The organism is Zafaria sp. Z1313 (assembly GCF_050563205.1).
GTDB lineage: Bacteria > Actinomycetota > Actinomycetes > Actinomycetales > Micrococcaceae > JAZDCJ01.
In genome coordinates this window covers 1-165,205 of sequence record NZ_JBNWUK010000007.1, presented here as the reverse complement: position 1 = coordinate 165,205, position 165,205 = coordinate 1, and the positions used below count along the sequence as shown (strand labels likewise).

Genomic DNA, 165,205 nt, shown 5'->3' with positions numbered 1-165,205 from the left:
GAGGGTGTTTCATAGAGTGTGTAAGGGTCCGGTCTCTAACTGGGGTGTGACCTGTGGTTTCACCCCTTTGAAAGGACGGGCCTCATGGCAGATACCAACACCATTCCGAACCCTCTTGAAGGCGTTCTCAGCGCCGATCAGATCGACGCCCTCGTCACCGCCGCGGAGGATCTCGGGCAGGGGCGCCACGGCGTCGAGGAGCTGCTGGCGCGAATGACCCGCGCGGTCCTGGAACGGAGCCTGGAGACCGAGATGAGCGACCACCTCGGCTACGAGTCCGGGGACCCCGCCGGGGCCGGGACGGGAAACTCGCGCAACGGCAAGACCACCAAGAACGTGCAGACCCTGCAGGGGCCGGTGCAGATCACCGTGCCACGGGATCGGAACGGCTCCTTCGCGCCGGTCATTGTGCCCAAGCGGTCCCGCCGGCTGGGCAAGGTCGAGGACATGATCCTCTCGCTCTACGCCCGTGGGATGAGCACCCGCGACATCGGGGCCCACCTCGAGGAGATCTACGGGGCCAAGGTCTCCGCCGCGACGATCTCCCGGGTCACCGACGTCATCGCCGACGAGGTCGCCCAATGGCAGAACCGGCCGCTGGAAGCGGTGTATCCGATCGTCTACATCGACGCGATCTGGCTGAAGATCCGTGACGGCGGGGTCGTGGCGAACAGGGCCTGCCACATCGCCGTGGGCGTGGACGTCGAGGGCCGCAAGCAGGTCCTGGGCCTGTGGCTGGGCGCTTCGGAGGGGGCGAAGTTCTGGGCCAACGTGCTCACCGAGATCCGCAATCGCGGCGCCACGGACATCCTGGTCCTGTGTTGCGACGGGCTGAGCGGCCTGCCGGCGGCGGTGAACAGCATCTACCCGCAGACCGTGGTCCAGACGTGCGTGGTGCACCTGCTGCGCTCGGCGATGCGCTACGCCTCCTACGGGGACCGCAAGGCGATGGCCAAGGACATGCGTCCGATCTACACGGCTCCGACCGTGCAGGCCGCGGAGCTGGCCATGGAGGCCTTCGCCGAGGCCTGGCAGGCCAAGGCCCCCGGGGCGGTGCTGGCGTGGAGGAACGCGTGGGAGGACTTCACCCCGTTCCTGGCGTTCACACCCGAGATACGCAAGGTCATCTACACCACGAACCAGATCGAATCGATCAACTACCAGCTCCGGAAGATCACCAAGACCAGGGGCTCGTTCCCCTCCGACGACGCGGCGCTCAAGCTGGTCTACCTGGGGATCCGGAACATCGAGACCACCCGCGGAGGCGAGCTCGGAACCGGCACCCAGGGATGGCACCAGGCCCTGAACGCCTTCGCCGTCCAATTCCCCAACCGACTCCCGATCTGACCACCCGGCAGAGCGGATTACCGACCGGTCCCTTACACGGAAAACTTGACACCCCCGCGATGAAAACAGACAGGCCCGTGCTGGCTTCGGTGACTGCCCCGCTCATGATCCCCCCGGCCTGCCCGCCGGAGAGGGCGGGCAGCCAGTAGAGCAGCAGGTAGATCCCGGCGAGGACAAGCGCGGCTCCGCCGAGGCGGTTAACGAAGGGCAGCAGCCTCCGGACGTGGCGTGCCAGGGCGTCCCGCGCCACCGCTGCACCGAGGGACAGAAGGACCAGCACCACCGAGGAGCCCAGGGCGTAGGCGGCGAAGACCGCCAGCAGCCCGGCGAGGCTTCCGGTGGACACGGCCTGGGCGACGACAGCCAGCAGCAGGGCCAGGCTGCAGGAGAGCGCGGCCACCCCATACGCCACACCGTAACCAAAGACAGCCCTCAACCCCGAACCGGTCCCGCCCGTCTTCAGAATCCGGGACAGATTCAACCGTGTCCCGGGCAGCTGCCAACCGAACACCATGCCGAGGCCGGCGGCCACGATGACGGCTCCGATCAGCGCCGCCGCCCAGGGCAGCGCCGACGCCACCGAACGCAGACCCACAGCGGCGAGCAGGCCGGCCGTGACAAAGACGGTGGCGAAGCCGGCGCTGAGGGCAGCCCCGGCCCGGAGGCCTGCAAACAGCGGACGTTTCCGTCCCGCACCGGGCCCGGCACCGATAAAGTACGCCAGGTAGGTTGGAAGCATCGCAAAACCGCACGGATTCACCGTGGCAAGCATTCCGGTCAGAAAGGCCAGGCCCAGAACCCCCGTCGTCATCCCTTTGACCCCGAATCCGTAGCGGCAGGAGCAACGGGCCGGGATTGCAGGAACAGAGCACAGCCGCCCGCCCTTGCCTCCGCACTGTTCCGGCGCCGTGGCTGCATAAGCACGACCCCCGCGGCAAGGGCTGCGGCGGCAATGATCCAGAGATTGCCGGTCGCCGGCCCGACTGCAGCGAAAACACCGGCTGCCCCTGCAAGAACCGGCACCCCGCAGCACACCAGTGCAGCCATCACGACACCGGGCGAGGACAGCAGAGTGCCTGCCGCCAGCATCAGGCCCGGGCGCTCCCGGCCCTTCACGTTTATTGACATGGTTGTCCTTCCTCTGCCCGGCTTCCTGCCCGCCCCTCGCGGGACACCTGACAAAAAACCGGACGACTATTCCGTCTCAACCCATCATGGACCTTCCACTATGGGGGAAGGTCAAGCTGGCGACGGGAACTGCTGGTCTGCGGTACGTAACCTTCCAGTATGATGGAAGGGTTAGCTGCTTTTTTCGGAACGAGATGAGGACCCGAAATGCGAATCGGTGAGGCTGCTGCCGCTGTCGGCATGACAACCAAGACGATCAGGTTCTACGAGGACCGGGGGCTTCTGCCGCCGGCCGAACGCTCCGCCAACGGCTATCGTGACTACGCCCACGACACCCTCAGCCGCCTTGAATTCATCCGCCGCAGCCAGATTGCCGGGCTGACCCTTGCGCAGATCCAGGACATTCTGCGGATCCGCGACAACGGCTTCACGCCATGCACCCACGTGCGGGACGTTCTGGGGAAACAGCTGACGGACCTGGACCGGCAAATCGCGGAGCTCACCGCGCTGCGGGTGACCGTGGCCGAACAATATGCAACCGCCGAGGCGGCCGACCCGCAGTGCTGCGATGCGGAACAGATCTGCAGTTACATCTGAGCCCGCGGCGAGGTGAACCACCCCGCCTTGCCGACTCCCCACCGCCAGGGCCGTCCGCAGTTCCGCGGCGCCTGGCTCCACGGCCAGGAAGGCCTCCGTGCCGACGACGCCCAACACCATGGCCACACTTACCTGGCTTATCCAGTATGCGGCGATGAGCCGTGCATCGGAGGCAAAGGCAAAGATAACGCACCGTTCCGGGCCAGAAATTCACTGATGCACCGGCCGCTTCGTAGAGCGCACAGCACATTCCGACATGGTTTGCGGCAGCAGGAGAGATGTGCTGGACCTCGGCGAGTACCAGGGTTCCCGGCCCGCAGGCGCCGCAGCTATCGGAGAAGAAACAAGAGCATCGTCAGCCTCGATCCGATACCGGCACCTGTTCCCGATGGATCATCGGGGCGGCAAACCCGGCCACCGGCGCCACGCCTTCCCCGGCCCTGTTGCCTGCGGTGCCGAGTGGGGCATTAACGATACCAACGGTGCTGCTTCCCAAGAAGTGGCACGCAGCAGCACCGGGGGATTCCATGCTGAAGGCCACCTCGGCGCTGTCGGAGCCCCGCTCGTCCGCTCGGTGGGGCGGCCGTCATTGGCCAGTGCGTTGCGTGACCCTGCCCGGGGCGGAATCTTGGCCTGACCCGGCAGCGGGACTGCAGCAGTCTTCCATTTTATCCGTCGTGCCCGGTTGGCGGCGCCGGAGTGTCCAGAGCAGTACAGTCACTGCCAGGGCCACGGCGGCAAGGATGACCCACGGATTGCCCAGGAATGACCCGACCGCACCCAGCGCTCCGGCCGCGATCAGCAGCGGCAGCCCGCAACACAGCACATGCAGCAAGACAAAGCCGCCGATGACCAGCCCCGTCCGACTGCCTTGGTCCTCGGAAGTAGTTGACATGGTCCCTCCTTTCAACGCTCCGCCACCAGGGGCCGGAGCGGGCGATTGGTTGTCAGGTTCATACAACCAGTATGAACCTTCCCCCATAATGGAAGGTCAATACTTGTACGGAAATTGCCGCAAGGGGCGTTTCCCAGACGGCGAGCCGCACTCTGCCAGCTGGCCGGCCCGTTCAAGTTCAGCGGGCATCGACGGGGACCCCACCACCGACGACCCTCCGGCCGTTGCGGGGCGATCAACCGGCAACTCCGCCGACTGCCAGGCCCACTTTGACGTCCTGGTTGCCTGCCAAACAGCTGCCCCCTCGGCTGGGCGGCAAGGCTCCGGCAGCGGGTTTTCCCGGTTCCGTTCAGGTCGGGACGCGGCGGTCGTTCCCAACCCCGGGCCCGCGGCTGCCAATTTCACTTGGCGGGTTTGGCCGATGCTGGTGACGTTGCTGAAGCTGCAAGATCCACGCCCGTCATCGGCATCGGCTGAACCGCCAAGTTTGACTGCAACTTAACCGCCAATCCGGCAATCGAAGTTAACATTCACATGTAACGGGCCCGTCGGCAGGTCGTCCAACAACATGTTTCAGGTAAGTGAATGTTCACGTCGACGAGGGCGAACATTGCCTCCCCTAGAGCCGGTGCAGGCAGCGCGTCGCGACGCCCCACACGGTGAAGTCCTCCGGCACGGGGTCCCCGGGCCGCCGCGCGGCGGGGCCGGGCTGGTGGCCGGAGGCGGGGCGGGAGCCAGGGCCGGACCCGGGACCGGGACCGGGCTCGGGCTCGGCTTCCAGTCGAGGCCCGCCGCCGCCGAGGCGCAGGCGCCTCACGAGCAGCTCGCCGTCCACGACGGCGACCACGACCGATCCGTCCCGCGGCGCGAGCGAACGGTCCACGATCAGCTCGTCGCCATCGCAGACGCCCGCGCCGGACATCGAGGACCCCTCCACGCGCATCAGGAACGTCGAGGTGCGGTCAGAGATCAGGTGGCGGTTGAGGTCGATGCCGCCCTGGAAGTAGTCCCGCGCCGGGGATGCGAAGCCGGTGGGCTCGGCCGCGCTGCCCGGGGGCGCCGGGCGGCGCGGGGCGGGGTCGACTCCGAACACGGCGGACACCTGCTTTCGAACACAGTTTCTAGTGCCCCAGCTTAGCACCAGACCCGGCCTGCCGGTGTCCTCCGCAGTTCAGTCCGCCGTCAGCCGCTGGGCGAGCATCACCAGGATCCCGCTGGGCCCCCTCAGATACGTGAGCCGGTAGAGCCCGGCGTACTCGGCCACGCCGCGCAGCGGGTGGCAACCGTGCCGCGCCGCGGTCGCCAGGGCGGCGTCGATGTCCTCCACCGAGAAGGCCACCCGGTGCATGCCGATCTGGTGCGGGCGCGTCGGCTCGGACTCGAGCGCCGGGGGATGGATGTACTCGAAGAGCTCCAGCCGGCCCAGCCCGTCGGGCGTCTGGAGCAACGCGATCCTGGCGTGGTTGCCGTCGAGCCCCACAGCAGTATCGGCCCACTCGCCGCTGACCGTGTCGCGGCCGAGCTCCGTCAGGCCGAGGTCGGTGAAGAAGGAAACCGCGGCGTCGAGGTCGCGCACCGCGATCCCGACGTTCTCCAGCTTGATGCCCATGCCTGGAAACGTAGCAAGGACCCGCCAGCGGCACCAGAGCCGCGCCGCCGTCGTCCTGGGATATGACGGGCCGCAAGGCGCGCCCCGCCGCGGGACCCTAGACTCGAGGCATGCAGGAACTCGCGGCCGCGGCCGGACCCGGACTGGAACTGCTGGGGTGGATCGCGCTCGCCGCGGCCCTGGCGTTCTTCGCGGCGTCCGCCGTGCACCGCCTCCTGCTGCGGCAATGGCAGTCCGCGCCCTACGTCCTGATGGTCCTCGAGGGGCAGCGGTGCGCCGTGTGGACCACTCCGGAAGGAGGCATGGTCAGCCACGCGCTCGCAGACGCCGTCCAGGAGCGCGGTACCGATCCGGGACGAGCCGGGGACGCGTCGGAGCACGGGGGCGTCATGGAGGCCGGGAGCCCGTCGGAGACCGGCGGGACTGTCTACTACCAGCAGCATCAGGACGGGCGCTGGCAGTTCACGCCGCCCGAAGACCACAGCCGCCTCCTGCGGGGAGCGGGCTGGATCCTGTTCGCGCTCTTCGCCCTGACGCAGCTGCTCGGCCTGGCGGCGGCCGTCTAGGCCGGACGGCCCGCTGCTTTTCCCCGCGGAGCGGCGTATCGTTGAAAGACAGGAAGCCGTCATCGGTTGACGAGGAGGTCGCCGTCATGAGCCTTTTCAAGCGCAACAAGTTCGCACGGGCCGAGGCCAAGGACGTGGCCCCGAAGGATGCCCCCGCGGCCGCGCCTCCACAGCCGATCTACAAGTACCGGATCAACGAGGAGCTCGCGAACCGGCTCGCCATGCGCGCCTACGGAGACGCGAACCACGACGGCAAGCCGGACATCCCGCGGGTCCCGTACGGCGGCTGAGCCCCGCGGCCTGATCGCGGGCCGCGCCGTCGTCATCCCCGGGCGCCCGCCGGGGCGTTCCCCGGCATCCCGCGCCCGAGACCGCGCCCCCGCCGGAACGTCTCTGGTGGGGCGTGCCCCGCTCCCGCGCACTTTTCACGGCTCCTGCGCGTTTTAGCCGCGCCTGAACCGCCCTGAGCAGGGCGTTCAGGAAAGGTTGAAGCGAAAAGTGCGCGGGGAGGGGTTAGGCGTCGACGGTGATGACCGTGTAGACCGGCTTGCGGCGCAGGGCGCGGTCGGACCAGCGCACGAGGGCCTGTCCGATCGCCTGCTCCGCGTCCGGCCCGGTCTTGCCGCCCTTGAGGCCGGCGAGCGTCTTCTCGACGATGCCCGTGGCCTTCTCCAGGTCCTTCTCGCTCAAGTCGAAGCCAACCGGGAAGAACTCCGGGTCCTCCTCGAGCTTGCCGCTGTCCGGATCCACGATGAGCAGCACGGTCACGGCGCCGTCCTCGGCCAGGCGCAGGCGGTCGGCGAGGGACTCCTCGGTCGCGGCTCCGGCCACCATGTTCTCGACGTACACGTACGCGGCCGGCACGCGGCCGGTCACCTTCGCGACGCCGTCCTGCAGGTCGATCACGACGCCGTCCTCGACGACGAGCGCCTGCTTCGGGTCCACGCCCGTGCGGATCGCCAGCTCGGCGTTGGCCTTGAGGTGGCGGTGCTCGCCGTGCACCGGCATGACGTTCTTCGGCCGCACCAGGTTGTAGCAGTAGACGAGCTCGCCGGCGGAGGCGTGTCCGGAGACGTGGACCTTCGCGTTGCCCTTGTGGACCACGTTGGCGCCGAGCTTGGTGAGGTCGTTGATGAGGCGGTAGATCGCCGTCTCGTTGCCCGGCACGAGGGAGGAGGCCAGCAGCACGGTGTCGCCCTCGGCCAGGTCGATGTCGTGGTTCTGGTTGGCCATGCGGGCCAGCGCGGCCATGGGCTCGCCCTGCGAACCGGTGCAGATGATGACGGCCTTGTGCGGGGCCATCTTCTCCACCTCCTTGTAGTCCACGAGGACTCCGCGGGGGATCTTCAGGTAGCCGAGCTCGCGCGCGGTGGTCATGTTCCGCACCATCGAGCGGCCCATGAAGGAGACCTTGCGCCCGTACTTGTGGGCGGAGTCGATGACCTGCTGGATGCGGTGCACGTGGGAGGCGAAGCTCGAGACGATCACGCGGCGCGGTGCGGTGCGCATGACGTTGTCGATCGCGGGCAGCAGGTCCGCCTCGGCGGCCATGAAGCCCGGGACCTCGGCGTTGGTGGAGTCCGGCAGGAAGATGTCCACGCCCTCCTCGCCGAGCCGCGCGAAGCCGGCGAGGTCGGTGATGCGGCGGTCCAGCGGGAACTGGTCCATCTTGAAGTCGCCGGTGGCCAGCGCGAGGCCGGCGGGCGTGCGGATCGCCACGGCGAGGCCGTCCGGGATGGAGTGGTTCACGGCGAGGAACTCGAGGTCGAACGGGCCGAGCTTCTTGGTGTCGCCCTCCTTGACCAGCACCGTCTTGGCGTTGATCCGGTGTTCCTGGAGCTTGGTCTTCAGGAACGCGAGCGTCAGCTTGGCCGAGATCACCGGGATGTCCTGGCGCTCCTTGAGCAGGTACGGGACACCGCCGATGTGGTCCTCGTGGCCGTGCGTGAGCACGAGGCCGACGACGTCGTCGAGGCGGTCGCGCAGATAGGAGAAGTCGGGCAGGATCAGGTCCACGCCCGGGTGCTGCTCCTCCGGGAAGAGGACGCCGCAGTCCACGATGAGCAGCTTGCCGCCGTACTCGAAGACGGTCATGTTGCGGCCGATCTCCCCGAGGCCGCCGAGGCCGATGATGCGCATGGCCCCCTTCGGCAGGGCAGGCGGGTTCTGGCGGTGCGGGTGACGTCGGGTCATGTTATCCATCTCTGTGTGCGGACCCGGTACGACGCCGGTGCGCCGCCCCGGAGCCTTGCGTGCGGTTCGTGGGGGTACCGGCGGCCTCGACGGCGGTCCGGTGGTGCGCCGCGCTCGCATGGCGCGGCGGGAAGTCTTCCCCAAGGGTATCAGTGCACCGCGTGCCGCCCGTCCCGCCGGCCCCGTGGAGTAACTGCCCACTTCTCCCCGGACCGGCCCGGCGTGTCGGCCGGACACGCCGGGTCACGCACGGTCGCGGCGCCGAGAAGTGGGAAGTCCTCCAGGGCTCAGCCAGCGGCCACCGCCGCGCGGGCCGCGTCCAGGTGCGCCCCGCCGCGGTAGCGGGCGCCGTGGTGGGTGTCCGGAAGCCGGCTCCGGCCGGGACCGAAGATCCGCTCCCGCAGCGTGGTCCCCGGGCGTGCTCGCCGGCCAGGCGGCCGCGCCGGCGCAGCTCCGGGACCACGAGCTCCCCGAAGTCCCGGGCCGTTCCGAAGGAGTGGTACTGGCGGAGGTTGATCCCGTCGATCCCGTCCTCGTCGAGCCAACGCTCGATCTCGTCCGCCACGACCCCCGGCGTCCCCGATACGAAGTAGCGCCCCTCGCGGCCGGAGCGCACGTTCTCCAGCAGCTGCCCCGCCGTTGTCCCCGGGGCCAGGGTCCGGGCGAGGGGCACGCCGAGCTTGCCCTCCGCGGCGAGGATGTCCTGCACCGGGGTCTGAGGCGGGTAGGCGGTGGGATCGATCGCGAATCCGCCGTGGGCGAGGATCCCCTCGACGGAGCTGTGCCGGCGGTATTCGGCCAGCTTCCGCGACGCCTCCTCCTCCGTGCGGCCGACGACGACGCCGGCCTGCACGATGCACTTGACGTCGTCCCGCTCCCGCCCGCGGCCCTGCGCGGCGTCGCGGATCGTGGACGCGTTGGCCCGGAAGTCCGCGGCCGTGCGCCCGCCCGTGAAGACGACCTCGGCGTGCTTGCCGGCGAAGTCGATCCCGGCCGGTGAGCCGGTGGCCTGGAACAGCACGGGCGTGCGCTGCGCGGACGGCGCCACGAGGTGCGGTCCGGCGACGGAGAAGTTCTCCCCGACGTGGTGGATGTAGCGGACCTTGTCCGGGTCCGTGTAGACCTTCCGCTCCCGGTCCTCCACCACGGCGTCGTCGTCCCACGAGCCCTCCCACAGCTTGTAGAGGACGTCGAGGTACTCGTCGGCGATCCGGTAGCGGGCGTCGTGTTCGATCTGCTCGGCGAGGCCGAAGTTGCGGGCCGCGTTGGAGAGGTAGGAGGTCACGATGTTCCAGCCGAACCGCCCCCGGGTGAGATGGTCCAGCGTCGCGGCGCGACGGGCGAACGCGAAGGGCGGCTCGTAGCTCGTGGAGAACGTCGCCCCGAAACCGATCGAATCCGTCACGGCCGCCATCGCGGGGACCACGAGGAGCGGGTCGAGGTTGGGGATCTGCAGCCCCTCGCGCAGCGCCGTCTCCGGGCCGCCGCGGAAGTCGTCGTAGGCGCCGACGACGTCGGCCAGGAAGACCGCGTCGAATCCCGCGTCCTCGGCCGTCCGGGCGAGCTCGAGCCAGTAGTCCAGGTCCGCCGTGCGGTGGCGGTTGTTGCCCTCGAGGACCCACAGGCCATGCGTGATGTGGCTGACGCAGGCCATCTCGAACAGGTTGACGATGAGTTTCTTCGGCTCGCGGCCGCTGGTGGTGGTCATGGGGGCTTCCGGATCGTGGGTTCTGGGTGGATGGGCGGCGGGTGCGGCCGCCCGCGTTCAGCCGGCGCCTTTCAGCCGGCGGGCAGGGCCGCGTGCGACGTCCGCTCCCGAGCGTCGACGGCCTCGCGCCCGCGGGAGACGAAGAGCGGATCCCGCGCCCGTTCCCCGTGGACGCGGCCGGCGAGCGCGTCGAGCCGTTCGATCGAGCCGGCCCCCAACGAGATGCCAGCGGCGGCGACGTTCTCGTCGACCCGTGCGCTGCGCCGCGTCCCGGGGATCGGAACGACGGGCACGCCGAGTCGGCGGCCGGCGGCGTAGACCCAGGCGAGCGCGGTCTGGGCTGGCGTCAGCCCCTCCGCCGCCGCGACGGAGGCGACCGCCTCGACGAGGGGCGCGTTGCGGACCGCCGCGAGCGGATCGAAGCGGGGGAAGCGCCGGCGCGCATCGGCGTCGTCCAGCGCCATCCCGGACGCGGCGGCGCCCGCGAGCTGTCCCCGGCCGAGCGGGGAATAGGCGACGAAGCCGATCCCGAGCCGGCGCACCGTCGGCAGCACGCGCTGCTCCACGTCGCGGCTGAAGACCGACCACTCGCTCTGCACGGCGGCCAGCGGATGGATCCTCTGCGCACGCTCGATCTCCCCGGCCGTCGCCTCCGAGAGTCCGATGTGCCTGACCTTGCCCGCGGCGACGAGGCCGGCGAGCGCGGCCACGGTCTCCTCGATCGGCACGAGCGGATCCACGCGGTGGCAGTAGTAGAGGTCGATTTCGTCGATGCCGAGGCGCAGCAGGCTCGCGTTCACGGCGCGGCGGGCGTAGGCCGGATCCGCCTGGATGCGCGGCGTCCCCGGCCCGCCGCCGGGCCGCAAGCCGAACTTGGTGGCGAGCACGACCTCGTCCCGGCGCGTGCGCAGGACCTGGGCGAGGAGCTCCTCGTTGCGGCCGCTGCCATAGACGTCGGCGGTGTCGAGCAGCCGGATGCCCCGGTCCAGCGCGTGGTGGACGGTGCGCAGGGACTCGGACGGCTCGGCGGGGCCGTAGGAGTCGGTCAGCACCATGGCGCCGAGGCCCTGGGCGGGGACGGCCAGCCCGTCGCCGAGCCGGAGGCCGGGCAGGAGCGTCATGGCCTTCCTTCGTCGGTCATGGTGGTGTCCTCCCCCGTGGCCGTTTGCGGCGTGGCGGGGTCGTGGGTCTGGTTGGCCAGGTCCAGGGACGTGCCCCAGAGCTGGATCCGTCCGGTCAGCAGCTGTTCGCCGACCGAGCGGAGGCGGTAGTTCACGGGGTTGTGGCTCGCGACGGTCCGGGCGTTGCGCCAGTGCCGGTCGAGGCGCAGCGTGGTGCTCGTGGCGGAGGCGCCGCCGACCTCGAAGACCTCGGTGGCGGCGTCGAGCACGAGCTGCAGGACGACCTGCTGGGTCTTGAAGACGTCCAGCGCGAGCCGCCCGGACTCCCGCTGCTGCTCCTCGTCCGTCCCGGCGAGCCGCCCTCCGGCCGCCGCGCGGGCGTAGGCGCCGATCGCGGCGGCCTGGCCGGAGACGACGAGCCGGGCGGAGTGGGCCTTGGCCGCCACGCTGCCCACGACCGCCTGGACGAGGTGCTGCTCGCGCGGCACGAGTTCGCCGGCGTGGGCGAACGTCCGGCGCCGCGGCGTGACGAACGCGACCGCGTCCTCGAGCGCGGCCCGGGCGATGCCCGCGGCCACGGCGAGCAGCACGGTCTGGAAGACGGAGACGCCGAACCCGACGTGCGGGTTGGTCGTGTCGAAGGCCGTGACGTCCTCGTCGTCCACGGGGACGGCATCGAGGGTCAGCCCTCCGCTCGCGGTCAGCTGCTGCCCGAAGCCGTCCCAGTCGTCGACGACCTGGACGCCCGGGTGGTCCGCGCGGACCAGGACGTTGTGCCTCACGCCGTCGGCCACGGCGCTGAGTGAGATCCAGTCCGCGTAGATGCTGCCGGTCGTGTAGTACTTGGTCCCGGTCACCGTGCGGCGGCCCGGGCCGCCGTCGAGCCGCGTCCCGATCTCGGTGAGTTCTCCCCGCTCGGACGCCGCGTTGCCGATGAGGGCGCCGGCGGCGATCCGGCGCAGCCAGGCGTCGCGGTACGTCCCGGGGGCGCGCAGGAGCAGGTTCTCCACGTGGGCGATGTGCCCGCGGAAGAGGTGGGCGACGTTGGAGTCCGCGGCCGCGAGGTCGATCAGCAGCTCGGCGAAGTCCTCGAACTCCACGCCGCGCCCGCCGAACTCCTCCGGGACCCGCAGCGCCGTGAACCCGGCCTCCTTGAGCTCCTGCACCACGAGGAACGGCAGCTCGCGCCGCTTCTCCCGCTCCACGGCGCCGTCCCGGATCCGGGCGAAGAGGGGTGCGAACTCCTCCCTGAGCGCGTCGGCGCCCACGGGGGACGTCCTGTGCCGGATGGCCGTGGCTGTCATGGCTGTGCCTTTCTCTGGCCGGCCGCGGCGCCGCGGCCGGGGATGGAATCGATGAGCCGGCGCGTGTACGCCTGCCCGCTGTCCTCGAAGACCCGGCGCACGGCCCCCGTCTCGACGAGCCGTCCCCGTTCCAGGACGGAGACGTCGTCGGCGATCTGGCGGACCAGGCTCAGGTCGTGGGTGATGAACAGGTAGCTCAGCTCCTGTTGCTCGCGCAGCTCGAAGAGCAGTTCGACGACGCGCGCCTGGACCGTGACGTCCAGGGCGGACGTCGGCTCGTCGAGGACCAGGATGTCCGGCGCGAGCACGAGCGCGCGGGCGATCGCGACGCGCTGGCGCTGCCCGCCGGAGAGCTCGCGGGGGCGCTTGTCCAACACCTCCGCAGGCAGGGCCACGCGGTCCAGGACCTCCCGCACGCGGCCGGCGCGGAGGGCGTCGGAGGCCGCGTGCGGCCCGGTACGGTGCAGCCGCAGCGGCTCCTCGATGCTGCGCCGGACGCTGAACTTCGGGTCGAGCGCGGCGAGCGGGTTCTGGTGGACGAGCTGCAGCTGCCGCGCGTAGGGATTGGCGTGCTGCGGCCGGCTCTCCAGGACGCGTCCGTCGACGACGACCCGGCCGGCGCCGAACCCTTCGAGGCCCGCGACGACGCGCGCGATCGTGGTCTTGCCGGAGCCGGACTCCCCCACGAGGGCGTGCGTCGAGCCCCGGCGGAGCGTGAAGGAGACCCCGTCCACGGCCGGCGGCCGCCCCTCGGCCCCGCCGTAGTGCTTGACGAGTCCCTCGACGACGACGGCGGCGTCCGCCCCGGTTCCCGTTGCGGAACCGTCCGGCGCGGCACCCGCGCGGGCCCCGGCGTCGTCCTGTCCCGCCCCGGCACGCCGGGCCAGGACCTCGATCCGTTCCGCGTACTTGTCCGGCGAGGTCGCCGGCGCGTCCGCGAAGAGCTGGCGCGTGTAGGGGTCTTCCGGCGCGGCGAGGACCCGGCGGGTCGCGCCGTGGTCGACGAGCCGGCCGTGGTTCAGGACGGCGAGCGCGTCGCTCCTCTCCGCCGCGAGCGCGAGGTCGTGCGTGATGAACAGGACGGCGAGCCCGAGCTTCCGCTGTAGTTCGCCGAGCAGGTCCAGGATCCTCTTCTGCACCGTGACGTCGAGCGCGGAAGTGGGCTCGTCGGCGATCAACAGCTCGGGCCGGCCGGCGATCGCGATCGCGATCAGGACGCGCTGCAGCTGCCCGCCGGAGAGCTCGTGCGGGTAGGCGCCGAGGCGCCGGGCGGCATCGTGGATGCCCACGTGCTCCAGCAGCTCCACGGCCCGGGCCGCGACCGTCGCCCGCGTGGCGTCGGTGTGCAGGCGCAGGGCCTGCCCGAGCTGGCGGCCCACGGTCTGCAGCGGGTCGAGGGAGCCGAGGGGGTCCTGCGGCACGTAGCCGACGCCGGTGCCGCGCAGCGAGCGCCACTGGCTCCGCGTCCACGCGGTCGCGTCCCGCCCGGCGACGTGGATCGTGCCCGCCGTGACATGCCCCGACAGGGGCAGCAGCCCGCCCGCGGCCTGGGCGATCGTGGACTTGCCGGAGCCGGACTGGCCCACGAGCGCCAGGGTCCGGCCGCGCTCGAGGAGCAGGTCGACCCCGTGCACGACCTCGCGGGCGTTCCCGCCGTGCCCGTAGGCGATCTTCAGGCCCTCGAGGCGCAGGGCCGGGGCGTCGGGGCCCGCGCCGTCTCCGCCGCGGGTTCCCCGGGACGACGGCGCGGCGGGGCCGGGGACGCCGGGGCGGCCTGGGCCTTCGGTAGCGGAGGTGTCGAGGTCGGTGCTGCTGCTGATGGTCATCGGAGGGCCTCCTGCTGGGAACGGACCAGGGCGGCGACCCGGCTCATGGACAGGACCGTCAGGACGATCACGAACCCGGGCAGCAGGGTCAGCCACGGTGACGAGACGATGTACTCGCGGCCCTCGGCGACGAGCAGGCCCCACTCCGGATGGGGTGGCGGGGCGCCGTAGCCGAGGAAGCTCAACGCCGCGATCCAGAGGATCGAGGAGCCGAACTGCAGCGCCGTCATGGACAGCACGGCCGTGTAGGAGTTGGGCAGCACGTGCCGGAACAGGACCGTGCCGGGGCCGGCGCCGATGTGGTGGGCCGCCTCGATGAACGGCAGGTTCCGCACCGTGAGGACCTCCGAGCGCATGAGCCGGGTGAACGTGGCCACCGAGGCGATGCCGACGGCGATCGCCGCGTTGATCGTGCCGAAGCCGAGGGCCACGACGACGACCATGGACAGCAGCAGCCCGGGGATGGAGAGCAGGACGTCGACGATCCGGCTCACGACCGCGTCGACCCACCGGCCGAAGTAGGCGGCGACGAGGCCCAGGAGCGATCCCACGCCGAGGCCGATCGAGACGGCCACGAGCGAGGCGCCGATCGTGCGGCCCGTGCCGTGGACGACGCGGGAGAGCGCATCGCGGCCCAGGTAGTCCGTGCCGAACGGGTGGGCCGGGCTCGGCGGCAGCAGCGTGTTGCCGGGCGAGACCTCGAGCGGATCGTAGGCGGCGATCCACGAGGGCGCCGCGATGGCCAGCAGCAGTACCGCCAGGAAGGCGAGGGCCACCCAGTCGCCGAGCGCGATCCGGGTCCCGGACCGGCGTCCGGACGTCGTCACGGGCAGGGTCTGCGCGCTCATGCCGTCACCTCGAGGGGCTGGTCCGTGGACGCGGGGCGCTCGGCGGCGGGACCGCCGCCCCGGGCCGTGATCCGCCGGTCGATCACGGGGTAGAGCAGGTCGGTGAGCAGGTTACGACGCCTCATGGAGCTGCGTGACGCGGCGGGCCCGGAGACCGCTCCATCCGGGGACATGCGGGGTCATCCGGCGTCACGGGCCGGAACCGGGCTTAACCCCCGCCCGGCCGATGCCGGGCCCCGCGGCCCTCCAGGCATCGCCCCGCGGGACGGCCCCGCCCGGGCTGCCGGAGGACTTCCCGTTTCTTCCGGGCCGGGCCCGGCGTGTCGGCCCGACACGCCGAGCCCCGCACGGCCGCGGGACCGAGAAATGGGGAGCTTGTCAGGCGGTCAGCCCCAGCAGAGGCAGAAGGGGTGGCCGGCCGGGTCGGCGTAGACCTGGAAGCCCTCGGGGGCCGCGGGGTCCTCGGCCTGCCTGAGCAGCCGCGCGCCGAGCGCCAGGGCCTCCTCGTGGGCGGGCGCGAGCTCCTCGACGTACAGGTCCAGATGCAGCTGCTGCGGCGAGCCGTCGGGCCAGTCCGGCGGCTCCAGCCCCGGGGCCAGCTGGAAGCCGAGCCGGGAACGGCCGTCGACGAGCACGGTGTGCCAGTCCTCGTCGCCGGCCTCCACGGTGCCGCCGAGCATCGCGGCCCAGAAGGCGCTGGAGGCGGCCAGGTCGGGGGTGTCGAACACGGTGATGTGGTGAAGGATCCTCATGCCCGCATCCTCCTCCGCGGCGCCGCCGCTGTGAAGGGTCCGGCCGCGGCGCCGAGAAGTGGGCAGCTTGAGGGGTCAGCCGCGCCCGGTCCAGCGGTAGCGGTGCTCGGGCCGGCCGGCCGAGCCGTAGCGGGGGCGCAGCTCGGCCAGGCCGCGCTCGGCCATGAGGTCCAGGTAGCGGCGCGCGCTGACGCGGGAGATCCCGCACCGCTCGGCGACCTCCTGGGCGGAGAGGTCCGCCCCTGCGCCGCGGAGCGCGCCCGAGACGAGGTCGAGCGTCGGGCGGGCGTAGCCCTTCGGCAGCGGCGACGGCGCGCCCGCCACGGGAACCGTCGACGCGGGGACCGCCCCGGACTGCGGCCCCGCAGGCGTCCCCCTCCCGGCCCCGAGCATGCGGTCGATCTGCGCCTGGGCCAGCGCCCCGGCGTCGTCCCGCCCCGCCGCCTCGCGCACGGCGCGGAACGACTCGAGCCGGCGCTTGAAGTCGCCCATCGTGAACGGCTTGACGAGGTAGTCGTCGATCCCGCGACCGATCGCGGCGCCGACCGTGTCCCGGTCGCTCGCGGCCGTGATCATGATGACGCCCGGCGCGTGCCCGGCGGCCCTGAGCCCGGCCAGCACCTCGAGCCCGCCGAGGTCCGGCAAGTGCACGTCGAGCAGGACGAGGTCCACGGCCCGGGACTCGAGGAACGGCAGCACCTCGGCGCCGCGGTCCACCGTCCCGGCCACCTCGAAGCCGTCGATCGCCTCGACGAAGAGCCGGTGCATGAGCACGACGTCCGGGTCGTCGTCGACGATGAGCGTGCGGATCACGCCGCCCCTCCCCACGCCGCGCCGATCCTGGCTCCGCCGAGCGTCGAGGACGCGACCTCGACCGTGCCGCCGCGGCGCGCAATGATGCGGTCCACGAGCGCGAGCCCGACCCCGCGGGGCGCCCCGGTCCCCGCCTCGGCCCCCTTGCTCGAGTAGCCGCGCTGGAAGATCCGCGCCTCGTGGCCCGGCGCGATGCCCGGACCGGAGTCCTCGACCGCGACGCGCACACCCGCGGTGCCGGCCTCGATGAGCGCGCGGACGGTGCCGCCGTCGCCCGCCGCCTCGATCGCGTTGCTGAGGAGGTTCGCGGCGACGGTGAGGACGTCGTCGTCCGCCGACCATCCCTCGGCGGTGTACGACGCCGGATCCACCTCGAGCGCGACGCCCGCCTCGCGTGCCACCGCGGCCTGGGCGCCGAGGAGCCCGGACAGCGCGGGATCGGCGAGTCCGTGCGCGGCCGAGGGGTCGAGCGCCCCGGAGATGCGGCGCACGTAGTCCTCCGCCGCCCCCGGCGCGCCGGCCGAGAGGTACCCGGCGATGACATGGAGGCGGTTCGCGAACTCGTGGGTCTGCGAGCGCAGGGCGTCGGCGAGGCCTCGTTGGCCCTCGAGCTCGCGCAGCGTCGCCTCGAGCTCGGTGCGGTCCCGCAGGGTGAGCGTGCGGCCGCGGGAGACGCCGGCGGACACGGCCTCCCGCCGCGTGGCGAGCAGCACGCGCTCGCCGGAGAGCACGTACTGGGCGCTCTCCGCGGCGGACCCCTCGCTGTCCAGGAGCCCGAGGACGTGCGGGTCCAGGACGTCCGCGGCGGGGCGGCCGGCGTCCTCCTGGCGGATCCCGAGCAGGCGGGCGGCCTCGGCGTTGACGAGGCTGAGCCGGCCGGTCGAGTCGACGCCGAGCACGCCCTCGGTCACGCTGAACAGGACGGCCTGCTGGGACTGGACGAGCGAGGCGACGTCCTCCGGCTCCACCCCGTAGATCCGCCGGCGCACGGTGCGCGAGGCCCACGTCGCGGCGACGGTGCCGATCGCCGCGGCGCCGAGGATCCAGGGTGCGACGTCGGCGACGACGCCGAGCAGCTCGGCGCGGATCTTGGACTGCAGGATGCCGACGGAGACGGTGCCCACGACGCGGCCGTCGCGCAGCACGGGCTCCTTGGCGCGCAGCGTCACCCCGAGCGTGCCCATCTCGGTGCCGCGGAAGGACTCCCCGGCGAGGATCGGGCCGTGGTCCGTGGAGACGGGTTCGCCGACCTCCTCCGGGTCCGGGTGGGCGACGCGCAGGCCCTGCGGATCCACGACGACGACGAAGTCGACGCCGGACGCGGCCTGGGCGAGCGACGCGACGGGCCCGATGGCGTCCTCGGCGTCGGGCTGGTCGACGTGCTGCCGCACGACGTCCTGGGCGGCGAGCTGCAGGGCGACCGTCTCCACGGTGTCGAGGGCCGTCTCCTGGGTGCGGCGGTCCTCGAAGAGCACGACGGCGGTCGCGGCGACGGTGACGATCCCGAGGACGATCAGCAACTGCAGGGCGAGCAGGCGGGTCCGGAGCCCGGTCCGTCGGCGGTCCCGGCGCGCGGTGGTGCCCATGCGTGCCGCCTCCTGGATCCGTTGACTTTATTTTCCTTATGCCCCTTACGAACCAAAGCCCATTCTAGCTGTGCCTGAGATCACATTCCTGCCATCGTGGGGGCCTGGGACGGCCGCTGGAGCCCGCCCCCTACACCGAGAACACTACGGATGACAATGAAGCAGAGCACACTCAAGAAGGCCCTCTACGGCGGCGTCGTGGCCGTCGTGACGGCGCTTGCCGTGGTCAATGCCGCCTCCAGCGGGGGCGAGGCGACCGCCCGGTCGAAGCTGACACTCATGGCACCGGCCGCCCCGGGCGGCGGCTGGGACGGCTTCGCCCGCGAAGGACAGCAGGCGCTCAAGTCGGAGGGCATCGTCAACAACGCCCAGGTCGTCAACGTCCCTGGAGCCGGCGGGACGATCGGACTCAGCCAGTTCGTCCAGATGCCGGGGCGCCACGACATGCTCATGGCCACCGGTGCCGCCATGGTCGGCGCGGTCTCCCTGTCCAAGTCGGACGCGGACTTCACGTCCGTGGAGATGATCGCCCGCGTCGCCGACGACTACTCGGTCCTCGTGGTCCCGGCGAACTCGCCCTACGAGACGCTGGGGCAGTTCGTCGAGGACTGGAAGGCCGATCCGGGGGGCACGTCGATCGCCGGCGGTTCCCTCGGCTCGATCGACCACCTCATCACGGGCCTCGTGGCGGAGGAGATCGGGATCGACCCGGCGAAGGCCAACTACATCGCCTACTCGGGCGACGCCATCGCGGCGATCCTCTCCGGGACCACCGACGCCGGCATCACCGGCTACAACGAGGTCTCCGACCTGATCGAGGCCGGCCAGTTGCGCGCCCTCGCCGTCTCCTCAGAGGAGCGCCTGCCCGGGGCCGACGTCCCGACCTTCATCGAGCAGGGCGTCGACGCCTACATGGCCAACTGGCGCGGCTACGCGGCCGCCCCCGGGGTCACCCAGGAGCAGAAGCAGGAGTTCGTGGACATCGTCACCGAGCTCCGCGACACCGAACACTGGCAGTCCGCGCTCGAGCGCAACCGCTGGGTGGACAACTTCATGACGGGCGAGGAGTTCGAGGCGTTCATCGCCGAGGAGCTCGCCCGCACCCGCGACATCGTGGAAGGACTGGGGCTGTGAGCGCCACCGAAACCAATACCGTACGCATCACGGGCTTCTGGTCCGGGCGCAGCGAGCTGATCGTCCCGGCCCTTGTGCTGGTCCTGGCCGGCTTCCTCACCTACGGGACCGCGACCATGGAGGTCCTCGGCAACAGCGTCCCCGGACCGCAGTTCTTCCCGACCATCGTCTGCGTCCTGCTCTACGTCGTGGCGTTCGCCCACGCGTTCCAGGTCCTGCGCACGCGCCGCTTCCCCGACGCGGACGACGACGGACGCGGCGCCGAGGTCTCCTCCGAGATGCTCTCCGACCTCGGCGACACCGCCGACGGGCGCATCACCACCCGGAGCGGTACCCGGCCCCGCGCCACGGGCCGGCCCCAGGCCTTCTCCGACTGGAAGACGCTCGGCATGGTGGTCGGCGCCGTCGCGCTGTTCAACCTGATGCTCCCCGTGGCCGGATGGATCCTCGCCGCGACCGTCCTCTTCTGGGTGGTCTGCCGCGCGCTGGGCTCCAAGCGCCCGCTCTTCGACCTCAGCGTCTCGCTGCTGTTCGCCTCCGCGGTGCAGCTCGCGTTCAACGCCGGGCTGGGTCTGAACCTGCCCGCCGGCTTCCTGGAAGGACTGCTCTGACATGGAACAGCTGACACTGTTGATGGAGGGCTTCTCCAACGCCCTCACGCCGATGAACCTCCTGTGGGTCGTCATCGGCGCCGTCCTCGGCACCGCCGTGGGCGTCCTCCCGGGGCTCGGCTCCGCGATGGCCGTGGCGCTGCTGCTGCCCATCACGTTCTCCCTCGACCCGACCGCCGCGTTCATCATGTTCGCCGGCGTCTACTACGGCGGCCTGTTCGGCGATTCGACGTCCGGGATCCTCTTGAACACCCCGGGCAACTCCTCCGCGATCGCCTCGACGTTCGAGGGGCACCGCATGGCCCTCGACGGGCGGGCGGCCAAGGCGCTCGCCACCGCCGCCGTCGGCGCGTTCACGGGCGGCCTGCTGGCCACGACCGTCGTCGTCTTCTTCGCCCCGACCCTCGTGAGGATGGCGACCGCGTTCGGCCCGGCCGAGTACTTCGCCCTCGCCGTCTTCGCGTTCCTCGCGATCTCCTCCGTGGTCTCCGAGTCCGTCGTCAAGGGCCTCGTGGCCCTCGGGATCGGCCTCGTGCTGGCCATGGTCGGCGTCGACGGGCCGTCGGGCACGATCCGCTACACCCTGGGCATGCCGCAGCTCTTCGACGGCCTGTCGATCGTCGTGATCACGGTGGGCCTGCTGGCCCTCGGCGAGGTCTTCCACATCGCCTCCCGCATCCACCGCGATCCCGAGGCCACGCGCGTGAAGACCAAGGGGCGGCCGCGGCTGAACCTGGCCGACATCAAGAAGGCCCTTCCCGCCTGGCTGCGCGGTACCGCGTTCGGCGTCCCGTTCGGCGTCATCCCCGCCGGCGGCGCCGAGGTCCCGACGTTCCTCGCCTACGGCGCGGAGAAGCGCCTGGCCAAGCGCCGCGGGGACACCGAGTTCGGCACCACGGGCTCCATCAAGGGCGTTGCCGCCCCGGAGGCCGCGGCCAACGCGACCGCCGGCACCGCGATGGGCGCCCTCCTGGCCCTCGGCCTGCCGACCTCGGCGACCGCCGCGATCATGCTCGCCGCGTTCCAGCAGTACGGCATGCAGCCGGGTCCGCTGCTCTTCGAGCGCTCCGGGGCGCTCGTGTGGACGCTGCTCGCCTCGCTCTTCGTGGGCCTCGTGATCCTGGTGGTCCTGAACATGCAGTTCGCGGTCCTGTGGGCCAAGCTGCTGCTGATCCCCCGCCACTACCTCTACGCGGGCATCGCAGTGCTCTCGGTCCTGGGCGTCTATGCGATCAGCTCCTCGGTCGTGGACCTGTGGATCCTGCTGGCGATCGGCCTGCTGGGCTTCATGATGCGCCGCTACAAGTTCCCGCTGGCGCCCGTGCTGATCGCCGTGATCCTCGGCCCCTTGGCGGAGACGGAGCTGCGCCGCGCGCTCACGGTCTCGGAGGGCGACCTGTCCATCCTCGTCGACAGCCCCGTGACGATCACCCTCTACGCGGTCCTCGCGATCGCGCTGGCCATCAGCGCCGTGCAGCACTTGCGGCACCGCGCCCGGTCCCGCTCCTCGGCCGTCAAGCTCGACGACGACGAGCTGGTCGGCGCCTGACGTCGATCCGACCCGGCGACCATGGACGCTTTCACCGGCGCATGACGGTTTATCGTCATCGCCCAGTGAAAGCGTCCATGGTCGCTCTCCGCACGGCCGGACGCGTCTGACAGGTCTAGCCGCCGAGGCGTTCGGACCGGTAGACGGCCACGATCGCGTTGGCGTGGCCGTGCCCCAGGCCGTGCTCGGCCTTGAGCCAGTTGACCTGCTCGAGGTGCTTGCGGTCCTTGACCGCCTCCAGCAGGTCCATCCAGTGCTCCACGGGCTGGCCGTACTTGGCTTCGATGGACGGGAAGTAGGACCGGGGGCCGTTCACGGTTTCGCTCACGCGCACAGTCAAGCACCGTCGCGGAGGGGCGGCAAGCACGCCGGAGCGGATCGCGGGAGCCCGTCCCGGGGGCGCGTCCGTCTGTGGGGCATTAAAGGGCCTCCGCTCGCGCGTGGGAGACCCGGAAGAAAGTTCACCGCGAATTGGTTGACACTTCAATCGAGGCATGCAAAACTATATGCATACGCATGGAAATAACCATCCCGGCCCACGGGCCGTCCCCCGACAAGGAGATCACATGACCATCGACTTCACCCCCGGCACCTGGACCCTCGACACCGCGCACACCGTGGTCGGCTTCAGCGTCCGCCACGCCGGCATCAGCAAGGTCCGCGGCCAGTTCACCGAGGCCGACGCCACCCTGACGGTCGGCGGGTCCCTCGACGCCTCCGCCGTGAAGGCCGTCGTCAAGACCGCCTCCTTCGATTCCAACGACGACAACCGCGACGCGCACGTCAAGGGCGAGGACTTCTTCAACGTCGAGCAGTTCCCGGAGATGACCTTCGTCTCCCGCTCCGTCGCCGGCACGCCCGAGGAGTTCCAGCTCACGGGCGAGCTGACCATCAAGGAGACCACCCTCCCGGTGACCTTCGACGTCGAGTTCGGCGGCGTCGCCGTCGATCCGTTCGGCGCCACCCGCGCCGGCTTCTCCGCCACCGCGCAGATCTCCCGCAAGGCCTTCGGCATCACGTGGAACGCGGCCCTCGAGGCCGGCGGCGTCCTGGTCGGCGACAAGGTGACCATCAGCATCGACTCCGCCTTCGTGAAGCCCGCCGCCAACTAGCTCCCCGGCTCCTACCCCGGCCCCGGGCCCCGCGACAACAGGCCCCCGGAACATCAACGCTCTCCACGCAATCGTCGTTCTCACCTGTGAAAACGACAGATGCGTGGAGAGCGTTGTGTTGTCCTAGGCGTCGACGAGGAGGGCCGCCAGGCGCTCGCCGATCATGACCGACGGCGCGTTGGTGTTCCCCGTCGGCACGAGCGGCATGACGGACGCGTCCGCCACCCGCACGCCCTCGAGCCCGCGGACCTTGAGCGTGCGTGGATCCACGACCGCCCCGGAGTCCAGGCCCATCCGGCAGGTACCGACCTGGTGGTGGTAGGTGACCACGGAGTCCCGCACGTACCGCTCCAGATCGTCGTCGGAGACCTCCGGCCCCGGGTGGACCTCCCGCGCGCCCCACGCGGCGAGCGCCTCGGTCCGCCCGATCTCGCGGCAGTGCCGCACCGAGGCCACGAGCGCGTCGACGTCGGCCTGCTCGGCCAGCGCCGCGAGGTCGATCGCGATGGGGTCCTCCAGCTCCGGACCGGTCAGCGTGATCTCGCCGCGGCTCTGCGGGCGCACGAGGCCCCCGAGCATGGAGAACCCGCCGTCCGCGCCGGACATCTCCCCTCCCGCGTAGCCCTGCGAATACATCGGCACCGAGAAGAAGATCGGCTGCGTGTCCGGGACGTCGAGGTCCGGGCTGCTCTTGGCGAAGAGGTGCACCTCGGCCGGGGCGACGGTCGGCGCGGGGACGGGCCGGTCCGTGGTGAAGATGACGGGCGAGAGCAAGTGGTCCTGCAGGTTCTTGCCCACCCCCGGAAGCTCGTGGACGGGGACGACGCCGGCCGCCTCCAGTTCCGCCGCGGGACCGATCCCAGAGCGCAACAGCACCTCCGGGGAATTGATGGCCCCCGCCGCGAGGATGGTCTCCCCCGCCCGCAGCACGCGCGTCCCGCCGTCGATCCGCACTTCGACCCCGGACACCGTGCCGTCCTCCACGACGAGCCGGTGCACGCGGGCGCCCGTCAGGAGGGTGAGACGCTCGTGGTCGGCGACGGGCCGCAGGTAGGCGTGCCACGTGTTGAAGCGGTTTCCGTCCCGCAGGTTCAGCTGCATGCGGGAGACGCCCTCCGGGTCCCCGGAGTTGTAGTCCTCGTTGAGCCGGTGCCCGGCCTCGACCGCGCCGTCCAGCATCGCCTCCTGGATGGGGTTGCGCTCGTAGCGCGTGGTGACGTCCAGCGGACCGTCCGTACCGCGCCCCGGCGCGGCATCGCCGTCGTACGCCTCGATCTTCTCGAAGTACGGCAGCACGTCCTCCCAGCCCCAGCCGGGGCAGCCCAGATAGGACCAGGCGTCGTAGTCCTGGCGCGCCCCGCGGACCCAGATCGTCGCGTTGAGGGCATGGGAGCCGCCCATGACCTTGCCACGCGGCACGTGGATCCGGCGGCCGGACGCCCCGGGCTGCTCGGTCGTGTAGTAGTCCCAGTCCTGCTCGCTGTGCCACAAGGCGCCGAGGGTGCAGAGGTTGACGATGTCAGGGTTGGTGTCCTGCTCCCCGGCCTCGAGGACGGCGACGGACTTGCCGGCGTCGAGCAGGCGGCGGGCGATCACGTTCCCGGCCGATCCGGCGCCGACGACGATGTAGTCGAATTCCTGGTGTTCCACGGCGCGTTCCCTAGCCCGCGATGACCTGCGGGGTGCCGAGGCCCTTGAGGCCCGCGACGCCGAACTCGAGCCCGTAGCCGGACTGCTTGGCCCCGCCGAAGGGGACGCGCGGATCGACCGCGCCGTGCTTGTTGATCCACACGGTGCCGGCCTCGAGCCGCGCGGCGACCTCGCGCGCCCGCGCCGCGTCGGAGGACCAGACGGAGGCGCCGAGGCCGACGTCGAGCCCGTTGGCCATCTCCACGGCCTGGTCCAGGTCCGTGTAGCGGATGATCGGCAGCGCCGGGCCGAACTGCTCCTCCGCGACGAGCGGGTTGTCGTTGTCGATGTCCGCGACGAGCGTGGTCGGATAGAAGTGGCCCGGCGCGTCCGGATCCGGATCGCCTCCCGTGAGCACCCGCGCCCCGGAGGCCTTCGCGGCCCCGACGAGCCGGGCGACGACGTCGAACTGCGCCCGGTTCTGCAGCGGGCCCAGCACGTTGTTCTCGTCGAGCCCGTGGCCCATGGGCATCTGTGCGGCGACCGCGGTCAGGGCCTCGCAGACCTGCTCGTAGAGGGAGTCCGGGACGTAGAGGCGCTTGAGCGCGGCGCACGTCTGGCCCGTGTTGATGAACGCCCCCCAGAACAGGCCCTCGGCGATCGCCTGCGGGTCCGCGTCCTCGAGGACGATCCCGGCGTCGTTCCCGCCCAGCTCCAGGGTCAGGCGCTTCACGGTGTCCGCGGAAGAACGGATGATCGCCTTGCCCGTGGCGGTGGAACCCGTGAACATGATCTTGTCGATGCCCGCATGGCCGGACAGCGCCTCCCCGACGTCCCGCCCGCCGGAGACCACGTGCAGCAGTCCCTCCGGCAGGACGGTGTTCAGCACGTCGCCGAGCGCCAGGACGGACAGGGGCGTGTACTCGCTGGGCTTGAGCACCACGGTGTTGCCCATGCGCAGCGACGGGGCGATCTGCCAGATCGAGATCATCATGGGCCAGTTCCAGGGGCCGATCGCGCCGACCACGCCGAGCGGGCGGTAGTGCACCTCCGCGTGCGTCTCGCCGTCGTCGACAACGACCTCCGGCTCCAGCTCGAACGACGCCGTGGCGCGCAGCCAGGCGGAGCACGCGCCGACCTCGAAGCGGGCGTTGGGTCCGTTGAGCGGCTTGCCCTGCTCGCGGGAGAGCAGTTCGGCGAGCGCCTCGGCGTTCGCCTCGATCGCGTCGGCGGCCCGGTTCAGGTACCCGCTGCGCTCGGCGTGGGACAAGGCGGCCCAGGCGGGCTGCGCGGCGCGGGCGGCGGCGACGGCGGCGTCCAGGTCGGCGGCGGTGTGGACCGGCGCGCGGCCCACCTCCTCGCCCGTGGCCGGATCGGTGATGGGGCGCGTCTCGCCAGGGGAGGCGATGCGGGACAACAGCTCCCGGTAGCCCGTCGAGGTGGTGGATTCGGTGGTCATGGCGTGCTCCTTCGCAGCAGGGATGGCTCTGCCTCCACTGTGCCTCAGCTCACAGCGGGGCGCCTTGTCGCTCGCGGCGGAGTCCTTGTCCGGGAGCGCGGATCCTCCCCGCGGGATGCGCGGGCTGCGCGGGAGGGTGGAGTACGACGCCGGGGCCCCGCCTAGGCGGAGCGCATCCGTTCCCGGTACCGGCCGGGGGAATCGCCATGGGCGGCGCGGAAGGCCTTGCTGAAGTGGGCGGCGTCGTGCAGTCCCCAGCGGGCGCCGATCGCGCCGACGGGGACCTCGGCGTGCAGCGGATCGGCGAGGTCGCGGCGGCAGTGTTCGAGCCGACGCTCGCGGATCCATCCGGCCACGGTGAGCCCGGCCTCGGCGAAGAGCTGGTGCAGCGTGCGCGTGGAGACGAAGTGGGCGGCGGCGATCCCGGGCGGGTCCAGCCGGGGATCGGCCAGGTTGGCCTCGATGTGGTGCTGGATGCGGCGCAGGAGGCGGGCGTGGCCGTCGGCGGCCTGGTCCGGGCGCGAGTAGACCTCGTCGGCGAGGAGGGTCGAGAGCAGGTCGACGACGTTCATGGCCAGGCGGTAGCCGATCGGTCCGTCGAGGGTGGGCAGGAGCTGCCCGATCTGGGCGACGAACGGCGTGACGGCCTCGGCGAGGCGCTGCCCCCGGCCCATGCGGACCGCGGTGAGCTCCGCGACGTCCTGCGGCGAGAGGGCCAGCAGGTGCTGCGGGAACATGAGCACGAGTGTCGCGAAGTCGTCGTCGAACGTGAGCGTGTAGGGGCGCTGCGTGTCGTAGATGGCGAGGTCCCCGGGCCGCAGCACGGTCTCGCGGCCGTCCTGCAGGAGCAGCCCGTTGCCGCCGAGCTGGACGTTGAGCTTGTAGTGGCCCTGGCCTCCGGCCCCGATGAGCTCCGGCGTGCGGACCACGGTGTGCGTGCCGGCCTCGACGCGCATCATCCCGATCTCGTTGAGCTGCCGGCCGCCGACCTGCCCGCGGAACGGGCCCGGCAGCGTCGGCTCGGCGGCGAGCGGAACGAAGGAGGCGGAGATGAGCTTACGCCAGGATGCGAACGAATCCGCCTGCTCGACCCGGTACATGGCCGCCCCTTCCGCGCCCGCCGCGTCGCGGACCGCCTGGGCCCCACTGTACCCCCGGGGTTCCACATCACGATCCACTCCCGCGTCGTTTTCAGCTCTGAGAACAGCGCAGGAGTGGAGAGTGATGCCGTCGGGCGGAGCGGCAGGCGGGGCTGGACGGAAGGCGGGGCGCGGGACCGGGGCGCGGGCCCCGGCGTCGTCCCCTACCGGCCCGAGATGACCGCCTCCGGGCGGTCGCTCGCCGCGCTGTCCGCAGCGCTGGGACGCCCGGCGTACGCGCCGCGGTAGGCTGCCGCCGGGTGCGTGGCGTCGACGCGGGAGTTGCCCGCTCCCGCGAGGTACTCGCGCAAGGTCGAGCCCTCGTAGTCCTCCCAGACGCGCCCGCGCTTGCGCAGTTCCGGGACCACGAGGTCCGTGAACTGCTCGAAGGAACCCGGCGTGATGGCGTAGGCCAGGTTGATGCCGTCGAGGCCGGCGACGTCGACCCAGCGCTCGATCTCGTCCGCGACCGTCTCCGGCGAGCCCACCAGCACCGGGCCGATCCCGCCGACGCCGAGGTAGTCCGCGATCCCGTTCGGGGTCCAGGAGCGCCCCGGATCGGCGGTGGTGAAGATGGACAGCGCCGAGCGGGCGGCGTTGGTGTCGAGGTACTTCAGCTCCTCCTCGCCCGCGTAGCGGGAGAGATCCAGACCCGACCAGCCGCCGTAGAACGTCAGCGCGCCCTCGCGGGAGGAATAGGAGAGGTACTCGCGGTGCAGCTTCTCCGCGGCGGCGTCCGAATCGGCGACCACCGTGGTGATGAGCGCGTAGAACTTCCCGGCGTCGCGGGCCCGCCCGGCCTCCTCGAACGCGTCCCGGGTGGCGTCGGTGGCCTTGCGGGTGATCTCCGGTTTGATGGAGTTCAGGAAGATCCCCTCCGCGTGCCGCGCCCCGAAGCGGCGGCCGCGCGGCGAGGCGCCGGCCTGGAAGATCGCGGGCGTGCGCTGCGGCGACGGCTCGGAGAGGTGGATGCCCGGGACGGTGAAGTACTCCCCCGCGTGGTTGATGGGATGGACCTTGGAGGGCTCGGTGTAGACGCCCCGCTCGCGGTCCTTGACCACGGCCCCTTCCTCCCACGAGCCCTCCCACAGCTTGTAGACGACCTCCATGAACTCGTCCGCGAGGTCGTAGCGGGCGTCGTGGTCCAGCTGCCGCTCCAGACCCAGGTTCCGGGCCGCCGACTCGAGGTAGCTCGTAACCACGTTCCAACCGATCCGGCCGCGGGTGAAGTGGTCCAGGGTGGAGAACTTCCGGGCCAGGGCGTAGGGCTGCTCGTACGTCAGCGCGCTCGTGACGGCGAAGCCGAGGCGCTTCGTGGCCGCCGCCATGGCGGAGATCTGCATGAACGGGTCGCCCAGCGGAACCTGGTCCGCGTCCAGCAGGGCGGGGGCGGAGGAGTTGCGGTAGACGTCGTAGAGGCCCAGCACGTCGGCGAGGAACAGGGCGTCGAAGCCACCGCGCTCGAGGGTCCGGGCCAGGTCCGTCCAGTACTCGAGGGTGTTGTACGTGTCCGCGCGGTTCTCCGGGTGCCGCCACAACCCCGGGCTCTGGTGGGTCGGGGTGGTCATGTCGAAGGCGTTCAGGGCGATGCGTTGTGCCATGGGAGGGGTCCTTTCGGGCGCGGGGCTACTTGCCGACGCCGCTGGTCAGTCCGTCGACCATCCAGCGCTGCAGGAAGGTCGCCACGGCGAACACCGGGACGATCACCATGACGCTGGCGGCGGCGATCTTGCCGAAGTGCGGGGTCCTGTCCCCGTAGAAGAGCGACAGGGCGACGGGGGCGGTCTGCGACTCGGGGCTCTGGGTGATGAAGGTCGCCAGGAGGAACTCGTTGTAGTTCAGGATCGCGGTGATGGTTCCGACGGCGACGAGTGCCGGGACCATCAGGGGGACGACGACGAGTCCCAGGGTCCGCCAGGGACCGGCGCCGTCCAGCGCGGCGGCTTCGAAGACGTCGGGCGGCAGCTTCCGGACGAATCCTTCGAGGAGCCAGACGGCGATCGGCACGTTGAGCAACGCGTAGACGAGCGTCAGTCCCAGCAGGGTGTCGTTGAGCCCGAGGATCCGCAGGAGGGTGAAGAGGGGAACGACGGCGACGATCGGGGGCAGGAGCCACGGGCTGGTCACGAGCCCGGCGAGCCCGCGCCCGCCGGAGCGGTAGCGCACCGTCGCCCATGCGCCGGGCAGGCCGAAGGCGAGCGAGAGCGCGGCGCCGCCGAGGGCTGCGACCACCGAGTTGACGATCGAGCGCGGAAGGTCCGTTCCCACGACGACGTCGGCCCAGTTGGAGAAGCGGGGACTGGTCGTGAACAGGATCCCCGACACCGTCTCGTCGCGGCCCATGAGGGACACGGAGAGCAGGTACGCCAGGGGCACCAGGGTCGCGGCGAGGGCAAGGACGACGACGGTCACGGCCCACGCGGGCCGGCCGCGCCGGCGGCGCGGGGCCCCAGGGGCGTCCGGGCAGGTTCCCGGGCCGCCGGCGCCGCCGGCGACGGTTGCCGGGGGCGCTCCCCGGTCCAGTTCGAGGGTCTTCATGCCGCGGCTTCCTCCTTGCGTCGCAGGCGGGCGGCCAGCCCCGCGGCCGGCAGCGTCACGAGGGTCACGACGACGGCCAGCAGCAGCGTGATGGCAGAGGCCCGGCCGATGTCGAACTCCTTGAGCGCGACCTGGTGGATGAGGTAGGACGTCGTGGTGGTGGATTGCCCCGGTCCACCGGCGGTCATGATGTAGACGAGGTCGAACACCTTCAGGGCCAGCACGAGCCGGATGAAGGCCGCCGCCGCGATCGTCCCCGCGATGGCCGGCAGCGTGACGGCCGCGAAGAGCTTCCAGCCGTGCGCTCCGTCCATGCGGGCCGCCTCGGTGATGGACGGGTCCTGCCCGAGGAGGGCGGCGAAGACCAGGATGAAGACGAGCGGCGTCCACTCCCAGATGTCGGCGACCATGACGGCGCCGAGCGCGAGGCCGGGATCCGACAGCGGCGCCGGCGCGGGGATCCCGACGAATCCGAGCACGGTCGCCAGGAGGCCGCCCGCCGGGTTGAAGATGAGCTTGAACAGCGTGCCTACGACGACGGGCGGGACGATGAGCGGCAGCAGGAGCAGGGTGCGGACCACGGCGCCGCTGCGGACGGCTTGGTGGACCGCCGTGGCGACCACGACCCCGAGGACCACGCTCGCCGCCGTGGTGCCGACCGCGTAGCCGACCGTCCGGGACAGGCTGGCGACGACGTCGGCGTTGCCCAGGACCGTGGCCAGGTTGTCGGCGCCGGTGAACTCCTTGAAGGGCTTGCCGAGCGACGAGTCGGTGAACGCCGCCGCCAGGATGAACAGCAGTGGGAAGGCCCCGAGCACCAACAGCGTCAGGACCGTCGGCGAGACGAAGAGCCTCCCCGCCCGCCGTTCGGCGAGGGAGCTAGCCAAGGATGCGCTCCCACTCGGACTGGATCCGGTCCATCGTCTCCTGGGCACTTCCCCCCTGCCCGGCGAGGAGCTTGGCGAGCTCGTCGGTCAGGATCTGCGCGGCCTGGTTGGCATTGCGGCCGGTCGGCCAGGCCAGGGTTCCGGCCAACGTGGCGCGGTTGGCCTCCTGCAGCGCCGGGTAGGCCGAGCCGTAGCTGGCGCTCTCGAGCGAGGACTGGCGGTTGGGGTCGATCCCCGTCGCGGGCTCGGCCGTCAGCAGCGCCTCGTTGACTTCGGAGGACGCCGCCCACTTGATGAACTCCTTGGCCAGTTCCTCCTTCTCGGTGTTCTCGGCGACGACCCAGGTGAAGCCCGCGACGAGCGATGCCCGGGCCTCGGTCTGCGCGCCCCCGACCGGGAGCGTGGCGACGCCCCACTTGCCGGCGACCTTCGAGTCGTCGTTGATCTCGGATCCGACGCCGAGGTCCGTCCAGTTCTCGATGAAGCCGACCTTGGCATCGAACCAGGCGCCGTTGCCGACGCCGAAGTCGGTCTCCGCGGCCGTCGGGAAGGCGTACTTGACCGACTCGACGAGGTTCTCCGCGGCGGCGACCGCCTCGGGCGTGTTGATGGTGGGCTTCCCCTCGGCGTCCACGAACTCGCCGCCGAAGCCGGCGAGGCGGTTGGCGTAGGACGCGCCGAGGATCAGCGGGGACTTCTGGCCGAAGACCGCGGCACCGTAGACGCCGTCGGAGGATTCGTTTTCGGTGATCGTCTTGGACTGCTCCACGTACTCGTCCCACGTGGCCGGCGGCGCGTCGAAGCCGTTCCGCTCCAGGATCTCCTTGTTGTAGAAGAGGACGTGGGTGTCGCCGTCGAACGGGACGCCGTAGCGCTTCCCGTCGACGAGCGTGTACGGATCGTAGATGGCGGGAATGAAGTCGGCCGTGTCCTGGTCCGATTCCTCGATCCAGTCCGTCAGGTCCTTGATCGAATCGTCGGCGGCAAGGTCGCCGATCGAGACGTACCAAGGGGCCGCGACGTCGAACTTGTTCGCTCCGGACTGCTGATCCAGGGCCAGGGTCGATCCGATCTCGTCGTAGGGAACGATCGTCGGCTTGATGATGGCGCCGGTCTTCTTCTGGAACTCGTCGGCGAGCCACTTCGAGGCGCCCTCGTGGGAGGTGATGAGCAGGACGCTGAGCTCCTGCCCCTCGAAGGACTCCGGGGTGGATTCCGAAGCCTGGGACGATCCGCAGGCGGACAGCACGAGGGCGGCGGAGGCCAAGACGGCCCCGGCGAGAACGGAGCGGCGGGGCGTCTGGCCAGAGCGGCTGCTGGACATGGCGGGTCCTTCCAGGGAATGAACGGGGTGGGCCCATCGATGGGCTGATGGAGCGACTCTAGAACCGGTGGCCGCACCGGTCAGAGCCAGGTTTCAGGCCGCGGCATGGGCCGACTTGCTGCGTCTCACTTCGTCACGCAGGGCCCGTCGCAGGGGTCACAATCGCCCATCGGCGTGTCATGCAGGCGCAACAATCGCGCCACATGACGCTCCGCGACGCCGCGCCTGCGGGCGCCTCCCGCGCCGTGCTCCCGTTAGATGAAACCGAGCCGCCCCACTGGGAGGATGCCCATGCCGAGCACCGACGACGTCCATTTCGCCTCCGTCCCCGAGACGCACCGCCCGTACGTGGCCGCCGAGGACCGCTACAACCGCTTCGGCTACCGCCGCGTGGGCGACTCGGGGCTGCTGCTGCCCCCGATCAGCCTGGGCCTGTGGTGGAACTTCGGCGACAACCGCCCCTTCGACACCCAGCGGGAGGTCCTCCGCCACGCGTTCGACCGCGGCATCACGCACTTCGACCTCGCCAACAACTACGGCCCGCCCTACGGTTCCGCCGAGGAGAACTTCGGGCGCATGATGCGCACCGACTTCAAGCCCTACCGCAACGAGCTCGTCGTCTCCTCCAAGGCCGGATGGGACATGTGGCCGGGACCGTACGGGAACCTGGGATCCCGGAAGTACATCCTGGCCTCGGCCGAGGAGTCCCTGTCCCGGCTCGGCCTCGACTACGTGGACATCTTCTATTCGCACCGCGTGGACGAGGACACGCCCCTCGAGGAGACCGTCGGCGCGCTGGACACGCTGGTCCGCCAGGGCAAGGCGCTCTACGTGGGCATCTCCTCCTACTCCGCCGAGCGCACCTCGCGCGCCGTGGACATCGCCCAGTCCCTGGGCACGCCGCTCGTGATCCACCAGCCCGCCTACTCGCTCCTGAACCGCTGGGTCGAGGACGGGCTCCTGGAAACGCTGCGGACGCGTGGCCTCGGCTCGATCGCCTTCACCCCGCTGGCCCAGGGCCTGCTGACGGACAAGTACCTCACGGATCCGGAGGCGGTGCCGGGAGGCGGACGCAGCTCGCTCGACGGCCACGTGACTCCGGAGAACCTGGAGCGTCTGCGCGCCCTGAACGAGGTCGCGGCCGCTCGCGGCCAGACGCTCGCGCAGCTCGCCATCGCGTGGCTGCTCCGCGAGGGCGGCGCGACGTCGGTGCTTCTGGGAGCCTCGTCGACGCGGCAGCTCGACGAGAACCTCGGCGCACTCGAAAACCGCACGTTCACCGTCGAGGAGCTGGAGCGCATCGACGCGATCACGAGCGCCGACGCCGGCATCGACATCTGGAAGGTCTCCGCCTCCCTGTAGGGGTGCGGAGCATGCACAAGGAGCCACCACCATGACCCAGACCCTCAACGAGACCACCTCCCGTTCCCCGTGGACCGGCCGGGCCGATGCCGCGGAGATCGAGCGCTGGAGCGCGGCGGCCCGCGCCGCCGCCGCGGAACTCGCCGTCGACGCCCTCGAGCGCGACCGGGCCAACCAGGATCCGTTCGCGGAGATCGAGGTGCTGCGCCGCCACGATCTGGTCAACGTCGTCATCCCGGCCGCCCTCGGCGGCGGGGGCGGCCACTGGGAGTCCGCCTTCACCGTGGTGCGCATCCTCGCGGGCGTCGACGGCTCGATCGCCCAGCTGCTGGCCTACCACTACATCAACCTGGCTTCGGTCGTCTTCTACTCCACCGGCGCCACGCAGGAGTCCTGGCTGCGCCGTTCGGCCGAGCACCAGTGGGTGTGGGGGGACTCGGTCAACCCCGTGGACCCGGACCTGTCCCTCACCACGGACGGCGACGGCTTCCGGCTCACGGGCCTCAAGCGCTTCTCCACGGGCGGCTCGGTGGGCGACGTCGTGATCGTCAACGCGGTGGTCGCCGACGGCGAGCGCGCCGGCACGACGCTCGCGTTCGTCCTGGACCGCGGCCGCGAGGGCCTGGTTCCGCTCGGCGATTGGGACCACCTGGGCCAGCGGCTCTCCGCAAGCGGTTCGCTGCGGTACGACGACGTCCGGGTCGCCCCCGCGGACGTCCTCGGCGAGGTCGGCGACGAGCCCTTCTCCACGCTGGTCACGCCGGGCATCCAGCTCGCGTTCGGCAACTTCTACCTGGGCCTGGCCGAGGGCGCCCTCGCGCGCGGCCGGGAGATCCTGCTCGCCCGGAAGAACGCGTGGGTCCTTTCCAACGCCCCCACGTACGCGCAGGACCCCGTGTTCCAGCGCGTCGTCGGGGAGTTCAAGGCGCGTCTGGCCGCCGTCGCCGCCCTCGCCGAAGCGGTCAACAAGGAGTACGACGACGCCATCGCCCGCGGCGAGGAGCTCACCTCCCGGGAGCGGGCCCGGATCGCGATCCGGATCGCCGAGCTCAAGGTCGTGTCCACGGAGGCCGCCGTGGACGTCGCCAACCGGATCTACGAGGTCACCGGATCCAGCTCCACGAGCAACCAAGTGGGCCTGGACCTGTTCTGGCGCAACGTGCGCACCCATTCGCTGCACGATCCGGTGGACTACAAGAAGATCGAGGTCGGCGCGAACTACCTGCTGGGCGAGGTCCAGCCGATCACGCTCTACACCTGAGCCGAGGAAAGCGAACGGGGCGCGGCCGTGCTGGCCGGGCCCCGTCGTCGTCCTCCCTTCGTTTCCCCGCACGGACGCGCCCGGACGGTTGCGGGCCGCGGCCAGCGGTGGCAAGGTGGGCCCTGTTGCACCCATCCCCAGGACAAGGAGCACGCACATGGCGGATCTGGCCGGTCGGAATATCCTCGCGGTGGTCGCGAACCGCGGCGTGGAGCAGGATGAACTAAAGGTCCCGCTGGAGCGCCTTCGGGCGGCCGGCGCGGACGTCGTCGTCGCGGCGCCCGAGGCGGGCGAGGTCGAGAGCCTCGTCGGCGATTGGGACCGCGGAGAGCGCTTCGCGGTGGACGCCGTGCTCGAGGAGGTGGACCCGGGCGGATTCGATCTGCTCCTGCTGCCCGGCGGCACGCTGAATGCCGACGCCGTGCGGATCGATGCGGACGCCCAGCGCATCGCCCGGGCGTTCGCCGCATCCGGAAGGCCCGTGGCCTCGATCTGCCACGGCCCGTGGCTCCTGGTGGAGACCGGGCTGGTGCGGGGCAAGACGCTCACCTCCTACACGTCCATCCGCGCGGACATCGTCAATGCGGGCGGGCTCTGGGAGGACGACGAGGCCTCGCGTTGCACCGCCGAGGGCTGGACGCTCATCACCTCCCGCAATCCCGGCGACCTGGACCCGTTCGTCGAGGCGATCCGCGACGAATTGAGCGGTTGAGCCCGGCAAAGCGACGTCGCCAGGCGGCACGGACCACGCACAACACCCCAGCGAAGGAGAAGTCATGGCCTCGAAGAACGCACGAATCGCCGGTTTCACCGTCCCGGGCCTGAGCTTGAAGGACGGGCACCAGGTCGGAGAGGCGTTGCAGCTGCGGCTGCATGCGCTCAACGACCTGCAGCTGACCCTCAAGCACGCCCATTGGAACGTGGTGGGCCGGGACTTCATCGGCGTCCACGAGATGCTGGACCCGCAGATCGAGAAGGTCCGGGCGATGGTCGACGCCCTGGCCGAACGCATGGCCACCCTGGGCGTGTCCCCGAACGGGCTCCCCGGCGCGCTCGTCGCGTCCCGCGACTGGGACGACTACTCGATCGACCGGGCCGGCACCACGGAGCACCTGGCCGCCTTGGACCAGGTCTACAACGGCGTCGTGGGCAGTCACCGCGAGTCCATCGAAGCCGTCGGCGAGCTTGATCCCGTGACCGAGGACCTCTTGATCGGCCAGACGGCCGAGCTCGAGCTCTTCCAGTGGTTCCTCCGCGCCCACCTGGAGAACAGCGAGGGAACGCTCTCCGATCAGGGCGCGCGCACCGAGACCGGCGCCGCCCGGAAGGCCACCCAGGCCGACTAGGACGTGTCTCCTCATGCCGTGATCGCCTGACTCCGGATGACGGTGGCCTGCAGGACGGCGGCCGCGCGGTAGGTCAGGGCGAGTTTGTCGTAGCGGATGGCACGGGAGGAGTAGGCCTTGTCCGCCATGGCCCGGTCCGGGCGGGTGCGTGCCCGTCCCGGGCCGGGACGGGCGACTTCCAGGGCCTCCAGCAGGTTCTCGAACATCGGCGAGTCCCCGCCCTGGCCGGGGCCGAGCAGGATCACCAAGGGGCGCTTGTTCCCGTCGACCAGGGCATGGATCTTGGTGCTCAGCCCTCCGCGGGAGCGGCCAATGGCATGGTCGGCGGGCTCCTCAAACGGATTCTTGTGATTCGACAGGTCCCCCTGTGTGGCGCGGGAGGTTGGTGCCGTGCTGGTGGGCACGGTTGATCGTGGAGTCCACCGACACCTCCCAATTGACCAGGCCTTCGGAATCCGCGCGGGTCAGCAAGGCGCCCAGGACGGCGTCCCAGGTGCCGTCTCCGGCGTAGCGGCGGTGGCGCTTCCACACGCTCTTCCACGATCCGAAGTGCTCGGGCAGGTCCCGCCACGGGATCCCGGCCCGGTAGCGGTAGATGATGCCCTCGACCGTCAAGCGGTGGTCGTTGAACGGACGACCCGCCTTGCCACGGACGAAGGCATCAGCGGGGCGATCAACTCCCACTGGGCATCGGAAAGAACGGAATAGCGCGGATTCAACGCTCAATCATGCCAAGACGCCCAAGGAACCATGAGGAGACACGCCCTAGTCCGAGACCCCGGACCCGCCGCGGGGCTCGTCCATGATGCACCCCTCCAGGACCGGTGGCCGAAGCCTCCGGCGAGGTCTCCCGCCGCCTCGGAGTCTTACGACGCAATCCACGCGGTCTCTGCCCCCCGAAAGGCCCGCCAGCCGCCCTCCGCACCAGGCGACTTGTTCAAGATCCGCTCAAGACACCCCCGGGGATCTTGCGCGAACCCTTGGACAACCTTGCGTCCGCTCCGCACCGAACCTTGAGCCGTGGCGGAGACAGTGGTCATATAGCCGGCCGCAGTGGTCCGGCGGGACTCTCAGGGGGAGAACACCATGAACAAGATGACCAAGGGCGCGCTGGCCACCGGACTCGGCGTGGCGCTGCTGATCGGCGGCGGCGGAACGCTCGCCGTGTGGAACCAGGCGGTCGAGGCCCCAGCCGGGACGGTCGCAGCGGGCGACCTCGAGCTGACGGCCGGACAGGGAACCTGGACCGATGCCGCGGGCAAACCCGTCTCGCTGGGCACCTACAAGGTGGTTCCGGGCGACCGGCTCACCTTCACCCAGCCGCTCACGGTCAAGCTCGTCGGCGACAAGATGCGCGCGGAGCTGACCACGACCGATCTGGCGTCCGGCTCGCCGCTCATCGTCGGCGCCACCACGCTGGCCAAGGACAACGCGCCCGCCAAGACCGAGCTGCTGCCTGCGGACTCCGGCGACTACACCGCGTCCGTGACGGTCGAGCTCCCGGCCGCCACGAGCGGCCGCGTGGGCACGAACCTGAACGCGGACCTGGGCCGGCTGACGTTCACCCTCGAACAGATCGCCCCGACGGCCGCACCGTAGCCAGCCGGCTCCGGGGAACCACGAGGACCTTCGATGAAGACGACGCTGCGGGTCGCCGCCCTGCTCGGCGCGGCGACGGTGCTGGGCCTGCTCACCGTCCAGGGCACGCTCGCCCTGTGGAGCGCGACGGCTTCCTCGGGAGCGCAGGCCGTGCGGACGGCCGACTTCACCGTCCTCGTCCGGACCGCCGACGGCGCGACGTCGGCCCTGGGGGCCGGGACCAGCCCGGTGACGTTGCCGCCCGTCACCGGGCTGGTCAAGGGCGGTAGCCGGACGACGGCGGTCACGCTCGTGAATGCGACGGACGCCGGCAGCGGGGCCTTCCGTGCCCGCGTCACGGCCGGGACCCCGCAAGTGCAGGGCCAGCTCCAAAGCCGGCTCACGGTCACGGTCCGGCCGGGCACCGATGCCGGCTGTTCGGCCTTCCGGCCGGGACCGGGGATCGATCTGGCGCAGGGCGCCTCCGGCGTCCTTTGCGTCACGACCACGTTGGCGGCGGAGACTCCCGCGTCCTTGGGGGCGCGGGGGCCTCCGTCATCATCCCGCTCACGGCGGAGCAGCTCCCGTGAGCCCCGACACCGCGCCGCAGGCGCCCGGACACGAGGAAGCCATGCCCACCACAGCACCGACGCCGGCACTCCCGTCGCCCCTCCGTGCCGCCGCGACAGCCGCGAGCTTCCTGGCGCTGGTCCTCGCCGCCCTCGCTGCCCTCGTGCTGGTCATCGTGCCGCTGGCCACGGGATCCCAGAGCTACTCCGTGCTGACCGGTTCCATGGCGCCGCACTATGCACCGGGAACCCTGCTCGTGGTCGGCCCGGCGGACTTCGCATCGCTTGGCACGGGCGACGTCGTCACGTATCAGCTCGAATCCGGCCGGCCGGAGGTCGTGACGCACCGGATCGTCTCCGTCACGAGCGCCCAGGACGGTGAACGCCTGCTCATCACGCAGGGGGACAACAACGACGCCCCCGATCCGGCCCCGGTCGCCGAGGTCCAGGTCCGCGGCACGCTGCTCTACGCCGTCCCCTACGCCGGTTTCGCCGCCAACTGGCTCGGCAACCAGGACCGGACGCTCGCCGGGCGGCTGCTGGCCTACGGGCTGATCGGCTACGGCGCCGTGGTGTTCGGCCGCGGAGCGTGGACCCGGCTTCAACCGGCCGTCGGGGGCCTCCCGTGAGCCCCGCTGCTGCCGGACCGGGGCGGCGGCTGCCCGGGATGCGCGCGGCCCTGGCCCTCTACCTCGTGATCGTGACCGCAGGACTCGGAGCGGCCGGCGCCCAGGCCCTGTGGTCCTTCAACAGCGCCGTCTCCGCCGGCGTGACGGCGGGCGCGTGGGCTCCGAATCCCGTCACGGGGACGGTGACGTGCACGCGGCAGGATGGGGGCCCGATCACCGACCGCTACGCCGACATCACCGTCCGGTGGACCGCGACCGACGCCGTGTCCTACACCGTGACGGCCGTCCGCAAGGGATCGGCGTCCGTCACCATTTCCACCACGTCGACGACGAGCAGCGCGACCCTGCGGATCAACCGGGCCACCTTGTTCGACTCCCAGGAGTACACCGCGACCATCACGGCTACAGCGAACGGCCTGCAGGCCGCGCCCAGGACGTTCTCGCTCGAGATGGGCACGTTCCTGGGCATTCCCACGGTCGGTTGCAGCTAGGCTCCGGTCAGGGGCACTGGACCGGGAGCGCGGGCGAACGGGGCGTGGCCTATGGTGTAGACCAACAGGAGGTGCACGTGGACGAGCGGTGGATCGGCCTTCCCGGAGGCGGCGGAAGCGGGCCGCCCGGCGAGGAGGAAGCCGCGCTCGTCCGCGCCGCCGCCGCTTGCAACGGCCACCCCGGACCCGTCGTCGAGCACCTGCGGAGCACCGGGGGAGAGCTCGTCACGCACGGCTCGCACGCACGCTTCGAGCTCCTGGCCTCCGTGGCCGCCGTGGACCTGGCCGCAGCCCGCACGCTGGAACCCCACCTGGATGCCCTCGACATCCTCCGCCAAGCGGGCCTGTCGGCCGAACCCGGTGCGGCATGGGGCGTCTATGCCGCCGAATCCGCCTCCGGGAGACTCACAGCCACGTCCGCTCCGGGATCGAACGCCTCGCAGGCCACCACCGCGGCGGCGGTCCCCGGGTCGTGGACGACGCCGGACGGCGACTGGATCCTCGAGGGCACCAAGCCGTGGTGCTCCCTCGCGGGCGTGATCGACCGCGCCGTCGTCACGGCGCACGTCGACGGCGGCCGCCGGGCCTTCTCCGTGGACCTTGCGCACCCCGGCGTTGCTCCCGATCACTCCGGGTGGGCCGGGCACGGCCTCCCGTCCATCCCGAGCGGGCCGGTCCGCTTCCGCCAGGTCCCTGCCAGCCCGGTCGGCGCCACCGGCTGGTACCTGACCCGGCCGGGGTTCGCCGGCGGAGGCATCGGCGTGGCCGCCTGCTGGTTCGGCGGCGCGGTGGGGCTCTTCAGGACCTTGCTGGACTCCGCCCACCGTCGCACCCCGGACCAACTGGCCCTGGCCTGGATCGGCGAGGCCGACCGGCTGCTCGCCGCCGCCGCGGCCCTCCTGGGCACCGCGGCGCCCCTCGTCGATTCCGGTGCGGCCGGCTGGACCGACGCCCACCGCGTGCGGGGCCACGTCGCGGCCGCCTGCACGCGCGTCCTGGAAATCTGCGGGCAGGCCATGGGGCCTTCCCCCTTGGCCTTCGACGCCGCGCACGCCCGCCGCGTGGCCGACCTGACGCTGTACATCCGCCAGCACCACGGTTCGCGGGACGACGCCGAGCTGGGCCGGCTCGTGCTGGAGCGCGAGCGGGCGTGGTGACCTTCAGCCACCGGGAGGCGGGCACCCCGGGGCAACGGTGGCGGGACGCGGGCGTCGATGCCCTGCCGGAACTGCCGCCCGCGGCGCTGCCCGGCGCAGGAGGAACCGCCGTCGTCGTGGTGCCGCACCCGGACGACGAGGCGCTCGGCGCGGCGGGATTCATCCTGCGCGCCGCCGCCGCGGGGGCCAGCGTCACGGTGCTCCTCTGCACCGCCGGCGAGGCCTCGCACCCCGATTCCCCCACCCACACCCCCGACCGGCTGGCCCGGCTCCGGCTCGCGGAGTTCGCCGCGTCCATGGGCATCGCCTCGACCACATCCGCCATCGCCTGGCGCTTCCTCGACCTCCCCGACGGCGGGATCTCCGGGCACACGGGGCCCCTACGCGAGGAGATCGTCCGGGCGCTGCGCTCGGGGTCGGCCGACGGCATCCGGGGCGGGGTCGTGGCCGCGCCCTACCGCTCGGATGGGCACCCTGACCACGAGGCGGCGGGACGGGCGGCCGCCGACGCCGCCCGGGAGGCGGGGGCCGGCCTGGTGGAATTCCCCGTGTGGTACTGGCACTGGGCGCAGCCCGAGGAGGGGTCCTGGCGGCGGTGGCGGACGCTGCGCCTGTCCCCGCGCGAGACCGGCCGGAAGCGCGAGATGCTCGGCGTCCACCGCACGCAAGTGGCCGATCTCTCCCCCGCCCCGGGCGACGAGGCCCTGCTTCCCGCCGGATTCCGCGGGCACTTCGACCGTGGCGTCGAGGTGTTCGCGTGGACGCCGGCCCCGGGCCCCGGTGCGGGAACGCGTTCCTCGGGCGACGTCGCGGGGCCGCCCCGGGGCGCGGGAACGGCCGCCGAGGACTTCGACGCCCTCTATCGGCGCGACCCGGACCCGTGGGCCTACCTTTCCTCCTGGTACGAGAGGCGCAAGCGCGCCGCCACGCTCGCCGCCCTGCCCCGCGCCCGCTACGCGAACGCCGTCGAGGCCGGGTGCTCGATCGGCGTCCTGACCGCCGAGCTGGCCGCGCGTTGCGACCGCCTCGAGGCCGTGGACGCGAGCGCCGTGGCCCTGGGACTCGCCGCGGACCGGCTCGCCGACCGGCCCCACGTCCGGCTGCGCCGGGCCGAACTCCCCGCGGGGTGGACGGCGCCGGCGGCTTCAGTGGACCTCGTGGTGGTCTCGGAGATCGGCTACTTCCTGGCGCCGCGCGAACTGGACGGGCTGCTGGACGCCGCGTGGGAATCCCTGCTCCCGGGCGGGCACCTGGTGCTCTGCCACTGGCTCGGCCCCATCGAAGGATGGGCGCTCGACGGCGAGGCCGTCCACGCGGCCGCCCGCCGCCGGACCGCATCCGGCCCCGTGGTGGCGCACCGGGAGCGGGAGTTCCTGCTCGAGGTGTTCGAAGCGCCGGGATCCTCCGCATGAGCGGCCGACGGCCGGACGCGGCGCGAGTTGACCCCGGCGGCGGTGCGGCGGCCCCGGGCCCGCCGGGGATCAGGCACGTCGCCGTCGTCGTACCCGTCAAGGACGAGGCGGAGCTGCTCCCCGCCTGCCTACGCCGGCTGGCCGCCGCGATGGACCGCTTCGACGCGACCGGCGACGGCCGCGGATCGACTCTGGTGCTGGCGCTCGACAGCTGCACCGACGCGTCCCGGGCCATCGCCGCGCAGGCATCCCGCCGCGACCGGCGGATCGGTTTCCTGGCCGGCGCGTTCGGCGGAGTCGGTCCGGCGCGCGCCGCCGGAGTCGAACGCGCCCTGGGGAGGATCGGCGCCGTCGTCCCGGAACGGATCTGGATCGCCTGCACGGACGCCGACACCTTGGTTCCGGTGGACTGGGTCCTCCGGCAGGCGGCGCTGGCGGACGCCGGGGCGGACGCGGTGCTCGGCACCGTGGAACCGGATCCTGCCGACACGGAGCAACGCCTGCTGGCCGCGTGGCACGCGCAGCACGATCTGGCGGACGGACACCCCCATGTCCATGGCGCCAACCTCGGGATCCGCGCGTCCGCCTACCGCCTGGTCGGCGGATTCGCACCGGTGGAGTACAACGAGGACGTCCTTCTGGTCGCGGCCCTCCGGGCAGCGGGACGCCAGGTCCTCTCCAGCGGAGACCTTCGCGCGCTGACCTCCGGTCGGCTCGTTGGACGGGCCGCGCAGGGATTCGCCGCCTACTTGAGGGAGCTCGGCGGGACCTTGTCCCCGGGCACCGCCTCGGTCGCCGCCCAGCTGGCCAACAACCCCAGGGCGTCGGCGCTCGGCGAGCCCGACTCCGCCGTGTAGACGTTCAGCCGCAGCCCCTCGTCGCCGGGCAGGTCCATGCCCTCGTACTCCAGGTCCAGGTCCCCGACGACCGGGTGGTGGAAGCGCTTGGTGCCGCTGCGGTGCAGGCGCACGTCGTGGGCGGCCCACAGCCGGCCGAACACCTCGCTGCGCGTGGACAGCTCGCCGATGAGGTTGCTCAGCGCCTTGTCCCCCGGACGCCGGCCGGCCTCGGCGCGGAGGATGCCGACGGCGTCCCCGGCGACCCGCTCCCAGTCGCGGAAGAAGCGCTGCCCGCGGGGATCCAGGAAGAGGAACCGGGCGGTGTTCGAGGGCTGGACCGGCGAGTCGAGGATCTCGGCGTAGAGGGCCCGGCCGGCGGCGTTCGCGGCCAGGACGTCGAGCCGGCCGTTGCGGACGTAGGCGGGGGTCGTGAGTGCATCGAGGACGCGCTGGATCCCGGGCCGCACCTTGGCCTGCACGGGCCGGCGCGGCCTGGTGGACGGAGCCGCGGCGCGCGCCAGGTCGAACAGGTGCAGCCGCTCGGCCTCGTCGAGCCGCAGCGCGGCGGCGAGCGCGTCGAGCACCCCCTCCGACACGCCGCCGAGGTTCCCCCGCTCGAGCCGCACGTAGTAGTCGATGCTCACCCCCGCCAGCATCGCGACCTCCTCGCGGCGGAGGCCCGGAACGCGCCGGTTGCCGCCGTAGGCGGGGAGGCCGGCGTCCTGCGGGGTGATCCTGGCCCGGCGGCTGATGAGGAAATCGCGGATCTCGGTGCGGTGGTCCATGCCGTCAACGGTAGGCCCTGGGCGGGACCCGTGACAGGCCCTGCCGGTACCCGGATGGGCGGGGACTCCCGCGCGCGGCTCCTGCCGGCGGGCGCCGAGGTCGTCCCGGGCGACGTGACCGTCCCGGAATCGCTCGCCTCCGCCGTCGAGGGGGTCGACGCCGTCGCACTGGTCCTCGGCTCCGACGGGACCGGGCGGGCCGGGGCCGAGGCAGTGGACTACGGGGGCGTGCGCAACGTCCTCGCGGCGCTCGGCGGGCGTCCGGTCCGGATCGTGCTCATGACGGCCATCGGCTTCACCCACCGCGACACGGCCTACAACCGGGTCTCACACGCGCACGATTGGAAGCGGCGTGCCGAGCGGCTCGTGCGGGCCAGCGGGCAGCCGTACACGATCGTCCGGCCGGGATGGTTCGCCTACCACACGCCCGCCGAGCAGCTGCCCGTGATGCTCCAGGGCGACACCCGGGGCAGCGGGACGCCGGCCGACGGCGTGGCCTCCCGTACGCTGATCGCCCGCGTGCTCGTCGACGCCCTCGGCTCCGAGGCGGCGCTCGGTAAGACGTTCGAGCTCGTGGCCGTACACGGCGACGCGCCGCACGACCCGGAGCCGCTCTTCGCGGCGCTCGACCCCGACCCGGAGGGTTCCGTCGACGCCGTCCGCGACGCCCCGACCCAACCGCTCGCGGAAGAACCGGCACGCGTCCTCGCCGAGCTCGAGGCCGCCGCTTCCCACGCCCCCGTCACGCAACACGATCCACTCATGCGTCGTTGACAGCGCTGAGAACGGCGCGGGAGTGGATCGTGATGCGGAGCAAGGGGCGGAGGAGGGGCGGGTCAGCTCTTCTTCGCCTCGCGGAACAGCAGCCACATCAGGTAGCCGCCGCCGATCGTCACCGTGACGATCCCGACCGGGAGCTGGATCTCCGGGTGGGCGTGCTGGGCCAGGAGGTCGCACAGGAGCAGCAGCATGGCGCCCACGAGCGCGGAGGAGAACCTCATCACGGGCGCCGACGAGCACGAGCACCTCGCCGCGGGCTTCCCCGTGGGCGAGCGCTTCCACTCCGCCCCCGTGGTGCGCCTCGCGGACGCCAAGCCGGTGGAGCTGGGGCACCAGGCGCTCGCGGACGGCCGTTGGAGGATCTACGCGTTCGCGGACGCCGCCCATCCCACCGCATCCGGTTCACGGCTCGCGGCGTTCTGCCGCTTCCTCGCCGAGGACCAGGCATCCCCCGTGCTCGCGCACACGCCGGCGGGCGCGGACCTGGACGCGGTGTTCGACGTCCGCGCCGTGTTCCAGCAGGGGCACCGGGAGCTCGAGACCGGGGACCTGCCCGGGCTGCTGCTGCCGCGGAAGGCGCCGTTCGGGCTCGTCGACTACGAGAAGGCGTTCACCGCCGGCCGCGTGGACGGCCCGGACGTCTTCGAGGCGCGGGGGATCGACCGGGAGCGCGGCGCCGTCGTCGTCGTCCGGCCGGACCAGTACGTCGCGCACGTGCTGCCCCTGGACGCGCACGCCGAGCTGTCGGCGTTCTTCGCCCGCTTCCTGCGCGCCGCCGTCACCGCGTAGGAGCCGGCGCGGCCGCCGCGCGGAGGGGCCGGAGACTGGCTCCTCCGCTCGCCGGGCGCGTAGCGTGGTGGGCGTGAAGGAGACCGGACGCCGCGCGCTGCGGATCGCGTTGGGACAGCTGGCCTCGACGGACGACGTCGAGGCCAACCTGCGCGCCATCGACGACGCGGCCGGCTCGGCCGCGGCCGACGGCGCGGAGCTGCTCCTGCTGCCGGAGTACGCGACGTTCGAGAAGGCCGAGCTCGACGCGGACTGCGCGCGCGTCGCGGAGCCCCTCGACGGGCCGGTGGCCACGCGCCTGGCCGCGACGGCCCGGCGCCACGGCTTGTTCCTCGTCGCGGGCGTCCTCGAGGCCGGTGACGGACCCGCCGGCGCCTACAACACGCTCGTGGCGTTCGGCCCCGACGGCGGGCTGCTCGCCTCGTACCGCAAGGCCCACCTCTTCGACGCGCAGGGCTATGCCGAGTCCGACTTCATCGACGCCGCGCCGGAGCCCGAGGCCGTCGTCGTCGAGCTCGCCGGGGTCCGCTGCGGGCTCATGATCTGCTACGACCTGCGCTTCCCGGAACACGCCCGGGCACTGTCCGACGCCGGTGCCCAGGTCCTGCTCGTGGCCGCGTCGTGGGTGCCGGGCCGGGGGAAGCTGGCCCAGTGGCAGGCGCTCCTCGCGGCCCGGGCGATCGAGAACGGGATGTTCGTGGCCGGCGCCTGCCAGGCCGTCCCGCACTCGGTCGGCCACAGCGCCCTCGTGGATCCGATGGGCACCGGTCTCGCGGGCCTCGGGCCGGCGGCGGGACTGGCCCTCGCCGACGCGGATCTCCGCCGCATCGCGAGCACCCGCCGGCTCTTCCCGATGCACCGCCAGCGCCGCTTCTCCTGACCGGCTCCCCCGGGCGGCCGAGATCCGGCCGCCCGCCCGGTGCCGGATCCCGCCGTCGCCCGAGCCGCCCCGCACTCCGGCGCCGGCCGCCCGCGGGTGCGGCCCCGGCGTCGTACCCCTACTCCGCCCCGGAAGCGCTCGTCTCGGCGTAGAACCACTCGATGTGCTCGCGCAGCAACCGCGAGGCCTTGGCGCCCTCGCCGGCCGCGACCGCGTCCAGGATCGCGTGGTGGTGCCCGCGCAGGACCCTCGCGAGCGGCTCCCACGCCTCGTCGCTGCGGACCGAGCCCGCCACGTAGTCGCTGATCGCCAGGCGGAGGGACTCCATCATCGCCTCGACGACCGCGTTGCCGGCGAGCGAGGACAGCAGGACGTGGAAGCGGGCGTCGAGGGCGTGGAACTCGAGCCGGTTCAGCGCCGGATCGTCCATCCGCGCCAGCAGCTCCGCCGCCTCGCCGAGGACCTCCCGGGCCGCGTCGTCGTCCGGATCGATCACCGCGGCCTCGGCCGCGCCCGTCTCGAGCATGATGCGCGTTTGCACGATCTCGGCGACGGATAGCTGCCGCGTGGCCACGTGCAGGCGCAGCGCCGCGGCGATCCCGGCGGCCGGCCGGGAGATCACGACGGCGCCCGCGTTGGGGCCGGAGCCGGTCGAGGTCCGGACGACGCCGAGGACGTCCAGGATCCGGATCGCGTCCCGGACCGAGGCCCGCGAGAGACCGTGCCGCTCCGCGAGCGCCCGCTCCCCCGGCAACTGGTCGCCGAGCTTGATCTCCCCCGAACGCAGCTCCTCCTCGATGCTGTTCAGGACGGCCTCGTAGGCGCGGGGGGCGGGGGCTTTCGGGGAGTCGGTGGCCATGGGGCCATTTTCCCATGCGGCGGCGGGGCGCCGTCCCCGACGCCCCGCCGCCCGCCGCCTCGCTAGGGGAGCATCCACCCGAGCACCGGCGTGGACTGCAGGTACACGACGACGCAGAGGAAGAGCAGCATGCCCACGCTCCAGCCGACGACCTTGCGCAGGATGAGCGACTCCTGCCCGTCCATCCGCACGGCCGTGGCCGCGATCGCCAGGTTCTGCGGGCTGATGAGCTTGCCGACGACGCCGCCGGAGGTGTTTGCCGCGACCAGCAGGTTCGGGTCGATCCCGGCGTTGAGGCCGGCCGTCTGCTGCAGCTTGGCGAAGAGGGCGTTGGAGGAGGTGTCCGATCCCGTGACGGCCGTGCCGATCCAGCCGAGGATCGGGGACAGGAAGGCGAAGAACGCGCCCGTGCCGGCGAGCCACGTGCCGATGCTGACGGTCTGCCCGGAGAGGTTCATGACGTAGGCCAGGGCGAGCACGGTCAGGATGGTCACGCCCGCCCAGCGCATCCGGTACACGGTCCGGCCGATCTCGGCCACCGCGTCGGGGACCTTGAGCGCGTAGCGGCCGTCGGCGTCGAAGCGGGAGTAGACGAACGCGACGATCAGGCCGGCGATGAGCAGCAGCGTGCCCGGATTGGAGAGCCAGGTGAACTTGTAGACCGTGGAGGAGACGGGATGGCCCTCGACGTCGAGGACCCCGCCGTAGAGCAGCGGCCACTGGACGGCGATGTCCGTGGAGGCGAGCCAGCGCGGCACGTCGAAGCCGATCGTCCACAGCTTCGCGACGCCGAAGACGGCGATGACCAGGAAGTACGGGAAGAGCGCGAGCCAGGTCCGGACCGGGGTCAGTCCCTCGGCGTGGGCGCCCGCGGCCCCGGGACCGGAGCCGTCGCCGGCGGCGGGGCGGGCGGCCGAGCGCTTGCCGGTGCCCGAGGCGGCGGCTTCCTTCGCGGCGGGGGCACCGACGGGGACGTCGAGGCAGATCCGCTCTCGGGCCGCCTCGCGGCCGCGCGGCTCCCAGAACTTGAGGAAGGCGACGGCCGCGCCCATGCCGGCGAGCGCCGCGACGACGTCGGTGAGCTCGTAGGAGAAGTAGTTGGAGCAGAGGAACTGGGCGATGCCGAACGCGAGGCCGATGACGAGGGCGGCCGGCCAGCAGTCCTTGAGCCCCCGGCGGCCGTCGAGGATCAGGAGCAGGACGAGCGGGACGAAGATGGCCAGCAGCGGGGCCTGCCGCCCGACGAGCGCCCCGATGTGGTCGGCGTCGAGCCCGGTGAGGCCCGCCGCCGTCGTGATCGGGATGGCGACGGCACCGAAGGCGACCGGGGCCGTGTTGGCGACGAGCACGGTGGCGGCGGCGCGCAGCGGCGGCATGCCGAGGGCCAGGAGCATCGTCGCGGTGATGGCCACCGGGGCGCCGAAGCCCGCGAGGGCCTCGAGGAGCCCGCCGAAGCAGAAGGCGATGAGGATCGACTGGATCCGCACGTCGCCGCGCCCGATGACGTCGAAGACGCGGCGCAGGTCCTCGAAGCGGCCGCTGATGACCGTGACCTGGTAGAGCCAGACGGCCATGACCACGATCCACAGCACGGGGAACGCGCCGAACACGGCGCCGAGGCCTCCGGACATCAGCGCCATGCCCGCCGGCATGCGGAAGACGAACACGGCGATGACCAGTGCGACGACGAGCGACGCGAGCCCGGCGACGTGGGCCCTGGTCTTCACGACGGCGAGCAGGACGAAGAACGTCAGCAGCGGCACGAGCGAGACGATGGCCGAGAGCGCGACGCTTCCTGCCAAGGGGTCTGTGGCGGGAGTGAATGTCTCCATGGTGGTTCCTTCGCAGGGGGTGCGGTGGGCTAAGTGGTCCGACCACTATGGTCTGACCACGTAAGAGTAGCGCATTTCCACCAAAAATGTGAGGCCCATCACCAAGAAGGTTCCCGGCCCGCGGGCCGATCAGTCGGCGACGTTCACGAATCCGACGACGATCGCCGTCCACCACGCGGCCTGCGAGATCCCCGCGCACACCACCATGTGGATGCGCTGGCCGATCGGCAGCGAGGAGAAGGAGGTGCGGGCCGGCATCTTGACGAGACGGCGCATGAGCGGGATGAGCATGATGCCGTTCACGGTCAGTACGAGGACGGCCGCGAGCTTCGTCAGCGTCAGGGCGGAGGCGAGGTCGGGCTCGAGGAAGACGCCCGTGACCATCATGACCCCGACACCGCCCCAGATCAGCGGGCTCGCGGCGGAGTCCAGGCGGATCGTCTCGAACAGCTCCCGGCGGCCCAGGAGCCAGAGCATGCCGTGCCAGTCCACCATGAGGACCGAGCCGAAGGACGCGACGAGCGCCAGGACGTGCAGTGCGAGCGCCACCGTGCGGGCGGCGGCGGAGACGTCGACGGCCGTGGACAGGTAGACCGTCACGGCCCACAGGGCCACGGCAGCCAGGACGAGGAGGGCGACGAGCTGGCGGGTGGCGCGCTCGCTGTGACGGGGAAGGGAGAACTCGCGTGCGGTGGAGGGGGAAGCCACGGGGCACCTCGGAAGCGGCCGGGCCACGACCCCCGCGGCATGGCGACTGGGTTGTCGATGTCGCGGGCGTCCGGGGACGCCCGCCGCGCGCCGGTGTCAGGGAGCCGGCACGCTCCCGCCCGTCGCGGAGCGGCGGTGCCACGTGCCACGCGGTGGCTGCCGCCGCCTCGCCGTGGGCATCCCGCCGCGGGAACGGCGGCCACGGCACCCGGAGAACGGACCGGGTCCTGTCCGGATTGTAGCCCCGGCGCCGCGGCGGTGGACAGGCCTGCGCTCCTAGACTGGAGGCATGAGACCCGCCGGCGATCCCGCAGGATCCCTCCCATGACCGCCCTCCTCTGGGCCGGTGCGGCCGGCGCGTGGCTGTTCATCGCCGTCTTCCTCATCGACGGCTGGACGCGTCCCGGCTACTCCCCCGCCCGCCATGCGGTCAGCGCCCTCGCCACGGGTCCCCGCGGCTGGATCCAGACCGCCAACTTCCTCGCCTGCGGGCTCGCCATCACGGCGGCCGCGGCGGTCCTGCCCCTGGGCCTGGTCTCTCCCCGCCCCGTGCCGACGATCGGCTGGGTCACGGACGAAGACGCCGCGTCCGGGGGTCCCGCAACCGTCCTCGGGGCGTTCCTCGAGGCGGGCACGGGCCATCTGCTCCTCGGCGCGGCCGTCGTCGTCTTCGGCCTGTCCGTCATCGCTTCCGGCGCCTTCCCCATGGACCCGATGCGCGGATACCCGCCCGGAACCCCGGAGGGCGATCCGCCGCACACCTCCCGCCGCCACGTGCGGCACGACCAGGCCGGCACCGTCGTCTTCACGGCCCTCCCCGCCGCGGCGGCCATCGCGGCGTTCGTCCTGCCGGAGCTCGCGTGGAAGCTCTATTCCGGGACGACGGCGGCCGCCGCCTTGGCGGGTCTCGTCGCCTTCGGGTACGCGTGGGAGGAGGACCATCCGCGGACGGGCCTCGTCCAGCGCGCCACGATCGTCGTCGGCTGGACCTGGCTCGGCGCGTTGTTCCTGTACGCCGCGGCATAGGGCGGTTCCGCGCCTACCGGCCCGGCCGGGCCGTGACCTCGCTCGCCGCGTCGGGATCCAGTCTCCAGCCGCTGACGAGCGGCAGCAGCGTGAACGCGGCCATGACCAGGAAGGCCGCCTGGTACGGGACGAGCGGGCCGGCCAGGACGCCGACCGCGTCGGGTCCTGGCGCCGCCGCGGCCTGCAGCACCAGGGAGCCCAGCGCCACGCCGAGCCCGGAGGCCAGCTGGTCCGTCGTCGACGACAGCGTGTTGGCGGCGGGCATCTGGGCCGGCCCGACGTCGGAGAACTGCAGCGAGTTGTACGCGGTGAAGCCGATCGAGCGCAGCGCCCCGCTGGCCACGAGGAGCGCGGCGATCACGGCAACCGGCACCTCCGGCGTCAGGAACGCGAACCCGGCGATGAGCGCCCCGCCCCCGGCGACCGCGGTCAGGATGACGGCCCGAAAGCCGAAACGCCGCAGCAACGGGGTGGTGGCCGGCTTGATCCCGACGTTGCCGATGAACACGGCCATGACCAGCAGCCCGGATTCGACGGGAGTCCACCCGAATCCGTCCTGGAACATGAGCGGCAGCAGGAACGGCACGGCGCTGATCAACAGCCGGTACACGAAGCCGCCGGAGTTGGCCACGCGGTAGCTCGCGATCCGGTACACGCGCACGTCGAGCAGCGGGGTCCGGACCCGCAGCAGCCAGCGCACGGCCAGCACGAGCGCCGTGAACGCGGCGGCCAGCACGGCGAGCGCCACCACCACGTGGGTGGAGGCGGTCGCGAGCTCCATCCCGGCCATGAGCCCGAACACGGCGACCGTGCACCACAGCAGCCCGACGCGGTCGAGCGGGCGGGCCTCGGTGCTCCGGTCGGTGACGAGCCGCAAGGCCACGACCAGCGCGAGGGCCCCGAGGGGCACGTTGAGCAGGAAGATCCAGTGCCAGCCGGCGTAGGTGGTGATCACTCCGCCCACGACCGGCGCCAGGACGGGCGCGAGCAGCGCGGGCCAGGTGATGTAGGCGATGGCGCGCAGCAGGTCGCGCTTCTCGGTGGAGCGCAGGATCACGAGCCGCCCGACGGGCACCATCATCGCCCCGCCCAGGCCCTGCAGGATCCGCCCGGCCACGAGCACGCCGAGGTTCGGGCTCGCGGCGCACAGGATCGAGGCCACGGTGAACAGCACGATCGACGCGCAGAACACCCGCCTCGCCCCGTAGCGGGAGGTCAGCCAGCCGCCGACGGGGATGAACGTCGCGACCGTGACGAGATAGGCCGTGATCGCGAGCCCCACTTGCGCGCTGGAGACGCCGAAGTCCCGCGCGATCTGCGGTGCGGCCGTGACCAGGATCGTGCCGTCGAGGTGCTCCATGAACATGGTGCAGGCCACCAGCAGGGCGAGCTTCGGGTTCCAGACGGGGGCGCTGCGGGGGTCCACGGGCTTCACGGTAGTGCCTTGTGTCACGGCCCGCTCCATTGCTACGTCATACCGCGGGCCCGGAGGGCGCGTTCGCCGGTGGCGCTCCTAGGATGGGCGTGCGGGCACCTCCCGCGACCCCGCACGCAGGAAGGCCCGCCATGCACACGCCCGCCGCCACCGAGCCGGCCGGACGCTGAGCGGCATGGCTCCCCCGGCCTCATCGATCCGCCCGGCGCTGCCGTGGGTGCTCGTCGGCATCATCGTTCTGGCGTTGAACCTGCGCGCCCCGATCATCGCGCCCACGGCCGTCGTCCCGGACATCCGGGCGGACACGGGATTGGGCGCGGCCGGCGTCGGGATGCTGACGGGCCTGCCGGTGCTCCTCTTCGCGCTCGCCACCCCGCTCGCGACGCGCACCATCCGCCGCTTCGGCCCGGAGACCACGGTCGTGCTGTGCCTCGCCGGCGTGCTCGCGGGGACCGTGATCCGCTCGCTGGGCCCGACCCCCGTCATCATGGCGGGCACGGTCCTGATCGGCGCCGCGATGACGCTGGGCAACATCGTCGTCCCCGTGCTGATCCGGCGCGACGTCCCGTGGAACCGCGTCGGCGCGGCGACGGGGGCGTACTCGGCCGTCATGAACGTCGGCTCGATGGCCACCCTCCTGGGCACGCCGCCGCTCGCCGCGCAGTTCGGCTGGCGGTGGGCGATCGCGTCCTGGGGCGTCGTCACGGCGGCCGCCCTGGCCTTCTGGCTCGTCAAGGCCCGCCGGCTGCGCCTGGCCCGGGGCACGACGCCGATGCCTCCCTCCCCACGCCCCGCACCCGCGGACCCCGTCCCCTCGCTGCCCGGCGGTCCGGGCGCGCCGCACGCCGCGGCCGGCCCGGCGGCGGACGACGCCGCGGGGCGCCGGATGAAGCGGATCACCGCGCTCCTGCTCCTCGGATTCTGCGGGCAGTCGGGCGCCTACTACGCGACGACGGCGTGGCTGCCCACGCTCCTCGCCGACACGCGCGGCCTCGCTCCCGCCGCGTCCGGGGCCTCGGCGTCCCTGTTCCAGATCGCGGCGATCGTCGGCGCGCTCGGCGTCCCGCTCGTGGCGGCACGGACGCGGGCGTGGATCCCCATGGTGCTGGTCGGGGCGCTGTGGATGGCGCTGCCGATCGGCCTGCTCGTGGCTCCGGAGGCGTTCGTCGTGTGGTCGCTCCTCGGCGGCGTCGCGCAGGGCGGCGGATTCACGGCGATCTTCTCGATCGTCCCGCGGATCGCACGCAGCGACGCGGAGGCCGCCGCGGCCTCGGCACGCATCCAGGCCGGAGGCTATCTCGCCGCGACGGCCGCCCCGCCCGTGGCCGGCTGGCTCAACGCGGCGACGCACGGCTGGACCGCCCCGCTCCTGCTGGTGTTCGCGCTCGCGGTGCTCTTCACAGCCGGCTCGGTGGCGGGGGCGAGGTTGTCGGAACGGCGGTGAGACGGCCGGCCGGGATGAACCGGCCGGCCGCCATGGCTACGCCTGGTGGATGCTCCGGCTGTCGTCGCGGATCTGGCCCACGAGCTCTTCCAGCATGTCCTCCAGCGTCACCACGCCGCAGGGGGTCCCGGACGCATCCACGACGAGCGCCAGGTGGGCTCCGCCCTCCTGCATCCGCTGCAGCGAACCCCGCAGGGCGTCCTCGCGTCCCACGCGCGGCAGCGGCCGGACGACCCCGGGCGGAACCGGGGCGTCCCTGCTGTCCGGATCCAGCCCCAGGAGGTCCTTGATGTGCACGTAGCCAGCCAGCGCACCGTCGGCGCCCCGCAAGGGAAAGCGGGAGAAGCTGCGGGCCGCGAGCTCCTCGATCTGCGCGGGCGTCGCGTCGTCGGGTACCGTGACGACCCGGTCCAGCGGGATGATGATCCCCTCGACGGACCGTTCCTCGAAGGTGAGGGCGCCGAGCAGGAGCCTCTCGTCCTGCTGGTCCAGGAGGCCGCCCTGCCGGGATTCCTGCACGAGGCCGGCGACCTCGTCGCGCGTGAACGTGCTGGAGACCTCGTTCTTGGGCTCGACCTTGAACAGGCGCAGGATGGCGTTGCCGATCCCGTTCATGGACCAGAGGACGGGCTGCAGGACCTTCACGACGACCACGAGGGCCGGGCCGAGGACCAGTGCCATGCGTTCCGGACCGGCGAGCGCGATGTTCTTGGGCACCATTTCTCCGAGCACCACGTGCAGGTAGGTGACCAGGCTCAGGGCGATCGCGTAGGCGATCGGATCGATCCACCCCTCGGGGATTCCCCAGCTGTCAAAGGGCCCCTTGAGCGCGTACACGACCATGGGCTTGGTGACGTATCCCAGGGCCAGGGAGCAGACGGTGATGCCCAGCTGGGCGCCGGCCATCATCAGCGAGACGTTCTCGATGGCCCACAGGGTCATCCTGGCGGCCCGACCGCCCTCGCGTGCCTTGGGCTCGATGAGGCTGCGCCGGGCCGCGATGAGCGCGAACTCGGCTCCGACGAAGAAGAAGTTGGCGGCCAGGAGGACCACCGTGAGCACGATTCCCATGACGTCCATCTAGAGCTCCCCTCCGACGTCGTTGGCTTCTTCGAGGCTGGAAGCCGTGGCCCGGACCCGCGAGATCCTGGCTCCTTCCATGGTTTCGACCTCGAGCTCCAGGCGGGCCGCCGGATACCGGTGGTCCCCCTCCGTGGTCAGCCCCACCGTGTCACCGGGCTCCGCGAGGCGGCCCAGCAGCATCGTCACCAGCCCCGCCAGCGTGTCGTACTCGGGGCTCTCGGGAACGGCGTGCCCGATGACTTCCGAGGCCTCGTCCGGGCGCAGGGCGCCCTCCAGGCTCCAGGCACCGTCCGGCAGGCGCCGGCTCGTGCCGTCGTCGGGATCGTGTTCGTCGACGACCTCGCCCACGAGTTCCTCCACGAGGTCCTCGAGGGTGATCAGCCCTGCGACGTCGCCGGTCTCGTCGATCAGTACGGCCATCTGCAGCCCGCCGGACCGCAGCGAGTCCATGAGGTCGTCGAGCTCCACCGTGTCGGGCATCAGGATCGGCGCGTCCATGACGTCGGCGACGGTCCGGCCGCCCCGATCGGGGAAGGGCACGGCCAGGCCATGCCGGACGTGCACCGTCCCGGCGACTTCGTGGGATCCGGGCTCGATGACGGGGAACCGCGAGTGCCCGGTCCGCGCGGCGGTGGCCAGGAGGTCCCGCACCGAGTCGCCGGGGGCGAGGGACACGATGCGCGTCCTGGGCGTCATGGCGTCGTGGCCCCGCCGGGTCCCGAACGCGAAGGAGCGCTGGACCAGATCGGCGGTCTGCTCGGGGAGCACGCCCTGGCGGGCCGAATGCTGGACGAGGACGGCCAGCTCCTCGGCCGATCGCGCCGAGGCGAGCTCCTCCTGGGGCTCGACGCCGAGGGCGCGGACCAGCTTGTTGGCCGTGCCGTTGAAGAACCGTAGCAGGGGGCCGGTGGCCGTGCTGAAGCCCCGCTGGAAGCCGACGACGGCGCGGGCCGTGGCGAGCGGGCGGGCGATGGCGAGGTTCTTCGGGACCAGTTCCCCGAAGACCATGGTGAGCAGGGTCGCGAGGACCAGGGCGATCGTGATGGACACCGTCCGGGCGGCCGCCGCGGGAAGGCCGGCGTCCTCGAGCGGGCCGACGACGAGGGCGGCGATCGCCGGTTCGGCGAGGAAGCCGATGCCGAGGTTGGTCAGCGTGATGCCCAGCTGGGCGCCCGAGAGCTGCGTGGAGAGCGTGTTCATGCCCTTGAGGACGCCGGCCGCGCGTTTGTCCCCGGATTCGGCGGCCTCGCGCACCGTGTTCCGGTTGACCGTGATGAGGGAGAACTCAGCGGCCACGAAGAGGCCGCACGCCATGATGAGGAGCAGGCCGATCAGGATGGAGATCAGTTCCAATTGCTACACCCCCCACCATGGCGCTCGTTCACATGGATGCGCTGCGGCGGGGGGCACGGACTGTGCCCCGGTCTGTCACCAGGGGTAGACATGGTTCCTCTCAAGAAAATCGGCAGACGACCGCCCGCCGCGAAAGGCGGCGGGCTGAGCCCATTGTTCCAGCCGGGTCATGAAATCCGCAACGCCCCGGAGACCACCATCACCGGGCATGGCGCGTCCCGCACCAGCGGCTGGCTGACGGAGCCGAGCACGAGCCCGGCGAGCCCCACGTGCCCGCGGGATCCGACGACGAGCAGGTCGCCCGCCCCGACCGCGCCCGCCACGGCCCGGGCCGCCGGGCCGGCGGCCGATTCGACCGAGAGCTCGAGCCCCGGGTAGCGCTCCCGCAACGCGCGGGCCAACGACGGCCCGTCGCTCCCCGCGCCCTGTGCGGGGGCGGCCCCGGAAGGCGCGGCCCCGCCGTCGTCCTCTCCGGACTGTGCGGCGGGCCTGCGCTCCGCGGTGAGCAGGAGCAGGGGGCGGGCGCGCGCCGAGGCGGCCTCGGCGGCGGCCTCCGCGACGTGGCCGTCGCCGGATGCCCGCACGGCGGCGACGACGCGGCCACCGGCCCCCGGTCCGGGCCCGGCCCAGTCGGCCGGTACGACGACGGTCGAGCAGTGGGCGTGCGTGGACAGGGCCTGGGAGAGGCTGCCGAAGACCCGCTGGCCGAGCCCGGAGGCGCCCGTGCGGCCGACCGCGGCGAGATGGAAGGTCCGCGAGAGGTCGCGCAGGGCGTCGGCGACGTGGCCGCTGAGGACGTGGACCTCGGTCGGGACGCCGCGCCCCTCGGCGCGGGCAGCCGCCTCGGCGAGCCGGGCCCCTGCCTGTTCGGACATCCGGCGCTGATACTGGGCGTCGACGCGCGCATTCGTGACGGGGACGGGTTCGGCGACGGCGACGAGGCAGAGCCCCCAGCCGCGGAGCGCGGCCTCGTCGACGGCCCAGCGGAACGCCGCGTTCCCGCTGTCCGAGCCATCGAAGGCGACGAGTATGGCGGCCATGGTCCAACGGTACGTGGCGGCACGGGCGCCGGGAAGGGCGGCAACGAACCAACCGCGGGGCCCGCCCAGTTCACGTCGTCTCGGCGAAACCGCGGGCTGCGGGGACGCCCCCGGGACGGCCGACCGGCCGGAAGCGAGCTCCACACCCACCCGCCGCCCGAGACCCGCCCAGTTCACGTCGTCTCGGCGAAACCGCGGGCTGTTGGCGACTGCGCGGGGTCTACCCCGTGGCCTCGCCGAGACGACGTGAACTCGCTGAAGCGTTTCCGCGGCGGCGAGTGCCCGCCGTCGGCCGCACCACATTTATGCGCGGGCGCCCCTTGTAACGCGCGTCATACCTGCCGTACAGTCGTCGATAACAGTTTGTTCGATTATCGAATCTCAAGTTCTATTATCGAACACCACTAGCCCGCAGCGGCAGCACAATGAAGTGAGGACAGCCCGTGCAGTTCCACCACCACGGTTACGTTTCCGGCGATCCGCGCATCGAGCCGGCGGCCGGCACCGGCGTCGACCGCCCCGCCGAGCTCCCGGAGCAGATCGACGTCCTGATCGTGGGCTCCGGCCCCGCCGGAATGCTGGCCGCGGCCCAGCTCGCCCAGTTCCCCTCCGTCACCACGCGGCTCGTCGAGCGCCGCCCGGGCCGGCTCGCGATCGGCCAGGCGGACGGCATCCAGGCCCGCAGCGTCGAGACGTTCCAGGCGTTCGGCTTCGCCGAGCGCATCACCGCGGAGGCGTACCAGATCACGGAGATGGCCTTCTGGAAGCCGGACCCGCGGGACCCGTCGCGGATCGTCCGCTCCGCCCGCGCCCAGGACGATCCCCACGGCATCAGCGAATTCCCGCACCTGATCGTGAACCAGGCGCGGGTCCTGGACTACTTCGCGGAGTTCGCCGCCAGCTCGCCCGCCCGCATCACGCCCGACTACGGCTACGAATTCGTCGGCCTGACGGTCGGCGACGGCGAGTTCCCCGTGGCCGTGACGCTCAAGCACACGGCCGGCGCCGAGGAGGGTACGGAGCGCACGGTGCACGCGAAGTACGTCGTCGGCGCCGACGGCGCCCGCAGCCGGGTCCGCTCCTCGATCGGCTGCACCCTGGCGGGCGACGCCGCCAACCACGCGTGGGGCGTCATGGACGTCGTCGCGTCCACCGATTTCCCGGACATCCGCCTCAAGTGCGCCATCCAGTCCCACGACGGCGGCTCCATCCTGCTGATCCCGCGCGAGGGCGGGCACCTGTTCCGCATGTACGTGGACCTCGGCGAGGTCCCGGCGGACGACGCCGGCAACGTCCGCAAGACCACGATCGAGCAGATCATCGCGCAGGCCAACGCCATCCTGTCTCCCTACACCCTCGACGTCCGCAACGTCGCGTGGCACAGCGTCTACGAGGTGGGCCACCGCCTCACGGACCGCTTCGACGACGTCCTGCCGGAGGAGCTCGGCGACCGCACGCCGCGCGTGTTCATCACGGGCGACGCGTGCCACACCCACTCGGCGAAGGCCGGCCAGGGCATGAACGTGTCCATGCAGGACGGCTTCAACATCGCCTGGAAGCTCGGCCACGTGCTGGAGGGGCGCAGCCCCGCCTCGCTGCTGTCCACCTATTCGGCCGAGCGCCAGGTGGTCGCGAAGAACCTGATCGACTTCGACAAGACGTGGTCCACGATGATGGCCAAGAAGCCGGAGGAGTTCTCCAGCCCCTCGGAGCTGGAGGACTTCTACGTCCGGACGGCGGAGTTCCCGGCCGGGTTCATGACGGAGTACACGCCGTCGATGATCGTCGGCGGCGCGGAGCAGCAGGAGCTGGCCGCGGGCTTCCCGGTGGGCAAGCGCTTCAAGTCCGCCCGCGCCGTGCGGGTGAGCGACACCAACCCGCTGCACCTGGGCCACCAGGCCAAGGCGGACGGGCGCTGGCGCATCTACGTCTTCGCTGATCCCGCGCTGCCGGGCACGGACTCCCCCACGGACGCGCTCGGCGAGTGGCTGGCCTCCTCCCCGGAGTCGCCGCTCGCGGCGCAGCCCGCCGGCGGGGACGACGACGCCTGGTTCGACGCGCGCGTGATCTACCAGCACCCGCACACCGAGATCGACATCAACGCGGTCCCGCGGGCCTTCAAGCCCGAGGTCGGCCCGTTCCGGCTGACGGACCTGAACAAGGTCTACGGCGTGGACCCCGCCGCGGACATCTTCGACGAGCGGCAGCTGGACCGCGCCGGCGTCGTGGTGGTGGTCCGCCCGGACCAGTACGTGGCCACCGTCCTGCCGCTGACCGCGACCGGCGAGCTCGGCGCGTTCTTCGCGGGCGTCCGCGGCGAGCGGGCCACCGCCCAGGCGTAGGAGGACACAGGAGGACGACGGCGGACCGCGCGACGGCCGAAGGGAGGACCGGAAGCATGGCGAATTCGTCGTCCGGGGAATCCGTCCTCGACCGCATCACCAGGATCCTCGGGGCCTTCGAGGACGGCTCCCCCCTGCTGACCCTCGGCGAGCTCTCCCGCGCGGCCGGCCTGCCCGTCAGCACGACGCACCGGCTGGCCGGCGAACTGCAGGCGGCCGGATACCTGGAGAGGGACCCGGAGGGACGCTTCGGGATCGGCATCCGGCTGTGGGAGCTCGCCGCCCGCTCGACCTCCGCCGAGCGGTTCCGCCGCACGGGCCGCCCCGTCCTCGAGGGCGTCCACGCCGCCGTGCGGCAACACGTCTGGCTCTCCGTGCCGCGCTTCGAGGATTTCACGGTCCTCTACCTCGAGCGGCTGGACCGGCACGGCAGCGCCGTGGACGTGGCCGAGGTCGCCGGCCGGCTCGGCATGCACACGACCTCCGCGGGGCTCGCCATGCTGGCCCACGCCCCCTGGGAGGTCCAGGAGCGGTTCCTGGCCGGGGAGCTGGAGCGGACGACGCCGGCGACGGAGACCGATCCCGCGCGGATCCGGGCGCATCTGGCACAGATCCGGGAACGCGGCGTCGTCCGGCTCCCCGGGGTCCTGGTCGAGGAGAACGCGGGATACGCGGCTCCGGTGTTCGGTCCCGGGAACGAGGTGATCGGGGCGATCACCGTCGTCGTCCCCCTGGCCGAGGACAACCCGCAGCTGGTCCTGCCCGTCCTGATCGCCGGCGCGCGCTCGCTGTCCCGGTCCATGGGATCCTCGCGCCGGGGCGAGGGGCCGAGGCCCTGGCTCCGCCCCGCCCCCTGAACCTCGCGGAGATCACCTCTTCCGTTCAATGGAACGGTCGCCCTGCCCCGATCCGGGGGCTCCTACCGTGGAAGCCACACCACCCGGCTCCCGAGAGGCAACCCGTGAACCAGCAGCACCCCGGCCGCGCGCTCCGCGTCGGCATCGCCGGCTGCGGCAAGATCAGCCGCAACCACCTCCAGGCCTTCGCCGAACTCGACTCCGTGGAGGTCGTCGGGGTCTGCGACATCGACCTCGGCCGGGCCGAGTCCACCGCCGCGGAGTGGGGCGTACCCGCGGCCGTCGGCTCCCTCGACGAGCTGCTCGGCCTCGGGCTCGACGTCGTCTCCGTCTGCACGCCGCACCCGGCCCACGAGGAAGCCGTCCTCGCGGCGGCGGCCGCGGGAACGCACGTGTTGTGCGAGAAGCCGGTCGCCGTCGACCTGGCCTCCGCCGAGCGCATGGTCCGGGCCTGCGACGCCGCCGGCGTCCGGCTCGGCGTCCTGTTCCAGCGCCGGTTCTGGCCAGCGTCCCAGCGCGTGCGCGCCGCGATCGACGACGGCACCCTGGGCACGCCGGTGCTCGGGCACGCGTCCGTGCTGCTGCACCGGGACCCGGAGTACTACTCGACGGACGCGTGGCGCGGCACCTGGGCCACGGACGGTGGAGGGGTCCTCATGACGCAGGCCGTGCACTACATCGACCTCCTCCAGTGGTACCTGGGCGACGTCGCCGAGGTCCACGGCGCCGTCAACACCTTCAAGCACGGGGCGGACATCGAGGTGGAGGACTCGGCCAGCGCCGTCATCACGTTCACCTCCGGCGCCCTGGCCACGCTCTCGGCCTCGACCGCCGCCTCGCCGGCGCTCGGGGCGCAGGTCCGGATCACCGGTTCGACCGGGGCGACGGTCGAGCTCACCGAGTTCCCGGAAGGCAGCGCGGGGCGCGTCACCCTCCACGCCGCCGACGGCGTGGTCGGTTCCTCCCCCGCGCATCCGGCCGGAGCCGAGCCGAACGCCGGGCTGTCCGCGATCCATGCCGGGCTGGCTCCGTACCATGCCGCCCAGATCCGCGAGTTCGTGGACGCCGTCTCGCGCGGCGACGACCCCGCCGTCACCGGGCGCGACGCCGTCAGCGCCCTGCGCATCCTGCTGGCCGTCTACGAGTCCGCGCGCACCGGGGCGCCGGTCCGCTTCGCACCGTTCCCGTCGGACGGGCCGGTCGCCCCGACCCACGTCACCGCGCATGTCGCCACCGGCGCGGCCGCGAAGGTCGCCGAGGGCGGCGAAGTCCCGGCCCCGGCGCCCGGCGCGGCGGCCCCCGCGCCGCCAACCGCCGTCGTCCACTCCGGGGGGACTCCGTGATCCCGTTCCCCGCCACGGCGCCCCGCCCACTGCTGGGGCTCGCCCAGCTCTCGCTCGTCGGCACCGCGCCGCCGGACCTCGTCCGGCTCGCGGCCGACGCCGGATTCGACTTCATCGGCGCCCGCGTCCGTCCCGTCACCGCCGCCGAGCGGGCCTACGAGATGCAGCCCGGATCCCCGCTGCTGGCCGAGACCCTGGCCCGCATGCGGGACACCGGGGTCACGGTCCGCGACATCGAGTTCCTGCTCCTGGACGGCAGCGAGCAGCGGGAGGCGTGGCTGCGGATGATGGAGGCCGGCGCGGCCCTCGGCGCCACCGGGCTCACGGTCGCCGCGAGCGATCCGGACCGCTCCCGCCTCGCGGAGACCCTGGCCCGGATGGCCGCGGACGGACGCGACCACGGGATCACGCCCATGCTCGAGCCGATCTCCTACCAGGCGGTGCACTCGATCCCCGACGCCGCGGAGCTGGCCCGCGCGGCCGGATGCCGGATCGTCGTGGACACGCTGCATTTCCGGCGCTTCGGGGGCACGCTCGACGAGCTGCGCGAGCATGCGGATCTGGTCCCCTTGCTCCAGATCTGCGACGGTCCCGCCGTGCGCCCCGCCGACCGCGCGGGGCTCGTGACGGAATCCCGCTCCGAGCGCGGCGTCCCGGGGCTGGGCGGCTTCCGGATCGAGGAGATCGTCGCGGCGCTGCCGGCGGGCGTGCCGGTGAGCGTCGAGACGCCGTCGGATGCGACCGTGGCGCGCGTCGGCGAGGCCGCGTGGGTCCGGAAGCTCCGGGACGCGGCCGAACGGGTCCTCGAGGCAGCGGACGCGCTGCGCGCTTCCACACCCGACCACCACACCACGGAGCCCACCCGATGAGCGATGTCCCCGCCACGCCGACCCCCGACGCCGGTTCCGGCTCGACCTCCGACGCCGGCCCCGACGTCGGTTCCGACACCGGTCCCGTCACCCGTCCCGAGGCCCAGGACGTCGACCTCCTGGTGGTCGGTTCCGGGGCCGGAGGGCTGTCCGCCGCCGTCACCGCCGCCTACCACGGGCTGAAGGTGCTCGTGGTGGAGAAGGCCGAGGTCTGCGGCGGCGCGACCTCCTGGTCCGGCGGCTGGGCGTGGACCCCCGGCAACCCGCTGGCGAAGGCCGACGGCGTCGACGAGGACCGCGAGGAGTTCCGCACCTACCTGCGCCACCGGCTGGGCAAGGAGTACGACGCCGAGCGCGTCGATGCGTTCCTCGAGGCCGTCCCGCACATGGTCGGCTTCTTCCACGGCAAGACCTCGCTGCAGTTCACCCCGGGCGCGAAGATCCGGGACATCTACGGCAACACCCCGGGCGCCGGCACCGGCCACCGCTCCGTGGGCCCCGCCCCGTTCAACGCCCGCTCCATCCGCCCGGAGCTGCGCGCCAGGATGCGCCACCAGCTCTACGAGACCTCGTTCCTGGGCATGGGGATCATGGCGGGGCCGGACCTGACGAAGTTCCTCTCCGCCTCCCGCGGCAGCATCCCGGGCCTGATCCACGCGGCCAAGCGCTTCCTGCCGCACCTGTTCGACCTGGCCGTGCACCGGCGCAACATGCAGCTCGTCAACGGGACCGCGCTGACCGGGCGCCTCATGAAGTCCGCCGACGATCTCGGGGTGGAGATCCGCGTCTCCACCCCGGCGCTCCGGCTCCTCACGGACGCGGACGGCCGCGTCGTCGGGGCCGAGGTCGAGGGTCCCTCCGGGCGGTACCGGATCAATGCCGCGCGCGGCGTGGTGCTGGCCACGGGCGGGTTCCCACAGGACGCCGAACGCCGCCGCGAGCTGTTCCCCCACACGCCCACCGGGCGGGAACACTGGACGCTCGCCCCGCGGGAGGCCAGCGGCGACGGCCTGGACCTGGCTCTGGCGGCAGGGGGCCGCTTCAAGACGGACGTGGCCTCGCCGGCCGCGTGGTGCCCGGTCTCCCTGGTGCCGCATGCCAACGGCCGCCAAGGGACCTTCCCGCACATCATGGACCGCGCGAAGCCCGGCTCCCTCGGCGTGCGCCGGGACGGGAAGCGCTTCGTCAACGAGGCCAACGGCTACCACGACTACGTTCACGCGCTGCTGAAGGCCACCCCGGACGGCGAGCCGGCGGAGTCGTGGCAGATCGCCGACGCCCGGTTCGTCCGCAAGTATCCGCTGGGGATGGCCAAGCCGCGCCCCGTGCCGCTGTGGCCGTACGTGCGCTCGGGCTACCTCAAGACCGGCCGGACGCTCGAGGAGCTGGCCGCGGCGTGTGGCATCGATCCGGCCGGGCTGCGCGGCACCGTGGAGCGGTTCAACGCCAATGCCCGACGGGGCGAGGACCCGGACTTCGGGCGCGGGGAGACGGAGTTCAATCGCTACGGCGGGGACCCGGGGAACGGCCCGAACCCCTCGCTCGCCCCGCTCGAGAAGGGCCCGTTCTACGCGGTGAAGGTGATCCCCGGCAGCTTCGGCACCTTCGCCGGGATCGACGTCGACGCCCGGGCCCGCGTGCTCGACGCGCAGGGCCGGCCGATCCGCGGCCTCTACGCCGCGGGCAACGACCAGGCCTCCGTCATGGGCGGGCACTACCCCGCCGGCGGCATCAACCTGGGCCCGGCGCTCACCTTCGGTTACGTCGCCGCGCGGGACCTCGCCGGCGCCACGGCCTACGAGGACGACGCCGGGGCCGCCGTCCGCCGCTGACGCGCCTCGCGCACGGCGCCCCTTCCCGGCACGTGCCGGGGGTGACCGCGCGGCCCGGGCCCCGCCGTCGTCCTCCGTCCCGCGGTTCCCTACAGGCCCACCATCCTCATCCCGGAGGCGTCGTAGCGCTCCCCCGCGACGCCGACGGTGTCGACGAGCGCGTCGAGCGAGGCGACGTCGTCCGCGGAGAGGCGCAGCGACGCGGCGCCGGCGTTCTCGTCGATCCGGGAGCGCCGGCGCGTGCCCGGGATGGGGACGATGAAGGGGCGCTGGGCGAGCAACCACGCGAGGGCCACTTGCGCGGGCTGCGCGCCGAGCCCGTCGGCGAGCGCGCGGACGTGGTCGATGAGCGCCTGGTTGGCGGCGAGGTTCTCCGCCTCGAAGCGGGGCACGCGTCCGCGGATCTCGCCGGCCCCGAACACGGCGTCGGCGGCGACGGTCCCGGTGAAGAAGCCCTTGCCGAGCGGGCTGAAGGGCACGAAACCGATCCCGAGCTCCCCGCACGCCTGCAGCACGCCGCGCTCCGGGTCCCGCGTCCAGAGCGAGTACTCGCTTTGGACCGCGGTCACGGGGAAGACGGCGTGGGCGCGGCGGATGGTCGCGGGCCCGGCCTCGGAGAGCCCGAAGTGCTTGACCTTGCCCTCGGCCACGAGCTCGCCCACGGCCCCGGCGACGTCCTCGATGGGCACGTCCGGGTCCACGCGGTGCTGGTAGAAGAGGTCGATCGCCTCGACGCCGAGCCGCTGCAGGGAGCCCTCGGCGACGCGGCGGATCTGCTCGGGCCGGGAGTCGGTGCCGCGCATCTGCCCGTCGACGATGTCCCAACCGAACTTGGTGGCGACCACGACCTGCTCGCGGAGCGGGGCGATCGCCTCGCCCACGAGCTCCTCGTTGACGTAGGGCCCGTAGACCTCGGCGGTGTCGATGAACGTCACGCCCTGCTCCACGGCGTGGCGGAGCACGCCGATCATGTCCTGCCGGTCCCCGGGGTTGGGGCCGTAGGACATCGACATGCCCATGGCCCCGAGGCCGATCGCGGAGACCCGCAGTCCTTGTCCAAGCGTCCTGGTGTGCATGGTGGTTCCTTCCGTCGGTTCGCCGGACCGGGCCGGCGGCTGCCTCCAGTCAACGCCGGCCGCGGTCCCCGCGGGAGTCCCTGCCGTCCCGGGTACCGGCAGGGCCCCTCTGGGCGAGGACGACGGCGGAGCCCGGCTCCGCGGTCCCGCCCGCCTCGGCTGCGTCTCTGGTCAGCCCGGGGTTTCGGGCGGACAATCGAGCATGGCAACCTCTTCAGAGACGAATCAGGCCCGGGACACCCTGCGGTACCTGCGCCTCATGCTCCTCGTGGTCCCGCTCCTGCTGCTCGTCGCGATCGCCGTCTACGCCTGGTGGACGGGGACCATCGAGGAGTCCATCAGCTCCTACTACCTGGGCCCCGCCCGGGACCTGTTCGTGGCGATGCTCGTGGCCACGGCCGTCCTGCTCGTGGTCTACAAGGGGTCTTCGCCACTGGAGGACTACGCCCTGAACTTCGCCGGCTTCTACGCGATGTTCGTGGCCTTCGTCCCCACGCGGCTCGGCGAGACGCTCGGCGGGCTCGAGCCGGACGAGCGCTTGGAACTGATCCGCTCCATCCAGGTCGCCGTCGTGGCGGTCCTCGTGGTCGCCGCGGTCTTCGCCTGGCTCGATTTCCGGACCACGGGCTGGGCGCGGGCACGTCTCCTGAGGGACCCGTGGACGCGGATCCTGACGATCGCCAGCTTCGTGTTCCTGGCGGGATTCGTGGTGCTGCTTCTCTGGCGGACGGTGGAGGGGAACGAGTTCGCCGGCGTCCACTTGGCGGCGACCCTGCTGCTCATCGCCAGCATGGGGGTGGCCATCGCGAGCCATTTGGGGCCCGGCCCGCTGAGCGCCGCGGACACGAGCGGCGGCCGGCGGCGCAGCTATGCCGTGCTGCTGACGATCATGGTCCTCGGCATCCCGGCGGTGCTCATCCTGACGGCGTTGGGACTGAAGCAGGCCGTGTTCGTGGTGGAGTGGATCGAGATCGGCGTGTTCACGACCTTCTGGTTCCTCGAGACGCGGCGTACGTGGCATGAGGGCGTCGCCTGAGCGGCGGTAGTGCGCGGTCGGCGCCGGTCGCGGTGGGGGAACGACGCCGGACGCGGCCCGCCGCTGCCATGTTCAGGCCGCTCCGGGCGGCATAGAAGGCCGCGTCCATGTCAGGAACGACGTGCCGGACCACCATGCGCTACACCACTCAATGGGGCACTACTGCCGCGCACCGACTCCACAGGCGACCGGATGAAACGCGCATTCATCCTGGCGATTGCCCCGTGTCGGCGCCGGTAGACCCCTCTACGGCGCGATCATCACCTTGAGCGCCTCCCGGGCGTCCATCGCCGCGTAGCCATCGGCCACGCCGTCGAACCCGACGGTCGAATCGAACACGCGCCCCGGGTCGATCTCGCCGGAGAGCACCTGCGGGATCGCGGCCTCGATGTACGCGCGGACGGGCGCGGGCCCGCCGGTGAGCGCGGCGTTCTTGCCGAAGAGCGAGCCGAAGCCGATCGGCGCCGACTCGTACTGCGGCACGCCGACGCGGGAGATCACGCCGCCGGGGCGGACCACGCCGTAGGCCTGCTCGTACGCGGGCAGGTGCCCCACGGCCTCGAGCACCACGTGGCTCCCCTCGCCCCGGGTCAGCTCGAGGACCCGGGCGATGCCCTCCTCGCCGCGTTCCGCCACGACGTCGGACGCCCCGAACTCGCGTCCCAGGTCCGTGCGGGAGCGGTGCCGCCCCATGAGGATGATCTGCTCGGCGCCCATCTGCCGCGCCGCGAGGACCGCGGACAACCCCACGGCCCCGTCGCCGATCACTGTGACGGACTTGCCGGGCTCCACGCGCCCCTGGAAGGCCGCGTGGTAGCCGGTCAGGTAGACATCGGACAGCGTCAGCAGCGAGGCGAGCAGCCCGGAGTCCTCGCCCACGCCGGGCACGGGGACCAGGCTGCCGGAGGCCTGCGGGATCCGGGCGAATTCGGCCTGCAGCCCGGCGGTCTCGTCCGTGCCGTAGAAGCCCCCGTGCAGGCAGGAGGTGTGCACGCCCTCGCGGCAGAACACGCACGTGTTGTCGGCGAAGGCGAAGGGCGCGATCACGAGGTCGCCCTTGTTCAGCCCGGTCACCTCGGAGCCGAGCTCCTCGACGACGCCGATGAGCTCGTGGCCCATCGACTTGGCCCCTTCGCCCGCCGGCAGGGAGTGGTAGGGGTGCAGGTCGGAGCCGCAGATGCACGCGCGCACGGTGCGCACGATCGCGTCGGTGGGCTGCTGGATCACGGGGTCCGGGACGTCCTCAACGCGGACGTCGCCGGCTCCGTACATAAAGGTGGCCTTCAAAGTGTGGTTCTCCTCGGTGTGGTGGGTCGGTGGCTAGGCGTCGGAGGGCCCGGCGGCGTACTCGGCGTCGGAGACCTGCTCGAGCCACGTGGTCGTCGTGGCGGGGTCCTCGCCCTGGTCCAGCAGGGCGAGGTGCACCATGAAGCGGTCCGGCGCGGCGCCGTGCCAGTGCTCCTCCCCCGGCGGGGTGTAGACGGTCTGGCCGGGCAGGACCCGCAGGACCTCGCCGCCGCGGGACTGCATGTAGGCGACGCCCTCGGTCACGTGGAGGGTCTGGCCCCGGGCGTGGGAGTGCCAGGCCGTGCGCGCGCCGGGCGCGAACCGCACCGTGGCCGCGGTCATCGACTGGCCCTCCTGGCGCGGCGAGGCGATCGGATCGACCCAGACGTCGCCCGTGAAGCGCTCCGGCGGGTTCTTGGCCGTCGGGGCGGGTTCGATGATCTCCATGCTGGCTCCTCCTCGGTGGCTCGCGGAATCGTGCCGCGATCCACGCTAAGGGCGCTGCCGGCGCCGCGGGAGGCCCTGTCAGTACCTGTGGGCGCCGTCACGCGGAGGCAAGGGTACGACGGCGGCGCGGCACCGCCGTCGTCCTGGCCGGCTGCGGCGCGGGAACCGGCGGCCCCGTCACGGCCCTCTCCGCGCCCGGCGCGACGTGCATCGAGCTCCGCGGGCACGAGGAGGCGCTGTTCGGCACGGTCCTGCGCACCGGGGACGGCGACGAGGGAACGCTGACCGGCGTCGAGCTCCTCGATGCCGACGGGCTGGAGGTGACCGGTTCCTGGCTCATCGAGCCGGCGAAAGACGGGACGGTGATCGGCTCGGAGCTGCTGCCCGTCGACGGACCCCACGCGGACCCATGGGAGGCCCGCCGCGAGGCCGTCGGCACCACGGTCTCCCCGGGCGACGTGAACCTGCTGGTGCAATTGCGCCTGGCCGACGGCGCCGAGCGCGGCACGGCCACCGGACTGGCGATCAGCCAGGAGGCGGACGGCCGCGGCTACCGGGACACGACGCCCGAGGCGATCGAGCTGGAGACCGGGGACTGCACCTGACGCCGCGCCCGGCACCCCCTCTTGTCCGCGGCACGGCTAGAGTTCCTATGACGGCCGAACACCGGCCCTGGCCACCAAGAATCGCCGGAAGCGCCTGGGCACAAGGCCGGCCCCAAGAGCCGATCACCACGACGAGCAGGGAGAGCCTTGTCCAACTACGAAGTCCGTCAGCACCACGTCCAGACCCTCCTCTCTTGGGTCCGGACCGGTCAGATCGCCATTCCGGAAATGCAGCGCCCCTTCGTCTGGAACTCGACGAAAGTGCGCGACCTCTTGGATTCGCTCTACAAGGGCTACCCGATCGGCTACCTCATCACCTGGCAGAGCAAGGACGTCGGACTACGCGACGGCACCCAGTCCCACTTCAGACAGATCCTTATCGACGGCCAGCAGAGGATCACGGCGATGGCCGCCGCCCTGGTCGGCCAAGAAGTCGTCGACAAGGACTACTCCAAGAAGCGGATCAAAATTGCCTTCAACCCGCAGACCGAGGAGTTCGAGACCCTGACCCCCGTCAGGGCACGCGACAAGGAGTGGATTCCCGACGTGGCGGAGTTCATGTCGGCGGCATCGACATTCTCTGCCATCCGCGCCTACTTGGAGCAGAACCCCGAAGCGGACGAGGAGTCCATCGTCGGCGCCTTCGATCGGCTCTCCGCGATCCAAAACGCGCAGGTCGGCATCATCACCCTGTCGGAGGACCTCGACATCAACACCGTCACCGAGATCTTTATCCGCATCAACTCCAAGGGCGTTCCGCTGTCCAGCGCGGACTTCGCCATGAGCAAGATCTCCAGCCACGGCGAGTACGGTTCCAACCTCCGCAAGCTCATCGACTACTTCTGCCACATGGCCCGACATCCCGCCGTCTACCACGACATCGCCAAAAACGACCACTCTTTTGCCGAGTCCGGATACATGTCCAAGATCGCCTGGCTCAAGGACGACTCGTCGGATCTATTCGACCCGGACTACACAGACATCATCCGCATCGCCGGTCTCCGCGGCTTCGGTCGGGGCAAGATGTCCTCGCTCGTGAGCCTCCTGTCAGGACGGGACTTCGAATCGCGCACCTTCAGCGACGAGCTGGCTGCCGAGTCGTTCGAGACGCTGGAACGGGTCCTGCTCGAGATCGTGAACCAGTTCAACTTCCAGCAATTCATCCTGACCATCAAGTCCGCCGGATTCACGCAGGCGAAGATGCTGAGTTCGAAGAACGCCGTAAACTTCGCCTACGCCCTCTATCTCAGGCTTCGGGCCGAAAAGTCCATGCCCGACGGCACCGTCAAGAGCATCGTGCGCCGCTGGTTCGTCATGTCCATGCTGACGGGACGGCACTCGGGCTCGTTCGAGTCGCAGTTCGAACTGGACATCCGTCGCATCAGCGAGATCGGTGCCCGCGAATACCTGGACCAGATCGAGCGCGGGCAGCTGACGGACGGCTTCTGGGAGATTGAGCTTCCGTCAGCCATGAACTCTGCGAGCACGCGCAGCCCGTACTTCACGGTCTTCCTGGCCTCCCAGGTTCACGGCCAGGCGAAGGGATTCCTGTCAAAGCACATCACGATCGGCCAGATGCTGGAGGACGGTGGCGACATCCACCACCTGGTTCCCAAGAACTACCTCGTGAAGTCCGGTGTCACGGACCGCGCCCTCTACAATCAGATCGCCAACTTCGCCCTGACCGAGACGCCCGTCAACATCGGCATCACAGATGCGGCCCCGGCCGACTACATGAGGCGGATCGATGAACAGATTGCGGCCGGACAGCCCTCACTCGGCGAAATCACCCACCTGGCAGAACTCGAGGCGACGTTCGCCCAGAACGCCATTCCCCACTCCTTGAGGACGACGACGGCGGACACCTACCTGGACTTCCTCGCCGAACGCCGAAGCCTGATGGCCCAGCAGATCCGGAGGTACTACGAGGGACTCTAGGCCCAACAGCTGCAGCCGGCTGGTTGGCCAAGGTCCCGTCAGGACCCGCTACGCGCCTGCCGACGTTCGGCTGTCGAGGCTACGCGCTGGCGCCGTTGCCTGGGTACTCCCAGACCCAGCCGCCAGTGTCGTAGGGCACGAACGCGACCTCTCCGGTGTCGGAGGTGACATCGAGCAGCACGAGTCCCTTGGCTTTCTCGCCCTTCCCGATGTAGCTCGGCAAGAGGTCCTTGTCCGAGTCCATGCAATTCTGGATCGCTTCGCTGTCGAGCCCGCTCATGCGCGTTCCGTCCGGGCCGTACCCCCGCCAGTAGTAGGCGTCGAAGGAAATCATGCCTTCGGCGCCGTTTACCACGAGCGGTCCTTCGAACTCCGCCGCAGTCGCCACTTCGACCATCACGGCCAAAGCGCGCCCATTGAGGTCGCCGGCGTAGCTGTTGGTGCACTCGACGAACTCGAATCCGGTGACGGTAAAGTCCAACAACTGTTTGCCGCCTTCGCTGGAAATTCCTCCCGACTGGCCGACTCTCTTCGGCAGCTGCCCCCGGTCGTTGAGTGAAGACGATGGCGACGGTTGAGCCGCTTCGGGCGATTCGCTGGCGCTGCTGATCTCCGATGGCGGCGCCGTGACCGTGACTGTGACGACCGGCGGCGTGGCGGCCGCGCACCCCGTCAGCATCAGGCCGAGGCCGGCCGCCACGAGTCCGCGCTTGAGATTCATGTTTCCCCCAAAGATGAGATGTTCAAGGAAATGGTACGGATCGGATCCGGGGTCGACGAAACCGGCCGAGGAGCTGGCATGAGACCCGCTCAAGCGGAGGCGACGAGCTCCACCTCGAAGCCGTCGGTGTTCTCGAAGTAGGCCGCGTAGGTTTCGGGCCCGCCGGCGTGCGGGTGGCGGTCGGCGAACAGGAGACGCCAGCCGTGCAGTGGCGCCTCGGCCGCCAGTTCGTCGACGCGGCCCGGATCCCCGGCGTGGAAGGCGAGGTGATTCAGTCCCGGACGGCGGCGCTCGTGCTCCGCGCCGAGCAGGTCCGGAGACTGTTCGACGACGAGGTAGGTCCCGCCAAGCCGCCAGCTGCGCCCGGCCGACCAGTCCTGGAACGGCTCGTAGCCGAGCTCCCCGAGCAGCCAGCCCCATTGCGCCGCGGCGCGGCCGAGGTCCGGCACCCACAGCTCGACGTGGTGCAGCAGTCCGGTCTTCGGCGGGATCCCACGCATCCGGCGATCCTACCGGAGCTCGCCGGACGGTGCGCGGCCAGCGGTGCCGTACTGTGAGGGGCAGGGAGCAACTCCTGCTCCTGTCAGGAAGCGGTTGAACTAGCTTCCGCGAGGAGCACATCCATGGCCAACAAATCCCCGAACAAGTCCTCCGCCAAGAAGGTCGCCGGCAAGACGATCAAGGAAAAGCGGCTCGACAAGAAGGCGAAGGCCGCCGGGGCCGCGGCCTCGGAGATCGTCTCCATCACCAAGAAGCGCTGATCCGCGTGGCCCTGCTGAGCATCGGCGTCCTGGCCACGAGCCGCAAGGCCGACGAGCGCCGGCTGCCCATCCATCCGTTGCACCTGGAGCGGATCGATGCGGAACTCCGGGACCGGATGATCCTGGAGCAGGGCTACGGGGAGCGCTTCGGCCTCTCGGATGCCCAGCTTGCCCCGCTGGTCGGCCGGATCGCCCCGCGCGAGGACGTCATCGCCGCCGCCGACGTCGTGCTGCTGCCCAAGCCCCAGCCGGAGGACCTCGCCGAACTGCGCGACGGGCAGGTCCTCTGGGGCTGGCCCCACTGCGTCCAGGACCGCGCCATCACGCAGCTGGCCATCGACAAGCGGCTGACCCTGATCGCGTTCGAGGCCATGAACCACTGGGCGTCGGACGGCGGGTTCGGCCTGCACGTCTTCCACAAGAACAACGAGATGGCCGGCTACTGCTCGGTGCTCCACGCACTCGAGCTCGTCGGCACCACGGGCGTCTACGGGCGCCGGCTCACCGCCGTCGTCATCGGCTTCGGCGCCACCGCGCGCGGCGCGGTGACCGCGCTGAACGCCCACGGCGTGCACGACGTCGAGGTCCTCACGAGCCGCGGCGTCGCCGCCGTCGGATCCCCGATCCACTCGGTGCGCATCACGCAGTTCGACCACGACGCCAACGCGCCGTACCTGAGCCAGGTCATCACCGAGCGCGGCCGGCTGCCCCTGGCCCCGTACCTCGCGGAGCACGACATCGTCGTGAACTGCACGCTCCAGGACCCCAACTCGCCGCTGACGTACCTCACCGAGGAGGACCTGCCCGCGTTCCGGCCGGGCAGCCTGATCGTGGACGTGTCCTGCGACGAGGGCATGGGCTTCAGCTGGGCGAAGATGACGACGTTCAAGGAACCGATGTTCGACGTCGGGGACCACATCCACTACTACGCCGTGGACCACACGCCGTCCTACCTGTGGAACTCGGCCACGTGGGAGGTCAGCGAGGCGCTCATGCCGTTCCTGCGGAGCGTCCTCGAGGGCCCGGCCGGGTGGGACGCGAACGAGACCATCGCCCGCGCGATCGAGGTGCGCGACGGCGTCGTCGTCAATCCGGCGATCCTCGCGTTCCAGGACCGGGCCCCGGACTATCCGCACGCGGTGGCCGCCCGGTAGCGTTCACTCCGCCCGGGCGCCCGGGCCGATCGGGAACACAAGCAGCGAGCCGCTCGCGGTGGCCACGACTTTGCCCGAGGCATCGACGACCTTCCCCTCCGCGAACGCCACGCGGCTGCCGGGCTTGACCACGGTCCCGGTGCACGTCAGCAGGCCGCTATCGGCGGTCACGGCGCGCAGGTAGTTCACCTTGATCTCGAGCGAGGTGTAGCCCTGCCCCCGCGGCAGGGTGGTCTGGACGGCGCAGCCCAGGGCCGAGTCGAGCAGCGTGCAGACCAGCCCGCCGTGGACGATCCCGAGCGGGTTGTAGTGGGATTCGTTGGGCTCGCACGTGAAGGCGACCGTCCCGGCGTCGACCTCGGCGAGGGTGAAGTCCATGAGGCTCGCGATCGGCGGGCCGGGCAGCTCGCCCGCCTTCATGGCGCGCATGTACTCGAGCCCGCTCATCGTGGGCATGGCGGCGGGACCCGGGCGCGGGTCCTCCCATTCGACGATCCGGCGGCGTACGGTCACGGCGCTCCTTCCGGGGGCTGGTTCCAGTTCAGCGTACGACGCCGGGGCCCGCCACCGCGGTCATACTTCCCTGCGCCGCACCATCTCGTTGATCCAGATCGGGGCGAACGGGGACGTGCAGTTCGGCGGGGTCGGATAGTCCTTGAGGACCTCGAGGCGTTCGCCGATGTCGAGGGCGCGGGGGCGCAGGTCCGGGTTCTCGATGCCGATGTAGGCGAGGGACTGGTTCATGGCCCACTGCAGGCGGTCCGGGGCCTCCTTCATCTCGGCCTCGATGGTGTCGAGGAGGCCGGGGAGGTCGAGCCCGTCGGGCTTCTTCGCGATGCGTTCGCTCGTCAGCGCCCAGCCGGCGCTCGCAACGACGGGGTCCGGGTCGGCCTTCCACGCGGTGCGGAGGTCCTCGGCGTGGGCGCTCTTCTTGACGACGTAGTTCACGAGCCAGTCGTGGACCTTGGGGACACGGGAGTCGCGGAGCATGTCGTCCAGCTCCTCGCGGCCGAACGCCTTGGGCCGGCAGATCAGCAGCGCCAGAAGACGGGCGGGCGTGTTTCCGGTGGCCCACAGCTCGACGGCCAGGTCCTGCTGGGTCTTGAGCCGCTTGGCGATCGCGCGCAGCTTGGACAGGTTCACGCCGTGGTCGTCGCCGTGCTTCTCGTTCACGGCACGCATCTTCGGGTCCTCGAGCGCGGCCAGCTCGGCCAGCAGCCCGTCGACGGTCTCCGTGGGCATCCCTACCTCCTGCTCGTGCTGCTACCGGGACAAGCGTACGACGGCGGGGCGGTGCCTACGAGGGCGTGGAACCTCACTTCACCAGCTCTTTACCGTATTCGAAGGCCCAGCGTTCGACCTCGTCTGCGGCCACTGCCCTCCCAACTTCCTGCGACGCCCGCCCTGCCAAGTCCTGCATTTGCTGAACGGCCGCCAGATAGGCCGCGCGGCCAAATCCGAAACGCGGCTTGAGCAGGTTGTCGCCGGTCAAGCGATGCAGGGTGGCGAGCACATACTGGTCGACGATGAGCGAAGGATGGTCAGCGCGCCCGCCGCCTGCGAAGTACATGTACTTGGTAAAGAACGCTGGCCCAAGGTACTTGATGGCTGTGCCGCGCGGCTTGAGTAGATCGAACGCCTTCCCGGGGTCGGTTCGGGCTTCTTGGGCCGCGTAGAGAAGTAGCTCCTCGGCCTCGTTGCCCATCGAATGCACTGACGTGATGCGTCGTCCATTGTTTCGATGTCGCGTCCCCGTCCCCCAGGCCAATGTGTGCCACAGGAGCCTGAGCGGATGTCCCTGCTCGCTCAGCGTCTCTCGAGCGACATCGAAAACGCGAGCACGGCTAACACTGATGGATCCTTCGCAGTTTCCGCCATCGTCGGCTACCGCACCCGTGACCAGCTTCTCGGACCACCACGATGCATTTACCCGGACCGCGTGTGCCAGAACCGCGTCCTCGCGGGACCGCTCACGAGCCCATTCGCCCAGCGCCCCCAATGCAACAGCCTTCGCCATCATGCTGTTCGGTCTTCCGTTGATGAAGTCGCAGAGCCGTTTTCCTCAAGTTCGGATGCCAATCTCAAGGCCTCAAGCAGGATGGGACGGCGGATGTCTTGGCCGTAGAACTTGACGATCGTCTCCACCAGATATCGGGCATTGCGCCGAACGAGTTCTGCCTCGACCGCTCCCAGTGCCCCGACTGAACTGGGCTCGGCAGATTCGGATGCCGCCACGACGTCGGCCTGTGGCGTCTCTACGGTGCTTTCCGTCGTGGCCTCGGGCGGCAGCTCGTCATCGTCGCCATGGCTGCCCGAACCCGGTCGAACGATTTCGGGCTTGTCGATCACCGTGACACGCTCGAAGGCATCCCGGATGACTGCGGGAATCTCGCCGGTCGGGGCAAGGATATCGAGTCGCTGCGTCGTTCGCGTCAAGGCGATGTAGAGGAGGCGTTCGCCGTTGTCCTGCTCAAGGATCGTCTGGGGCTCGACCACGATGACCGAGTCGAACTCGAAGCCCTTGGAATCCTCGGGGGTGATGAGGTTGATGGACGTCCCGAGTTGCCCGGCACTCGAGTCGCTCCACGTCACGTCGTGACCCGCGAAGGCCGCCCGGATCCCTTCCCAGTTCTCCTTAGGAGCGATAACGCCGACGAAACGTCCCTTGGAGCTGTGGTGGCTCGCTACCCGCGCCACTTGATCGGACAGCTGGGTCGGTGGGACCTCGAACAGCTCAGGCTCGGCGTTTGCGCTGCGGACGACGACGGGCGGCGTCATGCCCGGCGCGGCCGCGGGCAGGAGCCTCTCGGCTACGCGGTAGACCTCGCGTGGAACCCGGTACCCGTGGCGCAGTTCCTCGATCCTGCACGGGAGCCGCCGCTTGAGACCGGAGACGACGTCGTCCCAAGAGTCCCTGGCGAACGGTCCTGTCGACTGCGCGACGTCGCCGACGAGCGTCATCGATCCGGAGCGCGAACGGCGCTTCAAAGCCAGCAGCTGCATGGGCGACAGGTCCTGGGCTTCGTCGACGATGATGTGTTCCCATGCCTCCGGAACACCGTTGATGTGGTCTTCGGCTTCGTCGATGAGAGCCAGGTCGTGGATGGTCCATGGTTCATCGGAAGTACGCGCGGCCGCAGGGCGGTGAAGGAGATCGACGTCCCGCTCCTTCAGGAGGCCTTGTCCGGCGGCGCGGAGCCTCGCCTTGGAGCCAAGAAGCTCGCGAACGAACTGCGGCGCGCTCATACGCGGCCACAAGCGGTCGAGTGCCGCGTCGACGGACTGCGGGTCCATGAGGTCGACGGCAGAGACTCCGGCCCGCAGTCCCATGGCGGAGGCAATGCGTTCGTAGAGACGCTCCCGCAGGGACTCCCGACCCTTGCCGTAGTGCTGATGCCGAAGCGCCTTGACATCCTCGTTCAGCGGCTCCGGGCGGAGCACAACGAACGCCCCGGAGTTCCTTCGCTTGATTCTTAGGAGCGTGTCGGGGGCCTTGATCCTGTCGTTGAGACCCTGGGTAATGACCTCGGCCATCTCCGCACTGCCTTTGAGCCTCGCGACGGCCGCGGCTTCCGAGGAGCGGACCGCCTGCGACGGCACAAGTAGCTCCTGAAGGGACGTGTGCGTTGTCCTGACATCGCCGAGCGCAGGTAGAACGTGATTGATGTACTTTGCGAAGGCAGGGTTGGGTCCGACGACCAGCATCTCCGACTCGGGGACCTGTTCTTGGTAGTTGTAGAGGATCCACGATGCGCGGTGAAGGGCCACTGCCGTCTTGCCTGTTCCGGGCCCTCCCTGGATGACCAGGAGCTGGTCCTTGTCGGCACGCATGAGCATGTCCTGGGAGGCCTGGATGGTCCGGACGATGTCCTGCATCTGGCCAGTCCGACCGCTGGCAAGGCTGTGGAGGAGGTCGTCGTCGTGTCGGATCTCGTCGTCAAGATCCGCGATCTCTTGCGCCAGCGTCGCGAAGACCCGATCGGTGAAGCGTTCGATGTGGTTTCGCGACGTCGAGTAGCTGCGCTTGGTCGCGATTCCCTTGCGGTCCTCGAGCGTGGCTTGGTTGTAGCGGGCGCCCATCTCGCCCTTCCAACTCAGGACCAAGAGGTTCTTCTGCTCATCCGTGATCGAGACGTTTCCAACGTAGTAAGTCTCGCCGCTGTCGAGTTCCATGCGGCCAAAGGCGACGGCATCCTCCGGGCCAAGGGTCTCGCTGCGTGCCACCTCGTTCTGCCAGGCGCGTCGCTCGGCTGCAGTCCCCATCGTCTTGAAACCGGAGGATCTGGCCTCCTTCGCGACGTCGTGCGCCTCCCTGGCCATGTCGAAATACGATTGCTCCCGCTGCATCTCTTCCGCGTAAGCGTCGGCCGTCATGTTCGTTCCCCCCCTGGCTTCCCCACCGCAAGACCGCGGCTCTCCTTGCAACTGATGCCAAGATAGACCACGGGCCAGACAGTTTGGAGTTGAACGGGCAGTCTCGATCGAGCGTCGATCCCCGGCGCGGCTACCCGAACAAGTTCCCGGTGCTGAAGCCCGTCAGGCCGTCACCGACGCACTGTCCTCCGGTTCCGGCAGCGCCGGCCCGCCGAGTCGATTGATGATCGACACGATCCGGTCCACATCCTCCTCGGGGAACAACGCCTCGGGTCCGCCGGCCGCGATGTCCGTGTAGGGCGGCTCGTACAGCGCCCCGGCGTCCATCGGCCCGCCACGGGTGAGCTGCTTGATGATCATGTTCAACAGCTCGAGCTGCCGGCTGTTCAGCGTGGTCTCGGCGATGAAGTCCGCGAAGGCGTCCTGAACGGCCTGCTGGTCGAGCCCGACGAGCGAGCGGATGAACCCCGCCACGTCGCCGGCCGCGGCACGTTCCAGGTCTTCCGCGGAGCCGACGCCGCCCTCGGCGAGCATCTCCTCGAGCGCCCGCAGGTCCATCTCGGTCAGCGGCAGTCCGCGCCGCAGGCGCTGCACGGCCATGTGGTCCAGATGCTCCCGGACGTAGACCTCGACGCGTTCGCGGTAGAAGGAGATGTCGAACGCGGAGTGCCGTACGCCTTCCAGCTCGACCTCCGTCAGCTCGCCCACCGTGTCCTCGAAGTCGGCGTAGACGGGCTTCCGACGCATCGTTGGAGTCCGCCGCAAGAATGTTGGCTTCGGTGAGTGTCCTCGACCAGATCCGCAGGCTCAACGAAAAGGCCATCGTCTTCGTCATCGACAGGAAGGTCCAGCAGAAACTCGCCCTATGGCTGCAGCTGCGCTACAAGATGCCCGTGAGCATCGTCAACGGCGAGACGAGTGCGGTTTCAAAGGGAGGCAGCGCAACCAGGCGAAGCATCATCAAGGACTTCGAATGCAGAGACGGCTTCAACGTCATCATCATGTCACCCCTGGCCGTCGGGACGGGGCTCACCGTCATCGGTGCCAACCATGCCATCCACCTCGAACGGCATTGGAACCCGGCCAAGGAAGCCCAGGCGACGGACCGCATCTACCGCATTGGCCAGACGCGGGACGTGCACGTGTATCTTCCCCTCGCCGTCCATCCTGATCGCGAGTCCTTCGACGTCAACCTTGACCGGCTCCTCCAACAAAAGACCGACCTGAAGGACGTCGTCGTCGTACCCGAGCCCGTCACCGAATCGGAAATGGCCACGGCCATGGGCATCGTCGACGAGGACCGCCCCGGCGCGACGACCCCGTAAGCCGGGCCTCGGCGCCGCACTCCATCCTCGCTACACAGACGGCATCGGCGAAGTCAGGAGACGGTGCGATGTCGCAGGGGCGAGCGAGGACGCGTCGCGGGCCCGCGCCTCGGACGGTGACGGCCGCGCTGCTTGCACTCGGCGTCCTGACGGGTTGCGGGCCGATGCCCGACACCCCCGCCGGGCCGCGGGCCGACGCCGAGCTCGTTGACGGCGTCGACTGCTCCTCGGCCTCCGAAGTGCTGTCGCCGCCGGATCCCTCCGCACCGCGACCACCTGCCGCCGGCGCCATCCCAGCGGGCTTCGTCCCCGTCGAGCTGATTCGCTGCAGCTTCCTCATGGACGGCTACGAGGACGAGCAGGGGCTCTGGTCGGCGGTCGGCGAGGAACACCTGGCGGGAGACCTCGACGCGCTCGCCATCGCCCTGGACGAGCCGGACGACGGCCCGCGGATGGACATGGCCTGCACGGCCGACCTGGAGATCGTCCCCGACCTCTGGCTCGTCGACGCCTCGGGTCGGGCGATGAGAGCTGCGTGGCCCGTGAATTCCTGCGGCAAGACCAAGCCCGGAGTGCACGACGTCCTGGCCGGCATGGAGGTGGCCTCGACGAAGCGGATCCCGGTCACGTTGATCGAGCCGCGGGCCGCGCTCGACGCCGGCTGTCCGGCCACGTGGAGCATCACCGCCGCGAACGGCCTGGTCAGGCTGGCTCCGGAGGTCCCGGTCCGAATCGACGGCGGCGCGGGCGCGAAGTCCGACGGCGGTACGGGCGGTGGCGTGGCCGCGGACCCCGGCGTCGTGCCCGGCTCCGGCGAGGCCGACGCCCTGAGGATCTGCCACTACCGGGCCGACGCGGAAGAGGACAGGGATTCGACCCGCCCGCCGAACGGAGGAGCGGAGACGCCTTTCGAGATCGTCGAGCTCGTCTCGGGGACCTTCGCGAGCGGCGGGCACCTCGAGGGTCCAGCGGTGGAGGCCCTCCTGCGGGCCGCCGAGAGGCCCGCCAACACCGCCGCCCCCGCCTGCGAGGAACGGGCCACCGAGTTCGCGGTCCTCTGGCCGCTCGCCGGCGGGGAGGTCGTCGGCGCGCCACTCACGCTGGAAATCAACGGCTGCCGGCGGCTCTTCGACCCGCTCTCGCTGCCGCGGACGCTGCCGGACGACGTCCACGACGCCGTCGCCCGGGCGCTCGACGACTGAACCGCCGGAGTGCGCCGCGCCATCTGCCCGCGACGACTTCTTCCCACTTCCCGACCAGCCCTGGCTCCGGAACGCGGTGTGTCTCGCCGACTCGCCGGACCGACGCTGCGAGAAGTGAGCAACTTTGCACCGGGCTCCGCCCCGGAAGGCGCGCCCCGCCGTCGTACAGCGCACAACCCGCCCCGCACCGGGAGGAATAGCCGGCCCCGGAACCGCGTTGGGCCGGGTGTGAAGAAGATCGGCTTCCTGTCCTTCGGCCACTGGACCGACCACCCGCAGTCCGGCACGCGCAGCGCCTCCGACGCGCTGCTGCAGGCGATCGACCTCGCGGTCGCGGCCGAGCAGCTCGGCGCCGACGGCGCCTACTTCCGCGTCCACCACTTCGCGCGGCAGTACGCCTCCCCGTTCCCGCTGCTCGCCGCCATCGGCGCGCGGACCAGCCGGATCGAGATCGGTACCGGCGTGATCGACATGCGCTACGAGAACCCGCTCTACATGGCCGAGGACGCCGGCGCCGCCGACCTGATCTCGGGCGGCCGCCTGCAGCTCGGCATCAGCCGGGGATCTCCCGAGCAGGTGATCGACGGCTGGCGCCACTTCGGCTTCTCCCCCGCTGAGGGGGAGTCCGACGCCGACATGGGCCGCCGGCACGCCGAGCGCCTTCTCGAGGTGCTCGGCGGGGAGGGCTTCGCCGAGCCGAACCCGCGCCCGATGTTCGCCAATCCCCCGGGCCTGCTGCGCATCGAGCCGCATTCGGAGGGGCTGCGGGAGCGCATCTGGTGGGGCTCGGGTTCCAACGCGACCGCCGTCTGGGCGGCGGAGCTCGGCATGAACCTGCAGAGCTCCACGCTCAAGGACGACGAGTCCGGCAAGCCCTTCCACGTCCAGCAGGCCGAACAGATCGAGCTGTACCGCAAGGCGTGGAAGGAGGCCGGCCACGCGCGCGAGCCGCGCGTCTCCGTCAGCCGCAGCGTCTTCGCCCTGACGGACGAGCGCGACTGGCAGTACTTCGGCCGCGACCGCTTCAGCTCCGACCAGGTCGGCAACATCGATGAGAAGACGCGCGCGATCTTCGGCCGCTCCTACGCCGGCTCCCCCGACGAGCTCGTCGAGAAGCTCGCCCAGGACGAGGCGATCGCAGCGGCCGACACGTTGCTGCTGACCGTGCCGAACCAGTTGGGCGTGGACTACAACGCCCACGTCATCGAATCGATCCTGACACACGTGGCCCCGGGGCTCGGCTGGCGGTGACCCGCTGGCGTCGGGTCCCACTTCTGCCGCTCCCACTATCCACTGTCACAACGCATGGGTAGAGTCGGGCCGTGGGCCCGCGGCCTCCCCGCGCTCTTGCCACGACGGCGCGACGCCCCTCTCCCTCGCACCCACTTCCCGCAACACGATCCGTTCCCCGCTTGCTTCGCATGCGTCAAAACAGCGCGGGGATGGATCGTGTTGCGTCCGGGGCTGGGTTCGCGGCCGACCCCTTGACTATTGATCGATCTGCTGTTTGTATTATCTCACTGATACAAGACGGCTAGGCGAGGGAGGCGGACCGTGGCACATCGACAGCACGTCGCCGACCCCTCCCCGGCGCCCGGACCGGCACCCGGGGACGGCCTGGACGCCGCCACCGCCATCACCGTCGAGCCCGCGAACCCCGCCGGCCCGTCGGAGCAGATCCGGAGCCAACTGACGGCCCTCATCCAGAGCGGCCGGCTGCCCGCCGATACCCGCCTGCCGACCGTCCGCCAGCTCGCGGGCGACCTCCGCCTGGCCGCCGGCACGGTGGCCAAGGCCTATAAGGAACTCGAAGCCGCGGGGCTCGTCCGGACGGGTCGCGCCGCCGGCACCCGCGTCAATCCCGGGCAGGGCTCGGCCGGGCCGGCGCTTGCCGACGCGCTCGCCTTCGCCCGGGCCGCCCGCCGCGCGGGCCTGAACCTCGAACAAGCCCAGGGCCTGCTGGCCGTGGGATGGGAACGCTCCGTTCCCTGAGCGTCGTACGACTCCTCCGCCACCCCTCCCCGGCGTCCGCTCGCCGGGTGGCGGAGGGCCTCCCCCCGCGGAGGCCGCTGCGGACAACGGGCCCGGACCGGCCCCTGCGCAAGGTGGAACGAATCATGGACCTCTCGACCAGCACATATCTGGGACTCGCCGCCGTCCTACTCCTCATGGCGGCCCTGACGTGGGTGCTGCTGCGCGTCATCCCCCGCACCCGCGGGAAGCTGAGAGCGGAGACGGCACACCATGACGACGCCGGACGCCGCGCGGTTGCCTCGCTCCTGCAGGGCTGGGGCCCGGCCGGGGTCGCCGCCGTCGCCTTGGGACTCCTCGCCTACCTCGCCGCCACCGCGTCGGTCATCGGCTGGCGGGTCTCGCAGACGACGGCGGAGCGCGGCGATGGCGCGCTGGCCCAGCTGGCGCAGACGCTCGCCCCGGTGGCGGCGGCCTGCGTGGCGCTCGGCACGCTCGCGTGGTTCGCGGCCCGGCGCCGTCCTGGTCCCAATGCCGCGCCCGTCAGCGTGGCGTCGGCGGGACTCCGCCCCCGCGGCGCGCTGAGCTTCGGGCCGCGCTGGGCGCTCGCGATCCCCGCGCTGACCGCGCTCGTGCTGGGCGCGTGGCTCGTGGTGACTGGCCTGTTCTCCAGCCGCGATCCCTCCGGCCGCTTCACGCAGCTGACCGTGGACCGCCACACCGCCGCCGACGATCCGGCGGTCGGCTACGTCCCACCCCTGACGCCCTCGCAGGTCTCGGTCGACTTCCCGGGCTGGTACTACACCCTCCCGGTGATCGCCGCGGCCGCCTTCCTCGTGGGCCTGGCCGCGCTGCTGCTGCGGCGCCTGGCCCAGGCGCCACGGCCCCTCGACCCCGGGCTGCACCGGGTCGACGACCTCGCCCGGACCCTCAAGGCCAAGCTCGTCGCGACGCTCGCCGGCGCGGGGCTCCTGGGCACGCTGGCCTCGATCGCGGCGGCGACCGGCGGGGCCCTCGCCACGGTCGCCGGCGACTTCCGGCTGGCCGGGACGGGCGTGGAATTCTTCTACCACGAGGCCATGCTGAGCGGATATTGGATCTACCTCGGCGCCGTCCTGCTGCGGCTGCTCGCCCTGGTCCTGCTCGTCATCGCGGCCGGAGCCGCGCTCGAGCTTGCGGCCGCGCGGCAGGCCGCGGTCGCCGTCGTCCTGGGCGAGACTCCCCGGGGCCGCAACGCACACCCCGCCTGACCCCCGGCGCACACCCCGCCTGACCCCCGGCGCACACCCCCCTACCCAGCGTCGCTTCGCGTGCGCCGGAGAGATCCGGGGATCGAGGGCGTTGCCGATCGGAGGGGCCGGGTGGGGGCGTCCCGGGATCAGGCGCCCGGGAACTCCACCCAGCGCGGGCCCGCGGAGACCGCCCCGCTCCAGATCCGCTCCGGCAGCCCGGTGTCCCGCGCGACGCGGTAGACGGCCGCGGTATCCGACGCCTCGCCGCACGCCACGAGGAAGCGACCCGAGGGGTCGAGCCCCATCCCGCGCGGCTGACGCTCCGTCTCCACGGCGGCCACGTACTCCAGGACCCCCGCGGAACCGTCCCACCGCAGCACGTTCACGGTGCTCGTCGTGCGCTCGGACGCGTAGAGGAACCGGCCTTCCGGATCGACGCACAGCTCGGCACACCAGATCGCGTTTGGATCCGGATCCGGCCCCGTCCCGTTGCGCACGCGGCCCGGGACCAGCCCGCGGTCCGCCGGGACGGCCGAGGTCCGGGCGACTTCCTCGAGGCCCCCCGTCTCCGCGTCCCGGCGGTAGGCGATGACCTCGCCGGACATCTCGGTCAGGACGAAGAGGTGGCGCCCGTCGGGCGAGAAACGCAGGTGCCGCGGCCCGCTGCCCGCACCGGTCGCCACGCCGTCTGCCGGCTCCCCGAGCGTTCCCTCTGCGGTCCACGGCCACCAGGCGACGGCGTCGTCCCCCAGCCCGGTCGCGTAGACGAACCGCCCGTCCGGCGAGGCGAGGGCGGCGTGGGCGTGACGGCCCGGCGAAGGCGAGGGTCCGCGCGCGGGTGCGGCTGCGCCGTCGTCGTCGATGCCCAGGGCGAGCACCCGGTGGCGGTCGTAGGACGCGCCGATCAGCGCCCGCCCGTCCGGGGTCTCGGCGAGGTGGGCGAGCTTCACCTCCGTCGCTGTGCCGCCGAGGGGTTCGAAGCCGGCCCCCGCCAGTGCGAACGTCGCCACGGACGGCGGCGTCGAGCCGAGCGCGACGTGCACCCGGCCGTTGCGGCCCAGGGCCAGGCACTGCACGGGCGCGTCCGTCGCGAGCCGGCCCGCCGCCTCGACGCTCCCCGTCGCCGGGTCGATGGACAGCACGTCCACGCTGCGGCCGGCGTTGCAGCCGAGCAGGACGGTGATCGCGCCGTCGGCAGGGGACGCGGGGTTCTCGGACGGGGTCACGGGGGCCTCCTGGTCGGCGGGGCGCGCGGAGGTGTCCGGGCGCGGGGCGGCCACGCGGGCCGTTGGCTCACGATCCTATCGGGGCCGCGCGGGCTGGCATGATGAGGGGACGACGCCGGTGCCCCCGTCCGGGGTCCGGTGCACGACGGCGGAGCGGCGGGTTGTGGTCGAGGGCATGCGCAAGGTCGGGGACCGGGAGTACCGAGTGGACCGTGACCGGGGGATCCCGTGGGAGTGGATCGTTACGCCGGTCCTGATGGTCGTGCTGATGGCCTTGGCCCTGGGCGATGTGCCGGGTCTCTCCTACTACGCCCTCGCGATCGGCCTTGCCATCGCCCTGGTCCCCCTCGGAACCTGGTGGGCGCGTCGCCGAAAGCGGCACTCGCTCGGCGGGTCCGCGGCGGCTCCGGGATCCGCACGGGTCTCGACGGGCGGCGCCGAGCCCAGATCGCCGCAGGACCCACCGCGGCAGGGCTGAACCATGCGGGCTGCCGGTCAGGGTTCCAGCAGCCGCCCGTCCACGGAGCGGTGCAGCTCGCCGAACCTCAACGGGCCTCCGTGCAGCAGGACCACGATCATGGCCGTCCACTTGTTGGCGATGCGGGCCAGCGAGGCGCGCGACGGGCACTTCGCGGAGAACACGGTCCATTGCCTCGTCATGGGAATCCGGCCTCTCTGGTCACGTTGAAGTAACCGCCCGCCTCTCGGCACGCTGGGAAGCACAACGCTACCGAACCAACCACGGAGGTACATCATGTCGGCCATCGACGTCGTCGGACACTACGGAGCCGCCGCGGCGGCAGGGGATATGGACGCGCTGGCGTCCCTGCTGGCCGAGGACGCGGTGTGGCACCAGCCGGGTGCCAACCAGCTGTCCGGCGACAAGGTGGGCCCGGCCGCGATCCTCGCACACCTGGGTCGCTTTATGGAGCTCAGCGGCGGCACGTTCGCCCTCGAGACGGAGTCGGCCACCGAGAGCGGGGACCTGGTCTCCACCACGCTCCGCTTCACGGCCACCCGGCCCGGGGGCGGAACGCTCGACCAGCGCGGCGTCGACGTGTTCCGCGTCGCCGACGGCAGGATCGCCGAGATCTGGTTGATCAGCGAGGACCAGGCGGCCGAAGACCGCTTCTGGGACGCCGCCTAGACCGGCCGCGCCGGGCGGGCCGGCGTCAGAGGAGCTCGTCGAGCGCGCGGACCGCGTCGTCGACCGTCCGGCGGTCCCGGTCCCCAAGGTCCGCCGCCCCGGCCAGGTGCCGGAGAGCACGCGCAGCGCCTGGCCCACGTCGCCGTGGGAGTCGGCGATGACGACGGCGTCGTTGGCGCGCTTGCGCGGCCGGGTGATGCGCGGGACGCCGGCCACCGGGACGCGGCCGTAGAGGCCCCGGAGTCCGTCGGTGAAGAGCGCGTGGACGGGAGCCGTCTCCGGGACGACGACGATGCACGTCGAGTAGCTCTGCTCCGGGTCGACCCCGGGCATGCCGAAGTAGTGCAGGTCCAGGCCCTTGCGGTTCAGGGCGAGGTAGGGGTTGGGGCGCAGCTGCCGGTACGTGGTCCGCAGCCCGAGCGCCGTCCAGAACGCCTGCATCTCGTCGATGTCGCCGCAGGGCAGCGCGGGCACCATCCACGCCCTCTCGAGGCCGTCGGGGCGTTCGTCGACGCCCGGACCGCTGCCGTCGTCGTCGATCTCCCCCTCCGGGTCGGGGGCACCGATCCGCGCCCGGTCCGCGCCTCCGCCGTCGTCCTCGTCCATGGGGCCATCGTAGGCCCGTACTCCGGCGCCCCGTACCCTGTAGCCGCGCACCGCCGGCACTCCTGCGCACCTTTCGGGCCTCCTGCGCGGTTTAGCCGCGGCTCAAGGCCCCTGACAAGCAGCTCCACAAACCGTTGAAACTTAAAGTGCGCTGGGGAGGGGGTGGGCGGGCGACATCCTGTTTAGACGGACGTCGCCGGTCCGCCCTCCGCCAGGTCCACGAGTCCCAGCCGCACGGCCTTGATGAGGGTCTGGACGCGGTTCTGCGCGCCGAGCTTCATCATGACCCGCGCGAGATTGGCCTTCACGGTGGCTTCGGAGAGGTACAGCTCCTGCCCGATCTCCGCATTCGACAGGCCCCGGGCCAGCAGGTCCAGCACGGACTGCTCACGCGCCGTGACGCGGACCGCGGGATCGCCTCCGTCCGGCGCGGCGGCGCGCGGGTCCGCGGTGGTCTCCGCGGAGAAGTTGCGCACGGCCAGCTGAACCAGGTTCCGGGTCACGGTGGCCGAGAGCCTCAAGTCCCCCGCGGCGGCCCCACGCAGGGCGTCGAGGATCTCCTCGGCCCCGACGTCCTTGGTCAGGTACCCGCACGCCCCGGCCGCGAGGGCCGGCACGAGGAACTGTTCGGAGGCCAGCGAGGTCATGACGACGATCCTGGCCCGGGGATCGAGCCGCATGAGACGCTGGGAGGCCTCGACGCCGTTCATGCGCGGCATCATCAGGTCCATCAGGACGACGTCCGGCCCATGGTCCAGGTATCCCTCCACGGCCGCCCGGCCGTCCGCGGCCTCGCCGACGACGCGGAAACCCGGCGAGCCGCCGACGATCATCGACAGCGCCTGCCGCTGCAGCGGCTCGTCGTCGACGATCAGGATCCCGAGTTCCCCCATATGACCACCATATAGCCGAACCGCGACTCCCGGCCCAGATGCAGCCGAAAGTATGTAGTCCGGGCGACGGCGCGCGGGCATCCTCGAAGCATGGACACCATCACCGCATCCTCCTCCTTCCACGCGGCGCCGGGCACCGGCGCCTCCCGGGCCCCTTCTCCGGCCAGGGGACGACGGCGCAGCCCTCGCCTCGTGCGCCCCGGCCTGGCCCTGGCCGCCGCACTGGCCCTGGCGGCCGCCGTCCCGGGCCCGGCCTCCGCGGCCGCCCCCGCGCCCGCCGTGCCGGCCACGGCGCTGGCGGCGCACGCCCCCTCCGCAGACTCCCAGGGGCCTGACGGCCTGGAAACCGAACTCGGCAAGTGGCTGTGCCGCAAGTTCGGGATCGGCTGCCGCTGACCCTCCGCGACGGGTTGGCCGCCGGGGCGCGCCGGCCCGTCCCGCGGCTTGGCCGCCACGACGCCCCTGCGGCAGGATGGAGGCCGAGGCCAGGGGGTGGACGCCGTGTCCCACAGACAGCGCGTGATGCGCACGATCGACGCCGACGTGCCCGCCGGCACCCGCCGGTCCAAGCTCGCCCTCACGGCCGCCGCCGTCGTCATCGCGCTCACGGAGGCCGTCTTCCTGGGCGCCGACCTGGCCGGTACGCCCGGCGGCGGGCCGGTCCAGCCGGCGCTCCTGACGTACCTTCCCACGCTGCAGCTCGTCGTCGCGCTGCTCCTGGTCTGGCATTCCATGGCGACCACGGTGACGTTCTCCCTCGTCGCCCTCGCGACCTCGCTCGTCACGGGCAACTACATCCTGGCCGCCCTCGTCCTCCCGTTCCTGCTCCTCCTCACGCTCCTCTACCTCAAGCGCAACACGCTGCTCGGCTGCGTGGCGGGGATGGCGATCTGGATCGGTTCCCTGATCCTCTTCTACCCTCAGGACGCGCCGCTGCTCGTCTACCTCCTGCCGGCCTGCGCCGTCGCCGGCGGCCTCGGCTGGGCCCTGCGCACCCACCGCGTCACGGAGCTCGAGCTCGAAGCGGAGCGCGAGCGGGAGCGGCTGGAGGCCGAGCGCAGCACCGTGGCCCTCAAACGCTCCATGGCCCGCGACCTGCACGACATCCTGGCCCACAACCTCGCCGTGATCTCCCTGCAGACCGAGGCCCAGAGGTTCTCCTCCTCCCCCGAGACCACGAGCGAGATCCTCAACACCGTCAACCGCGTCGCCAAGCAGACGCTCTCCGACATGCGCACGCTCCTGACGCTGCTCTACGTCGAACCCGCCGACGCGGCCCCGGCCGACGGCACGGGGGTCGTCCGCATCGAGGTGGGCCTCGAACAGATCGCGCTCACGCTCACGAGCCTCGGCCACCGCCCAGAGCTCTCCGTGACCGGACTTCCCGGGGAGCGCATCCCGCCCGCCCAGAGCAGCACCTTCTACCGGCTCCTGCAGGAGGCCGCCACCAACATCCTCAAACACGCACCCGACGGCGCCCGCTGCCGGCTCTCGCTCGACGTCGCGGCCACGTCCGCAACGCTCGTCGTCGCCAACGAGCTGGCCGGCCCCGTGACGGTCCCCACGGGCCGGACCGGCTCATGGCACTACGGGCTGAAGAACATGAGGGAGCGCGTGCGGGCCTTCGGGGGAACGCTCGAAGCGGGACCCGGCGACGGCTGGTGGACGGTCACGGCCTCCCTGTCCTTCGTCGGGGAGTGACCCCGGCCGGGACGGGCGGCGGGCAGGCGGCGTCAGGCGATGTCGCGCCGCACCGTCCGGACCACGGCCGCGACCGTCGCCAGGAGCGGCCACGCCAGTGCCGCCGCGGCGGCGACGGCCAGCTGCCATCCCCCGTCCATCAAGGCCGCGGCGCCGAGCTGGGACCACTGGGCGGCGGGCAGGAGCTCGGGCCGCCAACCGCCCGCAGCCGCGAGCGGGGGCAGGACGAAGAACAGCAGGGCCACGGCGAGGACGCCCGCGACCCGCGAGCGCGCGGCCATCGCCAGGGCCGCGCCGGATGCGGCACCGCACGCGGCCCCGAGACAGCCCAAGAGGACGACGGCGGACGCGGACGCCCAGCCAAGCGCCGCGGATCCGCCGGCTCCCCCGGAGGACGCGCCTGCCACGGACTGCGCGGCCACGACCATCACGGTCCCCACGGGCAGCGCGGCCACCGCCGTGCAGCCCGCGGCGGCCACCACGTGCGCGGTGACGACCCGGGCACGCCGCGGGGTCAGGGTGAAGGAAACGACGTACCGGCCCGACGTCCATTCGGAGCCGGCCACGAGACCCGCCGCGACGGCGGCCGCGGCCACGAGGGTCGACCAGCCCGTGAGCGCCATCGACAGGATCCCCGGCGTCCCCGGCGCGGCCGGCTCCGGCCCGTTCGACGCGACGAGGGCGAAGAGGACGGCCAGGCCGACGGCGAGCACCGACCCCACGGCCATCGTCGCGAGCCACCACCGGTCCCGGGAGTACTGCCGCGCCACGGACAGGAGCAGCCGGGCACCCGGCCCGGGCACCGGCGTCGTACCGGCACTCACGAATCCACCCCCGACGGGGCGCCGGCGGACCTGAGCCCCTCGTGGCCGGCCGTCAGCGCGAAGTAGGCCTCCTGCAGGGACGGGACGTCCCGCTCGAGGCGCGTGAGGGGGTACCCGGCCCCGAGGACCTCGCGGGCCAGCGCCTCCGGCGACCCGCCGGCCACCACGCAGGCACCGTCGCGCAGGGCCACGTCCCATCCGTCCGCCCGGAGGCGGCTTGCCAGCGGGCCCAGGAGCTCCGGCGTCGTTCCGACGAGGACCGCGGGAGCACGGTGGGCCGCCAGGACGTCCCCCAGAGTGCCGCGGGCCAGGACGCGCCCCGAGCCCATGACGACGATCGCGTCGCACACGCGCGACTGCTCGTCGAGCAGGTGGGAGGACAGCAGGACCCCGACTCCGTCGCGGTCGGCCAGCTCCCGCAGGTACCCCGCCAGCCACCGGACCATCGTGGGGTCCAGCCCGTTGAGCGGCTCGTCCAGGAGCAGGTACTGTGGCCGGCCAAGCAGAGCGGCCGCCAGCATGACGCGCCGGCGCGAACCCAGCGAGCAGGCCCTGAAAGGGGAGCCGGCGACGGGGCCCAGGCCCAGCTCCTCGACGACCCGGACCAGCCGTTCGCGCCCGGCACCGGCGACCAGCCGGACCTGCTCGAGGAACTCGGAGACCGCGACCCCGCCGGGCGCCGCCCCGGCGTCGAGCACCGTGCCCACGACGCCCGCCGGATCCGGCAGCCGGGTCGGCGGCAGCCCGTTCACCCGGATGCCGCCCGCCGTCGGGGCGATCAGGCCGCACATCATCCCCAGCGTCGTCGTCTTGCCCGCCGCGTTGGGGCCGATCATCCCGACGATGCGGCCGCGCGGGACCTCGAGGTCGAGGCCCTCCACGGCGGTCAGGCGGCCGTAGCGCTTGGTGACCGAGCTGCAGGCGATCACGGGCGGCCTCCCATTCGGCCGGCCGCGTGCCGCCACGCAGGCAGCTCGATCCGCTCGTGCGGGACCAGCCCGTCCGGGAGGTCGTGCGCCACGACGAGGACCCTGCGTCCCTCGGCGATCCAGCCGTCGATCTCCTCGACCACGCGGACGACGCCGGAGTCGTCCAGGCCGTTGAACGGTTCGTCCAGGATCATCAGCGACGCCGGTGACGCCGTCGCCAGGACGAACCAGGCCTTGCGGAGGTTGCCGGTGGAGAGCTCTCCCGCAGGAGCGTCGAGCCACGAACCGAGCCGGTGGGAGGCCAGCCGCTCGAAGAGCGCCTCCCCAGGAAGGCCGAGCGACTGGGACATCAGCTCGGCCTGCGCCCTGACGGAGAGCGCCGGGATCAGGGCGGGATCGGCGCGGACGACGCGGCGGGCCGCGCGGGCGGCGTCGCTCGGTGGCGGAAAGCCCTGGACGCGCACGGTGCCGCTCCACGGCTCGAGGATGCCGGCCACGACTTCAAGCAGGGTCGACTTGCCGCTCCCGTTGGTGCCGCGCAAGTGGACGAGGGGCAGCGCGGCCGTGAAGGTGAGGTCCCGCAGGACGGGAACACCCGGCATGTAGCCGACCGTCAGACCCTCGACTTCCAGGAACGGGGGCGCGGAGTCCGGTGCGCCGCGGCGCGTGCGGGTGGTCATGGCGTGTCCTCCGTTGGGGTCGAGGGAGTGGGTGCGGGACGTCGCGCCGCGTCGCCGGACGAGCGGTGCCCGGCCGCATCGGACCCGAGCCGCCATGGGTGGATCCGGCGGCGCAGGAGCCGCGGCGTCCACCAGAGCATCAGCCCGGCCGCCGCGGACAAGCCGGCCACGGCCGCGCCCCAGGGCAGCAGCCAGACCGTGGTCGCGCCGAGCGTGCCGAGCAGCAGGACGAGCGTTCCGCCGAGCCCGCCCTCGGCGGATCCGTCGCCGTTCTCCTGGCGCTGCGGGTCGACGAGGTCGGCCACCAGGACGACGGCGGTCAGGAACGTCACGAGTGCCGCCGCTTCGATCAGCGGAGCGGGCGAGGACCGGACCAGGCAGAACCCTGCGACCGGCACCAGCACCGGGACGGCACACAGGCGCAGGGCCTGGACCACGACGGACCGGCACAGCGCGCCGGTGTCGATGCCGGAATCGGCGAGCCATCGCAGCCGCGGGATCCAGCTCACGGGACCCGAGGCGCTCGTCACCGTCAGGCCGACGAGCACCACGGCCATGGCCAGCGCGCCCGCCGAGGCGACGTCGAGCCACGCCACCTGTTGCTGCTCACCGGTGGCCAGGATGCCGGCACCGAATCCGGCCACCACGGCTCCCAGCAACGGCATGACGCGCTCGAGGCGGCGATACAGCGCGGAGGCCTGCGACGCTCCGCCGCGCACCTGGCGCACGAGCATCGTGGCGAGTCCTCTGCTTCGGCGGTGGACGGAACCCGGTGTGGGCGGGAAGGCGCGACCGGCTCCGGCAGGTCCTGTGCCCTCGCGGCCGGGCCGGTTCCCGGCGGTCCGGTGCCACGCTGTCGGCCGGGGCTCGCGGAGCGCACCGGGAACGGCATAGGGGCCGGGGCGTCGGGAACCGCGCAGGGCCGCCAGCACCGCCGAGAGGAGCCCCGCACCGAGGAGGCAGACGGCCCCGGCGGCGTACGCCGCGGCGGGAGCCATCCGTGCGCCGAACGCTCCCGCGTCCCGCAGCGAACCCAACAGCACCTCGTCGCCAGGCAGCGACAGCCGCCCCTCCGCGGCGGCCAGCGCGGTGGCGGCCAGCACCGCGCCGAAGAGGAGCACCGTGCCGGTGGCGGTCGCGGCCCAACCCGGCGCCGCGCCCCGAGTACGCGCGGCGAGCGTGATCTGCAGGCCCGTGGCCGTCATCGAAGCGGCCCACGGCACGAGCGCCGCCGCCACCGCGCAGGCCGCCGCGTCTTCCGGGGACGCCCCCGGGGCGCCCACCACGGCGCCGACGCAAGCGAGCGCGCCGACACCCGATCGCGCGAGCGTGCCGAGCAGGCGCGGGAGCAGGACGTGCGCCGTCCCGGACGCCCAGGGATGCAGGTCCAGCCCGACGTAGTGGGGTCCGTCGACGGGTCGGACGAGCTCTTCGCGGGCCCGGCCCGTGAGGGCCGTGACCGCCGAGGCCGCCGCCGAGACGACGACTGCCAGGAGGATCACGCCGGCCGCGTCGACGGGGTCGATCCCGATGGCTCCGGCCACGAGTGACACGGCGGCGCCGGCAAGCAGCGCCAGCGCCGGGACCACGACGACGGCGCCGAGCGTGGCGAGCGCCAGGAGCAGGCCGCGGTGTCGGCCCGGGAACGGCAGCGAATTGCGCAGGCAGTACCGGAGCAGACGCAGCGAGTTGACGTAGCGCACCGAGGCGATGAACCCGTAGGCGACGGGCGTGATGGGGCCGGCCCCGCCGTCGTACTCCCGGGTGCCGCCGGGCACGGCCCGGCCCGGCCGCTCCTCCCGGAGGACCTCGTGTTCTGTCATGAAGGCCAACGCCCGACCCCCGCCCTGCCGCCGGGAACGTCCGGGAAGCGCACCGCGAGCTGGACGAGGGCCCCGAGCCCCAGGACGACCGCGGCCGCCCCGTGGATCCATACCGTGTCGAGCTCCCGGAAGAACGCCAGCCCCGCAACGGCCGCCATCGCCCCCACGGCACAGATCCCCGTGGCCACGACGGGCAGCATCCTGCGGTGGAAGGCGAACGGGATCCACATCAACAGCAGCAACGCCGCCGCTCCTCCCTGGACGCGCCACAGGAGTTCGAGCCGTCCGGCGGCCGCGGCGTCGTCGACCACCGCCGCCGCGGACGAGGTCAGGCCGATCCAGGCCATCAGCGCCAGCGCGGCCGCCGCGGACACCCAGCTGCCGATCGCTGCCGGACCGGTCCACTTCCCCGGCCTCGTGCGCTGCTTCGTGCTGTTCTTCACTGGGTCCTCCTCGGGACGGCGGACGCGGGTCGCCTGCGTGGTTGGGGGGTGCTGGGAGGCCATGGTCAGAACCACCGGCCGTAGGCCAGCAAGGTCAGCGCGGTGAGGGCGCCGGCCAGCAGCACGGTCGTGCCCGTGCCCGGCCACCCGGCCCTGCGCGAGGCGATAGCCTGGCGCGCCAGGACGAGGGCGGGGACGGCCAGGAACACCCACCCCGGCGCCGCGGCGGCCAACTGCACGGGATGCGTGTCGAGGAAGGCCGCCCAGCCGAAGGCCAGGATGGTCGTGAGGTCCACGGCGCGCGGGCGGACGGACAGCGGGAAACGGCGGCGCCACTGGGCCACGACGATGGCCTCGACTCCGCGGGCGACGAGGTAGCTCAACGCAATGCCGAGCGTCGTCACGACCACTCCGGAGCGTACGGCCAGCTCGGCGAACTCCGGATCCAGTCCGGCGTCCCGGATGGGCGCCTGGGCCGCGATGAGAGCGGAGCGGGAGTCCACGGCCGCGTAGATGAGCGCGATCCCGGCGCCCACGACGGCCACGGAAGCCAGGACGCGGAGCAGGCCGCGGAGAGCGGAGCGCCGGGACGGTGCGGGTGCCGCGTCGACGGCCAGATCGGCCGGGGGCGGGGTAGCTGCCTTCATTGCGGGATTCCTCCGATGACTTCAAGGACGGCCCCGGCCGTGATCAGGACCAGGGATGTGGCGAGGGGCGGCAGGGTCCAGCGCACGGCCGCTCCGTAGGCCCGCAGGGAGCTGCGCACGGTCACGGCTCCGCCCGCGCCCCAGTGCCTCAGGAGCCCGAGGACGGGGATGAAGCCCGCCACGGAAGCTGCCAGAAGGCCGAGTCCCTCGAAGACGAAGTAGGGGGCGAGCGTCTGTGCGGCGCCGGCCGCGCCCAGGGCGTCCACGGCGCCGTGGAACACGGCCCCGGTGAACAGACCGAGGATGATGCTCGACGCGAACGTGGAGAGGCCGGCGGTCAGCATGCCCGAGGCGAGCCCGAGGGCCGCGGCGAGGTTGGTCGCGAGGATCGGTCCCAGCTCTCCCCAGTCCTGCTCCCGGCCCGCGCCGCCGGCCACCGGGAAGCGCAGGCCGCTCGAATAGCCGATCCAGATGAGAGCGCCCCACAGGACCGCGGTGACCACGACGGAGGTGGCCACGACGAGCCGCTCCGCGGCGCCCCTTCGCCGTCGGGCCGGGCCGGGTGCGCCGGGCGAGAAGGATGCGGTCCCGGTCCCATCGGCCGGCTGTGGCCGTGCCCCCCGTGGCGGTCCCGGCGGCGGGTGTGGCAGGGGGGCTCCGGCCGGTGAGGGCGGCACGGATGGCGCTGCCGACGCGTGGTGCTCGTCCATGATCTCCTGGGGTCCTTTCCGCCGGTCCGCCGCCTCTGGACGGCCGCCCGGCCGCCGGTAGGCCGTTGCCTGCCGTGGCGCCTCGTTGTAGCCTGATGCCGTTGGCGCTGGCCCCTCTCCGCGCAAGGTCGAAGGACCAGCACCAGCGGTTCCTGAGTTCTCAGGGCATCGTGTGATTGCCTGGGCCCGTCAGCAATGTGCTGCGGGGCTCAGGCAATCGCCTTCTTGCGGCCGAAGAAGCCGATCGCCCAGCGGACGGTGGCGATGACCGCGGTTCCGAGGCCGGCGGTGAGCAGGAGGGCGGCGATGGCCGCGGCGCTCGCGCCGACCATGATCGCGTCGACGATCTTCGTCGCCAGGGCGTAGCTTCCAGCGGTTCCGGCGCCGATGAGGCCCGCGACGATGAACGTCGACGCGGTACCGACGACGAGTCCGACGGCGGCGAATGCGGCGGCGAGGAGGCCTCGGGAGGTGCGAATGCTCGACTGCATGATGGGTGTCCTTCCAGACGGGGTGTCCGGTGGGACCATCCGTCCCACCGTCGCACGCTTTCTGCGTGCTCCCTCGATCCCACCAGCAACGCGGCAGCGGCACTAGCTACTTTCGGCTCCCCCGCCACCCCGCAGCACGATCCACCCAGGGCTGTTGTGCGTGCGCCGCTTCCGACACTCCCGCGCACCTTTCGGGCGTCCGGCGCGGTTAAGTCGCGGCTACATCGCGCTGACGAGGAGTTCCCGGATCGGTTGAGGCTTAAAGTGCGCTGGGGTGGGGGCGGGCGGCGGCCAGGAGGCGCCTGGTCCGGCGTTCGACGTCCGCGTCCCGCTCCCCCAGCACCGCGGCGAGGCCCTGCAGGTGCTCCACGCGCCGCTCGTAGCGCGGCCCGAGCCGGCCCGCGAGCGGCAGCGCGGCGAGCTCCTCCGCCTCCCGCCACGCCATCACGAGGGCGCGCTCGAAGAGCCGCTGGTCCGCTTCCGCGGCGGTCCCCGCGGCCCCGGCGCCGAGCACGGCGACCGCGTTCAGGCGCGAGTCGTCCAGCCCCAGGGCCAGCCGCTCCAGCTCCTCCCGGGCCCTGCGCAGCCCCGCGCCGCCGCGGCCGAAGCGGCCCAGCGACGCGGACATGGCCCCTCCGTAGCGCACGGCCTGGCCCACGCCCACGAGCCCCAGTGCCAGCGCGGCGGCGACGAGCCAGTACAGCGCCCAGAAGTCCACGTCGGCGTCCCGGTACCCGTTGGCCTGCAGGCCGCGGGCCAGGTCCTCCAGCTCGGAGGCGACGCGCACCTCGGGGCTCCCGGAGGCGTGGAAGCTGCCGTGCGTCCACTGCGTGCGCTGCAGCCGGTTCACGTCGCCGACGGCCACGGCCCCCGCCAGGACGGTGGGGATGTTCACGGTTCCGTCGTCGAACACCATGACCGGCAGGACCGCCTGGTCCCCGCGCAGCTCCCGCGTCGCGGGATCCACGAGTTCCGGGAACTCGGCCTTGATCCGCCACAGCATGTCCAGGGTGCCGGCCGGGTCCAGGATGTCATGCCCGGGGTCGTGCGGATCGGGCACGATCGGCAGGTACTCCTCCGCGTCGCGCAGCGCCACGACGACGTCGAGCTCGGACGGGAAGCTGTCCTCGAGGTAGCGCCGGATCGAGGCCTCGTCGATCCCCCCGGCCTCGCCGTCCACGGTCAGCGAGCGCAGCGGCACGCCTCCGGTGAGCGCCCAGCCCGGTCGTTCGGTCACGGACGAGACGATGATCCCGGAGGCGATGAGCGAGGACAGGACGACGGCGGTGCCCCCGACCGCCCACACGGCGGCCCGGTGCCGCCCGGCTCCGGGACGGCCGCCGCGCGCGCCCTTCGCGCCGCCCACGCCACTCGAGGCCGTGCCGACGGGGCCCGTTCCGACCGCGGCCCCCTCGCGTCCGGGGCCCGCGGGATTGAGCCCGCTGCGCTCGATCCAGCCCCCGAACCGGGCCGACCACCGCCGGCGGGCCGAGGCGGCGGCGGAGGCATCGGCGTCGTACGCCGGGACCTCGCCCAGCAGCGAGCGGGCGGCGGCGTTCGCGCGGTCCAGCGCGTCCAGCGCACCCCCGGACCGCGGGAGACCGAGCCCGGCCCGGAGCGCACCCAGGTCCTCCGTCGCGCGGAGCCGGCGGGAGAGCCGGTCGCCGCCGGGGTAGCGGCGCAGGCGCTTTCCGACCGCGCCCGCCGCCCGGCCGAGCCGCCGCTCGGCCCGCACCCATGCGTCCACGCCGACCCCGGGCGCGCCCTCCCGGCCCGCGTCATTCCGGCCCGCGTCATTCCGGCCCGCACGGGCCCTGCCCCCGCGTCGGCCGGCCCCGGAATCCCGGTCCGCGCCACGGGCGGCTTCCACGGCAGCGTCCGCGGCCGCGCCGTGCTCCCCCGCGACGGAGAGCAGGCCCGCGAGCGCGGCGCGCAGCTCCTCCTCGAGCCCCTCGTCGAGGGTCCCGGCGGGCGCGGCCTCGAGGCGGACGAGCAGCTCCCGGGCGGCGTCGTTGACGGGGGCCGCGAGGCGGTCGAACGTCGATCCCCCGCCAGAGTGCCCTCCGTGGACGGCGCCGGCCCCGAGGAGCGCGTCGGCGAGCGTCGTCAGGCGGTCCGCGGCGGCCTCGAACGCGGCGAGGCGCTTCTCCGTGCCCTCCGTGAGCGCGGTCCGGCGCGAGGACACGGCCCCGACCACGGCGTCCTCCGTGCGCGCCGCGGCGAGCGAGGAGTCCCGCAGGGCCTCCCACGCCCGCGTGAATCCCGCCGGCCGGGCCTGCTCGGGGGTGGAGAGGTAGGTGACCTCGAGCGCCTCCAGGTCCAGGACCACGCGGGCCAGCCGGTGCTGGGCGGCCGCCAGCCGGCGGTAGCGCCGTTCCCAGCGGGCGCGGCGGCGCAGGGACAGGCCGAGCGCGCCGACGGTGCCGAGCAGTCCGAGCGCGGTCCCGGCCGCCCAGAAGTGCGGGGTCCGCACGGGGCCGGGGTGGAGCACCTCGGACGCCGTGCGCGCGGCGGCGGCCACGGCCTGCGGCCCGTGCCCCAGCCCGAGGTTGCCCTGGAACGCGCGGTTGATGTCGAAGCCGGCGTCCCGCGGGCGGTCCGGTCCGGGCGGGTCCACGCGGACCGCGGCGCCGGCAAAGCGCTCGTCGGCGTCGGAATCGGTGTCGTTCTCGAGCGCCGTGGAGAGGACGACGTCGTAGCCGGGGTCCGCTTCCCCGTACAGTTCCGCGTAGCTCAGGAGCCGCGACGTGACCTTGACGGTGACCGGCTCCCACGCCGGGATCGTCTCCGGCAGGACGGCGTCGACCGTGGCCTGGCTGATGTTGTACGGCAGGCCGTCGTCGACCTCGATCACCACCTCAGCCGCGGGCTGTGCGGTGAGCGCGGCGGCCCCGGTCCCCGCGAACGCCGCGGTCGCGGCGCCGAGGGCGATCGCGAGCCACGGCAGGCCGAAGCGCGGGCGGCTGCGGGCGTGGATCAGGCGGGTTCCGGTGTCTGCCGGGGCGCGCGTCGCCGCGTCGTCGACGCTCATGCGCGTCCTTCCTTCCGGCTCCGTGCCGCGGACTCCGTGCGCTCCGCCGGGCCTGACTCCGAGGTCGCCTGAGCGGCGGAGGACCCCGCAGAGGCCGGTCCAGGCGCTCCAGCGGCCGCGGCGGCGGCCGCGAGGGCGAGGAGGCCGACGACGTCGTGCTCCGCGGGGCGGCGCCCCTCCGCCGCGAAGCCGATCCCGCGGCCTTGAGCCTGGACCTCCTCCGGAAGCGCGATCCGGGCGCCCGCAGCGTCTGCGGTGAACGCGGCGAAGGCGGCGTCGAGCTCCGCGCGCAAGGCGTCGACGCGGTCCAGGAGCCCGTACGGGCCCGCGCGGTTCAGCCGGGAGGCGATCCGCCGCGCTTCCTCCCGGAGGCCGTCGAGGGCCGTGGTGTGCCCCACGGTCGCCGCGAGCAGCTCGTGAGCGGACGCAAGCGCGCGGGCCCCGGGCACAGCGAGCCCGTCGGCGGCGAGGCGGAGGCGTTCCGCGTGGGCCGAGAACTGCCGCTCCCACGCCTGTCTGGCCGCCGGCCCGCCGCGTTCCAGCACCAGGACGCCCTCGAGCGCCGCCACCTGGGCATCGACCCGCTCGCGGATCGCTGTCAGGGACTCGACGTCCCCGACGTCGAGCTCCACGGCCCGCCGCAGCTCGGTATCGGCCCGTTCCGCCAGGCCGTCGAGGACGCGGGCCAGCCGGACGCTCGCGGGAACCTCGTCCGCGGCGTGAAAGGTCCCCGGGGCGGGCGCGGTCGCGGCGTCGCCCGCGGTGGCGGCATCGCGCCGGATTGCGGCATCGCGCGGGGCCTCGGCATCGCCCGGGGTCGCGGACGGGATGGCCGGGACGGGTCCCGGCGGACGCTGCGCGATCTCCCGCAGCCGCCCGGCACCGGCGCGGATCCCGCCCCTGAGAGCAGCACCCCGGCGCTCGGCCGAGCGGACCGCATCGGCGCGGCTCCGGCGTCGTACTCCGACAAGCCAGTACCCCAGCAGCCCCGCGCCGAGGACCACCCCGGCCCCGGCGAGCATCGGGCGGGCGTCGAAGCGGGGCTGGATCCCGGTCCCCGCCGCCACCGCGAGCCGCGTGAGGGCCTCGGTGTAGCGGCCCGCGGCGAAGTCCTCCGCGCCGGCCGCCTCGATGGCCTCCAGGCCGCCGTCGGCCACGACGTCCATGTTGCGCCCCATGTCGATCGAGACGTCCGCGGGCACACCCGGCTCGGCGGGGACGATCACGCCGATGACGATCCAGTCGTCGCCGACGAAGCCGAGCCGCCTGCCGTTCTCGAGCCAGTCGTCGGCGAGCGCGTCGGTCTCGCCGAAGAGGAGCAGCCCGCGGACCAGCTGGGCGGCGCTCGAGCTCGACGACGGCTCGCCGTCCACGCCGAGGTAGAGCTGCGCGCCGTGGTGGTCCGTGGCTTCGAGGGCCGAGGTGACGGCCGCCGCGTCGACCCGCGGCTCGAGCGCGTCGGCGACCGAGAGGAAGAGGTGCTCCGACTCCGCCGTGCGCCCCGGGAACACGAGCGGTTCGTCCTCCTCGGCGGGCGGCGCCTCCGGGTCCGCCGTCGGGTAGACGGGGGCGGGGCTGGAAGGAGGCTCCGGCGTCGTTGTCTCGGCGGCGGCCGGGGCGGTCGGCGCCAGGGCCGCCCCGAGCAGCAGGGCGAGGGTCGCCGCGCGCAGGGAGCCCTTGGCGGACGTGCGGCTCGGCCAAGGCGCGCCGACGTGCGGACGTGGAGTGCGGTGCGGTGCGGGCATGGGGTTTCCGGTCCGGTGCGTTAGGCAGGTGACTGGAACAACTCTAGCGGTGACCCCGGCGTCCGGCCCGTCGACGACATTCCCGGCACCGCCGGATGGGTAGTGGCGGCCGGAGAGATCCTGGCACCCCAATCACTTGACACTTCAAACAACGAAGCGTAGAGTTTTACTTGTAGCTTCAACTAAACGATCCAAGGGAGACTCTCATGGCGAACGTGACCATCATCGGCAACGGCAACATGGGCCAGGCCATCGCCGGCATCGCAAGCAAGGGCGGCAACGACGTCCAGGTCCTCGGCAGCGCCGACTCCGCACAGCCGGTGACGGGCGACGTCGTCGTCCTCGCCGTCCCCTACCCGGCCGTCGCCGGGATCCTCGAGGCCCGCGGCTCCCAGCTCGCCGGCAAGGTCGTCGTCGACATCACCAACCCGCTGAACTTCGAGACGTTCGACGCGCTGACGGTCGACGCCGATTCCTCGGCCGCCGCGGAGATCGCCGCCGCCGTGCCGAGCGCCAAGGTCCTCAAGGCCTTCAACACGAACTTCGCCGCGACCCTCGCCTCCGGCACCGTCGGCGAGAACCGCACCACCGTGCTCATCGCCGGGGACGACGCCGAGGCGAAGGCCCTGCTCTCCGGGATCGTCGCCGCGGGCGGCCTGCGCGCGGTCGACGCCGGGGCCCTGTCCCGAGCCCGCGAGCTCGAGGGTATCGGCTTCCTGCAGATCACCCTCGCGGCCGGCGAGAAGATCTCCTGGACCGAGGGCTTCGCGCTCGTCTAAGCCCCACGGGCACAACACTCTCCACTCCCGGGTTGCCACGACATCGTCGAAGCAACCCGGGAGTGGAGAGCGTTTTTCATAGGTGGCGACGTCGAGGGCCTTGGGGGCACGACGTCGGGGCCGCACCGCCACCCGCGCCCCACCCTCGCGGTGTCGGGGTAGGTGTCCCTCCGCGGGCGGTATTCCGGACTTTTCCCCGACACCGCTCGGAGGGGGCGGCGGCTACAGCGGCAGCGGACGGTTCTCGACGACGTTCTTCATGACCAGGGTGGAGCTGAGGCTCTGCACTCCGGGGAGGGTGGCCAGCTGGTCGTCGTAGAGGCGCTGGTACGCCGGAAGATCGGCAGTGACCACGCGCAGGAGGTAGTCCGGGTTGCCGAAGAGCCGCTGGGCCTGGAGCACGTTCGGGATCTCCGCCACCGCGCCCTCGAAGGCGTCGAGGGTGTCCCGGATCGAATCGCGCATCGTGACGAAGACGAGCGTGTCGAAGCCCAGGCCGAGCGCGCCGGCGTCGAGCTGGGCCCGGTAGCCCGTGACCGCGCCGGACGCCTCGAGGGCGCGCAGCCGGCGGTGGCACGGGGACAGGCTCAGCCCCACCCGCTCGGCGAGTTCGGTGACCGTCAGGCGGCCGTCCCGTTGTAGCTCCGCAAGGATCGCGCGGTCAAGCTGGTCCATGGGAAGAATTCTCCCCTTGAAGCGCCGTCCTGGGAAAGGATTTGGAAGCACATTTCGCGCATATTTCACTAATCTTCTAGCACAGGCCGGAACCGGGGAGGAATCCCGGGCCGGAATCGCCAGCCAGGAAGATCCCTCCATGCCCCTCGCCACCGTCGCCGCCTTCTGGGCCGTCTCGGCACTCTTCGTGATCACTCCGGGGGCCGACTGGGCCTACGCCATCTCTGCGGGGCTCCGGAACCGCTCCGTGGTCCCGGCGGTCGCCGGGCTGCTCGCGGGCCACCTGGCCGCGACGCTCGTGGTCGCCGCCGGCGTCGGGGCGCTGTTGGCCGCGACGCCCTGGGCGTTGACGGTCCTGACCGTGGCCGGGTGCGCCTACCTGATCTGGCTCGGGGTGGGAATGTTCGCCCAGCCTGCCGTCCCCGCGGCCGGGCAGGAGCCGGCCGCCGGCGGCTGGCTGCGGCAGGGCCTCAAGGGAGCGGGAATCAGCGGCCTGAACCCCAAGGTGTTCCTGCTGTTCCTGGCCCTGCTCCCCCAGTTCACGGACCCGGGCGGCGCCTGGCCGCTGTCCGGCCAGATCGTCGCCCTCGGGCTCGTGCACATCGCGAGCTGCGCGGTGGTCTACCTCGCCGTCGGCTTCGGCTCCCGCGCCGTGCTGGGCACCCGGCCGGCCGCGGCCCGCGCCGTCACCCGGTTCTCCGGCGCCGCGATGGTGGCCATCGGCGTCGCGCTCCTGCTCGAGCAGCTGCTGCGCTAGCGTTCGGTCGGGGCGCCCTCGAACGACCGCAGCCACGTGGCGAGCAGCGCCTGCAGTTGCTCCGCCTCTGCCTCCGAGAGCGCGGCCAGGAGACGGCGCTCGTTGTCCAGGTGCTCGGCGAAAGCGGCGTCGATGACCTCGAGACCCCGGGCCGTGAGCGCGACGACCCGCCCGCGGCCATCTACCTCCGAGGCCCGCCGGTCCACGAGCCCGGCCGCCTCGAGCCGGTCGATCCGCTTGGTCATGGCGCCCGTCGTGACCATGGTGTGCACGGCGAGGTCCTTCGGCGCCCGCTCGAACGGCGCACCCGCCCGGCGCAGCGCGGCCAGGACGTCGAAGTCGCCCTCCCCCAGCCCGTGGCGGGCATAGAGGGCCACGAGCTCCTCCCGCAGGAAGGACGCAAGCCGATGCAACCTCCCGATCACGCCCATCGGCGAGGTGTCCAGTTCCGGGCGCTCGCGGGCCCACTCGGCCTGGATCCGCGCGACCCTGTCGTTCACTTCGCTCACCCGCCCAGCCTAGCTTCCCGGGAAGCGAGTCCGGCCGCCGGCGTCGGGGCAGTGGTTCGATAGGGGCACGTTTTCCCGCACGTTCCCCGACCTCGCCGGGAGGGCTCCGGGGCGGCCCGCGGGAAAAGCCGAACGCATTCGACGTTTAGCTTCCCAGGAAGCTAAAGTGTCTTCCATGGAAGCTAAATGGCGCTGGGTCCTCGTGGCGGCCGTCGCGCCGATCACGTGGGGCAGCACGTACCTGGTCACCCCGATGTTCCTCCCCGCGGACGCCCCGCTGTGGGGCGCGGCCCTGCGCGCCCTGCCCGCGGGCCTGCTCCTGCTGGCGATCCGGCGCCGCCTCCCCCGCGGGGCGTGGTGGTGGAAGGCCGCGGTCCTGGGCACCCTGAACATGGGCGCGTTCTTCGCGCTCGTCTACGTCGCCGCGCAGCTGCTGCCGGCCAGCATCGCCTCGACGCTGATGGCCACGTCCCCCGTGGCGATGATGCTCATCGCCTGGGCCGTGATCAGCGAACGCCCGCGCGCGCTCGCCCTGGGCGGCGCGGCGCTCGGCATCGCGGGCGTCGCCCTCATGGTGCTGACGGGTACGACGGCGGTGCGCGCCCCGGGCGTGCTGGCCTCCGTCTCGGCGATGGCCATGGCCTCCCTCGGCTACGTGCTGGCCAAGAAGTGGGGCGCGGGCGTGGACGTGTTGTCCCAGACCTCCTGGCAGCTCGTCTTCGGCGGGCTCATGCTGCTGCCGGCGGCCGCGCTCGTCGAGGGCGCGCTTCCCCATTTCGACGGGCCGGCCGTCACCGCGATGGCCTACCAGTCGGTGATCGCGACCGCGCTCGCGTACGCGTGCTGGTTCGCCGCGCTCGGCCGGCTCGGCGCGGGAACCGTGGGCCTGATCGGGCTCTTGAACCCCGTCACGGGCGTGCTGCTCGGCACCGCGGTGGCCGGCGAGGCGCTCAGCGGCCGCCAACTGGCCGGCATGGGGCTGGTCCTGGCCGGGATCCTGCTGGGCCAGCCCGCGCTCGAGGCGTGGCTGCGCGCCAAGGCGGGGCTCCGGCGTCGCACTCCCCCGCCCGCATCCACGGCGCGACTCCCGGCCACGACCCCGCATCACCCTCCCCTCCCGGGTCGCGTTCAGAGCTGATAGCGACCCGGGAGTGGAGAGTGTCGCGCTAGGGGGCGGAGCGCCGCCTACGGCCGGGCCACGAAGTACACGTTGAAGGGATCGGCCTCGACGTCGACGATCTCTACGGACCCGAACCCGGCCTCCCCCAGCATCCGCCCGGCCAGCTGCCGGCCCCACGCGGTGCCCAGGCCGTCGCCGCCGAGCCCCAGGGAGACGCTCATGCAGTGGAACATGGAGATCGCGTACAGGTAGCTCCCCCACGGAACGGCCGCGTTGTCCTCGAGGTTGCTGGACGCGTCGATGTCCACCATGAGGAACACGCCGTCGCCGCGCAGCGCCGAACGGATGTTGGCGAGCACACGGCCCGGGTGCGCCTGGTCGTGGACCGCGTCGAAGGCCGTGACCAGGTCGAACTCCGCCACGTCGTCCAGGCTGGCGACATCGACCACCTCGAACCGCGCGTTCGACACGTCCCACGCCTCGGCCTCCGCCCGCGCGGCGGCGATGCCCTGGGCCGAGAAGTCGTACCCCGTGAACCGGCTCGCCGGGAAAGCGCGGGCCATGAGGTTCACGGCGTGCCCTGAGCCGCAGCCGACGTCGAGCACGTCGATTCCGGCGGCGAGCCGCTCCGGCAGGCCGGGAACCAGCGGCAGGATCCCGTCGACGAGGACGGCGTCGTTCACCGTGGCCGATTCCTCCGCCATGATCCGGTGGAAACCCGGGTACTCGGCGTACTCCAGGCCGCCGCCGTGGCGCAGGCAGTGCAGGACCCGTTCCTCCACGGAGCCGAGCAGGGGGATGTACTGCATGAGCTGGGCGAGGTTGTCCGGTCCGGCGGCCCGGGTCAGGACGGCCGCGTGGGAGGCGGGGAGGTGGTAGCGCGTCGATTCAGGCTCGTAGTGCACGACGCCGGCGGTGGCCATCCCGCCGAGCCATTCCCTCACGTAGCGCTCGTCGAGGCCCGCGGCGTCCGCGATCTGCCCGCTGTCGGCGGGCGGCAGGCCGGACAGCACCTCGAAGAGGCCCGCCCGGTGGCCGATGCTCGTCAAGAGGGCGATCGCCGAGGAGTTGAGGATGTCGAGGTAGCGGGCCGAGAGCGCCGCGGATTCCGCGGCGGCCGCGTCGGGCGCGCCGTCTCCGCCCGGTCCGGCCGGGGTTCCGGCGGCGTCCGGAGTGGGCGCGTCGGTGGCCGCGCTGGTGGTCGTTTCGGTGGTCATGGTCGTGGTCCTTGCCGTGTGGGCCCGCCGGCCCGGCGCGCCCGTGGCGCGTGATCGGGCCGGGAACCGGGCCGGTGGTGGGGTGTCCGCCCGCGGTCCCGGATCGCTCCGGCCGGCACGCGGCGCCCCTCGATGGAGTGCACCGGGCCGCCGCCGTCCTCCCTTCGATTCCCGCGCCGTCCCGGTGCCCTCAACGCTAGGGATCGGACGGCCGCGGCGGATCGGGAGGATGCCCCATCTGCCGCTCCCGCGGCATGGGGCGTTCGGTGCAGGACGACGCCGGGGCCCGCCTGGAGCCAGTCCCTGCGGCAGGTCGGGACGTTCGCAGGACGACGCCGGGGCCCCGCCTCAAGCGCGTCCCCGCGCCGGGTCGGGACGTTCTGCGGGGCCGGGCCGGCCACGCGCCGCGATGCCGCGCTCGTGCGCCCAGGCCGCGGCGGCGGTGCGCGAGGCGACGCCGAGCTTGGCGAAGATGTTGGACAGGTGCCGGCCGACGGTCTTCTCGCTGATGTAGAGGGCCGCCGCGGCCTCCCGGTTGCTCGCCCCGGAGGCGACGAGCCCCAGCACCTCGGACTCGCGGGCCGTCAGTCCGCCCGGGACGTCGCCTGGGTCGAGCCGTTCGACGTCCGGCACGGCCCCGAGCTGCCGGTACATCTCGACGGCCGTCGCCCGGTCCGCGGCCGCTGCCGCCACATCGCCGAGACCCGCGTGGGCCCGGGCGCACATCTCGTGCACGGCCGCTGACTCGTAGCGGGCGCGCAGGTTCCGGTACGCGACGCCGGCCGCGCGGAGCACCGGCAGGGCGTCCCCGAAGCGGCCGGCCGCGACCAGGACCGCCGCCCTGGCCTGAAGGGCCCACGCCCGGAACCCCTCGGTCCCGAACCCGGCGGCGGTGGACTCGAGCTCGGAACACAAGCGTCCGGCGTCGTCCTCCCGTCCCGCCGCGAGCGCGATCCGGACCCCCGGGCCCAGCAGCCGGGCGGCGCTCAGGGCGTCCCGGCCGGCCAGCGCGGCGCTCACGGAGGCCCAGGCCTGCGCGGGGCGGCCCCGGGCGAGCTCAAGCAGCGCGGCGCCCGGCTGGTGGTCCATGCCGAACTGGGCGGTGCGCGCGTACGCCTCGGAGGCCCCGGCGAAGTCCCCGCGCAGCCGGCGGATCTCGCCAAGCTGGTAGTAGGCCTCCCCCGCGACCCAGCCGTTCACGCCGGCCAGCTCGGCCCCGGCGCGTTCGACCCCGGCCTCCGCCGCCGCCCAGTCCCCCTCCGCGCACAACAGCTGGAGGCGGTGGATGCGACAGATCCCGGAATACACGGCCTCGCCCCGGAACTGCTCGCACCACCGCTCGGTCGCCAGCGTCCAGGCGCGCATGCGGGACAGGTCCGCCAGCTCGTGGCACGTATGGATGACGGTGCAGTACACGTCGCCCGCCCACTCGGGCGGCAACTGTCCGGCGAGGACCGGAAGCATCGCCTCGTCGAGCTGCGCGAAGCCGCCCGCCGGATCCCCGGTGCGGGCGTCGACGAGGCCGGACAGGACGAGGGCGAGGCATGTCAGCTGCGGGGCGCGCAGGCGCCGGCCGAGATCGTGGAGCGCCTCGGAGGCCTCGCGGGCGCCGCCGAGGGAGGAGAAGTCCAGCGAGATCGACGCCTCGAGGTAGCGCAGGTAGCCGTGCTCGATCCCCTCCGGCGTCCCCCTCAGGAGCCGGCGTGCCCGGCTGGCCCAACCGGAGGCGATCACGAGGTCGCCGCGGATGAACCACAGCAGGCCCAAGGTCGCGGCCTTCATCGCGGCGTCGACCGGGCCGGCGTCGTGCTGCAGCCGCTCGAAGACGTGCTCGGAGATCTCGAGCGCCTCGCGCGTGCGGCCGGTCCACCAGCAGCAGCGGCCCAGGAGGTCGAGGTCGGCGGTGTCGAGCTCCCCGGCCCGGGCGGCCGCGCGGGCACGTTCCAGCCCGTCGCAAGCGGCGCGCCAATCCCCGCGGGCGTATGCCGTCCGCGCCGATTCCAACAGCCCTGCCTGATCCTCCATGGCACTCTCCAGCACCACGGTATACCGCGGCCGTGCCGGCGGACAGGGCGCGGCGACGATGCCCCGGGCCTTCCGCCCGGGCTCTCGCCCGGAGAGCCCACCCCGCAATCCCCTCCGCCCACGGGTCGTTATCGGCGGCTCGAAACGACCCGTGGGCGGAGAGCATTGCGACCTGGGGTCGGCTGGTCCCAGCGGACGTGGCGGACGGTCCGGATCATCGGAACGCCGCCGGGTCGAGGGAGAGGATCCGGTCGTCGTCGGGGCCGGGGCGGCCCCGACCGTCGGTGTTGTTCGTGACGATCCACACGCGCCCGTCGGGGGCGGCGACGGCGTCCCGCAGGCGCCCGAGTTCACCGTCGAAATGCAGCCCCGCGGATCCCGGATCCTCCACCGGAACGGTCCGCAGCACGGCCCCGCGCAGGTTCGCGAGGTACAGCACGCCGTCCGCGTGGGCCATGCCGCTGGGGCTCGCGTCCGACGGCGCCCACTGCTGCACCGGGTCCGTGAAGCCCTCGCGCCCCGCGATCCCCTCGACCACGGGCCAGCCGTAGTTCGCGCCGGGTGTGATGACGTTCAGCTCGTCCCACGTGTTCTGCCCGAACTCGGTCGCGAACATCGTCCCGTCCTCCGCCCAGGCGATCCCCTGCGGGTTGCGGTGCCCGTAGCTGTAGACGGGCGAGCCGGGGAACGGGTTGTCGGCGGGGACGGCGCCGTCGGGCGTGAGGCGCAGGATCTTCCCGGCGAGCGAGTCCCGGTCCTGCGAGAGCGGGCGGTCGGCGGCGTCGCCCGTCGTCGCGTACAGCATCCCGTCGGGGCCGAAGGCGATCCGCCCGCCGTTGTGGTTGCCCGCGGCCGGGATGCCCTCAAGGAGCGTCTCGGGCTCCCCGAGCGCGAGCGAGCCGGGCGCCCCCTCGAGCGCGAAGCGCTGGATCCGGTTGCCGCCCGCCGCGGTCGAGTAGGCGTAGAGCCGGCCCCCGCCGTCGACCGCGAGCCCCAGGAGCCCGCCCTCGCCGCCGTGCGCGACGCCGTCCACGACGCCGACCTCGCGCGCGTTGCCCGCGTCGTCGAGCTCGAGGATCCGCCCGCTGTCGCGCTCGCTGACGAGCGGCGTCGCGTCCAGGAACGCCACGGACCACGGGGCCTCGAGCCCGGTCGCGACCACGGCCTCGGGTTCGCCGGGCGCCTCGGCGGAGCCGGTCTCCGTGGCCGGCGCGGGGGACGTCTGCGCCGCCGGGGAGGACGACGCCGGGGCCGTGCCTTCGGGGGCGGGCGCTCCCGTGCACGCCGCGAGGAGCAGGACGACGGCGGCGCCGGCCACCGCGCGGCGGATGCGTTTCATGGTTCCTCCTCGGGCGGATCGCGGGACAGCGGGCCTGAACCGGGTTCCCCTGCTTCAGCCTAGGGATGCAGAGGCCGCTTGGGGAGGGCCTCCCGGTACCACTGTGGACGGGCAGGCCCTGTGGAGGGCGGATCCGGCCGCGCCGCCGGCTTGCCCCCCGGGTGCCGGAACCGGGAACGATGGGGTGCGACGAAGGGACGGTCGTGGCATCTCGGAAGAAACGCCCTCACAAGGGACACCTGCGGCTCGTTGGCGGGCGGCCCCCTGGCGGGACGGCCATCGGAGCCGCCCGCATCGAGGCGCTCCTGCCGGACTACGTGACATGGGTCCTCAAGCAGGGCGGGACGCGGGAGGCGGCCGTGGCGGCCTGGCACCTCGTCGCCGACGTGGCGCGGATGCACGCGGACGCGGCGCCCTTCCAGGCGCCCGACGAGCTCGATCCCGGACTCGTCCGGCAGATCCTGCTGGCCGGGGAGGACCCCGACCTCGTCGACGACATGGCAACCTCACTCGACGCCTACCTGCACTTCTTCGACGAGACCGGGCGCTGGACCCGTGGCCGAGACACCTGGGAGGCCTTCCACGACCTCGTCACGCCGGATGACGACGAGATCGACGTTCCGGAGCTGACGGCGGAGGAGGCCCTGTCCGCATGGAAGGACGTGCCGCTGATCGGCTCCCTCCTCGGGCTCCTGCGGTGGATCGGCCCCGCACGGGACGTGACCCAGTCCGGGCTGCTGCGGCTCAAGGACATCGAACCGGCGGCCGCGGCCGCGGGGCTCTTCGTCCGGGGCGTCCGCAACGCGAAGCGGCCGTTCCCCGACGCCCCCGGCGAGTCGATCAGCGGCACGGCGGAGGAGCCGCTCATCGTTCCGACGATGGCCGATTCCGGCCGATTCCTCCGCTACGGGAGCGCGCTTGAGATCGCGGAGCTCATCGAGATCGGTTCCACGCGCGTGTGGCCGACGCCGCGCGCCGAGGCCCTGCTCGCGGGCCACGCCGCCCTGGACGAGGAGGCGGACGTGTATCTGGGGTTGGCCTCGGCGTACCTCGCCAGCACGGCGTCGGCGGTGTCGCCCGGTTCCGCGGCGCCGGACGCCATGATGCTCGCCTTCTTCCACGGTGCGGCGCTCGGAGACCTTCCGGTCGGCGTGCTGGACGGACCACTGGACGAGTTCACCGAGACGAACGTGGTGGCCGCCCTGGCGCTCGAACGGCGCCGGCCGTTCCTCCTCGACATGCTGCAGGACGGGCTCCTGGTGCGCTCGGGCGGTGTCCTGGTGCTCCCACCGGTCGCCCGGGAAGCGGTCGTCGCCGTCGAGTGGGGCCTGGAGCAGATCGAGGCGCAGCTCGAGGCGGGCCGGGACCCGTTCGAGGGCTGACGCGCCGGGGATCAGCGGCCGATGCGCAGGCGGATCGCGACGACGTCGTCCAGCTGGACGCCCTCGGCCCGCCGGACGGCGTCCTTGAGTGGCACGAGGTAGCCGCCGTCCTTGGGGAACAGGGAGGTCGTGAAGGGAGTGGATCCGAGCGTCCCGCTCACGGGGATCACGCCCCAGCCGTAGCTGACCACGGGCGCGAGCTCCCGGATCAGCGCCGCCTCGGCGTCCGGCACGCGGACATAGTGGAACGGCGCGGGGCCGCGCCAGTAGAAGACCTCGCCGACGACCTCGACCCCGGGCCGACCATCCCGTTCTGCGTCCACTGCCGCTCCCTGCCTCCTCCGCCGACCGGCCCCGCGGCGACCACCCGGCCCCCGCGTCGCCGTCGGACCCTGGCCTGCCGTCGCCCGAGACCGCGGTCCGCACCGGTTCAGTGTGCCACGCGCCCGGCTTCCGGCGCACCGCCGCGTACCAACGGGTAGCATTCCGTGATGGACGAGCGGAAGGAGACGCCGTGGCCCCGCGACACCGCCCGGAAGGGACACGGCCCGAGCCGCTCCGCCGCGCTCCTGGACCTGGACCTCTTCCGCGCCAACGCCGCGGCGATGGCCGCCCGCGCCGCCGGAACGCCGATCCGCGTCGCGAGCAAGTCCCTGCGCGTCCGCCGTGCGCTCGACGAGGCGCTCGCCCATCCCGGCTACCGTGGCGTGCTCGCGTTCACGCTGCCGGAGGCGCTGTGGCTCGCCGGGCACGGGGCCGACGACGTCGTCGTCGCCTATCCGTCCACGGACCGCGCGGCCCTCGCCGCGCTCCTGCGCGGGGAAGCGCACCGGCACGTCACGCTCATGGTGGACTCCCCGGAGCACCTCGGGCTCCTGGCCGCCGCGGCCCGCGACGCCGGTTCCCCGTCCGGCCGCCGCTTCCGGGTGTGCCTGGACCTCGACGCCTCCTACGCCCCCGTCCGCACCTGGCCGCGCGGCCCCCGGATCGGCCCCCTGCGCTCCCCCGTGCGCACCGCGGAGCAGGCCGTCCGGCTCGCGCGCGCGGCCGCGGACGCCGGCGTCGACGTCGTCGGGCTCATGGCCTACGAGGGCCAGGTCGCGGGCGTGGCGGACGCCGCCCGCACCCCGCGGGGTGCCGCGGTCCGCGCCCTGCGCACGCTGTCGATCCGCGACCTGGCGACGTGGCGCGCCGAGGTCGTCGCAGCGGTCCGGGCCGCCCTCGGGCAGGGATCCGGCCCGGCCACCGGGCAGGGCGCCGGCCTCGAATTCGTCAACGGCGGCGGCACGGGCTCCCTCGAGTCCACGGCCGCGGAGGACGCCGTCACGGAGCTCGCCGCCGGCTCCGGCTTCTACGGGCCCGAGCTGTTCCAGCACTACCGCGGATTCCGCCCGGCCCCGGCGCTGCACGTGCTCTTCGGCGTCGTCCGCCGCCCCGGCCCGCGCACCGTGACCGTGCTGGGCGGCGGCTGGACGGCCTCGGGCCCCGCGGGTCCGGACCGGCTCCCCGTCCCCGTCTGGCCGCCGGGGCTGCGCTACTCCGCCACGGAGGGTGCCGGCGAGGTGCAGACCCCGCTCACGGGCGCCGCCGCGGCCGGAATCCGGCTCGGCGACCCCGTCTACTTCCGCCACGCCAAGGCGGGCGAACCGTGCGAGCGGCTCGGCGAGGTGCACGTGTTCTCAGGCGGGCGGATCACGGACACGTGGCCCACCTACCGCGGCGAGGGAAGGGCCTTCCTCTGATGTCCACCGAGCACGACGCCGGATCCCCCGCCCCCGTGCCCCGGACCACCGGGGCGCCGGGCTGCTCCGTACCGGACGCCGCCACGAGCGGCTTCCCCGCGCGCGGTCCCGGGGCACGCGGCCCCGGGACGTGGGGTCCCAAGGCGTGGGGCCCTGCCGCGCGGGGCGGGCCGCTGCCCGCCGGCGCCCGCCCCGCACCCGGCCGCCTGGGCCGCGCCGACACCGGTGGCGGCGTCTGGGCCTGGAGCAACTGGTCGGGCAGCGAGCGGTCCCGGCCGTCCGGCGTCGTCGTGCCCTCCACGGACGCCGAGGTGGCCGCCCTGCTGCGGCGCGCCTCCGAGGACGGCACGCGGGTCAAGGCCGTCGGCGGGGCGCACTCCTTTTCCCCGATCGCCGCGACCGACGGGCTCCTGCTGGGGCTCGACGCGCTGCAGGGCCTCGTGGCCGTCGACGCGGGGCGCGGCGAGGCGGTGTTCCGGGCGGGAACGCGCCTGCACCGGGTCGCCGGGCTGCTCGCGCCGCACGGTCTCGCCCTGCCCACCATGGGCGACATCGACCGGCAGTCGATCGCCGGGGCGCTCGCGACAGGGACGCACGGGACCGGACTCGGCTTCACCGGGTACTCCGGGATCGTGGCGGCGCTGCGGATCGCGCTGCCCGACGGGCGGATCGTGGACTGCTCGGAGCGGACCGAGCCGGAGCTGTTCCAGGCGGCGCGCGTGGGGCTCGGCGCCGTGGGCGTGGTGCTCGAGGCGACCCTGCGCTGCGTGCCCGCCTTCCGGCTCGCCGCCGTCGAGGCGCCCGAGCCGCTCGCGCAGATGGAGGAATCGTTTCTCGAGCGCTCGCGGACCACGGACCACCTCGAGTTCTACTGGTTCCCGCAGTCCCGCACGGTCCTGTCCAAGGCCAACACCCGGTTGCCGGGCGACGCGCCGTTGCGGCCCGTGGGAAGGATCCGCGGATTCGTCGACGACGAGCTGCTCGGCAACGCGGCGCTCGGACTGATGTGCGGGTTGGGGCGGGCCGTGCCGTCGCTCGTCGGTCCGCTGAACCGCCTCGCGACCCGGGCCGCGGCGGAACGCGGCTACGTCGACGCGTCCCACCGCGTCTTCGTCTCCCCGCGACGTGTGCGCTTCCGCGAGATGGAGTACGCGCTGCCGCTCGAGGCGTTCGGCGAGGCGTTCGCGGAGCTGCGCCGGGCCGTGGAGGGCTACCGCGAGCCGATCAGCTTCCCCGTGGAGGTGCGGACCGCGGCGGCCGACGACACGTGGCTCGGCACGGCGTCCGGGCGGGAGTCGGTCTACTTCGCCGTGCACCGCTACGCTCGCGAGCCGCACGCGGAGTTCCTCGAGCACGTCGAGCAGGTCTTCACCGCGCACGGCGGGAGGCCGCACTGGGGCAAGATCCACACCCGGGACGCCGGCTACCTGCGGGGGCTCTACCCGCGCTTCGACGACTTCACACGGGTGCGGGACGCCGTGGACCCGGCCGGGACGCTCCTGAACCCGTACCTTGAGCGGGTCCTCGGAATCCGCGCCCCCTGACCCCGGGCGGTCCGGGTCTGGCATGCTGGGGCCATGACCGAACCCTCCCGACGGAGCCCGCGCTACGTCTTCGCGGTGATCGCGGCCGTCGTCGTCGTCTTCCTCGTCTCGCGCGACCTGAGCGTCGGTTCCGGCCTGTCCCCGTGGACCTGGGCGGTGATCGGCGTCGTCGTGCTGACCCAGTTCGCGCTGCTCGTCCCGCGTCGGCGGGACCGCGGCTAGGCCGGGGCCCCGGACCCCGCGGTCAATCCCGGTGCCCAGCCGAGCGCCGGGGCGACCTCCTGCGCCGCGACCGTGAGGATCCGGCGGACGACGTCGGACGGATGGTCGAACGGCAGCGCGATCACGAGCTCGTCGGCGGCCCGCAGCCCGACGTCCCCGGCGAGGGCCTCCGCGATCCGCTCCCCCGTCCCCGAGGCCACGCGGCCGAACTGGAACGGCAGATCCGGATTCCCGCCCTGCCGCGCGGCATCCCGGTCGAGCAGCCACTGGACCTCCGCCTGCTCAGCGGCGTTCGCGTACGGGACGATCTGCCGGCTGACCGAGGCGTGGGACGCCCAACCGGCCACCCGGGCGTGCTCGGCGCGGTAGGCCTCGATGCTCGCGAGCTGAGCCTCCTCGAAGGAGAGCCCCGTCGCCTCGGTGTTCAGGGTCGACAGCTGCAGCCCGAGGCCCTGCCGCCCGGTCCGGCGCGCGCTGGCGAGCGAGCCGGCGCCGTAGGCGATGCGCCGCCGCAGCCCGGGGCTGACGGGCTGGACGGGCAGTTCCGTGCCGGCCTCCGCGAACGGGACCTTCTCGTCGGCGACCGCGAGCGTGCGCCCCTCGACGGCGGCGATGAAGCGCTCGACCCGTGCGTCGACGGCCTCGCGCAGCCCGCCCTCGATCGGGGCGTAGGCCTGCGAGAACGTGCCCTCGTTGTCGGAGTATCCGGAGCTCAGGCCGAGCTCGAGCCGGCCGCCCGTGAGCAGGTCCAGCGTCGCGGCCTCCTCGGCCAGCCGGACCGGGTCCTCGAAGCGGATCGGCGTCACCGACGTCCCGAGGCGGAGCCGCCGCGTACGCTGGCCCGCGGCCGCCAGGAAGGGAACGGGAGCGGAGAGGTAGTGCTCCAAGTGGCGGTGGCGGACGTAGCCGACGTCGTAGCCCAGCTCCTCGGCGAGCTCGAACAGCTCGAGCCCCTCCTCGAGCCCGCGCGAGCGTCCTCCCTCGATCCCCGAGTGCTCGACGAACGCCAGGAAGCCCAGGCGGAACGGAGGTCGTGCGGTCTCGGTCATGGCGGGGTCCTCCGGGGCTCGTGGCGCGGTCCCTCCCAGTCAAGCACCGGGACCCCGGGGCGGGGCGCCGCAGTCGTCCCCTCACGTCACGCGGCGCCACGCGGGGTCACGGAACGTCGTGCGGGGTCGGAACCGGCACGACGCCGGGGCCGTCACCGGGCGGGAACCACCGGGCGCCGCAGCTTGGCGTGCGCGATCGCGGCCGCGCCGAGACCGCCGGCCACGAGGACCAGGAACGCGGTGCGCAGGCTCGTGGCGTCGGAGATCAGCCCGATCGCGGGCGAGGTCACGAGGAAGCCCAGGCGCATGAGCCAGCCCAGCATCGCGATCCCCGTTCCGGCGGGCAGCCCCGGCACGGCGTCCGCGGCGGCGAACGCGGCCGGGACCAGGGTGGCGCAGCCGAATCCGGCGAGCGCGAAGCCCGCCATCGCCCCCAGCGGCCCCGGGCCGAACACCACGACGAGACCGCCCGCGGCGATCAGCAGGCCGCCGAACCGGGCCACGTTCCCGCGCCCCCAGCGGTCCGTCATCGGGTCGCCGAGGATCCGGCCGACGAACTGCGCGGAGATCAGCACGGTGAGCCCCAGGCCGGCGAGCGCGGGCGCGGCGGTGGTCTCCGTGTGCAGGAACAGCACGGCCCAGTTGTTGCCGACGTCCTCGACGAGGATCCCGCAGATCGCCAGCACGACGAGCGGGGCCAGCAGCCGGGCGGCGGCATAGCGTCCGGTCCCCGCCCGCGCGGCGCCGGGCCCCGGAGGGGGTACGACGCCGGAGCCCTCCTTCGCCGCTCCGCCCGCCGCTCCCGCGGCTGCTGCGTCGGGGGTCCGGCCGGGCACGGAGGCGGGGATCCGCGAGAGCACGCCGCTGTAGACGGCGGCGAGGGCCCAGACGGCCCCGTTGACGATCATCTGCGTGCCGATCGGGACCCCCTGCGCGGCGCAGACCGCGCCGATGAGGCCGCCCGTGGCGGCGCCGATGCTCCAGGCGGCGTGCAGGGAGTTCAGGATGGAGCGGCCGTGCCACCGTTCCACGGCGACCCCGTGGACGTTCTGGGCCGCGTCGACGATCGCGTCGATCGTCCCGCCGAGCACGAGCGCGGCGACGAAGACCCAGACCGTCGGCCCCGCTCCGGCGCAGGCCACGGCGGCGGCCAGGAGCACGGAGCCGGCCTGGACCACGAGCGGGGCCCCGAATCGCCGGATCAGCGGGGCCGCCCACGCGGCGGCGAGGATCGCGCCGACCGGGAAGGCGATCACGGACAACCCGAACTGCGCGTTGCTGAGCCCGAACGCGTCCTTGATCTCCGGCAGCCGCGGCAGCAGCGCGCTGAACAGCACGCCGTTGGTGAAGAACATGAGCGAGACCCCGAGGCGGGCGCGGGTCGACGGCGGGACGGAGCGTGGCATGCCGATCACCGTATGGGGTTGAATGATCACGTGCAACGATCACTTCGGCACCAAACGATCATCCGCTCCGTCTCCGGCCAGGCGGCGGCCGTCGCCGTGGACGACCTGGCCCGCCTGACGGGAGCCTCGGCCGTCACCATCCGGCGCGACCTCGCCGAGCTCGAGGCACGCGGCCTGCTCCTGCGCACGCGCGGCGGCGCCGCCCGCGCCCGCAAGCGCGGGGCCCCCATGCCGTTCTCCGTCCGCTTCGAGGCGGACCAGGAGCGCAAGGCGCTCATCGCCGCGGCCGCGGCCGGCCTCATCGAGGACGACGACTCGGTGATCATCGACAACGGGACCACGTGCTTCGCGGTGGCGCAGGCCCTCGCCGGCCGACGGCTCACGGCGCTCGCCCTGTCCCTGCACGCCGCCGGCGCGCTCGCGGCGCGGCCCGGGCCGTCCGTCGTCGTCCCCGGCGGCCCCGTCGCGACCGACAGCCTGGCGTTCGTGGGCGATGCGGCCCTGCAGGCGGTCCGCGAGATGCGGGTCGACGCCGTGGTCCTCGGCGCGTGCTCCGCCTCCCCCGAGCACGGCCTGACGTCCACGACGTTCGACGACGCCTCCCTCAAGCGCGCGTGCCTCGCCTCCGCGAACCGGCGGATCCTGGTGACGACGCCGGACAAGCTCGCCCGGACCTCCACGTTCCGCTTCGGCTCGCTCGAGGACCTGACCCACCTCGTCACCACGGCCGACGCGCCCGCCGAGGTCCTCGAGGCCTTCCGGGAACACGCCGTCGAGGTCGTGGCCGTGGGTGGCGACTGATCGACAGTGTGCGTGGATAGGATCGGCGCAGGCCGCACGCACGGCCCCACCATCTGCAGGAAGGACCGGCCCATGGTCGCCCACACACGCGAGATCGACGGCGTTCCCGTTCATTGGACCGAGCAGCCCGGGCGGCTCTCCGCCTCGCTCGTCTTCCGGATCGGCGTGCGCGACGAGGACTTCGCCACTTCCGGGCTGACCCACCTCGTGGAGCACCTGGCGTTCTCCGCCATCCCGGTCCCGGACCACGAGACCAACGGCTCGGTCTCGCTGAACTTCACCGAGTTCACGGTCGACGGTCGGCCCGACGAGGTCGTGGAATCCCTCGAGGCCGTCTGCCGCTCGCTGTCGGCGCTCGCCGAAGGCCGCGTGGACGCGGAGATGCTCGCGCGGGAGCGCGCGGTCCTCGAGGCCGAGGGGGCCGTCGGCGCGGTGCCCTTCGAGGTCGGGGTCGCGCTTTCCCATCGCTTCGGCCTGAAGGGGCTCGGCTTGGCCCCTGTCCAAGCAAAGTACCTGGATCGGATCGGTCCAGAGGACGTGGCGCGGCACGCCGCCGAGTACTTCACACGCGGAAACGCGGTCCTGGTCCTGTCCGGCGAACCACCCGCGGGGCTGCGTCTGCCGCTGCCCGACGGCCCGCGCCGGCGCCCCGCCGACGTCCCCGCCCTCCCGCAGGCGGGGCCACACGAGTACGGCGACGAGGGCGAGGGCGTGACGCTCTCCTTCCCGACCCCCGGCCCGGCCGACGACGCCTCGCTCCTGCTGCCGCTCGTCTTCCAGGTCCTGCAACGCCGCGTCCGCGAGGGGCTGCGGCGCCAGGAAGGGCTGGTCTACGACGTCGATGCCGGCACCGTCTTGGTCGACGATCGGCGGGGCATCGCCGTCGTCCGGGTCAACGTCGCGCCCCGCAACGCGGCCGGCTCGGCCCGGCGGATCATCGACGAGCTCCGTTCGCTGCGCGACCACGGGGCGACGCAGGATGAGGTGCGCCGCGTGATCGCGGCCCTTGAATCCGACGGCGCCGAGCCCGGCGCCGACCAGGCCGAGGTCTACGAGACGGCTCTCGACGAGCTCGTCGGGATCCGCCACCAGTCGATGGCCGAGCACCTCGCCGCATTCCAGGCCTACGTCCCGGGGTCCGGGATCGGGGCCCTGGCCGATCTGGAAGGGCAGTTGCTGGTGGGCTTCACCGCGGAGGCCTCTCCGGAAACCGATTCCCCCGTGTCCGCGGAACTGCTCTACCCTCCGCGCGACCGCGTCGACCCACCGGCCATCGAGGGCGCCGTCTACAAGCGCGGCCTGATCGCCCGGTTCGCGGGGGCTCCGGCCGACCTGAAACTGGTGATCGGCACGGACGGGCTGCAGATGACGATGTTCGGGCAGACGATCTCCGCGCTGTACTCCGAGGTCGTCGGGCTGGAGCACGAGCGCGTCGACGAGGGGGTCGACGGCGTCACCTTGTTCCTGGCGGACGGCTTTCAGATCGCCGTGCTGTCCGCGTGGTTCCGGAAGGGCTCCGAAGTCGTCGAGCGGCTCCGCTCGGCCGTTCCGGAGCGCCTGCACTACGCGGCGGAATCCAGGCCGGAAGCGGCCTGAACGCCCCGAGCATCACATCGCCTTCCACTCCTCGGTCCTTTCGACCCAGTCTGAACGACCGAGGAGTGGATCACGCTGCGGGTTGGCGGATGCGGCGGGTGGCGCCGCTGGATCAGCCGCCCCGGATGACCCCCTTCTCCGCGGCCTTGGCGACGGCGTCGGCCTCCGCCTGGGTGAGCGTTCCGTCCTCGACGGCCGCGTCGAGCCGCGACTGGAAGCGCTCGGCCCGCTCGGCCTTCGCCTCGCTGCGGACCTCCTCGATCGCCGCCTGGACCGTGGACTCGTCCAGGTCCAGCGCCTCGGCGAGGGCCGCGGCAAGGGCCGTGTCCCGCCCGCTCCGGTCCGCCCCTTCACCTGCGCTCTCGCCGCGCTGGGCCTCGCGGTAGGCGTCCACGGCCTCCTGGACCGCGGATTCCTCGACCCCGAGCTTCTGGGCGAGCTGCGCCGCGACGTCCCCCAGGCCACCGTGCCCGCCCCGGCCCTTGCCGCCCCGCTCCGCGCCCTCCGGCGCGGTGCCCCGGGAGCCGGCGTCCGGCGTCGTACCCGTTGCGCCCGACGGTGCCGCGCTCGAGCTGGCGCCCGTGCCGGCGTCCGCCGCATCGGTGGCCGCCGTGGCCATGCCGGCCACGCCGAGCCCGGCCCCGAGGGTCAGTGCCACGGCCGAGGCCCCGAGCACCATGTTCTTCTTTCGCGTCCCTGCCATGAGGATCGTCCTCCATTCGCCGCGTCGCGGCTTCGCTGGTGATGCCGGCGCGTGCCGCCGGCCCGCTTCCAGCCTGCGGGCGCAGTTCAGGGAGGGGCTGTCGAGGGGCTGTCCGGGCGCTGTGAACCCGGCTCCGTTGCTGTGGACGTGCGCCTCAGCGCCGCCTGCGGGCGCGTTCGACGGCGTCCGGCTGAGCGCCCGCGCGCTGGAGCGCCAGGGGTTCTAGCCGACGGCCTTCTTCACGAGGGCGGCGAGCGCCTTCTCCCCGTCGGCGTCCAGCCCGGCCACGGCGAACGACGTCGGCCAGAAGCCCGCGGCCTCGTCGAGCTCCGCCTCCGGGGAGAATCCGAACGTGGAGTAGCGTTCCTTGTCCCCGATCCCGCTGCGGAAGAAGCAGAGGACCTTTCCGTCGCGCGCGTAGGCGGGCTGCCCGTACCAGACCTTGGGCGCCAGCTCCGGCGCGGCCTCCAGGACCACGGAGTGGATCCGCTCGGCCAACTCGCGGTCCGGCGAGTCCATCTTGGCGATCTTCTCGAGGCACGCCTTCTCGTCCGCGGCGGCCTTCTTCGCCGTCCGCCCGCCGCCCTTGGCCTCCGCCTTCAGCTCGGCGGCGCGCTCCTTCATCGCCGCGCGTTCCTCGGCGGAGAACCCGCCCTCCTGCTCCGTCGCTGCGCCCATGGTCGTTGCGCCTTCTCGTTCCGGCGGCATGTTGTCTCGCCCCACGCTAGCGGCCGCGGAGGGGCGGCCGCTTCTCGATTCCTGACGGACCGGAGGCCTAGAGGCGCGTCCGGCCGTCCGGGGCGTCGCGCAGCAGTTCGACGTCGGCCGGGGCCGGCCACGCGTCGATCAGCTCGTCGATCGGGAGCTCCGACTCCCCGACGAGGTCCACGGCGACGTACGCCAGCCGCCCGTCCTCGATCCGCAGGACGAGCTCGAGCTCCTCGCCGCCCGGGGCGAACCAGCGCCCGCGCACCGGAAACTCCTGCGAGTGCGGCACCACGCGCACCTCGTCCTGGGGCACCTCGAACTCGGCCACGGTCGAGAACGCCCCGCCGTCCCACACGAGCTCCCGCGCCCGGCCCAGCTGGTCCAGCAGCAGCTCCGCGTCCTCGCCGCCGCCGGCCCGCAGCAGGGCCTCGACCAGCGAGCTCAGCGCGGGGTCGACATCGCGTTCGAGGGGAGCCCCGGCGTCGTCCTCCTCCTCGTGGCCCGCGGAGGAATCCAAGGCCCGGTCGCCGAGGTAGGACACGACCATGAGGGCGGCGGCCCCGGCCGCCATCCAGCGGCGCGGGTGCCTGACGCCGCGGGAGGACAGCGCCCCGCTGAGCCGGCGGTCCCAGTCCTCGGAGGCGTCGGCCAGGGCGTAGACGGCCCCGGCGGCGGCGACCCCGGCGAACGCACGGGCGGGGACCAGCGCGGTCCCATCGCGGTCGATGGTGGCGGCCACGGCGAAGCCGCCGAGCGCGGCGGACGCGGCCCGGTACCAATGGCGGCCGGACCGGGAGAGCCGGGCGGGGTCCACGAGCGAGAGCGCGCCGACCGCCGCGGCGGACACCGCTCCGAACGCGGGCGACAGCGGATCCGAGAGGGATCCGAGCCGCTCGGCGAGCGCGCGGGCCCGCTCGCCGAGCGTCCCGAGGCGGTCCTGCAGGGGCGGCGTGCTGCTGTATCTCGTCGGTGTCATGGCTCTCCTTCTCGCTGTGGCGGTGGTCAGTAGACGCGCTCGGCGGCGAACTGCAGCGGCGGCAGCTCGGCGCGGCGGCGGACGAGGTCGCGCGCGTGCTCGTCGAGGCGGCGGTCCTCGTCGCTGGCCGGCTCCAGTTGGCGCACGGGCGAGGCGTGCCCGTCGGCGTCGCGCGTCACGAACACCGTCATGCAGCGGGTCGTCGGCCGCCACGAGCCGCCGCGCGGGTCCTTGGCGCGGACGTGGACCACGATGTGCATCGAGTGCGGGCCCGTGTGGATCATGCGGGCCTCGGCCTCCACCACGTCGCCGATGTGCACGGGGTTCAGGAAGTGGATGCCGCCCGTGTAGACGGCGACGGCGTCCGCGCCGCACCAGCCCATCGCGCACGCCCTCGCGACCTCGTCGATCCAGCGCATCACGATCCCGCCGTGCGCGTTCCCGCCCCAGTTCACGTCCGTGGGGGCGGCGAGGAAGCGGAAGCGCTCGCGCGGGGTCGTCCCGGCGTCCGTGTACTCCTGCGCGGCCATGGCGTCGCGGATCTGCGCGCGGGCCGCGACGCGGGCGGAGGCGCCGCGGGCCAGGTGCGCCGCCTCGTCGTCGGACGGGGCCCAGGCGGGCACGGGCTTCGGCTTGCGCTCGGCGTCCATCGCCACGAACACCAGGATGCAGTCCATGGCCGGCCGGAAGACGCGCTCGCGGACGTCGGCGGCGTCGACGGTGACGACGACCTGCATCGAGGAGCGGCCCGTGTCCACGATCCTGGCGTCGACCTCGATCAGGTCGCCGTTGCGGATGGGCCGGGTGAAGTGCACGTTGCCCACGTACGCGGTGACGCAGTAGCCGCCGGAGTAGCCGACGGCGCACGCGTAGCCCGCCTTGTCGATCCACTCGAGGACGCGGCCGGCCTGCACCGTGTCCCCGTCCTCGGAGACGTCGGTGGGAGACGCCAGGAACCTGAGCGTGACGCGGTCTTCCATGGGCTCATCGTACGCGGGCGCGCTCCGCGTCATCCTTCTTTACATCCGGGTCGAGGCCGTCCGGGCGGGACCTACGCTGGGTACATGCCGGATGCCTACGTCCTCCCGACGCTCGCGGCGCTTCTCGCCGCCGCGACGCTGCTCGGCGTGCTGTGGAGGGCGGGACAGGGGCGCACCGTCGCCGCGGCCGGGACCGAACGGCTCGAGGTCCCGGGGCTCGCGCCGGGCGGGCACTGCCACCAGTAGGGACACCGTGGCGGCGATGACGACGGCGGAGCCGGGCCCGCGCGTCCGGCCCGCCCGGGGCGGGCCCCCGCATGTGGTTCGGGGCCGCCCGGAGGGCGCCGCGGGTTCGGCGGGCGCCCGCTGGGCGGCCTGCGCCGCCGCCGTCCTCGCCGTCGCGGCCGCCGCCTTCCACCTGCGGGCCGCGTTCACGCACGGGCACGGGGTGGTGTTCGCCGCGGCCCTCACGGCCATGGCCCTGGCCTGCGTGGGCTGCGCGGTCCTGGAATGGCTGCGGCCTTCCTGCCGCACCGGGCGCCTGCTGATGTCCATGGCGCTCGGCATGGCGCTGGCACACGCCGCGCTGGCCCTGGGCGTTCCGGGCCTCGGCGGCTCCCACGCGGTACACGGCGGCGGGGCCGGCGGCGGGGCCGTAGCGGACGCCTCGGCACCGGGGGCGGACATGCTCGGCCTCGCCGGGCTCGAGCTGGCGCTGGCCTGGACGGCGGCCTGGTCCCTCCGCTCGGCGCGCCGCCCGGCCGCCGCTCCCTGAGCCCGCGGCGCCCGTTCCCCCGCGGTCGTCCAGACCGCGTCAGAACGGCGGGAAGCGGGAGGAGCACGCGGGCCGGGGCGGAGCGCCTACCGCAGGGGCCGCAGGAACTCCCTGATGTCCCGCACCAGGATCCCGGGCTCCTCGAGGGCGGCGAAGTGGCCGCCCCGGTCCTCGACGTCGGTCCAGCGCACGATCGTGTTGGACGCCTCCGCGAGGGCCCGGATGCCCACGTCGTGCGCGAACTGGATCGCCGCCGTCGGGACGCCGGAATCGATCTCCGGCTCGCCCCAGGCAGCCTCCTGCGCGTAGCCGACGGCGGCCGCGGAACCGGCGCTCGCGGTGAACCAGTTCAGCGAGGCGTTGGCGAGGAGGAAGTCGATGCCCAGGACCTGGTCCGCCGGCCGGTCCGCGGGGTGCGTCCAGGCCTGGAACTTGTCCAGGTCCAGGCGAGCTGGGCGACGGGCGAGTCGGCGAGCATCGACCCGACGAGCGCCGGCCGCGTGGACTGGAGGGAGATGTAGGCGAACTCGCGCTCCATGAACTTGCCGACCCGGCGAATCCTGTCCTGCTCCACCGGGGACATCGCGGCGAGCTCCTCCTCCCCGGCCTCGCTCGCGAACGCCCCGAGCGCGCCGTTGACGTGCACGCCGACGACCCGTTCGGGCGCCAACCGCGCGACCTCGGGGGCCACGCCGGCCCCGATGTCCCCGCCTTGGACGGCGAACCGGGCGTAGCCCAGCCGGCCTATGAGCTCGATCCGGGCCATCCGTGGGTGAGCAGCAGCGGCAGGGCTCCCGGCACGCGCGAGCGGACGTGGATGAAGTGGATCCGCTGCCCGTCGATCTCCGTGGTGAACTGCGGTACGTCCGCCAGTCGGCGCTCGTAGGCGCGCCAGTCGAAGGCCGCCCAGGCGGACACCATCGAGCGCAAGTAGGCGTCCGGGACGCCCGTGCCACACCCGTCGTCCGGAAGCGGGGGCGCAAAGCGCGTGGCGCGCAGGCGCGCGGCGAGGTCGTCGAGCCGATCCTGGGGGATGTCCACCCGGAAGGGTTCGATCGTAGCGGGGGTTCCGTGTGCTGCGTCCTGTTCCATGGCACCATTCTTCCGTTCAATGCGGTCAATAACCGTCCGCATTGGGAAACCTTCCCGGGCGTCCGGTGTCGTCTGGGGCACATATCCCTGTCTGGCCCGATTCACAAGGTGCCCTCAGCAACGGCCCGGAAGCTTGTGGTGAACAGCTTCCCACCGCAAAGGAACCGCCCCGTGAACTCCTGGATCCTCCTCGCCGCGGACCTCGTGGCCATCACCGTGCTCACCTACGTGCTCTACCTGCGCCGCCACCGCCGGCGCGACCTCGCCGTCGCCTACCTCGGCGTCAACGTCGGCGTGCTGGCCGTCGCGCTCGCGCTGACGGGCTCGTCGGCCTCCCTCGGCCTGGGCCTGGGCCTCTTCGGCGTCCTGTCGATCATCCGGCTCCGCTCCACGGAGCTGGCGCAGCACGAGGTCGCCTACTACTTCGCGGCGCTCGCCCTGGGCCTGATCGGCGGGATCGGGGTCACGCCGGAGTGGCTCGGCCTGGCGCTCATGGCGCTCATCGTCGGCGCGATGTTCATCGGCGACCACCCGCGGGCGTTCACCCGCTACCGGCACCAGTCGGTGGTCCTGGACCGCGCCATCGGCGACGAGCAGGAGCTCCGCGAGGCCCTGGGGTACCTGCTTGGCGGCCGCATCCACAGCGCCACGGTGCAGCAGCTGGACCTCGTCAACGACAAGACCCTCGTCGAGGTCCGCTTCGAGGCCCCTCGCGCCTCCTCCCGCCCTCCGCTTCCCGTCGCGCCGATCCCGGGGACGACGCCGGAGCCCTCCTCCGACGCGACCCCCGCCCGGGGCGCGCGGCCCGGGGAGCCCGCGTCCGGCGTCGTCCTCCCGTCCGGGGAGGAGGCCACCCCGGCTTCCGACGGGTCCCCGGTGCCTGCGGCGTCCGGCAGGAGCGCCCGGTGAACCCGCGCGAGCCGAGGTCGCTGACCCACCGCGGTTCGGTGCTGGAGCCGATCGGCCTCGAGGAGCTCAACGAGGCCGCCGCGCTGCAGACGCGCATCGACCGCAAGTACGTCGTGGACGCGGGGCTCGCCAACGCCCTCTTCGCGGGCCTGCCGCGGGACACGCGGGTGCTCGAGATCGGCGGGCTGCGCCGCTTCCGCTACGACTCCGTGTACTTCGACACCCCGGAGCTCACCGCGTACCGGCTGGCCGCGGCGGGCCGCAGGCGGCGCTTCAAGATCCGCACGCGCACCTATCTGGACACGGGCACCGCGTTCCTGGAGGTCAAGACGGAGGGGGCGCGGGCCGCGACCGTGAAGGAACGGATCCCCCACGCGCCGGCCGACCGCTCCCGGCTCACCCCCGAGGGCGCGGCCTACGTCGCCGAGACCCTGGCCGCGGCCCTCGGACCCGGATCCGCGCCGGACACCGCCCTGCTGCGGCCCGTCGTCGAGACCGCGTATTCGCGCACCACGCTGTACCTGCCGGGCTCCGGAGCCCGGGCCACGATCGACGAGGACGCCACGTGGCGGCTGCCCGGCGGCCCGGCCTGGACGCTCGACGGGCGCGTGATCGTGGAGACGAAGTCCGGCTCCCGGCCCGGGGAACTGGACCGGATGCTCTGGCGCCACGGCGTCCGGCCCGCGAAGATCTCCAAGTTCGCGACCGGCTTGGCCGCGCTCGATCCGCGGTTGCCGAGCAACAAGTGGACCCGGACCCTGCGCCGCGGTCTGCCGCTGCGCGCCGGCGAGACGCCCCCGCTGCTGCGGGCGACGTCGTAGCCCCGCCGCCTGCCGGGGCCCGCGTACCGCCGCCGAGCTGCGTCGCGCCCCCGACCCGCACCACCTGCCCTGCCCCGCCCTCCGGCGCGGGACACCCCCTGCCACCCCACGTCCGGCCGATTCCGGCCACCCGAAATCCCCCAGGAGAGACCCATGAAACGCACGATCCAGCGCACAACCCTCGCCGCCACCGCCGCCACGCTCGCCGCGGGCCTGGCCCTCACCGGATGCGCGGCCACGGCCGCCACCACCACCGGCACGGACGCCGACGCGGCCTCGGGCACCACGGGCACGGAGACCACGCTCGCCGCGACGAGCGCCGATACCGCCACGTCCATCGACCAGACCCACTTCGACGAGAACGACTTGTCCTGGGACACCGCCGAGGAGGTCGAGGTCGCGCTCGCGGACGGCGCGAGCACGGGCGGGACGGGGGTGGAGGTCGACGGCGACACCGTCACGATCACGGCGGCCGGCACCTACCGCGTCTCGGGCTCGCTCGCCGACGGCCAGCTGCGCGTCGCCGCGCCGGACGACGCCCTGGTCCGCGTCGTGTTCGACGGCGTCTCCCTCGCCTCGTCCACCGGCTCGCCGCTCGTGGTCGAGTCGGCGGACGAGGTGGTGCTGTTCCTCGAGGACGGCAGCAGCAACAGCGTCTCCGACGCAGCGGACTACGCCGACACCTCCGACGACGCCCCGGACGCGGCCGTCTACTCGGCCTCCGATCTGACGATCGCCGGCGGCGGATCGCTCGACGTCGCGGGCAACTTCAACGACGCCGTCAACACCAAGGACGGCCTGGTCCTGGCCGGCGGGACGGTGAACGTGACGGCCGTCGACGACGGGATCCGCGGCAAGGACTACGTCGTGCTGCTCGCCGGCGACTACACGGTCGACGCGGCCGACGACGGCCTCAAGGCGGACAACGAGGAGGACGAGGGCCGCGGCTGGCTCCTAGTCCAGGGTGGAACGCTCACGGTCGCGGCCGGCGACGACGGCGTCAAGGCCTACAACAAGCTCACGGTCTCTGGCGGAACGGTGACGGTCACGGAGTCGGAGGAGGGCCTGGAGGCCGCGCACCTGGAGATCTCGGGCGGCACGGTGGACGTGACGGCGAACGACGACGGGCTCAACGCCGCGGGCGGCACCTCCTCGGAGACGGAGCCGGGCGGGGCGGCCGGAACGCAGCGGGGCGGGCCGGGTTCCGGGACCGCGCCCGAGGGCGCGCCGGGCGCCGCGGAGGCACCCGCGGCCGGCGGCCCGCAGGGCGCCGCGGCGGGCGACTACTCGATCCTGATCAGCGGCGGCTCGGTGGTGATCGACGCCGACGGCGACGGGCTGGACTCCAACGGATCGGCGACCATCACGGGAGGGACGGTCGTGGTCAACGGCCCCGAGGGCAGCGGCAACGGCGCGCTCGACGTCGACGGCGAGTTCCTCGTCGAGGGCGGAACCCTCGTGGCGGCGGGCAGCGCCGGGATGGCGATCGGGCCGTCGGCGTCGTCGAGCCAGTCCGGCATCCAGGCGACGCTCCCCGAGACGGTTCCGGCGGGGACGGTCCTGCAGATCACGGACTCCAACGGCGAGCTGATCGCGACGTTCACCGTCGCCAAGGCGACCGGTTCCCTCGTCTTCTCCTCCGCGGACTTCGTGGACGGCGAGACGTACAGCGTGTACGTGGGCGGGACCGCCACCCAGGACGCGGGGCTCGAGCCCGCGGGGTCCGCGGCGAGCCTGGACGGGGCCGAGGAGGCCGTCAGCGTCGTGGCGGGCGAGTACTCCTCCGGCATGGGCGGCGGGATGCGCGGCGGGCAGCGCCCGTAGCCGCGTCCCGGGCGCGGGGGAGCTGCGACGGGCGCCGCGTCACGGAATCGGAGGTGCGGGGCCGCGGCAGGCACAATGGCGCCATGGCCCTGCACTTCCCCTCCACCGGATTCCACGTCGACGCGTTCCTCTTCGACCTCGACGGGACGCTGATCGACTCGACGGCCGCCACGGAGGCGGCGTGGTCCCGCTGGGGCGAGGAACTGGGGCTGGACGGCTTCGTGTACGAATACCACGGGGTGCCGGCCTACCGGATCGTCGACGAGCACGTCGAACCGGAACGCCGGAGCGAGGCACTGGCCCTCATCGAGCGGCTCGAGTCCCAGGAGACGGACGGAATCGTCTTCAAGGAGGGGGCCGAGGAGCTCCTGGCCGGGCTCCCCGCGGACCGCTGGACCATCGTCACCTCGTGCACGGCCGGGCTCGCCGCGGCGCGGATGGGAGCCGTCGGGCTCGCGGCCCCGGACCACCTCGTGACGGTGGACCAGCTCGCCCACGGAAAGCCGCACCCGGAGGGCTATCTGCTCGGAGCGGAACGGCTCGGCCGGGCGATCGGCAGGTGCCTGGTCTTCGAGGACGCACCGGCGGGCCTGCAGGCCGGGAACGGCGCCGGGGCCCCGACCCTCGCGATCACCGGCACCACCGCTTCGGCGGACCTCTCGGCGGACGCCGTCGTCGCCTCGCTCGCCGATCTCGCGGTGGCCGTGGACTCGGACGGCTCCCTGCGGGTTTCGCTCCGGGACTAGGCTGGGACGGACCGCCCCCCGAGCCGGAAGGGACTCCATGTCCGAGAACGACGTCCGCATCTCCCCCGTCCCCGAGACGCACCGCCCCTACGTCGCCGCGGAGGACCGCTACACGCATTTCGGCTACCGCCGGGTCGGGGACTCCGGCCTGCTGCTGCCGCCGATCAGCCTCGGCCTGTGGTGGAACTTCGGCGACAACCGCCCCTTCGACACCCAGCGCGAGATCCTCCGGCACGCCTTCGACCGCGGCATCACCCACTTCGACCTGGCCAACAACTACGGCCCGCCCTACGGCTCGGCCGAGGAGAACTTCGGGCGCATGATGCGCACCGACTTCAAGCCCTACCGCCACGAGCTCGTCGTCTCCTCCAAGGCCGGATGGGACATGTGGCCGGGACCGTACGGCACCCTGGGATCGCGGAAGTACATTCTGGCCTCGGCCGAGGAGTCGCTGCGGCGCATGAGCCTGGACTACGTGGACATCTTCTACTCGCACCGCCCGGATCCCGACACCCCGATCGAGGAGACCGTCGGCGCCCTGGACACCCTGGTCCGGCAGGGCAAGGCCCTCTACGTCGGCATCTCCTCCTACTCGCCGGAGCGCACCGTGCAGGCCGTGGAGGCGGCACGCGCCCTCGGGACGCCGCTCGTGATCCACCAGCCGTCCTACTCGCTCCTGAACCGCTGGGTCGAGGACGGACTCCTGGAAACGCTGCGGACGCACGGCCTCGGATCGATCGCCTTCACCCCGCTCGCACAGGGCCTGCTGACGGACAAGTACCTGGGCGACGATTCGGCCACCCCGTCCGGCGGGCGCACCTCGCTCGAGGGGCACCTCACCGAGGAGAACCTCGGCAAGGCCCGGGCGCTGGCCCAGGTCGCCGCGTCGCGCGGACAGTCGCTGGCCCAGCTGGCCATCGCGTGGCTGCTGCGCGAGGGCGGCGTGACCTCGGTGCTCCTGGGAGCCTCGTCGACGCGGCAGCTCGACGAGAACCTCGGCGCCCTCGAGAACCGGGAGTTCACGGCCGAGGAGCTGGGGCACATCGACCGGATCTGCCGCGGCGAGGCCGGAATCGACCTCTGGCGGGGCGTCTCGCACAGCTGACCCCAACCCCGCGCACCCCATCCCCCGCAACACGATCCACTCCCGCATCGTGACGCGTGCGTCGTCACGACAATTCCCCGGAGGGTGTTGCGGGAAGGGGCGGGGCTGTGGGGTGGCGGGGCCGGTGTTGTGGGGTGGGGTCAGCCGAGTTCGTCGAGCTGCTCCCAGAAGGCCTCGCGGACGGTCCGACGGACCACCTGGATGTCCGTCTTCCACTCGCCGAGGCGCTGGGCGCAGTCCTTGAGCAGCACGCGGTCGATCTCCGGCGGCAGCAGCGGCCGGTCGGCCTTGAGCTCCACGAGCTCGCTCTGGACGGCATTGGCGTACCAGCTGCGCGCCACCGCCGCCCCGACCTCCCCCGCGGCCTCGAGCAGGGAATGGTCGACGGGATCGGGCTGGCCGGGATGGTGCGTGGGCGGCTGCTGACCCGAGCTGTAGACGATCTGTGGGCCGCCGGAGCGGGCGGCGGCCGGATGACCGCTAGCGGGCGCGCTGGACCCGGGCCTCCGGCCGCGTGTGACGCCGTCGACGCAGAGGGCCAGGTGCTCGGCCACGGAGGCCAGCCCGATCGTCGATTCCTTCTTCCGCAGCCCGATCAGGACCACCTTCACGCCGTGGTTCTGCGCCTCCTCGACGGCCTCCGCGAGGTCGTCGTCGCCCGAGACGAGGTAGACGACGGAGACGGAACCATTGCGCGCGAGCCCGACGAGGTCGAGCGCGAGGCGGAGGTCGACGCCCTTCTGCTCGCCGCTGTAGGAGATCCGCCCCAGGCGGACCTTGACGCCGTCGATCATGCCGATGCGCTTGTGGTGGTCGGTGAAGAGCCCGTCCCGCGAGGCGTCGTACCAGTAGATGCGCAGGTTGTCGAGCCCCGAGTGCTCCTGCGCGCAGGCGGCGATGCCCGCGATGAGCCGCTCGTAGTTGACGCGCGTCGCGGCACGCAGCGACGTCCCCGCGATCTGTTGGCCGCCGATGGCCAGCAGGAACCCGGCGTCGACGAAGATGGCGCTCTGAGTGGTCACACTGTGCATCCTCCGTGGCCTCCGCGCCGGGCGGACAGGCACCCTGTCCGGGGCGGGAGGGCGTCCCGGACGGGGTGTGTCCGAGGGTGGGCCGAGGGAACCCCGCCCTTGACATTGTGAGCGCCGCCACATAGTTCTATATAGGACATCCCACCTCGGATGTCGTGAACCTCCCCCTAAGGTTCACTCCCCTGAAAGGACGCTCACCCTTCATGACCGACACCTTCATCCCCCGATCCGCCGCACCCGCGGCACGGCGCTCCCCCTGGCGCCGCCGCGCCGTCGCGACGCTCAGCACCGCCGCCATCGCCGGACTCATCGTCCCGACGCTGGCCGCGGCCCCCGCCGTCGCCGCGACGACGACCCCCGGCCACGACCCCTACGCGGGGCCGGGAACCTTCTCCGAGCAGAACCTGGCGGCCGACCGCACCTCGGCCAACTTCTTCTACCGGATCCCCGCCCTGACGAGCCTGGGCGACGGCGTCGTCCTGGCCTCATGGGACGGGCGGCCGGGCAGCGCGGCCGATTCCCCCAACCCCAACAGCATCGTGCAGCGCCGCAGCACCGACTACGGCAAGACGTGGGGACCACTCACGATCATCGCGGCGGGCAACCTGGGCACCGACGGCACTGCGAAGTACGGCTACTCGGATCCGAGCTACGTCGTGGACCGCGAGACCGGAATCATCTTCAACTTCTTCGTCTACTCCAAGGACCAGGGCTTCCACAACAGCCAGTTCGGCAACGACGACGCCGACCGCCAGATCATCAGCGCGGCGGTCGTCGAATCCACGGACGGGGGCCTCACGTGGAGCGAGCCCCGGCTCATCACGGACGTCGCGAAGCCCGGCTCCTCCAAGACCCCGAGCCCGGGCGACGTGCGCAGCATGTTCGCGACGTCGGGCGAGGGCATCCAGCTCAAGCACGGCCAGTACGCCGGCCGGCTCATCCAGCAGTACGCCGGCGACGTCCAGCTGGCGAACGGCACCCGCACCTACCAGGCCTACTCCGTCTACTCCGACGACCACGGGGCCACGTGGCACCGCGGCGAGTTCGTCGGCACGGCCATGGACGAGAACAAGGTCGTGGAGCTCTCCGACGGCCGCGTGATGCTCAACTCCCGCGACTCGTCCAACGGCGGCTACCGCAAGGTCGCCATCTCCACGGACGGCGGGCACAGCTACGGGCCCGTGACGCAGGACTTCCAGCTACCGGATCCGACGAACAACGCGCACATCACGCACCTCTACCCCGAGGCCGAAGCCGGCACCCGCGAGGCCGCGATGCTGCTCTACACGGGGGCGAACCGCGCGCCGTCGGCCCGCGAGAACGTCTCGGCCCGCGTCTCGTGCGACGACGGCGCGACCTGGCCGGGCCTGCGCACCATCCGCCACGGCTTCTCGGCCTATTCGAGCACGACGGCCCTCGGCAACGGCGAGTTCGGCACGTTCTACGAGGCGAACTACACGGACAACATGCAGTTCGCCCGCTACGACGAGGCCTGGCTCAACGTCGTCTGCGCACCGCAGCAGGCCGCGGACTTCAGCGCCGACGCCGGCTCCCAGAAGACCGTCCCGGTCACCATCACCAACCAGGAGGAGCAGCCCGTCGGCGGCACGCTGACGATCAACGCCCCGTCCGGGTGGACCGCCGCCACCGTCGACGTCGCCCCGATCGCCCCGGGCGCGTCCGCCGTCGTCGACGTCCCCGTCTCCGTTCCGAACACGGCGAACGGCACCACGCAGCTGCAGACGGTCTTCACGGCCGCCGACGGCCGCGAGGCCCAGTCGCTGCTGCGCGCGAACATCGCCGGACAGGAGGTCGTCGCCATCACGATCGCCGGGAGCCGGACGGACACCGCCCGCGACCTCGCCGCGAACCCCTACCAGGCGGGCCAGCAGGTGCCGTACAACTTCCTCGTGACGCACACGGGGAACGTGCAGCAGTGGGTGGTCCCGACCGAGGGCAACTTCGCACCGTTCGTCGCGACCCCCGTGGGCCAGCCGGCGCCGGCGGGCAACTGCCGCTTCGGCGTCTTCAACGTGGGCGCGTTCTACAACTGCTCGACGCCGCGCCACACGGTCACGGCGGCGGAGCTCGCGGACGGCTTCTTCGTCCCGCAGACCACCTGGACCATCGGCAAGACCGGCGCCCCCAACACCATCCTCGAGACGTATGAGGTCACGGGCGACGAGGTGGACCTGCTGGTCCGCGCGCCGGAGCTCTCCGCGACGGCCTCGGCCGCCGAGCTCGTCGACGCCGATGGCGACGGCTACGCGTCCGCTGGAGACGCGGTCCGTTCGACCGTCACGGTGGAGAACACGGGCAATGTGCGCCTGACGGGCGTGGGCGTCGACGGCACGGAGGTCGCCGACGAGCTCGCCCCGGGTGCCACGGCCGAGTACACTTTCACGCGCGCGCTGACCGCCGGGGACCTCGAGTCGGGTGAGGCACCGGCCGCCGAGCTCGCGGTCGCCGCCGCCAACGGCTCCCTCGAGGCCACGGCGTCGGCTTCGGTGCCGGCCCTCGCCCTCGAGGTGGAACCGGACGACGGCGGGGCCCTGGACCCGGGGACGCCGGACGATTCGGAGGCGAGCGTCCCGGGCAAGGCCGTGCTCTCCCACGACAACGGCTGGGGCACCGGCCTGCTCGACGGCGACTACACCATCACGATGAAGCTCCGGTGGGGCTCCAACGGATCCCTCTTCCGCCTCTACGAGGACGGCGAGCTCATCGCCGTCGAACGCCTCGGCGCCGACACCCCCAACGCCCAGGCCGTCACCACCCGCATCCAGGGCAAGGCCAACGGCACGTACACCTACACCGGAGAACTCGTCAACGCCGCCGGCACCACCCCCACCGGCACCGTCAAGGTCACCGTCAAGGACGCCAACCCGGCCGCACCCGTCCTCTCCCACGACAACTGGGACAACGACGGCGCCTACACCGTCACCGCCAACCTCTGGTGGGGCACCAACGCCACCGCGTACCGGCTCTACGAGAACGGCCAGCTCGTCGACGCCCGCGAACTGACCGCCAACACCCCGGCCGCCCAGCAGGCCGCCACGACCCTCACCGGCCGTGCCAAGGGAAGCTACGACTACGTCGCCGTCTTCTCCAACGCCGCCGGCCAGACCGAATCCAAGAAGATCACGGTCAAGGTCACCAAGTAGCCCCCCCACGGGCCGTCCCGGCAGCGAGAGCGCCGGGAACTGCGCAGGGCCCTGCCGCCCCTTCCGGGCGGCAGGGCCCTGCCGTGCGTCGGCTATGCCGCGTTCCGCCGGCCGAAGAAGAGGTACGCGACGGGGCCGATGAAGTTCAGGAAGCTCGCGGCGACCCAGGCCGGCTTGGGTCCGCGGACCTCCGAGCGGGGGCGGCGGGCGATGTCGCGCAGCACGTAGCCCTGGAGCGCGATCTGGGCCGTCGCGACGACGGCGATCCGCCAACGCGCCTTCGGTGGGATCTCAGACCACTTCTTCTTGCCCATGGTTCTCCTCGACTTCCGCCGGCCCGTGGATTCAGGCCGCGGTGGTCCGCGGCCGCCGGTACCGCTCCGGCGCGGTCCGGCACGTCCATCGTAGGCCGCGGGCGGCGCGGTGCCGAGGGGGCGCCGTCGTCCCGATAGATTGGTGGGCATGCCTGAGACCGAGAACCGCCTGAGCATCTCCACCGGCGCCGGTGACGTCCCCGCCCTCTTCCTGCGGCCGGAGGGCGCCACGGCGCTCCTCGTGCTCGCGCACGGGGCCGGGGCGGGGATGGAGCATCCGTTCATGGCCGGCTTCGCGGCGGGGATGTACGACGCCGGGGTGGCCACCTTGCGCTTCGACTTCCCGTACCGCGCGGCGGGGCGCAGCTTCCCGGACCGGCCGCCCGTGGCGATCGATGCGTGGCGCGCCGCCATGGAGTCGGCCCGTGGGCTCGCCGCGGGCCTGCCCGTGTTCTCGGCCGGCAAGTCGTTCGGCGGCCGGATGGCGTCGATGGCGGTCGCGGAGGGCATGGAGACGGAGGGGCTGGTCTACCTGGGGTATCCGCTGCACGCCCCGGGCAAGCCGGAGAAGCCGCGCGACGCGCACTTGTACGGGATCACGGCCCCGATGCTCTTCCTCCAGGGCAGCCGGGATCCGTTCGCGCTGCCCGGGGAGCTCGAGCCCGTCGTGGAACGGATCGGAGCGACGGCGCGACTGCACTGGATCGAGGGCGGGGACCACTCGTTCAAGGTCGCGCGCTCGGGGCGGACACCGGCCGAGGACGGCGCCCTGGCCGCGGTCCGGGCCGCGGAGTTCATCGCGGCGACGGCACGCTAGCGGTCCTCCCGCCGCGCGGGGTTCAGGCGGCCTCGGTCCCTCCGCGCCCGGCACGCCCTGCGGTGGCCGGGTGGCCGCCGGGGGCGCGGAACATCTCCCAGACCGCGGGTCCGCCCGGGGTCGCGGTCGCGCGGAGCGTCTCGAACCCGAGGGAGCGGTAGAGGCCCACGGTGCGGGCCTGCGAGGTCTCGAGCACGCAGCCGAGGCCGCGTTCGTCGAGCCAGCCCAGGCCGGCCCGGCAGACGGCGGTGCCCAGGCCGCGGCCACGGGAGTCCGGCAGGACGCCGACGCTCGCCAGCGTCCACGACGGCGTGGCCGCCGCGACGCGCAGCAGGGCCGGATTGCGCAGGCCGTTCGATTCCGGGGAGGGGTCGAGCCGGTCGATGAGCTCCCCGTGGGCCGCGGCGATGCGGGACTGGACGTGCCCGGGCAGGAGCGGCAGCTCCTCCGGGATGAAGGCCGCGACGGCGGAGCCGGCGTCGTCGACCCAGACGGCCCCGCGCGGCAGGGCGACGTGCTCGGCGTAGGCGCGCTGGAGCACCTTGACGCGTTGCCTGCGCCCCGCCTCCGGAACCGTCCAGCGGGTCCAGGCGTCGTCGTCGAACGCGGCGGTGAGCACACGCTCGATCACCGGCAGGTCTTCAGGTGTTGCGCGGCGGACGGTCACGCGATCACCGTAGCACCGGGCCGCGGCGGGAAACCGGAGCCACGCGCCGCCGGGCGGGCGCACCGGCACGAGACCTGAAGGCCGGTCGGGAACGCACTCACGGCAATAGGTCAGTGGTGACTGTATAGTCATGGAATGCTGACCCTTGCATCCCGGCTCGACGTCATGCGCAGGCTTGGCCGCGCCATGTCCGACGCGACGCGTTCCCGCATCCTGATGTCCCTGCTCGACGGCCCCGGATATCCGGCGGTCCTCGCGCGCGAACTGGGACTGACGCGCACGAACGTGTCGAACCACCTGGCCTGCCTGCGCGATTGCGGGATCGTGGTGGCCGAGCCCGAGGGGCGGCGGACGCGCTACGAGATCGCGGACGCGCACCTCGCGGTGGCGCTGAGCGCGCTCGTGGACGTCACGCTGGCCGTCGACGAGAGCGCGCCGTGCCTCGATCCGGGCTGCCCGGTCCCCGGGTGCTGCGACGCGGGCGTGAAGCCGTGACGGCCTCCGCGCCCGCACCCGGACGGGCCGCGAGCTCGGCTCCGCCTCGGCGATCGCCGACTCGAAGCAGACCCTGATCTGCACCTACCTGAGCGCGGCCCTCCTGGCAGGCCTGCTCCTGAACAGCCTGTTCGGCTGGGCCTGGGCCGATTCGATCGCCGCGCTGGTCATTGCCGCCTTCGCCGTCCGCGAGGGCATCGAGGCCTGGAAGGGCGAGGCCTGCGGCGCGGCGCCCGTCTCCGTGCTCACGGGAGAACGCCCGGCGGACCCGTGCGACGACGACTGCTGCGGCGATGCGGCGGAGGGGAAGCCGGCCACGGCGCGGCCGCCGGAGGACCACGCCGGGGTCAGTCCCCCGAGTGCGCCCTGAGGAAGCGGTAGACCTCCGTCTCGTCGACGCCCGGGAAGGCGCCCGGCGGCAGGGCGGCGAGGAGGTGCGTGTTGGCACGCGCCGCGGGCCACGCCTGCCCGGCCCATTGGCGGGCCAGGTCCGCGGGCGGGCGGCGGCAGCACGCCTCGTCGGGGCAGCGCGACTTCGAACGCTCGGTGGTATCCCGGCCGCGGAACCACTTCACGTGCTGGAACGGGACGCCGATGCTCAGCGAATAGGTCCCCGAGGAGTGGCGCTCCGTGCGGGCCGTGCACCAATAGGTGCCCACCGCCGTGTCCGTGTACTGGTTGTAGGCGCGGAACTTGTCCTCGACGTCGAAGACCTCCCGGCTCGTCCAGTACCGGCACACGAGCTGGCCCTCGATCGCCCCCGTATGGTCGGCGGGGAAGTTGACGCCGTCGTTCTCGTAGGCCTTGTGGATGATCCCCGATTCGTGGACCTTCTGGAAGTGCGTCGTGATGCCCAGGTGCTCGGTGGCCAGGTTGGTGAAGCGGTGCGCCGCCGACTCGTAGGAGACGGCGAACGCGTCCCGCAGGTCCTCGATCGCGAGCTCCTTCTCCTTCTTGGCCTCGTTGAGGAACGCCACCGAGGAGCGCTCCGGGATGAGCAATGCCGCCGCGAAGTAGTTCGTGTAGACGCGCTGGCGCAGGAACTCCGAATAGTCCGCGGGCGTGCGGTGGTCCAGGACGTAGTGCCCGATCGCCTGCAGCAGCACCGAGCGGGCGTCGTGCTCCTCGCGCTTGGCCTGCGTGAGGTAGATCCGGCGGTTCTTCAGGTCCGTGACCGAGCGCGTCGAGTGCGGCAGGTCGCCGACGAAGCGCAGCGAGAAGCCCAAGTGGTCGGCGATGTCGGCCGCCACGTGGTGGGACAGGGGCCCCGACTTGTGCCCGACGGCGTCGAGGAGCTCCTGGGCCCGCCGCTCCAGGTCCGGGTAGTAGTTGTTGCAGGCGCGCATCTCCTCGCGGATCTCGGTGTTGGCCCGCCGCGCCTCCTCGGGCGTCGCCGCCTGCTCCTCGAGCCGGCGCTCGAGCTCGTGCTGCAGTCCCACGAGGGACTCGAGCACGTCCATCGGCAGGCGTGAGGAGACCCGGACGCGCGGCAGGCCGAGCGAGGCGTACAGGGGACCCCGCTGCGCGCGCTCGAGCTCGATCTCCAGGGCGGCCCTCCGGCTCGGCGGCTCGGCGCCGAGGAGCTCGTCCATGCCGGCCCCGAGCGCCGCGGAGAGCTGGCGGAGCATCCCGAGCTTGGGCTCCCGCTTGCCGTTCTCGATGAGGGACAGCTGCGACGGGGCCGTGCCGACGAGCCCGCCGAGCGCGTCGAGGGTCAGCCCCTTGGCTTTGCGCAGGTGGCGGACGCGCCGCCCGAGGGCGATCAGGTCGAGCTCCGCATCCGCGGCGGGATCGGCAGCGGCGGCCGCGGGCTTCGCGGGGCGGTTCCAACTGGGAGTCTGCATTTCTTGAGAATACGCGAAGAAGTGCATATCTTTCCAGCAACTTCCCCTAGTCCGGGGTTGAAGACTCGCGAATAGTGGTGGTCACGACGAAGAACGCAGCACTTCCGGTTCCCGGCCCCGCGAGGCGGCCGGCCCGGAGAACTCAAAGGAGAGAGCCATGACCGAGCAGAACACGAACCCGAGCCCCGAGTCCCGCATGGAGGCGCTGGAGCTCGAGTGGAAGGCCAACCCGCGCTGGGAGGGCATCACCCGCGACTACTCCGCCGCCGACGTCGTCAAGCTCCAGGGACGCGTCCAGGAGGAGCACACGCTGGCCCGCCGAGGCGCCGAGAAGCTGTGGAAGCAGCTGACCGAGGAGGCCACGACGGGCGGCTACACCAACGCCCTCGGCGCCCTCACGGGCAACCAGGCCGTCCAGCAGGTCAAGGCCGGACTCCGCGCCATCTACCTCTCGGGCTGGCAGGTCGCGGCCGACGCCAACCTCTCCGGCCACACCTACCCTGACCAGTCGCTCTACCCGGCGAACTCGGTGCCGCAGGTCGTCCGCCGCATCAACAACGCGCTCCTGCGGGCGGACCAGATCGAGTTCTCCGAGGGGATCCAGACCGTCGAGGACTGGATGGTCCCGATCGTCGCCGACGCGGAGGCCGGCTTCGGCGGCCCGCTCAACGCCTACGAGCTCATGAAGTCCATGATCGCCGCCGGCGCCTCGGGCGTGCACTGGGAGGACCAGCTGGCCAGCGAGAAGAAGTGCGGCCACCTGGGCGGCAAGGTGCTCATCCCCACGCAGCAGCACGTCCGCACGCTCAACGCGGCCCGCCTCGCGGCCGATGTCGCCGGCACCCCGTCGGTCGTCATCGCCCGTACGGACGCCGAGGCCGCCACGCTCATCACCTCCGACGTCGACGAGCGGGACCAGGAGTTCATCACCGGCGAGCGCACGGCGGAGGGCTTCTACAAGGTCCGCAACGGGATCGAGCCCTGCATCGCCCGCGCCAAGGCCTACGCCCCGTACTCCGACCTCATCTGGATGGAGACCGGGACGCCGGACCTGGAGCTGGCCCGGAAGTTCGCGGAGGCCGTCAAGTCCGAGTTCCCGGACCAGATGCTCTCCTACAACTGCTCGCCGAGCTTCAACTGGAAGAAGCACCTCGACGACGCCACGATCGCCAAGTTCCAGCGCGAGCTCGGCGCCATGGGCTTCACCTTCCAGTTCATCACCCTGGCCGGATTCCACGCCCTGAACCACTCGATGTTCGACCTCGCCCACGGCTACGCCGAGACGGGTATGAGCGCGTACGTCGAGCTCCAGGAGCGCGAGTTCGCCTCCGAGTCCCGCGGCTACACCGCGACCAAGCACCAGCGCGAAGTCGGCACCGGCTACTTCGACAAGATCGCCACTGCCCTGAACCCGAGCGGCAGCACCCTGGCCCTGGTGGGATCCACCGAGGAAGGCCAGTTCCACTAACGGAACCAGGACGACGGCGGGGCCCCGCCCCCGCAGGCGCGGCACCGCCGTCGTCCCCCCATTTTCTTTTGAACAGGAGCACCCAGCCATGAACCAGCCCATCACCATCAACGGAATCACCCTGACCGCCTCGCCCGTGTGCCGCCAGCAGGAGATCCTGACGCCCGACGCCCTCGAGTTCATCGGCAAGCTGCACGCGCGGTTCGAGGGACGGCGGCAGGAGCTGCTCGAGGAGCGCACCAGCCGGCGGACCGCGATCGAGAACGGCTCCGACCCGCGCTTCCTGGCCGAGACCCGCCACATCCGGGAGGACGACTCCTGGCGCGTCGCCCCCGTCGCCCCGGGCCTGGAGGACCGCCGTGTGGAGATCACCGGCCCCACCGACCGGAAGATGACGATCAACGCGCTCAACTCCGGCGCCAAGGTCTGGCTCGCCGACCTGGAGGACTCCTCGACCCCGAACTGGCGCAACGTCATCAAGGGCCAGCTGAACCTCCGCTCCGTCCTGGACCGCGACATCGACTTCACCTCCCCCGAGGGCAAGGAGTACAAGCTCACGGGGCAGACGCTGACCGAGCTGCCGACGATCGTCGTCCGCCCGCGCGGCTGGCACCTGCCGGAGAAGCACCTGCTCATCGACGGCCGGCCGGTCTCCGGCTCGCTCGTGGACTTCGGGCTCTACTTCTTCCACAACGCCGCCCGGCTGATCGCCCTGGGCCGCGGCCCGTACTTCTACCTGCCGAAGCTCGAGAACCACCTCGAGGCGCGGCTGTGGAACGAGGTGTTCGTGTTCGCCCAGGACGAGCTGGGCATCCCGCAGGGCACCATCCGGGCCACCGTGCTGATCGAGACGATCACCGCGGCGTTCGAGATGGAGGAGATCCTCTACGAGCTGCGCGAGCACGCCGCGGGCCTGAACGCCGGCCGCTGGGACTACATCTTCTCCGTCATCAAGAACTTCCGGAACCGCGGTCCGCGCTACGTGCTGCCGGACCGGGCGATGGTGACGATGACGGCCCCGTTCATGCGCTCCTACACCGAGCAGCTGGTCCGGGCCTGCCACCGGCGCGGGGCCATGGCGATCGGCGGGATGAGCGCCTTCATCCCGAACCGCCGCGACGAGGCCGTGAACACGGTCGCGTTCGAGAAGGTCACCGCGGACAAGACCCGCGAGGCCAACGACGGATTCGACGGCTCCTGGGTGGCGCACCCCGACCTGGTGCCCGTGGCCCGCGAGGTCTTCGACTCCGTCCTGGGCGAGCGTCCGAACCAGCGCGAGCGCCTCCGCGAGGACGTCCGGCCGGACGACCGCTCGCTCCTGGACATCGCCGGGACGCAGGGCCTGATCACCGAGGGCGGCATCCGTGCCAACATCGAGATCGGCATCCGCTACATCGAGTCCTGGCTGCGCGGCAACGGCGCGGTGGCCCTGCAGAACCTGATGGAGGACGCCGCGACCGCGGAGATCTCCCGCTCGCAGATCTGGCAGTGGATCCACCAGCGCGCCGTGACCGACGAGGGCGAGCTCATCACCCGCGAGTGGTGCGGGGAGATCGTCGAGGAGGAGTACGCGCGGATGGAGCGCTTCGAGGGCGACCGCTTCGAGGACGCCCGCGAGATCTTCGAGGAGTGCGCGCTGCGGGAGGACTACCCGGCGTTCCTGACGGTCCCGGCCTACAACCGCTTCCTGTGCGAGTCGAAGGAGACGGCGAGGGTCTGATCCGGCCCGTGTGGCCGCCCCGAGGGGGGCGGCCACGCCCCGCGAGCCAACGGCGGGTTCCCCACGGCAGAGCTGCCCAGCGGGGAACCCGCCGTTTCGCTGCGCCCCTCCCCTGTGCACACGACGAACACCGCCCTACCGTGGTCCCCATGGACATGAAGCTGGAGCTCGTCCCCGTGCCCGTGACCGACGTCGACCGGGCCAAGTCCTTCTACGTGGACCAGATCGGCTTCGTCGCCGACCACGACCACCGGGTGTCCCCCGAGCTGCGCTTCGTGCAGCTGACGCCGCAGGGCTCGGCCTGTTCGATCGTCATCGGGGAGGGCATCACCGAGATGACGCCCGGGGCGCAGCAGGGCCTGCTCATGGTGGTCGACGACGCGGACGCCGCCCGCGAGGAGCTCGCCGGGCGCGGGGTCGAGGTGAGCCCGGTCGACGAGCAGGACTGGGGGCGCTTCGTCTACTTCTCCGATCCGGACGGCAACACCTGGTCGCTGCAGCAGTTGCCGCAGCGCACGTAGGACCACCCCCGGACCCGGCGCCACGGGGGCCTGCTCGACTCCGGCACCCTCCCGGTCCGCGGCGCTGCTACCCGGAGGCGAGCAGGCCCGTGGCCGCGTCGATCAGGTCCGCGAGCCCCGGCGGGGGCTCGCCCTTGCGCCACGCGAGCCGAACGGCGATCCGCGGGCCGTCCTTGACGGGCACGTACCTCACGCCGCTGCGCGGGTGGTGGTGCGCCGTCGCCTCGGACGTCGTTCCCACGCCGCGGCCGGCCGCGATGGCGTCGAGCCAGGTGTCGACGTCGCCGATCTCGATGAACCGCGGCGGCTGCTTCCCACCGGTCCAGAGGCCGCTGCCAGTCGTGCCGACGCGGGGGTCGATGACGACCGTGCGCTCGGCGATCTCGGCCATGCCCAGTTGCCGCCGCCGGGCCCACTGGGCGTCGTCGGACGCGAAGGCCGCCAGGCGCCGTTCAAGACCCACGACGACCGAGTCGAAGCGCCCGTCCTCCAAGGGCCGCCGGACGACCGCCACGTCGCACCATCCCTCCGCGAGCCCCGACGTCGGCACGTTGTGCCGCACGAGCTGCAGTTCCATTGCGGGATGCCGCACGGCCCAGTCCCGCTGCAGACGCGTCGTGTGCCGGCCCAAGGCGGCCCACGCGTAGCCGAGCCTCAGCACGCCGTGGCGGGAGGCCAGGAACTCGGTGAAGCGCGCGGCCTCGGCCAGCATGCGCCGCGCCTCGGGCAGGACCTGGAGTCCCGTCGCCGTGGGCTCGCATCCGCGGGGAAGGCGCCGCAGCAACCGGTCGCCGACGCTCTTCTCCAGCTGCGCGATCGTCCGCGAGACCGCCGCTTGCGAGACGAAGAGCCGATCGGCGGCCTCCGTGAAGGATCCGGCCTCGGCCGCGGCCACGAAGAACCGCAGTTCCCTCAGGCTCCATTCCATAACCACAGCGTATACCTCGCACCAAAAACGCACTGGTGTTATGGATGCCGGCGTCCGACGGTGGAGGCATGACGAACCTCGAATCCCGCAGCCGACACCTCACAGGGCCCGCGGCGCCCGTTGTGGCCACGGCACCCGTGGCGCCCGGCGGACGTCGGCGGACCGCGACCGGCATTGCCCTGGTCGTGGCCGGGCAGGCGGCCAACCACACGGGCTCCTCCCTCGGCGCCCTGGCCTTTCCCGTCATGGGCCCGGTCGGCGTCGTCGCCCTTCGCCAGTTCACGGCCGCGCTCGTCCTGCTGTTCCTCGTCCGCCCCCGGCTGCGCGGACTGGGCCGCGGGCAGTGGCTGCCGATCCTGGGGCTGGCCCTCGTCTTCAGCGTCATGAACCTGAGCCTCTACGCCTCGATCGAGCGCATCGGCCTCGGCCTCGCCGTGACCCTCGAGTTCCTCGGCCCCCTCGCGATCGCCGTCATCGGCTCGCGGCGCGTCCTCGACAAGGCCCTCTCCGTCCTCGCGGGCGCCGGCGTCGTCGTCCTGATCAGTCCGGGACCCGCGACGGACGTCGCCGGCATCGCCCTGGGCCTGCTCGCAGCGGCCGCCTGGGCCTGCTACATCCTGCTGAACCGGACGCTCGGCGAGCGCCTTCCGGGACTCCAGGGGACCGCCGTGGCGAGCCTCGTCACGGCGGCCGCCTGGGTACCGGTCGCCGCGGCCTGGTTCGCCGCCAGGCCGCCCACGCCCGAGGCGCTGGCCCTGGCCGCCGCGTGCGGCGTCCTGTCCTCGCTGACCCCCGCCGTGGCGGACCTGCTCGCCCTGCGGCGGATCCCGGCCCCGGTGTTCGGCGCGCTCTCCAGCACTGGCCCCGTGTTCGCCGCCGTCGCGGGTTGGCTCGTGCTGCACCAGGCCCTCGCGGTCAACGAGTGGGCGGGCATCGCCGTGATCGTGCTCTGCAACGCCGCGATCTGCACGGGAGCGCTGATCGGCCCGCGCCGTCACCTTTCACACCGTCCGGCGGGCCGGGGCTAGGATGCGATCGGGGCCGGACGGCCGCCCGCGCGTGGGCCTCGCCGCCGGCCGGGAGCGCACCGCGTGCTCCGCGGACCGGCCCCGGATCCAAGGAGCACCGTGACCGAACACGCCCAGCGCAGGCTCTGGACGCCCGATTTCGTCATGGCCACGTTCGTGAACCTGTTCATCTCGATCGTCTTCTACCTGCTCATGACCTCGATGGCGCTCTACGCCGTCGACCGCTTCGCCGCGAGCGACTCCGCGGCCGGCTTCGCGGCGAGCTCCTACATCCTCGGCGCCCTCGTGGCCCGGTTGTTCGCCGGCCAGCTGATCGTCGCCGTGGGCGCGAAGGCCGTCCTCGTGGCCAGCCTCGCGGCGTTCGCGGTCTTCGGCTTCCTCTACCTGCCGAGCGGTTCGCTCGCCGTGCTGCTGGCCGTGCGCCTGCTCCACGGCATGGCCTTCGGCCTCGCCAACACGGCCGTCTCCGCGACCGCCCAGGCGCTCATCCCACCCGCCCGCCGCGGCGAGGGAACCGGCTACTTCAGCCTCTCGGGAACGCTCGCGACGGCCGGCGGCCCGTTCCTCGCGGTGCTGCTCGCGGGCAGCGGAGACTACGAGTCGATCTTCTGGTTCTCCACCGCGAGCGCCGCCGCCGCGTGCCTACTCTCGCTCCTGCTGCGCATCCCCCGCCGCCCGGCCGCCGAGCGGCCGAGGATGCGCGAGGTCGCCTGGCTGCGGCCCTCCTCGATGGTCGAGCGCGCCGCCTTCCCCATGGCCGCCATGATCCTGCTCGCCGGGGCCTCCTACTCGGTAGTGCTGTCCTTCCTGGCCGCCCATGTCCAGGCGTCCGGCGGCGGGGCGACGGCCGCGGTGTTCTTCACCGCCTACGCCGTCTCCACGCTCATCGGCCGGCTGTTCGCGGGGCGCCTGCAGGACCGGCGCGGCGACAACGTCGTGATGTACCCGGGCCTCGTCATCATGACCGCGTCGATGCTCCTGCTGGTCCTCCCCCCGACGACGGCGGTGCTCACCGCCTCGGGGATCCTCTGCGGCCTCGGGTTCGGGATCGTCATGCCGTGCGGGCAGGCGATCGCGGTCGCCGTCGCGCCGGAGCCGCGGATCGGCGTCTCGGTCTCGACCTTCTACCTGGCCCTCGACGTCGGCACCGCGGCCGGGCCGGTGCTGCTCGGCGCCCTCCTGGGGCTCACGGGCTACCAGGGGATGTACGCCGTCTCCGCCGGCATCGCCGTGCTGGCCGGCGTCGTCTACTTCGCCCTGCACGGGCGGCACAAGCCGCTCCCCCGGGCCTTCGCGTCCTGACGGGGCCGGGCCGCCGCGGCGGGTGGCGCCGCGCGCCGGGGGCCCGGACGCGGGAAGGCTCCCCCCGCCGGCCGGCGTGGAATACCCGCGCGCCCGGACCGGTTGACGGTGGCATGACTTCCCCACGCCTCGCCGTCGACATCTGGTCCGACATCGCCTGCCCCTGGTGCTACATCGGCAAGCGCCGCTTCGAATCCGCACTCTCCTCGCTGCCCTTCAAGGAGCACGTCGACGTCACGTGGCACAGCTACCAGTTGGATCCGTCGCTGCCCGAGCGCTACGACGGCACGGAGGCCGACTACCTGGCCGAACGCAAGGGACTGCCCGTGGAGCAGGTGCGGCAGATGTTCGCCCACGTCACGGAGCAAGCCGCCGGCGAGGGCCTGGCCTACGACTTCGACGCCCTCAAGGTCGCCAACAGCCTCACGGCCCACCGCCTCCTGCACCTCGCCGCAGAGCACGGGAGCGCGGGCCGGCTGAAGGAGCTCCTGCTCTCCGCCCACTTCGAGAAGGGCCTCGACATCGGCGATCCCGAGGTGCTCCGCGCGCTCGGCGCCGACGCCGGGCTGCCGGGCCCCGACGTCGTCCGCGTCCTGGAGGGCGACGACTACCGCGACGCGGTCGAGGCCGACTTCGCGACGGCCCGCGGCCTGGGCATCTCCGGCGTGCCGTTCTTCGTCCTCGACATGAAGTACGGGATCTCCGGCGCGCAGCCCGTCGAGGTCTTCCGCGAGGCGCTGACCAAGGCCTACGCCGAGGCGGCGCCGCTGACGCTCGTCGCTACGGAATCCGGCGCCGACGGCCCGGCCTGCGGACCCGAGGGCTGCGACTAGGGCGCGTCCGTCGTCCCGGCGCCCTCCTCGGCCTCCTGCTCCGCCGCGCGCGGGCAGTGCAGCGCACCGGGCTCGGCGACGACGTCGCCCTCGGGCACGAGCCCGTCGTAGTCCTGCCCGAGGACCAGGTCGATCGTCGTCCCGCCGCGCTCGCCGTCCTTGACGAACTCCGTCTCGGAAAGGTGCCGCTGCAGCGTCAGCGCCTGCTCGCGCCCGCGCGGGCCGGCGACGACGGCCGCGACGACGCCGGGGTCGCTGAGGCTCTTGTTCCCGACCTCCCCGATCTGGAATCCGCGCTGGCGCAGCTGGTTGGAGGCGGCGCGGGCCAGGCCGCTGATCTTGGTCGCGTTGTAGACGTTGACCCGGACGGTGGCCGGATCCAGGTACGCGTAGACGTCGACGGGGCACGCCGGTTCCGGGCCGGCGGGGGCGGACGACGGCGGGGCCTCGGGTTCCAGCCACGGGATGACGAGCTGGCGCGTGGAGACGAGGTAGGCCGTGACGACCGCGGCCGCGATGAGGCCCAGCAGGAGCACGAGCACGATCGCCCGGCGCAGGCGCACGTAGTAGTAGTGGGGGTCGTTGACGTGCTCCGGGTCGTGGTCGTCGAAGGTCGTGACGAGGTCGTCCTCGGTGACGATGCGGTGCCCGTGCCACTCGCGGGGGTCCCGCGCCTTCCTGCCCACCGCTAGTCGTCCAGGACCAGGAGCCGCGCGTGGAGGATGGAGCGCTGGTGCAACGCCGTGCGGACGGCCCGGTGGAGTCCGTCCTCGAGGTACTTGGTGCCCCGCCACTGCACGACGTGCGGGAAGAGGTCCCCGAAGAAGGTCGAGTCCTCGGCGAGCAGCGCCGCGAGGTCGAGCGTGCTCTTGACCGTCACGAGCTCGTCGAGCCGGACCTGGCACGGGGCCACCTCGGCCCAGTCCTTGGGCGTGACGTATCCATGCTCAGGGTAGGGGCGGGTCTCGCCGACGGCTTTGAAGATCACCCACTCATCGTAGGGAACGAACCGGCAACATCAAGCGAACCTTTCGTCTCCGTTGGGTCACGGCGCCCCGGGCGCCCGTCACGGCGGTCCCTGCCCCCGATTCACACTCCGCGTCAAGACCCCCGGAAACACGCCGTCATGTTGCGGAACGGCGCGTCATAATCACTATCCGGGCGCGTCATAAAGGGCCTACCGTTGACGCATGAACACAGTCCGCACTTCCGTCCCCGTCCTGGACCTCTCCACCGCCCGCGGTGCCGACGGCGCGTTCGATCCCGCCTTCATCGAGGCCCTGCGCGACGCCGCGCACAACGTCGGCTTCTTCCAGGTCACCGGATACGGTGCCGCCGACGGGCAGCCCCAGGCCCTCCTGGACACGCTCGCCCGCTTCTTCCGTCTGCCCCTCGAGGAACGGTTGAAGCTGGACAACCGCAACTCGGCGCAGTTCCGCGGCTACACGCGGCTCGGCAAGGAGATCACGCAGGGCCGCGCGGACTCCCGCGAGCAGATCGACTTCGGCCCGGAGCGCGCGGCGTTGGACGCCGTCCCCGCGGACCGCCCCTACCTGAACCTCCAGGGCCCCAACCAGTGGCCGGATTCCTTCCCGGAGCTTCAGGAGTCCGCCATGGAGTGGGCGGCGCTGATGTCGCGGATCGGCGCCGAGCTGCTGGCCGGCATCTCCGTGGCCCTGGGCCTGCCCGAGGACTACTTCGCCGAGCCGTTCGAGGACGCGCCGGCCTGGATGGGCAAGCTCGTGCACTACGTTGGTGGCGGCCGCGTGCCGGAGGCCGGCAGCCAGGGCGTCGGCGCGCACGCCGACTACGGCTTCGTCACCCTGCTCCTGCAGGACGCCGTCGGCGGCCTCGAGGTCAAGCCCTACGGCCAGGACGAATGGATCACGGTCGAGCCGATCGAGGGCGCGCTCGTGGTCAACCTCGGCGAGATGCTGGAGGTCGCCACGAACGGCTACCTCATGGCCACGATCCACCGCGTCACGGCCCCGCCGGCGAACGTGGACCGCTATTCCGTGCCGTTCTTCTGGTCGCCGCGCCTGGACTCGGTCATCGACCCCGTGCCCCTGCCGGCCGATCTCGCCGCCGACGCGCGCGGCGTCTCCGACGACCCCGCCAACCCGATGCTCGCCTCCTACGGAGCCAACGTGCTCAAGGGCTGGCTGCGCGCGCACCCCGAGACGGCGCGGATCCACTACCCGGAGCTCGCCAAGTAGCACTCCGGGGAACGACGCCGGGGCCGCGCCTTCCGTACGGAGGACGCGGCCCCGGCGTCGTTCCCCCTTCCGGGCGGAGCCCGGCTACTCGGCGTCCAGGTACATCGTCACGGTCCCCAGCGTCGCCCCCGTGATCCAGTGGTGCCAGTCCACGACCATCCGGTAGGTCCCGGGCGCCGGCGGGCGCATGAGGACGTCGTACCGCTCCGCGGCGCCCATCGCGATCACGTGCGTCATGAGCCGGGCCGACTCGTGTCCCATCGACGTCGGGATCGCCGGGCCCAGCGGGTCGGAAGTGTGCCGGAAGGGCCGGCCGTCATGGGCGATCAGCTCGGCGATCCGCGCCGGGTTGCCGTCCGGCCCGTAGAAGCGGACCTTGTTCGGCAGGTAGTTGCCGTCCAGGAAGCGCAGCAGGCTCGGCGGCAGGCCGTCCCGGACCACGTTGATCCGCAGCCGTTCCGTCGCCCAGACGCGGCCCTCGCGTGAGCGTCGTTCGTCGAGCACGCCACCGATCAGGTAGAAGTACTCGGGCTCGAAGCGGTTCAGGCCGACGTCCTCGCCCGAGAGCCCCGCGGCGTGGTGGAGCGTGTGCCAGCGCGGGTCGACGGAGTACGGCATGACCAGCGCCTCGGTCGCCGGATCGTAGAGCGGGCCGTCGGCGAACGCCCGGCGCATCCCCGGCGGCACCGGGAAGTCGGGCAGCTCGATCGGGTCGATCACGAGCGGGCCCAGCAGCCCCATCTGCGCGTGCAGGGGCGTGTTGACGTGGCAGTGGTAGAAGTACGTCCCGGCCGCACCGTAGTTCGGGTCGCCGTAGCGGCCCGGCTCGGCCTTCCACTGGTAGGTGTAGTAGTCGTCGATCTCGAACGAGGTGTGCCCGACGCCGTCGTTGCGCGGATCCGGCTCCATGCCGTGCCAGTGGATCGTGTGCGGGCCGATGCTCGACTCGACGCGCGCCTGGAAGACCTCGTCCTCGCGGGGCCTCAGCGAGGGGCCCGGGAAGGCGCACACGCCGTCGTCGACCCCGGCCGGATCGAAGACCCACATGGGGAACGTCTTGCCGTCCGGGAAGAGGATGTCCTTGCGGGAGACCCCCAGCTGCACGTAGTAGTCCGGTGGCTCCCAGAACTCCGTGGGCGCCGTCCGCTGCTGCATCTGGTGCGAGCTGAAGTCCGCCTGCGAGTCGTAGTCCCGCGGTTCGCCGTCGTCGTCCTCCCGCGGCGGACGGGTCGGCGGCGCGGGGCTCTGCGTGGGCAGGTTGGCCCGCGGACCCGAGGTCGGGGACGGTGCGGAGGACGACGGCGGGGCGCTCGAGGCGGGCGGCGCGCTGGACGACGGCGGTGCCGACGTCGTGGGCGGGGCCGAGGTCGTCGGCGGTGCGGCGCTCGAGCTCGCTGTATGCGACGGCGTGGCCGAAGCACTCGGCGTTGGCGTCGGTGTTGGCTTGACCGTGACGCTCGGCGTCGGCGTCGGCTTGGGCTTCACCGTCGCGCTCGGCTTCGGCGTGGGCTTGGGCGTCGGCTTCGGTGTCGGCTTCGGCACAGGCTTGGGCTTGGGCTTGGGCGCGGGCTTGACCGACTTGGGCGTGCCCGGCTTGGGCTTCTTCGCGGCGGCGCGCTTCTTGGCCGCCGCGAGCGCCTTCCTGCGGGCCTCTTCGGCGGCCTTCTTCTTCGCCGCGGCCTGGGCCTTCCGCCGGGCGGCCGCGGCCGAGCGGCTGCGGGCAAGCTCCGCCGCCCTCTTCTTCGCCGCTGCCACGGCCTTCTTCCGTGCGGCGGCGGCCTTCGAACGCGCGGCCGCGGCGGCCCGCCGGCGGCGCGACGCCTCCAACGCCCGCTTCTTCGCCGCTTCGATGGCCCGGCGGCGCGCGGACGCTCCCGACGTCGTGGCCGCCTTCGCGGCGGCGCGCTTCGTGTACTTGCCCACTGGCTTCCGCAGCTTCTTCTGGCCGGGCCTCGATGCCGCGACCGCGGCCAGCAGATCCGTCAATGCCCCCATGTCACTGGCTCCTTACAACGATGCCTTGAGCTGCCAGTGGGCCACGAGGCCCCCCGGATACATGCCGCCGGCGGCGGTCTGGGACGGCTCTGCGTGGCAGTGCATCGGGTACCCCCAATCCTCCGTGCGGCCGTACCAGGTCTGGTCGGTGGTGTCCGGTGGGCGCTTCATCGGGATCATGCAGTCCTTGCGGTCCATCGGTTCGAGCTCGACGACGTCCTCCCACTGCTGCAGGACCACGTGGCCGTCGTCGTCGATCCACCCGTACTCGCGGGGCCACTCGACGTTGTTCCGCCGCACCGTCCACAAGTGGTTTCCGTGGAAATGGATCTGGTGGAACACGAGCCCCGGGTTCACGAGCCGCACCATCTGCCCGGCCCGCACCGTGCCGGCGTCGATGTCCTCGCCGAACTGCCGCACGTCGATTTGCCGCGCGTAGCCGGAGACGAGCGACTCCTCGTGCGCGGCGAGGTTGATCGAGCGGTTCGGCGAGTGCGCGAGCGCCTCGAAACCGCTGCGGTCGTTGAGCAGGAAGTAACGCGGCACGGGCGGCCGCGCCACCGGATCCACGGTGACGCCCGCGGCCTCGGATTCCGCCCAGCCGGGGTCGATCGCGTGGCAGACCCAGAGCCATTGGCGTTCGAAGCTGGCCTGATCCGGCGCCACCTTCCAGGCATCGTCGGGGTCCATCACGAGCAGCGTGCCGAACAAGCCGATCGCCCGCTGGACGGGAGCGTTCGTCGGGTCGTGGTAGATGTACGTTCCGGGCGGCGGGGCGGGGAACTCGAGCTCGCCGACGCCGCCCGGCTCGATCGGTCCCGTCGTCACGTCCGAAGCCCCCGGGCCGGCGCCGCCGACCAGGAGCTCGTGCACGTCGGCGAGCCGGTTGACCACCCTCAGGCGGACGGTCGACCCGGTCTCGGCGACGATCGTCCGGTTCGGAAGGAAGCTCGCCCAGTAGTTGCGGCGGATGAAGTGCTGGCCCGGGTTGGCGGGGTCGGGGCTCAGCGGCAGCGGCGTGCCGCCGTTCGGCCGGATGGCGTTGACGGGGTAGATCCTCGACGTGAGGACCTGGCCGTCGCGCGTGAAGACGCGCGGCTGGATCCGCAGCGCCGCATTGCGGTCCACCGGGATCGTGGGACGGTCGCCGAAGCCGCGCTGGTAGACGAGCGAGTCGTCCACCATCTTCTGGTAGCCCTCGTTGACGTACAGGTCCAGGACGCCGGGCTGCGGAACGAGCGCGGCCGGTACCGTCCTGGAGACGCGCCGGGCGGCCGGCGCCGGCGGCCTGTTCAGGCCCACGGACGAGAGGACCGCGGCTCCGGCGGCTCCGAGCTTCAGCACCGAGGCCCGGTCGAGGGCCGTGTTCAGCGGATTCTCATGCGGCGTCATGGCCGGCCTCCAGGTATCCCGGGCGCCAGCTCACCGAGGGCACGGGCAGCTCCAGCCGGACGGGGACGCCCTGCCCGACGTCGGTGAACTCGGCGCTGAACCGCGTGGCGTTGGACGGCACGAGGAAGCTGATGTTCGCGCTGACGCGCCCTCCGGGCGGGATGGCGCCGTTGTGGAGGTCCGAGCGCCGGTTGACGATCCACCACGGCTCGCTGTTCGGCAGGACCCGCAACAGCCCCGGCGAAAAGGCGATCTCCGCGTCCGTGTCATTGGCGATCTCGAGCCGCAACAGCAAGTGGTCCCCGTAGGTCATGTTGACCGGCTGCGGGGACGTGGATCCGGCGGCCGCGTGCGCGCCGGCGTGCCCGGCGGGCGTCGTCGACGTCGATTCCGCGAGCCGGGCCTGGCGCTGTGCCGAGGTGATGCGGGCCGCACCAAAGCTCGTCGGCACGCCCACGGTTCCCGGCGGGCCCGACGCAAGCAGCGTCACCGCTGCACTGAGGCCGCCCGCGCCCGCGGCGATCGCGGCCCCCATGGCCAGGCCGAACCGGCGGCGTGACAAGCCGCTTCCGGCCCGGTCTTCGACTTCTTCCCCCATGTCCGGATCCGCGATCCGGGCACCGTCCCATGTTCCACCCACGACGGCACGCCTCCACTTAGATGCCCCAGCATCCAGAAACCGCCTACCGGGCCCCCAAAGCCCACACTGCAGGCCGTTCCCCAACGCCCCAATACGTCACAGTATGGACCTCGGTCAAATCCTTGTAAAGGGACCAATCCACCGGATGTGGCAAGCGCGCCGTTCAGCGCCGCTCCGCCCCCTCGACGGCGGGCCGCCCGCCGGTTCCCGGACCCGGCCCTGTCCGCACGAAGCGCTCCACGGCCCAAAGCAAAAGCGGCCCCGTCTAGGAAAGTCCTAGTCGGAGCCGCTTTTGCATCCGCGGAGGATGGGGGATTTGAACCCCCGAGGGCGTGAACCCAACACGCGTTCCAGGCGTGCGCCATAGGCCGCTAGGCGAATCCTCCAGATGTGCCCCAAAAGGGCAGGCTTCAGCTTACCGGAAGATTCCCGCAGCGCCGAATCGGCTCCGGACGCGCTGCCGCCCGCGCCGGTCGGGTACACTATTTGTCGGCCCCTCATGTGGTGTCATCCCGCCGAACTCCCCCAGGACCGGAAGGTAGCAAGGGTAGGCGGGCTCTGGCAGGTGCATGAGGGGCCCTTAAGTTTCCGCCACCTTGCCGCCCATCGTTCCAGGAGGCCGCCATGGGAGCAGGGCGCTTCGCCCCCAGCCCGTCCGGCGAGCTGCACCTGGGCAATCTCCGCACCGCGCTGCTGGCCTGGCTCTTCGCCCGCTCCACCGGCCGCGGCTTCCTGCTCCGCGTCGAGGACCTCGACCGCGCCCGGGCCGGGGCCGAGGAGGAGCAGCTGCGCGATCTGGCCGCCCTCGGCCTGGACTGGGACGGACCCGCGGAGCGCCAGACCGAGCGCCTCGACGGCTACACGGACGCCCTTGATTCCCTGCGTTCCCGCGGACTGCTCTACGAGTGCTTCTGCACGCGGCGAGACATCGCCGAGGCGCCGTCCGCACCCCACGCCGCGCCCGGCGCCTACCCCGGGACGTGCCGCGGGCTCACCGAGGCACAGCGCCAGGAGCGCCGCGCCCACCGCCCGGCAGCGCTCCGGCTCCGCACCGACGTCGTCCGCTTCACCGTGGCCGACGCGCTGCACGGCGACTACACCGCCGCCGTCGACGACTTCGTGGTCCTGCGCAACGACGGCGTCCCGGCCTACAACCTCGCGGTGGTCGTGGACGACGCGCTGCAGGGCGTCGACCAGGTGGTCCGGGGCGACGACCTGCTCAGCTCCGCGCCGCGGCAGGCCTACCTGGCCGGGCTGCTCGGAGCCGCGGTGCCCGCGTACGCGCACGTGCCGCTCGTACTCAACCGCGAGGGGCGGCGGCTGGCCAAGCGGGACGGCTCGGTGACGCTCGCCGACCTCGCGCGCGACGGCGTCGGAGCGGCCGGGGTCCGCGGGCTCCTGCTGGACTCCCTGGGCCTGCCCGACGCCCCCCTGGCCGAGCTCGCGGACGCCTTCGACCCGGGCTCGCTGCCGCGCGAGCCGTGGCTCTACCCGCCCCTCACAGCGGGCCGCTGAGGGTGCGCCCCCTCGCCGACAACCGATAGGGTGCTTCGTGTGAGTACAGCCCTCTACCGCCGCTACCGGCCGGACGCCTTCGCCGACGTGATCGGGCAGGAGCATGTCACCACACCCCTCATGTCGGCCCTCGAGAAGAACCGCGTCAACCACGCCTACCTCTTCTCCGGCCCGCGCGGCTGCGGCAAGACGACGTCGGCGCGCATCCTGGCCCGCTGCCTGAACTGCGCCCAGGGCCCCACGCCCACACCGTGCGGCGCCTGCGAGAGCTGCGTCGAACTGGCCACGGGCGGCCCCGGCTCGCTCGACGTCATCGAGATCGACGCGGCCTCCCACGGCGGCGTCGACGATGCCCGCGACCTGCGCGAGCGCGCCACGTTTGCCCCGGTGCGCGACCGCTACAAGATCTTCATCATCGACGAGGCGCACATGGTCACGTCGGCGGGCTTCAACGCGCTGCTGAAGATCGTCGAGGAGCCGCCGGAGCACATCAAGTTCATCTTCGCGACGACGGAGCCGGACAAGGTCATCGGCACCATCCGCTCGCGCACGCACCACTACCCGTTCCGGCTGGTCCCGCCCGAGGCGCTCATGGCGTACCTCGAGAAGCTGTGCACGCAGGAGGGCGTCCCGGTGGCCCCGGGCGTGCTCTCGCTCGTCGTCCGGGCGGGCGGCGGCTCGGTCCGCGACTCACTTTCGGTCCTGGACCAGCTCATCGCCGGGGCCGGGCCCTCGGGGCTCGACTACGAGCTCGCGGTCTCCCTGCTCGGCTACACGCACGCCTCGCTGCTGGACGACGTCGTGGACGCCATGGCCGCCCAGGACGCGGCGACGGTGTTCGGCGCCGTGGACCGCGTCATCCAGACCGGCCACGATCCGCGGCGCTTCGTGGAAGACCTCCTGGAGCGCTTCCGGGACCTCATCATCGTCAAGGCCATGCCGGACAACGCCGCCCAGATCATCCGCGGGCTGCCGGAGGACCAGCTCAACCGGATGCGCCAGCAGGCCACGCAGCTCGGCCAGGCGGAACTGAGCCGTTCGGCGGACGTCACCAACCAGGCCCTCACCGACATGACCGGGGCGACGAGCCCGCGGCTGCACCTGGAGCTGTTGTGCGCCCGCCTGCTCCTGCCCGCCTCGGACGCCGGCGAGCGCGGCACCAATGCGCGCATCGACCGGATCGAGCGGCGGCTCGCCTACGGCGGCGGCTCGGCCACGGTCGCCGGGCCGGGGACTCCGGAGGACGACGCCGGGTCCGGCCAGGGTGCCGTTCCCTCCGCGGTGTCGGAGTCGGCGTCGCCGCGCGAGCAGGGCGCGGCGCAGGTCCGCGAGGCGCTGCGGGCGGCGCGCGGCCAGGGCGGCACGGCCGCCCCCGCGCCATCGCGGCCCGCGGAGGAGGCCCCGGTGGCCATCCCGGCCGCAGCGGCGTCGACCGCCCCGACGGCACCCGCGGTCCCGGGGGAAGCGGCCGCGGCCCCCGCCCCGAGTAGCGGTGCCGGCCATCCCGCACGGCAGGCACCGGCCAAAGCCACGGAAGCGCCGGGCTCCGCCCAGGGCAGGGATGTTCCCACGCCCGGGGCCGCCGCACCGGCGGGCGCCGCGCCGGAGGCATCGACCCCCGCTGCACCCCGCCCGGAACCCTCCCCCGATTGGGGCGGCACCTGGGGCGCCGTGCCCGACCCCGGGCCCGAGCCGAAGGCTCCGGCCGCCAGCGGTCAGCCCACCACCCCGGCGCCGGCGCCGGCGGCCCACCAGACCGGAACCCAGGGCGCCCCCGGGCGCCCCTCCCCCGGAGCCGGCGATCCCGCCGACACACCCGGTTCCGCTCAGCAGCGGACACCCGTCGCGGGACACGCAGGCCCGCCGCAGGGTCCCGCGCAGCAAGACGGCCAGGCACCCGCCCGCTCCGGCGATCCCGCCGGCCGCCGCCCGGTGGACGCTCCGGGAGACGCAGCGCCTTCCGACCTCCCCGCCGCGGCGCCGACGGACGCCGCCGCGGCGAATCCAGCCCAGGCCGGCCCGGGATCCGCGGCCGGCTCGGTGGAGATGTTCCGCCGCGCCTGGCCCGAGATCATGGACAAGCTCAAGACCGAGCGGAAGTTCGTGTGGATGGCCGTGCAGCCGAACGCCTCGGTGGCCGGCTACGACGGGCGGACCCTGACCGTGGCGTTCGCCAACCAGGGAGCACTGACCAACTTCTCCAGCCGCCAGGACAACATCGGGCTCCTGCAGTGGTGCATCCACGAGGTGCTGGGCGTCAAGTGCGAGGTCGTCGTGACACCGGGAGGTTCCGCTCCGGCGGGTGGTTCGGGCCCAAAAGCTGACCGCCGGCCCACGCCGGCGGCCGCCACACCGACTGCTCCCGTCCGCCCGGAGGCACCCAGCGCGCCCGTCCGCCAGCAGGGACCCAGCGCGCCCGTGCGACAGGAGGCACGAAGCGCGCCCGTGCCCGCGCCAGCACCTGTGGCCGCCCCGGAACGCCGGGTCCAGCCGCTGACGGACGAGCCCGAGGGCGGGTGGCCGGTCGAGCCCGAGGACGACGGCGGCTACGACTGGACCCCGGACGACGTCCCGACGCCCCTCGACGAGGAGCCCCCGGCCCCCGGTCCCGCCGTGGAGACCGCTCCCGCGCCGCCGCGGGACCAGACGCCCATCCCGCCGCCGGCCTGGGCCGGTTCCGCCCTGCCGCCGTCGTTCCAGTCCCCCGGGTCCACCGGAAGCGGCGCGGCCACGGAGGCACCGGCGTCGGACGCGCCGGCACCGGGCGGGCAGAAGCGGATGAGCCGCTACCAGCAGCTGCTCAGCCAGTCCCAGGGCGGCGCCGGAGCCCCGGCCCGCACCCAGCAGCCGGCGCCCGCCGGGCCGCAGGGCCCGGGGGGGCGCTTTGGCCGCCCGAACGCCGTAGACTCGACGTACGTTGAGGACATCCCCAGCGACGATGACATCACCATCGAGGAATCCGGCGTGGTCGGCCGCCCGGCGATCGAGCGCATCCTCAACGGACGCCTGATCGAGGAAAGGCGGCCCGACGGCAGCCCCATCACCTGACGGTGCCCGTCATCGTGGACACCCCCAAGCAGTGTGAGGTCTTGTGTACGAAGGCGCAGTCCAGGAACTGATCGACGAGTTCGGACGCCTGCCCGGCATCGGGCCGAAGTCGGCCCAGCGCATCGCGTTCCACATCCTCGACGCCGACCGCGAGGACACCGACCGGCTCGCCGAGGCGATCCGTGCCGTCAAGGACAAGGTCAAGTTCTGCTCGATCTGCTTCAACGTCTCGGAGCAGGAGACGTGCAACATCTGCCGCGACGAACGCCGCGACCGGACCGTCCTGTGCGTCGTCGAGGAATCCAAGGACGTCATGGCCGTGGAACGCACGCGCAGCTTCCGCGGCCGCTACCACGTGCTCGGAGGCTCCATTAATCCGATCGGCGGCATCGGCCCGGACCAGCTGCACATCCGCGAGCTGCTGACCCGGCTTCACGACGACACGATCCAAGAGGTCATCATCGCCACCGACCCCAACCTCGAGGGCGAGGCGACGGCGACCTACCTGGCCCGGCTCATGCAGTCCCTCGGCATCAAGGTCTCCCGACTCGCCTCGGGCCTGCCCGTCGGCGGCGACCTCGAGTACGCCGACGAGGTCACGCTCGGCCGGGCCTTCGAGGGCCGCCGCAGCATGGTCGGCTGACAACACGGGCGTCTAGCGGGGACGCCGCTTGCGGAAGTGCCCGTCGACTTCCCTCCCGCCCCGCACATGCGGCCGGACCCAGACCTCTCCGCCCGCGGCCGCGTGGCCACCTCCCTTGCGGGACGAAGCCAGCCGCGTGATCCGCTCAAGGGAGACCCCGCCAAAAGCGCCGGACATCGAATCGAGCGCGTCCGGGGCAACTCCCGCGTCGACAGCCGCTTGCCTCCACCCCGAGACCGCCCGGGCAACTGCTTCGAGCCGCTCCACGGCCTGCCCAGTGGTGAGCCGGAAGGCATCGGCGTGCTCGACGAGCAGCCGGACATCGCGGTCCGCAGGGTCATCCTCAGGGGTCAGCGGCGTGCCGGAAGTCCCGAACCTGGATGGGTTGACGTCGAAGGACGGCGCCAGCCTCCAGCCCGTTCCGTCATGGAGGAGCCCGTGGTTTCGCATGTGGTCGTCGATGTTGTTGACCATCACTCCGAAGGCGGCTCGTGAGAAGAGTTCCGCGGCGTCCTCGTTGGGACGGGAGGACAGGGAGGCGACCCTCGACGCCAAGGTCGCGTAGTCCGGGAGCTCATGCGGCCCGAGCGCGAAGGCCGTGCGGAAGCTCAGGTAGGGAATTCGCCTGCCACCCTCCCGATCGAAGCGGCGGGTCAGGAACACGTGGCGTCCTCCGCCGAGATCGACGGCCCGCGAAGGCTGGGTGCGAATTCCGGCCCGCTTCTGGAGGAGGATGGCAGCGAGCTCCCACGCCGAGACGTCCCAATGGTCCGCAGTGCGCGGGAACTTGGCAAGCAACGTGTGCCCATCAGGGTCCAGGATCCACGCCTTCGGGCGGGCACCGCCGGGCGAGGATCCGACGCCGATGAGTTCCTGCACCTCATCGTCGACCTCGCCCGTGTCGGCAAAGCTCTGGGCCGCCCGTACCAAGCGGTCGAGATCCTGAAGACCGGCGTGGTGGCCGTCGGCGGCGAGGAACACGCCGCCCTGACGGAACCTCAGGGCGCCCTGCCGCGTCCTGTCGTCCACAGCCAAGAGCCGCTCGATCTCCGTCGCCGCCTTGAAGGGCTGCGCCTCGGACCTCGCCCGACGCCGTCGGTCCGCCTCCATCAGGCGACGGCCCCACTCGTCCGGGGAGGCATCGTCGAACGCCAGAAAAACGGAGCGGTGCGTTGCGGGGGTATGGGGACCCCGCTGCAACGGGAGGTCCGGGGAGATGGCAAAGCCGCGCGGGTCCGCGAGCCAATCGTCGCGATAGGTGAAGGTCAGCGACTCGAACTGGTGGCCGGGCCGCGCGTCAACCCTGCAATCACCGACATGCCGCTCGTCGATCCAGACCTCGAAGCTCATGGCGTCCGCCGGCGGGCGCGCTGGCGGCCCAGGAGCGGAGCGCGCAGCCGGCCCAGCTCGGTCTCGAGCGGGTCCGTGGCCACGACGATGCCCTCCGCGACGTTCAGGACCCGGGCGACGGCCAGGAAGCTGCCGAGCTTGACGCCGGGATCCCCCTTTTCTACCCGCCGCAGCGTCGGCAGCGAGACATCGGCGCGCTCCGCGGCGAGTTCCTGGCTGAGGCCGAGCACGATGCGCCACTGACGCAGGTGCTCGCCCATCCGACGCGCTTCATCCATGACTTCCTCCCATGCCAAGCATACTGGGAGTTTGCTTTATGAGCGATAAAGCAACGTATGAGTTTTATTATCAACTGCACTCGTCGAGGGCGATCGGAACCCCGGGACGCGCCACGGCCCCTCCGCATTGCAGAGAGGCCGGGGCGTCGCCGTTGCTCCCGGGCGGGGCTCGGCGCGCCTCAGGCGATCCGGGTGCCCGTGGCGAGCTTGCCCGCGGGGGTGGCCAGCCGGCGTCGTCCACTGAACATGAGCCCACCGGCCAGGAGCAGCTGCAGCCCGAGCCCGAGCGGCCAGATCGGCGGCTGCCCCGACAGGTCCGTGGGCTCGCGCTTGACGCCGTCGCGGCAGGGGGTCGTCGCGGCCGGTCCCGCCTGGGACATCCGCACGCCCTGGCTGATCGCCGCCATGGGACCCTCTGCCCCCCAGCTCTCCGGGTCGCGTTCCCGCTGCGGCACGGCGTCGGCCACGACGACGAAGGGGTTCGCGGCCAACAGCCACGTGATCCGCTCCGTATGGAAGACGGGCTGCACGCCGCCCTGGCTCGAGCACACGTAGTACTCGGTGTCGATGGCCGGGTCCTGGTACTTGCGGTCGATCTCTTCGAAGAACGCCTGCTCCTCTGCCGAGTTCAGCGGCTCTCCGTCCTCCCCCAGGACCCGGCCCTCGGCGTCGTACTCGACGTTGGACCACGGGTCGTTGGGGAAGACCTGGGTGTGCACCACGGCGGTCGACTCGACGAGCCGGTAGCTGAGCCCGTAGGCGATCACGGTGCCCAGGCCCAGCAGGGCGACGAGGAGGTAGGAGGCCACGATCGCGAAGAGCGGCCGGTTGGAGCGGGCGGAGACCCCGACGCCGATCGCGCACGCGATGCCCAGCTCGACGGCGGCGAGCAGCAGGAACACCGGCACGGCCGGCAGGTACACGTCGCCGTAGGACATGGCCCAGGCGATCATCGGGACGGCAGCGACGAGGAAGCCGAGCGCCGCGACCCAGGCGGCGAGCCACTTCCCGAGCACGATCTGTCCCGGGGTCAGGAGCGTGTTCTGCAGGATCGCGAGCGTCCCGCCGGCACGGTCGCCCGTGATCGAGTTCGCCGAGAGGGCGGGGACGACGAGGAAGCCGAAGAACAGCACGAACCCGACAACGAGCTCGAACATCACCTGTCCGGTGCCCTCGTCGAAGCCCGCCGTGTAGGCGGCGAGCCCCGTGACGAGGGCGATGACCGCGAACCAGACGGCCAGCATGACGTACCAGGCGCGCGAGCGGATCCGCTGCTTCATCTCCAGCTCGAAGACGGTCAGGATCCCCGAGAGGTAGCCCAGACGCGGGCCGTCCGGGGTGCCCGACGCGGTGCGGCCCTGTTCCATCGTGGTGCTCATCGCTCCGCCTCCCCGTTGCTGGACATGGTGCTCAAGTAGGTCTCCTCCAGGGCCCCGGAGGCGGGTGCGAAGGCGGTCACGGCGACCCCCGCGGAGACGAGCGTGCGCAGGAGCGCGGCGGCCTCGGCCTCCGAGGCGAGCTGCACCGTCACCCCGTTGCGGCGTTGCGATTCCGGCAGCCCGTAGCGGACGCCGGCCTTGCCGAGCGCCTCCATGAGCGCGCGGGCGTCGAGCCCCTGGATGCCGTAGCGGCGGGACTGCGCCCCGGCCTCATCCACGGACTGCTCGCGGATGGTGCGCCCCGTGGAGACGAACACGGCGCGGTCGGCGATCTCATCGAGCTCGGAGAGGACGTGGGAGCTGACGACGACGGTGCGCCCCTCGGCGGCGAAGCGCCGCAGGAGGTTGCGCAGGTCGATCCGGGCCCCCGGATCCAGCCCGGAGGCGGGCTCGTCGAGCAGGAGCACGGCAGGGTCGTTCACGAGCGCGCGGGCCAGGGACAGGCGTTGCTGCTGTCCGCGGGAGAGCACCCGGGCCGGCTGGTGGGCGTAGCCGCCGAGCTTGACGAGGTCCAGGAGCTCGTCCGCCCGTTCCCGCGCGGCGGCGGCGTCCTTGCCGTAGAGCTTGCCGACGGTCGTGAGGATCTCCCGTGCGGTCAACGCCTCCCACACGCCGAGCGTGTCCGGCATCCAGCCGAGCAGCGCGCGGACGTCGCGCGGACGCTCGACGGGGTCGATGCCGCAGACCGAGATCGTGCCGGCGTCGGGGCGGAGCAGCGAGGCGAGCATGAGCAGCAGCGTCGTCTTGCCGGAGCCGTTGGGACCGATGAGCGCGGTGACCTGTCCGGGGGGCGCGCTGAAGTCCATGGAGGCGACCGCCTGGACGGGGCCGAAGCTGCGGGCGAGGCCGCTCGCGATGATGCCGCCGCCGGGGAAGCGCCCGTCGGATGCGTGCTGGGTGGTGGACACGGGGACCGGCCTTTCTGGAACCGCTGCCGTGGATTCTCGATTCCACGCACCACGCTACGGGCCGCCGATCGGCTCCGGACAGCTACCCAGGGATGATCTTTGCCCCGCCAATGTGACCCCCTGCGGTCATGGAGTTCGGCCGCGCCGAAGCCCCGTCGCTAGACTGTGACGGCACGTGCCCGGACGGCACGGCCCCCGACCCCGACCACCCCCGTGGAGTGTGCGAAGGCATGAGCCTGATTGTCCAGAAGTTCGGCGGTTCCTCCGTCTCGGATGCCGAGGGCATCAAACGCGTGGCCCGCCGTGTCCTCGCGACCCGCGACGCCGGAAACGACGTCGTCGTGGTGGTCTCCGCGATGGGCGACACGACCGACGAGCTCCTGGACCTCGCCGGCCAGCTCACCGAGGCCCCGCCGGCGCGCGAGATGGACATGCTCCTCTCCGCGGGCGAACGCATCTCGATGGCGCTCCTGGCCATGACCATCAACGGCCTCGGCGGCCAGGCCGTGTCCTTCACGGGCAGCCAGGCCGGCATGATCACCGACTCGATCCACGGCAAGGCCCGCATCATCGACGTCTCCCCGCAGCGCGTGCGCCGCGCGATCGACCGCGGCTACGTGGCGATCGTGGCCGGCTTCCAGGGCATGAGCAAGGAATCCAACGACATCACCACGATGGGCCGCGGCGGCTCGGACACGACGGCCGTGGCGCTCGCCGCCGCCCTGGATGCGGACGTCTGCGAGATCTACACCGACGTCGACGGCGTCTACACGGCCGATCCGCGGATCGTCCCCAGCGCGCAGAAGATCGACAGGATCTCGAGCGAGGAGATGCTGGAGATGGCGGCGTCCGGAGCCAAGATCCTGCACCTGCGCTGCGTGGAGTACGCGCGGCGCTTCGGCGTCCCGCTGCACGTGCGCTCCTCGTTCAGCAACCACGAAGGCACCTGGGTGCTGCCGAGCCCCGACGACCAGATCAAGATTCAAGAGGGAGAACCCTTGGAACAGCCCATCATCTCCGGCGTCGCCCACGACCGCTCCGAGGCCAAGGTCACCGTGGTCGGCGTCCCGGACATCCCCGGCAAGGCCGCGCAGATCTTCGGCGTCATCGCCGGCGCGCACTCGAACATCGACATGATCGTGCAGAACGTCTCCACGCACGGCTCCGGCAAGACGGACATCTCCTTCACCCTGCCCGTCGTCGAGGGCCGCGACGCCCTGGCCGCGCTGCGCGCCGCGCAGAAGGACATCGGCTTCGAGGAGATCGAGTACGACGACGAGATCGGCAAGCTCTCGCTCATCGGCGCCGGCATGCGCTCCAACCCGGGCGTCTCCTACCGCTTCTTCGACGCCCTGCACCTCGCGGGCGTGAACGTGGACATGATCTCCACGTCCGAGATCCGCATCTCGGTGGTCACGCACGCGGACAAGCTCGACGCCGCGGTGCGCGCCGTCCACGCCGCGTTCGACCTCGACTCCGAAGACGAGGCGACGGTCTACGGCGGCACGGGCCGCTAGACCCGTCCGTCCCCGGCCGTGCCGGATAATGGTGGGGTGCCCTCCCCCGCCGATCCCGCCACCGCGCGCACCCTCGACGCCTTCGACGCCTTCGACGTCCTGGGTGCGGATCAGTGGCGCGCCCGGGAACGCGCCCACGCCGCACGTGTGGAACGCTTCGCCGCGCCGTTCATCGAGCGCCGGCACGCGGGGCGCAAGCACCCGGTGGAGGACTTCCTCTTCACCTACTACACCCAGAAGCCCGGCCAGCTGCAGCGCTGGCACCCGGGCGCCGGCGTCGTCCTGCTCGACGCGGCGGACACGGAACGGGCCGGTTGGAAGTTCTACCGCACGGCCCCGCCGGAGGAGGCGGGCCGGGCTGGTTCCGGCGTGGTCCTCGACGCCGCCGCCTTTCTCGAGGCGCGGCGGGAGGCCGTGGACTTCGCCCGCGTCATCCTCGCGGGGACCGCGGCGCGCCCGGCCCAGCTCTCCTGCTTCGGCCTGCACGAGTGGGCCATGGCCTACCGCTCGGAGGAGAACGGGATCCGCCACGAGTACCTGCCCCTGAGGCTCGGCGCCGGAGGGACGGACCGCGTCGTGGAGGAGCACCGGATCCGCTGCACGCACTTCGACGCGTTCCGCTTCTACGCCCCGCAGGCGGCCCCGCTCAACGAGCTCCAGCCCACGCGCGCGACCCAACGCGAGCTCGAGCAGCCCGGCTGCCTCCACGCCAACATGGACCTCTACAAGTGGGCCTACAAGCTCACCCCGGCGATTCACAGCGAACTGGTCATGGACTGTTTCGAGCTGGCGTGGGAGATTCGAACCATGGACATGCAGGCATCGCCCTACGACCTCGCCGAGTGGGGCTACGAGCCCCTCCGGATCGAGACGCCCGCCGGCAAGGCCCGGTACGTCGAGCTCCAGCGCGGATTCGCCGAGCGCGCGCAGGAACTGCGGGGGCGGTTGCTGGACGCCGTCGAGCACCTCGCCGGTGCCGCGCGGCCCGTTGCGGGGAGCCGGTCGTGAGGGCCGGGGCCGCCGCCCTGATGCTCTCCTCCGTGTTGCTGCTCGCCGCGTGCGCCGGCGGCGGCCCGGGAGGCGGCGCCACGACATCCGCGACCCCGGGGACCCCTGCTCCCGGGACGTCGGCCCCCGGCTCGACGCCGGCCACGACCCCCGCCCCGGGGACGGGGGAGACCTCCCCGGCGCCGACCTCACCCGCCCCGGGCTCCTCCGCCGACGCGCCGGACACGGACGTGACGGTGGACATCATGCCGGAGGGCACGGACGTCGGCACGAGCTACCGCGTGGTCTGCTCGGGCGGCCTCCCCGCCGACGGGACCGATCACCCCACGGCAGAGGACGCGTGCTCCTTCCTCGCGCAGAGCGGCCTGATCGTGTTCCTGCGTCTGCCGAACCAGGACCAGATGTGCACGCAGATGATCCTCGGCCCGCAGACGGCGCGCGCCTACGGAAAGATCGACGGGCAGAACGTGGACAAGACCTTCAGCCTGACGGACGGCTGCAAGATCAGCGAATGGGAATCCGCGGAGGCGCTTCTCGGCCGGGCCGCCTCCGCCGGCGCGCAGTAGGGGCCGCCGCCGCACGGGCGACCCTGCCCGCTCGACAGGTCGTGGACCGGGGCTGGTAGACCACGCTACTGGGCGCCGCCCGCGGCCGCCCCGGCTTCATCCCGGACAGCCGCCGGGGCCGACTCAACCGGCTCCCTCATCGCGCTCCTCGTCGATCGGAGCTTCACCGTTGAACGTACAGTCCCGAACGGCATTGGGATTAGGTCCCAGTCACCATCGACTCGAATCCCAGCAGAGTCGTAAAGTAGAAGACCGTGTAGAGAACGGCAGCCGCCACGGCGTACCAGAGGTTCTCCTTCCGGGCGGCTCGGTTGATTTCGTGTTCCGGCGTCCCTGCACCTCCGGTGAACCGGGCGCCCATGAGGTAGAACAGGTAGATGACGACGCGAATCGGGCGGAAGACCGAGCCGAGAGTCAACGCGCCGCTGACTGACAGCGTCGTGGCTGAGACGAACACTACATTGTCGAATGAGTCATCGAACTTCAGCCGTGTGAGCAACGGTATGCCGTAGGCGGCGAGCAACGCCCAAAGGCAGGCCGCATAGCCAATGCCCTCTCGGCTGGCTCGAAGGCAACTGACCGCAACGAAACCGAGGCTGATGACCGCGGCCACAAGAAAGAAGATCTGTACGAGCATGTCACTGACTCCTAGTGGGCCGTGCAACAGACGATCGGGCACCGTGCTGCGACTACCTGCCGATGGCGAAGCTGACCGCAGCTGACGATCCGTTCGTATACAACCACGTGCCGAGTTGCGAATTACGCTAGGTTTCGTTGCCGGCCACTGTATGCGTCCGAAAACGTTCAGCCGGCTCTGATTGCGGCATCAAGCGCGGGCAAGGTCGTGAAGCTCAAGACGACGAACAAGATTGCCGCCGCCAAGGCGTACCAGCGCGTCTCCCTCCTGGCTGTCTTGTTCTCCTCGTAGTCGGGAGATTCCTTGATCTCGAACCTCAACGCGACAAGATTCGCCATGTAGATGATGGGTCGAATCGGGCGAAGGGCGGATCCCAGCAACAGGGCGGCGCTCACACTCAAGAGGGTTCCCCCCGTAGTCGCCGTCTCGTCGAAATCGTAGTCAGCGGTCCAAGCCGCTGCCAGCGGGCCGGCGTAGACGAAAAACAACCCAAGCAGGCACTGCACGTAGCCTATGGTCCGCCGGCTGGCCCACACGCAGCTCCCGACGACGATGGCAACCGAAATCGCGGCAGCCACAACCACTAGCGCGGAAGCGTCCATACCAAGCCCTCTCGTCCTATGCATCCCATAAGCGGCGGTCTCATCTCGGAACTACCGACTGGACGCATAGCCAACGGAAAACGAAGCCGCACTTGTATACGCAATCGTTCCAGCCCTGGTGCTTCGCGACGCCCAGCCTCCCATGGCCTTCACGGCATGAGATACAGCCTTGGCCTTGCCCGCGAAAGTCAGCGTGCCCGCCACTGAGACGAGGAATTTTTTGCGGGCATTCTTGTCGCCCCCGAGATGGCCAACCATCGACGATGCACCGCTTAGCGCGATGGCCCCGACTACGCCCCAAGGACCAGGGATCATGCCAACCAGGTTCGACGCGAAGCTCAGGTTACCCGCCAGCGCCTTACCGGCGGAGCTCCTAGCCCAGGCTCTAACGTTCTTAGAAGTTCTAGCAGCGACCTTCTTCGTTACCTTTATCACGATCTTGGCCTTTGGGTCTGTCAGGGGACTGTGGAAATAACGGTGTATCCGGCTCGACACGCCGGGCGGTAAGCCTGGCGGGGAGGAGCCCGATATGGCCGCAACACTTGAGGCTGTGCCGAGTACGAAAACCGCTGAAAAGAAGACAGAAGTATCCGAGGGCGACGCTGCGCGCGAGCTGGTCAGAATGGCGAAGGAACAGGGCCTGTCCCTGACCGGGCCGGACGGTCTGCTCAAGCAGCTGACCAAGACCGTGATCGAGACCGCGCTCGATGAGGAAATGACCGAGCATCTCGGATATGAAAAGCACGATACGGCAGGGAAGCAGACCGCGAATTCCCGCAACGGCGTGCGCCCAAAAACGGTGCTGACGGAGACCACGGGCCCGGTGGAGGTGGACGTGCCGCGGGACCGGGAAGGGACCTTCTCACCGGTCATCGTCAAGAAGCGTCAGCGCCGCCTGACCGGTGTCGATGAGATG

The 165,205-nt window shown here is 72.2% G+C and carries 159 protein-coding genes, 1 tRNA gene, 1 other RNA gene and 3 pseudogenes; 77 read left to right on the top strand and 87 right to left on the bottom strand.

Translation table 11 applies throughout. The features are described 5' to 3' along the window. The first annotated feature begins 84 nt into the window (after window positions 1-84). Complete coding sequence (locus tag ACQ3I4_RS09445) at window positions 85-1,347, top strand: IS256 family transposase (RefSeq protein ID WP_329864319.1); 1,263 nt, start codon at window positions 85-87, stop codon at window positions 1,345-1,347. A 160-nt stretch (window positions 1,348-1,507) separates the two neighbouring features. On the opposite strand, the pseudogene ACQ3I4_RS09440 reads toward ACQ3I4_RS09445, so the two are convergent. Continuing rightward, window positions 1,508-2,158, bottom strand: a pseudogene (locus ACQ3I4_RS09440) (cytochrome c biogenesis CcdA family protein); the annotation flags it as partial. Window positions 2,159-2,715: 557 nt separating this feature from the next. On the opposite strand from ACQ3I4_RS09440, the gene ACQ3I4_RS09435 reads away from it, so the two are divergent. Further along, window positions 2,716-3,072, top strand: coding sequence for a heavy metal-responsive transcriptional regulator (locus ACQ3I4_RS09435; RefSeq protein WP_430633444.1), 357 nt, complete (start codon window positions 2,716-2,718; stop codon window positions 3,070-3,072). A 586-nt stretch (window positions 3,073-3,658) separates the two neighbouring features. Here ACQ3I4_RS09435 and ACQ3I4_RS09430 read toward each other — a convergent pair. The 3 genes from ACQ3I4_RS09430 to ACQ3I4_RS09420 all read right to left on the bottom strand — a co-directional run bounded on the left by ACQ3I4_RS09430 (window position 3,659) and on the right by ACQ3I4_RS09420 (window position 5,576). Next, the gene (locus tag ACQ3I4_RS09430; RefSeq protein ID WP_172512091.1) at window positions 3,659-3,967 is read right to left on the bottom strand and encodes a hypothetical protein; all 309 of its coding nucleotides are present in this window, start codon (window positions 3,965-3,967) and stop codon (window positions 3,659-3,661) included. A 619-nt stretch (window positions 3,968-4,586) separates the two neighbouring features. Next, window positions 4,587-5,060: a LexA family protein gene (locus tag ACQ3I4_RS09425; protein ID WP_430633443.1), complete on the bottom strand. Its 474-nt coding sequence runs from the start codon at window positions 5,058-5,060 to the stop codon at window positions 4,587-4,589. Between the two features lie 78 nt (window positions 5,061-5,138). After that, complete coding sequence (locus ACQ3I4_RS09420) at window positions 5,139-5,576, bottom strand: VOC family protein (protein ID WP_329862467.1); 438 nt, start codon at window positions 5,574-5,576, stop codon at window positions 5,139-5,141. Between the two features lie 110 nt (window positions 5,577-5,686). Between ACQ3I4_RS09420 and ACQ3I4_RS09415 the strand changes: the two genes are divergently transcribed. Both ACQ3I4_RS09415 and ACQ3I4_RS09410 read left to right on the top strand, forming a co-directional pair. Continuing rightward, a complete protein-coding gene (locus ACQ3I4_RS09415; RefSeq protein ID WP_430633442.1) occupies window positions 5,687-6,142 on the top strand; it encodes a hypothetical protein in 456 nt (151 codons plus the stop codon). Between the two features lie 86 nt (window positions 6,143-6,228). Then, a complete protein-coding gene (locus tag ACQ3I4_RS09410; RefSeq protein WP_430633441.1) occupies window positions 6,229-6,432 on the top strand; it encodes a hypothetical protein in 204 nt (67 codons plus the stop codon). Between the two features lie 223 nt (window positions 6,433-6,655). On the opposite strand, the gene ACQ3I4_RS09405 is transcribed toward ACQ3I4_RS09410, so the two are convergent. The 10 genes from ACQ3I4_RS09405 to ACQ3I4_RS09360 all read right to left on the bottom strand — a co-directional run bounded on the left by ACQ3I4_RS09405 (window position 6,656) and on the right by ACQ3I4_RS09360 (window position 18,293). Further along, entirely contained in the window at window positions 6,656-8,335 is a 1,680-nt protein-coding gene (locus ACQ3I4_RS09405) for a ribonuclease J (RefSeq protein ID WP_329862472.1), read from the bottom strand. Window position 8,336: 1 nt separating this feature from the next. Next, window positions 8,337-10,043 (bottom strand): NtaA/DmoA family FMN-dependent monooxygenase, encoded by a 1,707-nt coding sequence (locus ACQ3I4_RS09400; RefSeq protein ID WP_430633440.1) that lies wholly within the window; start codon window positions 10,041-10,043, stop codon window positions 8,337-8,339. 71 nt (window positions 10,044-10,114) lie between these two features. Continuing rightward, window positions 10,115-11,164 (bottom strand): aldo/keto reductase, encoded by a 1,050-nt coding sequence (locus tag ACQ3I4_RS09395; protein ID WP_430633439.1) that lies wholly within the window; start codon window positions 11,162-11,164, stop codon window positions 10,115-10,117. Beyond that, window positions 11,161-12,468 carry an acyl-CoA dehydrogenase family protein gene (locus ACQ3I4_RS09390; RefSeq protein ID WP_430633438.1) on the bottom strand — a complete coding sequence of 436 codons (1,308 nt, stop codon included), beginning with the start codon at window positions 12,466-12,468 and terminating at the stop codon, window positions 11,161-11,163. The genes ACQ3I4_RS09395 and ACQ3I4_RS09390 overlap by 4 nt, the downstream gene beginning before the upstream one ends. Further along, window positions 12,465-14,294, bottom strand: coding sequence for a dipeptide ABC transporter ATP-binding protein (locus tag ACQ3I4_RS09385; RefSeq protein ID WP_430633437.1), 1,830 nt, complete (start codon window positions 14,292-14,294; stop codon window positions 12,465-12,467). Before ACQ3I4_RS09385 ends, ACQ3I4_RS09390 begins: the two co-directional genes overlap by 4 nt. Next, complete coding sequence (locus ACQ3I4_RS09380; RefSeq protein WP_430633436.1) at window positions 14,291-15,142, bottom strand: ABC transporter permease; 852 nt, start codon at window positions 15,140-15,142, stop codon at window positions 14,291-14,293. Before ACQ3I4_RS09380 ends, ACQ3I4_RS09385 begins: the two co-directional genes overlap by 4 nt. Next, window positions 15,139-15,267 carry a hypothetical protein gene (locus tag ACQ3I4_RS09375; RefSeq protein WP_430633435.1) on the bottom strand — a complete coding sequence of 43 codons (129 nt, stop codon included), beginning with the start codon at window positions 15,265-15,267 and terminating at the stop codon, window positions 15,139-15,141. The genes ACQ3I4_RS09380 and ACQ3I4_RS09375 overlap by 4 nt, the downstream gene beginning before the upstream one ends. Window positions 15,268-15,528: 261 nt before the next feature. Beyond that, window positions 15,529-15,894 carry a VOC family protein gene (locus ACQ3I4_RS09370; RefSeq protein ID WP_329862487.1) on the bottom strand — a complete coding sequence of 122 codons (366 nt, stop codon included), beginning with the start codon at window positions 15,892-15,894 and terminating at the stop codon, window positions 15,529-15,531. Between the two features lie 75 nt (window positions 15,895-15,969). Beyond that, window positions 15,970-16,707: a response regulator gene (locus ACQ3I4_RS09365; RefSeq protein ID WP_430633434.1), complete on the bottom strand. Its 738-nt coding sequence runs from the start codon at window positions 16,705-16,707 to the stop codon at window positions 15,970-15,972. Further along, window positions 16,704-18,293, bottom strand: coding sequence for an ATP-binding protein (locus ACQ3I4_RS09360; RefSeq protein WP_430633433.1), 1,590 nt, complete (start codon window positions 18,291-18,293; stop codon window positions 16,704-16,706). Before ACQ3I4_RS09360 ends, ACQ3I4_RS09365 begins: the two co-directional genes overlap by 4 nt. 156 nt (window positions 18,294-18,449) lie before the next feature. Here ACQ3I4_RS09360 and ACQ3I4_RS09355 point away from each other — a divergent pair, with 156 nt between their 5' ends. From ACQ3I4_RS09355 to ACQ3I4_RS09345, 3 genes are read left to right on the top strand one after another with little or no spacing between them, the layout of a single operon-like run. After that, on the top strand, window positions 18,450-19,427 hold the full coding sequence (locus tag ACQ3I4_RS09355) for a Bug family tripartite tricarboxylate transporter substrate binding protein (protein WP_430633432.1): 978 nt from the start codon (window positions 18,450-18,452) through the stop codon (window positions 19,425-19,427). Continuing rightward, a complete protein-coding gene (locus tag ACQ3I4_RS09350; protein WP_329862496.1) occupies window positions 19,424-20,038 on the top strand; it encodes a tripartite tricarboxylate transporter TctB family protein in 615 nt (204 codons plus the stop codon). The genes ACQ3I4_RS09355 and ACQ3I4_RS09350 overlap by 4 nt, the downstream gene beginning before the upstream one ends. 1 nt (window position 20,039) lies before the next feature. Beyond that, window positions 20,040-21,587 carry a tripartite tricarboxylate transporter permease gene (locus ACQ3I4_RS09345; protein WP_430633431.1) on the top strand — a complete coding sequence of 516 codons (1,548 nt, stop codon included), beginning with the start codon at window positions 20,040-20,042 and terminating at the stop codon, window positions 21,585-21,587. A gap of 115 nt (window positions 21,588-21,702) precedes the next feature. Here ACQ3I4_RS09345 and ACQ3I4_RS09340 read toward each other — a convergent pair whose 3' ends face one another. After that, window positions 21,703-21,915 carry a DUF4287 domain-containing protein gene (locus tag ACQ3I4_RS09340; protein ID WP_430633430.1) on the bottom strand — a complete coding sequence of 71 codons (213 nt, stop codon included), beginning with the start codon at window positions 21,913-21,915 and terminating at the stop codon, window positions 21,703-21,705. Window positions 21,916-22,153: 238 nt separating this feature from the next. On the opposite strand from ACQ3I4_RS09340, the gene ACQ3I4_RS09335 reads away from it, so the two are divergent. Further along, entirely contained in the window at window positions 22,154-22,699 is a 546-nt protein-coding gene (locus tag ACQ3I4_RS09335) for a YceI family protein (RefSeq protein WP_430633429.1), read from the top strand. 123 nt (window positions 22,700-22,822) lie between these two features. On the opposite strand, the gene ACQ3I4_RS09330 is transcribed toward ACQ3I4_RS09335, so the two are convergent. The 7 genes from ACQ3I4_RS09330 to ACQ3I4_RS09300 form a co-directional block, all read right to left on the bottom strand. Then, entirely contained in the window at window positions 22,823-24,349 is a 1,527-nt protein-coding gene (locus ACQ3I4_RS09330) for a GMC family oxidoreductase (protein WP_430633428.1), read from the bottom strand. Window positions 24,350-24,359: 10 nt separating this feature from the next. Next, window positions 24,360-25,787, bottom strand: a complete 1,428-nt coding sequence (locus tag ACQ3I4_RS09325) for an aldehyde dehydrogenase family protein (protein WP_430633427.1) — start codon at window positions 25,785-25,787, stop codon at window positions 24,360-24,362. Window positions 25,788-25,948: 161 nt separating this feature from the next. Continuing rightward, window positions 25,949-26,887 (bottom strand): helix-turn-helix domain-containing protein, encoded by a 939-nt coding sequence (locus ACQ3I4_RS09320; RefSeq protein WP_430633426.1) that lies wholly within the window; start codon window positions 26,885-26,887, stop codon window positions 25,949-25,951. Window positions 26,888-27,090: 203 nt separating this feature from the next. Beyond that, entirely contained in the window at window positions 27,091-28,527 is a 1,437-nt protein-coding gene (locus ACQ3I4_RS09315; RefSeq protein ID WP_329862510.1) for an LLM class flavin-dependent oxidoreductase, read from the bottom strand. A 25-nt stretch (window positions 28,528-28,552) separates the two neighbouring features. Next, window positions 28,553-29,464 carry a carbohydrate ABC transporter permease gene (locus ACQ3I4_RS09310; protein WP_430633425.1) on the bottom strand — a complete coding sequence of 304 codons (912 nt, stop codon included), beginning with the start codon at window positions 29,462-29,464 and terminating at the stop codon, window positions 28,553-28,555. Then, on the bottom strand, window positions 29,461-30,351 hold the full coding sequence (locus tag ACQ3I4_RS09305) for a carbohydrate ABC transporter permease (protein WP_430633424.1): 891 nt from the start codon (window positions 30,349-30,351) through the stop codon (window positions 29,461-29,463). Before ACQ3I4_RS09305 ends, ACQ3I4_RS09310 begins: the two co-directional genes overlap by 4 nt. Then, a complete protein-coding gene (locus ACQ3I4_RS09300; RefSeq protein WP_430633423.1) occupies window positions 30,344-31,675 on the bottom strand; it encodes an ABC transporter substrate-binding protein in 1,332 nt (443 codons plus the stop codon). Before ACQ3I4_RS09300 ends, ACQ3I4_RS09305 begins: the two co-directional genes overlap by 8 nt. Before the next feature lie 291 nt (window positions 31,676-31,966). On the opposite strand from ACQ3I4_RS09300, the gene ACQ3I4_RS09295 reads away from it, so the two are divergent. The 4 genes from ACQ3I4_RS09295 to ACQ3I4_RS09280 all read left to right on the top strand — a co-directional run bounded on the left by ACQ3I4_RS09295 (window position 31,967) and on the right by ACQ3I4_RS09280 (window position 35,644). Continuing rightward, window positions 31,967-33,037 (top strand): aldo/keto reductase, encoded by a 1,071-nt coding sequence (locus ACQ3I4_RS09295; protein WP_430633422.1) that lies wholly within the window; start codon window positions 31,967-31,969, stop codon window positions 33,035-33,037. A 31-nt stretch (window positions 33,038-33,068) separates the two neighbouring features. Next, window positions 33,069-34,298: an acyl-CoA dehydrogenase family protein gene (locus tag ACQ3I4_RS09290; RefSeq protein ID WP_430633421.1), complete on the top strand. Its 1,230-nt coding sequence runs from the start codon at window positions 33,069-33,071 to the stop codon at window positions 34,296-34,298. A gap of 157 nt (window positions 34,299-34,455) precedes the next feature. Beyond that, window positions 34,456-35,010: a DJ-1/PfpI/YhbO family deglycase/protease gene (locus tag ACQ3I4_RS09285; protein ID WP_329862522.1), complete on the top strand. Its 555-nt coding sequence runs from the start codon at window positions 34,456-34,458 to the stop codon at window positions 35,008-35,010. 64 nt (window positions 35,011-35,074) lie between these two features. Next, the gene (locus ACQ3I4_RS09280) at window positions 35,075-35,644 is read left to right on the top strand and encodes a Dps family protein (RefSeq protein ID WP_430633420.1); all 570 of its coding nucleotides are present in this window, start codon (window positions 35,075-35,077) and stop codon (window positions 35,642-35,644) included. Between the two features lie 92 nt (window positions 35,645-35,736). On the opposite strand, the pseudogene ACQ3I4_RS09275 reads toward ACQ3I4_RS09280, so the two are convergent. Beyond that, a pseudogene (locus tag ACQ3I4_RS09275) lies at window positions 35,737-36,306 on the bottom strand (IS5 family transposase); the annotation flags it as partial. Window positions 36,307-36,730: 424 nt separating this feature from the next. Here ACQ3I4_RS09275 and ACQ3I4_RS09270 point away from each other — a divergent pair. From ACQ3I4_RS09270 to ACQ3I4_RS09245, 6 genes are all read left to right on the top strand, one after another. Further along, a complete protein-coding gene (locus ACQ3I4_RS09270) occupies window positions 36,731-37,243 on the top strand; it encodes an alternate-type signal peptide domain-containing protein (protein WP_430633419.1) in 513 nt (170 codons plus the stop codon). 610 nt (window positions 37,244-37,853) lie between these two features. Next, entirely contained in the window at window positions 37,854-38,420 is a 567-nt protein-coding gene (locus tag ACQ3I4_RS09265) for a signal peptidase I (RefSeq protein WP_430633418.1), read from the top strand. Continuing rightward, window positions 38,417-38,911: a hypothetical protein gene (locus ACQ3I4_RS09260; protein ID WP_430633417.1), complete on the top strand. Its 495-nt coding sequence runs from the start codon at window positions 38,417-38,419 to the stop codon at window positions 38,909-38,911. The genes ACQ3I4_RS09265 and ACQ3I4_RS09260 overlap by 4 nt, the downstream gene beginning before the upstream one ends. A gap of 77 nt (window positions 38,912-38,988) precedes the next feature. Continuing rightward, window positions 38,989-40,068: an acyl-CoA dehydrogenase gene (locus ACQ3I4_RS09255; RefSeq protein WP_430633416.1), complete on the top strand. Its 1,080-nt coding sequence runs from the start codon at window positions 38,989-38,991 to the stop codon at window positions 40,066-40,068. Next, window positions 40,062-41,480 carry a PIG-L family deacetylase gene (locus ACQ3I4_RS09250; protein ID WP_430633415.1) on the top strand — a complete coding sequence of 473 codons (1,419 nt, stop codon included), beginning with the start codon at window positions 40,062-40,064 and terminating at the stop codon, window positions 41,478-41,480. Before ACQ3I4_RS09255 ends, ACQ3I4_RS09250 begins: the two co-directional genes overlap by 7 nt. Continuing rightward, a complete protein-coding gene (locus tag ACQ3I4_RS09245) occupies window positions 41,477-42,337 on the top strand; it encodes a glycosyltransferase (RefSeq protein ID WP_329862537.1) in 861 nt (286 codons plus the stop codon). The genes ACQ3I4_RS09250 and ACQ3I4_RS09245 overlap by 4 nt, the downstream gene beginning before the upstream one ends. Here ACQ3I4_RS09245 and ACQ3I4_RS09240 read toward each other — a convergent pair. Continuing rightward, window positions 42,226-43,104, bottom strand: a complete 879-nt coding sequence (locus ACQ3I4_RS09240; RefSeq protein ID WP_430633414.1) for a helix-turn-helix domain-containing protein — start codon at window positions 43,102-43,104, stop codon at window positions 42,226-42,228. The genes ACQ3I4_RS09245 and ACQ3I4_RS09240 overlap by 112 nt on opposite strands. Window positions 43,105-43,158: 54 nt before the next feature. On the opposite strand from ACQ3I4_RS09240, the gene ACQ3I4_RS09235 reads away from it, so the two are divergent. Continuing rightward, window positions 43,159-43,878, top strand: a complete 720-nt coding sequence (locus ACQ3I4_RS09235) for an NAD(P)H-binding protein (RefSeq protein ID WP_430633413.1) — start codon at window positions 43,159-43,161, stop codon at window positions 43,876-43,878. Window positions 43,879-43,940: 62 nt separating this feature from the next. Here ACQ3I4_RS09235 and ACQ3I4_RS09230 read toward each other — a convergent pair whose 3' ends face one another. Further along, window positions 43,941-44,075, bottom strand: a complete 135-nt coding sequence (locus tag ACQ3I4_RS09230) for an iron chelate uptake ABC transporter family permease subunit (protein ID WP_329862584.1) — start codon at window positions 44,073-44,075, stop codon at window positions 43,941-43,943. Here ACQ3I4_RS09230 and ACQ3I4_RS09225 point away from each other — a divergent pair. Together ACQ3I4_RS09225 and ACQ3I4_RS09220 are read left to right on the top strand one after the other, a co-directional pair. Continuing rightward, complete coding sequence (locus ACQ3I4_RS09225) at window positions 44,074-44,673, top strand: hypothetical protein (protein ID WP_430633412.1); 600 nt, start codon at window positions 44,074-44,076, stop codon at window positions 44,671-44,673. The genes ACQ3I4_RS09230 and ACQ3I4_RS09225 overlap by 2 nt on opposite strands. 73 nt (window positions 44,674-44,746) lie before the next feature. After that, window positions 44,747-45,553 (top strand): nitrilase-related carbon-nitrogen hydrolase, encoded by an 807-nt coding sequence (locus ACQ3I4_RS09220; protein ID WP_329862544.1) that lies wholly within the window; start codon window positions 44,747-44,749, stop codon window positions 45,551-45,553. A gap of 118 nt (window positions 45,554-45,671) precedes the next feature. On the opposite strand, the gene ACQ3I4_RS09215 is transcribed toward ACQ3I4_RS09220, so the two are convergent. The 3 genes from ACQ3I4_RS09215 to ACQ3I4_RS09205 form a co-directional block, all read right to left on the bottom strand. Continuing rightward, window positions 45,672-46,412 carry a FadR/GntR family transcriptional regulator gene (locus ACQ3I4_RS09215; RefSeq protein WP_430633411.1) on the bottom strand — a complete coding sequence of 247 codons (741 nt, stop codon included), beginning with the start codon at window positions 46,410-46,412 and terminating at the stop codon, window positions 45,672-45,674. A 62-nt stretch (window positions 46,413-46,474) separates the two neighbouring features. Then, window positions 46,475-48,244 carry an L-lactate permease gene (locus ACQ3I4_RS09210; RefSeq protein WP_329862548.1) on the bottom strand — a complete coding sequence of 590 codons (1,770 nt, stop codon included), beginning with the start codon at window positions 48,242-48,244 and terminating at the stop codon, window positions 46,475-46,477. A 129-nt stretch (window positions 48,245-48,373) separates the two neighbouring features. After that, entirely contained in the window at window positions 48,374-48,952 is a 579-nt protein-coding gene (locus tag ACQ3I4_RS09205; protein ID WP_329862550.1) for a hypothetical protein, read from the bottom strand. A 324-nt stretch (window positions 48,953-49,276) separates the two neighbouring features. Between ACQ3I4_RS09205 and ACQ3I4_RS09200 the strand changes: the two genes are divergently transcribed. Beyond that, entirely contained in the window at window positions 49,277-49,978 is a 702-nt protein-coding gene (locus tag ACQ3I4_RS09200; RefSeq protein ID WP_430633410.1) for a DUF998 domain-containing protein, read from the top strand. A gap of 13 nt (window positions 49,979-49,991) precedes the next feature. On the opposite strand, the gene ACQ3I4_RS09195 is transcribed toward ACQ3I4_RS09200, so the two are convergent. After that, window positions 49,992-51,431, bottom strand: a complete 1,440-nt coding sequence (locus ACQ3I4_RS09195; RefSeq protein WP_329862554.1) for an MDR family MFS transporter — start codon at window positions 51,429-51,431, stop codon at window positions 49,992-49,994. A 157-nt stretch (window positions 51,432-51,588) separates the two neighbouring features. Here ACQ3I4_RS09195 and ACQ3I4_RS09190 point away from each other — a divergent pair, with 157 nt between their 5' ends. Continuing rightward, window positions 51,589-52,857, top strand: coding sequence for a CynX/NimT family MFS transporter (locus ACQ3I4_RS09190; RefSeq protein ID WP_430633409.1), 1,269 nt, complete (start codon window positions 51,589-51,591; stop codon window positions 52,855-52,857). A 36-nt stretch (window positions 52,858-52,893) separates the two neighbouring features. On the opposite strand, the gene ACQ3I4_RS09185 is transcribed toward ACQ3I4_RS09190, so the two are convergent. The 3 genes from ACQ3I4_RS09185 to ACQ3I4_RS09175 form a co-directional block, all read right to left on the bottom strand. After that, window positions 52,894-53,937, bottom strand: a complete 1,044-nt coding sequence (locus tag ACQ3I4_RS09185) for a hemolysin family protein (protein ID WP_329862557.1) — start codon at window positions 53,935-53,937, stop codon at window positions 52,894-52,896. After that, the gene (locus ACQ3I4_RS09180; RefSeq protein ID WP_329862558.1) at window positions 53,938-55,293 is read right to left on the bottom strand and encodes a hemolysin family protein; all 1,356 of its coding nucleotides are present in this window, start codon (window positions 55,291-55,293) and stop codon (window positions 53,938-53,940) included. A 167-nt stretch (window positions 55,294-55,460) separates the two neighbouring features. Then, window positions 55,461-56,333 carry a universal stress protein gene (locus ACQ3I4_RS09175; protein WP_329862560.1) on the bottom strand — a complete coding sequence of 291 codons (873 nt, stop codon included), beginning with the start codon at window positions 56,331-56,333 and terminating at the stop codon, window positions 55,461-55,463. 443 nt (window positions 56,334-56,776) lie between these two features. Between ACQ3I4_RS09175 and ACQ3I4_RS09170 the strand changes: the two genes are divergently transcribed. The 5 genes from ACQ3I4_RS09170 (at window position 56,777) to ACQ3I4_RS09150 (ending at window position 63,576) form a co-directional block, all read left to right on the top strand. Further along, complete coding sequence (locus ACQ3I4_RS09170) at window positions 56,777-58,675, top strand: FAD-binding monooxygenase (RefSeq protein WP_430633408.1); 1,899 nt, start codon at window positions 56,777-56,779, stop codon at window positions 58,673-58,675. Between the two features lie 56 nt (window positions 58,676-58,731). After that, window positions 58,732-59,532: an IclR family transcriptional regulator gene (locus tag ACQ3I4_RS09165; RefSeq protein ID WP_430633407.1), complete on the top strand. Its 801-nt coding sequence runs from the start codon at window positions 58,732-58,734 to the stop codon at window positions 59,530-59,532. Between the two features lie 104 nt (window positions 59,533-59,636). Beyond that, the gene (locus tag ACQ3I4_RS09160) at window positions 59,637-60,875 is read left to right on the top strand and encodes a Gfo/Idh/MocA family protein (RefSeq protein ID WP_430633406.1); all 1,239 of its coding nucleotides are present in this window, start codon (window positions 59,637-59,639) and stop codon (window positions 60,873-60,875) included. Continuing rightward, on the top strand, window positions 60,872-61,744 hold the full coding sequence (locus tag ACQ3I4_RS09155; protein ID WP_430633405.1) for a sugar phosphate isomerase/epimerase family protein: 873 nt from the start codon (window positions 60,872-60,874) through the stop codon (window positions 61,742-61,744). The genes ACQ3I4_RS09160 and ACQ3I4_RS09155 overlap by 4 nt, the downstream gene beginning before the upstream one ends. Beyond that, entirely contained in the window at window positions 61,741-63,576 is a 1,836-nt protein-coding gene (locus ACQ3I4_RS09150; RefSeq protein ID WP_430633404.1) for an FAD-dependent oxidoreductase, read from the top strand. Before ACQ3I4_RS09155 ends, ACQ3I4_RS09150 begins: the two co-directional genes overlap by 4 nt. An 89-nt stretch (window positions 63,577-63,665) precedes the next feature. Here ACQ3I4_RS09150 and ACQ3I4_RS09145 read toward each other — a convergent pair whose 3' ends face one another. Next, window positions 63,666-64,652 (bottom strand): aldo/keto reductase, encoded by a 987-nt coding sequence (locus tag ACQ3I4_RS09145; protein WP_329862572.1) that lies wholly within the window; start codon window positions 64,650-64,652, stop codon window positions 63,666-63,668. A gap of 202 nt (window positions 64,653-64,854) precedes the next feature. Here ACQ3I4_RS09145 and ACQ3I4_RS09140 point away from each other — a divergent pair, with 202 nt between their 5' ends. Beyond that, the gene (locus tag ACQ3I4_RS09140; RefSeq protein ID WP_430633403.1) at window positions 64,855-65,688 is read left to right on the top strand and encodes a hypothetical protein; all 834 of its coding nucleotides are present in this window, start codon (window positions 64,855-64,857) and stop codon (window positions 65,686-65,688) included. 246 nt (window positions 65,689-65,934) lie between these two features. Here ACQ3I4_RS09140 and ACQ3I4_RS09135 read toward each other — a convergent pair whose 3' ends face one another. Then, window positions 65,935-66,975: a zinc-binding dehydrogenase gene (locus tag ACQ3I4_RS09135; RefSeq protein WP_430633402.1), complete on the bottom strand. Its 1,041-nt coding sequence runs from the start codon at window positions 66,973-66,975 to the stop codon at window positions 65,935-65,937. 33 nt (window positions 66,976-67,008) lie between these two features. Beyond that, window positions 67,009-67,422 (bottom strand): (R)-mandelonitrile lyase, encoded by a 414-nt coding sequence (locus ACQ3I4_RS09130; protein ID WP_430633401.1) that lies wholly within the window; start codon window positions 67,420-67,422, stop codon window positions 67,009-67,011. A gap of 320 nt (window positions 67,423-67,742) precedes the next feature. Here ACQ3I4_RS09130 and ACQ3I4_RS09125 point away from each other — a divergent pair, with 320 nt between their 5' ends. Together ACQ3I4_RS09125 and ACQ3I4_RS09120 are read left to right on the top strand one after the other, a co-directional pair. Next, entirely contained in the window at window positions 67,743-68,027 is a 285-nt protein-coding gene (locus ACQ3I4_RS09125) for a hypothetical protein (protein ID WP_430633400.1), read from the top strand. Window positions 68,028-68,174: 147 nt separating this feature from the next. Next, on the top strand, window positions 68,175-69,965 hold the full coding sequence (locus tag ACQ3I4_RS09120) for a GmrSD restriction endonuclease domain-containing protein (protein WP_430633399.1): 1,791 nt from the start codon (window positions 68,175-68,177) through the stop codon (window positions 69,963-69,965). 79 nt (window positions 69,966-70,044) lie between these two features. Here the strand turns inward: ACQ3I4_RS09120 and ACQ3I4_RS09115 are convergent, their stop codons facing one another. Continuing rightward, window positions 70,045-70,686, bottom strand: a complete 642-nt coding sequence (locus tag ACQ3I4_RS09115) for a hypothetical protein (RefSeq protein ID WP_430633398.1) — start codon at window positions 70,684-70,686, stop codon at window positions 70,045-70,047. Window positions 70,687-70,775: 89 nt separating this feature from the next. Further along, window positions 70,776-71,186 carry a VOC family protein gene (locus tag ACQ3I4_RS09110; RefSeq protein ID WP_430633397.1) on the bottom strand — a complete coding sequence of 137 codons (411 nt, stop codon included), beginning with the start codon at window positions 71,184-71,186 and terminating at the stop codon, window positions 70,776-70,778. A 123-nt stretch (window positions 71,187-71,309) separates the two neighbouring features. Between ACQ3I4_RS09110 and ACQ3I4_RS09105 the strand changes: the two genes are divergently transcribed. Both ACQ3I4_RS09105 and ACQ3I4_RS09100 read left to right on the top strand, forming a co-directional pair. Next, window positions 71,310-71,447: a hypothetical protein gene (locus ACQ3I4_RS09105; RefSeq protein ID WP_329862129.1), complete on the top strand. Its 138-nt coding sequence runs from the start codon at window positions 71,310-71,312 to the stop codon at window positions 71,445-71,447. 5 nt (window positions 71,448-71,452) lie between these two features. After that, window positions 71,453-72,601, top strand: a complete 1,149-nt coding sequence (locus tag ACQ3I4_RS09100; protein WP_430633396.1) for a N(5)-(carboxyethyl)ornithine synthase — start codon at window positions 71,453-71,455, stop codon at window positions 72,599-72,601. Between the two features lie 3 nt (window positions 72,602-72,604). On the opposite strand, the gene ACQ3I4_RS09095 is transcribed toward ACQ3I4_RS09100, so the two are convergent. The 5 genes from ACQ3I4_RS09095 to ACQ3I4_RS09075 form a co-directional block, all read right to left on the bottom strand. Continuing rightward, entirely contained in the window at window positions 72,605-73,114 is a 510-nt protein-coding gene (locus ACQ3I4_RS09095; protein WP_430633395.1) for a PaaI family thioesterase, read from the bottom strand. Between the two features lie 60 nt (window positions 73,115-73,174). Beyond that, window positions 73,175-73,843 carry a DNA alkylation repair protein gene (locus ACQ3I4_RS09090; protein WP_430633394.1) on the bottom strand — a complete coding sequence of 223 codons (669 nt, stop codon included), beginning with the start codon at window positions 73,841-73,843 and terminating at the stop codon, window positions 73,175-73,177. 73 nt (window positions 73,844-73,916) lie between these two features. Then, window positions 73,917-74,621, bottom strand: a complete 705-nt coding sequence (locus ACQ3I4_RS09085) for a hypothetical protein (RefSeq protein WP_430633393.1) — start codon at window positions 74,619-74,621, stop codon at window positions 73,917-73,919. Then, on the bottom strand, window positions 74,618-76,975 hold the full coding sequence (locus ACQ3I4_RS09080) for a HelD family protein (protein ID WP_430633392.1): 2,358 nt from the start codon (window positions 76,973-76,975) through the stop codon (window positions 74,618-74,620). The genes ACQ3I4_RS09085 and ACQ3I4_RS09080 overlap by 4 nt, the downstream gene beginning before the upstream one ends. 162 nt (window positions 76,976-77,137) lie before the next feature. Next, the gene (locus ACQ3I4_RS09075; RefSeq protein WP_430633391.1) at window positions 77,138-77,722 is read right to left on the bottom strand and encodes a type I restriction-modification enzyme R subunit C-terminal domain-containing protein; all 585 of its coding nucleotides are present in this window, start codon (window positions 77,720-77,722) and stop codon (window positions 77,138-77,140) included. 32 nt (window positions 77,723-77,754) lie between these two features. Here ACQ3I4_RS09075 and ACQ3I4_RS09070 point away from each other — a divergent pair, with 32 nt between their 5' ends. The 5 genes from ACQ3I4_RS09070 to ACQ3I4_RS09050 all read left to right on the top strand — a co-directional run bounded on the left by ACQ3I4_RS09070 (window position 77,755) and on the right by ACQ3I4_RS09050 (window position 82,723). Further along, window positions 77,755-78,300 carry a helicase-related protein gene (locus tag ACQ3I4_RS09070; RefSeq protein ID WP_430633390.1) on the top strand — a complete coding sequence of 182 codons (546 nt, stop codon included), beginning with the start codon at window positions 77,755-77,757 and terminating at the stop codon, window positions 78,298-78,300. A 164-nt stretch (window positions 78,301-78,464) separates the two neighbouring features. Beyond that, window positions 78,465-79,502 (top strand): hypothetical protein, encoded by a 1,038-nt coding sequence (locus ACQ3I4_RS09065; RefSeq protein WP_430633389.1) that lies wholly within the window; start codon window positions 78,465-78,467, stop codon window positions 79,500-79,502. A 228-nt stretch (window positions 79,503-79,730) separates the two neighbouring features. Beyond that, window positions 79,731-80,753 carry an LLM class flavin-dependent oxidoreductase gene (locus ACQ3I4_RS09060; RefSeq protein WP_329862143.1) on the top strand — a complete coding sequence of 341 codons (1,023 nt, stop codon included), beginning with the start codon at window positions 79,731-79,733 and terminating at the stop codon, window positions 80,751-80,753. A gap of 303 nt (window positions 80,754-81,056) precedes the next feature. Then, the gene (locus tag ACQ3I4_RS09055) at window positions 81,057-81,494 is read left to right on the top strand and encodes a GntR family transcriptional regulator (protein ID WP_329862144.1); all 438 of its coding nucleotides are present in this window, start codon (window positions 81,057-81,059) and stop codon (window positions 81,492-81,494) included. A gap of 125 nt (window positions 81,495-81,619) precedes the next feature. Then, on the top strand, window positions 81,620-82,723 hold the full coding sequence (locus ACQ3I4_RS09050; protein ID WP_329862145.1) for a hypothetical protein: 1,104 nt from the start codon (window positions 81,620-81,622) through the stop codon (window positions 82,721-82,723). 128 nt (window positions 82,724-82,851) lie between these two features. Here the strand turns inward: ACQ3I4_RS09050 and ACQ3I4_RS09045 are convergent, their stop codons facing one another. Next, window positions 82,852-83,931, bottom strand: coding sequence for a lactonase family protein (locus ACQ3I4_RS09045; protein WP_329862146.1), 1,080 nt, complete (start codon window positions 83,929-83,931; stop codon window positions 82,852-82,854). A gap of 205 nt (window positions 83,932-84,136) precedes the next feature. Here ACQ3I4_RS09045 and ACQ3I4_RS09040 point away from each other — a divergent pair, with 205 nt between their 5' ends. Next, window positions 84,137-84,409, top strand: coding sequence for a hypothetical protein (locus tag ACQ3I4_RS09040; protein ID WP_329862147.1), 273 nt, complete (start codon window positions 84,137-84,139; stop codon window positions 84,407-84,409). A 17-nt stretch (window positions 84,410-84,426) separates the two neighbouring features. Here ACQ3I4_RS09040 and ACQ3I4_RS09035 read toward each other — a convergent pair whose 3' ends face one another. After that, window positions 84,427-84,591, bottom strand: a complete 165-nt coding sequence (locus ACQ3I4_RS09035) for a winged helix-turn-helix transcriptional regulator (RefSeq protein WP_329862148.1) — start codon at window positions 84,589-84,591, stop codon at window positions 84,427-84,429. 94 nt (window positions 84,592-84,685) lie between these two features. Between ACQ3I4_RS09035 and ACQ3I4_RS09030 the strand changes: the two genes are divergently transcribed. Further along, on the top strand, window positions 84,686-85,078 hold the full coding sequence (locus ACQ3I4_RS09030) for a nuclear transport factor 2 family protein (RefSeq protein WP_329862149.1): 393 nt from the start codon (window positions 84,686-84,688) through the stop codon (window positions 85,076-85,078). Window positions 85,079-85,866: 788 nt separating this feature from the next. Here the strand turns inward: ACQ3I4_RS09030 and ACQ3I4_RS09025 are convergent. Further along, a complete protein-coding gene (locus tag ACQ3I4_RS09025) occupies window positions 85,867-86,577 on the bottom strand; it encodes a response regulator transcription factor (protein ID WP_329862151.1) in 711 nt (236 codons plus the stop codon). 90 nt (window positions 86,578-86,667) lie between these two features. On the opposite strand from ACQ3I4_RS09025, the gene ACQ3I4_RS09020 reads away from it, so the two are divergent. Both ACQ3I4_RS09020 and ACQ3I4_RS09015 read left to right on the top strand, forming a co-directional pair. Further along, window positions 86,668-86,973 carry a hypothetical protein gene (locus ACQ3I4_RS09020; RefSeq protein ID WP_329862152.1) on the top strand — a complete coding sequence of 102 codons (306 nt, stop codon included), beginning with the start codon at window positions 86,668-86,670 and terminating at the stop codon, window positions 86,971-86,973. Window positions 86,974-87,099: 126 nt separating this feature from the next. Further along, window positions 87,100-88,278, top strand: coding sequence for a sensor histidine kinase (locus ACQ3I4_RS09015; protein ID WP_329862153.1), 1,179 nt, complete (start codon window positions 87,100-87,102; stop codon window positions 88,276-88,278). Between the two features lie 32 nt (window positions 88,279-88,310). On the opposite strand, the gene ACQ3I4_RS09010 is transcribed toward ACQ3I4_RS09015, so the two are convergent. The 10 genes from ACQ3I4_RS09010 to ACQ3I4_RS08965 all read right to left on the bottom strand — a co-directional run bounded on the left by ACQ3I4_RS09010 (window position 88,311) and on the right by ACQ3I4_RS08965 (window position 99,601). Then, window positions 88,311-89,102: a hypothetical protein gene (locus tag ACQ3I4_RS09010; RefSeq protein ID WP_329862154.1), complete on the bottom strand. Its 792-nt coding sequence runs from the start codon at window positions 89,100-89,102 to the stop codon at window positions 88,311-88,313. After that, entirely contained in the window at window positions 89,099-90,031 is a 933-nt protein-coding gene (locus tag ACQ3I4_RS09005) for an ABC transporter ATP-binding protein (RefSeq protein WP_329862155.1), read from the bottom strand. Before ACQ3I4_RS09005 ends, ACQ3I4_RS09010 begins: the two co-directional genes overlap by 4 nt. Continuing rightward, the gene (locus ACQ3I4_RS09000; protein ID WP_329862156.1) at window positions 90,028-90,711 is read right to left on the bottom strand and encodes an ABC transporter ATP-binding protein; all 684 of its coding nucleotides are present in this window, start codon (window positions 90,709-90,711) and stop codon (window positions 90,028-90,030) included. The genes ACQ3I4_RS09005 and ACQ3I4_RS09000 overlap by 4 nt, the downstream gene beginning before the upstream one ends. Beyond that, window positions 90,708-92,534, bottom strand: a complete 1,827-nt coding sequence (locus ACQ3I4_RS08995) for a hypothetical protein (protein ID WP_329862157.1) — start codon at window positions 92,532-92,534, stop codon at window positions 90,708-90,710. Before ACQ3I4_RS08995 ends, ACQ3I4_RS09000 begins: the two co-directional genes overlap by 4 nt. Further along, on the bottom strand, window positions 92,531-92,977 hold the full coding sequence (locus ACQ3I4_RS08990) for a hypothetical protein (protein WP_329862158.1): 447 nt from the start codon (window positions 92,975-92,977) through the stop codon (window positions 92,531-92,533). The genes ACQ3I4_RS08995 and ACQ3I4_RS08990 overlap by 4 nt, the downstream gene beginning before the upstream one ends. A 65-nt stretch (window positions 92,978-93,042) precedes the next feature. Beyond that, window positions 93,043-93,624, bottom strand: coding sequence for a hypothetical protein (locus tag ACQ3I4_RS08985; protein WP_329862159.1), 582 nt, complete (start codon window positions 93,622-93,624; stop codon window positions 93,043-93,045). Beyond that, window positions 93,621-94,142, bottom strand: a complete 522-nt coding sequence (locus ACQ3I4_RS08980; RefSeq protein ID WP_329862160.1) for a hypothetical protein — start codon at window positions 94,140-94,142, stop codon at window positions 93,621-93,623. Before ACQ3I4_RS08980 ends, ACQ3I4_RS08985 begins: the two co-directional genes overlap by 4 nt. A gap of 401 nt (window positions 94,143-94,543) precedes the next feature. Further along, complete coding sequence (locus ACQ3I4_RS08975; protein ID WP_329862161.1) at window positions 94,544-94,825, bottom strand: hypothetical protein; 282 nt, start codon at window positions 94,823-94,825, stop codon at window positions 94,544-94,546. A gap of 259 nt (window positions 94,826-95,084) precedes the next feature. Further along, window positions 95,085-97,856, bottom strand: coding sequence for a DUF5129 domain-containing protein (locus ACQ3I4_RS08970; RefSeq protein WP_329862162.1), 2,772 nt, complete (start codon window positions 97,854-97,856; stop codon window positions 95,085-95,087). Then, on the bottom strand, window positions 97,853-99,601 hold the full coding sequence (locus ACQ3I4_RS08965; RefSeq protein ID WP_430633388.1) for a hypothetical protein: 1,749 nt from the start codon (window positions 99,599-99,601) through the stop codon (window positions 97,853-97,855). Before ACQ3I4_RS08965 ends, ACQ3I4_RS08970 begins: the two co-directional genes overlap by 4 nt. Window positions 99,602-99,807: 206 nt before the next feature. On the opposite strand from ACQ3I4_RS08965, the gene ACQ3I4_RS08960 reads away from it, so the two are divergent. Beyond that, entirely contained in the window at window positions 99,808-100,380 is a 573-nt protein-coding gene (locus tag ACQ3I4_RS08960) for an NADPH-dependent F420 reductase (RefSeq protein WP_329862164.1), read from the top strand. Window positions 100,381-100,602: 222 nt separating this feature from the next. Here ACQ3I4_RS08960 and ACQ3I4_RS08955 read toward each other — a convergent pair whose 3' ends face one another. Next, on the bottom strand, window positions 100,603-101,055 hold the full coding sequence (locus ACQ3I4_RS08955; protein ID WP_329862165.1) for an Lrp/AsnC family transcriptional regulator: 453 nt from the start codon (window positions 101,053-101,055) through the stop codon (window positions 100,603-100,605). A 139-nt stretch (window positions 101,056-101,194) separates the two neighbouring features. Here ACQ3I4_RS08955 and ACQ3I4_RS08950 point away from each other — a divergent pair, with 139 nt between their 5' ends. Further along, window positions 101,195-101,812: a LysE family translocator gene (locus ACQ3I4_RS08950; protein ID WP_430633387.1), complete on the top strand. Its 618-nt coding sequence runs from the start codon at window positions 101,195-101,197 to the stop codon at window positions 101,810-101,812. Here ACQ3I4_RS08950 and ACQ3I4_RS08945 read toward each other — a convergent pair. Beyond that, a complete protein-coding gene (locus ACQ3I4_RS08945) occupies window positions 101,809-102,321 on the bottom strand; it encodes a MarR family winged helix-turn-helix transcriptional regulator (protein WP_430633386.1) in 513 nt (170 codons plus the stop codon). The genes ACQ3I4_RS08950 and ACQ3I4_RS08945 overlap by 4 nt on opposite strands. A 175-nt stretch (window positions 102,322-102,496) precedes the next feature. Between ACQ3I4_RS08945 and ACQ3I4_RS08940 the strand changes: the two genes are divergently transcribed. After that, complete coding sequence (locus tag ACQ3I4_RS08940) at window positions 102,497-103,459, top strand: DMT family transporter (protein ID WP_430633385.1); 963 nt, start codon at window positions 102,497-102,499, stop codon at window positions 103,457-103,459. Between the two features lie 47 nt (window positions 103,460-103,506). Here the strand turns inward: ACQ3I4_RS08940 and ACQ3I4_RS08935 are convergent, their stop codons facing one another. The 3 genes from ACQ3I4_RS08935 to ACQ3I4_RS08925 form a co-directional block, all read right to left on the bottom strand. Continuing rightward, the gene (locus ACQ3I4_RS08935) at window positions 103,507-104,658 is read right to left on the bottom strand and encodes a class I SAM-dependent methyltransferase (RefSeq protein WP_430633384.1); all 1,152 of its coding nucleotides are present in this window, start codon (window positions 104,656-104,658) and stop codon (window positions 103,507-103,509) included. A gap of 348 nt (window positions 104,659-105,006) precedes the next feature. Further along, entirely contained in the window at window positions 105,007-106,683 is a 1,677-nt protein-coding gene (locus ACQ3I4_RS08930) for a LuxR C-terminal-related transcriptional regulator (protein ID WP_430633383.1), read from the bottom strand. 214 nt (window positions 106,684-106,897) lie between these two features. Continuing rightward, entirely contained in the window at window positions 106,898-108,022 is a 1,125-nt protein-coding gene (locus tag ACQ3I4_RS08925) for a PQQ-dependent sugar dehydrogenase (RefSeq protein ID WP_430633382.1), read from the bottom strand. Between the two features lie 203 nt (window positions 108,023-108,225). Between ACQ3I4_RS08925 and ACQ3I4_RS08920 the strand changes: the two genes are divergently transcribed. Next, entirely contained in the window at window positions 108,226-109,404 is a 1,179-nt protein-coding gene (locus ACQ3I4_RS08920) for a hypothetical protein (protein ID WP_430633381.1), read from the top strand. A gap of 11 nt (window positions 109,405-109,415) precedes the next feature. Here the strand turns inward: ACQ3I4_RS08920 and ACQ3I4_RS08915 are convergent, their stop codons facing one another. Then, complete coding sequence (locus ACQ3I4_RS08915; protein WP_329862176.1) at window positions 109,416-109,727, bottom strand: DUF1905 domain-containing protein; 312 nt, start codon at window positions 109,725-109,727, stop codon at window positions 109,416-109,418. A gap of 168 nt (window positions 109,728-109,895) precedes the next feature. Between ACQ3I4_RS08915 and ACQ3I4_RS08910 the strand changes: the two genes are divergently transcribed. Genes ACQ3I4_RS08910 through ACQ3I4_RS08900 form a run of 3 tightly spaced genes read left to right on the top strand, consistent with a single transcriptional unit; the run spans window position 109,896 to window position 112,912 of the window. After that, on the top strand, window positions 109,896-111,146 hold the full coding sequence (locus ACQ3I4_RS08910; RefSeq protein ID WP_430633380.1) for an alanine racemase: 1,251 nt from the start codon (window positions 109,896-109,898) through the stop codon (window positions 111,144-111,146). Then, window positions 111,146-112,690 (top strand): D-arabinono-1,4-lactone oxidase, encoded by a 1,545-nt coding sequence (locus ACQ3I4_RS08905; protein ID WP_430633379.1) that lies wholly within the window; start codon window positions 111,146-111,148, stop codon window positions 112,688-112,690. The genes ACQ3I4_RS08910 and ACQ3I4_RS08905 overlap by 1 nt, the downstream gene beginning before the upstream one ends. A gap of 33 nt (window positions 112,691-112,723) precedes the next feature. After that, window positions 112,724-112,912, top strand: a complete 189-nt coding sequence (locus ACQ3I4_RS08900) for a hypothetical protein (RefSeq protein ID WP_430633378.1) — start codon at window positions 112,724-112,726, stop codon at window positions 112,910-112,912. Here the strand turns inward: ACQ3I4_RS08900 and ACQ3I4_RS08895 are convergent. Then, window positions 112,909-113,961 (bottom strand): LLM class flavin-dependent oxidoreductase, encoded by a 1,053-nt coding sequence (locus tag ACQ3I4_RS08895; RefSeq protein WP_430633377.1) that lies wholly within the window; start codon window positions 113,959-113,961, stop codon window positions 112,909-112,911. The two genes, ACQ3I4_RS08900 and ACQ3I4_RS08895, sit on opposite strands and share 4 nt — an antisense overlap. Window positions 113,962-114,113: 152 nt before the next feature. Continuing rightward, complete coding sequence (locus ACQ3I4_RS08890) at window positions 114,114-115,367, bottom strand: MFS transporter (RefSeq protein ID WP_430633376.1); 1,254 nt, start codon at window positions 115,365-115,367, stop codon at window positions 114,114-114,116. A 30-nt stretch (window positions 115,368-115,397) separates the two neighbouring features. Between ACQ3I4_RS08890 and ACQ3I4_RS08885 the strand changes: the two genes are divergently transcribed. Together ACQ3I4_RS08885 and ACQ3I4_RS08880 are read left to right on the top strand one after the other, a co-directional pair. Next, a complete protein-coding gene (locus tag ACQ3I4_RS08885; protein ID WP_430633375.1) occupies window positions 115,398-116,168 on the top strand; it encodes a DeoR/GlpR family DNA-binding transcription regulator in 771 nt (256 codons plus the stop codon). Window positions 116,169-116,240: 72 nt separating this feature from the next. Then, entirely contained in the window at window positions 116,241-117,764 is a 1,524-nt protein-coding gene (locus ACQ3I4_RS08880; protein WP_430633374.1) for a M16 family metallopeptidase, read from the top strand. A gap of 112 nt (window positions 117,765-117,876) precedes the next feature. Here ACQ3I4_RS08880 and ACQ3I4_RS08875 read toward each other — a convergent pair whose 3' ends face one another. From ACQ3I4_RS08875 to ACQ3I4_RS08860, 4 genes are all read right to left on the bottom strand, one after another. Continuing rightward, entirely contained in the window at window positions 117,877-118,467 is a 591-nt protein-coding gene (locus ACQ3I4_RS08875; protein WP_329862184.1) for a phage protease, read from the bottom strand. Window positions 118,468-118,689: 222 nt separating this feature from the next. Further along, complete coding sequence (locus ACQ3I4_RS08870; protein ID WP_430633373.1) at window positions 118,690-119,145, bottom strand: DUF1801 domain-containing protein; 456 nt, start codon at window positions 119,143-119,145, stop codon at window positions 118,690-118,692. A 97-nt stretch (window positions 119,146-119,242) separates the two neighbouring features. Beyond that, window positions 119,243-120,151 carry a hypothetical protein gene (locus ACQ3I4_RS08865; RefSeq protein ID WP_430633372.1) on the bottom strand — a complete coding sequence of 303 codons (909 nt, stop codon included), beginning with the start codon at window positions 120,149-120,151 and terminating at the stop codon, window positions 119,243-119,245. A 26-nt stretch (window positions 120,152-120,177) separates the two neighbouring features. Beyond that, window positions 120,178-121,131, bottom strand: a complete 954-nt coding sequence (locus ACQ3I4_RS08860) for an acyl-CoA thioesterase (protein WP_430633371.1) — start codon at window positions 121,129-121,131, stop codon at window positions 120,178-120,180. An 84-nt stretch (window positions 121,132-121,215) separates the two neighbouring features. Between ACQ3I4_RS08860 and ACQ3I4_RS08855 the strand changes: the two genes are divergently transcribed. After that, window positions 121,216-121,377, top strand: coding sequence for a hypothetical protein (locus tag ACQ3I4_RS08855; protein WP_430633370.1), 162 nt, complete (start codon window positions 121,216-121,218; stop codon window positions 121,375-121,377). A gap of 16 nt (window positions 121,378-121,393) precedes the next feature. After that, window positions 121,394-121,906, top strand: coding sequence for a hypothetical protein (locus ACQ3I4_RS08850; protein ID WP_329862189.1), 513 nt, complete (start codon window positions 121,394-121,396; stop codon window positions 121,904-121,906). An 86-nt stretch (window positions 121,907-121,992) separates the two neighbouring features. Here ACQ3I4_RS08850 and ACQ3I4_RS08845 read toward each other — a convergent pair whose 3' ends face one another. From ACQ3I4_RS08845 to ACQ3I4_RS08835, 3 genes are all read right to left on the bottom strand, one after another. Next, window positions 121,993-122,136 carry a hypothetical protein gene (locus ACQ3I4_RS08845; RefSeq protein ID WP_329862190.1) on the bottom strand — a complete coding sequence of 48 codons (144 nt, stop codon included), beginning with the start codon at window positions 122,134-122,136 and terminating at the stop codon, window positions 121,993-121,995. A 119-nt stretch (window positions 122,137-122,255) separates the two neighbouring features. After that, window positions 122,256-122,672, bottom strand: coding sequence for an alpha/beta fold hydrolase (locus tag ACQ3I4_RS08840; RefSeq protein ID WP_329862191.1), 417 nt, complete (start codon window positions 122,670-122,672; stop codon window positions 122,256-122,258). After that, complete coding sequence (locus tag ACQ3I4_RS08835; RefSeq protein WP_329862192.1) at window positions 122,651-122,998, bottom strand: epoxide hydrolase N-terminal domain-containing protein; 348 nt, start codon at window positions 122,996-122,998, stop codon at window positions 122,651-122,653. The genes ACQ3I4_RS08840 and ACQ3I4_RS08835 overlap by 22 nt, the downstream gene beginning before the upstream one ends. Window positions 122,999-123,169: 171 nt before the next feature. On the opposite strand from ACQ3I4_RS08835, the gene ACQ3I4_RS08830 reads away from it, so the two are divergent. The 5 genes from ACQ3I4_RS08830 to ACQ3I4_RS08810 all read left to right on the top strand — a co-directional run bounded on the left by ACQ3I4_RS08830 (window position 123,170) and on the right by ACQ3I4_RS08810 (window position 128,403). Continuing rightward, window positions 123,170-123,907, top strand: a complete 738-nt coding sequence (locus ACQ3I4_RS08830) for a DUF4956 domain-containing protein (RefSeq protein WP_329862193.1) — start codon at window positions 123,170-123,172, stop codon at window positions 123,905-123,907. Then, complete coding sequence (locus tag ACQ3I4_RS08825; protein ID WP_329862194.1) at window positions 123,904-124,728, top strand: polyphosphate polymerase domain-containing protein; 825 nt, start codon at window positions 123,904-123,906, stop codon at window positions 124,726-124,728. Before ACQ3I4_RS08830 ends, ACQ3I4_RS08825 begins: the two co-directional genes overlap by 4 nt. A gap of 153 nt (window positions 124,729-124,881) precedes the next feature. After that, a complete protein-coding gene (locus tag ACQ3I4_RS08820) occupies window positions 124,882-126,552 on the top strand; it encodes a carbohydrate-binding domain-containing protein (protein WP_329862195.1) in 1,671 nt (556 codons plus the stop codon). Between the two features lie 83 nt (window positions 126,553-126,635). After that, a complete protein-coding gene (locus tag ACQ3I4_RS08815; RefSeq protein ID WP_329862196.1) occupies window positions 126,636-127,298 on the top strand; it encodes an HAD-IA family hydrolase in 663 nt (220 codons plus the stop codon). A gap of 37 nt (window positions 127,299-127,335) precedes the next feature. Beyond that, window positions 127,336-128,403 (top strand): aldo/keto reductase, encoded by a 1,068-nt coding sequence (locus tag ACQ3I4_RS08810; RefSeq protein WP_329862197.1) that lies wholly within the window; start codon window positions 127,336-127,338, stop codon window positions 128,401-128,403. Between the two features lie 140 nt (window positions 128,404-128,543). Here ACQ3I4_RS08810 and ACQ3I4_RS08805 read toward each other — a convergent pair whose 3' ends face one another. Beyond that, window positions 128,544-129,434: an NYN domain-containing protein gene (locus tag ACQ3I4_RS08805; protein ID WP_430633369.1), complete on the bottom strand. Its 891-nt coding sequence runs from the start codon at window positions 129,432-129,434 to the stop codon at window positions 128,544-128,546. A gap of 203 nt (window positions 129,435-129,637) precedes the next feature. On the opposite strand from ACQ3I4_RS08805, the gene ACQ3I4_RS08800 reads away from it, so the two are divergent. Next, complete coding sequence (locus tag ACQ3I4_RS08800) at window positions 129,638-132,598, top strand: exo-alpha-sialidase (protein WP_430633368.1); 2,961 nt, start codon at window positions 129,638-129,640, stop codon at window positions 132,596-132,598. Between the two features lie 92 nt (window positions 132,599-132,690). Here the strand turns inward: ACQ3I4_RS08800 and ACQ3I4_RS08795 are convergent, their stop codons facing one another. Continuing rightward, window positions 132,691-132,912: a PLD nuclease N-terminal domain-containing protein gene (locus ACQ3I4_RS08795; RefSeq protein ID WP_329862200.1), complete on the bottom strand. Its 222-nt coding sequence runs from the start codon at window positions 132,910-132,912 to the stop codon at window positions 132,691-132,693. A 148-nt stretch (window positions 132,913-133,060) separates the two neighbouring features. Between ACQ3I4_RS08795 and ACQ3I4_RS08790 the strand changes: the two genes are divergently transcribed. After that, entirely contained in the window at window positions 133,061-133,729 is a 669-nt protein-coding gene (locus ACQ3I4_RS08790) for an alpha/beta hydrolase family protein (RefSeq protein WP_329862201.1), read from the top strand. 22 nt (window positions 133,730-133,751) lie between these two features. Here ACQ3I4_RS08790 and ACQ3I4_RS08785 read toward each other — a convergent pair whose 3' ends face one another. Further along, window positions 133,752-134,396 (bottom strand): GNAT family N-acetyltransferase, encoded by a 645-nt coding sequence (locus tag ACQ3I4_RS08785; RefSeq protein ID WP_329862202.1) that lies wholly within the window; start codon window positions 134,394-134,396, stop codon window positions 133,752-133,754. A gap of 135 nt (window positions 134,397-134,531) precedes the next feature. Between ACQ3I4_RS08785 and cmtR the strand changes: the two genes are divergently transcribed. Both cmtR and ACQ3I4_RS08775 read left to right on the top strand, forming a co-directional pair. Beyond that, the gene (cmtR, locus tag ACQ3I4_RS08780; protein WP_430633367.1) at window positions 134,532-134,891 is read left to right on the top strand and encodes a Cd(II)/Pb(II)-sensing metalloregulatory transcriptional regulator CmtR; all 360 of its coding nucleotides are present in this window, start codon (window positions 134,532-134,534) and stop codon (window positions 134,889-134,891) included. A gap of 19 nt (window positions 134,892-134,910) precedes the next feature. Then, a pseudogene (locus tag ACQ3I4_RS08775) lies at window positions 134,911-135,261 on the top strand (hypothetical protein); the annotation flags it as partial. Here the strand turns inward: ACQ3I4_RS08775 and ACQ3I4_RS08770 are convergent. Continuing rightward, window positions 135,239-136,762, bottom strand: a complete 1,524-nt coding sequence (locus tag ACQ3I4_RS08770) for a helix-turn-helix domain-containing protein (RefSeq protein ID WP_430633366.1) — start codon at window positions 136,760-136,762, stop codon at window positions 135,239-135,241. The pseudogene ACQ3I4_RS08775 and the gene ACQ3I4_RS08770 overlap by 23 nt on opposite strands. Window positions 136,763-136,892: 130 nt before the next feature. Here ACQ3I4_RS08770 and aceA point away from each other — a divergent pair, with 130 nt between their 5' ends. The 3 genes from aceA to ACQ3I4_RS08755 all read left to right on the top strand — a co-directional run bounded on the left by aceA (window position 136,893) and on the right by ACQ3I4_RS08755 (window position 140,444). Next, window positions 136,893-138,203 (top strand): isocitrate lyase, encoded by a 1,311-nt coding sequence (gene aceA / locus ACQ3I4_RS08765; protein ID WP_430633365.1) that lies wholly within the window; start codon window positions 136,893-136,895, stop codon window positions 138,201-138,203. Between the two features lie 88 nt (window positions 138,204-138,291). Beyond that, a complete protein-coding gene (aceB, locus tag ACQ3I4_RS08760) occupies window positions 138,292-139,923 on the top strand; it encodes a malate synthase A (RefSeq protein ID WP_329862206.1) in 1,632 nt (543 codons plus the stop codon). 149 nt (window positions 139,924-140,072) lie between these two features. Next, window positions 140,073-140,444 (top strand): glyoxalase superfamily protein, encoded by a 372-nt coding sequence (locus tag ACQ3I4_RS08755; protein ID WP_430633364.1) that lies wholly within the window; start codon window positions 140,073-140,075, stop codon window positions 140,442-140,444. Between the two features lie 67 nt (window positions 140,445-140,511). Here ACQ3I4_RS08755 and ACQ3I4_RS08750 read toward each other — a convergent pair whose 3' ends face one another. After that, the gene (locus ACQ3I4_RS08750; protein ID WP_430633363.1) at window positions 140,512-141,372 is read right to left on the bottom strand and encodes a LysR family transcriptional regulator; all 861 of its coding nucleotides are present in this window, start codon (window positions 141,370-141,372) and stop codon (window positions 140,512-140,514) included. A 68-nt stretch (window positions 141,373-141,440) separates the two neighbouring features. Between ACQ3I4_RS08750 and ACQ3I4_RS08745 the strand changes: the two genes are divergently transcribed. The 3 genes from ACQ3I4_RS08745 (at window position 141,441) to ACQ3I4_RS08735 (ending at window position 144,535) form a co-directional block, all read left to right on the top strand. Then, window positions 141,441-142,400, top strand: a complete 960-nt coding sequence (locus ACQ3I4_RS08745) for an EamA family transporter (protein ID WP_430633362.1) — start codon at window positions 141,441-141,443, stop codon at window positions 142,398-142,400. A 99-nt stretch (window positions 142,401-142,499) separates the two neighbouring features. Further along, on the top strand, window positions 142,500-143,702 hold the full coding sequence (locus ACQ3I4_RS08740) for an MFS transporter (protein ID WP_329862210.1): 1,203 nt from the start codon (window positions 142,500-142,502) through the stop codon (window positions 143,700-143,702). Window positions 143,703-143,815: 113 nt separating this feature from the next. Continuing rightward, a complete protein-coding gene (locus ACQ3I4_RS08735; protein ID WP_430633361.1) occupies window positions 143,816-144,535 on the top strand; it encodes a DsbA family oxidoreductase in 720 nt (239 codons plus the stop codon). On the opposite strand, the gene ACQ3I4_RS08730 is transcribed toward ACQ3I4_RS08735, so the two are convergent. Both ACQ3I4_RS08730 and ACQ3I4_RS08725 read right to left on the bottom strand, forming a co-directional pair. Next, on the bottom strand, window positions 144,532-145,221 hold the full coding sequence (locus ACQ3I4_RS08730) for a LytR C-terminal domain-containing protein (RefSeq protein WP_430633360.1): 690 nt from the start codon (window positions 145,219-145,221) through the stop codon (window positions 144,532-144,534). The two genes, ACQ3I4_RS08735 and ACQ3I4_RS08730, sit on opposite strands and share 4 nt — an antisense overlap. 2 nt (window positions 145,222-145,223) lie before the next feature. Continuing rightward, complete coding sequence (locus ACQ3I4_RS08725) at window positions 145,224-145,523, bottom strand: type II toxin-antitoxin system VapB family antitoxin (RefSeq protein WP_329862213.1); 300 nt, start codon at window positions 145,521-145,523, stop codon at window positions 145,224-145,226. A gap of 202 nt (window positions 145,524-145,725) precedes the next feature. Here ACQ3I4_RS08725 and ACQ3I4_RS08720 point away from each other — a divergent pair, with 202 nt between their 5' ends. Further along, the gene (locus tag ACQ3I4_RS08720; RefSeq protein WP_430633359.1) at window positions 145,726-146,751 is read left to right on the top strand and encodes an isopenicillin N synthase family dioxygenase; all 1,026 of its coding nucleotides are present in this window, start codon (window positions 145,726-145,728) and stop codon (window positions 146,749-146,751) included. An 84-nt stretch (window positions 146,752-146,835) separates the two neighbouring features. Here ACQ3I4_RS08720 and ACQ3I4_RS08715 read toward each other — a convergent pair whose 3' ends face one another. From ACQ3I4_RS08715 to ACQ3I4_RS08700, 4 genes are all read right to left on the bottom strand, one after another. After that, window positions 146,836-148,746: a multicopper oxidase domain-containing protein gene (locus ACQ3I4_RS08715; RefSeq protein ID WP_430633358.1), complete on the bottom strand. Its 1,911-nt coding sequence runs from the start codon at window positions 148,744-148,746 to the stop codon at window positions 146,836-146,838. Between the two features lie 12 nt (window positions 148,747-148,758). Continuing rightward, on the bottom strand, window positions 148,759-150,138 hold the full coding sequence (locus ACQ3I4_RS08710; RefSeq protein WP_430633357.1) for a multicopper oxidase domain-containing protein: 1,380 nt from the start codon (window positions 150,136-150,138) through the stop codon (window positions 148,759-148,761). Further along, on the bottom strand, window positions 150,125-150,778 hold the full coding sequence (locus ACQ3I4_RS08705) for a hypothetical protein (RefSeq protein ID WP_430633356.1): 654 nt from the start codon (window positions 150,776-150,778) through the stop codon (window positions 150,125-150,127). The genes ACQ3I4_RS08710 and ACQ3I4_RS08705 overlap by 14 nt, the downstream gene beginning before the upstream one ends. A 301-nt stretch (window positions 150,779-151,079) precedes the next feature. Further along, a tRNA-Ser gene (locus ACQ3I4_RS08700) sits at window positions 151,080-151,164 on the bottom strand. Between the two features lie 102 nt (window positions 151,165-151,266). Here ACQ3I4_RS08700 and ffs point away from each other — a divergent pair. The 4 genes from ffs (at window position 151,267) to recR (ending at window position 155,984) form a co-directional block, all read left to right on the top strand. Next, window positions 151,267-151,363: signal recognition particle sRNA small type (ffs, locus tag ACQ3I4_RS08695), an RNA gene on the top strand. A 39-nt stretch (window positions 151,364-151,402) separates the two neighbouring features. Beyond that, window positions 151,403-152,293, top strand: coding sequence for a tRNA glutamyl-Q(34) synthetase GluQRS (gluQRS, locus tag ACQ3I4_RS08690; RefSeq protein ID WP_430633355.1), 891 nt, complete (start codon window positions 151,403-151,405; stop codon window positions 152,291-152,293). 39 nt (window positions 152,294-152,332) lie between these two features. Further along, window positions 152,333-155,341, top strand: coding sequence for a DNA polymerase III subunit gamma and tau (locus ACQ3I4_RS08685; protein ID WP_430633354.1), 3,009 nt, complete (start codon window positions 152,333-152,335; stop codon window positions 155,339-155,341). 43 nt (window positions 155,342-155,384) lie between these two features. Beyond that, complete coding sequence (gene recR / locus ACQ3I4_RS08680; RefSeq protein WP_329862221.1) at window positions 155,385-155,984, top strand: recombination mediator RecR; 600 nt, start codon at window positions 155,385-155,387, stop codon at window positions 155,982-155,984. 12 nt (window positions 155,985-155,996) lie between these two features. Here recR and ACQ3I4_RS08675 read toward each other — a convergent pair whose 3' ends face one another. The 4 genes from ACQ3I4_RS08675 to ACQ3I4_RS08660 form a co-directional block, all read right to left on the bottom strand. After that, window positions 155,997-157,334, bottom strand: coding sequence for a type II toxin-antitoxin system HipA family toxin (locus ACQ3I4_RS08675; protein WP_430633353.1), 1,338 nt, complete (start codon window positions 157,332-157,334; stop codon window positions 155,997-155,999). Beyond that, window positions 157,331-157,612, bottom strand: a complete 282-nt coding sequence (locus tag ACQ3I4_RS08670; RefSeq protein WP_329862223.1) for a helix-turn-helix transcriptional regulator — start codon at window positions 157,610-157,612, stop codon at window positions 157,331-157,333. The genes ACQ3I4_RS08675 and ACQ3I4_RS08670 overlap by 4 nt, the downstream gene beginning before the upstream one ends. 179 nt (window positions 157,613-157,791) lie before the next feature. Next, complete coding sequence (locus tag ACQ3I4_RS08665; protein ID WP_430633352.1) at window positions 157,792-158,991, bottom strand: ABC transporter permease; 1,200 nt, start codon at window positions 158,989-158,991, stop codon at window positions 157,792-157,794. Next, window positions 158,988-159,959, bottom strand: coding sequence for an ABC transporter ATP-binding protein (locus tag ACQ3I4_RS08660; protein ID WP_430633351.1), 972 nt, complete (start codon window positions 159,957-159,959; stop codon window positions 158,988-158,990). The genes ACQ3I4_RS08665 and ACQ3I4_RS08660 overlap by 4 nt, the downstream gene beginning before the upstream one ends. 230 nt (window positions 159,960-160,189) lie before the next feature. Here ACQ3I4_RS08660 and ACQ3I4_RS08655 point away from each other — a divergent pair, with 230 nt between their 5' ends. From ACQ3I4_RS08655 to ACQ3I4_RS08645, 3 genes are read left to right on the top strand one after another with little or no spacing between them, the layout of a single operon-like run. Next, window positions 160,190-161,476: an aspartate kinase gene (locus ACQ3I4_RS08655; protein ID WP_430633350.1), complete on the top strand. Its 1,287-nt coding sequence runs from the start codon at window positions 160,190-160,192 to the stop codon at window positions 161,474-161,476. A gap of 36 nt (window positions 161,477-161,512) precedes the next feature. After that, the gene (locus ACQ3I4_RS08650) at window positions 161,513-162,484 is read left to right on the top strand and encodes a 3-methyladenine DNA glycosylase (protein WP_430633349.1); all 972 of its coding nucleotides are present in this window, start codon (window positions 161,513-161,515) and stop codon (window positions 162,482-162,484) included. After that, a complete protein-coding gene (locus tag ACQ3I4_RS08645; protein ID WP_430633348.1) occupies window positions 162,481-163,050 on the top strand; it encodes a hypothetical protein in 570 nt (189 codons plus the stop codon). The genes ACQ3I4_RS08650 and ACQ3I4_RS08645 overlap by 4 nt, the downstream gene beginning before the upstream one ends. 199 nt (window positions 163,051-163,249) lie before the next feature. Here ACQ3I4_RS08645 and ACQ3I4_RS08640 read toward each other — a convergent pair whose 3' ends face one another. Continuing rightward, a complete protein-coding gene (locus ACQ3I4_RS08640) occupies window positions 163,250-163,687 on the bottom strand; it encodes a hypothetical protein (protein WP_329862227.1) in 438 nt (145 codons plus the stop codon). Between the two features lie 167 nt (window positions 163,688-163,854). After that, window positions 163,855-164,289 carry a hypothetical protein gene (locus ACQ3I4_RS08635; protein WP_329862228.1) on the bottom strand — a complete coding sequence of 145 codons (435 nt, stop codon included), beginning with the start codon at window positions 164,287-164,289 and terminating at the stop codon, window positions 163,855-163,857. 529 nt (window positions 164,290-164,818) lie between these two features. On the opposite strand from ACQ3I4_RS08635, the gene ACQ3I4_RS08630 reads away from it, so the two are divergent. Then, window positions 164,819-165,205, top strand: a 387-nt coding sequence (locus tag ACQ3I4_RS08630) for a transposase (protein WP_430633347.1), incomplete at its 3' end; no start/stop codon positions are given.

Bases quoted from the DNA above. Each gene is read 5' to 3' on its own strand.
- ACQ3I4_RS08840 (WP_329862191.1), bottom strand. From the start codon at position 122,672: ATGGCCCGGATCGAGCTCATAGGCCGGCTGGGCTACGCCCGGTTCGCC.
- ACQ3I4_RS09265 (WP_430633418.1), top strand. From the start codon at position 37,854: ATGCCCACCACAGCACCGACGCCGGCACTCCCGTCGCCCCTCCGTGCC.
- ACQ3I4_RS09075 (WP_430633391.1), bottom strand. From the start codon at position 77,722: ATGCGTCGGAAGCCCGTCTACGCCGACTTCGAGGACACGGTGGGCGAG.
- ACQ3I4_RS09065 (WP_430633389.1), top strand. From the start codon at position 78,465: ATGCCCGACACCCCCGCCGGGCCGCGGGCCGACGCCGAGCTCGTTGAC.
- ACQ3I4_RS08795 (WP_329862200.1), bottom strand. From the start codon at position 132,912: ATGGGCAAGAAGAAGTGGTCTGAGATCCCACCGAAGGCGCGTTGGCGG.
- ACQ3I4_RS09415 (WP_430633442.1), top strand. From the start codon at position 5,687: ATGCAGGAACTCGCGGCCGCGGCCGGACCCGGACTGGAACTGCTGGGG.
- ACQ3I4_RS08925 (WP_430633382.1), bottom strand. From the start codon at position 108,022: ATGAAACGCATCCGCCGCGCGGTGGCCGGCGCCGCCGTCGTCCTGCTC.
- ACQ3I4_RS09390 (WP_430633438.1), bottom strand. From the start codon at position 12,468: ATGACAGCCACGGCCATCCGGCACAGGACGTCCCCCGTGGGCGCCGAC.
- ACQ3I4_RS09090 (WP_430633394.1), bottom strand. From the start codon at position 73,843: ATGCCCACGGAGACCGTCGACGGGCTGCTGGCCGAGCTGGCCGCGCTC.
- ACQ3I4_RS08855 (WP_430633370.1), top strand. From the start codon at position 121,216: ATGCCGGATGCCTACGTCCTCCCGACGCTCGCGGCGCTTCTCGCCGCC.
- ACQ3I4_RS09025 (WP_329862151.1), bottom strand. From the start codon at position 86,577: ATGGGGGAACTCGGGATCCTGATCGTCGACGACGAGCCGCTGCAGCGG.
- ACQ3I4_RS09130 (WP_430633401.1), bottom strand. From the start codon at position 67,422: ATGGAGATCATCGAACCCGCCCCGACGGCCAAGAACCCGCCGGAGCGC.
- ACQ3I4_RS08715 (WP_430633358.1), bottom strand. From the start codon at position 148,746: ATGGGGGCATTGACGGATCTGCTGGCCGCGGTCGCGGCATCGAGGCCC.
- ACQ3I4_RS08930 (WP_430633383.1), bottom strand. From the start codon at position 106,683: ATGGAGGATCAGGCAGGGCTGTTGGAATCGGCGCGGACGGCATACGCC.
- ACQ3I4_RS09190 (WP_430633409.1), top strand. From the start codon at position 51,589: ATGGCTCCCCCGGCCTCATCGATCCGCCCGGCGCTGCCGTGGGTGCTC.
- ACQ3I4_RS09240 (WP_430633414.1), bottom strand. From the start codon at position 43,104: ATGGACCACCGCACCGAGATCCGCGATTTCCTCATCAGCCGCCGGGCC.
- ACQ3I4_RS09225 (WP_430633412.1), top strand. From the start codon at position 44,074: ATGGCGCCCACGAGCGCGGAGGAGAACCTCATCACGGGCGCCGACGAG.
- ACQ3I4_RS09150 (WP_430633404.1), top strand. From the start codon at position 61,741: ATGAGCGATGTCCCCGCCACGCCGACCCCCGACGCCGGTTCCGGCTCG.
- ACQ3I4_RS09320 (WP_430633426.1), bottom strand. From the start codon at position 26,887: ATGTACCGGGTCGAGCAGGCGGATTCGTTCGCATCCTGGCGTAAGCTC.
- ACQ3I4_RS09360 (WP_430633433.1), bottom strand. From the start codon at position 18,293: ATGGGCACCACCGCGCGCCGGGACCGCCGACGGACCGGGCTCCGGACC.
- ACQ3I4_RS09245 (WP_329862537.1), top strand. From the start codon at position 41,477: ATGAGCGGCCGACGGCCGGACGCGGCGCGAGTTGACCCCGGCGGCGGT.
- ACQ3I4_RS09280 (WP_430633420.1), top strand. From the start codon at position 35,075: ATGGCCTCGAAGAACGCACGAATCGCCGGTTTCACCGTCCCGGGCCTG.
- ACQ3I4_RS09200 (WP_430633410.1), top strand. From the start codon at position 49,277: ATGACCGCCCTCCTCTGGGCCGGTGCGGCCGGCGCGTGGCTGTTCATC.
- ACQ3I4_RS09105 (WP_329862129.1), top strand. From the start codon at position 71,310: ATGGCCAACAAATCCCCGAACAAGTCCTCCGCCAAGAAGGTCGCCGGC.
- ACQ3I4_RS09015 (WP_329862153.1), top strand. From the start codon at position 87,100: ATGCGCACGATCGACGCCGACGTGCCCGCCGGCACCCGCCGGTCCAAG.
- ACQ3I4_RS09080 (WP_430633392.1), bottom strand. From the start codon at position 76,975: ATGACGGCCGACGCTTACGCGGAAGAGATGCAGCGGGAGCAATCGTAT.
- ACQ3I4_RS09285 (WP_329862522.1), top strand. From the start codon at position 34,456: ATGGCGGATCTGGCCGGTCGGAATATCCTCGCGGTGGTCGCGAACCGC.
- ACQ3I4_RS08940 (WP_430633385.1), top strand. From the start codon at position 102,497: ATGGAAGCTAAATGGCGCTGGGTCCTCGTGGCGGCCGTCGCGCCGATC.
- ACQ3I4_RS08755 (WP_430633364.1), top strand. From the start codon at position 140,073: ATGGACATGAAGCTGGAGCTCGTCCCCGTGCCCGTGACCGACGTCGAC.
- ACQ3I4_RS08710 (WP_430633357.1), bottom strand. From the start codon at position 150,138: ATGACGCCGCATGAGAATCCGCTGAACACGGCCCTCGACCGGGCCTCG.
- ACQ3I4_RS08890 (WP_430633376.1), bottom strand. From the start codon at position 115,367: ATGCCACGCTCCGTCCCGCCGTCGACCCGCGCCCGCCTCGGGGTCTCG.
- ACQ3I4_RS09295 (WP_430633422.1), top strand. From the start codon at position 31,967: ATGCCGAGCACCGACGACGTCCATTTCGCCTCCGTCCCCGAGACGCAC.
- ACQ3I4_RS08970 (WP_329862162.1), bottom strand. From the start codon at position 97,856: ATGAGCGTCGACGACGCGGCGACGCGCGCCCCGGCAGACACCGGAACC.
- ACQ3I4_RS08875 (WP_329862184.1), bottom strand. From the start codon at position 118,467: ATGGCAGGGACGCGAAAGAAGAACATGGTGCTCGGGGCCTCGGCCGTG.
- aceB (WP_329862206.1), top strand. From the start codon at position 138,292: ATGAACCAGCCCATCACCATCAACGGAATCACCCTGACCGCCTCGCCC.
- ACQ3I4_RS08860 (WP_430633371.1), bottom strand. From the start codon at position 121,131: ATGGAAGACCGCGTCACGCTCAGGTTCCTGGCGTCTCCCACCGACGTC.
- ACQ3I4_RS09430 (WP_172512091.1), bottom strand. From the start codon at position 3,967: ATGTCAACTACTTCCGAGGACCAAGGCAGTCGGACGGGGCTGGTCATC.
- ACQ3I4_RS08985 (WP_329862159.1), bottom strand. From the start codon at position 93,624: ATGAAGGCAGCTACCCCGCCCCCGGCCGATCTGGCCGTCGACGCGGCA.
- ACQ3I4_RS09085 (WP_430633393.1), bottom strand. From the start codon at position 74,621: ATGATGGCGAAGGCTGTTGCATTGGGGGCGCTGGGCGAATGGGCTCGT.
- ACQ3I4_RS08850 (WP_329862189.1), top strand. From the start codon at position 121,394: ATGACGACGGCGGAGCCGGGCCCGCGCGTCCGGCCCGCCCGGGGCGGG.
- gluQRS (WP_430633355.1), top strand. From the start codon at position 151,403: ATGGGAGCAGGGCGCTTCGCCCCCAGCCCGTCCGGCGAGCTGCACCTG.
- ACQ3I4_RS08900 (WP_430633378.1), top strand. From the start codon at position 112,724: ATGACCGAACCCTCCCGACGGAGCCCGCGCTACGTCTTCGCGGTGATC.
- ACQ3I4_RS09400 (WP_430633440.1), bottom strand. From the start codon at position 10,043: ATGACCACCACCAGCGGCCGCGAGCCGAAGAAACTCATCGTCAACCTG.
- ACQ3I4_RS09175 (WP_329862560.1), bottom strand. From the start codon at position 56,333: ATGGCCGCCATACTCGTCGCCTTCGATGGCTCGGACAGCGGGAACGCG.
- ACQ3I4_RS09435 (WP_430633444.1), top strand. From the start codon at position 2,716: ATGACAACCAAGACGATCAGGTTCTACGAGGACCGGGGGCTTCTGCCG.
- ACQ3I4_RS09210 (WP_329862548.1), bottom strand. From the start codon at position 48,244: ATGGAGACATTCACTCCCGCCACAGACCCCTTGGCAGGAAGCGTCGCG.
- ACQ3I4_RS08835 (WP_329862192.1), bottom strand. From the start codon at position 122,998: ATGGAACAGGACGCAGCACACGGAACCCCCGCTACGATCGAACCCTTC.
- ACQ3I4_RS08950 (WP_430633387.1), top strand. From the start codon at position 101,195: ATGCCCCTCGCCACCGTCGCCGCCTTCTGGGCCGTCTCGGCACTCTTC.
- ACQ3I4_RS09410 (WP_430633441.1), top strand. From the start codon at position 6,229: ATGAGCCTTTTCAAGCGCAACAAGTTCGCACGGGCCGAGGCCAAGGAC.
- ACQ3I4_RS09355 (WP_430633432.1), top strand. From the start codon at position 18,450: ATGAAGCAGAGCACACTCAAGAAGGCCCTCTACGGCGGCGTCGTGGCC.
- ACQ3I4_RS08670 (WP_329862223.1), bottom strand. From the start codon at position 157,612: ATGGATGAAGCGCGTCGGATGGGCGAGCACCTGCGTCAGTGGCGCATC.
- ACQ3I4_RS08770 (WP_430633366.1), bottom strand. From the start codon at position 136,762: ATGCACTTCTTCGCGTATTCTCAAGAAATGCAGACTCCCAGTTGGAAC.
- ACQ3I4_RS08810 (WP_329862197.1), top strand. From the start codon at position 127,336: ATGTCCGAGAACGACGTCCGCATCTCCCCCGTCCCCGAGACGCACCGC.
- ACQ3I4_RS09110 (WP_430633397.1), bottom strand. From the start codon at position 71,186: ATGCGTGGGATCCCGCCGAAGACCGGACTGCTGCACCACGTCGAGCTG.
- ACQ3I4_RS09270 (WP_430633419.1), top strand. From the start codon at position 36,731: ATGAACAAGATGACCAAGGGCGCGCTGGCCACCGGACTCGGCGTGGCG.
- ACQ3I4_RS09030 (WP_329862149.1), top strand. From the start codon at position 84,686: ATGTCGGCCATCGACGTCGTCGGACACTACGGAGCCGCCGCGGCGGCA.
- ACQ3I4_RS09115 (WP_430633398.1), bottom strand. From the start codon at position 70,686: ATGAATCTCAAGCGCGGACTCGTGGCGGCCGGCCTCGGCCTGATGCTG.
- ACQ3I4_RS08935 (WP_430633384.1), bottom strand. From the start codon at position 104,658: ATGACCACCGAAACGACCACCAGCGCGGCCACCGACGCGCCCACTCCG.
- ACQ3I4_RS08820 (WP_329862195.1), top strand. From the start codon at position 124,882: ATGAAACGCACGATCCAGCGCACAACCCTCGCCGCCACCGCCGCCACG.
- ACQ3I4_RS08975 (WP_329862161.1), bottom strand. From the start codon at position 94,825: ATGCAGTCGAGCATTCGCACCTCCCGAGGCCTCCTCGCCGCCGCATTC.
- ACQ3I4_RS08655 (WP_430633350.1), top strand. From the start codon at position 160,190: ATGAGCCTGATTGTCCAGAAGTTCGGCGGTTCCTCCGTCTCGGATGCC.
- ACQ3I4_RS08955 (WP_329862165.1), bottom strand. From the start codon at position 101,055: ATGGACCAGCTTGACCGCGCGATCCTTGCGGAGCTACAACGGGACGGC.
- ACQ3I4_RS08965 (WP_430633388.1), bottom strand. From the start codon at position 99,601: ATGCCCGCACCGCACCGCACTCCACGTCCGCACGTCGGCGCGCCTTGG.
- ACQ3I4_RS09310 (WP_430633425.1), bottom strand. From the start codon at position 29,464: ATGAAGACCCTCGAACTGGACCGGGGAGCGCCCCCGGCAACCGTCGCC.
- ACQ3I4_RS09050 (WP_329862145.1), top strand. From the start codon at position 81,620: ATGGACCTCTCGACCAGCACATATCTGGGACTCGCCGCCGTCCTACTC.
- ACQ3I4_RS08800 (WP_430633368.1), top strand. From the start codon at position 129,638: ATGACCGACACCTTCATCCCCCGATCCGCCGCACCCGCGGCACGGCGC.
- ACQ3I4_RS08960 (WP_329862164.1), top strand. From the start codon at position 99,808: ATGGCGAACGTGACCATCATCGGCAACGGCAACATGGGCCAGGCCATC.
- ACQ3I4_RS09445 (WP_329864319.1), top strand. From the start codon at position 85: ATGGCAGATACCAACACCATTCCGAACCCTCTTGAAGGCGTTCTCAGC.
- ACQ3I4_RS08750 (WP_430633363.1), bottom strand. From the start codon at position 141,372: ATGGAATGGAGCCTGAGGGAACTGCGGTTCTTCGTGGCCGCGGCCGAG.
- ACQ3I4_RS09145 (WP_329862572.1), bottom strand. From the start codon at position 64,652: ATGCACACCAGGACGCTTGGACAAGGACTGCGGGTCTCCGCGATCGGC.
- ACQ3I4_RS08815 (WP_329862196.1), top strand. From the start codon at position 126,636: ATGGCCCTGCACTTCCCCTCCACCGGATTCCACGTCGACGCGTTCCTC.
- ACQ3I4_RS09395 (WP_430633439.1), bottom strand. From the start codon at position 11,164: ATGACGCTCCTGCCCGGCCTCCGGCTCGGCGACGGGCTGGCCGTCCCC.
- ACQ3I4_RS09290 (WP_430633421.1), top strand. From the start codon at position 33,069: ATGACCCAGACCCTCAACGAGACCACCTCCCGTTCCCCGTGGACCGGC.
- ACQ3I4_RS08720 (WP_430633359.1), top strand. From the start codon at position 145,726: ATGAACACAGTCCGCACTTCCGTCCCCGTCCTGGACCTCTCCACCGCC.
- ACQ3I4_RS09325 (WP_430633427.1), bottom strand. From the start codon at position 25,787: ATGACCACCGAATCCACCACCTCGACGGGCTACCGGGAGCTGTTGTCC.
- ACQ3I4_RS08805 (WP_430633369.1), bottom strand. From the start codon at position 129,434: ATGCACAGTGTGACCACTCAGAGCGCCATCTTCGTCGACGCCGGGTTC.
- ACQ3I4_RS09385 (WP_430633437.1), bottom strand. From the start codon at position 14,294: ATGACCATCAGCAGCAGCACCGACCTCGACACCTCCGCTACCGAAGGC.
- ACQ3I4_RS08905 (WP_430633379.1), top strand. From the start codon at position 111,146: ATGTCCACCGAGCACGACGCCGGATCCCCCGCCCCCGTGCCCCGGACC.
- ACQ3I4_RS09405 (WP_329862472.1), bottom strand. From the start codon at position 8,335: ATGACCCGACGTCACCCGCACCGCCAGAACCCGCCTGCCCTGCCGAAG.
- ACQ3I4_RS08895 (WP_430633377.1), bottom strand. From the start codon at position 113,961: ATGACCGAGACCGCACGACCTCCGTTCCGCCTGGGCTTCCTGGCGTTC.
- ACQ3I4_RS09380 (WP_430633436.1), bottom strand. From the start codon at position 15,142: ATGAGCGCGCAGACCCTGCCCGTGACGACGTCCGGACGCCGGTCCGGG.
- ACQ3I4_RS08870 (WP_430633373.1), bottom strand. From the start codon at position 119,145: ATGGGCGCAGCGACGGAGCAGGAGGGCGGGTTCTCCGCCGAGGAACGC.
- ACQ3I4_RS09335 (WP_430633429.1), top strand. From the start codon at position 22,154: ATGACCATCGACTTCACCCCCGGCACCTGGACCCTCGACACCGCGCAC.
- ACQ3I4_RS09020 (WP_329862152.1), top strand. From the start codon at position 86,668: ATGGACACCATCACCGCATCCTCCTCCTTCCACGCGGCGCCGGGCACC.
- ACQ3I4_RS09375 (WP_430633435.1), bottom strand. From the start codon at position 15,267: ATGAGGCGTCGTAACCTGCTCACCGACCTGCTCTACCCCGTGATCGAC.
- ACQ3I4_RS08880 (WP_430633374.1), top strand. From the start codon at position 116,241: ATGGTCGCCCACACACGCGAGATCGACGGCGTTCCCGTTCATTGGACC.
- aceA (WP_430633365.1), top strand. From the start codon at position 136,893: ATGACCGAGCAGAACACGAACCCGAGCCCCGAGTCCCGCATGGAGGCG.
- ACQ3I4_RS09315 (WP_329862510.1), bottom strand. From the start codon at position 28,527: ATGGCACAACGCATCGCCCTGAACGCCTTCGACATGACCACCCCGACC.
- ACQ3I4_RS08635 (WP_329862228.1), bottom strand. From the start codon at position 164,289: ATGGACGCTTCCGCGCTAGTGGTTGTGGCTGCCGCGATTTCGGTTGCC.
- ACQ3I4_RS08640 (WP_329862227.1), bottom strand. From the start codon at position 163,687: ATGCTCGTACAGATCTTCTTTCTTGTGGCCGCGGTCATCAGCCTCGGT.
- ACQ3I4_RS09420 (WP_329862467.1), bottom strand. From the start codon at position 5,576: ATGGGCATCAAGCTGGAGAACGTCGGGATCGCGGTGCGCGACCTCGAC.
- ACQ3I4_RS09370 (WP_329862487.1), bottom strand. From the start codon at position 15,894: ATGAGGATCCTTCACCACATCACCGTGTTCGACACCCCCGACCTGGCC.
- ACQ3I4_RS08865 (WP_430633372.1), bottom strand. From the start codon at position 120,151: ATGACACCGACGAGATACAGCAGCACGCCGCCCCTGCAGGACCGCCTC.
- ACQ3I4_RS09165 (WP_430633407.1), top strand. From the start codon at position 58,732: ATGGCGAATTCGTCGTCCGGGGAATCCGTCCTCGACCGCATCACCAGG.
- ACQ3I4_RS09215 (WP_430633411.1), bottom strand. From the start codon at position 46,412: ATGGCCACCGACTCCCCGAAAGCCCCCGCCCCCCGCGCCTACGAGGCC.
- ACQ3I4_RS09345 (WP_430633431.1), top strand. From the start codon at position 20,040: ATGGAACAGCTGACACTGTTGATGGAGGGCTTCTCCAACGCCCTCACG.
- ACQ3I4_RS08675 (WP_430633353.1), bottom strand. From the start codon at position 157,334: ATGAGCTTCGAGGTCTGGATCGACGAGCGGCATGTCGGTGATTGCAGG.
- ACQ3I4_RS09300 (WP_430633423.1), bottom strand. From the start codon at position 31,675: ATGTCCAGCAGCCGCTCTGGCCAGACGCCCCGCCGCTCCGTTCTCGCC.
- ACQ3I4_RS08735 (WP_430633361.1), top strand. From the start codon at position 143,816: ATGACTTCCCCACGCCTCGCCGTCGACATCTGGTCCGACATCGCCTGC.
- ACQ3I4_RS09000 (WP_329862156.1), bottom strand. From the start codon at position 90,711: ATGACCACCCGCACGCGCCGCGGCGCACCGGACTCCGCGCCCCCGTTC.
- ACQ3I4_RS09235 (WP_430633413.1), top strand. From the start codon at position 43,159: ATGGGCGGGGACTCCCGCGCGCGGCTCCTGCCGGCGGGCGCCGAGGTC.
- cmtR (WP_430633367.1), top strand. From the start codon at position 134,532: ATGCTGACCCTTGCATCCCGGCTCGACGTCATGCGCAGGCTTGGCCGC.
- ACQ3I4_RS08745 (WP_430633362.1), top strand. From the start codon at position 141,441: ATGACGAACCTCGAATCCCGCAGCCGACACCTCACAGGGCCCGCGGCG.
- ACQ3I4_RS08910 (WP_430633380.1), top strand. From the start codon at position 109,896: ATGGACGAGCGGAAGGAGACGCCGTGGCCCCGCGACACCGCCCGGAAG.
- ACQ3I4_RS09185 (WP_329862557.1), bottom strand. From the start codon at position 53,937: ATGGACGTCATGGGAATCGTGCTCACGGTGGTCCTCCTGGCCGCCAAC.
- ACQ3I4_RS09140 (WP_430633403.1), top strand. From the start codon at position 64,855: ATGGCAACCTCTTCAGAGACGAATCAGGCCCGGGACACCCTGCGGTAC.
- ACQ3I4_RS08790 (WP_329862201.1), top strand. From the start codon at position 133,061: ATGCCTGAGACCGAGAACCGCCTGAGCATCTCCACCGGCGCCGGTGAC.
- ACQ3I4_RS08665 (WP_430633352.1), bottom strand. From the start codon at position 158,991: ATGAGCACCACGATGGAACAGGGCCGCACCGCGTCGGGCACCCCGGAC.
- ACQ3I4_RS09230 (WP_329862584.1), bottom strand. From the start codon at position 44,075: ATGCTGCTGCTCCTGTGCGACCTCCTGGCCCAGCACGCCCACCCGGAG.
- ACQ3I4_RS08995 (WP_329862157.1), bottom strand. From the start codon at position 92,534: ATGACAGAACACGAGGTCCTCCGGGAGGAGCGGCCGGGCCGGGCCGTG.
- ACQ3I4_RS09035 (WP_329862148.1), bottom strand. From the start codon at position 84,591: ATGACGAGGCAATGGACCGTGTTCTCCGCGAAGTGCCCGTCGCGCGCC.